The sequence below is a fragment of the Pseudomonas mosselii genome (genome assembly GCF_019823065.1).
In the GTDB taxonomy this organism is placed as follows: domain Bacteria; phylum Pseudomonadota; class Gammaproteobacteria; order Pseudomonadales; family Pseudomonadaceae; genus Aquipseudomonas; species Aquipseudomonas mosselii.
Map to the genome: position 1 here is coordinate 6,118,290 of NZ_CP081966.1, position 162,489 is coordinate 6,280,778.

General features: G+C 63.4%; 149 protein-coding genes, 2 tRNA genes, 4 rRNA genes and 1 pseudogene (1 of these 156 cut by a window edge). 67 read left to right on the plus strand and 89 right to left on the minus strand.

The annotated features are described in order from the left end of the window. Positions 1-481, minus strand: the 5' end (the start) of a protein-coding gene (gene lapD, locus K5H97_RS28340; protein WP_028693095.1) for a cyclic di-GMP receptor LapD. Its footprint begins 1,466 nt before the window's first position; 481 of the gene's 1,947 nt are visible here — the first part of the coding sequence; the start codon lies at positions 479-481; the stop codon falls past the left edge of the window. 10 nt (positions 482-491) lie between these two features. Beyond that, positions 492-1,193, minus strand: coding sequence for a cysteine protease LapG (gene lapG / locus K5H97_RS28345; RefSeq protein ID WP_232854099.1), 702 nt, complete (start codon positions 1,191-1,193; stop codon positions 492-494). 271 nt (positions 1,194-1,464) lie between these two features. Here lapG and K5H97_RS28350 point away from each other — a divergent pair, with 271 nt between their 5' ends. From K5H97_RS28350 to K5H97_RS28375, 6 genes are all read left to right on the plus strand, one after another. Continuing rightward, positions 1,465-2,157, plus strand: a complete 693-nt coding sequence (locus K5H97_RS28350; RefSeq protein ID WP_028693093.1) for a GntR family transcriptional regulator — start codon at positions 1,465-1,467, stop codon at positions 2,155-2,157. Positions 2,158-2,235: 78 nt separating this feature from the next. Further along, on the plus strand, positions 2,236-2,802 hold the full coding sequence (locus K5H97_RS28355; protein ID WP_139121101.1) for a hypothetical protein: 567 nt from the start codon (positions 2,236-2,238) through the stop codon (positions 2,800-2,802). A 600-nt stretch (positions 2,803-3,402) separates the two neighbouring features. Next, positions 3,403-4,179 carry a DUF3050 domain-containing protein gene (locus K5H97_RS28360; protein WP_028693091.1) on the plus strand — a complete coding sequence of 259 codons (777 nt, stop codon included), beginning with the start codon at positions 3,403-3,405 and terminating at the stop codon, positions 4,177-4,179. Then, positions 4,176-5,105, plus strand: a complete 930-nt coding sequence (locus K5H97_RS28365; protein WP_028693090.1) for a diiron oxygenase — start codon at positions 4,176-4,178, stop codon at positions 5,103-5,105. The genes K5H97_RS28360 and K5H97_RS28365 overlap by 4 nt, the downstream gene beginning before the upstream one ends. 10 nt (positions 5,106-5,115) lie before the next feature. Continuing rightward, a complete protein-coding gene (locus K5H97_RS28370) occupies positions 5,116-8,547 on the plus strand; it encodes an amino acid adenylation domain-containing protein (protein ID WP_028693089.1) in 3,432 nt (1,143 codons plus the stop codon). A 31-nt stretch (positions 8,548-8,578) separates the two neighbouring features. Continuing rightward, on the plus strand, positions 8,579-9,046 hold the full coding sequence (locus tag K5H97_RS28375; protein ID WP_028693088.1) for an SRPBCC family protein: 468 nt from the start codon (positions 8,579-8,581) through the stop codon (positions 9,044-9,046). 344 nt (positions 9,047-9,390) lie between these two features. Here the strand turns inward: K5H97_RS28375 and rrf (K5H97_RS28380) are convergent. The 8 genes from rrf (K5H97_RS28380) to K5H97_RS28415 all read right to left on the minus strand — a co-directional run bounded on the left by rrf (K5H97_RS28380) (position 9,391) and on the right by K5H97_RS28415 (position 17,816). Beyond that, a 5S ribosomal RNA gene (gene rrf / locus K5H97_RS28380) occupies positions 9,391-9,506 on the minus strand. A 109-nt stretch (positions 9,507-9,615) separates the two neighbouring features. Then, a 5S ribosomal RNA gene (rrf, locus tag K5H97_RS28385) occupies positions 9,616-9,731 on the minus strand. A gap of 129 nt (positions 9,732-9,860) precedes the next feature. Beyond that, positions 9,861-12,753: ribosomal RNA gene (locus K5H97_RS28390) — 23S ribosomal RNA — on the minus strand. 245 nt (positions 12,754-12,998) lie between these two features. Next, positions 12,999-13,074: transfer RNA gene (locus K5H97_RS28395), tRNA-Ala, on the minus strand. Positions 13,075-13,098: 24 nt separating this feature from the next. Beyond that, positions 13,099-13,175: transfer RNA gene (locus tag K5H97_RS28400), tRNA-Ile, on the minus strand. An 86-nt stretch (positions 13,176-13,261) separates the two neighbouring features. Continuing rightward, positions 13,262-14,798 (minus strand): 16S ribosomal RNA (locus K5H97_RS28405). Together the 16S, 23S and 5S rRNA genes with 2 tRNA genes alongside form the textbook arrangement of a ribosomal RNA operon. A 601-nt stretch (positions 14,799-15,399) precedes the next feature. After that, positions 15,400-16,620 (minus strand): CaiB/BaiF CoA transferase family protein, encoded by a 1,221-nt coding sequence (locus K5H97_RS28410; RefSeq protein WP_028689911.1) that lies wholly within the window; start codon positions 16,618-16,620, stop codon positions 15,400-15,402. Positions 16,621-16,634: 14 nt separating this feature from the next. Continuing rightward, the gene (locus K5H97_RS28415; protein WP_028689912.1) at positions 16,635-17,816 is read right to left on the minus strand and encodes an acyl-CoA dehydrogenase; all 1,182 of its coding nucleotides are present in this window, start codon (positions 17,814-17,816) and stop codon (positions 16,635-16,637) included. A gap of 163 nt (positions 17,817-17,979) precedes the next feature. Between K5H97_RS28415 and K5H97_RS28420 the strand changes: the two genes are divergently transcribed. From K5H97_RS28420 to K5H97_RS28440, 5 genes are all read left to right on the plus strand, one after another. Beyond that, positions 17,980-18,879, plus strand: a complete 900-nt coding sequence (locus tag K5H97_RS28420; RefSeq protein ID WP_028689913.1) for a LysR family transcriptional regulator — start codon at positions 17,980-17,982, stop codon at positions 18,877-18,879. A gap of 441 nt (positions 18,880-19,320) precedes the next feature. Beyond that, positions 19,321-20,442 carry a Re/Si-specific NAD(P)(+) transhydrogenase subunit alpha gene (locus tag K5H97_RS28425; protein WP_028689914.1) on the plus strand — a complete coding sequence of 374 codons (1,122 nt, stop codon included), beginning with the start codon at positions 19,321-19,323 and terminating at the stop codon, positions 20,440-20,442. A gap of 11 nt (positions 20,443-20,453) precedes the next feature. Beyond that, on the plus strand, positions 20,454-20,768 hold the full coding sequence (locus K5H97_RS28430) for an NAD(P) transhydrogenase subunit alpha (RefSeq protein ID WP_023631272.1): 315 nt from the start codon (positions 20,454-20,456) through the stop codon (positions 20,766-20,768). A gap of 2 nt (positions 20,769-20,770) precedes the next feature. Beyond that, positions 20,771-22,207 (plus strand): NAD(P)(+) transhydrogenase (Re/Si-specific) subunit beta, encoded by a 1,437-nt coding sequence (locus K5H97_RS28435; protein ID WP_028689915.1) that lies wholly within the window; start codon positions 20,771-20,773, stop codon positions 22,205-22,207. Between the two features lie 188 nt (positions 22,208-22,395). Further along, a complete protein-coding gene (locus K5H97_RS28440; protein WP_028689916.1) occupies positions 22,396-23,889 on the plus strand; it encodes an acetyl-CoA hydrolase/transferase family protein in 1,494 nt (497 codons plus the stop codon). Positions 23,890-23,958: 69 nt separating this feature from the next. Here K5H97_RS28440 and K5H97_RS28445 read toward each other — a convergent pair whose 3' ends face one another. Then, a complete protein-coding gene (locus K5H97_RS28445) occupies positions 23,959-25,626 on the minus strand; it encodes a putative bifunctional diguanylate cyclase/phosphodiesterase (RefSeq protein ID WP_028689917.1) in 1,668 nt (555 codons plus the stop codon). A 256-nt stretch (positions 25,627-25,882) separates the two neighbouring features. On the opposite strand from K5H97_RS28445, the gene rep reads away from it, so the two are divergent. Then, positions 25,883-27,892, plus strand: coding sequence for a DNA helicase Rep (gene rep, locus K5H97_RS28450; RefSeq protein ID WP_028689918.1), 2,010 nt, complete (start codon positions 25,883-25,885; stop codon positions 27,890-27,892). Positions 27,893-28,003: 111 nt separating this feature from the next. Then, entirely contained in the window at positions 28,004-28,576 is a 573-nt protein-coding gene (xpt, locus tag K5H97_RS28455; RefSeq protein ID WP_028689919.1) for a xanthine phosphoribosyltransferase, read from the plus strand. A gap of 40 nt (positions 28,577-28,616) precedes the next feature. Here the strand turns inward: xpt and K5H97_RS28460 are convergent, their stop codons facing one another. The 5 genes from K5H97_RS28460 to dadA form a co-directional block, all read right to left on the minus strand. After that, the gene (locus K5H97_RS28460; protein ID WP_028689920.1) at positions 28,617-30,479 is read right to left on the minus strand and encodes an acetyl-CoA hydrolase/transferase C-terminal domain-containing protein; all 1,863 of its coding nucleotides are present in this window, start codon (positions 30,477-30,479) and stop codon (positions 28,617-28,619) included. Between the two features lie 149 nt (positions 30,480-30,628). Further along, complete coding sequence (locus tag K5H97_RS28465; RefSeq protein ID WP_036985953.1) at positions 30,629-31,033, minus strand: c-type cytochrome; 405 nt, start codon at positions 31,031-31,033, stop codon at positions 30,629-30,631. Positions 31,034-31,187: 154 nt separating this feature from the next. Then, positions 31,188-31,736, minus strand: coding sequence for a cupin domain-containing protein (locus K5H97_RS28470; RefSeq protein WP_023629132.1), 549 nt, complete (start codon positions 31,734-31,736; stop codon positions 31,188-31,190). Positions 31,737-31,844: 108 nt separating this feature from the next. After that, positions 31,845-32,918: an alanine racemase gene (alr, locus tag K5H97_RS28475; protein WP_028689922.1), complete on the minus strand. Its 1,074-nt coding sequence runs from the start codon at positions 32,916-32,918 to the stop codon at positions 31,845-31,847. A gap of 195 nt (positions 32,919-33,113) precedes the next feature. Then, positions 33,114-34,415 carry a D-amino acid dehydrogenase gene (gene dadA / locus K5H97_RS28480; protein WP_028689923.1) on the minus strand — a complete coding sequence of 434 codons (1,302 nt, stop codon included), beginning with the start codon at positions 34,413-34,415 and terminating at the stop codon, positions 33,114-33,116. A gap of 156 nt (positions 34,416-34,571) precedes the next feature. On the opposite strand from dadA, the gene dadR reads away from it, so the two are divergent. Continuing rightward, positions 34,572-35,060 (plus strand): transcriptional regulator DadR, encoded by a 489-nt coding sequence (dadR, locus tag K5H97_RS28485; protein ID WP_003258963.1) that lies wholly within the window; start codon positions 34,572-34,574, stop codon positions 35,058-35,060. A 4-nt stretch (positions 35,061-35,064) separates the two neighbouring features. On the opposite strand, the gene K5H97_RS28490 is transcribed toward dadR, so the two are convergent. After that, positions 35,065-35,418, minus strand: a complete 354-nt coding sequence (locus K5H97_RS28490) for a YkgJ family cysteine cluster protein (RefSeq protein WP_028689924.1) — start codon at positions 35,416-35,418, stop codon at positions 35,065-35,067. A 124-nt stretch (positions 35,419-35,542) separates the two neighbouring features. Between K5H97_RS28490 and K5H97_RS28495 the strand changes: the two genes are divergently transcribed. Continuing rightward, positions 35,543-36,835: an NAD(P)/FAD-dependent oxidoreductase gene (locus K5H97_RS28495; RefSeq protein WP_028689925.1), complete on the plus strand. Its 1,293-nt coding sequence runs from the start codon at positions 35,543-35,545 to the stop codon at positions 36,833-36,835. A 96-nt stretch (positions 36,836-36,931) separates the two neighbouring features. Here the strand turns inward: K5H97_RS28495 and K5H97_RS28500 are convergent, their stop codons facing one another. Then, complete coding sequence (locus tag K5H97_RS28500) at positions 36,932-37,162, minus strand: DUF1127 domain-containing protein (RefSeq protein WP_028689926.1); 231 nt, start codon at positions 37,160-37,162, stop codon at positions 36,932-36,934. A gap of 177 nt (positions 37,163-37,339) precedes the next feature. Between K5H97_RS28500 and K5H97_RS28505 the strand changes: the two genes are divergently transcribed. Next, complete coding sequence (locus K5H97_RS28505) at positions 37,340-38,770, plus strand: aminotransferase-like domain-containing protein (RefSeq protein ID WP_028689927.1); 1,431 nt, start codon at positions 37,340-37,342, stop codon at positions 38,768-38,770. A gap of 60 nt (positions 38,771-38,830) precedes the next feature. Beyond that, entirely contained in the window at positions 38,831-40,381 is a 1,551-nt protein-coding gene (locus K5H97_RS28510; protein WP_028689928.1) for a phospholipase D family protein, read from the plus strand. A gap of 69 nt (positions 40,382-40,450) precedes the next feature. Here the strand turns inward: K5H97_RS28510 and K5H97_RS28515 are convergent, their stop codons facing one another. Together K5H97_RS28515 and K5H97_RS28520 are read right to left on the minus strand one after the other, a co-directional pair. Next, a complete protein-coding gene (locus K5H97_RS28515) occupies positions 40,451-41,590 on the minus strand; it encodes an MFS transporter (protein WP_028689929.1) in 1,140 nt (379 codons plus the stop codon). Positions 41,591-41,723: 133 nt separating this feature from the next. Continuing rightward, on the minus strand, positions 41,724-43,217 hold the full coding sequence (locus K5H97_RS28520) for an aldehyde dehydrogenase (RefSeq protein WP_028689930.1): 1,494 nt from the start codon (positions 43,215-43,217) through the stop codon (positions 41,724-41,726). Between the two features lie 196 nt (positions 43,218-43,413). Here K5H97_RS28520 and K5H97_RS28525 point away from each other — a divergent pair, with 196 nt between their 5' ends. After that, positions 43,414-43,773 (plus strand): cupin domain-containing protein, encoded by a 360-nt coding sequence (locus tag K5H97_RS28525; protein WP_028689931.1) that lies wholly within the window; start codon positions 43,414-43,416, stop codon positions 43,771-43,773. 85 nt (positions 43,774-43,858) lie between these two features. On the opposite strand, the gene rpmG is transcribed toward K5H97_RS28525, so the two are convergent. Together rpmG and rpmB are read right to left on the minus strand one after the other, a co-directional pair. Then, positions 43,859-44,014, minus strand: a complete 156-nt coding sequence (rpmG, locus tag K5H97_RS28530; RefSeq protein ID WP_003253507.1) for a 50S ribosomal protein L33 — start codon at positions 44,012-44,014, stop codon at positions 43,859-43,861. Positions 44,015-44,024: 10 nt separating this feature from the next. Then, the gene (gene rpmB, locus K5H97_RS28535) at positions 44,025-44,261 is read right to left on the minus strand and encodes a 50S ribosomal protein L28 (protein ID WP_003258972.1); all 237 of its coding nucleotides are present in this window, start codon (positions 44,259-44,261) and stop codon (positions 44,025-44,027) included. A gap of 371 nt (positions 44,262-44,632) precedes the next feature. Between rpmB and K5H97_RS28540 the strand changes: the two genes are divergently transcribed. After that, a complete protein-coding gene (locus K5H97_RS28540) occupies positions 44,633-46,222 on the plus strand; it encodes an ABC transporter substrate-binding protein (protein ID WP_028689933.1) in 1,590 nt (529 codons plus the stop codon). 72 nt (positions 46,223-46,294) lie between these two features. Here K5H97_RS28540 and radC read toward each other — a convergent pair whose 3' ends face one another. Further along, complete coding sequence (gene radC / locus K5H97_RS28545) at positions 46,295-46,975, minus strand: RadC family protein (RefSeq protein WP_028689934.1); 681 nt, start codon at positions 46,973-46,975, stop codon at positions 46,295-46,297. Positions 46,976-47,102: 127 nt separating this feature from the next. Between radC and coaBC the strand changes: the two genes are divergently transcribed. The 7 genes and pseudogenes from coaBC (at position 47,103) to K5H97_RS28580 (ending at position 53,161) form a co-directional block, all read left to right on the plus strand. After that, complete coding sequence (coaBC, locus tag K5H97_RS28550) at positions 47,103-48,314, plus strand: bifunctional phosphopantothenoylcysteine decarboxylase/phosphopantothenate--cysteine ligase CoaBC (protein ID WP_028689935.1); 1,212 nt, start codon at positions 47,103-47,105, stop codon at positions 48,312-48,314. A gap of 5 nt (positions 48,315-48,319) precedes the next feature. Further along, a complete protein-coding gene (dut, locus tag K5H97_RS28555) occupies positions 48,320-48,775 on the plus strand; it encodes a dUTP diphosphatase (RefSeq protein WP_028689936.1) in 456 nt (151 codons plus the stop codon). 134 nt (positions 48,776-48,909) lie between these two features. Beyond that, positions 48,910-50,283, plus strand: a pseudogene (locus K5H97_RS28560) (phosphomannomutase/phosphoglucomutase); the annotation flags it as partial. Between the two features lie 30 nt (positions 50,284-50,313). Continuing rightward, a complete protein-coding gene (argB, locus tag K5H97_RS28565; RefSeq protein ID WP_028689938.1) occupies positions 50,314-51,219 on the plus strand; it encodes an acetylglutamate kinase in 906 nt (301 codons plus the stop codon). Positions 51,220-51,425: 206 nt separating this feature from the next. After that, a complete protein-coding gene (locus K5H97_RS28570) occupies positions 51,426-52,106 on the plus strand; it encodes a CsgG/HfaB family protein (RefSeq protein ID WP_028689939.1) in 681 nt (226 codons plus the stop codon). A gap of 30 nt (positions 52,107-52,136) precedes the next feature. After that, positions 52,137-52,505: a DUF4810 domain-containing protein gene (locus K5H97_RS28575; protein WP_028689940.1), complete on the plus strand. Its 369-nt coding sequence runs from the start codon at positions 52,137-52,139 to the stop codon at positions 52,503-52,505. Beyond that, on the plus strand, positions 52,502-53,161 hold the full coding sequence (locus K5H97_RS28580) for a DUF799 domain-containing protein (RefSeq protein WP_028689941.1): 660 nt from the start codon (positions 52,502-52,504) through the stop codon (positions 53,159-53,161). The genes K5H97_RS28575 and K5H97_RS28580 overlap by 4 nt, the downstream gene beginning before the upstream one ends. A 149-nt stretch (positions 53,162-53,310) precedes the next feature. Here K5H97_RS28580 and pyrE read toward each other — a convergent pair whose 3' ends face one another. Beyond that, on the minus strand, positions 53,311-53,952 hold the full coding sequence (gene pyrE, locus K5H97_RS28585) for an orotate phosphoribosyltransferase (RefSeq protein WP_011536401.1): 642 nt from the start codon (positions 53,950-53,952) through the stop codon (positions 53,311-53,313). 80 nt (positions 53,953-54,032) lie between these two features. Here pyrE and K5H97_RS28590 point away from each other — a divergent pair, with 80 nt between their 5' ends. Then, positions 54,033-54,812 carry an exodeoxyribonuclease III gene (locus K5H97_RS28590; RefSeq protein WP_028689942.1) on the plus strand — a complete coding sequence of 260 codons (780 nt, stop codon included), beginning with the start codon at positions 54,033-54,035 and terminating at the stop codon, positions 54,810-54,812. A gap of 48 nt (positions 54,813-54,860) precedes the next feature. Here K5H97_RS28590 and K5H97_RS28595 read toward each other — a convergent pair whose 3' ends face one another. Both K5H97_RS28595 and rph read right to left on the minus strand, forming a co-directional pair. Then, positions 54,861-55,229 carry a DUF4870 domain-containing protein gene (locus K5H97_RS28595; protein WP_028689943.1) on the minus strand — a complete coding sequence of 123 codons (369 nt, stop codon included), beginning with the start codon at positions 55,227-55,229 and terminating at the stop codon, positions 54,861-54,863. 24 nt (positions 55,230-55,253) lie between these two features. Further along, entirely contained in the window at positions 55,254-55,976 is a 723-nt protein-coding gene (gene rph, locus K5H97_RS28600; protein ID WP_009681991.1) for a ribonuclease PH, read from the minus strand. A 224-nt stretch (positions 55,977-56,200) separates the two neighbouring features. Here rph and K5H97_RS28605 point away from each other — a divergent pair, with 224 nt between their 5' ends. After that, positions 56,201-57,064 (plus strand): YicC/YloC family endoribonuclease, encoded by an 864-nt coding sequence (locus K5H97_RS28605; protein WP_028689944.1) that lies wholly within the window; start codon positions 56,201-56,203, stop codon positions 57,062-57,064. Positions 57,065-57,077: 13 nt separating this feature from the next. Further along, complete coding sequence (gmk, locus tag K5H97_RS28610) at positions 57,078-57,698, plus strand: guanylate kinase (RefSeq protein ID WP_028689945.1); 621 nt, start codon at positions 57,078-57,080, stop codon at positions 57,696-57,698. 145 nt (positions 57,699-57,843) lie between these two features. On the opposite strand, the gene K5H97_RS28615 is transcribed toward gmk, so the two are convergent. The 3 genes from K5H97_RS28615 to K5H97_RS28625 form a co-directional block, all read right to left on the minus strand. After that, a complete protein-coding gene (locus K5H97_RS28615; protein WP_028689946.1) occupies positions 57,844-59,385 on the minus strand; it encodes an APC family permease in 1,542 nt (513 codons plus the stop codon). A gap of 112 nt (positions 59,386-59,497) precedes the next feature. Further along, entirely contained in the window at positions 59,498-60,271 is a 774-nt protein-coding gene (locus tag K5H97_RS28620) for a gamma-glutamyl-gamma-aminobutyrate hydrolase family protein (RefSeq protein WP_028689947.1), read from the minus strand. 4 nt (positions 60,272-60,275) lie between these two features. Beyond that, positions 60,276-61,658, minus strand: coding sequence for a glutamine synthetase family protein (locus tag K5H97_RS28625; RefSeq protein WP_028689948.1), 1,383 nt, complete (start codon positions 61,656-61,658; stop codon positions 60,276-60,278). Positions 61,659-61,866: 208 nt separating this feature from the next. Here K5H97_RS28625 and K5H97_RS28630 point away from each other — a divergent pair, with 208 nt between their 5' ends. The 5 genes from K5H97_RS28630 (at position 61,867) to K5H97_RS28650 (ending at position 66,600) form a co-directional block, all read left to right on the plus strand. Then, positions 61,867-62,742 (plus strand): LysR family transcriptional regulator, encoded by an 876-nt coding sequence (locus K5H97_RS28630; protein WP_028689949.1) that lies wholly within the window; start codon positions 61,867-61,869, stop codon positions 62,740-62,742. 237 nt (positions 62,743-62,979) lie between these two features. Next, entirely contained in the window at positions 62,980-63,243 is a 264-nt protein-coding gene (gene rpoZ, locus K5H97_RS28635; RefSeq protein ID WP_008091595.1) for a DNA-directed RNA polymerase subunit omega, read from the plus strand. Between the two features lie 59 nt (positions 63,244-63,302). Next, positions 63,303-65,411 (plus strand): bifunctional GTP diphosphokinase/guanosine-3',5'-bis pyrophosphate 3'-pyrophosphohydrolase, encoded by a 2,109-nt coding sequence (spoT, locus tag K5H97_RS28640; RefSeq protein WP_028689950.1) that lies wholly within the window; start codon positions 63,303-63,305, stop codon positions 65,409-65,411. Between the two features lie 23 nt (positions 65,412-65,434). Next, the gene (locus tag K5H97_RS28645; RefSeq protein ID WP_028689951.1) at positions 65,435-65,815 is read left to right on the plus strand and encodes a RidA family protein; all 381 of its coding nucleotides are present in this window, start codon (positions 65,435-65,437) and stop codon (positions 65,813-65,815) included. A gap of 59 nt (positions 65,816-65,874) precedes the next feature. Next, positions 65,875-66,600 (plus strand): hypothetical protein, encoded by a 726-nt coding sequence (locus K5H97_RS28650; RefSeq protein ID WP_028689952.1) that lies wholly within the window; start codon positions 65,875-65,877, stop codon positions 66,598-66,600. Positions 66,601-66,673: 73 nt separating this feature from the next. Here the strand turns inward: K5H97_RS28650 and K5H97_RS28655 are convergent, their stop codons facing one another. Continuing rightward, complete coding sequence (locus tag K5H97_RS28655) at positions 66,674-67,531, minus strand: SDR family oxidoreductase (RefSeq protein WP_028689953.1); 858 nt, start codon at positions 67,529-67,531, stop codon at positions 66,674-66,676. A gap of 192 nt (positions 67,532-67,723) precedes the next feature. On the opposite strand from K5H97_RS28655, the gene exbB reads away from it, so the two are divergent. From exbB to K5H97_RS28685, 6 genes are all read left to right on the plus strand, one after another. After that, positions 67,724-68,698: a tonB-system energizer ExbB gene (gene exbB / locus K5H97_RS28660; RefSeq protein ID WP_028689954.1), complete on the plus strand. Its 975-nt coding sequence runs from the start codon at positions 67,724-67,726 to the stop codon at positions 68,696-68,698. A 3-nt stretch (positions 68,699-68,701) separates the two neighbouring features. Beyond that, positions 68,702-69,130, plus strand: a complete 429-nt coding sequence (gene exbD, locus K5H97_RS28665) for a TonB system transport protein ExbD (protein WP_023632733.1) — start codon at positions 68,702-68,704, stop codon at positions 69,128-69,130. Then, a complete protein-coding gene (locus K5H97_RS28670; RefSeq protein ID WP_028689955.1) occupies positions 69,127-69,861 on the plus strand; it encodes an energy transducer TonB in 735 nt (244 codons plus the stop codon). The genes exbD and K5H97_RS28670 overlap by 4 nt, the downstream gene beginning before the upstream one ends. A 94-nt stretch (positions 69,862-69,955) precedes the next feature. Continuing rightward, a complete protein-coding gene (locus K5H97_RS28675; protein ID WP_028689956.1) occupies positions 69,956-70,882 on the plus strand; it encodes a hydrogen peroxide-inducible genes activator in 927 nt (308 codons plus the stop codon). 4 nt (positions 70,883-70,886) lie between these two features. Further along, positions 70,887-72,965 (plus strand): ATP-dependent DNA helicase RecG, encoded by a 2,079-nt coding sequence (gene recG, locus K5H97_RS28680; protein ID WP_028689957.1) that lies wholly within the window; start codon positions 70,887-70,889, stop codon positions 72,963-72,965. Positions 72,966-73,042: 77 nt separating this feature from the next. Continuing rightward, positions 73,043-74,446, plus strand: a complete 1,404-nt coding sequence (locus tag K5H97_RS28685) for an aminoacyl-tRNA deacylase and HDOD domain-containing protein (protein WP_028689958.1) — start codon at positions 73,043-73,045, stop codon at positions 74,444-74,446. Positions 74,447-74,550: 104 nt separating this feature from the next. Here the strand turns inward: K5H97_RS28685 and K5H97_RS28690 are convergent, their stop codons facing one another. From K5H97_RS28690 to K5H97_RS28705, 4 genes are all read right to left on the minus strand, one after another. Continuing rightward, positions 74,551-74,925, minus strand: a complete 375-nt coding sequence (locus K5H97_RS28690) for a hypothetical protein (RefSeq protein WP_028689959.1) — start codon at positions 74,923-74,925, stop codon at positions 74,551-74,553. A 134-nt stretch (positions 74,926-75,059) separates the two neighbouring features. Continuing rightward, positions 75,060-75,356 carry an HU family DNA-binding protein gene (locus tag K5H97_RS28695; RefSeq protein WP_028689960.1) on the minus strand — a complete coding sequence of 99 codons (297 nt, stop codon included), beginning with the start codon at positions 75,354-75,356 and terminating at the stop codon, positions 75,060-75,062. A 188-nt stretch (positions 75,357-75,544) separates the two neighbouring features. Then, on the minus strand, positions 75,545-76,693 hold the full coding sequence (locus tag K5H97_RS28700; protein ID WP_028689961.1) for an NAD(P)/FAD-dependent oxidoreductase: 1,149 nt from the start codon (positions 76,691-76,693) through the stop codon (positions 75,545-75,547). A gap of 33 nt (positions 76,694-76,726) precedes the next feature. Then, the gene (locus K5H97_RS28705; RefSeq protein WP_028689962.1) at positions 76,727-76,894 is read right to left on the minus strand and encodes a rubredoxin; all 168 of its coding nucleotides are present in this window, start codon (positions 76,892-76,894) and stop codon (positions 76,727-76,729) included. Positions 76,895-77,082: 188 nt separating this feature from the next. Between K5H97_RS28705 and K5H97_RS28710 the strand changes: the two genes are divergently transcribed. Both K5H97_RS28710 and ubiA read left to right on the plus strand, forming a co-directional pair. Then, positions 77,083-77,640 carry a chorismate--pyruvate lyase family protein gene (locus K5H97_RS28710; RefSeq protein WP_028689963.1) on the plus strand — a complete coding sequence of 186 codons (558 nt, stop codon included), beginning with the start codon at positions 77,083-77,085 and terminating at the stop codon, positions 77,638-77,640. Further along, entirely contained in the window at positions 77,640-78,530 is an 891-nt protein-coding gene (gene ubiA, locus K5H97_RS28715; RefSeq protein ID WP_028689964.1) for a 4-hydroxybenzoate octaprenyltransferase, read from the plus strand. The genes K5H97_RS28710 and ubiA overlap by 1 nt, the downstream gene beginning before the upstream one ends. A 117-nt stretch (positions 78,531-78,647) precedes the next feature. Here ubiA and K5H97_RS28720 read toward each other — a convergent pair whose 3' ends face one another. Beyond that, positions 78,648-79,019: a COG4315 family predicted lipoprotein gene (locus K5H97_RS28720; protein WP_028689965.1), complete on the minus strand. Its 372-nt coding sequence runs from the start codon at positions 79,017-79,019 to the stop codon at positions 78,648-78,650. A 174-nt stretch (positions 79,020-79,193) separates the two neighbouring features. On the opposite strand from K5H97_RS28720, the gene phoB reads away from it, so the two are divergent. The 3 genes from phoB to K5H97_RS28735 all read left to right on the plus strand — a co-directional run bounded on the left by phoB (position 79,194) and on the right by K5H97_RS28735 (position 82,696). Continuing rightward, positions 79,194-79,883 carry a phosphate regulon transcriptional regulator PhoB gene (phoB, locus tag K5H97_RS28725; RefSeq protein ID WP_003253341.1) on the plus strand — a complete coding sequence of 230 codons (690 nt, stop codon included), beginning with the start codon at positions 79,194-79,196 and terminating at the stop codon, positions 79,881-79,883. Positions 79,884-79,955: 72 nt separating this feature from the next. Continuing rightward, positions 79,956-81,227, plus strand: a complete 1,272-nt coding sequence (gene phoR / locus K5H97_RS28730; protein ID WP_232108952.1) for a phosphate regulon sensor histidine kinase PhoR — start codon at positions 79,956-79,958, stop codon at positions 81,225-81,227. 128 nt (positions 81,228-81,355) lie between these two features. Continuing rightward, the gene (locus K5H97_RS28735) at positions 81,356-82,696 is read left to right on the plus strand and encodes a hemolysin family protein (protein ID WP_028689967.1); all 1,341 of its coding nucleotides are present in this window, start codon (positions 81,356-81,358) and stop codon (positions 82,694-82,696) included. A 32-nt stretch (positions 82,697-82,728) separates the two neighbouring features. Here the strand turns inward: K5H97_RS28735 and K5H97_RS28740 are convergent, their stop codons facing one another. The 8 genes from K5H97_RS28740 to K5H97_RS28775 all read right to left on the minus strand — a co-directional run bounded on the left by K5H97_RS28740 (position 82,729) and on the right by K5H97_RS28775 (position 93,259). Next, the gene (locus K5H97_RS28740) at positions 82,729-83,628 is read right to left on the minus strand and encodes a peptidoglycan DD-metalloendopeptidase family protein (RefSeq protein WP_028689968.1); all 900 of its coding nucleotides are present in this window, start codon (positions 83,626-83,628) and stop codon (positions 82,729-82,731) included. Positions 83,629-83,834: 206 nt separating this feature from the next. Then, positions 83,835-84,746, minus strand: coding sequence for a response regulator (locus K5H97_RS28745; protein WP_028689969.1), 912 nt, complete (start codon positions 84,744-84,746; stop codon positions 83,835-83,837). Between the two features lie 163 nt (positions 84,747-84,909). Beyond that, positions 84,910-85,680 carry a phosphate signaling complex protein PhoU gene (gene phoU, locus K5H97_RS28750; protein WP_023630537.1) on the minus strand — a complete coding sequence of 257 codons (771 nt, stop codon included), beginning with the start codon at positions 85,678-85,680 and terminating at the stop codon, positions 84,910-84,912. 97 nt (positions 85,681-85,777) lie between these two features. After that, positions 85,778-86,611, minus strand: coding sequence for a phosphate ABC transporter ATP-binding protein PstB (pstB, locus tag K5H97_RS28755; RefSeq protein WP_028689970.1), 834 nt, complete (start codon positions 86,609-86,611; stop codon positions 85,778-85,780). Positions 86,612-86,683: 72 nt separating this feature from the next. Continuing rightward, on the minus strand, positions 86,684-88,354 hold the full coding sequence (gene pstA / locus K5H97_RS28760) for a phosphate ABC transporter permease PstA (protein ID WP_028689971.1): 1,671 nt from the start codon (positions 88,352-88,354) through the stop codon (positions 86,684-86,686). 17 nt (positions 88,355-88,371) lie between these two features. Then, on the minus strand, positions 88,372-90,660 hold the full coding sequence (locus tag K5H97_RS28765; RefSeq protein ID WP_028689972.1) for an ABC transporter permease subunit: 2,289 nt from the start codon (positions 90,658-90,660) through the stop codon (positions 88,372-88,374). 142 nt (positions 90,661-90,802) lie between these two features. Continuing rightward, positions 90,803-91,801 (minus strand): phosphate ABC transporter substrate-binding protein PstS, encoded by a 999-nt coding sequence (locus tag K5H97_RS28770; RefSeq protein ID WP_011536436.1) that lies wholly within the window; start codon positions 91,799-91,801, stop codon positions 90,803-90,805. 168 nt (positions 91,802-91,969) lie between these two features. Then, positions 91,970-93,259, minus strand: a complete 1,290-nt coding sequence (locus K5H97_RS28775) for an MFS transporter (RefSeq protein WP_028689973.1) — start codon at positions 93,257-93,259, stop codon at positions 91,970-91,972. Positions 93,260-93,621: 362 nt separating this feature from the next. Between K5H97_RS28775 and K5H97_RS28780 the strand changes: the two genes are divergently transcribed. Continuing rightward, positions 93,622-94,020 (plus strand): acyl-CoA thioesterase, encoded by a 399-nt coding sequence (locus K5H97_RS28780; RefSeq protein WP_003253317.1) that lies wholly within the window; start codon positions 93,622-93,624, stop codon positions 94,018-94,020. Positions 94,021-94,093: 73 nt separating this feature from the next. Continuing rightward, on the plus strand, positions 94,094-94,990 hold the full coding sequence (locus K5H97_RS28785) for a D-hexose-6-phosphate mutarotase (RefSeq protein ID WP_028689974.1): 897 nt from the start codon (positions 94,094-94,096) through the stop codon (positions 94,988-94,990). Positions 94,991-95,107: 117 nt separating this feature from the next. Here K5H97_RS28785 and K5H97_RS28790 read toward each other — a convergent pair whose 3' ends face one another. The 5 genes from K5H97_RS28790 to K5H97_RS28810 all read right to left on the minus strand — a co-directional run bounded on the left by K5H97_RS28790 (position 95,108) and on the right by K5H97_RS28810 (position 98,719). Continuing rightward, the gene (locus K5H97_RS28790; protein ID WP_028689975.1) at positions 95,108-95,641 is read right to left on the minus strand and encodes a DUF3299 domain-containing protein; all 534 of its coding nucleotides are present in this window, start codon (positions 95,639-95,641) and stop codon (positions 95,108-95,110) included. A gap of 50 nt (positions 95,642-95,691) precedes the next feature. Further along, complete coding sequence (locus K5H97_RS28795) at positions 95,692-95,937, minus strand: GlsB/YeaQ/YmgE family stress response membrane protein (protein WP_011536441.1); 246 nt, start codon at positions 95,935-95,937, stop codon at positions 95,692-95,694. Positions 95,938-96,033: 96 nt separating this feature from the next. Then, positions 96,034-97,116, minus strand: coding sequence for a 5-(carboxyamino)imidazole ribonucleotide synthase (locus K5H97_RS28800; protein WP_028689976.1), 1,083 nt, complete (start codon positions 97,114-97,116; stop codon positions 96,034-96,036). A gap of 10 nt (positions 97,117-97,126) precedes the next feature. Beyond that, positions 97,127-97,618 carry a 5-(carboxyamino)imidazole ribonucleotide mutase gene (gene purE / locus K5H97_RS28805; RefSeq protein ID WP_028689977.1) on the minus strand — a complete coding sequence of 164 codons (492 nt, stop codon included), beginning with the start codon at positions 97,616-97,618 and terminating at the stop codon, positions 97,127-97,129. Positions 97,619-97,789: 171 nt separating this feature from the next. Then, a complete protein-coding gene (locus K5H97_RS28810) occupies positions 97,790-98,719 on the minus strand; it encodes a LysR substrate-binding domain-containing protein (RefSeq protein WP_028689978.1) in 930 nt (309 codons plus the stop codon). Positions 98,720-98,900: 181 nt separating this feature from the next. Between K5H97_RS28810 and aspA the strand changes: the two genes are divergently transcribed. The 4 genes from aspA (at position 98,901) to K5H97_RS28830 (ending at position 103,761) form a co-directional block, all read left to right on the plus strand. After that, complete coding sequence (gene aspA, locus K5H97_RS28815) at positions 98,901-100,325, plus strand: aspartate ammonia-lyase (RefSeq protein WP_028689979.1); 1,425 nt, start codon at positions 98,901-98,903, stop codon at positions 100,323-100,325. Positions 100,326-100,493: 168 nt separating this feature from the next. Next, on the plus strand, positions 100,494-101,486 hold the full coding sequence (locus tag K5H97_RS28820; protein ID WP_028689980.1) for an AraC family transcriptional regulator: 993 nt from the start codon (positions 100,494-100,496) through the stop codon (positions 101,484-101,486). A 128-nt stretch (positions 101,487-101,614) separates the two neighbouring features. Further along, a complete protein-coding gene (locus K5H97_RS28825; protein ID WP_028689981.1) occupies positions 101,615-102,655 on the plus strand; it encodes a histone deacetylase family protein in 1,041 nt (346 codons plus the stop codon). 2 nt (positions 102,656-102,657) lie between these two features. Beyond that, positions 102,658-103,761: an extracellular solute-binding protein gene (locus K5H97_RS28830; protein WP_028689982.1), complete on the plus strand. Its 1,104-nt coding sequence runs from the start codon at positions 102,658-102,660 to the stop codon at positions 103,759-103,761. Between the two features lie 112 nt (positions 103,762-103,873). On the opposite strand, the gene pdxR is transcribed toward K5H97_RS28830, so the two are convergent. After that, positions 103,874-105,403 (minus strand): MocR-like pyridoxine biosynthesis transcription factor PdxR, encoded by a 1,530-nt coding sequence (gene pdxR / locus K5H97_RS28835; RefSeq protein WP_028689983.1) that lies wholly within the window; start codon positions 105,401-105,403, stop codon positions 103,874-103,876. Between the two features lie 90 nt (positions 105,404-105,493). Between pdxR and K5H97_RS28840 the strand changes: the two genes are divergently transcribed. Genes K5H97_RS28840 through K5H97_RS28850 form a run of 3 tightly spaced genes read left to right on the plus strand, consistent with a single transcriptional unit; the run spans position 105,494 to position 107,260 of the window. Further along, positions 105,494-106,123 carry an FMN-binding negative transcriptional regulator gene (locus tag K5H97_RS28840; RefSeq protein WP_028689984.1) on the plus strand — a complete coding sequence of 210 codons (630 nt, stop codon included), beginning with the start codon at positions 105,494-105,496 and terminating at the stop codon, positions 106,121-106,123. Between the two features lie 11 nt (positions 106,124-106,134). Further along, positions 106,135-106,581, plus strand: coding sequence for a GNAT family N-acetyltransferase (locus K5H97_RS28845; RefSeq protein ID WP_028689985.1), 447 nt, complete (start codon positions 106,135-106,137; stop codon positions 106,579-106,581). A gap of 7 nt (positions 106,582-106,588) precedes the next feature. Further along, positions 106,589-107,260, plus strand: a complete 672-nt coding sequence (locus tag K5H97_RS28850) for a GNAT family N-acetyltransferase (RefSeq protein ID WP_028689986.1) — start codon at positions 106,589-106,591, stop codon at positions 107,258-107,260. Positions 107,261-107,327: 67 nt separating this feature from the next. On the opposite strand, the gene K5H97_RS28855 is transcribed toward K5H97_RS28850, so the two are convergent. The 3 genes from K5H97_RS28855 to K5H97_RS28865 form a co-directional block, all read right to left on the minus strand. Then, complete coding sequence (locus tag K5H97_RS28855) at positions 107,328-107,606, minus strand: helix-turn-helix transcriptional regulator (RefSeq protein ID WP_028689987.1); 279 nt, start codon at positions 107,604-107,606, stop codon at positions 107,328-107,330. Next, the gene (locus K5H97_RS28860; protein WP_211258410.1) at positions 107,603-107,779 is read right to left on the minus strand and encodes a hypothetical protein; all 177 of its coding nucleotides are present in this window, start codon (positions 107,777-107,779) and stop codon (positions 107,603-107,605) included. The genes K5H97_RS28855 and K5H97_RS28860 overlap by 4 nt, the downstream gene beginning before the upstream one ends. A 65-nt stretch (positions 107,780-107,844) precedes the next feature. Further along, positions 107,845-108,744 (minus strand): homocysteine S-methyltransferase family protein, encoded by a 900-nt coding sequence (locus K5H97_RS28865; RefSeq protein WP_028689988.1) that lies wholly within the window; start codon positions 108,742-108,744, stop codon positions 107,845-107,847. Positions 108,745-108,850: 106 nt separating this feature from the next. On the opposite strand from K5H97_RS28865, the gene K5H97_RS28870 reads away from it, so the two are divergent. Next, entirely contained in the window at positions 108,851-109,672 is an 822-nt protein-coding gene (locus K5H97_RS28870; protein WP_028689989.1) for an ABC transporter substrate-binding protein, read from the plus strand. Further along, complete coding sequence (locus K5H97_RS28875) at positions 109,669-110,490, plus strand: amino acid ABC transporter permease (protein WP_028689990.1); 822 nt, start codon at positions 109,669-109,671, stop codon at positions 110,488-110,490. The genes K5H97_RS28870 and K5H97_RS28875 overlap by 4 nt, the downstream gene beginning before the upstream one ends. Before the next feature lie 67 nt (positions 110,491-110,557). On the opposite strand, the gene oadA is transcribed toward K5H97_RS28875, so the two are convergent. Next, a complete protein-coding gene (oadA, locus tag K5H97_RS28880; RefSeq protein ID WP_028689991.1) occupies positions 110,558-112,366 on the minus strand; it encodes a sodium-extruding oxaloacetate decarboxylase subunit alpha in 1,809 nt (602 codons plus the stop codon). 11 nt (positions 112,367-112,377) lie between these two features. Then, positions 112,378-113,793: an acetyl-CoA carboxylase biotin carboxylase subunit gene (locus tag K5H97_RS28885; RefSeq protein ID WP_028689992.1), complete on the minus strand. Its 1,416-nt coding sequence runs from the start codon at positions 113,791-113,793 to the stop codon at positions 112,378-112,380. Between the two features lie 203 nt (positions 113,794-113,996). Between K5H97_RS28885 and K5H97_RS28890 the strand changes: the two genes are divergently transcribed. Then, the gene (locus K5H97_RS28890; RefSeq protein WP_162175253.1) at positions 113,997-114,944 is read left to right on the plus strand and encodes a LysR family transcriptional regulator; all 948 of its coding nucleotides are present in this window, start codon (positions 113,997-113,999) and stop codon (positions 114,942-114,944) included. On the opposite strand, the gene K5H97_RS28895 is transcribed toward K5H97_RS28890, so the two are convergent. Both K5H97_RS28895 and hexR read right to left on the minus strand, forming a co-directional pair. Further along, positions 114,886-115,104, minus strand: coding sequence for a PA3496 family putative envelope integrity protein (locus K5H97_RS28895; protein ID WP_051555645.1), 219 nt, complete (start codon positions 115,102-115,104; stop codon positions 114,886-114,888). The two genes, K5H97_RS28890 and K5H97_RS28895, sit on opposite strands and share 59 nt — an antisense overlap. A 99-nt stretch (positions 115,105-115,203) precedes the next feature. After that, positions 115,204-116,070, minus strand: a complete 867-nt coding sequence (gene hexR, locus K5H97_RS28900) for a transcriptional regulator HexR (RefSeq protein ID WP_023630201.1) — start codon at positions 116,068-116,070, stop codon at positions 115,204-115,206. A gap of 103 nt (positions 116,071-116,173) precedes the next feature. On the opposite strand from hexR, the gene zwf reads away from it, so the two are divergent. Then, complete coding sequence (gene zwf, locus K5H97_RS28905) at positions 116,174-117,616, plus strand: glucose-6-phosphate dehydrogenase (protein WP_028689995.1); 1,443 nt, start codon at positions 116,174-116,176, stop codon at positions 117,614-117,616. On the opposite strand, the gene K5H97_RS28910 is transcribed toward zwf, so the two are convergent. After that, positions 117,613-120,489: a putative bifunctional diguanylate cyclase/phosphodiesterase gene (locus tag K5H97_RS28910; RefSeq protein ID WP_028689996.1), complete on the minus strand. Its 2,877-nt coding sequence runs from the start codon at positions 120,487-120,489 to the stop codon at positions 117,613-117,615. The two genes, zwf and K5H97_RS28910, sit on opposite strands and share 4 nt — an antisense overlap. Positions 120,490-120,728: 239 nt before the next feature. Between K5H97_RS28910 and uvrD the strand changes: the two genes are divergently transcribed. The 3 genes from uvrD to K5H97_RS28925 all read left to right on the plus strand — a co-directional run bounded on the left by uvrD (position 120,729) and on the right by K5H97_RS28925 (position 124,602). Beyond that, positions 120,729-122,912, plus strand: a complete 2,184-nt coding sequence (uvrD, locus tag K5H97_RS28915; RefSeq protein ID WP_028689997.1) for a DNA helicase II — start codon at positions 120,729-120,731, stop codon at positions 122,910-122,912. Between the two features lie 299 nt (positions 122,913-123,211). Next, the gene (locus tag K5H97_RS28920; RefSeq protein ID WP_028689998.1) at positions 123,212-124,081 is read left to right on the plus strand and encodes a Tim44 domain-containing protein; all 870 of its coding nucleotides are present in this window, start codon (positions 123,212-123,214) and stop codon (positions 124,079-124,081) included. Between the two features lie 113 nt (positions 124,082-124,194). Continuing rightward, complete coding sequence (locus tag K5H97_RS28925) at positions 124,195-124,602, plus strand: SMI1/KNR4 family protein (protein WP_028689999.1); 408 nt, start codon at positions 124,195-124,197, stop codon at positions 124,600-124,602. 143 nt (positions 124,603-124,745) lie between these two features. Here the strand turns inward: K5H97_RS28925 and K5H97_RS28930 are convergent, their stop codons facing one another. Further along, entirely contained in the window at positions 124,746-126,506 is a 1,761-nt protein-coding gene (locus K5H97_RS28930; RefSeq protein ID WP_028690000.1) for a cation:proton antiporter, read from the minus strand. Between the two features lie 326 nt (positions 126,507-126,832). Between K5H97_RS28930 and K5H97_RS28935 the strand changes: the two genes are divergently transcribed. Next, positions 126,833-127,318 carry an acyl-CoA thioesterase gene (locus K5H97_RS28935; protein WP_023629682.1) on the plus strand — a complete coding sequence of 162 codons (486 nt, stop codon included), beginning with the start codon at positions 126,833-126,835 and terminating at the stop codon, positions 127,316-127,318. Here the strand turns inward: K5H97_RS28935 and pdxY are convergent. Further along, positions 127,315-128,187: a pyridoxal kinase PdxY gene (gene pdxY, locus K5H97_RS28940; RefSeq protein WP_028690001.1), complete on the minus strand. Its 873-nt coding sequence runs from the start codon at positions 128,185-128,187 to the stop codon at positions 127,315-127,317. The two genes, K5H97_RS28935 and pdxY, sit on opposite strands and share 4 nt — an antisense overlap. A gap of 120 nt (positions 128,188-128,307) precedes the next feature. On the opposite strand from pdxY, the gene K5H97_RS28945 reads away from it, so the two are divergent. Next, positions 128,308-128,700 (plus strand): DUF3301 domain-containing protein, encoded by a 393-nt coding sequence (locus K5H97_RS28945; protein WP_023629680.1) that lies wholly within the window; start codon positions 128,308-128,310, stop codon positions 128,698-128,700. On the opposite strand, the gene K5H97_RS28950 is transcribed toward K5H97_RS28945, so the two are convergent. From K5H97_RS28950 to zigA, 3 genes are read right to left on the minus strand one after another with little or no spacing between them, the layout of a single operon-like run. Further along, positions 128,701-129,675, minus strand: a complete 975-nt coding sequence (locus K5H97_RS28950) for a CobW family GTP-binding protein (RefSeq protein ID WP_028690002.1) — start codon at positions 129,673-129,675, stop codon at positions 128,701-128,703. It lies immediately after the preceding gene. Positions 129,676-129,727: 52 nt separating this feature from the next. After that, a complete protein-coding gene (locus tag K5H97_RS28955) occupies positions 129,728-130,345 on the minus strand; it encodes a DUF1826 domain-containing protein (protein ID WP_028690003.1) in 618 nt (205 codons plus the stop codon). Next, positions 130,342-131,550: a zinc metallochaperone GTPase ZigA gene (gene zigA, locus K5H97_RS28960; RefSeq protein ID WP_028690004.1), complete on the minus strand. Its 1,209-nt coding sequence runs from the start codon at positions 131,548-131,550 to the stop codon at positions 130,342-130,344. Before zigA ends, K5H97_RS28955 begins: the two co-directional genes overlap by 4 nt. A gap of 110 nt (positions 131,551-131,660) precedes the next feature. On the opposite strand from zigA, the gene K5H97_RS28965 reads away from it, so the two are divergent. Together K5H97_RS28965 and folE2 are read left to right on the plus strand one after the other, a co-directional pair. Beyond that, positions 131,661-132,038 carry a hypothetical protein gene (locus K5H97_RS28965; RefSeq protein ID WP_028690005.1) on the plus strand — a complete coding sequence of 126 codons (378 nt, stop codon included), beginning with the start codon at positions 131,661-131,663 and terminating at the stop codon, positions 132,036-132,038. Positions 132,039-132,062: 24 nt separating this feature from the next. After that, entirely contained in the window at positions 132,063-132,944 is an 882-nt protein-coding gene (gene folE2 / locus K5H97_RS28970) for a GTP cyclohydrolase FolE2 (RefSeq protein ID WP_028690006.1), read from the plus strand. Between the two features lie 4 nt (positions 132,945-132,948). Here the strand turns inward: folE2 and K5H97_RS28975 are convergent, their stop codons facing one another. After that, a complete protein-coding gene (locus K5H97_RS28975) occupies positions 132,949-133,476 on the minus strand; it encodes a DUF3617 domain-containing protein (RefSeq protein WP_028690007.1) in 528 nt (175 codons plus the stop codon). A 130-nt stretch (positions 133,477-133,606) separates the two neighbouring features. On the opposite strand from K5H97_RS28975, the gene cls reads away from it, so the two are divergent. Next, positions 133,607-135,046 carry a cardiolipin synthase gene (gene cls / locus K5H97_RS28980; protein ID WP_028690008.1) on the plus strand — a complete coding sequence of 480 codons (1,440 nt, stop codon included), beginning with the start codon at positions 133,607-133,609 and terminating at the stop codon, positions 135,044-135,046. Between the two features lie 35 nt (positions 135,047-135,081). Here the strand turns inward: cls and cfaB are convergent, their stop codons facing one another. After that, complete coding sequence (cfaB, locus tag K5H97_RS28985) at positions 135,082-136,266, minus strand: C17 cyclopropane fatty acid synthase CfaB (protein WP_028690009.1); 1,185 nt, start codon at positions 136,264-136,266, stop codon at positions 135,082-135,084. A gap of 215 nt (positions 136,267-136,481) precedes the next feature. Here cfaB and lpdA point away from each other — a divergent pair, with 215 nt between their 5' ends. After that, complete coding sequence (gene lpdA / locus K5H97_RS28990) at positions 136,482-137,882, plus strand: dihydrolipoyl dehydrogenase (RefSeq protein WP_028690010.1); 1,401 nt, start codon at positions 136,482-136,484, stop codon at positions 137,880-137,882. 33 nt (positions 137,883-137,915) lie between these two features. Here lpdA and hcnC read toward each other — a convergent pair whose 3' ends face one another. From hcnC to rpmH, 25 genes are all read right to left on the minus strand, one after another. Next, positions 137,916-139,166: a cyanide-forming glycine dehydrogenase subunit HcnC gene (gene hcnC, locus K5H97_RS28995; protein ID WP_028690011.1), complete on the minus strand. Its 1,251-nt coding sequence runs from the start codon at positions 139,164-139,166 to the stop codon at positions 137,916-137,918. 2 nt (positions 139,167-139,168) lie between these two features. Continuing rightward, complete coding sequence (gene hcnB / locus K5H97_RS29000) at positions 139,169-140,563, minus strand: cyanide-forming glycine dehydrogenase subunit HcnB (RefSeq protein ID WP_028690012.1); 1,395 nt, start codon at positions 140,561-140,563, stop codon at positions 139,169-139,171. Further along, on the minus strand, positions 140,560-140,874 hold the full coding sequence (gene hcnA, locus K5H97_RS29005) for a cyanide-forming glycine dehydrogenase subunit HcnA (protein WP_028690013.1): 315 nt from the start codon (positions 140,872-140,874) through the stop codon (positions 140,560-140,562). The genes hcnB and hcnA overlap by 4 nt, the downstream gene beginning before the upstream one ends. Before the next feature lie 138 nt (positions 140,875-141,012). Then, on the minus strand, positions 141,013-141,483 hold the full coding sequence (locus K5H97_RS29010; protein ID WP_028690014.1) for a hypothetical protein: 471 nt from the start codon (positions 141,481-141,483) through the stop codon (positions 141,013-141,015). A 166-nt stretch (positions 141,484-141,649) separates the two neighbouring features. Next, positions 141,650-143,485 (minus strand): glutamine--fructose-6-phosphate transaminase (isomerizing), encoded by a 1,836-nt coding sequence (glmS, locus tag K5H97_RS29015; protein WP_028690015.1) that lies wholly within the window; start codon positions 143,483-143,485, stop codon positions 141,650-141,652. A 12-nt stretch (positions 143,486-143,497) separates the two neighbouring features. Further along, positions 143,498-144,265: a DeoR/GlpR family DNA-binding transcription regulator gene (locus tag K5H97_RS29020; RefSeq protein WP_028690016.1), complete on the minus strand. Its 768-nt coding sequence runs from the start codon at positions 144,263-144,265 to the stop codon at positions 143,498-143,500. Positions 144,266-144,463: 198 nt separating this feature from the next. Continuing rightward, on the minus strand, positions 144,464-145,831 hold the full coding sequence (gene glmU, locus K5H97_RS29025; RefSeq protein WP_028690017.1) for a bifunctional UDP-N-acetylglucosamine diphosphorylase/glucosamine-1-phosphate N-acetyltransferase GlmU: 1,368 nt from the start codon (positions 145,829-145,831) through the stop codon (positions 144,464-144,466). 121 nt (positions 145,832-145,952) lie between these two features. Further along, a complete protein-coding gene (locus K5H97_RS29030) occupies positions 145,953-146,372 on the minus strand; it encodes a F0F1 ATP synthase subunit epsilon (RefSeq protein ID WP_028690018.1) in 420 nt (139 codons plus the stop codon). Between the two features lie 44 nt (positions 146,373-146,416). Further along, positions 146,417-147,793 carry a F0F1 ATP synthase subunit beta gene (gene atpD, locus K5H97_RS29035; protein ID WP_028690019.1) on the minus strand — a complete coding sequence of 459 codons (1,377 nt, stop codon included), beginning with the start codon at positions 147,791-147,793 and terminating at the stop codon, positions 146,417-146,419. Between the two features lie 27 nt (positions 147,794-147,820). Continuing rightward, positions 147,821-148,681, minus strand: a complete 861-nt coding sequence (gene atpG, locus K5H97_RS29040; protein WP_028690020.1) for a F0F1 ATP synthase subunit gamma — start codon at positions 148,679-148,681, stop codon at positions 147,821-147,823. A 48-nt stretch (positions 148,682-148,729) separates the two neighbouring features. After that, entirely contained in the window at positions 148,730-150,274 is a 1,545-nt protein-coding gene (gene atpA / locus K5H97_RS29045) for a F0F1 ATP synthase subunit alpha (RefSeq protein WP_028690021.1), read from the minus strand. 21 nt (positions 150,275-150,295) lie between these two features. Beyond that, entirely contained in the window at positions 150,296-150,832 is a 537-nt protein-coding gene (locus K5H97_RS29050; protein WP_023628561.1) for a F0F1 ATP synthase subunit delta, read from the minus strand. A gap of 12 nt (positions 150,833-150,844) precedes the next feature. Further along, positions 150,845-151,315, minus strand: a complete 471-nt coding sequence (locus K5H97_RS29055) for a F0F1 ATP synthase subunit B (RefSeq protein WP_023383136.1) — start codon at positions 151,313-151,315, stop codon at positions 150,845-150,847. A gap of 57 nt (positions 151,316-151,372) precedes the next feature. After that, on the minus strand, positions 151,373-151,630 hold the full coding sequence (gene atpE / locus K5H97_RS29060; protein WP_003097235.1) for a F0F1 ATP synthase subunit C: 258 nt from the start codon (positions 151,628-151,630) through the stop codon (positions 151,373-151,375). A 144-nt stretch (positions 151,631-151,774) separates the two neighbouring features. Beyond that, positions 151,775-152,644 carry a F0F1 ATP synthase subunit A gene (gene atpB / locus K5H97_RS29065; RefSeq protein WP_028690022.1) on the minus strand — a complete coding sequence of 290 codons (870 nt, stop codon included), beginning with the start codon at positions 152,642-152,644 and terminating at the stop codon, positions 151,775-151,777. 16 nt (positions 152,645-152,660) lie between these two features. Then, on the minus strand, positions 152,661-153,068 hold the full coding sequence (locus K5H97_RS29070) for a F0F1 ATP synthase subunit I (RefSeq protein WP_008092225.1): 408 nt from the start codon (positions 153,066-153,068) through the stop codon (positions 152,661-152,663). Positions 153,069-153,217: 149 nt separating this feature from the next. Next, positions 153,218-154,090 (minus strand): ParB/RepB/Spo0J family partition protein, encoded by an 873-nt coding sequence (locus tag K5H97_RS29075; protein WP_028690023.1) that lies wholly within the window; start codon positions 154,088-154,090, stop codon positions 153,218-153,220. Between the two features lie 9 nt (positions 154,091-154,099). Further along, positions 154,100-154,891: a ParA family protein gene (locus K5H97_RS29080; RefSeq protein ID WP_028690024.1), complete on the minus strand. Its 792-nt coding sequence runs from the start codon at positions 154,889-154,891 to the stop codon at positions 154,100-154,102. Positions 154,892-154,909: 18 nt separating this feature from the next. Next, a complete protein-coding gene (gene rsmG / locus K5H97_RS29085) occupies positions 154,910-155,560 on the minus strand; it encodes a 16S rRNA (guanine(527)-N(7))-methyltransferase RsmG (protein WP_028690025.1) in 651 nt (216 codons plus the stop codon). After that, positions 155,557-157,449, minus strand: coding sequence for a tRNA uridine-5-carboxymethylaminomethyl(34) synthesis enzyme MnmG (gene mnmG, locus K5H97_RS29090; RefSeq protein WP_028690026.1), 1,893 nt, complete (start codon positions 157,447-157,449; stop codon positions 155,557-155,559). The genes rsmG and mnmG overlap by 4 nt, the downstream gene beginning before the upstream one ends. A gap of 528 nt (positions 157,450-157,977) precedes the next feature. Then, the gene (mnmE, locus tag K5H97_RS29095; RefSeq protein ID WP_028690027.1) at positions 157,978-159,348 is read right to left on the minus strand and encodes a tRNA uridine-5-carboxymethylaminomethyl(34) synthesis GTPase MnmE; all 1,371 of its coding nucleotides are present in this window, start codon (positions 159,346-159,348) and stop codon (positions 157,978-157,980) included. An 87-nt stretch (positions 159,349-159,435) separates the two neighbouring features. Then, positions 159,436-161,118 (minus strand): membrane protein insertase YidC, encoded by a 1,683-nt coding sequence (gene yidC / locus K5H97_RS29100; RefSeq protein ID WP_028690028.1) that lies wholly within the window; start codon positions 161,116-161,118, stop codon positions 159,436-159,438. A gap of 2 nt (positions 161,119-161,120) precedes the next feature. Then, on the minus strand, positions 161,121-161,366 hold the full coding sequence (gene yidD / locus K5H97_RS29105; RefSeq protein ID WP_011536514.1) for a membrane protein insertion efficiency factor YidD: 246 nt from the start codon (positions 161,364-161,366) through the stop codon (positions 161,121-161,123). Beyond that, positions 161,359-161,760: a ribonuclease P protein component gene (gene rnpA / locus K5H97_RS29110; protein WP_011536515.1), complete on the minus strand. Its 402-nt coding sequence runs from the start codon at positions 161,758-161,760 to the stop codon at positions 161,359-161,361. The genes yidD and rnpA overlap by 8 nt, the downstream gene beginning before the upstream one ends. A gap of 13 nt (positions 161,761-161,773) precedes the next feature. Then, a complete protein-coding gene (gene rpmH / locus K5H97_RS29115) occupies positions 161,774-161,908 on the minus strand; it encodes a 50S ribosomal protein L34 (RefSeq protein WP_003253163.1) in 135 nt (44 codons plus the stop codon). Positions 161,909-162,489: the final 581 nt, after the last annotated feature.

Here is a 162,489-nt window from a genome sequence, read left to right on the forward strand (position 1 = left end):
CCGCGCCGCACAACAACAGCCAGCCCAGGCTGCCCAGGGCGCTCTGCCAGAGCTTGGCCAGGGCAAACATCGGATGGCTGATCACCTCGACCCGCGCCGCCTGCTGCCAGCCACGGCTGACAATGGCGTCACCGCCGGCCGGGTCCAGGCCGATCAGCTGGATGAACCAACCCGGCACGCCACCCGCGTCGGGCTCGGCATGACGCTCGACCAGCACGGCATTGGAGTCCAGGTCGATGACCTTGATGCTCGAATAGTAGCCACTGTCGAAGATCGAGCTGACCATCAGCTCGACCATCGCCGGATCGTCGATGTTCGGCGTCAGCGACAGCGCCAGCGCGGTCGCCGCATCCTGGGCATGGGAACGCAGCTGGTTGACGTACTGGCTGCGCGAGCTCTCCAGGCTGACCATGAAGCTGCCACTGAAGGCGACCACCAGGAACAGGCAAATGGCTAGCAGCAATTGTTTGAACAGTGACATCTGTGCTCCTTCAGTAAACCGGTTCGGCCGGGAACCCTTCGGCCTGCATTTTCTTCAGCAAGTCCTGCCACCGTGACAGGCGCTTGGTGTCCCCGACCTTCTTGTTGCCGCCAGCGCCGGTCAGCCACAGGCCTTCACCATTGAAGGCATACACCGGCAGCAGGTCGGTACGCTGGCTGGCCGGCTTGATGGCGTCCATCAGGCTGTCAAGCACCAGAGGCTGGGCCTGTGGGCTTGAATAATAGGTCAGGACCATGTGCGCACGGTTCTGGCGCAGGGCCTTGACGTAGGTGATGCGCAGCTTTTCCGCCGGAATGCCCATGCGCCGCAGGCTGAAATACTTGGCGATGGCATAGTCCTCACAATCGCCCGCGCCCTTGATCAGCGACTGCACCGGCGTAGCCCAGTAGTCCACCTCGTGCCACAGGTCGATGTCCTCGACATAGCGCAACTGTTTGTTGAAGAACAGGTTGACCACCTGCAACTGCTCCAGCTCGCTGCCCTGCTTCTGTGCCGTCAGCAGGTTCTGCCAGGCATCGATGCGTCCCTGGCCCGGGCCCAACGGGCCGTACAGGGCCTGCGCACGGCGGCTGATCTGCGAGAAGTCCCAATCCGCCTGGGTAGCGCCCAGCCACAGGCAGCCGAGCAGCACGGCAAGGCCGAGCCGGCGTACGGTCGCATTGAGGGGCCAAGGTATCGCCACTGCGGACACCTGTTCAGATCAGTCGAAAGCAGCGATGGTGCGGGCTGACGCGGCAAAAGACAATGGCACCGGGTGCCTGTACTGCCAACTGTCGGCAAACCCGCTTCGTACAAGGGCTGGCGACCTTGGCCATCTTCCCAATGCCGGCAACTTGCTTCACGATAGCCGCGTTTCGTCAGTGCGCCATGGCGCACCGGCTTGATCAATCCGTTTGACAAGCGCCCCCTACCCTCACTAGGGTAATTGGATCCAATTTTCATGTTGCCGAGGCGAACCACGCGTGGCTGAGAAACCCAAACTCCTGAGCACCGTGCTGGGCAGCGAGCAGGTACCGCCGCACCTGGCCCGCAGTGTCATAGAAGAGCGCCTGCGCAGTGCCATCCTCGACGGCCGCCTGCCACCGGGCACCGCCGTGCGCCAGCAAGAGCTGGCGACCCTGTTCGGCGTCAGCCGCATGCCTGTGCGCGAGGCCCTGCGCCAGCTCGAGGCCCAGTCCCTGCTGCAGGTGGTGATGCACAAAGGTGCCGTGGTGGCGCCACTGATCGGCGAGGATGCCGTCGACACCTACGCCTTGCGCGTGCTGCTCGAGACCGAGGCGCTGCGCCAGTCGATCCCCTTGCTCGATGCCGAGGACATCGCCCAGGCCAGGGGGTATATCCGCCAGCTCGAAAGCGAGACCCGTCACGCCGAAATCGGCCGGCTCAACCGTTTGTTCCACATGGCCCTCTACAGCAAGGCGCAGAACCAGAAGCTACTGCGCATGATCGAGATCGAGCTCAACGAAGAGGAACGCTTCCTGCGCTTCCACCTATCTTCGATGGGGCTGGGCAAGCTCACCCAGGACGATCACATCGCCCTGGTCGACGCCGCCAGCGACAAACTGGTGGACAAAGCCATCGAGCTCCTGGAAGAGCACCTGAACCACGCCGCGCGCACCATCAGGAGCTACCTCGACAGGCAATCGGGCAACTGATCCTGCTCAACCGCGCAGCCGACCTCAACGACCGCGTCGCTGCGCAGACACGATCCGCCACAAGGAACGGCAGTGCACGTGCAGACGCGACAGGAAATCACGCCCGACCAGCCGTCCAGGATCCGCTTGATCTGCCTGGCCAGCACCCGGCAACAACTTGCCCAGTATCGTACTTGGGCAAGAACCCTCAGCGACCCCATCGAACTGGTCGCGGTCGATGTCCCGAGCATTGCCGACCTGGAACACTCCGCCGCACTGCCCGTGGCCGGGCGCCTGACCCTGGCCCTGCGCGAGCAGCTTGAGCCTTACCTTACACAACCCCACGCCATGTTCGCCCAAGGGTTGGGCGCGCACATCGCCCTAGCCCTGATGCAACAGGTGCAGGAGGCGAGTCCGGGGCAAACCCGTCACTTGTTTGTTTCAAGCTGTGACAGCCCGCAGTTCAGTACCAGCAACCTTCCATTGCACGTGCCGATGACCGTGCTCTACCCGCCTGGCTCCCTGGCGGCGATGCTCGGCTGGCACAGACTGGTAAGGCGAGAGCTGGAGCTGATTGAATTGCCGGGGCAATCGGTCGATGCCTCGCTGCTCAACCAGCGTCTGGTGCGCATCTTCAACAGCCACCTCGGGCTGCTCAGCTACTAACCCTCCCCTCCTGCCATCCACACGCTGATCAGGGTATTTCCACTGCCCGGTCCGTCGCAGGCCATGGCAGTGCCAGCATTTTGGGCACACTCTACTCCCCGCAGCGGCCGCTGATCATCAGACGTGGACCTGGCCGCCTGCCTCCTCATTCACCTGCAGAAGGAATCTGGCACCAGGGCAAGGACCGCACGCGATCAGCCGCCCTCCAATAGTCACTCTCCCATCTCCGTTCATCAGTGCTCCGAGTGAGGCATTCACTCTGTGTCTATTTTTCTGATCGTTATTTATCGGAAGGAGCACATATTGCCAAAATAAAACTTACTCAAAGTTTTATTCGGACACTTATATTTCAAGAAAAGTCCGAGCGCAAAATAATCAAAAAAACAATTGCGACAAACTTTGAAGTTGTTCTAACTTTTATAGCGCCAGCCAAGGGCGGCCAGGCATCACCGTGGACGCCTTGCCAGACAAGCCCTGCCGGCCCCTAATCGTTGTTCGATGTCGAAATTTCATTCGAGGCATCACTTCGCCTGGAATTTATATAACGAGCAATGTGCAGAGCAACTTAACCCCTGAATGCCATCCATAACGGACCTCATCATGAGCACATTGAAGCGCACACTTTCCGACAAAAAACATGAACTTTCCCTGCACCCACTCTTTTCCGAAATCGACTCGCTGCAGACACTGCGCCGGTTCATGGAAACCCATGTTTTCGCAGTCTGGGACTTCATGTCACTGACCAAGCGCCTGCAGCAGGAGCTGACCTGCGTCAGCCTGCCCTGGCTACCGCCGGCGGACCCGGCCGCTGCGCGTCTGATCAACGAGATCGTGCTGGGCGAAGAATCGGACGACCGCCTCGACCACGGCCACTACAGCCACTTCGAGCTGTACCTGGATGCCATGCGCGAAGTCGGTGCCAGCACCCAGGCCATTGATCGCTTCATCACCCTGCAGCAGCAGGGCATCACGGCCATCGATGCCCTGCTGCGCTGCGGTGCCAGTGAGGCCGCCCAGCGATTCGTCCGCGACACCCTCGAGGTTGCCCTCGACGCACCGGCCCACCGGGTCGCGGCCGCCTTCCTGCACGGCCGGGAAAGCGTGATTCCGGCGATGTTCCAGCAGATCCTCGACGAGTGGGGCATCGGCACCGAGCAGGCGCCGACCTTCCGTTACTACCTGCAGCGCCACATCGAAGTGGACTCCGAAGACCACGGGCCTGCCGCCGAACAGTTGCTGGCCCGCCTGGTCGACCACGACCCGCTGCGCCAGGAAGACGTCTACGTGGCCGCCATCGCCGCAGTGGACAGCCGCATGGCGCTGTGGGACCGCCTGCGGGCCTCGCTGCAGACGCCTGTCGCCGAGGTCACCCAATGAACGCCCTCGAGTACCGCTCCTTTGCCGAGGCCTGGGAGGCTCGGGCGACCATACGCACCCGGCCCCGGCGCCTGGTGGAGGATGACCAGCGACTGATCTACCCCCTGAGCCGCCAACCCCTGGTGCTCGGCGCGACGTTCCAGCGCGAATGTCCGCAGTTGCGTGATTTCGTGCTGGTGCAAAGCCTCTACAAGTTCATCAACGATGTGGTGATCTTCGAGACCGAAATCGTCGACCGCACCGCCCGGCGCATCGCCAAGGATCGCTTTGCCGTGCGGTTCCCGTTCGCCTGCCGCTACGACGCGATGACCGTGGTGGTGGACGAGGACTATCACGCCCTGGTGGCGATGGACTTCCTGCAGCAGACCATCGCCCTGACCGGCATCGAGCCGATCGCCCTGCCCCAGGAGATCGAACTCAGCCGCGCCATTCCGGCCGTGCTGGACCAGGTGCCCGAGGGCCTGCGCGATGCGCTGGAACTGATCTGCGTGGGCATCGCCGAGAACACCCTGACCGACGATGTCGCGGCCTTTGCCAAGGACGACTCGGTCAAGCCCTCGGTGAAGGGACTGATGGCCGATCACCTGCTGGACGAAGGCCGTCATTCCAGCTTCTGGGCGCGGCTGACGCGCATCTACTGGCACACCGCGCCAGAGACGGATCGTCAGGCGATCGCCAAGGTGCTGCCGCTGTTCCTGCGCCAATACCTGACCAGCGACATCCAGCAGGCTTTCGACTGCGCCCTGATCGCTGCTTTGCCGGTGAACGAAACGGTGCGCCAGGCCTTGCGCGATGAAGCGCAAGGCCTGGCCTACCCAATCAACCACCAGCATCCGCTGCTGGGCAACATCCTGCGTTTCTTCCGCAGCAGCTCGATGCTCGAGTCGCCCTGTGTGCAAGACGCCCTGCGCGACTACCTGCCCTGAGGACCTGGATATGAGACGCCTCGACATACTCCTGGTGGGCAACAGTCCCACCCTGAAGGCATTCGCCCGCCTCCTTGATGAGCACGGCCATGGCCCGGCCACCGTCGACAGCGGGCAAGCCTTGCGCCAGCGGCTGTCGGTCCGGCCAGACCTGGTGGTGGAAGACGGCAGCCTGATACTCGGCAGCAGCGACTGGCAGCCTCTGGGTGACACGCCGCTGCTCAGGCTGCGCCTGGGCGCCAGCTTCGCCGAGCCCCTGCCACAACTGGAAGCCCTGTGCTGGTGCGGCAGTGCCAGCGCCCAGCGGCTGATTCAGCGAGCAGCGATCCACACGCCAAGCTCCGGCAACGGCCAGCAGTTGTGTGAAGACGCCCTGCAGGCCTTGTGTGATCAACTGGCCCTGCAAGTCACCCGTTTTGCCCGCAATCCGGCGCATCTGCAGGAAGCGCCCGCAGTAAGCCCCGGCGACCAGGAGCGCGAGCATAGCCTGGACTGGCTGGAGGCACTGGCCTTCCGCCATCCATTCAACCGCACACTGCGCGCCGACCTGCTGGAGCAGGCCGAAACGAGCCTGGTCGAGACACTGGAGCACAGCCTGCGCCTGCATGCCGAACGCTTCGCCCTGAACCATGGCGGCCAGCGCTCCAGCTATCGCCAGTTGCATGCCCGCACCGTCGCCATCCAGCAGGCCCTGGTACCGCTGCTGCCTGAACCCGGCGAACAGCCACCGGTGGTCGCCGTGTGCATGGACAAGTCGCCTGACCTCTATGCCAGCCTGCTGGCGGTGCTGGGCTGTGCGGCCATCTACCTGCCGCTGGACCCGGCCACACCGGCCGAACGACGCCAGTCGATCCTCGAGGATGCCGGTGCCTGCGTCGTGCTGCATGACGGGCATGTGCCTGTGGATATCCCCCATGTGGATGTTCGCAGCCTCGCTACGACACCGGGCATGCCGTTGCCTGGCCTGGCGCTGCGCCAGGCCGGCGCAGGGCAGGCGTGCGTGGCGATCTACACCTCCGGCACCACCGGCCAGCCCAAGGGCGTGCTGCTCAGCCAGCGCAACCTGGCGCACTTCATGGCCTGGTATCGCGAGCATGTGGCCCTGGACGGGCACAGCCGGGTGCTGCAGTTCTCCACCATCGGCTTCGATGCCTCGCTGCTGGACATCCTGCCGACCTTCCTCTGCGGTGCCGAGCTGGTAGTGCCCAGCGAGGACCAACGCCGTGATCCGCGGCAACTGGTACAACTTATCCACAGCCAGGAGGTCAGCCATGCGTTCCTGCCACCGGCCCTGCTGAGCATCCTGCCCCGCGATCTCCACCTCGGCCTGCGTCATCTGATCACTGGCGGCGACGTCTGTGAGCCGGAGGTCATCACCCGCCTGGCCGGCCAGTGCCGGATGCACAACATCTACGGGCCGACGGAAACCACCGTGCTGGCCACCACCCGGGTGTTCGCCAGCGGCGACAGCAACCGCAACCTGGGCCTGCCCATCGCCAACACCCAGGTGCTGATACTTGACCAGGATCTGCGACCGGTAGCGGAGCAGACCCCTGGCGAGCTGTACATCGCCGGGCCCGGTGTCGGCCTGGGCTATCTGAACAAGCCTGCACTGACCGCCGAACGCTTCGTCGAGCTGAGCCTGCCCGCAGGCCGCACGCTGCGAGCCTATCGCACCGGAGACATCGGCAAGTGGACCGCCCAAGGCATCGAGCTGTGCGGACGGCGTGACAACCAGGTGAAGATCCGAGGCTTCCGGGTCGAGCCCGAGGAGATCGAACACTGCCTGCGCGACAGTCACCTGTTCGCCCAGGTAGCGGTGGTGATCGACGCGCAGCGCCGGATCCTGGCCTTCCTCGCCCATCCGCAGCGGGCCGATGCGCAAGCCGTGTTGCGTGAGCATGCCGAGCGGCACCTACCCGACTACATGCGCCCGATGTTCTACCAGGTGCTGGAGCACATGCCCTATACGGCCAACGGCAAGGTGGACCGCCGGGCACTGTCGGCACGACCACTGCCCCTACCGACGAACGCGCGCATCGCACCGACGACCGAGACCGAGAAGCACCTGCTGCAGCTGTGGAGCGGGTTGCTGGAACTACCACCAGCCAACATCTCCATGGACGACAGCTTCTTCAATCTGGGCGGGCACTCGATCCTGCTGTCACGCCTGTTGCTGGAGGTAAGGGAACACTTCGGCCAAGGCGTGGCAATCAACCGTTTCATCGAGCAGCCGACCTTGCAGCGCCTGGGTGCGCTACTCGACGGCAACGATGATGCGCTGCAGACCTCCCTGGCGCGCCTGGAGCAGGACGCCAACCGCGATCTCGGCTTGCAGGTACTGCCGATGGAACGTCTGGGCGATGTGCACAAGGTCATCGTCACGGGGGCAAACAGCTTCCTTGGCGTGCACCTCGTCGAAGCTTTGCTGGAATGGGGCGCCACCGAAGTTGCCTGTCTGGTACGCCGAGCCGGTGGGCGGTCCGCCGAGGAGCGCTTCACCAAGGCCCTGCAGGACAACCACATCAACCTGGACCTGAGCCGCGTGCGGGTACTCGAGGCAGACCTGCGCAAGCCGCTGCTGGGCTTGTCCCAGGCCGATTACGACGACCTGGACAACCACTATGGCGCCTTGCTGCACAACGCCGCGCAGGTCAACCATGTGCTCGACTACGAGGTGCTGGCCGCCGACAACATCGAGCCGTTGTTCGAGTGCCTGCGGCTGTGCGAAGGCCGACGCAAGAAGATCTTCAACTTCGTCTCGACCCTGTCCGCGTGCAGCGCCGTGGACAACGATGGTCGCGTGCTGGAGAGCGATCCGGTCAGTACCCCGCCGATCTATATCCGTAATGGCTACAACCTGAGCAAGTGGGTCGGCGAGCGCATCCTCAGCCGCGCCCGCGAGCAGGGCGTGTGGGTCAACCTGTTCCGCCCGGGCAACATCACCTTCGACAGCCGCACGGGCGCCTGCCAGCCCCAGCGCAATCGACTGATGCTGATGCTCAAGGGTTCGCTGCAACTGGGCCAGGTGCCGGGGCTGGAGATCGACTTCGACCTCATGCCAGTGGACTTCCTGTCCCGTTTCATCGCCTTCCACAGCAGCCGCCACCAGGCTGGCCAATGCGTGTTCAACCTGCACAACCCCGAACCGCTGCGCTGGCGTGACTATCTGGCGTCGTTCCATGCGCAGGGCCATGCCTTCGAGCTGGTGAGCGTCGAGCAATGGCAGCGCCAGTTGGCCCGGGTCGACCGCGACAACGCGCTGTACGACGTCCTGGGCTTCTATCTGGACGGTTTCGAGGAAGACATCGGTGACATCTCCGGCATCGCCCACGACAACGCCCGTGCCGGCGTTCAGCGCATGGGCGCCCGTTACCCGAGCAAGGACCCGGCGCTGCTCAGCCGCGGCTGCCGCTACCTGGCCGACATCGGTTTTATCTGATCCCTTCAATCCACAACAGGAGCAACATCCCATGCAAACACTCAAACCCGACACCCTGATCCGCAACCCGCAAGGCTGCCTGGTGGTTTCCAGCGTCGAGATCGCCGCCCCAGCCGCCAGCGTGTGGAACATCGTCGGCAACTTCGCCGGCTTCCCGGTGTTCATCCCTGCGCTGGCGCACATCGAGATGACCGGCAGTGGCGTGCGCTCGGTGCGCAAGAAGCTGTTCAAGGATGGCAACGTGGTGATCGAGCAGTTGAACAGCCGTGACGAGCAGGCCATGCACATGACCTGGAGCCTGATCTACACCAGCCTGAATATCGGCAACCTGTGGGCTGCCATGCAAGTGCAGGTGATCGATGCCAACCGCAGCCGTGCGACCTGGACCATCCAGGCCGAGCCCTGGGAAGGTGGTCCGCAGGACCTGCCGGGCTTCCAGGCGTTCCTGCAGGGCTTTGCCGACGAGGCGATGGGCAATGTGCGTAACCTACTGAGCTGAGATCACTGGCAGGGGCGTTTGCCCCGATAGCAAAAAGGCCGCTCCCAACCGGGAGCGGCCTTTTTTTGTCTTGGATGTCAGGGGTCGGGGGATGACTGTTCGGGCTGCGCTTTCGCGCAGGGTACAGGTTTTCAAGCATCAGCCCCGCGATCACCGGCGAAGCCGGTGCCATACACCGCATCGCGGGGCTAGCCCGCTCCCACGCTGCTGATGCTTGCAACTTTGTTCCCTGCGAGACAGCCCAGTCCAAGGCGCTGGGTTGTCTCATACAGCAATCACGTGCATTGGTACCCTGAAAAGACAAAGCCCCTGACCGCATCGCGATCAGGGGCTTCGGAATTGAATCTTGACGATGACCTACTCTCACATGGGGAAGCCCCACACTACCATCGGCGATGCATCGTTTCACTGCTGAGTTCGGGATGGGATCAGGTGGTTCCAATGCTCTATGGTCGTCAAGAAATTCTGTGTGCCGGTCCGTCCGAGGGACGTGCCAGCGAATCTCTGTACTCTCTACTTAAAGACAAAACCCCTACCTGCTCGCGCAGATAGGGGTTTTGCGAAATGAATCTTGACGATGACCTACTCTCACATGGGGAAGCCCCACACTACCATCGGCGATGCATCGTTTCACTACTGAGTTCGGGATGGGATCAGGTGGTTCCAATGCTCTATGGTCGTCAAGAAATTCTGTTGCCAGAATGTCTTAGGAACACTCTTGGCTAATTCGGATATGTGAATTTGTGGTCGTACGAACTTTCGGGTCTTTCGTCTTCACCACCACAATCTGCGTAGCAGATTGCTTGGGTGTTATATGGTCAAGCCTCACGGGCAATTAGTATTGGTTAGCTCAACGCCTCACAGCGCTTACACACCCAACCTATCAACGTCGTAGTCTTCGACGGCCCTTCAGGGAGCTCAAGGCTCCAGTGAGATCTCATCTTGAGGCAAGTTTCCCGCTTAGATGCTTTCAGCGGTTATCTCTTCCGAACATAGCTACCCGGCAATGCCACTGGCGTGACAACCGGAACACCAGAGGTTCGTCCACTCCGGTCCTCTCGTACTAGGAGCAGCCCCTCTCAAATCTCAAACGTCCACGGCAGATAGGGACCGAACTGTCTCACGACGTTCTAAACCCAGCTCGCGTACCACTTTAAATGGCGAACAGCCATACCCTTGGGACCGGCTTCAGCCCCAGGATGTGATGAGCCGACATCGAGGTGCCAAACACCGCCGTCGATATGAACTCTTGGGCGGTATCAGCCTGTTATCCCCGGAGTACCTTTTATCCGTTGAGCGATGGCCCTTCCATACAGAACCACCGGATCACTAAGACCTACTTTCGTACCTGCTCGACGTGTGTGTCTCGCAGTCAAGCGCGCTTTTGCCTTTATACTCTACGACCGATTTCCGACCGGTCTGAGCGCACCTTCGTACTCCTCCGTTACTCTTTGGGAGGAGACCGCCCCAGTCAAACTACCCACCATACACTGTCCTCGATCCGGATAACGGACCTGAGTTAGAACCTCAAGGTTGCCAGGGTGGTATTTCAAGGATGGCTCCATGAGAACTGGCGTCCCCACTTCAAAGCCTCCCACCTATCCTACACAAGCAAGCTCAAAGTCCAGTGCAAAGCTATAGTAAAGGTTCACGGGGTCTTTCCGTCTAGCCGCGGATACACTGCATCTTCACAGCGATTTCAATTTCACTGAGTCTCGGGTGGAGACAGCGCCGCCATCGTTACGCCATTCGTGCAGGTCGGAACTTACCCGACAAGGAATTTCGCTACCTTAGGACCGTTATAGTTACGGCCGCCGTTTACCGGGGCTTCGATCAAGAGCTTCGCTTGCGCTAACCCCATCAATTAACCTTCCGGCACCGGGCAGGCGTCACACCCTATACGTCCACTTTCGTGTTTGCAGAGTGCTGTGTTTTTAATAAACAGTCGCAGCGGCCTGGTATCTTCGACCGGCGTGGGCTTACGCAGCAAGTGCTTCACCCTCACCGGCGCACCTTCTCCCGAAGTTACGGTGCCATTTTGCCTAGTTCCTTCACCCGAGTTCTCTCAAGCGCCTTGGTATTCTCTACCTAACCACCTGTGTCGGTTTGGGGTACGGTTCCCAGTTATCTGAAGCTTAGGAGCTTTTCTTGGAAGCATGGCATCAACCACTTCGCGCTCTAAAGAGCACTCGTCATCAGCTCTCGGCCTTGAAATCCCGGATTTGCCTAAGATCTCAGCCTACCACCTTAAACTTGGACAACCAACGCCAAGCTGGCCTAGCCTTCTCCGTCCCTCCATCGCAATAACTGGAAGTACAGGAATATTAACCTGTTTTCCATCGACTACGCTTTTCAGCCTCGCCTTAGGGACCGACTAACCCTGCGTCGATTAACGTTGCGCAGGAAACCTTGGTCTTTCGGCGTGCGAGTTTTTCACTCGCATTGTCGTTACTCATGTCAGCATTCGCACTTCTGATACCTCCAGCAAGCTTCTCAACTCACCTTCACAGGCTTACAGAACGCTCCTCTACCGCGTCATCAAAGATGACACCCGTAGCTTCGGTGCATGGTTTGAGCCCCGTTACATCTTCCGCGCAGGCCGACTCGACTAGTGAGCTATTACGCTTTCTTTAAAGGGTGGCTGCTTCTAAGCCAACCTCCTAGCTGTCTAAGCCTTCCCACATCGTTTCCCACTTAACCATGACTTTGGGACCTTAGCTGACGGTCTGGGTTGTTTCCCTTTTCACGACGGACGTTAGCACCCGCCGTGTGTCTCCCATGCTCGGCACTTGTAGGTATTCGGAGTTTGCATCGGTTTGGTAAGTCGGGATGACCCCCTAGCCGAAACAGTGCTCTACCCCCTACAGTGATACATGAGGCGCTACCTAAATAGCTTTCGAGGAGAACCAGCTATCTCCGAGCTTGATTAGCCTTTCACTCCGATCCACAGGTCATCCGCTAACTTTTCAACGGTAGTCGGTTCGGTCCTCCAGTCAGTGTTACCTAACCTTCAACCTGCCCATGGATAGATCGCCCGGTTTCGGGTCTATACCCAGCGACTAAAGCGCCCTATTAAGACTCGCTTTCGCTACGCCTCCCCTATTCGGTTAAGCTCGCCACTGAATATAAGTCGCTGACCCATTATACAAAAGGTACGCAGTCACCTAACAAAGTAGGCTCCCACTGCTTGTACGCATACGGTTTCAGGTTCTATTTCACTCCCCTCTCCGGGGTTCTTTTCGCCTTTCCCTCACGGTACTGGTTCACTATCGGTCAGTCAGTAGTATTTAGCCTTGGAGGATGGTCCCCCCATGTTCAGACAAAGTTTCTCGTGCTCCGTCCTACTCGATTTCACTGGCAAGAGATTTTCGTGTACGGGGCTATCACCCACTATGGCCGCACTTTCCAGAGCGTTCCACTAATCTCAAACCAGCTTAAGGGCTGGTCCCCGTTCGCTCGCCACTACTAAGGGAATCTCGGTTGATTTCTTTTCCTCAGGGTACTTAGATGTTTCAGTTCCCCTGGTTCGCCTCTTGCACCTATGTATTCAGTACAAGATAACCAGCTTATGCTGGCTGGGTTCCCCCATTCAGAGATCTCTGGATCACAGTCTGTTTGCCGACTCCCCAAAGCTTATCGCAGGCTACCACGTCTTTCATCGCCTCTGACTGCCAAGGCATCCACCGTATGCGCTTCTTCACTTGACCATATAACCCCAAGCAATCTGGTTATACTGTGAAGACGACATTCGCCGAAAATTCGCATGTTGCTCATTGCTGAGCAGAACTCACAAATTTTACCTTAGCCTGAATAACCAGCAGTGAAACTGGTATTCAGTCTATCTATCACATATCCGAATTTTTAAAGAACGATCTGACAAAAGTCAGAAATCAACATTCATCACCGAATGTTCATTTCTAAGTTCTGAGCAGTGCTGCGAAACCTGAAAGAGTGGTGGAGCCAAGCGGGATCGAACCGCTGACCTCCTGCGTGCAAGGCAGGCGCTCTCCCAGCTGAGCTATGGCCCCATTTGACCAGCCGCACCAAGTAATTGGTAGGTCTGGGCAGATTTGAACTGCCGACCTCACCCTTATCAGGGGTGCGCTCTAACCAACTGAGCTACAGACCTATAACAGGGTCGCGTTACAGCATCGTCTTTACACAATGAATCAAGCAATTCGTGTGGGAGCTCATCAGCAGGCTGATGTCTTCGATTAAGGAGGTGATCCAGCCGCAGGTTCCCCTACGGCTACCTTGTTACGACTTCACCCCAGTCATGAATCACACCGTGGTAACCGTCCCCCCGAAGGTTAGACTAGCTACTTCTGGTGCAACCCACTCCCATGGTGTGACGGGCGGTGTGTACAAGGCCCGGGAACGTATTCACCGCAACATTCTGATTTGCGATTACTAGCGATTCCGACTTCACGCAGTCGAGTTGCAGACTGCGATCCGGACTACGATCGGTTTTGTGAGATTAGCTCCACCTCGCGGCTTGGCAACCCTCTGTACCGACCATTGTAGCACGTGTGTAGCCCAGGCCGTAAGGGCCATGATGACTTGACGTCATCCCCACCTTCCTCCGGTTTGTCACCGGCAGTCTCCTTAGAGTGCCCACCATAACGTGCTGGTAACTAAGGACAAGGGTTGCGCTCGTTACGGGACTTAACCCAACATCTCACGACACGAGCTGACGACAGCCATGCAGCACCTGTGTCAGAGTTCCCGAAGGCACCAATCCATCTCTGGAAAGTTCTCTGCATGTCAAGGCCTGGTAAGGTTCTTCGCGTTGCTTCGAATTAAACCACATGCTCCACCGCTTGTGCGGGCCCCCGTCAATTCATTTGAGTTTTAACCTTGCGGCCGTACTCCCCAGGCGGTCAACTTAATGCGTTAGCTGCGCCACTAAAATCTCAAGGATTCCAACGGCTAGTTGACATCGTTTACGGCGTGGACTACCAGGGTATCTAATCCTGTTTGCTCCCCACGCTTTCGCACCTCAGCGTCAGTATCAGTCCAGGAGGTCGCCTTCGCCACTGGTGTTCCTTCCTATATCTACGCATTTCACCGCTACACAGGAAATTCCACCCCCCTCTACCATACTCTAGCTCGCCAGTTTCGGATGCAGTTCCCAGGTTGAGCCCGGGGCTTTCACATCCGACTTAACGAACCGCCTACGCGCGCTTTACGCCCAGTAATTCCGATTAACGCTCGCACCCTCCGTATTACCGCGGCTGCTGGCACGGAGTTAGCCGGTGCTTATTCTGTCGGTAACGTCAAAACAGCAAGGTATTAACTTACTGCCCTTCCTCCCCACTGAAAGTGCTTTACAATCCGAAGACCTTCTTCACACACGCGGCATGGCTGGATCAGGCTTTCGCCCATTGTCCAATATTCCCCACTGCTGCCTCCCGTAGGAGTCTGGACCGTGTCTCAGTTCCAGTGTGACTGATCATCCTCTCAGACCAGTTACGGATCGTCGCCTAGGTGAGCCATTACCTCACCTACTAGCTAATCCGACCTAGGCTCATCTGATAGCGCAAGGCCCGAAGGTCCCCTGCTTTCTCCCGTAGGACGTATGCGGTATTAGCGTTCCTTTCGAAACGTTGTCCCCCACTACCAGGCAGATTCCTAGGCATTACTCACCCGTCCGCCGCTGAATCAAGGAGCAAGCTCCCGTCATCCGCTCGACTTGCATGTGTTAGGCCTGCCGCCAGCGTTCAATCTGAGCCATGATCAAACTCTTCAGTTCAATACTGCTTGGGCTTTTAAGAAACCCTAAACTTGGCTCAACAATCTCAAATGACTATGTGATTTCTCGCATGGCCACTTGTGATGCTGATAATCTTGGCAACTATCAGTCCGTACTCACAAGCACCCACACGAATTGCTTGATTCAATTTGTTAAAGAGCGTTTGGCTGAGAGCGTTTCGTCTCAACCGAGGCGCGCATTCTACGCTTTCCTCATTTGCTGTCAAGCGTTTATTTTGAGGTTTTTAACGAAGAACTCGTTTCACTTCAAACACTTGACTCGCTGCGATCTCTCGTAGCGGGAGGCGAATCATACAGCGTTACAACCTGCTGTCAACTGCCTTTCTCACCGCTGCCGATCGTTAGACCGAAGCACCTCCGCCACCCTCTTCAACAATCAACTCATTGATATCCAAGGAGTTTTTTGTTCCGATGTCGCTGGAAGTGGGGCGCATTATAAGGGGATCTGACAGGGCGTCAACCGTTAATTTCATAAAAATCAAAAAGATCGCCTCAGAAGCCCTGGTACCTATATAAGCAGCCCCAAAACAAAAGCAGGGAGGCCTATCGGCCTCCCTGCCCCTTCCTATATAGGTAGCGCGTCACAGCACCCCGGCAGCCCGGAGTCGCTGCACCGCCTCCCCATCCAACCCCAGCACATCGCCAAGCACCGCCTCGGTATGCTCCCCCAGCAACGGTGGCGCCTGCCGATACTCCACCGGCGTCTCCGACAACCGGATCGGGCTGGCCACCTGCGGCACGCTCCCCGCCAACGGATGAGGAACATCCACTGCCAACCCACGGGCCAGCACCTGCGGATCCTGGAACATCTGCGCCAGGTCGTTGATCGGTCCGCACGGCACGCCTGCCTTCTCCAGCTCGCTCACCCACTCGGCCGTGGTCTTGAACACCGTGGCCTGGCGAATCAGCGGAATCAGCTCGGCGCGATTGGCCACCCGCTGTTTATTGGTGGCGAAGCGTGGGTCATCCGCCCAGTGCGCCTGCCCGGCCACTTCCGCGAACTTGCGGAACTGCCCGTCATTGCCCACGGTAAGAATGAAGTTGCCATCGGCCGTCGGGAAATCCTGGTATGGCACGATATTCGGGTGCGCATTGCCCAGCCGACGAGGCGCAGTACCCGTGGTGAGGTAGTTCATTGCCTGGTTGGCCAGGCAGGCCACCTGTACATCCAGCAGCGCCATGTCGATGTGCTGGCCGATACCAGACTGGTCACGATGCGCCAGGGCCGCCAGGATCGCCACGGTGGAATACAGCCCGGTGAGGATGTCGGTCAGCGCCACCCCGACCTTCATCGGCCCGGCCCCCTCCTCCCCCTCCGGGCGACCGGTCAGGCTCATCAGCCCACCAAGCCCCTGGATCATGAAGTCGTAGCCGGCACGCTTGGCATATGGCCCGGTCTGGCCGAAGCCGGTGATCGAGCAGTATATGAGCGTCGGATTGACCGCCTTCAGGCTTTGATAGTCCAGCCCATAGGCCGCCAGCCCGCCAACCTTGAAGTTCTCGATGACGATATCCGACTTCGCCGCCAGCTCGCGCACCAGACGCTGGCCTTCCGGCTGGGTAAAGTCGATGGTCACCGAGCGCTTGTTGCGGTTGGCCGACAGGTAGTAGGCCGCCTCGCTGGTGTTCTCGCCCTGAACATCGCGCAGGAAAGGCGGCCCCCAGGAACGGGTGTCGTCACCCGCTCCCGGACGCTCGACCTTGATCACATCGGCGCCAAGGTCAGCCAGGATCTGGCCGGACCAAGGGCCGGCCAGCACCCGGGAAAGATCCAGCACCCGCAGATGGGAAAGCGCGCCCATGGCCTGGTCCTCTATTAATAGAACGCCTGGATGCCGGTCTGCGCGCGCCCGAGGATCAGCGCGTGCACGTCATGGGTCCCTTCATAGGTGTTGACCACCTCGAGGTTGACCAGGTGGCGGGCCACGCCGAACTCGTCGGAGATGCCATTGCCGCCCAGCATGTCGCGGGCCAAACGGGCGATGTCCAGGGCCTTGCCGCAGGAGTTGCGCTTCATGATCGAGGTGATCTCGACCGCCGCGGTACCTTCATCCTTCATCCGCCCCAGGCGCAGGCAGCCTTGCAGGGCCAGGGTGATCTCGGTCTGCATGTCGGCCAGTTTCTTCTGGATCAGCTGGTTGGCAGCCAGTGGGCGGCCGAACTGCTGGCGGTCCAGGGTGTACTGGCGCGCGGTGTGCCAGCAGGCCTCGGCGGCGCCCAGGGCGCCCCAGGAGATGCCATAGCGGGCAGAGTTCAGGCAGGTGAACGGGCCCTTGAGGCCACGCACGTCCGGGAAGATGTTCTCCTCCGGCACGAACACGTTGTCCATGACGATCTCGCCGGTGATCGAAGCGCGCAGGCCAACCTTGCCGTGGATGGCCGGGGCGCTGAGGCCGTCCCAACCTTTCTCCAGCACGAAGCCGCGGATATCGCCGGCATCGTCCTTGGCCCAGACCACGAATACATCGGCGATCGGGCTGTTGGTGATCCACATCTTGCTGCCGGTCAGGCGATAGCCACCGTCGACCTTGCGGGCGCGGGTGATCATCGAGCCCGGGTCGGAACCATGGTTGGGCTCGGTCAGGCCGAAGCAGCCGATCCACTCGCCACTGGCCAGTTTCGGCAGGTACTTCTGCTTCTGCGCCTCGGTGCCGAACTCGTTGATCGGCACCATCACCAGTGACGACTGCACGCTCATCATCGAGCGGTAGCCAGAGTCGATGCGTTCCACCTCGCGGGCGATCAGGCCGTAGCACACGTAGTTCAGGCCGCTGCCGCCGTACTGTTCAGGGATGGTCGCGCCGAGCAGACCGACTTCACCCATCTCGCGGAAGATCGCCGGGTCTGTCTGCTCGTGGCGGAACGCCTCCAGCACACGGGGTGCCAGCTTGTCCTGGGCGAACTGATAGGCGCTGTCGCGAACCATGCGCTCTTCTTCAGTGAGCTGCTGATCCAGCAGCAGCGGGTCGATCCAGTTGAAGCTTGCCTTGCCAGCCATGTGCGGATTCCTCGAAAGATGGGAACGAATTGTTGTGCTGGATTGATCCTAGGCCTGATCGGCCGGCGGTACAAACGAGGATTGCGCACGGTTTAGTGATATTTTCTCACTTCGTAATCACCGAAATGCCCTGTTCAAAGCCAGACAAGTGAGGTTGACGTACATGCGCCGCAAGATCCCCAGCACCACCGCATTGGTATGTTTCGAGGCAGCCGCGCGTCACGAGAGTTTTACCAAGGCCGCCCAGGAGCTGGCCCTGACCCAGGGCGCCGTCTGTCGGCAGATTGGTGGCCTTGAGGCCTTCCTTAACGTGGAACTGTTCCGTCGCTCGCGACGGGGCGTGAAGCTGACCGAAGCCGGGCTCTCCTACAGCCGCCAGGTGGCTGCGCAGCTTGATGCGGTGGAGCGCGACACGCTTTCGGTGATGCGCCAGCAAGGCGCCAACGTGATCGAACTGGCGGTGGTGCCGACCTTCGGCACACAATGGCTGCTACCGCGCCTGAAGGACTTCCAGCAGCGCCACCCCGAGGTCACGGTCAACCTGACCAACCGCACCCGCCCCTTCCTGTTCGCCGACACGCCCTTCGACGCCGCCATCTACTTCGGCGACGCCGACTGGTCCGGCACCCAGTCCCACCGCCTGATGGGCGAGAACCCCATGCCGGTGTGCAGCCCCGCGCTGCTGGAAGGGCAAGCCAGCCTCGACGCCCGGCGCATCGCCGAGTTGCCCCTGCTGCAGCAGACCACGCGCCCCTATGCCTGGCGGCAGTGGTTCGACGGCCTGGGCCTGAGCGTCGAACGCGACATGACCGGCCCGCGCTACGAACTGTTCTCCATGCTGGCCCAGGCCGCCATGCACGACATGGGCATCGCGCTGATCCCACCCTTCCTGATCCAGCGCGAGTTGCAAGAAGGCCGACTGCTGGTCGCTAACAGGCATGCCCTCTCCAGCGACAAGGCCTACCATCTGATGATCCCCGAGCGAAAGGTGGAATCCGCTTCGCTGCGGGCGTTTCGCGACTGGCTGGTGGTGCAGGCACAGCAGTACACCGCCGCCAACTGAAGGCAAAAATCAAATAACTGACTCCGTAGTCAATTATTTTTAACACCTACAGATATATGGATTTGTCGCAAATTCGTAATCTGTTCCGTAGAGCGGAAAAACCGTAGCAACCCTAGTGACTACGCGGGTTTGCGGCTTATTTTGCGACATTCACAACGCCGTGAACGAAAACGGCCGAAATTTTTTCTTTTTTTCCCCTAAGCTGCGAATAGCGCGTACTTGACGGGCTGGCTCGGAATCGTTGCGACATACGGTCACAGGGTGACTTGTAGTTTTAAGTTCGTTTCGCTTCAGAACCTGTTGAAGGCCCCTGGGTTCGTCTGCAAAATGCCTCTCCCGCCTCGAACCAGGCGGAGTCGTGCTCTACGGCCGCCCAGCCGCACCACCCGAAGTGCGCTGGTTTCCATAAAGACAATAAAGGTCACCGCAGGAGACATAGTCGTGCATATTGGTGTTCCTCTCGAGACGCAGACGGGTGAGACAAGGGTCGCCGCGACCCCGGAAACCATCAAGAAACTGGTAGGCCAGGGCCATCAGGTCACCGTGCAACGGGGGGCAGGGCTCAACGCCAGCATTCCGGACAGTGCCTATGAAGCCGTGGGCGCCACCCTGGGCGAAGCCACTGACGCCTTTGGCGCGCAGCTGGTGCTCAAGGTGGTCGCGCCCAATGACCAGGAACTGGCGCTGATCAACAGCGGCAGCCTGCTGGCGGGCATGCTCAACCCCTTCAACAACGAACTGATCGGCAAGATGGCCGAACGCGGCATCACCGCCTTCGCCCTGGAAGCCGCGCCGCGCACCTCGCGGGCCCAGAGCCTCGACGTGCTGTCGTCCCAGGCCAACATCGCCGGCTACAAGGCCGTGCTGCTGGCGGCCCACCACTACCCACGCTTCATGCCCATGTTGATGACCGCCGCCGGCACGGTGAAAGCCGCCCGCGTGCTGATCCTCGGCGCCGGCGTCGCCGGCCTGCAGGCGATCGCGACGGCCAAGCGCCTGGGCGCGGTGATCGAAGCGTCGGACGTGCGCCCGGCAGTGAAGGAGCAGATCGAGTCGCTGGGGGCCAAGTTCATCGACGTGCCCTACGAGACCGATGAAGAACGCGAATGCGCCGAAGGCGTCGGCGGCTATGCCCGACCGATGCCGGCCAGCTGGATGCAGCGCCAGGCCCAGGCCGTGCACGAACGCGCCAAGCAGGCCGATATCGTCATCACCACCGCGCTGATTCCCGGGCGCAAGGCGCCGACCCTGCTCAGCGCCGAGACCGTGGCGCAGATGAAACCCGGCTCGGTGGTCATCGACCTCGCCGCGGCCCAGGGTGGCAACTGTCCGCTGACCGTGGCCGATCAGGTCGTCATGCACAACGGCGTGACCCTCGTCGGCCCGACCAACCTGCCGGCCCAGGTCGGCGCCGATGCCTCGGCGCTGTACGCGCGCAACCTGCTGGACTTCATGAAGCTGCTGTTCGACAAGGACGGCAGCCTGGTCATCAACCTCGAAGACGACATCGTCGCCGCGTGCCTGATGTGCCGCGACGGCCAGGTCGTGCGCAAGAACGGCTGAGGAGCACGACAATGGAAGACATGCTGATTTCCCACGGCATCTACAACCTGATCATCTTCGTGCTGGCCATCTACGTGGGCTACCACGTGGTGTGGAACGTCACCCCGGCCCTGCACACGCCGCTGATGGCGGTCACCAACGCCATTTCCGCGATCGTCATCGTCGGCGCCATGCTGGCCGCCGCGCTGACCGTCACCCCGGCCGGCAAGGTCATGGGCACCCTGGCCGTCGCGCTGGCCGCGGTCAACGTGTTCGGTGGCTTCCTGGTCACCCGCCGCATGCTGGAAATGTTCAAGAAGAAAACCAAGAACGAGGGGCAGAAGTAAGCATGAGCATGAATCTGGTAACGCTTCTGTACCTGGTCGCCTCGGTCTGCTTCATCCAGGCGCTCAAGGGCCTCTCGCACCCGACCACCTCACGCCGGGGCAACCTGTTCGGCATGATCGGCATGGGCATCGCCATCCTCACCACGGTCGGCCTGATCTACAAGCTTGGCGCGGAGCTGGCGACCGCTGGCATCGGTTACGTCATCGTCGGTCTGCTGGTCGGCGGCAGCGCTGGCTCGATCATGGCCAAGCGCGTCGAGATGACCAAGATGCCCGAACTGGTCGCCTTCATGCACAGCATGATCGGCCTGGCCGCGGTGTTCATCGCCATCGCCGCCGTGCTCGAGCCGCAATCGATGGGCATCGTCGCCAGCATCAGCGACCCGATCCCCACCGGCAACCGCCTGGAGCTGTTCCTCGGCGCGGCCATCGGTGCGATTACCTTCTCGGGCTCGGTGATCGCCTTCGGCAAGCTGTCGGGCAAGTACAAGTTCCGCCTGTTCCAGGGCGCACCGGTACAGTTCGCCGGCCAGCACAAGCTGAACCTGATCCTGGGCCTGGCGACCATCGCCCTGGGACTGCTGTTCACCTTCACCGGCCACTACAGCGCGTTCACCCTGATGCTGGCCCTGGCCTTCGTCATGGGCGTGCTGATCATCATCCCGATCGGCGGCGCCGACATGCCGGTGGTGGTGTCGATGCTCAACAGCTATTCGGGCTGGGCGGCGGCGGGTATCGGCTTCTCGCTGAACAACTCGATGCTGATCATCGCCGGCTCCCTGGTGGGCTCCAGCGGTGCGATCCTCTCGTACATCATGTGCAAGGCGATGAACCGTTCGTTCTTCAACGTCATCCTCGGCGGCTTCGGCGGCGATACCGATATCGGCGCGGCGCAGGGTTCGAAGGAGCAGCGCCCGGTGAAGTCCGGCTCGGCCGACGACGCCACCTTCCTGCTGAGCAACGCCGACAGCGTGATCATCGTTCCCGGCTACGGCCTGGCGGTGGCGCGCGCCCAGCACGCGCTCAAGGAACTGACCGAGAAGCTGGTGCACAACGGCGTGACCGTGAAATACGCGATCCACCCGGTTGCAGGCCGTATGCCAGGCCACATGAACGTGCTGCTGGCCGAAGCCGAGGTGCCGTACGACCAGGTGTTCGAGATGGAAGACATCAACGCCGAGTTCGGCCAGGCCGACGTGGTACTGGTGCTGGGCGCCAACGACGTGGTCAACCCGGCGGCGAAGAACGATCCGAAGTCGCCGATTGCCGGCATGCCGATCCTCGAGGCCTTCAAGGCCAAGACCATCATCGTCAACAAGCGCTCAATGGCCAGCGGCTACGCGGGCCTGGACAACGAACTGTTCTACCTGGACAAGACCATGATGGTGTTCGGTGACGCCAAGAAAGTCATCGAGGACATGGTCAAGGCCGTGGACTGACCCGACCTTGCACCTATAAGAAGTGCATAAGGCCCCTGGGGAGATATTCCCAGGGGCCTTTTCATTGGCTTGATCCAGATCAACGGCTCTACTTCCGGCCTTCGCCTACGACCATGGTCGCGGGACGGTTCCGGGTGAAATCTCTAGACTGCGCTTCCAGTAGCTTCAGTAGCCTGAGATAACAATCCATGTACCGTGATCGTATCCGCTTGTCCTCCCTGCACAGCAAGGTTATGAGTGCGGCTGACGCCGCTGGCCTGATCCAGGACGGCATGACCGTCGGCATGAGCGGTTTCACCCGCGCCGGCGAAGCCAAGGCCGTGCCCCACGCACTGGCCGAGCGTGCAAAACAGTCGCCGCTGAAGATCAGCCTGATGACCGGCGCCAGCCTGGGCAACGACCTGGACAAGCAACTGACCGAGGCCGGCGTGCTGGCCCGGCGCATGCCGTTCCAGGTCGACAGCACCCTGCGCAAGGCCATCAACGACGGCAAGGTGATGTTCATCGACCAGCACCTGTCGGAAACCGTCGAGCAGCTGCGCAACAAACAGCTCACCCTGCCGGACATCGCGGTCATCGAAGCGGTGGCGATCACCGAGCAAGGCCATATCGTGCCGACCACCTCCGTCGGCAACTCGGCCAGCTTCGCGATCTTCGCCAAGCAGGTCATCGTCGAGATCAACCTGTCGCACCATGCCAACCTCGAAGGCCTGCACGACATCTACATCCCGACCTACCGCCCGACCCGCACGCCGATCCCGCTAGTGAAGGTCGACGACCGCATCGGCAGCACCGCGATCCCGATCGACCCGGCCAAGATCGTCGGCATCGTCATCAGTGATCAGCCGGACTCGCCGTCCACCGTGCTGCCGCCTGACCACGAGACCCAGGGCATTGCCGACCACCTGATCGCCTTCCTCAAGGGCGAGGTGGACGCCGGGCGCATGAGCAACAACCTCGGCCCACTGCAGGCCGGCATCGGCAGCATCGCCAACGCGGTGATGTGCGGCCTGATCGAGTCGCCGTTCGACAACCTGACCATGTACTCCGAAGTGCTGCAGGACTCGACCTTCGACCTGATTGACGCCGGCAAGCTGAGCTTTGCCTCGGGCAGCTCGATCACCCTGTCGAGCCGCCGCAACGCCGACGTGTTCGGTAACCTGGAGCGTTACAAGGACAAGCTGGTGCTGCGTCCGCAGGAAATCTCCAACCACCCGGAAGTGGTCCGTCGCCTGGGGATCATCGGCATCAACACGGCGCTGGAGTTCGACATCTACGGCAACGTCAACTCCACCCATGTCTGCGGCACCAAGATGATGAACGGCATCGGTGGCTCGGGCGACTTCGCCCGCAACGCGCACCTGGCGATCTTCGTCACCAAGTCGATCGCCAAGGGCGGCGCGATTTCCAGCGTGGTGCCGATGGTCAGCCACGTCGACCATACCGAGCATGACGTGGACATCCTGGTGACCGAGGTGGGCCTGGCCGACCTGCGCGGCCTGGCGCCGCGCGAGCGTGCCCGGGTGATCATCGACAACTGCGTGCACCCGGACTACCGCGCAGCGCTCAACGATTACTTCGAGCGCGCCTGCCAGCGTGGCGGGCATACCCCGCATATCCTGCGCGAAGCCTTGAGCTGGCATGAAAACCTGGAAGAGACCGGGCGCATGTTGGTCGGTTGATCATCTTTACGGCTTGAAATTGCCGGGGGCGCTTTGCGCCCCTTTTCGCGGCACAAGGCTGCATGAGATCTATAAGGTCTGCACCAGACCCGGGCTCGGCACCTGCAACAGGTACTCGATCAACGCCTCCACCGGCAACGGCCGGCTTACCAGGAAGCCCTGCACCTGGTCGCAACCGAATGCCCGCAGCAGCGCCAGCTGCTCCTCGCTCTCCACCCCTTCGGCCACCACCTCCAGGTTCAGGTTGTGCGCCAGGTTGATCATCGCGTGCACCAGCTTGGCATTCTCCTCGCGCTGCTCCATGCCACCGACGAAGCTACGATCGACCTTGAGCAGCGTGATCGGCAGGCTGTTCAGGTGCACGAACGACGAGAAGCCGGTCCCGAAGTCATCCAGCGAGAAACGCACCCCCAGGCGCCCCAGGGCGTCCATGGTCTGGCGCACCAGCTCGTTACGCCGCATCACGGCGGTCTCGGTCAGTTCGAACTCCAGCCAGCGGGCATCGACGCCGTGCTCGACGATCAGCCGGCTCAGAGTGGCCAGCAACTGGCTGTCCTGAAACTGGCGGAAGCTCAGGTTCACCGCCATGTGCAGCGGCGCCAGGCCGCGCTCGCGCAGGGCCTGCATGTCGCTCAATGCCCGGGAGATCACCCAGTAGCCCAGCGGCACGATCAACCCGCTCTGCTCGGCCAACGGCACGAACTCGCTGGGCGCCAGCAGGCCACGCTCGGGATGGTTCCAGCGCACCAGCGCCTCGAGCCCGACGATGCGGCCGTCGGCGAGGTTGAGCCGCGGCTGGTAGTGCAGCTCCAACTCGTCGCGGCGCAGGGCGCGGCGCAGCTCGCTTTCGAGGTCGGCCAGGCTGCGGGCGTTGCGGTTGATGCGCTCGTTGAACACATGGAAGGTGCAGCCCTGGCTGCTCTTGGCCTGGCGCATGGCGATATGCGCGTGCCACATCAGCGGGTCGGCGCCGGCCTGGGCGCGGGCATGGGCGATCCCCAGGCTGCAGCCGAGCAGCAGGCTCTCGCCGTCGATCCAGTAGGGCTCGGTCAGCGCCTCGGTAATGCGCTCGGCCATCCACTCGGCGCGGTTGGGGTCGCGCCGGGTGTCGATCAGCAGGGCAAACTCGTCGCTGCCCAGGCGCGCCAGTTGATCGCTCGCCTCCAGTTGGTGCTTCAGCCGGGCGACCACCTGCAGGATCAGGCGGTCCCCCCCCTGGTGGCCGAGGGCATCGTTGACGTGACGGAAGTTGTCCAGGTCGAGGTGGCCGAGGGCCAGGCCGCGACCTTCGTTCTCGGCCAGGCGTGCGGTCAGCAGGGCCTGGAAGCCCTGGCGGTTGGCGATGCCGGTCAGCGGATCCTGTTCGGCCAGCCGCTGCAGGGTGGCCACCAGTACACCGCGCTCACGCACATGGCGCAGGGAGCGACGCAGGGTATCAGTGGTCAGCTGCGCCAGCACCAGCCAGTCGCTGACACCCAGCGGCGCGCTGGCCGGCTCCTGCTCCAGCAGCAGGATGGTCGGCAGCTCGCAACGCCCCGGGGCCGGCTGCAGCTCGGGCGTGGCCAGCACCACGGCCTGGCGGTCGTTGGCGAACAGGCTGTCCACCGCCGCCCAGGTCGGCGCGGTCAGCAGCACGACACTGCCACCCATCGGCTGCAGGCATTCGCGCAGGTGCACGGCCCATTCCGACTCATCAGCCAACAGCAGCAAACGCAGGGGTTCGACAGGCGTGGACAAGCGGGCTCCTTAGACATGGGCGGTGGAACGGCGAGCGCGGGCAATCCTACCCGATTAATTGGAAATGATTTTCACTTTTAGTCGTTGCCCTTCCCTGGCCGCCATCCCGACGCAATCTGACGTGCATCCTGCGCGAAAGTAGCAGATGCGGCAAATCCGATTCGCGCCCTCCATCACAACGTCAGACGGTCGCGCATTAACAGCCCCATGCCTGCTAGAATGCGCGGCTATTTTCTGGTTACCCCCGGTTTCTAGCATGTCCCGACTCAATCCCCGGCAACAGGAAGCCCGAGACTACGTCGGCGGCCCTCTTTTGGTGCTCGCCGGTGCAGGCTCCGGCAAGACCAGCGTGATCACGCGCAAGATTGCCCACCTCATCCAGAACTGCGGCATCCGCGCCCAGTACATCGTGGCGATGACCTTCACCAACAAGGCCGCGCGCGAGATGAAGGAGCGGGTCGGCACCCTGCTGCGTCCGGGAGAAGGCCGGGGCCTGACGGTGTGCACCTTCCACAACCTGGGCCTGAACATCATCCGCAAGGAGCACGAGCGCCTGGGCTACAAGCCGGGCTTCTCGATCTTCGACGAATCCGACATCAAGGCGCTGCTGTCGGACATCATGCAGAAGGAATACTCCGGCGACGATGGCATCGACGAGATCAAGAACATGATCGGTGCCTGGAAGAACGACCTGATCCTGCCGCCAGAGGCCCTGGAAAAGGCGCGCAACCCGCGCGAGCAGACCGCGGCCATCGTCTACACCCACTACCAGCGCACGCTCAAGGCGTTCAACGCGGTGGATTTCGACGACCTGATCCTGCAACCGGTCAAGCTGTTCCAGGAGCACCCCGACGTGCTCGAACGCTGGCAGAACCGCGTGCGCTACCTGCTGGTGGACGAGTACCAGGACACCAACGCCAGCCAGTACTTGCTGGTGAAGATGCTGATCGGCATGCGCAACCAGTTCACCGTGGTCGGCGACGATGACCAGTCGATCTACGCCTGGCGTGGCGCCCGCCCCGAGAACCTGATGCTGCTCAAGGAGGACTACCCCTCCCTGAAGATCGTCATGCTCGAGCAGAACTACCGCTCCACCAGCCGCATCCTGCGCTGCGCCAACGTGCTGATCGCCAACAACCCCCACGCCTTCGAGAAAGAGCTGTGGAGCGAGATGGGCGTCGGTGACGAGATCCGCGTGATCCGCTGCAAGAACGAGGAAGCCGAGGCCGAACGCGTGGCCATGGAAATCCTCACCCTGCACCTGCGCACCAACCGCCCGTACAGCGACTTCGCCATCCTCTACCGGGGCAACTACCAGGCCAAGCTGATCGAACTGAAGCTGCAGCACCACCAGGTGCCGTACCGCCTGTCCGGCGGCAACAGCTTCTTCGGCCGCCAGGAGGTCAAGGACCTGATGGCCTACCTGCGCCTGCTGGTCAACCCGGACGACGACAACGCCTACCTGCGGGTGATCAACGTGCCGCGCCGCGAGATCGGCTCGACCACCCTGGAAAAGCTCGGCAACTACGCCACCGAACGCGGCATCTCGATGTACGCCGCCAGCGAGGAGCTGGGCCTGGGCGAACACCTGGACGCCCGCTACACCGAGCGCCTGCAGCGCTTCAAGCACTGGCTTGACGGGGTGCGCCACAAGGTCGCCCTGGAAGACCCGATCGCCGCGCTGCACGAGATGATCCGCGACATCGATTACGAGAACTGGATCCGCCAGCAGACCGCCAGCGACAAGGCCGCGGAGTTCCGCATCAGCAACGTCTGGTTCCTCGTCGAAGCGCTGAAGAACACCCTCGAGAAGGACGAAGAAGGTGACATGACCATCGAGGACGCCATCGGCAAGCTGGTGCTGCGCGACATGCTCGAGCGCCAGCAGGAAGAGGAAGAGAACGCCGAGGGCGTGCAGATGATGACCCTGCACGCCTCCAAGGGCCTGGAGTTCCCCTACGTGTTCATCATGGGCATGGAGGAGGAGATCCTCCCCCACCGCTCGAGCATCGAGGCCGACACCATCGAAGAGGAACGCCGCCTGGCCTACGTGGGCATCACCCGCGCGCGCCAGACCCTGGCCTTCACCTTCGCCGCCAAGCGCAAGCAGTACGGCGAGATCATTGACTGTACCCCGAGCCGGTTCCTCGACGAACTGCCGCCGGACGACCTGGCCTGGGAAGGCCTGGACGATGCACCCGTGGAAGTGAAAGCCGCGCGCGGCAACAACGCCCTGGCCGATATCCGGGCGATGCTCAAGCGCTGATCAACCATTACTCTTTAACTTTGCCGCTTCTGGCGGCCACGGTGGCCTGTATGGCCGATTTGAGCTTACAAATCGGCCATACAGGCCACTATCTACATCGAGGAATAAACAGTGGAAGCACTGCATCAGAAGATTCGCGAAGAAGGCATCGTGCTTTCCGATCAGGTTCTCAAAGTCGACGCGTTTCTCAACCACCAGATCGACCCTGCGCTGATGCAGCTGATCGGTGACGAGTTCGCCCGCCTGTTCGCCGATTCGGGCGTGACCAAGATCGTCACCATCGAAGCCTCCGGCATCGCCCCGGCGGTGATGACCGGCCTGAAGCTCGGCGTGCCGGTGATCTTCGCCCGCAAACACCAGTCGCTGACCCTGACCGAGAACCTGCTGACTGCCTCGGTGTACTCCTTCACCAAGCAGACCGAGAACACCGTGGCCATCTCGCCGCGCCATCTCAACAGCAGCGACCGCGTGCTGGTGATCGACGACTTCCTGGCCAACGGCAAGGCGTCCCAGGCACTGATCTCGATCATCAAGCAGGCCGGCGCCACCGTGGCCGGCCTGGGCATCGTCATCGAGAAGTCGTTCCAGGGCGGCCGTGCCGAACTGGACAGCCAAGGCTATCGCGTCGAATCGCTGGCTCGTGTGAAGTCGCTTGAAGGCGGCGTAGTCACGTTCATCGAGTGATGGACTCGTGGGAGCGGGCTTGCCCCGCTCCCACGCTGCATCATTGCCGCGTCGCCTGAAGCGCCGCCAGCAGCAACCGCTGATACAACTCCGCCTTCAAACCCTGCGGGTCATCCAGCCGCATCCGCGCCAACTGTGCTCCATACCCCTCGGGCCCCGGTGCATCCAACGCCGCCTTGCCCAACTCCAAAACCTCGCTCAGCTTGAACTTGCTCTTCAACCAGTTCAGCGCCCGCAACAGATCCCGCTCCTCTGCCGTGAAATCAGTCCCCAGCGGATACTCAGGGAACAGCCGTGCATGCCGCGCCCGAATAGTCTCAAGCCGCTCAGGCGTATTGTCCATGAACCGCGCCTCCAGCTCGAAGTCCTTGGCCAGCTTGCCCGCCGCCTTGGCCTGCTCCATCAGCTCGCGCTGAAAACGTGAGTCACTGATCGCCAGCAACCGCGCAATGACTTCGCTGTCGGTCTGCCCGCGCAGGTCGGCAATGCCGTACTCGGTGATCACGATGTCCCGCAGGTGCCGGGGGATGGTGCAATGGCCGTAGGTCCAGTAAAGGTTCGAGGTCACTTCGCCACCGGCCTCACGCCAGCTGCGCAGCAACAGGATCGAGCGACCGCCCTCCAGCGCGTGCCCCTGAGCGACGAAGTTGTATTGCCCGCCCACGCCGCTGAGTACCCGGCCATCCTCGAGCTGGTCGGCAACCCCCGCGCCGAGCAGGGTCATGCCGAACACCGTGTTGACGAAGCGCGCATCCCGACGCTGGCGACGCTTGCGCGCCTCCTGACCGTAGAGCTCGTTGATGAAGCTGATGGCGCTCATGGCGAAACGTGCGCGCTGTTGCAACGGCATCTCGCGCAGGCGCTGGTAGAACGCCCGAGGCCCAAGGAAGAACCCGCCATGGATCAGCACCCCCTGCTCGTCGGCAGGACGGCGCACCACCCCGGCGTCGGCCAGTGCCAGCAGGCCATTGACGAACATCTCGCTGCAGCCGTACAGCCCCTGGGCGAAGGTATCCAGCCCCCCTTCCCGCTCGATCAGCGCCTGCCATGGTCCGATATCCAGCTCATCGAGCAGCGCACGATAGCCCTCGTTGTCGCCCTGGCGCGCCAGCAGCGCCGCGGTGATCGCATCACCCATGGCGCCGATGCCGATCTGCAGGGTGCCGCCGTCGCGTACCAAGGCGCTGGCATGCAGGCCGATGCAATGGTCCTGGGTGTTCACCGGCATGTTCGGGGTGGAGAACAGCCGGCGTCGCTCGGGCTGGTCGATCAGCAGGTCGAACTGCGTCAGTTCCAGCTCCGCGTCCCCGGGCATGTAGGGCAGTTCGTCGTGGACTTGACCCAGCACCAGAATGGTCTCGCCAGCGGCGCGACGCCGGGTGATCATCGGCAGCAGGTCGAGGGTGATGTCGGGATTGCATGCCAGACTTAGGTGGTCGGGCCTTTCAGGCGTGGCCGCCACCAGTTGCGCGACCAGGTTCAGGCCTTTGGCGTTGATGTCGCGGGCCGCGTGGCTGTAGTTGCTGCTGACGTAATCCTGCTGCGCCGCGTCGCTGTGCAACAGGCTGCCGGGCTGCATGAAGAACTGCTCGACGCGTATGTTTGCCGGGAGTCGGTCGGCACGCAGGTCGGCCAGGTAGGTGAGTTCTTCATAGTCGGCGAACACACGCTCGACGAAGGGCTCGAGGAAACGACGCTGCAAACCATCGCCCAGCGCGGGACGACCAAGGGACAGGGCGGTGTAGATCGTCAGCCGGCGCTCGGGGAGATCGCGAACTCGCGCATACAACGCGTTGACGAAGGCATTGGGTTTGCCCAGGCCGAGCGGCAGGCCCATGTGGATATGGCTAGGCAGGCGGGCCAGGGCTTGTTCGACAGCCTGGTCGATGGAGCAGCGATACATCTGGGCCTCCTGAGTCATCCGTGGGTTCAGGGGTTGGACACAAGTCGCAGCGGGTTGGTTGCCTGTTCCGGCACCGCAATAGGGCCATCAGAGTCCGAAAAAACAAAAGCCCGCCATCAATGGCGGGCTTTACTCGAATCAGATCAGGTTCACAGCCCCGACATCTTCTTGATCGCACCTTTCAGGTCTTCATCCGAGCAATCGGCGCACGTCCCTTTCGGTGGCATGGCGTTGATGCCGGTGATGGCCTTGGCCAGGATGCCATCGAGGCCGCCCTGGTGGTCGGCGCGTTCTTTCCAGGCCGCCGTGTCGCCAATTTTCGGCGCGTTCAGCAGGCCAGTGCCATGGCAGGCGTTGCAGTGCTTGGCGATGATCTCGTCCGGGGTCTTGGCGCCGCCCCCGCCGGCAGTGGCGGCCACTTCCATGCCCTTGCATTCCTGGCCCTGGACGCACACCTGGCCAACCGGCTCGAGGCGCTTGGCGATGTCGTCGTTGGTTGCAGCGGTTGCGCTCATTGCCCAAAGGGCGAATACGGCTGCTGGTACGGCCAGCATCTTCTTGATTTGGTTCACGCGAACACCCTCATGGTGGCTAATCACGCCCGCGGCCACGGAATTGCGAGCGTTGAAAAGTATAGCGGGAACCCGGAAGGCGTGAAACGACCACACTGAGGGAAAGGGTATTGGCGAATCAATGCACTGCGCTGGATCAAAAGTTCGACGGGGTCGCCGCACTGATCAGCCGCGCCGGCTCCTCGAACGGGTTGCGAAAGCGGTGCGGACGGGTGCTTTCGAAGTAGTAGCTGTCGCCGGCCTCGAGAATGAATATTTCAGTGCCGACCACCAGTTCCAGGCGGCCTTCGAGCAGGATGCCGGTCTCTTCGCCGTCGTGGGTGAGCATTTCCGCGCCGGTGTCGGCACCCGGCGGGTAGACCTCGGTGAGGAAGGCGATGGCCCGGTTGGGATGCGACTTGCCGACCAGCTTCATGGTCACCGCGCCGTCGGAGATGTCGATCAGCTCGTGGGCCTTGTAGACGATCTGGGTCGGGCTCTCAGGCGCCAGCTCCACCGAGAAGAACTCGACCATGGACATGGGGATGCCGCTGAGCACCTTGCGCAGGGAGCTGATCGACGGGCTGACGCTGTTCTTCTCGATCATCGAGATGGTGCTGTTGGTCACCCCCGCGCGCTTGGCGAGTTCGCGCTGGGACAGGCCCTTGAGCTTGCGGATGGCTTGCAGTCGTTCACCGACGTCCAAAGCTGGAGCCTCCTGAATCGGTCGAGATGGGGGTAGTGTGAACGATATGATGGCAATGCCGTTCAGTATTTACAACACACAGCCCCGCAGCCTGTCCGCTTCAGCGTCTTATTCGCCGATATAGTCCAGTGGCACGCGTTTGAGATTGCAGAAGATCTGGTACGGAATGGTCCCGGCCTGCAGCGCCACGTCACTGGCCAGGACTTGCTTGCCCCACAGCTCCACCGGGCTGCCGACAGTGGCCTCGGGCACCTCGGTGAGGTCGACGCAGAGCATGTCCATCGACACCCGGCCGATCAGCTGGGTGCGCTTGCCGGCCACCACCACCGGGGTGCCGGTGGGCGCCTGGCGTGGGTAGCCGTCGGCATAGCCCATGGCGACCACGCCCACGCGGGTCGGGCGCGGGCTGACGAATTTGGCGCCGTAGCCCACCGGCTCGCCGGCCGGCAGCTCGCGCACGCTGATGATCCGCGATTGCAGGGTCATCACCGGTTGCAGGCGGGCCGCTTCGGCCTGCGCCACCTCGAACGGCGTGGCGCCATAGAGCATGATGCCCGGGCGCACCCAGTCGCTCTTGATGCGCGGCCAGCCCAGCACCGCCGGGGAGTTGCGCAGGCTGCACTCGGCGGCCAGGCCCTGGCGCGCGGCCTCGAACACGGCGACCTGTTGCTCGGTGGCGGCGGCATCGAGTTCGTCGGCGCGGGCGAAGTGGCTCATCAGCACGATACGCGACACCTTGCCGCTGGCCAGCAGGCGCTGGTAGGCGTCGTGATAATCCTTGGGGTGCACGCCGACGCGGTGCATGCCGGTGTCCATCTTCAGCCAGATGGTCAGCGGCTTGCGCACCGCAGTCTGCTCGATCGCTTCCAGCTGCCACAGCGAATGCACCACGCACCACAGGTCATGCTCGGCGATCAGCGCCAGCTCGCTGGCCTCGAAGAAACCTTCGAGCAGCAGCACCGGCGCCTTGATGCCCGCCGCGCGCAGCTCCAAGGCCTCCTCGATGCAGGCCACGGCAAAACCGTCGGCCTCGGGCTCGAGCGCCAGGGCGCAACGCACAGCGCCATGACCGTAGGCGTCGGCCTTGACCACTGCCAGGGCCTTGGCGCCGGTCAGCTCACGGGCCAGGCGGTAGTTGTGACGGAGGGCTTGGAGGTCGATCAGGGCACGGGCGGGACGCATGGCGGCAGCCTTCTGGCAATTCTGGTTATCGATAAAGCCCCGACACGGCAGATGGGGGTAGGTACCCACCGCGCCGGGGTGAGGGAACGGGTCAATCGGTTTTCGGCCTTATCGCGGGACAAGCCCGCTCCCACCAGCCTCTACGGTGTTCGTGGGAGCAGGCTTGCCCCGCGATAAGGCCAGCAGTATCAATGCTTACTGATGCGCAGGCGCCGGCTGCCCGTGCTTGGCGATCTCGCGGCTGTTGCCATAACGCGAGATGTCCAGGCCTTCGGCACTGATCTGCGGCTTCTTGCGCGCGATCAGGTCTGCCAGCAGGCGACCGGAACCGCAGGCCATGGTCCAGCCCAGGGTGCCGTGACCGGTGTTGAGGAACAGGTTACGGAACTTGGTCGCCCCGACGATCGGGGTACCGTCCGGGGTGGCCGGGCGCAGGCCGGTCCAGAAGCTCGCCTGGCTCAGGTCGCCGCCGCGAGGATAAAGGTCGTTGACGATCATCTCCAGCGTTTCGCGTCGACGCGGGTTCAGCGACAGGTCAAAACCGGCAATCTCGGCCATGCCGCCAACGCGGATGCGGTTGTCGAAACGGGTTATGGCGACCTTGTAGGTCTCGTCCAGGATGGTCGAAGTCGGCGCCATGTCGCCATTGGTGATCGGCACGGTCAGCGAGTAGCCCTTGAGCGGATAGACCGGGGCCTTGATGCCCAGTGGTTTGAGCAGTTGCGGCGAATAGCTGCCCAGGGCCAGCACGTAGCGGTCGGCGGTTTCCAGCTTGCCGTCGATCCATACGCCGTTGATGCGGTCACCGGCGAAGTCCAGGCGTTGGATATCCTGACCAAAACGGAACTCGACGCCCAGCTTGATGGCCATTTCGGCGAGCTTGGTGGTGAACAGCTGGCAATCGCCGGTCTGGTCGTTGGGCAGGCGCAGGGCACCGGCGAGGATGTCCTTCACCCCGGCCAGGGCCGGCTCGACACGGGCGATGCCGTCGCGGTCGAGCAGCTCGTAGGGAACGCCGGACTGTTCCAGTACGGCGATATCCTTGGCCGCGGCGTCCACCTGGGCCTGGGTGCGGAACAGCTGGGTGGTGCCCAGGCTGCGGTTTTCGTAGGCGATGCCGGTCTCAGCGCGCAGCTCGTCGAGGCAGTCGCGGCTGTACTCGGACAGGCGCACCATGCGCTCCTTGTTCACCGCGTAGCGGCTGGCGGTGCAGTTGCGCAGCATCTGCGCCATCCACAGGTACTGGTCGACGTCGCCGGTCAGCTTGATGGCCAGGGGCGCGTGGCGCTCCAGCAGCCACTTGATGGCCTTGAGCGGCACGCCCGGGGCGGCCCAGGGCGAGGCATAGCCGGGCGAGATCTGGCCTGCGTTGGCGAAACTGGTTTCCATGGCCACCGCCGGCTGGCGATCGACCACCGTGACCTCGAAACCTTGCCGGGCCAGATAGTAGGCACTGGCGGTACCGATCACACCGCTACCAAGTACCAGAACTCGCATTGTTGTATCCCTCGCACGCGGCTCGCCGCAGTCTTTTGTTGAAATGGCATGGATGCGCGCAGTATATGAATCTCCGACCAGTGCTATTCACTATATAAGCAGCTATATTTGGCGAGAATTCTCGGCAAAATCGCCTTTCACGGAGGGGCATCCCCTATGAGAACCCAGCACCAGAGCAAACGTGAACTGGACAAGATCGACCGCAACATCCTGCGGATCCTGCAGAATGACGGGCGTATTTCCTTCACAGAACTGGGCGAAAAGGTCGGACTGTCCACCACCCCCTGCACCGAACGCGTGCGGCGCCTGGAGCGCGAGGGGATCATCATGGGCTACAACGCCCGGCTCAATCCGCAGCACCTGAAGGGCAGCCTGCTGGTATTCGTCGAGATCAGCCTGGACTATAAGTCCGGCGACACCTTCGAGGAATTCCGCCGCGCCGTGCTCAAGCTGCCGCACGTGCTGGAGTGCCACCTGGTGTCGGGCGACTTCGACTACCTGGTGAAGGCGCGGATCTCGGAGATGGCCTCGTACCGCAAGCTGCTCGGCGACATCCTGCTCAAACTGCCCCATGTGCGCGAGTCGAAGAGTTACATCGTGATGGAAGAGGTGAAAGAGAGCCTGTGCCTGCCGATCCCGGACTGAGGTCTCAGACCAGCACCTGACGGGTCGTGGCGATGAACTGATGGACCAGTTGCTCGGCCGCAGGCTCGATGGGTTGCGCCGGTCCTCGGCCACGGGGGCAGGCCAGGCGCGGGGTGGTACCGAACAGGCGGCAGATCATCGGGCGCTCTGCATAGACCGTACAGCCGTTCGGGCCCAGGTGCACGCAGTCCAGCCGCTCCAGGGCGGCGTCCTGCTCGGCCTGGGTCTTGCGCGGCAGACGGGCCATTTCCTCGGCGGACGTGGTGACCGGGCCGCAGCAGTCATGGCAGCCGGACTCGCACTCGAACGAGGGAATGAGTTCGCGCAGGAAGTGGATCTTGTGGCGGTTGCAGGACATGACCAAGGACAGTGCGATGAATGAGGTTGAATTATAAGCCCAGTCGCGGTGCGCCGATGCGACTTGCCCCGCGATTGGGCAGTTGCCTATCCTCCCCCTTTCGTCTCAACCCAGGAATCGCCCCATGGTCCACAGCGCGCAGCACGCCGCCTCCTACTACGCCGCCAGCAGCGCGCCCCACCCTGACCATCCGTTCCTGCAAGGCGAACACAGCGCCGACGTGTGCATCGTCGGCGGTGGCTATTCAGGCCTGAACACCGCCATCGAACTGGCCGAGCGCGGCTTGTCGGTGATCCTCCTGGAGGCACGCAAGCTCGGCTGGGGCGCCAGCGGCCGCAACGGCGGCCAGCTTATCCGCGGCGTCGGCCACGGCCTGGAGCAGTTTCTCCCGGTGATCGGTGAAGAAGGGGTTCGCAGCATGAAGCTCATGGGCCTGGAGGCCGTGGAGATCGTCCGCGACCGCGTCGAGCACCATGGCATCGACTGCGATTTGACCTGGGGCTACTGCGACCTGGCCAACAAGCCCGCCGAACTGGAGGGCTTCGCCGAAGACGCCGAGGAGCTGCGCAACCTGGGCTATCGCCACGAACTGCGACTGGTACAGCCCGGCGACATGCACTCGGTGGTGGGTTCGGGCCGCTATGTCGGCGGCCTGGTCGACATGGGTTCGGGCCACCTGCACCCGCTCAACCTGGCACTCGGCGAAGCCGCAGTGGCCAGCCGCCTGGGTGTCGGCCTGTACGAGCAGTCTGAAGTCACACGCATCGACTATGGCCCCGAGGTGAAGGTACACACCGCCCAGGGCCGGGTGCGCGCCAAGACCCTGGTGCTGTGCTGCAACGCCTACCACAACGACCTCAACCGCGAGCTGGGCGGCAAGGTGCTACCCGCCGGCAGCTACATCATCGCCACCGAACCCTTGGGTGAAGAACGCGCCCGCCAGTTGCTGCCGCAGAACATGGCGGTGTGCGACCAGCGCGTGGCACTGGACTACTACCGCCTGTCCGCCGACCAGCGCCTGCTGTTCGGCGGCGCCTGCCACTACTCCGGACGCGACCCGCAGGACATCGCCGCCTACATGCGGCCGAAGATGCTCAAGGTGTTCCCACAGTTGGCCGATGTGCGCATCGACTACCAGTGGGGCGGCATGATCGGCATCGGCGCCAACCGCCTGCCACAGATCGGCCGTCTGGCCAGCCAGCCCAACGTCTACTACGCCCAGGCCTATTCCGGCCATGGGGTCAACGCCACCCACCTGGCCGGACGCTTGCTCGGCGAGGCCATTAGCGGCCAGCAGGGTGGTCGTTTCGATCTGTTCGCCAAGGTGCCGCACACCACGTTCCCCGGCGGCCAGCTGCTACGCTCGCCGCTGCTGGCGCTGGGGATGCTCTGGTACCGGCTCAAGGAGCTGGTCTGATACCGGCCTGAACCAGGCCCTCCGTGGGAACGGCCTTGTGTCGCGCTGGGGCCGCAAAGCGGCTCCAGCGATTTCAACAGTAATCAGCAATCCGGCTCAGTCCTTCCAGAAGGGCTTGCGCCCTTCCCGTCTCGCCTGCTCCCAGGTCAGCCCGATATCGCGCAACTGCCGATCATCCAACTGCAGCAGCGCCCTGCGGGTCCGCCAGCGATGCAGCATCAGGCCCCAACGACTCAGGCCGGCCGGCGCATTGAAGACCTTGGGCCGCTGCCCGGCCTCGAGTTCACCAGGCAACAGTTGCAAGCGCACATCGCTCAAGCCACCCATCACTGCGTTCTCCCATCAGTTGATACCGTGGGGAAAGCATGCACCCTCGTGCCCTCGACAATACAGACTCAACGGTGGCTTATTATTCCCATACAGAATTGGCGAGAAGTCAGTTGAATGAAGTATTTTCCAACAATCTGTATCGGTCATCGACCCGCAAACGCGTAGGAGTATGCCGTGACGCTCTACCTCAACCTCGCCGAACTGCTCGGCTCGCGTATCGAGCAAGGCCTCTACCGCCCTGGCCAACGCCTGCCCTCGGTGCGCGCCCTGAGCGTCGAGCACGGGGTCAGCCTGAGCACCGTACAGCAGGCCTACCGCCTGCTGGAGGACAACGGCCTGGTATCGCCTCGGCCCAAGTCCGGCTATTTCGTCGCCGAGGATCGCCAGCTCCCCGCCCTGCCCGACATCAGCCGCCCCGCCCAGCGGCCTGTGGATATCTCCCAGTGGGAACAGGTGTTGGAGCTGGTCCGCGCCACCCCGCGCCCGGACGTGATCCAGCTCGGTCGCGGCATGCCCGACGTCGACAGTCCCACGCTCAAGCCACTGCTGCGCAGCCTGGCGCAGATCAGCCGGCGCATGGACATGCCCGGCCTGTACTACGACAACATCCACGGCAACGCCCAGCTGCGCGAGCAGATCGCCCGCCTGATGCTCGACTCCGGCTGCCGCCTGGGCCCGGCCGACCTGGTGGTGACCACCGGCTGCCACGAAGCACTGTCGTGCAGCATTCGCGCGGTGTGCCAGCCCGGCGACATCGTCGCGGTCGATTCGCCCAGCTTCCACGGCGCCATGCAGACGTTGAAGGGCCTAGGCATGAAAGCCCTGGAGATCCCCACCGACCCAATCACCGGCATCAGCCTGGAGGCCCTGGAACTGGCCCTTGAACAGTGGCCGATCAAGCTCATCCAGATCACCCCCAGCTGCAACAACCCGATGGGCTACATCATGCCCGAAGCGCGCAAGAAGGCCCTGCTGACCCTCGCCCAGCGCTATGACGTGGCGATCCTCGAAGACGATGTGTATGGCGATCTGGCGTACACCTACCCACGCCCGCGCACGATCAAGTCGTTCGACGACGATGGCCGCGTGCTGCTCTGCAGTTCGTTCTCCAAGACCCTGGCCCCGGGCCTGCGGGTCGGCTGGGTAGCCCCCGGGCGCTACCTGGAGCGGGTGCTGCACATGAAGTACATCAGCACCGGCAGCACCGCCTGCCAGCCGCAGCTGGCGATTGCCGACTTCATCGCCGAAGGCCACTACCAGCCACACCTGCGACGCATGCGCAGCCAGTACCAGCGCGGCCGCGACCAGATGTGCGACTGGGTGACCCGCTACTTTCCCCCGGGCACCCGCGCCAGCCGCCCGCAAGGTGGCTTCATGCTGTGGGTTGAATTGCCGGAAAGTTTCGATACGCTGCGCCTGAACCGCGCTTTACTGGAGCAGGGTGTGCAGATTGCCGTAGGCAGCATCTTCTCGGCCTCGGGCAAGTACCGGAACTGCCTGCGCATGAACTTCGCCGCCCGACCCACGGCGCAGATTGAAGCCGCCGTGCGCAAGGTCGGTGAAACCGCCCTTCGTCTACTGGAGGCCGAGCACGGCGACGGGTAACGTTGCGCCGCCTGGCATTGTCCAACCCCATAAGCCCTTGCTGCACAGGACGATCCACCCTTGAGACTCCAGCGAGCTTTGCCTCTGCTGTTGGTGCTGCAGCTCGGCCTGACGGGCTGTGCCAGCGTCGGTACGCCCCGTGAAGTCAGCCAGGCCCTGCCGGCCGGCGATTCGGCGTTCGGCCGCTCGGTACAGCGCCAGGCCGCCCCCTACGAGGGGCGTTCGGGCTTTCGCCTGCTGCCCAACAGCAACGAAGCGTTCCGCGCCCGCGCCGAACTGATCCGCAACGCCCGGACAAGCATCGACCTGCAGTACTACATCGTCCACGACGGCCTCAGCACCCGCGCCCTGGTCCACGAACTGCTGCGCGCCGCCGACCGCGGCGTGCGCGTGCGCATACTGCTGGACGACACCACCAGCGACGGCCTGGACAACCTGATGGGTACCCTCGCCGCCCATCCGAACATTCACATCCGCGTGTTCAACCCATTGCACCTGGGCCGCAGCACTGGGGCTACCCGCGCCGTGGGGCGGCTGTTCAACCTGTCGCGCCAGCACCGGCGGATGCACAACAAGCTGTTCCTGGTGGACAACAGCATGGCCATCGTCGGCGGTCGTAACCTGGGCGACGAGTACTTCGACGCCGAGCCCAACCTCAACTTCACCGACATCGACCTGCTGGGCGTGGGCCCGGTGGCCGAGCAGCTCGGCCACAGCTTTGACCAGTACTGGAACAGCGCCCTGAGCCGCCCCATCGGCGATTTCCTCTGGCGCCAGCCTGATGCCGACGACCTGTTCGCCAGCCGCCAGCGCCTGGAAGTATCGCTGGCCGAGGCACGAATCAAGCGCAAGGCACTGTACGACCGCCTGATGGCCTATCAGTCGCAGCCGCGCCTGGACGTGTGGCGCAACGAACTGATCTGGGCCCACAGCCAGGCCTTGTGGGATGCACCGAGCAAGGTGCTTGCGGACAACGAACCAGATCCCCGATTGCTGATGAGCCGGCAGCTGGCCCCGGAGCTGAACGGCGTGCACAAGGAGCTGATCCTGGTCTCGGCCTATTTCGTGCCCGGCGAACCGGGGCTGCTGTACCTGACCAGCCGCGCCGACGCCGGCACCTCGGTCAAGCTGCTGACCAACTCCCTTGAAGCCACCGACGTACCGGCCGTGCACGGTGGCTACGCGCCCTACCGTCGCGCCCTGCTCGAACATGGCGTGCAACTGTACGAGCTGCGCCGCCAGCCCGGCGCCCCACGGCCGCGCCTGGGCTTGCATGGCAGCTCCGATTCCAGCCTGCACAGCAAGGCCATGGTGTTCGACCGCCGCAAGACCTTCATCGGTTCGTTCAACTTCGACCCACGCTCGGTGCTGTGGAACACCGAAGTCGGGGTGCTGGTGGACAGCCCGGAGCTGGCCGAATACACCCGCGATCTGGCCGTGCAGGGCATGGCGCCCGCGCTGAGCTACGAGGTGAAGCTGGTGGACGGGAAACTGGCCTGGGCGACCGAGGACAATGGCCAGGGGCATATGCTGGTGACCGAGCCCGGGGGGATATGGCGACGCTTCAATGCCTGGATCAGCAAGGCGGTCGGACTGGAGAAGATGTTGTAGAACGCATTGCGGGGCAAGCCCGCTCCCACGCCGGTCGTGGGAGCGGGCTTGCCCCGCAATTGCTATCGGTCAGGCCGACGCCGGCTCGAAGGCATCCCGCCGCCGGGTCAGCACCACCAACCCCGCCGCCCCCACCGCCATCAGCAACGGCAGCGCGTGTCCACTGATCCACTGGCTCCCCGCCCCGGCCAGCAACGGCCCGAGCAGGCAACCAATGCCCCACAGCTGCGCCACATGGGCGTTGGCCCGCACCAGTTCGTCATCCCGGTAGCGCTCGCCGATGAGCACCAGCGACAGGGTGAACAAGCCTCCCGCACTGGCACCGAACAACACCCACAGCGGCCAGATGACCGGTGTGTGCAACAGCAAGGGGATCGCCAAGCTGGAAACCAGCAAGGCCAGCGCGCAGCCACTGAACAGCGTGCGCCGCGACATGCGATCGGCCAGAGCGCCAATCGGCAATTGCAGCACCGCGTCGCCCACCACCACGGTGCTGACCATGAACAACGCCACCTCCGTGGTGAACCCTTGCTGCAGGCAGTACACCGGCAGCAGCGTCAGGATCATCGCCTCGAACGCCGCGAACAGCGCGATGGCCCAGGCGATCACCGGCAATCGTCGGCAGAAGCCGAACAGGTCACTGAAGGTCACGCTGCACGCCTCGGTGGTTGGCGCCCCTCCCCGACCCAGCAAAATCAAAGGCGCAACCAGCAGCAGGCCGGTCGCTGCCCAGAAACCGAAGTCGTCGTCCGAGCCGAGGAAACCCAGCACCAGCGGCCCGGCCAGCTGGCTCAGGGCATAGCTGCTGCCATACAGCGCCACCAGCCGTCCGCGCCATTGCTCGACCACCAGTTGGTTGATCCAGCTTTCGCCGAGGATGAACACCACGGTCAGCGACATGCCGATCATCAGGCGCAGCAGCAGCCACAAGGGGTAGCTGGGCAGCAGCGCGACCAGGGCAATGGACGCCGCGCCGCCCCACAAGCACAGGCGCATCGCTGCAGGCACACCGAGCCAGCCGGCCAGGCGGCTGGCCACCGCGGCCCCCACCAGCACGCCCAGCGCCGGCATCGCTGCCATCACACCGATGGCGAACCCGCCGTAGCCCCAGCCCTCCAGGCGCAAGGACACCAGCGGCATGCTCACGCCGAGGGCGAGCCCGACACTGAGCACCGACGCCAGGACGGCAAAGTAGGTTCCCCAACGCATCACAGCCTCCTTTGAGCGCAAATCGTATATGACAGAGACGACAAAGCCGGGACGGCGTGAACCGGCCCGGCTGTCTGCGGCTCATCGCGGGGCAAGCCCGCCCCCACGAGCCCCACGATGAGACGTTACTGGATTACAGCTTGATCCAGGTCGCCTTCAACTCGGTGTATTTCTCCAACGCGTGCAGCGACTTGTCACGGCCGTTGCCCGACTGCTTGAAGCCGCCGAACGGCGCGGTCATGTCGCCGCCGTCGTACTGATTGACCCAGACGCTGCCGGCGCGCACGGCGCGGGCGGTCTTGTGGGCCTTGGAGATGTCCGCGGTCCAGATGCCGGCGGCCAGGCCATACGGCGTGTCGTTGGCAATGGCGATGGCTTCCTCGGCGGTGTCGAAGGTGATCACCGACAGCACCGGGCCGAAGATCTCTTCCTTGGCGATCTTCATGGCGTTGGTCACGCCGTCGAAGATGGTCGGCTCGACATAGGTGCCACCGGTCTCTTCGAGGATGCGCTTGCCACCGGCCAGCAGCTTGGCGCCATCCTGATGACCGGCATCGATGTACGACAGCACGGTGTTCATCTGCTGGGTATCGACCAGCGCGCCGACGGTGGTCGCCGGGTCCAGCGGGTTGCCCGGCTTCCAGGCCTTGAGGGCCTCGACCACCATGGGCAGGAACTTGTCCTTGATCGAACGCTCGACCAGCAGGCGCGAACCCGCGGTGCAGACTTCGCCCTGGTTGAAGGCGATGGCGCTGGCGGCGGCCTCGGCAGCAGCCTGCAGGTCAGGGGCGTCGGCGAAGACGATGTTCGGGCTCTTGCCGCCGGCTTCCAGCCAGACGCGCTTCATGTTCGACTCGCCCGCGTAGACCATCAGCTGCTTGGCGATCTTGGTGGAGCCGGTGAACACCAGGGTGTCCACGTCCATGTGCAGGGCCAGGGCCTTGCCCACGGTGTGGCCGTAGCCTGGCAGCACGTTCAGCACGCCCGCCGGGATACCGGCCTCGATGGCCAGCTGGGCGATGCGAATGGCGGTCAGCGGCGACTTTTCCGATGGTTTCAGGACGATGGAGTTACCGGTGGCCAGGGCCGGGCCCAGCTTCCAGCAGGCCATCAGCAGCGGGAAGTTCCACGGCACGATGGCACCGACCACACCCACTGGCTCACGGGTCACCAAGCCCAATTGATCATGCGGGGTCGGGGCGACTTCGTCGTAGACTTTGTCGATGGCTTCGGCAGTCCAGTGGATGGCCTGGGCCGCGCCCGGAATGTCGATGGAGGAGGAGTCACTGATCGGCTTGCCCATGTCGAGGGTTTCGAGCAGGGCCAACTCCTCGACGTGCTTGCGCAGCAGGTCGGCGAAGCGGATCAGCTTGGCCTTGCGCTTGGCCGGGGCCAGGCGCGACCAGACACCGGATTCGAACACGGCGCGGGCGTTGTCGACAGCGCGGTTGGCGTCGGCCAGGTCGCAGCTGGCGACCTTGGCCAGGAAGCGTCCGTCCACCGGGCTCAGGCAGTCGAAGGTTTCACCGGAGGCGGCATCGGTGTATTCGCCGTTGATGAAGGCTCGGCCTTCGATCTTCAGTTGCTGGGCACGCTGTTCCCAGTCCGCACGAGTCAGGGTGGTCATAGGAAACTCCTCTCTTGTTAAGGTGCAACGCCGCACTGAGGACTCACGGGCGCTGTCAGAAATTCTGGCCGGGCGACGAACGCACACCGGCATCCGACACCCTAAACCAGGGCGGACAAACTATCAATATATTTGACACGAATGGCCTAAAAGCCTACTGATGTGCATTTTATTAAACAACAACAGGGTAACAACCATGAGCATCGCCAGTATCGTCGACTTCGCCCAAGTTCTCACCGAGGCCGAACGCTACCGCCCGGCGGCGGAGAAAATCCTTAAGGGCGAGCCTGACCAGGCTGTCTACAACCATTATTCCAGCCCTTGCGGCCAGTTCGCCGCCGGGGTCTGGGAAGGCGAGGTGGGCCAGTGGACAGTGAACTACACCGAACACGAGTACTGCGAAATCGTCCAGGGTGTTTCGGTGCTGCGCGACCAGGAAGGCAACGCCAAGACCCTGCGTACCGGTGATCGGTTCGTTATCCCGGCCGGCTTCAAGGGCACCTGGGAAGTGCTGGAGCCGTGCCGCAAGATCTATGTGCTGTTCGAGCAGAAGTAAGCCCGATCGCGGGGCAAGCCGCTTTCAAACAGGCATAAAAAAACCCGCCACCTTACGGTAGCGGGTTTTTCAGGTCGCAGATCAATTACTTGATCTTGGCTTCCTTGTACACCACGTGCTTGCGGACGACCGGATCGTATTTCTTGATCTCGATCTTGTCCGGGGTGGTGCGCTTGTTCTTGTCGGTGGTGTAGAAGTGGCCGGTGCCGGCACTCGAAACCAGACGGATCAATTCACGCATGACGTTCTCCTTAGAACTTTTCGCCGCGAGCGCGCAGCTCGGCCAGCACTACGTCGATACCACGCTTGTCAATGACGCGCATGCCTTTGGCGGATACGCGCAGACGCACGAAACGCTTCTCGGACTCAACCCAGAAACGGTGGTGCTGCAGGTTCGGCAGGAAACGACGACGGGTTTTGTTGTTTGCGTGGGAAATGTTGTTCCCGGTTACTGGACCCTTACCAGTAACTTGACAGACTCTCGACATGACTCAGCCCTCTAAAACCACATGCCCAACCCGGCATGGGTTGGCCGCTTAATCTCTCAGTCTTTGGCGCCAGGCGCCGTGATTCTGGAGGTCTTATCAACCGTATTCGCTGACGCGACAGGCCGAGCCCCTAGAAAAGAGCGCTGCTTTATACCAGAAAGACTCTGCCACAACAACAGAAGATGAGTATTCCGGTCAGGCCGAGCGCGCCCGGGCAGCATAACGACTGGGGCGGGAAGCTGTCGACCGCCCGTCGCCGAATTAATGCGAAAGGGTGTGGTCATTTGCCCATGTCCGCACTAGGGTAGGACATTTCCTGAATTTTCCAGACTGCACCGGCAGATGGGCCACCGACCAGCCAAGGAGTCACCATGCGTGCCGCCGCCCTTTCCCTCCTGTTCACCACCCTGTGCGCCGCCGGCCTGGCCCAGGCAGCGCCGTTGTCGGTGTGCACCGAAGCCAGCCCGGAGGGCTTCGACGTGGTGCAGTACAACTCGCTGACCACCACCAATGCTTCGGCCGATGTGCTGATGAACCGTCTGGTCGAGTTCGATGCCGGCCTCGGCAAGGTGGTGCCGAGCCTGGCCGAAAGCTGGACGGTGTCAGCCGATGGCCTGATCTACGACTTCAAGCTGCGCCAGGGCGTGCGGTTCCACACCACGCCGTTCTTCAAGCCGAGCCGCGACCTGGACGCCGACGACGTGCTGTTCAGCTTCCAGCGCATGCTCTATCCGGCCCACGCCTGGCACAAGACCGCCCCGGGCGGCTACCCGCATGCCCAGTCGCTGCAGCTGGGGAGCCTGATCAAGGCGATCGACGCACCCGACCCGCAAACCGTGCGCTTCACCCTGACCCACGCCGACGCCACCTTCCTGGCCACCCTGAGCATGGGCTTCGCCTCGATCTATTCGGCCGAGTACGCCGACAAGCTGCTCAAGGCCGGCACACCGGACAAGCTCAACAGCCAGCCGGTGGGTACCGGGCCGTTTGTCTTCCAACGCTTCCAGAAGGACGCCGTGGTGCGCTACCGCGCCAACCCCGACTACTTCGCCGGCAAGCCGTCCGTCGATCCGCTGATCTACGCCATCACTCCGGACGCCAACGTGCGCCTGCAGAAGCTCAAGCGCGGCGAGTGCCAGGTGGCCCTGTCGCCCAAACCACTGGACATTGCCGAAGCCGGCAAGGACGGCAACCTGAAGGTGGCGACCACCCCGGCGTTCATGACCGCCTTCGTCGCCATCAACAGCCAGCACCCGCCGCTGGACAAGCCCGAGGTGCGCCAGGCGATCAATCTGGCCTTCGACAAGCCCGCCTACCTGAAAGCGGTGTTCGAAGACACCGCCACCGCCGCCAACGGCCCCTACCCGCCAAATACCTGGAGCTACGCCAAGGACCTGCCCGGCTATGCCATGGACCAGAAGAAGGCCAAGGCGCTGCTGGCCAAGGCCGGCCTGGCCAAGGGCTTCGAGACCACGATCTGGACCCGCCCGGCAGGCAGCCTGCTCAACCCCAACCCCAGCCTCGGCGCACAGATGCTCCAGGCGGACCTGGCCAAGGTCGGCATCAAGGCCGAGATCCGCACCATCGAATGGGGCGAGTTGATCCGCCGCGCCAAGGCCGGCGAACACGACCTGCTGTTCATGGGCTGGGCCGGCGACAACGGCGACCCGGACAACTTCCTCAGCCCGCAGTTTGCCTGCGCGGCGGTCAAGTCCGGGACCAACTTCGCGCGCTTCTGCGACAGCCGCCTGGACCAGTTGATCAATGCCGGGCGCACCACCAACGACCAGAGCGTGCGCAGCCGCCTGTACCAGCAGGCGCAGACGCTGATCCAGCAGCAGGCGCTGTGGCTGCCGCTGGCGCATCCCACGGCGGCCGCACTGCTCCACAAAGGGGTCGAGGGTTATCAGGTAAGCCCGTTCGGGCGGCAGGACTTCAGCAAGGTCTCCGTCGACCGTTGAGGCCTAATCACAGGGCAAGTCGCACTGCCGCTCCCACGCACACATCGTGAGAGCGGGCTTGCCCCATGAGGATCAGCCCCCCAACCACCCATGTTCAAGCATCGAAAACGGTTCACCATCGCCGACGATGACATGATCCGTCACCCGCACATCGATCAGCGCCAGCGAGCGCTTGAGCATCAGCGTCAGATGCACGTCATCCTGGCTTGGCTCGCAATTGCCCGACGGATGGTTGTGGCAGAGGATCAACGCCGCCGCGTTGTGCAGCAAGGACCGGCGCACGACCTCGCGTGGATAGATGCTCGCGCGGTCGATAGTGCCGCGGAACAGTATCTCGAACGCCAGCGGTCGGTGCTTGGTGTCCAGGAACAGGCAGCCAAACACCTCGCTGGACTCGTGCCGCAGCATGGATTTCAGATAACGCCTCACCGACGCCGGGCTCTCCAGGGCCGACGCACGCTCGATGTGTTCGTCCAAATAGCGCCTGCCGATCTCAAGCAATGCCTGCAATTGTGCATACTTAACCGGTCCCAGGCCTGGCTCACGCAGCACCTTGGCTCGTTCCGCCTCGAGGAGCTGCCTGAGCCCGCCGAACTTCGCCAGCAGGCCACGGGCGAGGTCGAGCACATTGCGCCCGGCAACCCCCGAGCCCAGCAGCACGGCCAGCAATTCCGCGTCCGAAAGGATCGACGCCCCACGCTGCAACAGTTTTTCCCTCGGCCGTTCCTCAGCCGGCCACTCCCTGATGTTCATTTCCCCTCCTCGCCTGCCACTACGGCCCATTTGGGCGCTGTGTTAATCTAGTTCGCTTCGAAAATGCGACGATCTGCCGCAGGCAGCTATCGTCGCCGCCCGCTTTCACTGGAATAAGGCAAGGCCTATGCAGCGGTTGTATCGCAAGCGCATCGTTCTCGGCGTGGGTGGCGGCATCGCCGCCTACAAGAGCGCCGAGCTGATTCGCCGACTCCTGGAACACGGCGCGCAGGTGCGCGTGGTCATGACCCGTGGTGGCGCCGAGTTCATCACCCCGCTCACGCTGCAAGCACTGTCAGGCCACCCGGTGCACATGGACCTGCTCGACCCCGCCGCCGAAGCGGCCATGGGCCATATCGAGCTGGCCAAGTGGGCCGACCTGGTGCTGATCGCCCCGGCCACCGCCGACCTGATGGCGCGCATGGCCCAGGGCATGGCCGACGACCTGCTGACCACCCTGGTGCTGGCCACCGATGCAACCGTGGCCGTCGCACCGGCGATGAACCAGGCCATGTGGCGCGACCCGGCCACGCAGGCCAACCTCGAGCTGCTCAAAAGTCGCGGCATCCAGGTGTTCGGCCCGGCCTCCGGCAGCCAGGCCTGTGGCGACGTCGGCCTGGGCCGCATGCTTGAGGCCACGGACCTGGCCTGGTGCGCCGCCGAGAGCTTCAAGCGCCAGGCCCTGACCGGCAAGCACGTGCTGATCACCGCTGGACCGACGCAAGAGAACATCGACCCGGTGCGCTACATCACCAATCATAGTTCAGGGAAGATGGGCTTCGCCCTGGCCGAGGCCGCCGCCGAAGCCGGGGCCCGGGTGACCCTCGTCACCGGCCCCGTACACCTGCAGACGCCCGACCGGGTCACCCGCATCGACGTGGTGAGCGCGCGGGACATGCTCGCGGCCTGCGAGGCGGCCATGCCCTGCGACCTGTTCATCGCCTCGGCTGCGGTCGCGGACTACCGTCCGGAAGTCGTCGCCCCACAGAAGCTCAAGAAGGATCCCACCACGGGCGACGGCATGCTGCTGCAGATGGTGCGCAATCCCGATATCCTTGCGACCATTGCCGGCCGGCCTGATCGCCCGTTCAGCGTGGGCTTCGCCGCCGAGACCGAGCACCTGCTCGACTACGCCACGCGCAAGCTCAAGGACAAGAACCTCGACCTGATTGTCGCCAATGATGTGGCCAACCCCAGCATCGGCTTCAACAGCGAGGAGAACGCGCTGACCGTGATCGACCGCCAGCAGCACCAGACCCTCTTCGCGCAGACCAGCAAGGGCAAGATCGCCCGCCAGCTGGTTGCCTTCATCGCCGAACGGCTCAACCAGGTTCAATAAGTTACATGCACGCTCTTCAAGCCAAGATCCTCGACCCACGCCTGGGCACCGAATTTCCCCTGCCGCAGTACGCCACCCCCGGCTCCGCCGGCCTGGACCTGCGCGCCCTGCTCAAGGAGGACACCGTCCTCGAGCCGGGCCAGACCCTGCTGATCCCCACCGGCCTGTCGGTGTACATCGGCGACCCGGGCCTGGCGGCCATGATCCTGCCACGCTCGGGCCTGGGCCATAAGCACGGCATCGTGCTGGGCAACCTGGTCGGCCTGATCGACTCGGACTACCAGGGCGAGCTGATGGTCTCCTGCTGGAACCGCGGCAACACGCCGTTCACCCTCACCGTCGGCGAACGCATCGCCCAGCTGATCCTGGTGCCGGTGGTGCAGGCGCACTTCGACATCGTCGAGCAGTTCGACGAGACCCAGCGCGGTACCGGCGGCTTCGGCCACTCCGGCACCCGCTGAGCCGACAGCAGACCGCTCGGGCCATGGATGGCGAACTCTCTGGCGAAACCGCCGTCCAAGCGTTCAGTTTGCGCTTGCCCAGAAGCCTTTGACTTATGGAGTCCCCAGAGATGAACGACATGGCCCAGCTGGTCCCCGCACTGCCCGACAGCATCTTCCGCGCCTATGACATCCGGGGCGTGGTCGGCAAGACCTTGCATGCCGAGACCGCCTACTGGATCGGTCGCGCCATCGGCGCCCAGACCCTCGCCCAGGGCGAGCCACAGATTTCGGTCGGCCGTGATGGCCGCCTGTCCGGCCCGATGCTGGTCGAGCAACTGATCAAGGGCCTGGCTGACGCCGGTTGCCAGGTCAGCGATGTCGGCCTGGTGCCGACCCCAGCGCTGTACTTCGCCGCCAACGTGCTGGCCGGCAAGTCGGGGGTGATGCTCACCGGCAGTCACAACCCGTCGGACTACAACGGTTTCAAGATCGTCATCGCCGGCGACACCCTGGCCAACGAACAGATCCAGGCCTTGCTGACGCGCCTGAAGACCAACGACCTGACCCGCGGCGAAGGCCGTGTGGAAAAGGTCGAGATCCTCGACCGCTACTTCCAGCAGATCACCGCCGACGTGAAGCTGGCCAAGCGCCTGAAAGTGGTGGTCGACTGCGGCAACGGTGCCGCCGGCGTAGTCGCCCCGCAACTGATCGAGGCCCTGGGCTGCGATGTCATCCCGCTGTTCTGCGAGGTCGACGGCCACTTCCCCAACCACCACCCTGACCCGGGCAAGCCCGAGAACCTGGAAGACCTGATCGCCAAGGTCAAGGAAACCGGTGCCGACATCGGCCTGGCCTTCGACGGTGACGGCGACCGCGTCGGCGTGGTGACCAACACCGGCAGCATCGTCTACCCCGACCGCCTGCTGATGCTGTTCGCCCAGGACGTGCTGTCGCGCAACCCGGGCGCCGAGATCATCTTCGACGTCAAATGCACCCGCCGCCTGACCCCGCTGATCGAGCAGCACGGTGGCCGTGCGCTGATGTGGAAGACCGGCCACTCGCTGATCAAGAAGAAGATGAAACAGACCGGCTCGCTGCTGGCCGGCGAGATGAGCGGACACATCTTCATCAAGGAACGCTGGTACGGTTTCGACGACGGCATCTACAGCGCCGCGCGCCTGCTGGAGATTCTCAGCAAGGCCGGGCAGGACGCCGAAAGCCTGTTCGCCGCGTTCCCCAATGATATTTCCACGCCGGAAATCAACATTGATGTGACCGACGAGGGTAAATTCAGCATCATTGATGCACTGCAACGCGACGCCGACTGGGGCGAAGCCAACCTGACCACCATCGACGGTGTGCGGGTCGACTATCCCCACGGCTGGGGCCTGGTCCGCGCCTCCAACACCACGCCGGTGCTGGTGCTGCGCTTCGAGGCCGACAGCGCGGCAGAGCTCGACCGAATCAAGGCTGTATTCCGCACGCAGTTGCTGCGGGTCCAACCCGGCCTGCAACTGCCGTTCTGACGACTTTACGTTCCTTACCTGGAGCCCTGCATGACCCTCGATCGCGATGCCGCTTCCCATGTAGCCGAGGTTTTGTCCGAAGCACTGCCTTACATCCGCCGCTTCGTCGGCAAGACCCTGGTGATCAAGTACGGCGGCAACGCGATGGAAAGCGAGGAGCTCAAGACCGGCTTCGCCCGTGACATCGTGCTGATGAAGGCCGTGGGCATCAACCCGGTGGTGGTGCACGGTGGCGGGCCGCAGATCGGCGACCTGCTCAAGCGCCTGTCGATCGACAGCCACTTCATCGATGGCATGCGCGTCACCGACGCGGCGACCATGGATGTGGTGGAGATGGTCCTGGGCGGCCAGGTGAACAAGGACATCGTCAACCTGATCAACCGCCACGGTGGCAGCGCCATCGGCCTGACCGGCAAGGACGCGGAACTGATCCGCGCCAAGAAGCTGACCGTCACCCGCCAGACGCCGGAAATGACTACCCCGGAAATCATCGACATCGGCCATGTCGGCGAGGTCGTGAGCGTCAACACCGACCTGCTGAACATGCTGGTCAAGGGCGACTTCATTCCGGTGATCGCACCAATCGGCGTGGGCGCCAACGGCGAGTCCTATAACATCAACGCCGACCTGGTGGCGGGCAAGGTGGCCGAGGCATTGAAGGCCGAGAAGCTGATGCTGCTGACCAACATCGCCGGCCTGATGGACAAGCAGGGCGAGGTCCTCACCGGGCTGACCACCGAGCAGGTCAACGAGCTGATTGCCGACGGCACCATCTACGGCGGCATGCTGCCGAAGATCAAATGCGCGCTGGACGCGGTCCAGGGCGGCGTCAACAGCTCGCACATCATCGACGGCCGCGTGCCGAATGCGGTGCTGCTGGAGATCTTCACCGACAGCGGCGTGGGCACCCTGATCACCAACCGCAAGCCACGCTGATCCCGCTGTAATCCTATCGCGGGGCAGGCCCGCTCCCTGGAGGGAGCAGGCCTGCCCCGCGATGCTTTCACCCCCGCCCACGCAAATAGATGGCTTATAGCCATCAACCTTTGTGTTTGACCATAAAGATTCCCGGTAGACTGCCGAAACAACGTGACAGTATGCTCGTTCGTTGCGAATAGTTTCTATTTACCTGGAGATCACGCGTGAAATACGCATCACAAGGACTCGTGCTGGCAGCCGCCCTGGCTGTCGGGTCCATCGCCGGCTGTGCCACCGAAACCTCCACCGCTGTTGCCGTGCAACAGGTCGAAAGCGTCAACCGCCCCTACAGTGGCGTGCGCACGCCGATCGCCGTGGGCAAGTTCGACAACCGCTCCAGCTATATGCGCGGCATCTTCTCCGACGGCGTCGACCGCCTCGGCGGCCAGGCCAAGACCATCCTGATCACCCACCTGCAGCAGACCAACCGTTTCAACGTGCTGGACCGCGACAACATGGGCGAGATCCAGCAGGAGGCGGCCATCAAGGGCCAGGCCCAGCGCCTGAAGGGCGCCGACTTCGTGGTGACCGGCGACGTCACCGAGTTCGGCCGCAAGGAAGTCGGCGATCACCAGCTGTTCGGCATCCTCGGCCGCGGCAAGACCCAGATCGCCTACGCCAAGGTCGCCCTGAATATCGTCAACATCAGCACCTCCGAAGTGGTCTATTCGAGCCAGGGCGCCGGTGAATATGCCCTGTCCAACCGTGAAGTCATCGGCTTCGGCGGCACCGCCAGCTACGACTCGACCCTCAACGGCAAAGTGCTCGACCTGGCCATGCGCGAAGCCGTCAACAAGCTGGTGGGCGCAGTCGAAAGCGGCCAGTGGAAACCACAAGCGCAATAACAAGCACAACACGACAAGGAAGACCGTTCGATGAGCATCACCTACCCGGCCTGGCGCACTGTCGCCGGGCTGCTGCTGGGCAGCGTCCTGCTGGCCGGCTGCAATTCGCCCAAGACCCTGTACCAGTGGGAAAGCTACCAGCCCCAGGTGTACGGCTACCTCAAGGGTGACGCCAAGGAAGAGCAAGTCACAGCCCTGGAGCGCGACCTGGAGAAGATCAAGGCCAAGAACGGCGCCGTGCCGCCGGGCTACCACGCGCAGTTGGGCCTGCTGTACTCCAGCCTGGGCAAGGATGACCAGATGATCCAGCAGTTCCGTACCGAAAAAGCGCTGTTCCCCGAGTCGGCGGCCTACATGGACTTCCTGATGAGCAACGCCAGCAAGGGAGCCAAGCAATGATCAAGCGCCTGACCCAACTGATCGTCGGCGCCTGCGTGCTGGCCCTGTTCGCCGGCTGCGCCGAACGCAAGAGCATCGACTATTCGGCCTACAAGCAGAGCCGACCGAAGTCGATCCTGATCCTGCCGCCGCTGAACGAGTCGCCCGACGTCAAGGCCACCTACAGCATGCTGTCCCAGGTCACCTATCCGCTGGCCGAGGCCGGCTACTACGTGATGCCGGTGGCACTGGTGGATGAAACCTTCCGCCAGAACGGCCTAACCACGCCGGCCGATATCCACCAGCTGCCCACGGCCAAGCTGAACGAGATCTTCGGCGCCGACGCCGGTCTGTACGTGACCGTCAGCGACTACGGCACCCGCTACATGGTGCTGAGCAGCGCGACCATCGTCACCGCCAGCGCCAAACTGGTCGACCTGAAGACCGGTGCCACCTTGTGGACCGGCAGCGCCACGGCCTCCAGCGAGGAAGGCAAGCAGAACCAGGGCGGCCTGATCGGCATGCTGGTGGCGGCGGCCATCAACCAGATCATCAGCAGCGTGCAGGATGACGCCGGCTACCCGATCGCCGGGATGACCAGCGCACGCCTGCTTACACCCTATCCGAATGGCGGGATCCTCTACGGGCCACGCTCGCCGAAGTACGGCACAGACTGACACGAGGTACAGGCGGCCCAAGGGCCGCCTTTCTTTCGCCGCTCGGAAATCTCCTTGATGCCGTGCAGGCCAGTTACCCGAACCGCCGCTGAATAACAGGCATGAAAAAGGCGACCCTAAGGTCGCCATTTTCATGAGCCGCGAGCCGGTCAGATGCCGTACTGGGCGCGGTAGGCCTCGACCGCCGGCAGGTGCTGCTTGAGCTGCGGGTCGTCAGCCAGGAACTCCAGCACCTGGGTCAGCGAGACGATGCTCACGACCGGAATGCCGAAGTCGCGTTCGACTTCCTGGATCGCCGACAGCTCGCCATTGCCGCGCTCTTCACGGTTCAGCGCGATCAGCACGCCGGCGGCCTTGGCCTGTTGGGCGTTGATGATCTGCATGACCTCGCGGATCGCGGTGCCGGCGGTAATTACATCGTCGATGATCAGCACGTCACCGGCCAGCGGGGCACCGACCAGGCTGCCGCCCTCGCCGTGATCCTTGGCCTCTTTGCGGTTGAAGCACCACGGTACGTCGAGCTGATGTTGTTCGGCCAGGGCCACGGCAGTGGCTGCCGCCAGGGGAATGCCCTTGTAGGCCGGGCCAAACAGCACATCGAAGGGGATCTTGCTGTCGACGATGGCCGCCGCGTAGCAACGCCCCAGCTGGGCCAGCGCGGAACCTGTGTTGAACAGGCCGGCATTGAAGAAGTACGGGCTGGTACGCCCCGATTTCAGGGTGAACTCACCGAAGCGCAGAACGCCGCGATCGATGGCAAAACGGATGAAGTCGCGCTGATACGGCTGCATGAAAGGTCCCGGACACCACGGATTTAGCTAAATGTGTTGAGCTCGGGTATCATACACGCACGAGATTTTTGGGGCCATTTATGCGGATCATCAGTGTGAACGTAAATGGCATTCAGGCTGCGGCCGAGCGTGGATTGCTCAGCTGGTTGCAAGCCCAGAATGCCGACGTCATCTGCCTTCAGGATACCCGCGCCTCGGCCTTTGAACTCGACGACCCAGCTTTCCAGCTCGATGGCTATTTCCTTTACGCCTGCGACGCGGAGGTGCCCACCCAAGGTGGCGTGGCACTGTACTCGCGCATGCAGCCCAAGGCAGTCATCACCGGCCTGGGCTTCGAGACAGCCGATCGCTACGGGCGTTATCTGCAAGCAGATTTCGACAAAGTCAGTATTGCCAGCCTGCTGCTGCCTTCGGGCATGCACGGCGACGAAGACCTGAACCAGAAGTTCAAGTTGATGGACGACTTCGCCAAGTACCTGGACAAGCAGCGTCGCAAGCGTCGCGAATACATCTACTGCGGCTCGTTCTACGTGGCGCAGCAGAAGCTCGACATCAAGAACTGGCGCGACAGCCAGCAGTCGGTCGGTTTCCTGCCGCCGGAACGCGCCTGGATGGACGCCATCGTCGGCGACATGGGCTATGTCGACGCCCTGCGCGAAGTCAGCCGTGAAGGCGACCAGTACAGCTGGTGGCCGGACAACGAGCAGGCCGAGATGCTCAACCTGGGTTACCGGTTCGACTACCAGATCCTCACCCCAGGCCTGCGCCGCTTCGTGCGCAACGCCCGTCTGCCACGCCAGCCGCGCTTCTCCCAGCATGCGCCGCTGATCGTGGACTACGACTGGACGCTGACCATCTGAGGATGGCGCACACAAAAAAGCCGACCCATGGGGTCGGCTTTTTTGTGCCTATCTGATCGGCCGCCAGATCCAAGGATAGCGATACGGCTTCCCTTCGTTGGCCCTGACTGCCGCCAGGATGATCAGGATCAGCACCGCCACCATCAGCGCGGCGAACAGCACGATACCGATGAACACGAACATCAACAGCAAGCAGACGAACCCGGCGAGGGTCACGCTGATCTGAAAGTTCAGCGCCTCCTTGCCCTGGGCATCGATGAACGGATCCTGCTCGCGCTTGAGGTGCCACAGCACCAGCGGGCCAAGCAGATGCCCAAGGGGCATCACCAGACCCAGCAGCGCGGACAGGTGGCAGAACATCGCCCACTGCCGGACATCGGCGCTGGGCGGGGTGATCGGCAAGTCCACATCGCTCATGTTGCGCACCTTCCTGGCGTGTCGTCAGTCGGCCAGCGCGGCCTGCTGCAGTTCGAAGATCTCGGTCATGCCCTTCTGCGCCAGCGCCAGCATGGCGTTGAAGTCTTCTGGCTGGAACGGCGCGCCTTCGGCGGTGCCCTGCACTTCGATGAAGCCACCGGCACTGGTCATGACCACGTTCAGGTCGGTCTCGGCGGCGGAGTCCTCGAGGTAATCGAGGTCGAGCACGGCCTCGCCCTGGTACATGCCCACCGACACCGCGGCGATCATATGCTTGAGCGGGTTGCCGCCCTTGAGGCCGCCACGCTTCTTGATCACCGCCAGGGCGTCGCACAGCGCGACCATGGCGCCGGTGATCGAGGCGGTGCGGGTACCGCCGTCAGCCTGGATCACATCGCAGTCGACGTACAGGGTGATGTCGCCGAGCTTGCTCATGTCCAGCGCGGCGCGCAGGGAGCGGCCGATCAGGCGCTGGATTTCGAGGGTGCGGCCGCCTTGCTTGCCGCGGCTGGCCTCACGCTGGTTACGCTCGCCGGTCGAACGCGGCAGCATGCCGTATTCGGCGGTGAGCCAGCCTTGGCCCTGACCTTTGAGGAAGCGGGGAACACCATTCTCGACGCTGACCGTGCAGATGACCTTGGTGTCACCGAACTCGACCAGTACCGATCCCTCGGCGTGCTTGGTGTAGTTGCGGGTAATGCGGATCGAGCGGAGCTGATCGGCGGCGCGACCACTTGGACGTTTCATCTGGGATACCTGTACCGGGACTTTGAATCTGCCGAGCATTATAGAGCCCGCCGCCCGCCGAAGGCACGCCTGTCGTCGTACCCGCGCAGCCTGTCACCTTTTCCGACAAGCCCGAGGAGGGTCGGTAGCATGGGCGGATTGGGCGCCCGGGCCGCACTGCGCTACAATCCTGCGCCTTGCAGCCGACAGGCTCCCCGTTCACCTGAATACGCGAGGTACTCCCCATGGTGCATAGCATGACCGCTTTTGCTCGTGTCGAGCGCGCTGGCAGCCAAGGCACCCTGGTCTGGGAGCTGCGTTCGGTCAACCACCGCTATCTCGAACCCCACCTGCGCCTGCCCGAAGCGCTGCGCGACCTTGAAGGCGCGGTACGCGAGGGCCTGCGCCAGGGCCTGTCCCGCGGCAAGGTCGAGTGCACCCTGCGCCTGAGCGAGGACAACGCCGGCAAGCCGTTGCAGGTCGACCGCGAGCGCGCCGCGCAGCTGGTCGCCGCCGCCGAGACCGTCGCCGGCCTGATCAAGCAGCCGGCACCGCTCAACCCGCTGGAAGTGCTGGCCTGGCCAGGCGTGCTGGTGGCCGACGCCAGCGATCCACAGGCGCTCAATGCCGAAGCCGTTGCCCTGTTCGACGAGGCGCTGGCCGAACTCAAGGCGGGTCGTCAGCGTGAAGGCGCCGAGCTCGCCAGGCTGATCAACGAGCGCCTGGACAGCATGGCCGGCGAAGTCGCCACCTTGCGCACCCTCGTGCCGCAGATGCTGGCCGCGCAACGGCAGAAGGTCCTCGATCGTTTCGGCGACATGAAGGCCGAGCTAGACCCGCAGCGCCTGGAGCAGGAAATGGTCCTGCTGGCGCAGAAGAGCGATGTCGCCGAGGAGCTGGACCGCCTCAGCACCCACGTCACCGAGGTGCGCCGGGTGCTCAAGTCCGGCGGCGCCGCCGGCCGGCGCCTGGACTTCCTGATGCAGGAGCTCAACCGCGAAGCCAACACCCTTGGCTCCAAGGCCTTCGACCCACGCAGCACGCAAGCGGCGGTCAACCTGAAGGTGCTGATCGAACAGATGCGTGAACAAGTACAGAATATCGAGTAAGGCCACCCCTACCATGAATCACAGCAGCGGCACCCTCTACATCGTTTCGGCCCCGTCCGGCGCCGGCAAGACCAGCCTGGTCACGGCCCTGATCAAGGACGACGCCAACGTGCGCGTCTCGGTCTCCCACACCACCCGCGCCATGCGTCCGGGCGAGGAGCACGGGGTGAACTACCACTTCGTCGTTCATGAGGAGTTCAAGGCATTGATCGCCCAGGGCGACTTCCTCGAGCACGCCGAAGTGTTCGGCAACTTCTACGGCACGTCGCGCAGCGCGCTGCAGGAAACCCTCGACCAGGGCTACGACCTGATCCTGGAGATCGACTGGCAAGGCGCCCAGCAGGTACGCAAGCTGATGCCCGAGGCGCGTTCGATCTTCATCCTGCCGCCTAGCCAGGAGGCCTTGCGCCAACGGCTGGATGGTCGTGGCCAGGACAGTGAGGAGATCATTGCCGGACGCATGAAGGAAGCGGTCAGCGAGATGGTGCACTATGACGAGTATGAGTACGTCATCATCAATGACGACTTCGGCGTGGCGCTGGAGGAATTGAAGGCGGTGTTCGCATCGAATCGCCTGTTGCTGAAGAAACAGCAGGCGCGGCATGGTGAGTTGCTCAAGCAGCTGATCGGCTGAAGACCGCCGGGGCCTCTGCGAGGCCCTATCCGACCGGTACGGCGCCCCGGCAAGGCCGCTACAGGTACGGTGCAGAGTCTGAAACTGTGCTGTACCTGTGGGAGCGGCCTTGTGTCGCAAAAGGGGCGCAAAGCGCCCCCATGCGTCAGTCCTGCAACTGAATGGTCGCCTGCTGGCGCAGGGTCGCCCCCAGGAAATACGCCGGCGCCCGCAGCCGCGACAGCATCATCAGCACGATCCCCAGTGCCGAGATGATCGCTGCGATCACGAACACCAGCCCCAGCCCGCCCACATGCGAGCCGCTGCCGAAGTCCGGCGAAGCGCTGTCGATCGCCGTGCGCACGAAGATCACCGACAGGATCACCCCACCCACCAGCGGGCAGACGCCGCGCATGAAAAAGTGACGCACGCTGTCGAACAGGCTGCGGCGGAAGTACCACACGCAAGCGAAAGCAGTCAGCGAGTAATAGAAGCAGATCATCATGCCCAGGGCGGTGATGGTGTCTGCCAGCACGTTCTCGCTCAAGGTACGCATGGTCACGTAGAACAGCGCCGCGGCAATGCCGGCACAGATGGTCGCGTAGCGCGGCGTCTGCGAGCGCGGGCAGACCGTGGCGAAGCGCTGCGGCACGGCGCCGTAGTAACCCATGGCGAGCAGGGTGCGCGCCGGCGAGACGAAGGTCGACTGCAGCGAGGCGGCGGTGCTGGCCAGCACCGCGATCGACATCAGGATTGCCAGCGGTCCCATGACCGGGCCGGCCAGGTGGGCGAACACGTTCTCCTGGATGCGTGGGTTGCCCAGGCCCAATCCATCCTCGCTGATCCCGGCGAACTGCAGGGTGGCGATGGCGGTGAGCAGATACAGGCCAAGGATCAGCAACACCGTCCAGGTGGCGGCCTTGCCCGGCACCTCTTCGCTACCGATCGACTCCTCGCTGACGGTCAGACACACGTCCCAACCCCAGAAGATGAAGATCGACAACGACAGGCCGGCCGCGAATGCCGAGAACGACTCGACGCCGAACGGGTTGAACCAGGCAAGATCGAATGCCAGCGGTGGTGGCGCCGTGGTTTCGCCGAAGGCGGCGAACGCAAAGCCGATCAACACCAGCAACTGCAAGGCCACCAGGCCGTACTGCACAGTCATGGTGGTGGCCATGCCCCGACAGCAGATCCACACCGCCAGGGCGATGAACACGCAACAGGTGGTGACGTTGACCAGCAGGTTGTCCGCCAGCGCCGCCAGCTCCTGGTTGCCGGTGATCTGGGCCAGGAACAGGTAGAAGAAGTCCACCGCCACGCCCGCCAGGTTGGACAGCACGATGGTGGTGGCGACCACCAGCCCCCAGCCGCCGATCCAGCCGATCATCGGACCGAAGGCCCGGGCCGACCAGGTGAAGGAGGTGCCGCTGTCGGGCTCGGCCGAGTTCAGCTCGCGGTAGCCCAGGGCCACCAGCAGCATCGGCAGGAAGCCGACGATGAACACCGCCGGCAGGTGGGCGCCGACTTCGCGCACGGTCGGGCCGAGTGCGCCGGTCAGGGTGTAGACCGGCGCGATGGTGGAAATGCCCAGCACGACGCTGGCCAGCAGACCGAGACGGCCCTTGGCCAGGCCCTTGCTGCGCTGGGTGTTGCCCGAGTCGGACGCCATGTCGGGTGGGCGTCCGGCTTCTGTGTATTCATTCATGAGTCTGTGCCGTAACTATTGGAATTGTTCTCACAGGCCCGCCGTAGTGGGCCCGCTTTCACTCATTGAAAGCTCGTGGTGGGGCACGGTCATCCTGGACCTTCGGCTAACGTCAGCGTGTTTCCTGACGTACACCCTCCCGAGCAGCATGGGCAATGCAAGCCTCGCGGAACGCCTCGAACAGGCGCAGCGAAACCGGGTTTTCGGCGAAACGCCATTCAGGGTGCCACTGCACGCCGACTACAAAGCCCGGCGCATCAGGCATCGACACCGCTTCGACCAGGCCATCCGGGGCCCGTGCCTCGACGCGCAGACCCGGGGCCAGGCGGTCGATACCCTGGCTGTGCAGCGAGTTGACCTCGAACTGCGCCGCCAGGCCCAGGCGCTCGAACAACCCGCCTGCGGTGACCGCGACGGGATGACGAGGGCCGTATTGCACCTCCAGGGGTGCGTCCTCAGGTTCGCGGTGGTCCAGGTAGCCGGGCAGTTCCTGCACGCGCTGGTGCAGGGTGCCGCCAAGGGCCACGTTCAGTTCCTGGAAGCCACGGCAGATGCACAACACCGGCACACCGGCGGCAATGGCCGCCTGCAGCAGCGGCAAGGTAAGGCGATCACGTGCAAGATCGTGCCGGGTACCTTCCGCGCTGGGGGCGCCATTGTAATGATGCGGCTCGACATTTGAAGGCGAACCGGTAAAAAGAATGCCATCGAGCCGGGCCAGCAGCGCCCGGGTGTCGCTGCCGCCATCACGCGCCGGCAGGATCAGCGGCAGCCCGGCAAAGCCCGCGGCCTCGACATACTTGTCGCCCACCGTGTGCGACGAGTTCTTTCCCACCTGCTGGCGGCAGGCGCTGACACCGATCAAGGGGACCGCAAATGCGCTCATGGGCTTACACCGTGTGCAGGTACCAGTTGTACTCGAGGTCGGAGATCGACACTTCGAACTCGGCCAGCTCGCTCTCCTTGCAGGCCACGAAGATGTCGATGTAGTCCGGGCTGATGTATTGGTTGAGGACTTCGCTGTCATCCAGCGCGCGCAGGGCGTCGCGCAGGTTGTTCGGCAGGCTCTGTTCCAGCTGTTCGTACGAGTTGCCTTCGATCGGCGCGTTCGGCTCGACCTTGTTGGTCAGGCCATGGTGGATGCCGGCGAGGATCGCCGCGAGCATCAGGTACGGGTTGGCGTCGGCACCGGCCACGCGGTGCTCGATGCGCACGTTCTCACTGCTGTCGGTCGGCACGCGGACCGCGACGGTGCGGTTGTCCAGGCCCCAGCTCGGCGCATTGGGCACGTAGAACTGGGCGCCGAAGCGGCGGTAGGAGTTGATGTTCGGGCACAGGAACGCCATCGATGCCGGCATGGTCTCCAGCACGCCGCCGATGGCGTGGCGCAGGGTCTCGCTCTGCAGCGGGTCGTCATTGGTAAAGATGTTCTTGCCGGTCTTCTTGTCCAGCAGCGAGATGTGCACGTGCAGACCGTTGCCTGCCTGGCCCGGATAGGGCTTGGCCATGAAGGTGGAGTCCATCTCATGGTCGTAGGCGACGTTCTTGATCAGGCGCTTGAGCAGGATCGCATAGTCGCAGGCCTTCAGCGGGTCGGCGACATGGTGCAGGTTGACCTCGAACTGCGCCGGGGCGCTTTCCTTGACGATGGCGTCGGCGGGCAGGCCCTGCTCCTTGGCGGCTTCGAGCATGTCCTGCAGGCAGTCGGCATATTCGTCGAGGTCGTCGATCAGGTACACCTGGGTCGACTGCGGGCGCTTGCCCGAAATCGGCGAGCGCGGCGGCTGCGGACGGCCGTTGAGGTTGTCCTGGTCGATCAGGTAGAACTCCAGCTCGAACGCGGCGCAGATATCCAGGCCCAGGTCGTCGAACCGGCTCACCACCTGGCGCAGCACCTCGCGCGGATCGGCGAAGAACGGCGCGCCATCCAGCTCATGCATGGTCATCAGCAACTGCGCGGTCGGACGCTTCTGCCATGGCTCGTCGCAGAGCGTGCCCGGAATCGGGAAACAGATACGGTCGGCGTCGCCGATGTCCAGGCCAAGACCGGTGCTTTCGACGGTTGAACCGTTGATATCCAGGGCGAAGAGCGAGGCCGGCAGGTTGATGCCTTTCTCGTACACCTTGTGCAGGCTGGCGCGTTCGATGCGCTTGCCGCGCACCACCCCGTTCATGTCGGAGATCAGCAGGTCGACGTACTGGGTATCCGGATGGGCATCCAGGAACTCATTCATCTCGCGGGAAGAACTGGCGCACGGGGAGACCGACGTCATGGCTGTACATCCTTTGATTCGGAGCGGCGATGTGGGGAACTGCGGATGACGCCTCGAAAGGCGACGATGGTGCTGCTGTTGTTCTTTTCACTGGCCCATCGTGGGGGGCTGGTTGCCGACCGGCTGCATTGATTCCCGGGGGCCGTTTCACTATAAAATGGCCCCAACGCAACAGACATTGGCATTTCGGCAAGCAGAGCGTGCATCGATGCAATATCAGATCAACCATGCGGACCTCGCCCTGGTCCTGGCGCTGGAGCGCGGCCGGTCCCTGGCCAAGGCCGCCGAACTGCTCAAGGTCGACGTTTCCACGGTCTTCCGTTCGATCCGCCGGCTGGAATCGGCACTGGGCACTGCGCTGTTCGTCAAGAGCCGCAAGGGCTACCTGCCCACCGACACCGCCCAGGCCCTGGCCGAGCAGGCCGAGCGCGCCGAACAGGCGCTGGACGCGGCGCGCATCGCGCTGACCAGCGGCGAGCAGGTGGTCAGCGGCACCGTGCGCCTGACCTGCACCGAGGCGGTGTTGCACAGCCTGCTGCTGCCGGCGCTGGCCGAGTTCATGCCCAACTACCCGGCGCTGTCGCTGGAAATGGGCACCTCCAACACCTTTGCCAACCTCAGCCGCCGCGATGCCGACATCGCCCTGCGCCTGACCAACACGCCGCCGGAACACCTCGTGGGCCGCTGCCTGGGCTCGACCTCCTACGTGGTCTGCGGCCTGCCGGTGCTACGCGAGCGCCTGCAGGAATCTGCCGCCAGCGTGCCATGGATCGCCCCCGACGACTCCATGCAGGACCACGCCACGGTGGTCTGGCGCAACCAACATCACCCGGGGCTGATTCCGCGCTACCAGTGCAGCGGCATGTCGACCATCGCCCAACTGGTGACCACCGGCCTGGGCGTGGCGGCACTGCCCGACTACATGGTCCACGACTTGCCCGGCGTCGAGGCGCTGAGCGGCCCGCTGCCCGGCTGCGACACCCAGCTGTGGCTGCTGACCCGCCCCGATTGCCGTGCCCTGCGCTCGGTACAGACGCTGTTCGAGGAGCTGACCCCGCGCCTGCGCGACGCAATGTTGCGTTAACGCGTCAGGGGCGGTTGTTTTCGGGTAACAGGAACCGTTATCGTCCGTCCCAGCTTGGTGTGAACTGCTTCGCGGACAAGCCCGCTCCCACAGGGCCCGCGAAAACGACTCAAACAGCACCGGAGGAAGGGCACCCGACAAAACAGCCCTTCCCTATTGGCTGGTGATTTTTTAAACTATCGAGTCCGCCTGCCCATTCTGGGCGCACGCCTACCGCATTTGCTACTGAGGAAGACCATGGCCCGCGTAACTGTTGAAGACTGCCTGGAACACGTGGATAACCGCTTTGAGCTGGTCATGCTCTCGACCAAGCGCGCCCGCCAGCTGGCTACCGGCGGCAAAGAGCCACGCGTTGCGTGGGAAAACGACAAGCCGACCGTCGTCGCCCTGCGTGAAATCGCCGAAGGCATCGTCACGCCAGAGTTCATCGCCGCCGAAGAGATCGTCACCGAGGATCCGGTATTCGCCGCGTTCGAGGACGAGAACAACGAGGCCGTCTGATTGATGCCCAGTCGACACCGTGCGGCGCAAGGCCCTCTTCTTCAGCAAGAGGTGAAACCATGCCGGGTATAGAAGCCCTCGCCGAACGGCTGTCGACTTACCTGGGCCCCGAACAGGTCAACCTGGTTCGCCGGGCCTACTTCTACGCCGAGCAGGCCCACGATGGCCAGCGTCGCCGCAGCGGCGAGCCTTATGTGACCCATCCGCTGGCGGTCGCCAGCATTCTCGCCGACATGCACATGGACCATCAGAGCCTGATGGCGGCCATGCTGCACGACGTGATCGAAGACACCGGCATCGCCAAGGAAGCCTTGAGCCAGCAATTCGGCGAGACCGTCGCCGAGCTGGTCGACGGGGTCAGCAAGCTGACCCAGATGAACTTCGAGACCAAGGCCGAGGCCCAGGCCGAGAACTTCCAGAAGATGGCCATGGCCATGGCCCGCGACATCCGCGTGATCCTGGTCAAGCTGGCCGACCGCCTGCACAACATGCGCACCCTGGAGGTGCTGTCCGGCGAAAAACGCCGACGCATCGCCAAGGAAACCCTCGAGATCTACGCCCCCATCGCCAACCGCCTGGGGATGCACACTGTGCGCGTCGAGTTCGAGGACCTCGGTTTCAAGGCCATGCACCCGATGCGTTCGTCGCTGATCCACCGGGCGGTCAAGAGCGCGCGGGGCAACCGCAAGGAAATCGTCGCCAAGATCGAGACCTCGCTGGCCAACTGCCTGGCCGCCGATGGCATTCAAGGCGAAGTCAGCGGCCGGCAGAAACACCTCTATGGCATCTACAAGAAGATGCGCGGCAAGCGTCGCGCCTTCACCGAGATCATGGACGTGTACGCCTTCCGCATCATCGTCGACAAGGTCGACACCTGCTACCGCGTGCTCGGCGCCGTGCACAACCTGTACAAGCCACTGCCGGGCCGGTTCAAGGACTACATCGCGATCCCCAAGGCCAACGGCTACCAGTCGTTGCACACCACGCTGTTCGGCATGCACGGCGTGCCCATCGAGATCCAGATCCGCACCCGCGAAATGGAAGAGATGGCCAACAACGGCATTGCCGCGCACTGGCTGTACAAGTCCAACGAGGAAGAGCAGCCCAAGGGCAGCCACGCCCGCGCCCGCCAGTGGGTCAAGGGCATCCTCGAGCTGCAGCAGCGCGCCGGCAACTCGCTGGAGTTCATCGAGAGCGTGAAGATCGACCTGTTCCCGGACGAGGTCTACGTCTTCACCCCCAAAGGCCGGATCATGGAGCTGCCCAAGGGCTCCACCGCCGTCGACTTCGCCTACGCGGTGCACACCGACGTCGGCAACAGCTGCATCGCCTGCCGCATCAACCGCCGCCTGGCGCCGCTGTCCGAGCCGCTGCAGAGCGGCTCCACCGTCGAGATCGTCAGCGCCCCAGGCGCCCGGCCGAACCCGGCCTGGCTCAACTTCGTGGTCACCGGCAAGGCACGCACGCACATCCGCCACGCCCTCAAGCAACAGCGCCGCTCCGAGTCCATCAGCCTCGGCGAGCGCCTGCTGAACAAGGTGCTGACCGGCTTCGACAGCAGCCTGGAAAAGATCCCCCAGGAACGCATCCAGTCGATCCTCGCCGAGTACCGCCTGGAACTGCTCGAGGACCTGCTCGAGGACATCGGCCTGGGCAACCGCATGGCCTACGTGGTCGCCCGCCGCCTGCTGTCCGCCGAAGGCGAGCAACTGCCGGCGCCGGAAGGCCCGCTGGCGATCCGCGGCACCGAGGGCCTGGTGCTCAGCTACGCCAAGTGCTGTACCCCGATCCCGGGCGACCCTATCGTCGGCCACCTGTCGGCCGGCAAGGGCATGGTCGTGCACCTGGAAGACTGCCGCAACATCAGTGAAGTCCGCCACAACCCTGAGAAGTGCCTGCAGCTCTCCTGGGCCAAGGACATCACCGGCGAGTTCAACGTCGAACTGCGCGTCGAACTGGAACACCAGCGCGGCCTGATCGCGCTGCTGGCCAGCAGCGTCAACGCCGCCGACGGCAACATCGAGAAAATCAGCATGGACGAACGCGACGGCCGTATCAGCGTGGTCCAACTGGTGGTCAGCGTGCACGACCGCGTGCACCTGGCCCGCGTGATCAAGAAGCTGCGCACCTTGACCGGCGTGGTCCGCATCACCCGGATGCGTGCGTAGTCCGCCAACCGCAAGGAGTCATCATGAGCAAGACCGTCATCACCAGCGACAAGGCCCCTGCCGCCATCGGCACCTACTCGCAAGCGATCAAGGCTGGCAACACCGTGTACATGTCGGGCCAGATCCCGCTCGATCCGAAGACCATGGAACTGGTCGAAGGCTTCGAAGCCCAGACCGTCCAGGTGTTCGAGAACCTGAAGTCGGTGGCCGAAGCCGCTGGCGGTTCGTTCAAGGACATCGTCAAGCTGAACATCTTCCTCACCGACCTGAGCCACTTCGCCAAGGTCAACGAAATCATGGGCCGTTACTTCGAACAGCCTTACCCGGCCCGCGCCGCCATCGGCGTCGCCGCGCTGCCGAAGGGTGCCCAGGTCGAGATGGACGCCATCCTGGTCCTCGAGTGATGCTCCCGGTGACGGGCATCCAGCCCGTCACCACCCTCTCCTGCCCCAAGGTTTCCCCCATGCGCCACGCATTGCCTATCGCGCTGGCAGCCCTGCTCCTGGGCGGCTGCGCCAGCCATAAACCCGAAGACTTCAACGGCACCTGGATCAACCAGGCCGCCATCGACGCCGCCCGCAAAGGCACCAGCCTGCGCCAGGCTCTCGACGCCCAGGGCCCGGTGTTCGAGTGGAAGATCGACGTCAAGAACCAGCAGGCCAGCTTCAGCAATGGCTTCGAGGCTGCCGACGGGCGCCTGAGCGCCAACGAGAAAGACTGGCAGGTCAGCTTCGAAGGTGGCCTGGTCGAACAGCTCAAGCTCGACGGCGACGAGTTGCTGGCGATCGACCCGTCCGGTCACCAGCAAACCTTCGTGCGCAGCGAAGGCCCACAGAACACGCCGCTGGGTGGCAGCTTCGAGAAGGCGCTGTACCAGCAATACCTGGGCGGCGACTGGAAGATCGTCGAAGGCCAGGGCAAGGGCGCAGTGGTGCGCTTCAGCGACACCGGCAACGTTACCGGCCTGCCTGGCCCTGACCGCTTCGCCCTGTGCCTGGCGGGCGACTGCGCGACCATGGGCGATGGCAACGACAGCCTATGGCTGGAGCGCGACCAGCGTGGCGCGCCATGGATCTTCAAGCGCGACGGCGACACCCTGGAAATCTTCCAGGCGGTAAACCGCGCCCAACCGGATGAAATGCCGCAACTGGCCGCCGGTGCGCGGCAGTGGGTGCTGGAAAAGGATTAGCCAACATCGCGGGGCAAGCCCGCTCCCACGATATGCGTGGGAGCGGGCTTGCCCCGCGATAGGGCCGGTAGTCTCAACCACGCCCTTGCAGAATGGCGGCATACCCCTCTTTGTAACTCGGATACATCGGCACCCACCCCAACGCCCGCGCCCGCGCATTGCTGCAGCGCTTGCTGCCGGTGCGCCGCACCCGCTGCTCATCCGACCACTGGGTAACGCCCAGGTATTCACGCAGCCAGGCCACCACCTCGGCCAGCGGCGCCGGATCGTCATCCACGCCGATATAGCAGTCATCCAGCGCAACACCCCGGGCATCGGCCCGCAGCAGGTGCGCCATCAGGCCGGCGGCATCCTCGGCATGAATGCGATTGCCGTACAACGGTGGCTCCTCGGCCACGCGATAACCCTGGCGCACCTGACTCAGCAACCACTCGCGCCCCGGACCATAGATGCCGGTCAGGCGCACGATCGTCGCGGGAATGCCGCTGTCCAGCGCCAGCCGCTCAGCCTCGAGCATCACCTTGCCGGAATAGCCCTCGGGCTGCGTGGCTGCCGCTTCGGCAATCCATTCACCGTCCTGCTGCGCATACACGCTGCTGCTGGACACGAACACCAGGCGTCGTGGCCGCTGCCCTTTCGCCGCCAGCCATCCCAGCACATGGCGCAAACCTTCTACATAGGCCGCCTGGTAGCCGGCTTCATCGTGCTGGCTGGCCGCCACGCAATACACCAGGTAATCAGGTCCCTGCTCGGGCCAGGCGCTCGGTATCTGCGGCTCGGCCAGATCGGCGGCGATCGGCCGAACCCCTTCGGGCAACTGATCGACCGAACGGCGCAAGCCGCTGACCTGCCAGCCTTGAGCAAGCAGTTGGCGGGCCAGGCGGCTGCCCACATCACCGCAACCCACGATCAAAGCTGAAACGTCTGACATACCAAACCTCCGAATGCGAAAGGCACAGGCTATCGGGTTAGCGCGATAAACGGCTATACCAAGGTCAAAAAAAGCAACAGTATTACTTTTGTTAACAAGAATTACTTGCAATAATGGCGACCCTGTCTGTTCTCGGCCTGCTTCGAGGCCTTGAAGAACTCAACCCATCTCTCTTCATCAGGTCCGGCCAGCATGACACGTACTCAACCTTCCGCTTCGCCAACCCCGTCGCGCGCCTGGCGCGCCATTGCCGCGCTGATGTTCAGCCTGGTACTGGCCCCGGCAGCCATGGCCGAAGAGCCTGTCGCCGCCACCCCGCCACCCGCCGCTGCCGCCGCCCCGGCCACGCCTGCCGCAGAAGGCCAGGCCCCGGCTGCCGCACCAGCCGACGCGACTGCGCCGGTGGAAGGCCAGGCCCCGGCCAACGAGAACGTGCAGGCGATGGTCGAAGACACCTCGCTGGGCATGGCCCACGACCTGTCCCCATGGGGCATGTACAAGAACGCCGACGTGGTGGTGAAGGCCGTGATGATCGGCCTGGCCATCGCCTCGATCATCACCTGGACCATCTGGATCGCCAAGGGCTTCGAGCTGATGGGCGCCAAGCGCCGCCTGCGTGGCGAGATCGCCGCCCTGAAGCGCTCGGTGAGCCTGAAAGAGGCCAGCGAGGTGTCGAACAAGGAAGGCACCCTGGCCCACATCCTGGTGCATGACGCCCTCGAAGAAATGCGCCTGTCGGCCAATGCCCGCGAGAAGGAAGGCATCAAGGAACGCGTCAGCTTCCGCCTGGAGCGCCTGGTAGCCGCCAGTGGCCGGACCATGAGCAGCGGCACCGGCGTACTGGCTACCATCGGTTCCACCGCACCGTTCGTCGGTCTGTTCGGCACCGTTTGGGGCATCATGAACAGCTTCATCGGCATCGCCAAGACCCAGACCACCAACCTCGCCGTGGTCGCCCCAGGTATCGCCGAAGCCCTGCTGGCCACCGCCCTGGGCCTGGTCGCCGCGATTCCGGCCGTGGTCATCTACAACGTCTTCGCCCGCTCCATCGCCGGCTACAAGGCACAGGTGTCCGACGCCTCCGCCCAGGTCCTGCTGCTGGTCAGCCGCGACCTGGACCACCAGGGCAGCGAGCGCGCCGCCCCGCACATGGTGAAAGTGGGGTAAGCCATGGGCCTGCATCTCAACGAAGGTGGCGACGACCTCGCCGAGAACCACGAAATCAACGTCACGCCGTTCATCGACGTAATGCTGGTGCTGCTGATCATCTTCATGGTCGCGGCCCCCCTGGCCACGGTCGACATCAAGGTCGACCTGCCCGCCTCGACCGCGAAGCCCGCGCCGAGGCCCGAGAAGCCGGTGTTCGTCAGCGTCAAGGCCGACAAGAAGCTCTACCTCGGCGACGACGAGGTGGCCCAGCGCGACCAGCTTGGCGCCATGCTCGACGCCAAGACCAAGGGCGACAAGGAAACCACCATCTTCTTCCAGGCTGACAAGGGCGTCGATTACGGCGACCTGATGGAAGTGATGAACACCATGCGTGCCGCCGGCTACCTCAAGGTCGGCCTGGTCGGACTCGAGACGGCAGCCAAGAAATGACGAAAACGCGCTCAAACATGGCGCGCTACGGTGGCAGCCTGGCGATCGTGCTGGGCGTGCACGCGGTCGCCGTGCTGCTGACGCTCAACTGGTCGGTGCCCCAGGCCCTCGAGTTGCCGCCGGCAGCGATGATGGTCGAGCTGGCACCGCTGCCCGAGCCCGCGCCGCCGCCGCCACCCAAGGCCGCCCCGAAGCCGCCGACGCCGGTCGAGGAACCGCCGCTGCCGAAGCTGGCAGAGGCGCCGAAGCCGAAGATCGCCATCCCCAAGCCGCCCAAGCCCAAGGCCAAGCCACAGCCGCCCAAGCCCGAGAAGAAGCTTGAGCCGCCGAAGGACGAGCCGCCAGCCAAGGACGACGTCGCGGACACGCCGCCGAGCAACACGCCACCGCAGAAGTCGGCGGCGCCGCAGCCGAGCATCGCGTCCAACAGCAATGCCCTGCCGAGCTGGCAGAGCGATCTGCTGCGCCACCTGGCCAAGTACAAGAAGTACCCCGAGGACGCTCGCCGTCGCGGACTGCAGGGCATAAACCGCCTGCGCTTCGTCGTCGACGCCGAAGGCAAGGTGGTCTCGTACGCGCTGGCCGGCGGTTCCGGCAGTGCGGCGCTTGACCGGGCCACGCTGGAGATGATCCGCCGTGCCGGCACGGTGCCAAAGCCTCCGGCGGAGTTGCTGAACAATGGCACGATCGAAGTCGTTGCGCCGTTCGTCTATTCGCTGGACCGACGCTGACGTTTTTGTTTCTGTCACAAAACGGCAAGTCTGATAACGTGCGTCTATCGATTGCAGCCGCTATGCTGGGGCCGCAACTTCATGGACGCACGTTATGACCCTCACCGAACTTCGCTACATCGTCACCCTCGCGCAAGAGCAGCACTTCGGCCACGCGGCCGAGCGTTGCCACGTCAGCCAACCGACCCTGTCGGTGGGCGTGAAGAAGCTCGAGGACGAACTCGGCGTGCTGATCTTCGAGCGCAGCAAGAGCGCGGTGCGCCTCACGCCGGTCGGCGAGAGCATCGTCGCCCAGGCGCAGAAGGTGCTGGAGCAGGCCCAGGGCATCCGCGAGCTGGCCCAGGCCGGCAAGAACCAGCTGACCGCGCCGCTCAAGGTCGGCGCCATCTACACCGTCGGCCCCTATCTGTTCCCGCACCTGATCCCGCAGTTGCACCGCGTGGCGCCGCAGATGCCGTTGTACATCGAAGAGAACTTCACCCACGTGCTGCGTGAAAAGCTGCGCAACGGCGAACTGGACGCGGTGATCATCGCCCTGCCTTTCAACGAGGCCGACGTGCTGACCTTGCCGCTGTACGACGAGCCGTTCTGCGCCTTGATGCCGGCCGACCACCCGTGGACCGCCAAGGACACCATCGACACCGCCATGCTCAACGACAAGAGCCTGCTGCTGCTCGGCGAGGGCCACTGCTTCCGCGACCAGGTGCTCGAGGCCTGCCCGACGCTGAACAAGGGCGGCGAGGGCTCCAAGCACACCACGGTCGAGTCCAGCTCGCTGGAAACCATCCGCCACATGGTCGCATCGGGCCTGGGCGTGTCGATCCTGCCGCTGTCGGCGGTGCACAGCCATCATTACGCGCCGGGCGTCATCGAAGTCCGCCCGCTGACCGCGCCCGCACCGTTCCGCACCGTGGCCATCGCCTGGCGCGCCAGCTTCCCGCGGCCGAAGGCCATCGAGATCCTCGCCGACTCGATCCGCCTCTGCTCGGTGGCCAAGCCGCCGGTGGAACAACCGGCCTGAACCCATGACCGAGCTGTCGAACGTCCCGGTCACCACGCTCAAGGGCGTAGGCGATGCCATGGCGGAAAAACTCGCCAAGGTCGGCCTGGAGAACCTGCAGGACCTGCTGTTCCACCTGCCGCTGCGCTACCAGGACCGCACCCGCGTGGTGCCCATCGGCCAACTGCGTCCGGGCCAGGACGCGGTGATCGAGGGCGTGGTCAGCGGGGCCGACGTGACCATGGGCAAGCGCCGCAGCCTGGTGGTGCGCCTGGGCGACGGCAGCGGCACGCTGAGCCTGCGCTTCTACCATTTCAGCAATGCGCAGAAGGAGGGCCTCAAGCGCGGCACCCACCTGCGCTGCTATGGTGAAGCCCGCCCCGGCGCCTCGGGGCTGGAGATCTACCACCCGGAATACCGGGCGCTGAACGGCGACGAAGCACCGCCGCCGGTCGAACAGACGCTGACACCGATCTACCCGACCACCGAAGGCCTGACCCAACAGCGCCTGCGCCTGCTCTGCCAGCAGAGCCTTGGCCTGCTCGGCCCACGCAGCCTGCCCGACTGGCTGCCCGACGAGCTGGCCCGCGACTATCAGCTGGCGCCGCTGAGCGACGCGATCCGCTACCTGCACAACCCGCCGGCCGACGCCGATCTCGACGAACTCGCCGAAGGCCATCACTGGGCCCAGCACCGCCTGGCCTTCGAAGAACTGCTGACCCACCAGCTGTCGCAACAGCGCCTGCGCGAAAGCCAGCGAGCCCTGCGCGCGCCGGTACTGCCCAAAGCTACGCGCCTGCCGGCACAGTACCTGGCGAATCTCGGCTTCAGCCCGACCGGCGCCCAGCAGCGGGTCGGCAACGAAATTGCCTACGATCTCAGCCAGCACGAGCCAATGATGCGCCTGGTGCAAGGCGACGTGGGCGCCGGCAAGACCGTGGTCGCCGCGCTGGCCGCCCTGCAGGCTCTGGAAGCGGGTTACCAGGTCGCCCTGATGGCGCCCACCGAGATCCTCGCCGAACAGCACTACCTCACCTTCAAGCGCTGGCTCGAACCGCTGGGCATCGAGGTGGCATGGCTGGCCGGCAAGCTCAAGGGCAAGGCCCGCGCCAGCGCCCTGGAGCAGATCGCCAATGGTGCGCCCATGGTGGTCGGCACCCACGCACTGTTCCAGGAGGAGGTGCAGTTCAAGCACCTGGCCCTGGCGATCATCGACGAACAGCACCGGTTCGGCGTGCAGCAGCGCCTGGCCCTGCGTAAAAAGGGCGTCATGGGCCAGCTGTGCCCGCACCAGCTGATCATGACCGCCACGCCAATCCCGCGCACCCTGGCGATGAGCGCCTATGCCGACCTGGACACCTCGATCCTCGACGAGCTGCCGCCCGGGCGCACCCCGGTGAACACCGTGCTGGTCGCCGACAGCCGTCGCTTCGAGGTGGTCGAGCGGGTCCGCGCCGCCTGCGCCGAAGGCCGCCAGGCCTATTGGGTATGCACCCTGATCGAAGAGTCCGAGGAACTCACCTGCCAGGCCGCCGAAAGCACCTTCGAGGAACTGGGCAGCGCCCTGGGCGAGCTGCGCGTGGGCCTGATCCACGGACGCATGAAGCCCGCAGAAAAGGCCGCGGTGATGGCCGAGTTCAAGGCCGGCGACCTGCAACTGCTGGTGGCCACCACGGTGATCGAGGTCGGCGTCGACGTGCCCAATGCCAGCCTTATGATCATCGAGAACCCCGAGCGCCTGGGCCTGGCCCAGTTGCACCAGTTGCGCGGCCGGGTCGGTCGGGGCAGCGCGGTGAGCCACTGCGTGCTGCTCTACCACCCGCCGCTGTCGCAGATCGGCCGTGAGCGCCTGGGCATCATGCGGGAAACCAACGACGGATTCGTCATAGCAGAGAAGGACCTGGAGTTGCGCGGCCCGGGCGAGATGCTCGGGACCCGCCAGACCGGCCTGCTACAGTTCAAGGTCGCCGACCTGATGCGCGACGCCGACCTGCTGCCAGCCGTGCGCGACGCCGCCCAGGCCCTGCTGGCCCGCTGGCCCGACCACGTCAGCCCGTTGCTCGACCGCTGGCTGCGCCACGGTCAACAATATGGCCAGGTGTGACGTCCGTCCCATAATGGATCCAGCTTGGCGGCCAGGCTGGTTATACTTCGCGTTTAAAGAATGATTGGATACAGGCCATGACTGAAGTTGCCCTGGATACCGCAACCCTACACGCACCGTCTGTCATCCGGCTGTTGCTCGACAAGCTCGGCGTCAGCTTCCGCGAGGTGCCCGAGCACCCGGGGCTGCCGGCCGCCTCGCGGGTGCAGGCCGTGCTGCTCGATGACGAGATCGGTGCCTTGATGGTGCTGTTCCCGCAAAGCCAGTTGCTGGACCTCAAGCGCCTCGAGGAACTGACCGGGCGCAAGCTCAAGGCCGTGCCGCTGGAGCGCCTGAAGCAGATGCTCGACAAGCATCACCTCAAGGCGCTGCCGGCGATTCCCGCCCTGACCAGCTCGCCATGCCAGTACGAGAAGAGCCTGCTCGACAACGAGACGCTGCTGATCCAGTCCGGCGAAACCGGCCTGCTCCTGGAAATCGGCAGAACCGCCTTCAAGAAGATGCTGTTCAAGGCCAGCGCCAGCACGTTCGGCCAGCAGATCAGCGAGATTCGCCTCAGTTTCGACCAGTTGGACGGCCCTCCCAAGGAAGTCATCCGCGCCGTCCAGGCCTTCACCGCCCGTCGCATCCAGCAACGCCTGGAACAGACCATCGAGATTCCGCCGCTGGCCGACACCGCGCAAAAGATCATCAAGCTGCGCGTCGACCCCAATGCCAGCATCGACGACATCACCGGCGTGGTGGAAACCGATCCGGCCCTGGCCGCGCAGGTGGTCAGCTGGGCTGCCTCCCCGTACTACGCCTCACCCGGCAAGATTCGCTCGGTGGAAGACGCCATCGTCCGCGTGCTGGGCTTCGACCTGGTGATCAACCTGGCCCTGGGCCTGGCGTTGGGCAAGACCCTGAGCCTACCCAAGGACCACCCGCAGCAGGCCACGCCATACTGGCAGCAGTCGATCTACACCGCCGCGGTGATCGAGGGCCTGACGCGCGCCATGCCACGTGCCGAGCGCCCGGAAGCGGGCCTGACCTACCTGGCCGGCCTGCTGCACAACTTTGGCTACCTGCTGCTGGCCCACGTCTTCCCACCGCATTTCTCGCTGATCTGCCGTCACCTGGAGGTCAACCCGCACTTGTGCCACAGCTATGTGGAACAGCACCTGCTGGGGATCAGCCGTGAACAGATCGGGGCCTGGCTGATGAAGCTGTGGGACATGCCCGATGAGCTGTCCACAGCCCTGCGTTTCCAGCACGATCCAGCGTACGACGGCGATTATGCGGCATTCCCCAATCTGGTGTGCCTGGCGACGCGCCTGCTGCGCGCCCGGGGGATCGGTTCAGGGCCCAAGGACGAGATCCCGGATGCCCTGCTCGAGCGCCTGGGGCTGAGTCGGGAGAAGGCTGAAGAGGTGGTGAACAAGGTGCTGGAGGCCGAGGCCCTGCTGCGCGAGCTGGCGTCGCAGTTCCACACGCCGCACTGAGAGGTGGGGCGCCCTGCGCCCCTTTCGCCGGCAGGCCGGTTCCCACAGGGATGGTGCAAGCCTGCGCATCATGGGAACTGGCTGCCAATGCAGGTCCGGCGATTTCAGGCCGTCTTCTTCGGCTTCAGGTACTTCATCAAGCCCTGGAACCAGATCACCAGCGCCGGATTGCCCTTGATCTGGATGTTCTTCTCCTGGATCCCCTGCATGAACGCCAGCTGCTTGTTACCGGCTTGCAGCGTGGCAAAGCCATAAGCGGCGTCCTTGAACGCGATGGCGAAGGCCGGCTGCGGGTGCAGGCCGCCCTTGCTGCTGATGCGCAGGTCCTTGACGATGAAGTGCCGGGCAACCTTGCCGTCGAGCGTCTGCATCTGGAAGACCAGGTCCTTGTCCTGCAGCTGCTGCTGGAACGCCGGGTTGTTGCGGCTGGCCTTGGCCATCAGCAAGCCCATGGCCCAGAGAAGAAAGCGAAACTTCATCAACACGCCTCGAATGAAAAGTGACTGAGTAGCGCAGTTTATCCGTTTCTCGCCCTGTTTATGCAAGTTCGCCGCATTTGCTTACCAGAAACGCAACGGGCGCCTCCAGGCGCCCGTCGGGTGAAGCTGTCCGGTCACTTTTTCTTGGCAGGCTTGGCAGGTACGTTGACGCTGTCACGCAGGCCCTTGCCAGGTTTGAAGGCGACAGTGTTGCTGGCCTTGATCTTGACCGGCTCGCCGGTCTGCGGGTTCTTGCCGGTGCGGGCGCCACGGTGGCGTTTTTCGAAGGTGCCGAAACCGACCAGGGTGACGGTGTCCTTGTCGAGCGCGCCGGTGATGCTGTCGAGAATCGCGTTCAGGACCTGGTTGGCCTTTTCCTTGGTCAGATCGGCCTTTTCGGCGATGACGGCGGCGAGTTCTGGTTTACGCATAGTGAAGCCTCTTTGACGGGATTTCTTGTTGTTATGCCGTGCTGCCGGAGGGAGCAGCGTTCAAGGCACCGCAGGCTCTAGGCTGCGGCAGACGCCAGTGAGGATGGCACGCCCACCGGGGCCGCGCCAGTATCTGGGCGGCCATTGTCGCGGCAAGAACAGGATAATTCCGACAGAACGCCCGCCATTTACGCCATCAAGGGCGGCAACTGGCGATTCAGCGCCAGTTTCTCCATGACCGCGCCGCCGGTCAGGGCATAACCCAGCAGCTGGCCATCGGCGCCGTGGCAGAGCACTTTCAGGTCGGCGCCGCTGCCCTCGACCACCCAGCTGCCCTCGTGGCCGGGCGGCACCGGGGATACCACCAGCGGACAGGCCGGGGTCTTCACGGTAACCGGCATCGGGCCGTAGGCCACCGCGGTCGGGTTGCCGGCCAGGGTCTGGGCCAGGGCACGGGCGCAGGTCATCAGCGGCATGACGTACAGCAGGTTGATCCCGTCGACCTCGGCGCAGTCGCCCAAGGCGAAGATATTGGCGTGGGAGGTGCGCAGCTGGCGGTCCACCACCACCCCACGGTTGACCTGCAACCCCGCCGCTGCCGCCAGGTCGGTGCGCGGGCGCAGGCCGATGGCCGATACCACCAGGTCGCAGGGAATCACGCTGCCATCGGACAGGTGCGCATCGAGCGCCTCGCCTGCGCGTTGCAGCCGGGTCAGCACCGGACCGAGATGGAAGCGCACGCCCAGCCCTTCCAGCCCCGCCTGCACGGCTGCGGCGGCAGCCGGATGCAGCAGGGTCGGCATCACCTGCTCACAGGGGGCGACGACCTGGCACTGCAGGCCGCCGAGGCTGAGGTCGTTGGCGAATTCGCAACCGATCAGGCCGGCCCCGAGGATCAGCACCCGCTGCTTGCCCGCGGCGGCGGCGCGAAAGCGTGCGTAGTCTTCCAAGTCGTTGATCGGGAAGATCAGCTCGCCCGCATCGCCTTCGACCGGTACCTGCACGGTCTGCGCGCCCCAGGCCAGCACCAGATCGCGGTATTCCACCGCCTCCTCGCCGATCCACAGGCGCTTGTGGCCTGGGTCGATGCCGCTGATGCGGGTGTGGGTGCGAATCTCGGCCTTGAGCTGCTCGGCCATGGCACCCGGTTCGGCCATGCACAGGCCGTCGGCGTCCTTCTGCTTGGCGAAGCCGGTGGACAGCATGGGCTTGGAGTAGGAGCGACCGTCGTCGGCGGTGATCAGCAACAGCGGCGTGTCGCCGTCGAGCTTGCGAAACTCTCGCGCCAGGTTGTAGCCGGCAAGGCCGGTACCAATGATCACCACGGGGGACGTCATGTCGTGCGTTCCTTTTTCAAGCCAGGGTTGCGATCAGCCGATGGCGATCATTTCGAAATCACTCTTGCCGACGCCGCAGTCGGGGCACAGCCAGTCTTCCGGTACGTCCTCCCAGCGGGTGCCAGGGGCGATGCCGTCGTCCGGCCAGCCTTGGGCCTCGTCGTAGATCAGGCCACAGACAATACATTGCCACTTCTTCATTTACTGCTGTTCCTCGGTCAGGCTACAGGGTGCGTTGCAATTGATGGCATCGGCGCGGGGCAAGCCCGCAAGGAGACCACCGTGCAATCTCTGGTCGGCTTTTGTACTGGCCCTGCTGGCAGTATGCAAGCCACGATGGCAAACATGCTAAGCTCGCCGCCTCTCTGGCCTGTATCAAGCATACCGACGTGCCGTACGAAACCCCGCAAGCAGCCGCGGTCGCGTGGCTGGCGTATCCGCAGCTGGCGCCCCCCCTCGACCAGCCGACCCTGGGCTGGCTGTTCGACGAAGGCTCCCTGACCCGTCGCCTCACCCGTCTCTCACACGACCACTTCAGCGTCACCCCCCTGTTCGAGGGCTGGCAGCCCCTGCGCGACGACGAATGCGCCGCCTTGGGCCTTGCCCTCGGCGCGCAGGGCTGGGTCCGCGAGGTCTACCTGCGCGGCCATGGCCAGCCGTGGGTGTTTGCCCGCAGCGTGGCCAGCCGCACGGCGCTGGAACGCGGTGGGCTGGACCTGGAGACCCTGGGCAGCCGCTCGCTGGGCGAACTGCTGTTCTGCGACCAGGCGTTCGTCCGCCATCCGATCGAAGTGTGCAGTTATCCACAGAGCTGGCTGCCCGTGGAGGTCGCCAGCGCCGGGTTGTGGGGACGCCGCTCGCGCTTCGAGCGGGACGGCCTCGACCTGCTGGTGGCCGAGGTGTTCCTGCCCGCCCTGTGGCATGCGGCCAAGGAGGAGAACCGCTGATGTACCTGCAACTGCTCAAATCGCTCAACCGCGTGCACCCACGAGCCTGGGACTTCATCCAGCTGAGCCGCATGGACCGCCCGATCGGCATCTACCTGCTGCTGTGGCCGACGCTGTCGGCGGTGTGGATCGCCGGCAACGGCTCGCCGACCCTGGCCAACGTGCTGATCTTCGGCCTCGGCGTGGTACTGATGCGCGCCGCAGGCTGCTGCATCAACGATTTTGCCGACCGCAAGGTGGACGGCCACGTCAAGCGCACCGCCGACCGCCCGCTGGCCAGCGGCCGGGTGAAACCCCGCGAAGCGCTGGTGCTGTTCGCCCTGCTGGTGGGGCTGAGCTTCCTGCTGGTGCTGTGCACCAACGCCACCACGGTGTGGCTGTCGTTCGGCGCTGTCGCCCTGGCGTTCTGCTACCCGTTCATGAAGCGCTATACCTACTACCCGCAGGTGGTGCTGGGCGCGGCGTACTCTTGGGGCATCCCGATGGCCTTCACCGCTGCGGGCGGCGAGCTGCCGGCCAGTGCCTGGCTGCTGTACATCGCCAACCTGCTGTGGACAGTGGGCTACGACACCTACTACGCCATGGTCGACCGCGACGACGACCTGAAGATCGGCGTGAAATCCACCGCCATCCTGTTCGGCGAGGCCGACCGGGTGATCATCCTGACGTTGCAGTTGTTGTCGCTGGGCTGCCTGCTGCTGGCGGGCAACCGCTTCGAGCTGGGCGGCTGGTTCCACTTGGGGCTGCTGGCGGCGGCGGTGTGCTTTGCCTGGGAGTTCTGGTCGACGCGCAAGCTGGATCGGGAGTCGTGCTTTAAGGCGTTTCTGCACAACCATTGGGCGGGGATGCTGATCTTTGGCGGGGTGGTGCTGGATTACGCGTTACGCTGAAAGCCTTTGGGGCTGCTTTGCAGCCCTTCGCGACACAAGACCGCTCCTACAGGGGGCCCACTTACCTATAGGAGCGGCCCTGTGCCGCGAAAGGGTCGCAAAGCGACCCTGGCAATCTCACGGCTTGGCGATATGCCAGACGTCCTTCATGCCATCGCCGGTGGTCTCCCCGGCCTTCTTGTCCTTGACGAAGGTGTACAGCGGCTTGCCGTCATAGGCCCACTGCATCGAGCCATCATCTCGGGTGACGTGGGTCCACTTGTCCTTCGGCGCCTCATCGTCCTTCTTCACCATCAACGGCGGCCAGTTCTTGGCGCACTCGCCGTTGCACATGGACTTGCCGCCAACATCCTTGTCGAAGGTGTACAGCGTCATGCCGTCATGATCGACCCACATGCCGTCCTTTTCCATGGCGTGATGAGCCGACGCCACCCCCGGCACTGCCAGCGCAGCGCAAAGGGCCATCCAGCTCAGCGTATGTCGTGTCATTGGAATCACCATTGTTTCGGGGTTGGATTGAATGTCCACACCGCCTTCGCGGCCCCCTGAAGCCTAGTCCAGTCACGCAATGTCGCCAGAACGGCCAACACCCTGTCACACAGCTGCAATAATTCCGTTATCTAATGCGGGCCAAGACACCGTTCCTGGGAGAGGTAATTGAGCATGGTTGGCAGAAACATTCTGATCGTCGACGACGAAGCGCCTATCCGCGAGATGATCGCCGTTGCATTGGAAATGGCCGGCTATGACTGCCTCGAGGCCGAGAACTCGCAACAGGCCCACGCCATCATCGTCGACCGCAAGCCGGACCTGATCCTGCTCGACTGGATGCTGCCGGGCACCTCGGGCATCGAGCTGGCCCGCCGCCTCAAGCGCGACGAGCTGACCGGCGACATCCCGATCATCATGCTCACCGCCAAGGGTGAGGAGGACAACAAGATCCAGGGCCTGGAGGTCGGCGCCGATGACTACATCACCAAGCCGTTCTCGCCCCGCGAGCTGGTGGCGCGCCTGAAGGCCGTGCTGCGCCGCACCGGCCCGAGCGACAGCGAGGCGCCAATCGAAGTCGGTGGCCTGCTGCTCGACCCGATCAGCCACCGCGTGACCATCGACGGCAAGCCGGCCGAGATGGGTCCCACCGAATACCGCCTGCTGCAGTTCTTCATGACCCACCAGGAGCGCGCCTACACCCGTGGCCAGCTGCTCGACCAGGTCTGGGGCGGTAACGTCTACGTCGAGGAACGCACCGTCGACGTGCACATCCGTCGCCTGCGCAAGGCGCTGGGTGAAGCCTATGAAAATCTGGTACAAACCGTCCGCGGCACCGGCTATCGCTTCTCGACCAAGAGCTGATCGAAGCCCCGGCGCCCGCTGTACAAGGACTGTCAATTGAACCAGAACTGGCACGCGACCCTGATTCGCCACATGCTCCTGCTGATCACCGTCTGCCTGATCGGCGGGCTGGTCAGCGGCTACTATGGCTGGAGCCTGGCCATCGGCCTGGCCCTGTATTTGGGCTGGACGTTGAAGCAACTGCTGCGTCTGCACGACTGGCTGCGCAACCACCAGCCCGACGAGGCGCCACCCGACGGCTACGGCCTGTGGGGCGAGGTGTTCGACAGCATCTACCATCTGCAGCGCCGCGACCAGCGCGTGCGCGGCCGCCTGCAGGCGGTGATCGACCGGGTCCAGGAGTCCACCGCCGCCCTGCGCGACGCGGTGATCATGCTCGACAGCGAAGGCAACCTGGAGTGGTGGAACCGCGCCGCCGAGACCCTGCTGGGCTTCAAGACGCCGCAGGACGGCGGCCAGCCGGTGACCAACCTGGTGCGCCACCCGCGCTTCAAGGAGTACTTCGAGTCGGACAACTACGCCGAGCCACTGGAGATTCCGTCGCCAATCAACGACCGGCTGCGCGTACAACTGCACCTGACCCGCTACGGCAACAACGAACACCTGATGCTGGTGCGCGACGTGACCCGTATCCACCAGCTGGAACAGATGCGCAAGGACTTCGTCGCCAACGTTTCCCACGAGCTGCGCACGCCGCTGACGGTGATCACCGGTTACCTGGAGACGCTGCTGGACAACGTCGAGGACGTGAACCCGCGCTGGAACCGCGCCCTGCAGCAGATGAGCGCGCAAGGCTCGCGCATGCAGACCCTGCTCAACGACCTGCTGCTGCTGGCCAAGCTCGAGGCCACCGACTACCCCTCCGACAACCAGCCCGTGTTGGTCGACACCCTGCTCGGCGCCATCAAGAACGATGCCCAGGCCCTGTCCGGCCCGCGCAATCAGCGCATCAGCCTGGAGGCGACGCCTGGCATTCGTCTAAAGGGCAGTGAGTCGGAGCTGCGCAGCGCGTTCTCCAACCTGGTGTTCAACGCGGTCAAGTACACCCAGGACGAAGGCAATATCCGCATCCGCTGGTGGGCCGACGAACAGGGCGCGCACCTGAGCGTGCAGGACTCGGGGGTGGGGATCGAGGCCAAGCATCTGCCACGCCTGACCGAGCGCTTCTACCGGGTCGACTCCAGCCGAGCGTCGAACACCGGCGGCACCGGGTTGGGGCTGGCGATCGTCAAGCATGTGCTGATGCGCCATCGCGGGCGGCTGGAAATCAGCAGCGTGCCGGGGCACGGCAGCACCTTTACCTGCCACTTTGCGCCGGCGCAATTGGTCGCAAACAAGGCCTGACAGTACCGGGGCTGCTTTGCAGCCCTTTGCTTTTACGGCTCCAGCCGCTACATTGGATCCCCCGTGCCAGCCATCGCTGGCACTTTTTTTCTCTCCATTGCAAAGACGGACCCCGTAAAAACTCCATCATGGACCCTTCCCCTGGTATCAGCCTCACCTCGTTGTTCGCCGATTTCGGCATGATTCTCTTCGCCTTGTTCCTGGTGCTGCTCAACGGCTTCTTCGTTGCCGCCGAGTTCGCCATGGTCAAGCTGCGCTCCACCCGAGTCGAAGCCATCGCCGAGCTGCACGGCTGGCGTGGCAGCATCCTGCGCAAGGTGCACAACCAGCTCGACGCCTACCTGTCGGCCTGCCAGCTGGGCATCACCCTCGCCTCCCTGGGCCTGGGCTGGGTCGGCGAGCCGGCCTTCGCCCACCTGCTCGAGCCGCTGCTGGCTGCCGTGGGCGTGGACAGCCCGGAGCTGATCAAGGCGATCTCGTTCTTCGTCGCCTTCTTCGTGATCTCCTACCTGCACATCGTCGTCGGCGAGCTGGCGCCCAAGTCCTGGGCGATCCGCAAGCCCGAGCTGCTGTCGCTGTGGACGGCCGTGCCGCTGTACCTGTTCTACTGGGCGATGTACCCGGCCATCTACCTGCTCAACGCCAGCGCCAATACCATCCTGCGCATCGCAGGCCAAGGCGAGCCCGGGCCGCACCACGAGCACCACTACAGCCGCGAGGAGCTCAAGCTGATCCTGCACTCCAGCCGCGGCCAGGATCCGAGCGACCAGGGCATGCGCGTACTGGCCTCGGCCGTGGAGATGGGCGAGCTGGAAGTGGTCGACTGGGCCAACTCCCGCGAGGACATGGTCAGCATCGACGCCCATGCGCCGCTGAAGGAAATCCTCGCCCTGCTGCGCCGCCACAAGTTCAGCCGCTACCCGTTGTATGACGCCGAGCGCGAGGAATTCACCGGTCTGCTGCACATCAAGGACCTGCTGCTGGAGCTGGCCGAGCTGGACCACCTGCCCGAGACCATCGACCTTGAAGACCTCGCCCGCCCGCTGGAGCGCGTGTCGCGGCACATGCCGCTGTCCCAGTTGCTGGAGCAGTTCCGCAAGGGCGGCGCGCACTTCGTGCTGGTGGAGGAAGCCGATGGCAAGGTGATCGGCTACCTGACCATGGAAGACGTGCTGGAAGTACTGGTCGGCGATATCCAGGACGAACACCGCAAGACCGAGCGCGGCATCCTCGCCTACCAACCCGGCAAGCTGCTGGTGCGCGGTGATACGCCGCTGTTCAAGGTCGAGCGCCTGCTGGGTGTCGACCTGGACCATATCGAAGCGGAAACCCTTGCCGGCCTGGTCTACGAGACCCTCAAGCGCGTGCCCGAGGAAGAGGAAGTACTCGAGGTCGAAGGCCTGCGCATCATCATCAAGAAGATGAAAGGTCCGAAGATCGTGCTGGCCAAGGTGCTCAAGCTCGATTGATCCTTTGGGGCCGCTTTGCGGCCCCAAAAGCCTCAAGGGTTGCCGGCAGTGAAATCCGGCAACCCGTTAATCGGTCGGTCGAACTGGTACGGTATCGACTCCAGCGCCAATCCCACATTGCGCTGCACCACGAAATGCAGGTGCGGCCCGCTGCTGTTGCCGGTGTTGCCCGATTTGGCAAGCGCCTGTCCCTGGGCCACCCGCTGCCCCTCGCCCACCACCACCGAACCACGCATCAGGTGCAGGTACACGCCCATGGTGCCGTCAGGGTGCAGGATCCTGACGAAATTGCCCGCCGGGTTGTTGCCCCGCCCGCTCTGGTTGTTCTCGATCTTCACCACCACCCCACCCCGCGCCGCGATAATCGGTGTGCCCTCGGGCATGGCGATGTCCATGGCGTAGCGGCCCTTGGGCCCGAAATGGCTGAACCGGCCATTGGGGCCCTGGCTCAGGCGAAACGGTCCGCCCTTCCAGGGAAAGGGATAGCGATAGCCCTGCGGGCGCTGCCCTGGATCGCCCATGGCATAGCGAAACTGGGTGTCGTACCTGAGGCTGCCCCCCTGACGGGCCTGGACCACACTGAGCACCTGGGTCGAGCGCGGCGGCACCAGGCGCCGGACGATACGCGGGGCATTACCGCCCTGGGCATTGGCCAGGCGCTCCACACGCAGCTCCACCTCCATGGGTACGAACAGTTCATTGCGAGCGACAAAGCGCACGCCACCGGCAAAGGGCTCGGTTTTCAGGCGAACCTGGCCATCCAGGCGCTCGACCATGGGCTCACGAAACACGAAGGCCTTGGCCCCAGGGCTCGGGCGATCGGAATAGGAGACCACGCCGAAGGTGTCGGTGGTCTTGTAGACGGTCATGGCCAAGCTCGACGCCGAGGCCGTAAGCAAGGCACAGAACAGCAGGAGGCGGGCGGGCGGCATGATAGTGGCTTTTTGACAGTTGTGTTCTGTCGAAGCCTAGCAGCCGAATTTGAGAGGGATATGACAGTTGGTCGGGCGAAGTGCCGGATGGGTAACGTGGGAGCGGGCTTGCCCCGCGATGACGACGGTGGCCATACCATCGCTATCGCGGGGTAAGCCCGCTCCCACAAAATCCGCTCCGACCTGTCGCGGTGCTCAAGCGGCCATCAAGCCCCGGGCGTGAAGTGCTTCTGCGCCGTGCCGCGGGCAATCAGTCGCGACAGGTAGTCGAGCTTCTGCGCATCCTGGTCGACGAACTTGAAGGTCAGTTGCAGCCAGTCGCTCTCAGGCTTGGGCTCCAGCGCCGCAATAGCGTGCAGGTAGCCATTTAGCCGCGCCGTTTCGGCATTCTCGCCTTGCTCCAGGTCCAGCACCGCGCCTTCGAGCACCTGTGGCAGGTTGGTGCCGCGACGCACCACCAGCAGGGCTTCCTTGAGGCTCAGGGCCTTGATCATGCACGGCTGGGTTCCGCTGGACAGCCGCAGTTGGCCTTGGCCACGACCAGCCTGGGCCGCCGCAGCGGCGGTCTTCGGCGTGGGGGCGTTGATCAGAGGCTTGGCCGCCGCGGCCACAGGCGCGGCGGCGGGTGCGGTTACCTTGGCCGCGTCTGGACGACCGCCGGTCAGGGCGCTGAGCGAGTCGTTGGCGAACGCCGAGTTGACTCGCGCCGGCGCGCTGGACATCAGGCTGTCGAGCTTGCCGATCTTGGTCAGCGACTTCTTCACCTTGGTCAGCAGCTGCTCGTTGGTGAACGGCTTGCCGACGAAATCGGACACACCGGCCTGGATTGCCTGGATCACGTTTTCCTTGTCACCACGGCTGGTCACCATGATGAACTGCATGGTCTTCATCTCTTCCTGCTGGCGGCACCAGGTCAGCAGTTCAAGGCCGGACATCTCCGGCATCTCCCAGTCGCACAGGACCAGGTCGAAACGTTCCTTGCTCAGCATGGCCATGGCCTTGCGGCCATTGACCGCGTCCTCGATCACCATGCCGGGGAAGGCATTGCGCAGGCACTTCCTCACCAGGTCGCGGATGAACGGGGCATCGTCCACGACCAGCACATTCACTTTACTCATCGATATTCCTCTTGAATCCCGGCTAGCATACCGCCGACTGATGGCCATTTGCCAAACCACTGGTCACGCCGGGACTTCTCACACGGTTCGCGGGTGCCTGCTGGTGCTCGACCGCAAACGAAAACGCCCGGCGGTTGCCGGGCGTTCATGCTCGGGAGCAATCCTATTTATCGTCCGGTTCAGCCGGAACATTAGCGATTTCGCCCTCATCGAACGCTTCGCCCTGCACCTCGGCCTTCATGCGCTTGAGGCCCATGTGGCGCACGTCGGTGCCGCGCACCAGGTAGATCACCAGCTCCGAGATATTGCGCGCGTGATCGCCGATGCGCTCCAGCGAACGCAGGGCCCAGATCACGCTGAGCACGCGGGAGATCGAGCGTGGGTCTTCCATCATGTAGGTGACCAGCTCGCGCAGCGCGGTCTTGTATTCACGGTCGATGGTCTTGTCGTACTGCGCCACCGACAGCGCCAGGTCGGCATCGAAACGGGCGAAGGCGTCCAGCGCGTCGCGAACCATGTTGCGCACCTGGTCGCCGATGTGGCGCACTTCGACGTAGCCGCGCGGCGACTCGCCTTCCTCGCACAGCTGGATGGCGCGGCGGGCGATCTTGGTCGACTCGTCGCCGATGCGCTCCAGGTCGATCACCGACTTGGAGATGCTGATGATCAGGCGCAGGTCGGAGGCCGCCGGCTGGCGACGGGCGAGGATGCGCACGCACTCCTCGTCGATGTTGCGCTCCATCTGGTTGATCTGCTCATCGACCTCGCGCACTTGCTGGGCCAGGCCCGAGTCGGCCTCGATCAGCGCGGTGACGGCGTCGTTCACCTGTTTCTCGACCAGGCCGCCCATGGCCAGCAGGTGGCTGCGCACCTCCTCGAGTTCGGCGTTGAACTGCTGGGAGATGTGGTGGGTAAGGCTTTCTTTGTTGATCATCGTTTCGCTCCGCGAAGCAGCTGCAAGCTTCTAGTCGTTCGTATCGTTCCCTGGCAAGAAGAATCCATTGTGGGAGCCTGCCCCCACGGGTCGCCCCCTAGCCATAGCGACCGGTGATGTAGTCTTCGGTCTGCTTTTTCGCCGGGTTGGTGAACAGGGTGTCGGTGTCACCGAATTCGACCAGTTTGCCCATGTACATGAACGCGGTGTAGTCCGAAACGCGGGCTGCCTGCTGCATGTTGTGGGTCACGATGACGATGGTGTACTTGGATTTCAGTTCGTAGATCAGCTCCTCGACCTTCAGGGTCGAGATCGGGTCCAGCGCCGAGCACGGTTCGTCGAGCAGCAGCACTTCAGGCTCCACGGCGATGGTGCGGGCAATCACCAGACGCTGCTGCTGACCACCGGACAGGCCCAGGGCCGAGTCGTGCAGGCGATCCTTGACCTCATCCCACAGCGCCGCGCCCTTCAGCGCCCACTCGACGGCTTCGTCGAGCACACGCTTCTTGTTGATGCCCTGGATGCGCAAGCCATAGACCACGTTCTCGTAAATGGTCTTGGGGAACGGGTTGGGCTTCTGGAACACCATGCCCACGCGACGGCGCAGCTCGGCCACGTCCTCGCCCTTGCGGTAGATGTTGCTGCCATACAGGTTGATGGCGCCTTCCACGCGGCAGCCGTCGACCAGGTCGTTCATGCGGTTGAACGTCCGCAGCAGGGTGGACTTGCCGCAGCCGGACGGACCGATGAAGGCTGTCACGCGCTGCTTGGGGATGTTCATGCTGACGTCGAACAGCGCTTGCTTGTCGCCGTAGAACAGGGACAGCCCGGGAACTTCGATGGCCACGGTCTCTTCGGCCAGGCGCAGGCTCTGCTTGTCGCGGCCCAGGGCCGACATGTCGATGCCGTGGGCGTGGGATTCATGCTGCATGGTCAACTCCATACGCTATCAATTCGTTTCAAAGGGCCGCCCGCTGTTCGGGCGGCACGCTTGCAATCAGGATCAGTGGTCGAGGGCCTTGTACTTCTCGCGCAGGTGGTTACGGATCCACACCGCCGAGAGGTTGAGGGTGGCGATCACCAGCACCAGCAACAGCGCGGTGGCGTACACCAGCGGCCGCGCGGCCTCGACGTTGGGGCTCTGGAAGCCGACGTCGTAGATGTGGAAGCCCAGGTGCATGATCTTCTGGTCCAGGTGCAGGTACGGATAGTTGCCGTCCACCGGCAGCGACGGCGCCAGCTTCACCACACCCACCAGCATCAGCGGGGCCACCTCACCGGCGGCGCGGGCCACGGCGAGGATCATGCCGGTCATCATGGCCGGGCTGGCCATCGGCAGGACGATCTTCCACAGGGTCTCGGCCTTGGTCGCGCCCAGGGCCAGCGAGCCCTCGCGCACGGTGCGCGGAATTCGCGCCAGGCCTTCCTCGGTGGCCACGATCACCACCGGTACCGCCAGCAGCGCCAGGGTCAGCGAGGCCCACAGCAGGCCGGGGGTGCCGAGGGTCGGCGCCGGCAGCGACTCTGGGAAGAACAGCCGGTCGATCGAGCCGCCCAGCACGTAGACGAAGAAGCCCAGGCCGAACACGCCATAGACGATCGCCGGAACGCCGGCCAGGTTGTTCACCGCGATGCGGATCAACCGGGTCACCGGGCCCTGCTTGGCATACTCGCGCAGGTAGACCGCGGCCAGCACGCCGAACGGGGTGACGATCACGGCCATGATCAGGGTCATCATCACGGTGCCGAAGATGGCCGGGAAGATCCCCCCCTCGGTGTTGGCCTCACGCGGGTCGTCGCTGAGGAACTCCCACACCTTGGCGAAGTAGGCCCCCATCTTGGTCAGGCCGGACATGGCGTTCGGCTGGATGGCGTGGACCACCTTGCTCAGGTTGATCTCCACCTCGCGACCATTGCCGTCGCGGGCGACCAGGCTGTCGCGGGCAAAGGCCTGGTGCAGGCCGGTCAGGCGCTCCTCGATGGCCTTGTAACGGTTGTTCAGCTCGGCACGTTCAGCGTCCATGTCGGCCTGGGCGGCGGCGTCCAGCTTGCCGTCCAGTTCCAGCTTGCGGCCGTGCAGGCGCAGGCGCTCGAGGCCATGGTTGATGGCGCCGATATCCTTCTTCTCCAGCTTCACCAGCTGGTCGTTGAGCTCGCTGGCGCGCTGGAGGCGGGCCTGCAGCTCGTTCCAGGCCTCGGGGCCCTGGGCGACCACGCGCCCCTCTTCCTTGACGCTGACCAGGTAACCGTAGAAGTTGCCCCACTCACGGCGTTCCAGGGCGATCAGGTCGGCAGGCTTTTGCTGGTCCACCAGCCACTCGCCGACCACCCAGGTGAAGTCACTGCCGTTGAGGTCGCGGTTACCGACCTTGATCAGCTCTCGGGTCATGAACTCCGGGCCCTGCTCGGGCACCGGCAGGCCGGCGCCCTTGAGGCGTTCGCGCGGTACTTCTTCTTTCTGCACCACTTCACCGATGACCACGTGGTCGGCCTGGCCCGGCACCTTGTAGGTGGCCTGGACCAGGTCGGCCGGCCAGAAGTGGCCCAGGCCGCGCACGGCGATCACGGCCAGCAGGCCGACGGTCATGATGACCGCCATGGCGACCGCGCCACCACTGATCCAGACGCCGGGGGCGCCGCTCTTGAACCAGCCTTTGAGGGAATCCTTTTTCACGGATCTCTACCTTTCTATCAAAGCGACGAGTATTTCTTGCGCAGGCGCTGGCGAATCAGCTCGGCCAGGGTGTTCATCACGAAGGTGAACAGCAGCAGCACGAGGGCAGCGAGGAACAGCACACGATAGTGGCTGCCGCCGACTTCCGATTCGGGCATTTCCACGGCCACGTTGGCGGCCAGGGTGCGCATGCCCTCGAACAGGTTCATCTCCATCACCGGCGTGTTGCCGGTGGCCATCAGCACGATCATGGTCTCGCCCACCGCACGGCCCATGCCGATCATCAGCGCCGAGAAGATGCCCGGGCTGGCGGTGAGGATGACCACGCGGGTCAGGGTCTGCCACGGCGTGGCGCCCAGCGCCAGCGAACCCAGGGTCAGGCTGCGCGGCACGCTGAACACGGCGTCTTCGGCGATGGAATAGATGTTCGGGATGACCGCGAAGCCCATGGCGATACCGACCACCAAGGCGTTGCGCTGGTCGTAGGTGATGCCCAGGTCGTTGCTGATCCACAGGCGCATGTCGCCCTTGAAGAACCAGCTCTCGAGGAACGGGCTCATGTACAGGGCGAACCAACCGATCACCAGGATCACCGGGATCAGGATCGCCGCTTCCCAGCCATCAGGGATGCGCAGGCGGATCGACTCAGGCAGGCGGCTCCAGCTGAAGCCGGCGAGCAGGATGCCGATCGGCATGATCACGAACAGGCTGAACACGCCCGGCAGGTGGCCTTCCAGGTACGGCGCGAGGAACAGGCCGGCGAAGAAGCCGAGGATCACCGTCGGCATCGCTTCCATCAGCTCGATCACCGGCTTTACCTTGCGGCGCATGCCCGGGGCCATGAAGTAGGCAGTGTAGATGGCGGCGGCAATCGCCAGCGGCGCGGCCAGGATCATCGCGTAGAACGCGGCCTTGAGCGTGCCGAAGGTCAGCGGCGACAGACTCAGCTTGGGCTCGAAGTCGGTGTTCGAGGCGGTCGACTGCCAGACGTATTTAGGCTCGTCGTAGTTCTCGTACCAGACCTTGCCCCACAGCGCGCTGAAGGAGATCTCCGGGTGCGGGTTGCGCAGGCTCAGCGGGAGCAGCTTGCCGCCTTGCTCGATGATGATGCGGTTGGCGCGTGGCGACAGGGCCAGCACGCCCGCGCCTTCGGCGACCGGCTCGACCAGCAGGGTGCGGTGTGCGGTGCTGTGGAACACGCCCAATTTGCCTTCGCTGTCCAGGGCGATGAAGCCCTTGCGGCGCTCTTCGGCGTCGATCTGCACCACCGGGGCCTTGCCCAACTGGAAGCTGCGGATCAGCTTGAGGCGCGACTCGCCATCCGGGTCGCGGGCCATGAACCACTGGCTCAGGCCGCCCTTGGAGTCACCGAAGATCAGCGAGATGCCGCCGACCAACTGGGCGGTCGCGGTGATTTCGGCGTTGCCGTCTTCCAGCAGCTTGTAGCGGCCATTGAGGCTCTTGTCGCGCAGGCTGAACACGTCGGCGGTGGCACGGCCGTTGACCACGTACAACCACTGCTGGCGCGGGTCGATGAAAATATTCTTCACCACCTCGGTCATCTGCGGCAGTTCGATGCGGCTCTGCTCGATGGTGACCTCGTCGGTCATCATGTTCTCGGTGCGCGACAGTTCGATCACCTGCAGGTGCGCGCCGGTGGAGCCGGCCAGCAGCAACGTGTCGCCACTGACGTTGACGCTCACGTGTTCCAGTGCGCGGCCCTGGTCATCCAGGGTGAACAGGTCCTGACCATAGGGGTAGTCGATACCCGGGTCGATGGTCTTCTTGTTGTCCGGATAGGTGATCTTGTAGGTGTGGTGGAACACCAGCGCCTGGCCGTTGGACAGGCCCAGCACCACCAGCGGACTGCCGGGCTGGTCGGTGCTGATCGAGCTGACCTGGGCGCCCGCGGGCAGCGGCAGGTCGACGCGCTTCAATTCGTTACCCGTCTTGGTGTCGAAGAACAGCGCCTGGCCCTTGTCGGAAACACGCATGCCCACGAGGTTCTGCTCCTCGAGGGCGATCATCAGGGGTTTGCCGGCGTCCTGCTGCAGCCAGGTCGGCTCCAAGGCCTTTTTGCTGGTCAACTCGGCGCCCTGGAACAGCGGCAGCACCACGTAGGCCAGGTAGAAGAAGATCAGCGTGATCGCTGCCAGCACGGCAAGGCCGCCCACCAGGACGTACCAGCGGGTCAGACGGTCCTTGAGGGCGCGCAGGCGGCGCTTGCGTTGCAACTCGGGCGTATTGAAATCAATGCGCACGGGAGGAGAATTTTGGGTCATTGTGGAGTTGGCCAGATCATTCATGCGCACACCCTAGCGGTCCCGTATGACAAAAACATGACAGTGCAGTGACGCAAAAAAGCCCGCCGCTCAGGAGCCCTGGCTTCGGACTAGGGAATTCGTGGGAGAGGCCGGCATTGTTGGCACCGGCCTCGTCCTCAGTTACTTACTTCTTTGCAACGTTACCCGCGTGGGACAGGCCCAAGTCGGCCAGGGTCTTGTCGACCACCTTGGCTGGCAGCGGGATGTAACCGTCCTTCACGACAACTTGCTGGCCGGCCTGCGACAGCACCAGCTTGACGAACTCGGCTTCCAGCGGGGCCAGAGGCTTGTTCGGCGCCTTGTTGACGTAGACGTACAGGAAGCGCGACAGCGGGTAGGTACCGTTCAGGGCGTTGGCTTCGTTGTCTTCGACGAAGGCGCCCCCTTCTTTCTTGGCCAGGGCCACGGTCTTGACGCTGGCGGTCTTGTAGCCGATGCCCGAGTAGCCGATGCCGTTCAGCGAGGAGCTGATCGACTGCACGACCGAGGCCGAGCCAGGCTGCTCGTTGACGTTAGGCTTGAAGTCGCCTTTGCACAGGGCTTCTTCCTTGAAGTAGCCGTAGGTGCCCGATACCGAGTTGCGGCCGAACAGCTGGATCGGCTTGTTGGCCAGGTCGCCGGTCACGCCGACGTCACCCCAGGTCTTGATCTCGCTCTTGCCACCGCACAGGCGGGTGGAGGAGAAGATGGCGTCGACCTGGGCCATGGTCAGGCCCTTGATCGGGTTGTCCTTGTGCACGAACACGGCCAGGGCGTCGACGGCGACCGGGATGGCGGTCGGCTTGTAGCCGTACTTCTGCTCGAAGGCCTGCAGCTCGACGTCCTTCATCTTGCGGCTCATCGGGCCCAGGTTGGCGGTGCCTTCGGTCAGCGCGGGTGGCGCGGTGGAGGAGCCGGCGGCCTGGATCTGGATGTTTACGTTCGGATATTCCTTCTTGTAGGCCTCGGCCCACAGGGTCATCAGGTTCGCGAGGGTGTCGGAACCGACGCTGGAGAGGTTGCCCGATACACCGGTGGTCTTGGTGTAGGTCGGGATTGCAGGATCGACAGCGGCGACCGCATTGGCGGCAGCGACGCCAGCGGCGGCAAAGGTCAGGGCCGCCATCAAACGCTTCAGTTTCATGCCTTGCTCCTAGCAGGAATATCGTGGGTTGTGAGATGGAACGGGCCCAAGTATCTGCAGGCCGCATGAACACTCTATGACTTGAATATGACAATTGGATGAAAGGCCATCACCGGGAACCGGGATGGCCTTTACAGGATGTTGCAGAGGGGGAACTTAGAGCGGGTGTCAGCGTTTGCGAGCCAGCAAATAGGTGCCCACCAGCAGACCAACGGCACACAGGCACGCCACGTAGTAGGCTGGCGCCATCGGGCTGAACTTGAGCAGCGCGGTTACCACCATCGGCGTCAACCCGCCAAAGATCGCGTAGGCCAGGTTGTAGGAGAACGACAGGCCGCTGAAGCGCACCACCGGCGGAAACGCCTTGACCATCACGTACGGCACGGCACCGACGATGCCCACGCACAGACCGGTCAGGGCGTACAGCGGGAACAGCAGGTCTGGGCGGGTCGGCAGGCTGTGGTAGAAGGCCCAGGACGACGCCAGAAGCGCCAGGCTGCCGACGATGAACACGCGCCCAGCGCCGAAGCGGTCGGCCAGACTGCCAGCCCCGATGCAGCCCAGGCTGAGCAGCACGATGGCCAGGCTGTTGGCCTTGAGCGAATCCGTTGGGCTCAGGTGATAGAGGCTTTGCAGCAATGCCGGAGTCATGAGGATGATCACCACGATGCCGGCCGACAGCAGCCAGGTGAGCAACATCGACAGGATGATCGCGCCGCGGTGGTCGCGCAGCACCGCGCGCAGCGGCAGTTCCTCGGCCAGGGCCTTTCGCGCCTGCATCTCGGCAAACACAGGGGTCTCATGCAGCCAGCGGCGCAGGTAGACCGCGAAGAAGCCGAACACCCCGCCCAGGAGGAACGGAATACGCCAGGCGTAGTCCGCCACTTCCTCGGGGGTATAGAGCGTGTTGATCAGCGTCGCCACCAGCGAGCCGAGCAGGATGCCCGAGGTCAGGCCCGCGGTCAGGGTGCCGCAGGCATAGCCGGTGTTGCGCGCCGGCACGTGCTCGGAGACGAACACCCAGGCGCCCGGCACCTCGCCGCCGATGGCCGCGCCCTGGATCACCCGCATCAACAGCAGCAGGATCGGCGCCCACAGGCCGATCTGCGCATAGGTGGGCAGCAGGCCCATCACCAGGGTCGGCACGGCCATCAGGAAGATGCTCAGGGTGAACATCTTCTTGCGCCCGAGCAGGTCGCCGAAGTGGGCCATGACGATGCCGCCAAGGGGGCGCGCCAGGTAGCCGGCGGCGAAGATGCCGAAGGTCTGCATCAGGCGCAGCCATTCGGGCATGTCGGCCGGGAAGAACAACTTGCCGACCACCGTGGCGAAAAACACGAAGATGATGAAGTCGTAGAACTCCAGAGCTCCGCCCAGGGCGGACAGCGAGAGGGTCTTGTAGTCACTGCGGGACAACGGCCGGGACGGCTGCTCGATACTGCTCTGCACGGAGGTCATCGCTGTTCTTTCTCTTGTAGGTCTGCGGACCGCTTGGCATGCGGTTTCTGGATTGGATAGGCAGCGAAGATAGCAAATTGCCGAGCCGCGCTCATAGCGGTACAAAATCCATACAGATATTCATGAATGTGCGGTCGTCGCTGGCTGTGCAGGTATATATACTGCCCGCTCGTAGGAAAAGGTTGCTTCCATTTTGGGAAGTTGTGCGAAAACGTCGGTCATTGTTGTCAGACTGTTTCGCAGAGATTCCCTTTGGCCGCCTCGCGAAGCGAAATCAGCGTAGTATGCGTGATGCTGAATCGTTTTTACGGCGTCCTTCATTGCGCCACCAACGAAGCTTCACGGGTCAGAGGCCCCACGGCATGATTGAACTCGAACAAGAAGATCCTATCCCGCAGGGCGACCTGGCCTTGCAGATCACCGCGCTGCCGCGCGAGACCAATGGTTTCGGCGATATCTTCGGCGGCTGGCTGGTCGCCCAGATGGACCTGGCCGGCACCGCCATGGCCAGCCGCGTCGCCGGTGGCCGGGTGGCCACGGTGGCCATCGACCGCATGGCATTCCTGGTGCCGGTGGCAGTGGGCGCGCAGCTGTCCTTCTATACCCAGACCCTGGAGATCGGCCGCAGCTCGATCCAGATGATGGTCGAGGTGTGGAGCGACGACCCGCTGTCCAGCGAATGGCGCAAGGTCACCGAAGCCGTGTTCGTGTTCGTCGCCATCGATGGCAGCGGTCGCACCCGCTCGGTGCCTCGTCGCTGAGCCGAGCGAGCGGTAAACTCATTGCACGTCACCGGGTCCAACGGCCTGACAGACAATCAATGAGACGAGCGCAATGGCTAACTTCACGGTCGAGACCGAGCTTCACGGCGAACTCAATTGCTGGCGCATTACCAGCGAGCAGGCCGAACTATTGATCGCCCAGCAGGGCGCACAGGTCCTCAGCTACCAGCGAATCGGCGAACCGCCGCTGCTGTGGCTGAGCGACCAGGCCATTTTCCGCAAGGGCAAGTCGGTGCGCGCCGGCGCGCCGGTGTGCTGGCCGTGGTTCGGCATCTTCGAACGCAACCCGGATTCGGTCAAAGCCATGTTCAAGGGCGAGCAGCCACCGGCCCATGGCCTGGTGCGCGGGCGCGACTGGCAGTTGCTGGGGGCCGAGAAGCACGGCGAAAACCTGCACATCGAATTCGAACTACCCGAAGCCCAGGGCGATCTGCCGGGTTGGGCCCACGAAGTCCAGCTCAAGCTGCTGGTGGAACTGGGCGACCAGCTGAAGCTGACCCTGACCAGCTACAACCTCGGCCATTCCGACGTCACCCTGAGCCAGGCCCTGCACAGCTACTTCGCGGTAAGCGACGTGCGCCAGGTGCAGGTGGAAGGCGTGGACGGGTTGGCCTATATCGAAACCCTGGCCAACTGGGAGCAACGCCAGCAGCAGGGCAACCTGGGTTTCGCGGGCGAGATCGACCGCATCTACCTGAACGCCCCCGAGCGCCTGGCCATCGTCGACCCGCACTGGAACCGACGCATCACCCTGCAGGCCGGCGGCTCACGCACCGCGGTCATCTGGAACCCCTGGACCGAGCGGGCCCGCGACCTGCCGGACATGGCCGACGATGGCTGGCAGCGCATGCTGTGCATCGAGACGGCGAATGTGATGGATGACGTGGTGGTGCTCAAGCCGGGGGCGAGTCATGCGATGAGCGTGGCGATCGGTAGCGAAGTGCTCTGAGGTTTCCAGGACCGCTACGCGGTCCTTTCGCGACACAAGGCCGTTCCCACAGGATTCGCGTGATCCCTGTGGGCGCGGCCTTGCGTCGCGACGGGCTGCAAAGCAGTCCCGGATGCGTTACAGGTCGGCATCCTCCACCACCCTCACCTGCCCCGCCTCCAGCGCATACGCCGCATCCGCCAGGTCATTGCTGACCGTCTCCACCTTCAGCGTGCCGGTCACCCACAACGGCGTGTAGATGTCATCGATCTTCAACCCTTTCGGATAACGCACCAGCACCAGCTGGTTCGGTGGCGGTGGCGGAACATGGATGCAGGCGCCCGGGTACGGCACGAGGAAGAACAGCGTGCTGTTGCCCTTGGCATCGCTTTCCAACGGCACCGGATACCCGCCCAGGCGGATCTGCTTGCCGTTCATCGCTGCCACGGTCTTGGTCGAGTACATCACCGCCGGCAAGCCCTTGCTCTGCTTCAGGCCACCCTTGGCAGTGAAGGTCCCTTGGGCTTCCGGGGAGTCGTGGTCGATCTCGGGCATCTGCTCGAGGGCTTTCTGGTCCGACTTGGGCATCAGCTCAAGCCAGTCGGTCTCGGGCAATTCGGCATGGGCCAGGGCGCTGGCCAGCAGCAGGGGGACGAGGAATAACGCACGCATGGGAATGCTCGGCAACTCGGGGACTGAATTGCCGGCATTCTAACGTGTGTTCAGCTCTTCTTGATGAAGCCGTAGATCACCAGGAGGATGATCGCGCCGACCAGGGCCCCGAAGAAGCCCGCGGCCTGCCCGGCCTGGTAGATGCCAAGGGCTTGCCCGCCATAGGTGGCAGCCAGGGAGCCGGCGATGCCGAGGAGGATGGTCATGATCCAGCCCATGCTGTCGTCACCCGGTTTCAGGAAACGCGCCAGCAGGCCGACGATCAGGCCAATGAAGATGGTTCCAATGATGCCCATGGCAATCCCTCTGTGATGAACATGAAACATGCCAAAGCCTAGTCAGCGCTTTGGCATGTTGCCATCTCAGAGCGGCATTGCCGGGCAGAAGTTCGATCAGCCGGCGATCAAGGCCTCTACTTCGGCAATCTTGGCCTTGAGGGTGGCCATGTCGGCGCAGCGCAGGGTGGCATGGCCGACTTTGCGTCCGACCTTGAACGCCTTGCCGTAGTGGTGCAGGTGGCAATCGTCGATGGCCAAGACCTTGTCCACTGGCGGTACTTCGCCGATGAAGTTGAGCATGGCGCTCTCACCCACCTTGGCGGTCGAACCCAACGGCAGGCCGGCGACGGCACGCAGGTGGTTCTCGAACTGGCTGCATTCGCTGCCTTCTATGGTCCAGTGCCCGGAGTTGTGCACGCGCGGGGCGATCTCGTTGGCCTTCAGGCCGCCGTCGACCTCGAAGAACTCGAACGCCATGACACCGACATAGTCCAGCTTCTGCAGCACGCGGCCGACGTAGTCTTCGGCCAGGGCCTGCAGCGGATGCGCCTCGCTGGCCACCGACAATTTCAGGATGCCGCTGTCGTGGGTGTTGTGCACCAACGGGTAGAAGCGGGTTTCGCCATCGCGGGCACGCACGGCCACCAGCGACACTTCGCCGGTGAACGGTACGAAACCTTCCAGCAAGCAGGGCACGCTGCCCAGCTCGGCGAAGGTGCCCACCACGTCCTCAGGCTTGCGCAGGACCTTCTGGCCCTTGCCGTCATACCCCAGGGTACGGGTCTTGAGCACGGCCGGCAGACCGATGCTGGCGACGGCGGCATCCAGGTCCGCTTGCGAGAGGATGTCGGCGAAAGCCGGGGTCGGAATCCCCAGGTCGCGGAACATGCTCTTTTCGAACAGACGATCGCGGGCAATGCGCAGGGCCTCGGCACTCGGATAGACCGGCACGAACTGCGAGAGGAAGGCGACGGTTTCGGCCGGCACGCTCTCGAACTCGAAGGTCACCAGGTCGACTTCGTCGGCCAACTGGCGCAGGTGGTCCTGGTCGCCGTAGTCGGCGCGCAGGTGCTCGCCCAGCGGCGCGGCGCAAGCGTCCGGGGCCGGGTCGAGGAAGGCGAAGTTCATGCCCAGCGGGGTGCCCGCAAGGGCCAGCATGCGGCCCAGCTGGCCGCCACCGATTACACCGATCTTCATAGCGTCAACCTCAAGCCTGGCGCGGGTCTGGATTGTCCAGAACGGTGTCGGTCTGCTCGGTGCGGAACTGCTTGAGCGCCGCGTGGAACTGCGGGTACTTGGCGCCCAGGATGCTTGCCGACAGCAGCGCGGCATTGACCGCGCCGGCCTTGCCGATGGCCAGGGTGGCCACGGGAACCCCAGCTGGCATCTGCACGATCGACAGCAGCGAATCGACACCCGACAGCATCGACGACTGCACCGGCACGCCCAACACCGGCAGGTGGGTCTTGGCGGCGCACATGCCCGGCAGGTGGGCGGCGCCTCCGGCACCGGCGATGATCACCTCGATGCCGCGGCCTTCGGCCTCCTCGGCGTACTGGAACAGCAGGTCCGGGGTACGGTGGGCGGAAACCACCTTCACCTCGTAGGGAATGCCGAGTTTTTCCAGCATATCGGCGGTGTGGCTAAGGGTGGACCAATCGGACTTGGAGCCCATGATCACGCCAACCAGTGCACTCATCGTCGAGCCTCTTCGCTTGTGCGCCCGCAGGCGCGTCAAAAAACAACAAGCCACGCGGGACGACCGGCGTGGCTTGTTTGCTGATCATGACCGGATCTATCCGGTCGAGGGGCCGCGCAGTATAGCGTAACGCAAGGCGATCACGGCACCCCCGGCGACCAACTGTCGCCCTTATTTTTCGGGGGTTTGGCTGACTTTCGGGTCAACTGAGCCACCCTCCAGCTTGCGCCACAGCAACCGCACGTTGGCCTTGCGCACCAGCGCGCAGCGGTACAGGCGGATTTCCAGCGGCACATGCCACTGGCTGCCGCCACAGATCACCAGTTCGCCGCGCTCCAGCTCGCCGCGCATCGACAGCCTCGGCACCCAGGCGATGCCCATGCCTTCGAGGGCCATGCTCTTTAGACTGTCGGCCATCGCTGTTTCATAGACAGTGGTATAGCGCAGGTTGCGCTGGCGCAGCAGCAGGTTGACCGAACGGCCGAGGAAGGCACCGGCGCTGTAGGCCAGCAGCGGCACGCTGCCCTCGCCCTCCAGGTCGAACAGCGGCTTGCCGTCCGGGCTAACGGCGCACACCGGAAGCATTTCGGTGGTGCCCATGTGCAACGACGGGAAGATCTCGGCGTCCATCTGCAAGGCGGCGTCCGGATCATAGAAAGCCAGCATCAGGTCGCAACCGCCCTCGCGCAATGCATGAACGGCATCGCCAACGTTGGTGGCCACCAGGCGCGTGGCGATGTTCAAGCCATCGTTGCGCAGCTGCGCCACCCAGCGCGGGAAAAAGCCCGACGCCAGGGAGTGCGCAGCCGACACCTGAATCACCTCGCCCTGCCCGCCCTCAAGGTGATGTAAATGGCGGAGAACTTCGCTCAACTGGTCGACAACGGTACGCGCGGTGACGAGAAACAGCTGGCCGGCCTCGGTCAGTTCGATCGGTGTGCGGGAACGATTCACCAAGGTCAGCCCCAACGCCGCCTCCAGGCTGCGTATGCGCCGGCTGAAGGCCGGCTGGGTGACGAACCGGCGCTCGGCCGCCTGGGAGAAACTGCGGGTTGAGGCCAGGGCACTGAAGTCCTCCAGCCATTTGCTTTCGAGGTTCATCGACTACTCCGCAACGCGTGCACCAAAATGGAACACGCTCGATTGTCAATCGGCGTCACATCAAACCGTATGCCGTTTGTGCATAGGTTAGCGTGCAACAGCATTGGCCGCAAAATCCGGGCAGCCCTAGCATTGGCGCCATTCCGGCAGGTGCCGGGTCAAAATCGAGATGATATCCATCATGTCCTCCGCTGCATCGTTCCGCGTCGAAAAAGATCTGCTTGGTACCCTTGAAGTCCCTGCCGATGCCTACTACGGCATCCAGACTCTGCGCGCTGCCAACAACTTCCACCTCTCCGGCGTTCCGCTGTCGCACTACCCCAAACTGGTAGTCGGCCTGGCGATGGTCAAGCAGGCTGCTGCTGACGCCAACCGTGAGCTGGGGCACCTGAGCGATGCCAAGCACGCTGCCATCACTGCAGCCTGCGCCCGACTGATCAAGGGTGATTTCCACGATCAGTTCGTCGTGGACATGATTCAAGGCGGTGCCGGCACCTCCACCAACATGAACGCCAACGAAGTCATCGCCAACGTCGCGCTGGAGCACATGGGCCACCAGAAAGGTGAGTACCAGTACCTGCACCCGAACAACGACGTGAACATGGCGCAGTCGACCAACGACGCCTATCCGACCGCGATCCGTCTGGGCTTGCTGCTGGGCCACGACGCCCTGCTGGCCAGCCTCGACAGCCTGATCCAGGCCTTCGCCGCCAAGGGTAAAGAGTTCGACCACGTACTGAAGATGGGCCGTACCCAGCTGCAGGACGCCGTACCGATGACCCTGGGCCAGGAATTCCGCGCCTTCGCCACCACCATGACCGAAGACCTGCAGCGCCTGCGCTCGCTGGCGCCGGAACTGCTGACCGAAATCAACCTGGGCGGTACCGCCATCGGTACCGGCATCAACGCCGACCCGGGCTACCAGGCCCTGGCCGTGCAGCGCCTGGCGACCATCAGCGGCCAGCCGCTGGTCCCGGCTGCCGACCTGATCGAAGCCACCTCCGACATGGGCGCCTTCGTGCTGTTCTCCGGCATGCTCAAGCGTACCGCGGTCAAGCTGTCGAAGATCTGCAACGACCTGCGCCTGCTGTCCAGCGGCCCACGTACCGGCATCAACGAAATCAACCTGCCAGCACGTCAGCCAGGCAGCTCGATCATGCCAGGCAAGGTCAACCCGGTGATCCCGGAAGCCGTCAACCAGGTGGCCTTCGCCATCATGGGCAACGATCTGGCACTGACCGTCGCCGCCGAAGGTGGCCAGCTGCAGCTGAACGTGATGGAACCGCTGATCGCCTACAAGATCTTCGACTCGATCCGCCTGCTGCAACGCGCCATGGACATGCTGCGCGAGCACTGCATCGTCGGCATCACCGCCAACGAACAGCGCTGCCGTGAACTGGTCGAGCACTCGATCGGCCTGGTCACCGCCCTGAACCCGTACATCGGCTATGAAAACGCCACCCGTATCGCCCGCGTCGCCCTGGAAACCGGCCGCGGCGTGCTAGAACTGGTGCGCGAGGAGAAGCTGCTAGACGAAGCGATGCTCAACGACATCCTGCGTCCGGAAAACATGATCGCTCCCCGTCTGGTTCCGCTGAAGGCGTAACCCAGGCCGCTGCAAACAGTCTCACCAGGTCGAGGGACTAGACACCTCTCAACCTTTCAAGGGCCCGAGCGCACGCTCCGGGCCCTTTTTTTGTGCCAGGGATTCGATATCCCTCCAACGGCACACAACTTGCTCTCCAAAGCTTCTCAGCCCAATGGGACGCCGAGCATGCTGCACAGCCACCTCACCACCCTCAACGCGGTTTCGCTGATCCTCCAGGTGTTCCAGGAGGCCGGCGTCGACCCGCGGCAGCTGCTCGCCGGCAGCGGCATAGGCCCGGCGGACCTGGGCCACGCCGATGCGCGCATCACCACCCAACAGGAGCTGCAGGTGTGCGCCAACGCCGTGGCCCGGCGTGAGGACATCGGCCTGGAACTGGGCCGGCGGATGCATGTGTCGTGCTACGGGATGCTCGGTTACGCCCTGCTCTCCAGTGCCACTTTGGGTGACGCCCTGCGCCTGGCGCTGAGTTATCCGGCACTGCTGGGAACAGTCTTCCAGCTGCGCCTGGTGGATGACGGCCAGCGAGTCTGGCTCAGCGCCACCGACCATTACGACGCCCCCGGCCTTGCCGCCTTCAACGCCGAGTTCTGCCTGGTGTCGCTGAAGGTGATCTGCGATGACCTGCTCGGCCGCCCGCTGCCGCTGCTGGCGGCGCGCTTCGAACACTCGCGTCCCGGCTACCACACGCTCTATGACGGTGCGTTCCAGTGCCCGCTCGGCTTCCAGGCCAGCGACAACGCCTTTGCCTTCGAGCGCCGCTGGCTGGACATGCCACTGCCGCTGGCCGACCCGATCACCCACAAGGCCATGGGCGAACGCTGCAGGCGCCTGAACCTTGAGTTCACCGGACGCCAGGCCTGGCTCGGACGCATTCGCCAGCTGCTGGTCCAACAGCTGGATGCCGCCCCCGGGCTGGAGGGGCTGGCACGGCAGATGAACTGCTCATCGCGCACCTTGCGCCGGCACCTGCAAGCGCTGGGCAGCAGTTATCAACAGCTGCTCGACGAGTTGCGCTTCGAGCGGGCCAAGCAACTGCTGGCCGAAGACCAGATGCCGATCTATCGCATTGCCGAATCGCTGGGATTCAGCGAGACCGCGAGTTTCAGGCATGCCTTCCAGCGCTGGAGCGGCGTTGCGCCCAGCCATTTCCGCGGCTGACCACCCCGCGATAGCGGTCGGCACAGGTGATGGCCATATCTATCCCCTTTTGGCCATTCATGCCGTTCTCCCTGCATCAGGCCAGCCAGCACAATCGGCCCACGCCAGTCATAAACGGAGAACAACACGTGCTGACGATCTATTCCGATGACCACCGCCTGCACCATGGCCGCTGCGAGCTGATCGACGGCAAACTGATGCCCTGCTTCGAAATGCCTTCCCGCGCCGACCACGTCCTGGAGCAGGTGCAAAAGCGCAACCTCGGCCCCGTGCAAGGCCCCACCGATTTCGGTCGCGCCCCGCTGCAACGTATCCACAGCACCGACTACCTGAACTTCTTCGAAGGCGCCTGGGCTCGCTGGGCCGCACTCGGCCACGACGGCGACCTGCTGCCCTTCACCTGGCCGGCGCGCACCCTGCGCCAGGTCAAGCCCACCGGCCTGCACGGTGAACTCGGCTATTACAGCTTCGACGCTGGCGCACCCATCACCGCCGGCACCTGGCAGGCCGCCTACAGCGCGGCGCAAGTGGCCCTGACCGCCCAGGCCGCGATCCAGCAAGGCGCCCACGCGGCCTTCGCCCTGTGCCGCCCGCCGGGACACCACGCCGCCGCCGAGGTGATGGGTGGCTACTGCTACCTGAACAACGCCGCCATCGCCGCCCAGGCCTTCCTTGACCAGGGCCGGCGCAAGGTGGCCATCCTCGATGTCGACTACCACCACGGCAACGGCACCCAGGACATCTTCTACACCCGCAACGATGTGTTTTTCGCCTCGATCCACGGCGATCCGCAGGACGAGTTCCCGTTCTTCCTGGGCTATGCCGACGAAGTCGGCGAAGGCGCGGGCGAAGGCTGCAACATCAATTACCCACTGCCCGCCGGCAGTGATTGGGCCGCCTGGAGCGCTGCATTGGAAGATGCTTGCCAGCGCATCGCCGCCTACGACGCCGAGGTACTGGTGATCTCCCTCGGCGTGGACACCTTCAAGGATGACCCGATCTCCCAGTTCAAGCTCGACAGCCCGGACTATCTGGAAATGGGCAAGCGCATCGCCCAGTTGGGCAAGCCGACCTTGTTCGTGATGGAGGGTGGCTACGCTGTGGAGGAAATCGGCATCAACGCGGTCAATGTGCTGGAAGGCTTCCAGCACGCCCAGCCAGGAGCCTGAACATGGTCCGACTCAAGCGTCTGCTCGCCCCGCTCATCGCCACCGGCCTGCTCGCCGGCGCGCTCCAGGCCCATGCCGACCAGCGCACCCTGCGGGTCTACAACTGGTTCGACTACATCACCCCGCAGACCCTCACCGACTTCCAGAAGGACAGCGGGGTGAAGCTGGTCTACGACATCTTCGACACCAACGAGGCACTGGAGGCCAAGCTGCTGACCGGCAACTCCGGCTACGACGTGGTGGTGCCGTCCAACGTGTTCCTCGCCAAGCAGATCGAAGCGGGCGTGTTCCAGCCGCTCGATCGCGCCAAGCTGCCCAACTGGCAACACCTGGACCCGGCGCTGATGAAGCTGATCGAGGCCAACGATCCCGGCAACAAGTTCGCCGTGCCCTACATGTACGGCACCGTGCTGATCGGCTTCAACCCGGACAAGGTCAAGGCGGTGCTCGGCGACAACGCCCCGGTGGACAGCTGGGACCTGATCTTCAAACCGGAGAACATCGCCAAGCTCAAGCAGTGCGGCGTGGCGCTGCTCGATTCACCGTCGGAGATCCTGCCGCTGGCCCTGTCGTACCTGGGTCTGGACCCTAACAGCGGCAAGCCGGCCGACTATCAGAAAGCCCAGGACCTGCTGCTGAAGATCCGCCCGCATGTCACCTACTTCCACTCTTCCAAGTACATGGCCGACATCGCCAACGGCGACATCTGCGTGGCAGTGGGTTATTCGGGCAGCTTCTCCCAGGCCGCCAACCGCGCCCGCGAGGCAAAGAATGGCGTGACAGTGGACATGCGCCTGCCCAGGGAGGGGGCACCGATCTGGTTCGACATGCTGGCGATCCCGAAGAACGCGGCCAACCCGGAGGATGCCCATGCCTTCATCAACTACCTGCTGCGGCCTGAGGTGATCGCGCCGATCAGCGATTTCGTCGGCTACCCGAACCCGAACAAGGATGCGAACGACAAGGTCAGCCCAGCGATCCGCAACAACCCGAACCTGTACCCGACAACGGAGGCGATGGCCAAGCTGTATACCTTGAAGCCACTGCCACGGGATGCCGAGCGGGCACGCACCCGGGCCTGGACCAAGATCAAGTCGGGAACCTGATGGGGTTGGGGCCTGCTCTGCAGCCCCTCGCCGGCAAGCCGGCTCCTACAAAGGCATGCGCAGTTACTGTGGGAGTCGGCTTGCCGACGACGGGGCGCAGAGCGACCTCAATTCAGCGCCGCCAAGCCTTGCGCAGACGCATCAACGCATCCGCTATCTGCGCCTCCGGCACCGCGGCAAACCCCAGCACCAACCCTGCCCTGTTATCCACTGGCTCCTCGCTATCCTCCAGCCAGTAGCTGCTCAGCGGATTGACCTCCACCCCCACCGCTTCCGCCCGAGCCACCAGCTCCTGCTCCCGCGCGAAGTTATCCACATCTACCTTCACATGCAGCCCCGCCGCCACCACGGGCATGGCCCCCAGCCCTGGCACGTCCTGCGGCCAGCCTGCCTTGAGCACATTGCGCCGCGCCAGCGCAGCCCGGCGCATGCGGCGGATATGCCGCTGGAAATGCCCCTGGGCCATGAATTGCGCCATCACGCACTGGGTGCCGACCTCCGAATGGCGTACCGCCAGCGCCCGGCATCGACTGAACGCCTGCACCAGACGCCCGGGAAGCACCAGGTATCCCAGGCGCAAGGCCGGAAGCGCGATCTTGCCGAAGGTCCCCACGTACAGCACTCGCCCCTGGCGGTCCAGCGAGGCCAGTGGCGCCAGCGGCACACCGCTGTAACGGTACTCGCCGTCGTAGTCGTCCTCGAGGATCCAGCCATCCTGGCGCTCGGCCCAATCCAGCAGCGACAGGCGACGGGCCAGGCTCATGGTAACGCCCGTGGGGTACTGGTGGGCAGGCGTCACGTAGGCCAGCCGACACTCGGGCATCTCGGTCAGCCTTGCGCAGTCCATGCCCTCGGCATCCACCGGCACGCCCTTGAGCGTGGCCCCGGCCATCGCGAAGGCATGCCCGGCAGCCCGGTAGCCCGGGTTTTCCACAGCCACGCCATCGCCCGGTTGCAGCAGCAGCTGTGCACAAAGGCTGATGGCCTCCTGCGCGCCACTGGTGATCACTATTTGTTCAGCCGTGCAGCTAAGCCCCCGCGAGCGTCGCAGGTAGGTGGCAATCAATTCACGCAGCTGCCACTCACCGGCCGGGTCGCCATAGCCCAGCAACGCCGGGTCGGGATTTCGCCAGAAACCCGCTTGCAGCTTGGCCCACACCTCGAACGGGAACAGGTCGAACGCCGGCACGCCGACGCGAAAAGCCTTGGGCGCCCCGCCTCTGGGCAGCGGCAAATGATGATTCTTCAGACGTTGCAGGGGCTCGCTGATGACTGCCTGCCTGGATAAATCCTCAGTATCTGAAGCACTATATGTGGATAAGTCTGTTGATAACCCCAGGGATAACCCTGTTGATAATTGTGTGGATAGTTTCGGCAGCTGGCTCACATAGGTGCCATCGCCAACCCGGCTCTCGATGAAGCCCTCCGCATACAGCTGGTCGTAGGCTCGCACCACGCTGTTACGCGACAGCATCAGCATCGCCGCCAAATCGCGGGTGGCCGGCAACCGCGTGCCGCTGCCCAGGCGCCCATCCAGCACCCTGGCGCGCAAGGCATGGTAGAGCTGCTGGCTCAGCCCGCGGCGGCGGTCCAGGACAATACCCGCGGGGTCGAAAGGCAGAGGATGGCAACGTTCGCTCATGACATTGGACCTATGAAAACAGCCGTGAATGGCTCTTACCTAGAGCCAATAGCCTGCCTAGCATGGGGTCATTCAGCAAGGACATCCAGCATGTACAACAACACGTCCCACCAGGAACACGACCTCGACCGCCTGCACCGGCACATGCTGCAAACCCGCCTGGCCCTGCTGGTCAGCCAGGGTGACCAGGGCCTGCTGGCCACCCACCTGCCCGTACTGGTCGAGGCTGGCGAAGGCGAGTTCGGCACGGTCTACGCCCACCTGGCCCGGGCCAACCGCCAGTGGCAGGACCTGGAGCAAGGGGGCGAGGCGCTGCTGGTGTTTCCCGGTGCCGATGCCTACGTCAGCCCGAGCTACTACCCGAGCAAGGCGGACAACCCCAAGGTGGTGCCGACCTGGAACTACCTGGCCGTGCACGCCTATGGCCCGGTCGAAGTTATCCACAACGCCCAGTCGTTACTGGACATTGTCACCCGCCTCACCGAACGCCATGAACAACTCCGCGACGAGCCCTGGAAAGTGTCTGACGCCCCAAGCGACTACCTCGACGGCATGCTCCGCGCCATCGTTGGCATCCGCCTGTCCATCAGCCGCCTGCAAGGTGCGCGCAAACTGAGCCAGAACCGTTCGGCGCATGACATTGCCGGCGTGCGCAAAGGCCTCAGTGCCAGCAATGACCACCTGGACAACCAACTCGCCGCGCACATGCGCGATCTCTGAAGGACAAGCCCATGACCCCCGTTACCCTGCGCCCGGTCGGCACTCACGATCACGCCGCCTGGCGCTCCCTGTGGCAGGCCTACCTGCGCTTCTACCAGACCGAGCTGGCCGACGAGGTCTACCTCAGCACCTGGCAGCGCCTGCTCGACCCCAACGAGCCCACCCATTCGACCCTGGCCTGGGTCGACGACAAGGCGGTGGGCCTGGTCAACTTCATCTACCATCGCACCAACTGGAGCATCCAGAATTCCTGCTACCTGCAGGACCTCTACGTGGACGGCGAGCAACGCGGCCTGGGTATCGGCCGACAGCTGATCGAGCATGTTTACGCGACGGCCAAGGCCGCCGACTGCACGAGGGTGCACTGGCTGACCCACGAGACCAATGCCACCGCCATCAGCCTGTACGAACAGATCGCCGATCGGCCGGGCTTCATCCAATTCCGCAAAGCACTGTAGGCCGAACATGAACGACGCATTGAACTGGAAGCCCGCCGGCACCCCGAAGGCCGAGCCCCTCGAAGGCCGTTTCATCCGCCTGGAAAAACTCGACCCGGCCCGCCATGGCAATGACCTGTGGGAAGTACTGCAAGGCCCGGGCTCGGACCCGTTGCTGTGGGACTACCTGCCCTACGGCCCGTTTGCCGAGCGCGCCGGATTCGACCACTGGCTGCAAGGCAACGCCGCCAGCCGCGACCCGCTGTTCTACAGCGTGATCGACCGCGCCAGCGGCCAGGTCCAGGGCATCCTCAGCTACATGTCGATCGTCCCGGAACAGGGTCGCTTCGAAATCGGCCACATCGCCTTCGGCGCCGCCATGCAGCGCACGCCCAAGGGCACCGAGGCGGTCTACCTGCTGAGCAAGCTCGGCTTCGCGCTGGGCAACCGCCGGCTGGAATGGAAGTGCAACAACGCCAATGATCGCTCCAAGCGTGCAGCGGAGCGGTTCGGCTTTGTGTTTGAAGGGGTGTTCCGTAACCACATGGTGGTCAAGGACCGCAATCGGGATACCGCCTGGTACTCGATTACCGATGCCGAGTGGCCGGCCGTGGCGGTGGGGTTCGAGCGTTGGTTGAGTGAGGAAAACCAGCAGCCTCAGGGGCAGGTGCTGACGCTGGAGGCATGTCGCCTGGGTTGAAGCAGTGCGGGGCAAGTCGCATCGGCGCACCGCCGCTCCCACGCTTGCGACTTGCCCCGCGATGCAGTCAACCGATCTGCCGGTGACGACTGACCACACCCATTTTCAAGCCGAACGGCTTGAACACTGCATTCAACGACTTGAGCGTGGGGTTGCCTTCCCCCTGCTCGATCTGAATCAGCGTGCGAACCGAAATCTTGCACATCTTCGCAAACTGCGCCTGCTGCATCTTGGCCACCTCGACACGCAAGCGGCGCACTGCCGCGCCGAGTTCCAGGCTGCCGTCGGCGATACCTTCGCGCAAAGCATCGATCAACAACCCGTGCACATCGATGGAAACTGTCATGCCAGCCCCCAGGCAGTCAGCCGCCGTTGCAGTGGGCCGAGGGCAATGGCCGGATGGTTCATTACCGCATCAGAGAGCCCCATATCGGCCAGGACGTCCGGCAATGCCAGCAGGCTGCCGGCATCCTGGCGCAGGCGCTGGAAGGCCTGCTCCGGATCCATCAGGGGCGCCAAGGCATCAATTTCTGGGATACTCGTCCCATTGGCCCACCCTCAGCGGCTGGCCACGATCTACCTCATCAAACCAATTTCGCCTTGAGCTCGGCAATGTGCTCCGGGCCGATTCCGCAGCAACCGCCGACCAGACTGGCACCGCGCTGGCGCCAGTTCTGTGCCCAGCTCAGGTAGCCCGGTGGGTCCAGGTCTTCACGCAGCTCGTCCAGGCCATCATTGGCCGTTGCATCCTTGGGCTGGGGTGGGAAGGCGTTGGCGTAGGCACCGATGGCGATATCGGCACCCAGGCGCTCGAATGCTGCCTTGGCGGCATCGATGGCATCACCGATCACTTCGGGCTGGCTGCAGTTGAACAACAACACCTGCGCACCAAGCGCGGCAACGGCTTCGGCGGCTTGCGCGACCGGTTCGCCCGAGCGCAGCCGTGGCACGTCATCGACGTCTTCATCGCGCAGGGTGAACGACACCCAGAACGGCTTGCCATCGCGCGGCAGCTGCGCGTGGATGGCACGCACTTCCGCGATCGAACTCTGGGTTTCCGCCAGCCACAGGTCGACATGCTCGGCCAGGCCTTCAAGCAGCGGCGTCAGCACTGCGGCGACCTGTTGCGGCTGGAACAGGTCTGGGCGATAGGAACCGAACAGCGGCGGCAAGGAGCCGGCAACCCGCACCTTGCCCCCGGCAGCATCGGCAGCCGCCCGTGCCAATTGCCCTGCGGTTTGTGCCAGGGCGTAGCCCTCTTTGGCAAAGCGCGCTTCGCCGATATGAAACGGCACCACCGCATAGCTGTTGCTGGTGATCACTTCGGCACCCGCCGCGATGTAGGCAGCATGGACGGCCACTACGGCCTCCGGCGCCTCGCTCAGCGCCAGCGCCGACCACTCCGGCTGACGAAACGGCGCACCCCGGCGCTGCAATTCCCGCCCCATGCCGCCATCCAGAATAACCAACGACCGTTCGCCCATATGCCATTCACTTATATTGATATGAATAAAATTCACTAGTTAGTACATGTTTATAACTATTAAATATCAAACATCCTTTATTCAAGCACTTTTTCCAGGTATCTCCATGCGTTTACCAACCTTGCTGGGCGCCGGTCTCCTTGCCCTGAGCGCTGCCACTCAAGCCTTCGCAGGCGCCACGCTGGAACGTGTGGAAACCCGCAAGGAACTGGTCAATGTGCTGATGGAGAGCTACCCGCCGTTCTCTTTCCTCAACGAGCAAAATCAGCTCGACGGCTTCGATGTGGACGTGGCCAAGGCCGTCGCCGAAAAGCTGGGGGTGAAACTGCGCCTGGAAACACCCTCCTGGGACGTGATCGCTGCTGGCCGCTGGAGCGGCCGCTACGACATCTGCATCTGCTCGATGACGCCGAGCAAGGCGCGCGCCGAAGTGTTCGACTTCCCGGTGCAGTACTACGCCTCGCCGGCGGTTATCGTGGTCAACGCCAAGGACGAGCGCATCCACTCGGCCAAGGACCTGAACGGGCGCAAGGTCGGCCTGACCAGTGCCTCCAGCTACGAGAGCTACCTGAACAAGAACCTGGTGATCGAAGGCGCCGAAGACCGCAAGATCGACTACCCCTTCGACTTCGTCCAGGCCGCCCCATACGACACCGACAACGTTGCCTTCCAGGACCTCGGCCTGGGCGCCGGCGTGCGCCTGGATGCAATCCTGACCAACCTGGTGACCGCGCAACCCCGCCTGAACCAGGACAAGCGTTTCAAGCTGGCCGGGGCGCCGTTGTATGAAGAGCCCAACTCGGTGGCCATCGAGAAAGGCGACCCAGAATGGGATGCCAAGGTGCGCCAGGTGTTCGCCGAGCTGAAAGCCGAGGGTACGCTGGCGAAGCTTTCGCAGAAGTGGATCGGCGCCGACATCAGTAAATGAATGCACATCAACCTGCTCCCAAACCCGTCGCCACAACGACGGGCTCGCGCCTGCTCGGCTTTCGCAGCCGGCTGTACCTGACGTGGCTGGTATTGTTGCTGCTGTTCGTGGGCTTTTTCTTAAACTTTGATCTGAAATTTTCGATCATCGTAGAGAAATTCCCCAACCTTGCAGGCTTCCGGCTTGGCCCCAACGGCTTTTTGCAAGGCGCCGCGCTGACCCTGTTCCTGTGCATCTGCTCGATGTTCACCTCGGTGCTGCTGGGTTTTGCCGCCGCCTTGGCAAGGCTGTCCAGCAGTGCGGTGCTGTTTGGCCTGGCGAGTTTCTACACCTCGTTCTTTCGCGGCACACCGCTGTTGATCCAGATTCTGCTGATCTACCTGGGCCTGCCACAGCTGGGCCTGGTGCCGGGCGCCATCGCCGCCGGGATCATCGCCCTGTCACTGAACTACGGCGCCTACCTGAGCGAGATCTTCCGCGCCGGCATCATCGGCGTCGCCGTCGGCCAGCGCCAGGCTGCCCTGGCCCTGGGCATGCGCCCGGCAGCGATCTTCTGGCACATCACCCTGCCCCAGGCCATGCGCACCATCATCCCGCCGAGCGCCAACCAGTTCATCTCAATGCTCAAGGACTCGTCGCTGATTTCGGTGATGGGTGTCTGGGAAGTGATGTTCCTGGCCCAGTCCTACGGCCGCTCCAGCTATCGCTACCTGGAGATGCTGACCACCGCGGCGGTGATCTACTGGGTGCTGTCGATCCTGCTGGAGCTGGTGCAGGCCCGGCTGGAGCGGCATTTCGGCAAGGGTTACCAACGCTGAGCGGCAGGCGAAAAAAAGGGGAGCATTCGCTCCCCAGAGGTTAACCGCTTGTAGATGAAGGCTTATCTCAGCCTTCGATCTCGATCAGGATCTCGCCCGGGGTGACCCGGTCGCCCTTGGCCACATGGATGGCCACGACCTTGCCAGCGATCGCCGCCTGCACTTCGGTCTCCATCTTCATGGCTTCGGTGATCAGCACCGCTTGACCGGCCTTGACCACGTCACCTTCCTTGACCAGCACATCGACGATGTTGCCCGGCATGCTGGTGCTGACATGGCCCGGCTCGCTGGCCTGCTTGCGCTTGCTGCCGCCACCGCCGACGAACTCGTTGAGCGGCTCGAACACCACTTCTTCCGGCATCCCGTCGATGGACAGGTAGAAGTGGCGCTTGCCTTCGGCCTTGACGCCCACGCCGGTGATGTCGACGCGGTAGGTCTCGCCGTGCACGTCGATGACGAACTCGGTCGGCACGCCCTCACCGCCCACCGAGCCCACCGCGCCGGCTTCCGGAATCGGCAGCAGGGCTTCGGGCTTGAGGGAGCCGGCTTCGCGCTCCTCGAGGAACTTGCGGCCAATGTCGGGGAACATGGCAAAGGTCAGCACGTCTTCCTCAGAATGCGCCAGGCTGCCGATATCGGCACGCAGCTTGGCCATCTCCGGCTTGAGCAGGTCGGCCGGGCGCACGTCGATCACTTCCTCGCTGCCGATCGCCTGGCGACGCAGCTGCTCGTTGACCACGCCCGGCGCCTTGCCGTAACCGCCCTGCAGGTACAGCTTCACCTCGTTGGTGATGGTCTTGTAGCGCTCGCCGGCCAGCACGTTGAAGAACGCCTGGGTACCGACGATCTGCGAGGTCGGCGTCACCAGCGGCGGGAAGCCGAGGTCTTCGCGCACCCGCGGGATCTCCGCCAGCACTTCGTTCATGCGGTTGAGCGCGCCCTGCTCCTTGAGCTGGTTGGCCAGGTTGGAAATCATCCCGCCCGGCACCTGGTTGACCTGCACGCGGGTGTCCACGGCGGTGAATTCACTCTCGAACTGGTGGTACTTCTTGCGCACGGCGTAGAAGTACAGGCCGATCTCCTGCAACAGCTCCAGGTCCAGGCCGGTGTCGAACTCGCTGCCCTTGAGGGCGGCGACCATCGATTCGGTACCTGGGTGGCTGGTGCCCCAGGCGAAGCTGGAGATGGCGGTGTCGATATGGTCGGCGCCGTTTTCCACCGCCTTGAGCTGGCACATCGCGGCCAGGCCAGCGGTGTCGTGGGAGTGGATGAACACCGGCAGCGACTGTTCGGCCTTCAGTGCCTTGACCAGCTCGCCGGTGGCGAACGGGGTCAACAAGCCGGCCATGTCCTTGATCGCCACCGAGTCGCAGCCCATGGCTTCCATCTGCTTGGCCTGCTGCACGAAGGCGTCGATGGTGTGCACGGGGCTGGTGGTGTAGGCGATGGTGCCCTGGGCGTGCTTGCCGGCGGCCTTCACCGCCTCGATGGCCACGCGCAGGTTACGCACGTCGTTCATGGCGTCGAAGATGCGGAACACATCGATGCCGTTGACCGCCGCCTTGGCGACGAAGGCCTTGACCACGTCGTCGCTGTAATGGCGGTAGCCCAGCAGGTTCTGCCCACGCAGGAGCATCTGCAGGCGGGTGTTGGGCAATGCGGCGCGTAGCTTGCGCAGGCGCTCCCACGGGTCTTCCTTGAGGAAGCGCACGCAGGCGTCGAAGGTGGCGCCGCCCCAGACTTCCAACGACCAGTAGCCGACTTTGTCGAGCTTGTCGCAGATCGGCAGCATGTCTTCGGTGCGCATGCGGGTGGCCAGCAGGGACTGGTGGGCGTCGCGCAGGATTGTGTCGGTGACAAAGATTTTCTTGGACATTGTTCGGTTCCTCACAGGCCTGCGTGCGCGGCGATGGCGGCGGCGATGGCCAGGGCCAGCTCTTCGGGTTTGCGCTTGATCGAGTAGTTGGTCAGTTCAGGGTGGCTTTCGACGAAGCTGGTGTTGAACTGGCCGCTGCGGAATTCCGGATTGCGCAGGATTTCCTGGTAGTACGCGGCGGTGGTCTTCACCCCCTGCACGCGCATGTCGTCCAGGGCCCGCAGGCCGCGGTCCATGGCTTCTTCCCAGGTCAGCGCCCATACCACGAGCTTAAGGCACATGGAGTCGTAGAACGGCGGAATGGTATAGCCGGTGTAGATCGCCGTGTCGGTGCGCACGCCGGGGCCGCCGGGGGCGTAGTAGCGGGTGATCTTGCCGAAGCTGGGCAGGAAGTTGTTCTTCGGATCTTCGGCGTTGATGCGGAACTGCAACGCGAAGCCACGGTGCTGGATGTCTTCCTGCTTGATCGACAGCGGCAGGCCGGAGGCGATGCGAATCTGCTCGCGGACGATGTCGATGCCGGTGATTTCCTCGGTGATGGTGTGTTCCACCTGCACCCGGGTGTTCATCTCCATGAAGTACACCTCGCCATCGGCGAGCAGGAACTCCACGGTACCGGCGTTCTCGTAGTCCACCGCCTTGGCCGCGCGCACCGCCAGGTCGCCGATGTAGGCGCGCTGCTCGGGGGTCAGTTGCGGGCTCGGGGCAATCTCGATCAACTTCTGGTTGCGGCGCTGGATCGAGCAGTCGCGTTCAAACAGGTGCACCACGTTGCCGAAGCTGTCACCGAGGATCTGCGCCTCGATGTGCTTGGGGTTGACGATGCATTTTTCCAGGAACACTTCCGCCGAGCCGAAGGCCTTGGTGGCCTCGGAGATGACACGGGGGAAGTTCTGCTCCAGCTCTTCACGGCTGTTGCAGCGGCGGATGCCACGCCCGCCGCCACCGGAGGTGGCCTTGAGCATCACCGGGTAACCGATGCGGTCGCCTTCGCGCAGGGCGTCATGGATATCGGCGACGTTGCCTTCGGTGCCGGGGGTGACCGGGACACCGGCCGCGATCATGGTGCGGCGTGCCTCGGTCTTGTCGCCCATGCGGCGAATGACATCGGCGGCCGGGCCGATGAACTTGATCCCGCGTTCGGCGCAGATCTCCGCAAGCTCGGCGTTTTCCGACAGGAAACCGTAGCCTGGATGCAGGGCATCGCAGCCGGTCTCGACAGCAAGGTTCACCAGCTTGCGCGGGTTCAGGTAGCCGGCCAGGGGCTCGGCACCGATGCTGTAGGCCTCGTCGGCGCGCTTGACGTGCAGGGCGTGACGGTCGGCGTCGGCGTAGATCGCGACGGAGCGAATGCCCATCTCGGCGCAGGCACGCACGATCCGAACTGCGATCTCACCCCGGTTGGCGATCAGGATTTTTGTTATCACTGGAGTCTTCCCAAAGCCGTAGGAACAGACGAGCCGGTTTTACCGGTCGGCGCGTGACCAGACGTCGCTGGCCAGTCGCATATTCACCCTAGCGCCGAAGGTCAATAAACAAAAATCAATATTTGTTAGGGATAGTATTAGCAAAAGCTTATAGTGAGGTAACAAGGTTTTGCCGGAGCCCCGGAAAAATGCGTAAGTCCTTGATGCGTATGACTTTGCGTCAACTGCAGGTGTTCAACGAGGTGTGTGATCTGCGCTCCTACAGCCGGGCGGCCGAGGAGATGGCGCTGACGCAACCCGCCGTTAGTCTACAGATCCGCCAACTCGAGGAGCTGGTCGGCCAGCCGCTGTTCGAGTACGTCGGCAAGAAGCTCTACCTGACCGAGGCAGCCGAGGCGCTGCAACGCGCCAGCCGGGATATCTTCGGGCGTCTGGAGAACCTCGACATGCAGCTGTCGGACCTGCAGGGCTCATTGCAGGGGCAACTGAAACTGGCGATCGAATCCAGCGCCAAGTACTTCGTGCCACACCTGTTCGCCGCCTTCAAGCAGCGCCACCCGGAGGTCAACCTCACCCTCACGGTGGTCAACCGGGCCCAGGCGATCCGGCGCCTGTCGGACAACCGCGACGACCTGACCATCATGTCCATGGTGCCCCAGGACATGGGCCTGGAGTTCCTGCCCTTCCTCAACAACCCGATCATTGCCGTGGCGCCGCCGGACCATCCGCTTTGCAAGCTCGAACAGCTGCGCCTGCAGGATCTCGAGCCTCATGCCCTGCTGGTCCGCGAGCAAGGGTCGGGCACGCGCAAGGCCTGCGAGGAGTTCTTCAAGGACAAGCGCGTGCACTTCACCCAGACCGTCGAGGTGGCCTCCACGGACGCCCAGCGCGAATGCGTGGTGGCCGGCCTGGGCATCGCCCTGCTGACCCGCCACGCGGTCAATCTGGAGCTGGCCACCGGCGTGCTCAGGGAACTGCCGGTGGAAGAGCTGCCGCTGTACCGCAGTTGGTGCCTGGTGCAATCCAAAAACAAGCGCCAGTCGCCGGTCGCCCTGGCGTTCCAGGCGTTCATCCGCGGTGAACGTGCGCAGATCAGCGGGCTTGTGGAGCGTTTCTCGGGTAAGTTGCCGCCGAGACCTGCCACACCGTGATGTCTTGCAGGTCGGGGTAGTCGGCCAGCTCGCGCAGCAGCTGGCGCTGGTCGCAGTAGCTTTCGATCGCGCGGCGGAACTCCATGCGGCGCTGGTCCTTTTCCTGCTGCTTGCGAGCCTTGGCGTTGGGTTGGTACACACCTGCGTGATCATGTGCCATTGCCTGTCTCCCAAATAGGATGCGGGAGTTTCAGACTGGCCTCAGGGGTTTACCGTTTTGCGGTGAAATAGTGACGAAATGATGAAATCTGCGTATCGCTCAGTCGTCGGTGGCCTTGATCGACTTGGGCGACAAACGCAGGCTGCGCAAGCTGCGCTTCACGCTCTTGAGGTGGTTGACCAGGCTCGGCCCGCGGGCCATGGCCACGCCCATGGCCAGCACGTCGATCACCACAAGGTGAGCGATGCGCGAGGTCAGCGGGGTGTAGATCTCGGTGTCCTCATGCACGTCGATGGCCAGGTTGACCGTCGACAATTCGGCCAGCGGCGTCTGGCTCGGGCACAGGGTGATCAGGTTGGCGCCACTTTCACGCACCAGGTTTGCGGTGATCAGCAGGTCCTTGGAGCGCCCCGACTGCGAAATGCACACCGCCACGTCGCCCGGCTTCAGGGTGACCGCCGACATCGCCTGCATGTGCGGGTCGGAATAGGCCGCAGCGCTGAGCAGCAGGCGGAAGAACTTGTGCTGGGCATCGGCCGCCACCGCGCCAGAAGCGCCAAAGCCGTAGAACTCCACGCGCTGGGCCTGGGCCATGGCGGTCACCGCCTGCTGCAGCGCCTGCGGGTCGAGGTGCTCGCGCACCTCCATCAGCGTGTGCAGGGTGGTGTCGAAGATCTTCAGGCTGTAGTCGGCGACCGAGTCGTCTTCGTGAATCGCGAACTGGCCGAAACTGGCGCCAGCGGCCAGGCTCTGCGCCAGCTTGAGCTTGAGATCCTGGAAACCCGAACAGCCAATCGCCCGGCAGAAACGCACGATGGTCGGCTCGCTGATCCCCACGCTGTGCGCCAGGTCGGCCATCGAACTGTGCATGACGGCAGCCGGATCGAGCAGCACATGGTCGGCCACTTTGAGTTCCGATTTGCGCAGCAGGTGCCGCGATTGGTCGATATGTTGCAACAGATTCACGGGCTGGACTCGGTTATGATCGGCGTGCCGGGATGTAGCTTTCTTGTAGTTATACTACATGCTTGCCAACCCGCCCAGCTAAACGAACGTGGAGAGTGGTGGTTTGACGATTCCTTGCGACATCCTGGTTTTCGGCGGCACGGGCGACCTGGCCCTGCACAAACTGCTTCCCGCGCTTTACCACCTGTATCGCGAGGCCCGCCTGCACAACGCCGTGCGGATCATCGCCCTGGCCCGGCGCCACCTGTCGCGCAACGACTACCTCAAGCTCGCCGAACGTCATTGCCGGGCGCAGATCGCCCGCCAGGACTTCGACGAGGACGTCTGGCAGCGCTTCTGCGCCCGCCTGGACTACTTCCCCATGGACGCCGCGCAGAGCGCCGACTTCGGCCGTCTGGCCCGCTACCTGGGCGAACCCGGCGGTTTGACCCGCATCTACTACCTGGCCACCGCGCCCAAGCTGTTCGTGCCCATCGCCAACCATCTGCGCATCGCCGGCCTGGCCGACAGCGAGGCGCGCATCGTGCTGGAGAAGCCCATCGGCCATTCGCTGGAGTCGGCCACCGCGATCAACGAGGCCATCGGCGCGGTGTTCAGCGAACCGCAGGTATTTCGCATCGACCACTACCTGGGCAAGGAAACCGTGCAGAACCTCATGGCCCTGCGCTTCGCCAATGCCCTGCTGGAGCCGGTGTGGCGCAACGGCCAGGTCGACCATGTGCAGATCAGCGTCTGCGAGACCCTTGGCGTGGAGAACCGTGGCGCCTACTACGACCGCGCCGGCGCCACCCGCGACATGCTGCAGAACCACCTGCTGCAATTGCTCTGCCTGGTGGCGATGGAGCCGCCGGCGCAGTTCGAGGCCGAGGCGGTACGCGACGAAAAGGTGAAGATCCTTCGCGCGCTCAAGCCCATCACCGGCCAGGACGTGCAGGACAAGACCGTGCGCGGCCAGTACGGCGCCGGCAAGATCGGCGGCCAGGAGGTGCCGGCCTACTACTTCGAAAAGGACGTGGACAACGACAGCGACACCGAGACCTTCATCGCGGTACAGGCGCACATCGACAACTGGCGCTGGGCCGGCGTGCCGTTCTACCTGCGCACCGGCAAGCGCATGACACGGCGCTCGTCGCAGATCGTCATCCAGTTCAAGCCGGTGCCCCACGAGTTGTTCAGCGGCGGACAGGTCAACCAGTTGCTGATCCAGCTACAGCCGGAGGAGCACATCAGCCTGCGCATGATGACCAAGAGCCCGGGCAAGGGCATGCGCCTGGCGCCGGTCGAACTGGACCTGAACCTCGCCCAGGCCTTTGCCCAGACCCGCCGCTGGGACGCCTACGAGCGGCTGCTGCTGGATGTGCTGGAAGGCGACTCGACGCTGTTCATGCGCCGCGACGAGGTCGAGGCCGCCTGGGCCTGGATCGACCCGATCCTGCAGGGCTGGGAGGAACACTTCCAGGCGCCACGCCCCTACCCCGCCGGCAGCAATGGCCCGGAACAAGCCAACAGCCTGCTGACACGCCAAGGCCAGGCCTGGCATTTTTAGCGCAACAGGTCGGCCGTCGAGCGATCAAGCAACGCGCGAAACGAGGTCGCGTCCACCGGCCGGCTGATCAGGTAGCCCTGCACCTCATCACAACCATGCTCGCGCAGGAACTGCAGCTGCTCGCGGGTTTCCACCCCTTCGGCCACCACTTTCAGTTGCAGGCTCTTGGCCATGGCGATAATCGCCCGGGTAATGGCCGCGTCCTGTGAGCCTTCGAGCAGGCCGCGGATGAAGGCCTGGTCGATCTTCACGTAGTCGACCGGGAAGCGCTTGAGGTAGCTCAGCGACGAATAGCCGGTGCCGAAGTCGTCGATGGCCAGCTTCACTCCCAACGCGTGGAGCTGCTCGAAGGTGGTGATGATGTGCTCGACGCTGTCCAGCAGCTGGCTTTCAGTCAGTTCCAACTCCAGCAGGTGCGGCGCCAGGCCGGACTCCTGCAGGACCTGGCGCACCAGGCTGACCAGCTTGCCTTGGCGCAGCTGATACACCGACAGGTTGACCGAAACGCGCACCTCCAGGCCCTGGCGCAACCATTCGCACGCCTGCCAGCAAGCCTGGCGCAGCACTAACTCACCCATGGGCGCGATCAGCCCGGTCTCTTCGGCCAGCCCGATGAACTCGCTGGGCGGCACCATGCCCCACTCGGGGTGCTGCCAGCGTACCAGCGCCTCGGCCGCGTGCAACTGGCCGGTGCGCAGGCACAGCTTGGGTTGGTAGTAGACCAGTAACTGGCGCTCGTCGATGGCCTTGCGCAGCTGGTTCTCCAGTTGCAGGCGTTCCAGAGTGCTGGCGCGCAGGCTCTCGGTGTAGAACTGAAAGCTGTCGCCGCCCAGGTGCTTGGCGTGCTGCTTGGCCATGTCGGCCTGGCTGACCAGGGCATTGAGGTCCTGGGTGGCGTCGGACAACAGGCTGATGCCCACCGATGCACTGATCACCACCTCGTGCCCGCCGACGCGCTGAGGCACACGCAGCTTGTCGAGCAGCCGGGTGGTGACGCGCACCAGGCTCGACAGGTTGGTGTAGCCGTCGAACAGCACGGCGAACTCGTCGCCGGACAGGCGCGCCACGGTGTCGGCCTCCGGCACCGCGTTGGCCAGGCGCTGGGCCATCTTCTTGAGCAACTGGTCCGCCAGTTCGTGGCCCAGGCTTTCGTTGAGCAGCTTGAAGCGGTCCAGGTCCACATGCAGCAGCGCCAGGCTGCGGCCGTTCAGGCGCATGCGCTGCGCCGCCTCGTGCAAACGCAAGCGGAAAAGTGCGCGGTTGGCCAAACCGGTGAGGTCGTCGTAATGCGCCAGGTAGCGCAGGCGCTCCTCGGATTCGCGGCGTGCGGACAGGTCGGTGAAGAAGCCGACGATATTGACGATTCGTCCCCGAGGGTCATTCACGCTGTTCAGTTGCAACCACTGCGGGTAGAGCTCGCCGTTCTTACGCGCCTCGACCAGCTCGCCCTGCCAGTGGCCCTGCTGCTCCAACGCCTGGTCGATGGCCTGGCTGTGGCGGCGGGCATCGCGGCTGCAGGGCAGCTCCAGGGCGTTGCGGGCGATCAGCTCGGCCCGGCCGTAGCCGGTGACATCGCAGAAGGCCTGGTTCACCGCCAGCAACTGGAAGTCCGCGTCGAGAATGGCGATCCCTTCGCTGGCCGCCTCGAACACCGTCGCGGCCAGGCGCTGCTGCTCTTCCTGTTCCTTGCGCGCGGTGATGTCGCGGCGGGTGCCGAGCATGCGCAGTACCTTGCCCTGGCCATCGGACTCCACCGCCCGCCCGCAGTCCTCGATCCAGCACCAGTGCCCCTGGGCGTGGCGTACCCGGTACTCGACCCGGTAGTCCTCGGTGCGCCCCTTGAGGTGCTCGACCAGCGTGCGTCGCAGCACGGGCAGGTCGTCGGGATGCAGCCGCGGCTTGAGGTCGGCGCGCACCGAGCGTACCTGCTCCGGATCCAGGCCGAACAGCGCATGCAACTGGGTGTGATGGACCTCGTCGGTTTCCAGATTCCAGTCCCACAGCCCAAGTTCGCTGGCCTGCAAGGCCAGGGCCAGGCGCTGCTCGCTCTTGCTCAGGGCCTGGTTGGCCAGGTCCAGCTCATGACTGCGTTGGGCCACGCGCTGCTCGAGGCCTGCATGGGCCTTGCGCAGGTCGTCCTCGGCCCGTCGCCGTTGGGCGATCTCTGCATTGAGCTGACGGTTGAGGCCCTCACCATGACGCTGGGCGTTCTGCAGGTGCTCGATCAGCGCCTGGTTCTGGAAGCGGCGCAGCAGGCCGCGCTCGATCAGGCGATTGACCTGCCAGGCCACCACCATCAGCGCCACCAGCAGGATCAGCCCAAGCCAGCCCCAGCCGCGCTGGTGTCCGGCATCATAGACGAATAGAAACGCGATCGGCGGCAGCAGGCACGGCAGGGCGAAGCTGAGAAACGCCGGCAGGCTGACCGCGTAGGCGACACTGGCCGACAACGCCGCCGCGCCGAGCAGGCCGAAGACCCAGGCCTGCTGCACGAAGTTGTCCGCCGGCGCCAGGGCGATCACCGCGCAGGCCAAGGTCAGGCCACTGAACGCCGAGCCGAGCAGGAACATGCGCCGCCAGGTCGGCTTGGCCTGGCGCGCCGGCGTCGCCGCGTCGAAGGCCGCCACCTGGATCACCCGAAGCGCCACCAGCGCCACCAGCCAGGCCATCCAAACCCCGACCAGCAAATAGCGCGCAGGGCTCCACAGCAGCCAGGCGCAGAGCAGGCCGTTGAGCAACATGAACAAGGTGGGCAGCAACGAGCCCTGGTACAGCAGGCGAGTACGCTCGATCGACAGCTGGGTGGCGAATTGCCTGCGAACGCTCCTTGTCGTCTCCGGCGATGCTCCGATCGCCGCGCAATCCTGGGTCATATTGGCTGGGTTCTTTTGTCTTCTTGTTATGGCTGACCGCAAATGTGCAGGGAGCATACACAAGCACTGCGTCGGACCAAACTGCTCTGCGTCATGATTTCGAAAATGTCTGCTGCGTCCAGGTCTGACCGCTCAACCACGGGTACCGGACAAGTCCACCGATGAACGGTCGCGCGCCCATCCGGCGATTTGCGTCCGGGGCGTTTGCCCCTGCCTTCGCACGGCCATAGAATGCCCGGATGCATAATGACGACCTCTCCCTCCTGCTGAACTCCCTCAACGACGCTCAACGCCAGGCCGTGGCGGCCTCGGTGGGGCGCCAACTGGTGCTGGCCGGCGCCGGCTCGGGCAAGACCCGCGTGCTGGTGCACCGCATCGCCTGGCTGATCCAGGTCGAACAGGCCTCGCCGCACTCGATCCTGTCGGTGACGTTCACCAACAAGGCCGCGGCGGAAATGCGCCAACGGATCGAGCAACTGCTGGGCATCAACCCGGCTGGCATGTGGGTCGGCACCTTCCACGGCCTGGCCCACCGCCTGTTGCGGGCGCACTGGCAGGAAGCGGGGCTGGCGCAGAACTTCCAGATCCTCGACAGCGACGACCAGCAGCGCCTGATCAAGCGGGTGATCCGCGAGATGGGCCTGGACGAGCAGAAATGGCCGGCGCGCCAGGTCCAGTGGTTCATCAACGGCCAGAAAGACGAAGGCCTGCGCCCACGGCACATCCAGGCCAGCGGCGACCTGTTCCTGGCCACCATGCGTGACATCTATGTCGCGTACGAGCAGGCCTGCGATCGCGCCGGGGTCATCGACTTCTCCGAGCTGCTGCTGCGTGCCCTCGACCTGTGGCGCGACCACCCGGATCTGCTCAAGCACTACCAGCGCCGCTTCCGCCACCTGCTGGTGGACGAGTTCCAGGACACCAACGCCGTGCAGTACGCGTGGTTGCGCCTGCTGGCCTCCGGTGGCGACAGCCTGATGGCGGTGGGCGACGACGACCAGTCGATCTACGGCTGGCGCGGCGCCAAGATCGAGAACATCCACCAGTACACCGCCGACTTCCCGGACGCCGAGCTGATCCGCCTGGAGCAGAACTACCGCTCCACCGGCGGTATCCTCAAGGCTGCCAACGCCCTGATCGCCAACAACAGCGGGCGCCTGGGCAAGGAGCTGTGGACCGACATGGGCGAGGGCGAACCGCTCACGCTCTATGCCGCGTACAACGAGCACGACGAGGCGCGCTACGTGGTCGAGACCATCGAAAGCCTGGTCAAGCAGGGCAACGCGCGCAGCGAGATCGCCATCCTCTATCGCTCCAACGCCCAGTCGCGGGTGCTGGAAGAGGCCCTGCTGCGCGAACGCATCCCCTACCGCATCTATGGCGGCCAGCGCTTCTTCGAGCGCGCCGAGATCAAGAATGCCATGGCCTACCTGCGCCTGCTCGAAGGTCGCGGCAACGACGCGGCGCTGGAGCGGGTGATCAACGTGCCGCCACGGGGCATAGGCGAAAAGACCGTCGAGGCCATCCGCGACCACGCCCGCCACAGCCAGCTGTCGATGTGGGAAGCCATGTGCCAGCTGCTCGCCGCCAAGGCCCTCAAGGGCCGTGCCGCCAGCGCCCTGGGCGCGTTCATCGAGCTGCTGGAGAACCTCGCCGCCAAGGTGCTGGACATGCCGCTGCACCTGATGACCCAAACGGTCATCGAGCAGTCCGGGCTGATCGTCTATCACCAGGAAGAGAAGGGCGAGAAAGGCCAGGCCCGGGTGGAAAACCTTGAGGAACTGGTCAGCGCGGCGCGCAACTTCGAAACCAGCGACGAAGACGCCGACCTCTCGCCATTGTCGGCGTTCCTCGGCCACGCCTCGCTGGAGGCCGGCGACACCCAGGCCGACGAGCACGAGGACAGCATCCAGCTGATGACCCTGCACAGCGCCAAGGGCCTGGAGTTCCCGTACGTGTTCCTGGTGGGCATGGAGGAAGGCCTGTTCCCTCACAAGATGAGCCTGGAAGAGCCCGGCCGCCTAGAAGAGGAGCGCCGCCTGGCCTACGTGGGCATCACCCGGGCCATGCGCCAGCTGGTCATGACCTACGCCGAGACCCGCCGCCTGTATGGCAGCGAGACCTATAACAAGGTGTCGCGCTTCGTCCGGGAGATCCCGGCCGGGCTGGTGCAGGAGGTGCGCCTGTCGAACACGGTCAGCCGCCCGTTCGGCGGCGCGAAGACGCCGGCCAGCAGCCTGTTCGCCAACGCCAGCATCCCGCAGACCGCGTTCAGCCTCGGCCAGCGGGTGCAGCATGCGGTGTTCGGCGAAGGCGTGATCCTCAACTTCGAGGGCTCCGGCGCCCAGGCACGGGTGCAGGTGAACTTCTCCGAGGGCAGCAAGTGGCTGATGCTGGGCTACGCCAAGCTGGAAGCTATCTGACCGAATCGAACGACACGCCCCTGTAGGAGCGGCCTTGCGTCGCGAAAGGGACGCGCAGCGGCCCCAGATTCCGAGCCGCCATTGAAATTGCTGGGGCTGCTGCGCAGCCCTTTCGCGACGCAAGGCCGCTCCCACAGGGGGCGGTTTCCCAGCTCAAAGGGCTGGGCGATCACCTACAGGTGAACGCATAGATCCGGTCAGTCAGGCAAAAGCTCGAAACATCTTGTCGCTGGCTATGTCTGTCAGTTCATGTGCACCATGACGCGCGTGCAATCCACACAAACGGGAATCCCCATCTTATGCAACGTTTTCTTAGCATCGCTCTGGCGCTCTGCGTCGGCCTGACGCTGAGCCTCGACGCCAACGCCAAGCGCTTCGGTGGTGGCAAGAGCTCGGGCTCCGCGCCTATCCACCAGACCCGCCAGGCCACCCCGACCACGCCTGCCGCCACCCCGACCACGCCTGCCGCCACCCCGACCGCTCCTGGTCGCGCACCAGCCGCCGCCAGCGGTGCCTCGCGCTGGCTGGGCCCACTCGCCGGCCTCGCCGCCGGTGGCCTGCTGGCCTCCATGTTCATGGGCGACGGATTCGATGGCATGCAGATCCTCGATTTCCTGATCATGGGCCTGATCGCCTTCCTGGTCTTCCGCTTCATCGCCGCGCGCCGTCGCCAGCAGCAGCCGCAACACGCTGCCGCCGGCCACGCCCCGTACCAGCGCGAAGCCCAGCCGCAGGCCGCCCCGCAGTCGATCTTCGGCGGCTCCGCCGCGCCGGTCGCCTCGCCTGTGATCAACGCTCCGGCCTGGTTCAACGAAGCCAGCTTCCTGTCCGCCGCCCGTTCGCACTTCCAGTCGCTGCAGCAGCACTGGGACGCCAACGAGATGGACAAGATCGCCGAGTTCGTCACCCCGCAGATGCTCGAGTTCCTCAAGCGCGAGCGTGCCGAGCAGGGTGAAGGCTTCCAGTCCACCTACATCGACGACCTCGATGTGCAACTGGACGGCGTCGACGAGCGCGCCGACCAGACCGACGCCACCCTGACCTTCCGTGGCGTGTCGAAGACCTCGCGCTTCGACCAGGGCGAAGCCTTCAGCGAAAGCTGGCACATGGTTCGCGCCCATGGCGAAAATCAGCCTTGGCTGCTGGCCGGTATCCGCCAAAACGGTTAACCGTCGCACGTTGCAGAAAAAACCCCGGGCCTGTCCCGGGGTTTTTGCTTTTGCCAGAGCGGCCTACTAGGGTATAACGCGCAGCGTTGTCATAAGGTCAGAGGATGTGAACCGTGGAAGAAGTGATCGAACAACTCCGTGAAGCCAACGAGCCGGTACCGGTGCCGCTGGAACTGCCGGACGAGGATCAGCTGGTCGAGATCGAGGAAGAGCTGTTCATCAACATCCCGTTCGTGTTCAAGGAATACCTGCTGACCGTCAGCGACGTGGTGTATGGCAGCCTCGAGCCGGTGACCGTGACCGATCCGCAATCCCACACCTACCTGCCGGAAGTGGCGGCCAACGCCTGGGACGCCGGCGTGCCTCGCGACCTCATTCCCATCTGCCAGGACGGTGACGACTACTACTGCGTCGAAGAGGACGGCACCGTTGTGCTGTGGTCGGGTGAAGAAGAAATCGTCACCGAGGAAAGCTGGGAATCGGTCTGGCACTGGGCACGGGATGTCTGGCTGGAAAGCTGAATGAGAAATACCCGCATAAAGTGATGGCTTATCGCTACCCATCACTCGTAGAATCGCCAGGCTCTCTGCGCCTGGCGACACTGCTACCGCTCCATCCCCTCGGACGACGGTGAAATCTTGCGCAGAAAGCGTTAGCCGCCTGCTCAGTGCGAATGATCGCGGCTGTTCTCCAACGTCTCCAGCAACGCCACCTGCATCCGCGTATGCACCCGGATCAGCCAGCGCCACAGCAGCGCCACCACCACTGCCGCCACCACGACGATGACCAGCAGCAGTTCGCTGGTCGGCAGGATGCTTGCCGACAAGGCCGACAGCAGCAGGAAGATCACCAGCAGTGACAGCAGCGGAATCACCTCGGCGATCACCCGCCGTACCCGCTGGGTATGCCGCCCTGCCATCTCGGGTTTGACGCCCATCTCCGCCAGCAACATCGACAGCGCCTTGAGCTTGCGATACGCCGCGATCAGGAACGGCAGCGACAGTAGCAATGCCGCTCCCCAGATCAGCGCCTTCTGCTGGCCGGCATCCGCCACCCACTCGCTCAACCAGTTACCGATGCGCCCGGCGAAATAACCGCCACTGAAGAAGATCGCGATCACCAACGCCAGGTTTACCCCGACCTGCAGCAGAATGCGTCGGATCATCGCCGCCAGCATGGCCCCCTCGCCCTGCGGCTGGATGCTGCGCAACCATTCGCCGTACAGCGACAGCACCCGTGCCACGCGGCTCGGCACCACCTTGCCCAGCCTGATAGACAACGGATCGGCGGCACGGATCAGGTACGGCGTCAGCAAGGTGGTGATGGCCGACACCGCCACTGCGACCGGATAGAGAAAGTCGCTGGTGACCTGCAAGGTCACCCCCAGGGCGGCGATGATGAAGGAGAACTCGCCGATCTGCGAAAGCCCCATCCCCACGCGCAACGAGGTGCGCCCGTCGTTGCCGGCGATAAACGCGCCCATGCCGCAGGAGAGCATCTTGCCCAGTACCACCGCCAGGGTGATGACCACGATCGGCCAGGCGTACTCGACCAGGATCGACGGGTCGATCATCAGGCCGATGGCGACGAAGAAGATGGCGCTGAACAGGTCGCGAACTGGCTCGATCAGCCGTTCGATCTTCAGCAACTGGCGCGACTCGGCCATGATCGCGCCGATCAGGAAGGCACCGAGCACCATGCTGTATTCGAGCTTGACCACCAGCAGGCAGAAGCCAAAACACAGGCCCAGCACGGTGATCAGCAGCATCTCGTTGCTTTCGAATTTCGCCACGTAGGCCAGCAGCCGCGGCACCAGCAGGATGCCGATGACCAGTGCGACGATCATGAACAGCGACAGCTTGCCCACGGTGGAGAACACTTCGCCGGAGCTCACCGAGCCGCTGACGGCAATGCCCGACAGCAGCGCGATGATGCCGATGCCGAGGATGTCCTCGACGATCAGCACGCCGAAGATCAACTGGGCGAAACGCTCGTTTTTCATCTTCAGGTCGTTGAGCGCCTTGACGATGATGGTCGTCGAGGAGATCGCCAGGATTGCCCCGAGGAACAGCGAATCCATGGTGTTCCAGCCGAACCAGCGACCGATCTCGAACCCGATCCAGATCATCAGGACGATTTCCAGGAACGCCGCGATGAAAGCCGTGGCGCCAACCTTGAACAGCTTGCGCAGGCTGAACTCCAGGCCCAGGCAGAACATCAAGAAGATCACACCAAGTTCGGCCAGCGTCTTGATGGTGTCTTCGTCGTGGATCAGACCGAACGGCGGCGTGTGCGGGCCGATGATGAAGCCGGCGACGATGTAGCCCAGCACCACCGGCTGCTTGAGGCGATGGAAGAGGATGGTGACCACCCCGGCAACCAGCATGATCACCGCCAGGTCCTGGATGAAGCTGATGGCATGCATGGCGTGATACTCCTTGTTTTCGGTGCACGGGGCGAACCGCTCCTCTGCCGGACGATCCTTCGGCGCGGAGCAGGCACATACTGTTGTGATAGACGCAAAAGCCCACGTTGCATGGGCGTCGTCAGGTTAACATCGCGCCTTGCCACAAAATGCCGATGCAATATGCAGAAACAGATCGGCCGATTCGACACCGCCGATGGCAAAATTGGCGTGACGATGGAGCGTCAGCCGACGTCCCGTACCAGGATGGGAAACCTCAACGAGGGGAAACAGAAGTGTCTGCAGATACCCGCCCCGAATCCGTGCAAATTCACCGTGAGCTCTCTATGGAACCTGGAAACGCCCAGCTGACCATGACCGTCCTGATGACACCGGACATGGCCAACTTCTCTGGCAACGTACACGGCGGCACCCTGCTCAAGTACCTCGACGAAGTCGCCTATGCCTGCGCCAGCCGCTATGCCGGCACCTATGTGGTGACCCTGTCGGTGGACCAGGTGATCTTCCGCGAACCGGTTCATGTCGGCGAGCTGGTGACCTTCCTGGCCTCGGTCAACTACACCGGCAACACCTCGATGGAGGTGGGCATCAAGGTGGTCACCGAGAACATCCGCGAGCGCTCGGTGCGCCACTCCAACAGCTGCTTCTTCACCATGGTCGCGGTGGACGACGACCGTCGCCCGGTGAAGGTACCACCGCGCCAGCCGCAGAGCAGCGAGGAGAAGCGCCGCTTCCTGCAGGGTCAGCAACGCCGTCAGATCCGCCAGGAGCTGGAACAGCGCTACCAGAACCTCAAGACTGATTCGATCTAACAGAGCAAACGCTGCGCCTCGAAGCGCACCCGCGGGTGGGCGATGCGGTCCTGGGCTCGCACCAGTTGCAGTTCATAGCGGGTGCAGGCCTGGGTTTCCAGCAGCACTTCATGCACGGCGGCGGCGGTGAACTCGAAAGCCTGTAGCCAGTCGTCGCCCAGTAGCACGCGGGCGAGGAACAGCCCGGAGGTCAGGTCGCCCACCCCCACCGGCTGGCGTGGGAAGGCCAGCAAAGGCCGGCGCAGGTGCCAGCTGGCATCGCGGGTCACCAGCAGCATCTCGAAGGCATCGTCCGCCCGCTGTGGATAATTCAGGTGCTTGACCAGTACCACCTGCGGCCCGCGCTCCAGCAACCCGCGCGCCATGCCCACGCAATCTTCCAGCGACTGCGCGCGACGGCCACAGAAGCTGTCCAATTCGAGCTGGTTCGGGCACAGGATATCGGCCTTGGCGACCGCCTCCTCGAGCAGGAACTCGCTGACCTCCGCCGGCACGATGCAGCCCTTCTCGGCATGCCCCATGACCGGGTCGCACAGGTACAGGGCCTTGGGATTGACCGCCTTGATCCGCTCGACGCCGGCCAGGATCGCCCGCCCCTGCTCGGCACTGCCCAGGTAGCCCGATAACACCGCATCGCAATGGCCCAGCTCACCGATATTGGAAATGCCTTCCACCAACGCGGGAATTTGCGCTGGGGCAAGCACTTCCCCGGCCCACTGTCCATACTGAGTATGGTTGGAGAACTGTACGGTGTTGAGCGGCCAGACGTTGACCCCGACCCGCTGCATGGGAAACACCGCGGCGCTGTTGCCGGCGTGTCCAAAGACCACGTGGGACTGAATGGCGAGCAGGTGCGGTGTACGTTTCATGCGGGACGATTCCGAAACTGTGTGAATAAGTGTGCGGCCCGCAGTATGAACCCGATTGCCATCTGTACGACAGGCCAGAGACGCAGTTAAGCTGGATCGACCTGTCTGGAGCTTACGCAAATGCTGACCCTGGAAAACCTCTTCGTCCTGATGCTGGTGGCGACCGCAGGCGCCTGGCTGTGGCACAACCACGGGCTGCGCGAAAAGGCCCTGGCACGGGTCAAGCAGCATTGCGCCAAGCTCGACCTGGAACTGCTCGACGACGCCGTGGCGCTCAAGCGCATCGCCTTCGTGCGCGACGCCAATGGTAGGAAGCGCCTGGCGCGCATCTACAACTTCGAGTTCACCGTCACCGGTGAACAACGCCACCCCGGGACCGTCACCCAGTTCGGCGCTCACACCATGCAGATCGAACTCGCGCCCTACCCGTTCGAGATCAAGACCCCGCCGCGTACCGACAACGTTATCGAAATGCAGCAGTGGCGCCAGGAGCACAACCGCTGGCGCAATTGATCAACGGATCAGCGGGCAGCCGCCGAAGGCCGCTTGCAGGGCCTGCAAGGGCTGCGGCTGATCGAAAATCAGCTCGATGCGCGAGTCCTTGCGCCATTCGCTGGAACGCCATTCCAGCGTCCCGCCTTCAAGGCCATTGAACGACTGCCAGCCTTCGGTGCTGTGGATAACGCCCTTCGCCCGGCGCCACGGCCATTGTTCCAGAACACCGCGCAGCACGGCCGCGTCGAGGCATTGGTCGGGATGCCAGCGCCAGCCGATGCTCCAACCTCCCTCCCCCTGCTGAAAATGGCAGATCGGCTGTCGTGGATCGGTCCACAGGGTGGGCAACGGCACTGCATCGTTATCCACAGGCAGGCGGCCATGGTCGACTGTACCTGCCGCCACGAGGGTTGAAACAGGCAATGCAGCAAGCGGCAGTGTCCCGTGGTCCGTCCAGCGCGCCGGTATGGCGGGTAGTGATGCAGTTATCAACAAGCGTGCGGCTTCATCCACAACGCTCGCCTTGTTGAACACCAGCAACCCCACCTTCGTCAGCGCCTGGTGCTGAGCCTCAGGCAGGACGTCACCCCGGGACAGGGCCGCGGCATCCAGCACCATCAGCATTGGCTGCACCGACAGTACGCCAGTCCAAGGTGCGCGTCCCAGTTGCTCCAGCAACTCGACCGGGTGACCGAGGCCGGACGGTTCGATGAAAAGGCGGTCCGGGCGCGCCTTGCGCAGCAAGCGGCCAAGCCCCACTTGGAACGGTGCGCCATTGACGCAGCACAGGCAGCCTCCCGCCACTTCACCGATGGCGATGCCCGCATCGTCGCGGCTGAGCAAGGCGGCATCGAGGCCGATCTGGCCGAACTCGTTGACCAGCACGGCCCAGCGCTCGCCGGCTGGACGCTGGTCCAGCAGGTGGCGGATCAGGCTGGTCTTGCCGGCGCCGAGGGGGCCGGCGATCACATGGGTGGGAATGTTCTGCAGCATGGCTCGGTATCGGGATGGCTTGATGGCAGTCTATACCGCCGGGCCCCGCGATTCATGCCAACCAGTCCAGGCTCAGCAACAATCGGCGCTCCCCGGCAGGCGTCAGCGGTGACCGGTGAACCAATCCCGCGCCCTCGTTGCCCAGCCACTTCTCGCCCTTGAGCAGGGCCACCTCTCCCGCCGCCAGGCGCCGAACTTTATCCACAGCCGGTAACGACTGCTGCAAGCGCGCGCGATCGATCGCTCCCTCCGCCAGCCATTCGCTGCCCGCGCCGGCATAGGTACTGAGCAGGCGCACCGGCACATGGTCCACATGCATGCGCGGGCACATCGCCCCGTCCAGTACCCGCACGCGCACACCGAGACGACGGGCGCCCAGCAGGCAGGTATAGGCAGCCACCAGCCAAGCCACATCCGCGACGAAACCGTCATAGCCGTGCAGATCGGCGGCCTCCCTGAGCAAACCGGGCAAGGCTGGCGGGTGGCGTTCATCCACCTCGATCACCCGCTCATCGGCCAGGGATTGGCCAAGGCTGAGCACCAGGTTGGCGAAGTCCTCCACCTGGGCCGGCAGGCGGCGCTGCCAGACCGCCAGGTTGACACCATCCTGAAGGATGTCGGTCATCACCTGGGGCGATTCACCGAACACCTGGCGGATATCCACAGTCATGCCACCGCGTCCTCATGCCAGGCCCCGAAAGGATCGGGCAGACGCAGCCAGGCCATCGGCCCCAACTCCATCTCGTCGTCCGTGAGCAGGCAAGCCTCCAGCTCTGTGGATAACCGCTCGAAGTCGATGTTCTGCCCGATGAACACCAGTTCCTGGCGGCAATCGCCGCTTTCCACCGACCACTGCTTGAGGATCGCCGCGGTACTCTCTTCGTCCTGCGGCCATTGCTCTCGTGGCACGAAGCGCCACCAGCGCCCCGCCAGGCCGTGACGCATCATGCCACCGGCCTGGGACCAGCTCCCAGCCTCCTGGTACTTGCTGGCCAGCCAGAAGAAGCCCTTGGAACGCAGCAACCGGCCGTTGCTCCAGGGTGTGTGGATAAAGTCGTAGAAGCGCTGCGGGTGGAATGGCCGACGTGCCTGCCAGGTGCTGGCGGCGATGCCGTATTCCTCGGTTTCCGGCACATGCTCGCCACGCAGTTCGCGCAGCCAGCCCGGTGCCTGGGCCGCCTGGTCGAAATCGAACAGGCCGGTATCGAGGATGCGCGACAGCGCCACCTGGCCCATCACCATCGGCACGATCTGCGCCCGGGCATTGAGGCTGCGCAGGATGGCCACCAGTTCCTCGCGGTCAGACTGGCTGATCAGGTCGATCTTGCTCAGCAACAGCACGTCGGCGAACTCGACCTGCTCGATCAAGAGGTCGCTGATCGAGCGCTCGTCCTGTTCACCCAAGGTCTCGCCACGGCTGGCGAGACTCTCGGCGGCCTGGTAGTCGCGCAGGAAGTTCAGCCCGTCGACCACGGTGACCATGGTGTCCAGGCGCGCCATGTCGGAGAGGCTGCGCCCCTGCTCGTCGCGAAAGGTGAAGGTCTCGGCGACCGGCAGCGGCTCGGATATTCCGGTCGACTCGATCAGCAGGTAATCGAAGCGGCCCTCACTCGCCAACCTCGCCACCTCTTCCAGCAGGTCCTCGCGCAAGGTGCAACAGATGCAGCCGTTGCTCATCTCCACCAGTTTTTCTTCCGCCCGATTCAGGCTGACGTTGCGCTGGACCTCGCTGGCATCGATGTTGATTTCGCTCATGTCGTTGACGATCACGGCGACGCGCAGGTTGTCGCGGTTGCGCAGGACATGGTTGAGCAGCGTGCTCTTGCCGGCGCCGAGGAAGCCGGACAGCACGGTGACAGGGAGACGGTTGGGCATGACTAACCTCATCGGGCAGGCGCATTCGAATCGATGCATTGCACAATGTTATATTATAACAATACAATTTCGCCAAGCCGTGTCGACCGAACGGTTGTCTGGAGAGCGTCATGAAATCATCCGGCCTCGCTGCCTTGCTGCTGCTCGCAGCACCTATGCAGCTTCTCGCCATGCCTCACACCGACCTCGCCCTGTGCACCCGCAGCGCGACCCTGCTCGCCTGCCAGGATGGCCAAGGCAACTACTACAGCGTGCGTACCGAAGGCAGCACCTTTTACCTGCGAGGCTACGAAGTAGCAGGCAAGCGCCTGTGGGCTCAGACCAACAGCCGCTACGGCACGCTGACCTTCTTCACCGGGCTGGCCAGCGACGGTGAAGCCTGGGTGGGCTACAGCCGTCGCATCGGCTGGACCACCCTCAACCGTGTCTCCAGCTCCAGCGGTCAACGCTTCAACCTGCACTGCAGCCTTGTCGGCGGTTGCCGCTGACTGCCATCACTTCAGGATCCTTCCATGTCTAGCCTTGCCCTTCCCGACATCGCCACACAAAGCAGCCAGCAGACACTGCCGCTGGACTGGGTCGGCATGTGCGGTATCGCCCTGCCGCTGCTGGTCGACGGACGCAGTCTCGGCGCGCACGCCGATGCCGGCGTGAGCCTGGATGACGGCTCAGCCCGGGGCATCCACATGTCACGGTTGTACCTGGCGCTGGAAGCGCTGGAACAGCAAGCCTTGAGTCCACGCCTGATTCGCCGGACGCTCGAGCAGTTTCTCGCCAGCCACGAGGGCCTTTCGAACGCCGCCTACCTGCGCCTGGCGTTCGATCACCTGCTCAAGCGCCCGGCGTTGGTCAGCCCGCTAGCAGGCTGGAAACGCTACCCAGTGAGCATCGACGCACAGCTGAAAGATGGAATGTTCCACGTGGAACTATCGGTGCACATTCCCTACTCCTCGACCTGCCCATGCTCGGCGGCGCTGGCCAGACAGCTGATCCAGGCGCAATTCGACCGGGACTTCGCTGGCCAGTCACTGGAGTGGGAGCGTGTTCGCCAGTGGCTCGGCAGCAGTGACGGCATCGTTGCGACACCCCATAGCCAAAGGAGCATGGCCAAGCTGCAGGTCCGTCTGGACGGCGACGCGTTCAGGCTGACCGAGTTGATCGAGACTGCGGAGGCCGCCTTGGGCACGGCCGTACAGACGGCAGTCAAGCGCGCCGACGAGCAGGCCTTCGCCCTGGCCAACGGACAGAACCTGATGTTCTGCGAGGATGCCGCCCGCCGCTTGCATGCGGCCTTGCGAACGCTAACGGGCGTAAGCGGCTTCAGCGTGCGCGTGGAACATGCAGAGAGCCTGCATGCCCACGACGCGGTGGCGGTCAGTCGTTATCGCGGGTGACCGATCAGGTACGCGGTTTGACCGTTCCACAGTCATTTCCAAGCCAGACCGCCCGTGTATCCATGCTGCCCTGCTGCTGGACCCCGGAGGCATTGAAGGTGCCGTTGACCTTGGTCAGGAACTCCCGGTCGCTGAGGAAGGTGGCCTGGCCGTTACCCTGGGCCTTGGGGCAACTGAACTGGAACTTCCAGACATTGCCATTGCGCTCGGTGATCTTCTGCGTGCAGCCCGATTGCGGATCCTGCAGCGGAATGTCATTGGTCTTGACCTGCTCCGCGGTCAGGCACGAGCGCACCCCCTTGCCCCCCACCGTGATGCCCTGCTTGGCCAGGGCACCTTCCATCATCGCCCGTTGCTCCGGCGGCAGGTTCTTCAACTGACCGAGCATGAACTCCATGTCCGGCAACGGCTTGCCATCGACCTGCATGTTGCTGGTGGTCAGCTCCCACAGGCCGGGTTGCAACATCTGCGCGTGGACCAGCGGGCTGCCCAGCCCCAGCGCCAGGGCGAGCAGTGGCAGACGAATCTTCATGGATGAAAGCTCCTCGAAATACCGGCTCTTGCCGGACTGAGCCGTTAGACGTCAAAAACGCCTGCGGGTTGCAGGCCACCCCTCGAACGTGGTCTGTTAGGCAGCAGTGCTCTCGGCAAGCAGGATGCGTATGGATTTCCACAGCCCCTACTTCTTCGGTTACTTGCTCGGCCTGATTCATCTGCTCGGCTTCATCGCCGCGCTGCATGCGGTGTTCACCGTACGCACCGCCCAAGGTGCGATCGCCTGGGCCATGTCGCTGCTGTTCATCCCCTACCTCACCCTCATCCCCTACCTGGTGTTCGGCGCCCGTTCCTTCTACGCCTACATCCAGGCCCGACGCCAGGCCAACCAGGAAATGCACGTGGCCATGGCCAACCTGAACTGGCGACCCTGGGTCGAGGAAGCGCTGACCGCCCGCGAGTCCGACAGCTACGCCGCCCTGCGCGCCATGCCCAAGCTGGGGCGCATGCCGTGTCTGGCCAACAACGAGGTGAAGCTGCTGATCGATGGCGCAGCCACCTTCGAGGCGATCTTCTCGGCCATCCGCATGGCGCGGGACACCGTGCTGGTGCAGTTCTTCATCATCCATGACGACGCCCTCGGCCGGGAGTTGCAGCAACTGCTGCTGCGCAAGGCCGCCGAAGGCGTGCAGGTGTTCGTGCTGTACGACCGCGTCGGCAGTCATGCCCTGCCAGCCAGCTACAGCCAGGTGCTGCGCGACGGCGGCGTGCAGATCGAGGCGTTCGCCACCCGGCGTGGCTGGTTCAATCGTTTCCAGGTCAACTTCCGCAACCATCGCAAGATCGTCGTGGTCGATGGCGTGCAAGGCTTTCTCGGCGGGCACAACGTGGGCGACGAATACCTCGGCGCACACCCCAAGCTGTCACCGTGGCGCGACACCCATGTGCAGATCGGCGGCCCGGTACTGGCCTGCCTGCAAGAATCCTTCGCCGAGGACTGGTACTGGGCCACGCGCCAGCTGCCGCCGCTGATCCTGCCCGACGCCTACCCGGAGAACGGCGTACTGTGCCAGGCCTTGGCCAGCGGCCCGGCCGATCCACAGGAAACCTGTGCGCTGTTCTTCCTCGAGGCGATTCACTCGGCCACCCGGCGGGTATGGATCACCAGTCCCTATTTCATCCCCGACGAAGCCATCTTCGCCGCCCTGCGTCTGGCAGTGCTGCGGGGTGTCGACGTACGTATCCTGATTCCCTCGCGCCCCGACCACCGCATCGTCTACGCCGCCTCCAGCCTGTTCGCCTTCGAGGCGGTACGCGCCGGAGTGCGTATGTTCCGTTACCTGCCCGGCTTCCTGCACCAGAAGGTGGTGCTGGTGGACGATGAGGTCAGCGCCATCGGCAGCGCCAACCTCGACAACCGCTCGTTCCGGCTGAACTTCGAGATCACCCTGCTCACCGTGGACCGCACTTTCGCCGACCAAGTCGAACGGATGTTGGAGAATGACTTCGAACAAGCCCGGGAGATCACCGCGGAAGACAGCCGCGACACCCATCGCCTGCAACAGTTGGGGATGCGTATCGCGCGGTTGATTTCACCGATCCTGTGACCCGGCGAGCCTTGTCGGCACGCCGGGCTACCCGATCAACGATAGAGGTCCTCACGCGTCCAAGGCAGGTCGTGGTGGCCGTCGGCGTAGGGCTTCACCGCGAGAATCTGGTGCAGGTTGATCCAGCCCTTGGTGAAGGCATAGGCGCAACCGGCCAGGTACAGGCGCCAGATACGCAAGGTCTTCTCCGGCACCAGCGCGGCGGCGCGGTGCAACTGGTTCTCCAGGTTCTCACTCCAGTGGTTGAGGGTCTTGGCGTAGTGCAGGCGCAGGCTTTCGATATCGACCACCTCCAGGCCCGCCTCGCAGATACGCGCCGTGATCATCGAGATATGCGGCAGCTCGCCGTGGGGGAACACATAACGGTCGATGAAGTCCCCCGCGCCACGGCCGACTGGGCGACCATCGACGTGCTTGGCGGTAATGCCATGGTTCATCACCAGGCCACCTTCGCGCACCGCACCGAACAGCCGCTGGCAGTACAGCTCGAGGTTGGCATGCCCGACGTGTTCGAACATGCCAACGCTGACCGCCTTGTCAAAGCGGCCATCCTGCGGCAGGTCACGGTAGTCGAGAATCTGCAGGTCGACCTTGTCGGCCAGGCCCTCCTCCTTGACCCGCTGGCGGCCCAGCTTCAGTTGCTCCTTGCTCAGGGTGATGCCGAACACCTTGGCGCCGTACTCGCGGGCGGCGAATCGTGCCAGACCGCCCCAACCGCAACCGACATCCAGCAAGTAGTCGCCGGCCTGCAGGCGCAGCTTGCGGCACAGGTGGTCGAACTTGTCCTGCTGCGCCTGGGCCAGGGTGTTGTCCGGTTCCTTGAAGTAGGCGCAGGAATAGACCATGTCCGGGTCGAGCCACAGTCGGTAGAAATCGTTGGACAGGTCGTAGTGGTAGGAAATGGCTTCGGCGTCGGTGCGCTTGTCATGGGAAGTGCGCTCCGGCACAAACTCGTCTTCATCCTTGAGCAATGCTTCGCTGAGCTCGTCGCAGACCCGGATGACTTCACCGATATCACCTTCCAGTTCCAGCTTGCCTTCAACGAAGGCAGAGCCAAGCTCATCCAGGTTCGGATGGGTGAGCTGGGTGATCAGCTGGGGCTCCTTGACCAGGATGGTAACCTGCGGGCTCGGCCCCAGGTCGAACTGGTTGCCGTCCCACAGCTTGACGCGCAAAGGTAAGTGCAGGCTCTGCAATGCGGGTGGAAGTTGCGCAAGCATTCATGACCCTCCCTTTCATTGATACGGACGCCAAGCCTCAAGGTGTCGGACGTCACCGGATCAGGGTAGTTCATTCGTGCGAAGTTTCCGTTAATCGCGACCATAGTCTAGAACTATCTAGTCCGGGTCATCCACCAGATTGTATACAATCATCATCACTCAGACTAACCTTGTGCCCCTCTTCGCTTCCTCACACTCTCGGAGTAACGAAACCCATGAAATCCTATGACGTGGTGATCATCGGCGGCGGCCCCGGCGGCTACAACGCAGCGATCCGTGCCGGCCAGCTGGGCCTGAGCGTGGCCTGTGTCGAAGGTCGCTCGACCTTGGGCGGCACCTGCCTGAACGTTGGCTGCATGCCGTCCAAGGCACTGCTGCATGCGTCCGAGCTCTACGAGGCGGCCAGCGGCGAGGAGTTTGCCCATCTGGGGATCGAGGTCAAACCGACCCTCAACCTGGGCCAGATGATGAAGCAGAAAGACGAAAGCGTGACCGGCCTGACCAAGGGCATCGAGTACCTGTTCCGTAAGAACAAGGTCGACTGGGTCAAGGGCTGGGGCCGCCTGGACGGCGCCGGCAAGGTACTGGTCAAGGCCGAGGACGGCAGCGAAACCACCCTGCAGGCCAAGGACATCGTCATCGCCACCGGCTCCGAACCCACGCCACTGCCCGGTGTGACCATCGACAATCAGCGCATCATCGATTCCACCGGCGCCCTGTCGCTGCCTCAGGTGCCCAAGCACCTGGTCGTGATCGGCGCCGGCGTGATCGGCCTGGAGCTGGGTTCGGTGTGGCGCCGCCTGGGTGCCGAAGTAACGGTGATCGAATACCTCGACCGCATCTGCCCGGGCACCGATGAGGAAACCGCCAAGACCCTGCAGAAGGCCCTGGCCAAGCAAGGCATGACCTTCAAGCTCGGCAGCAAGGTGACCCAGGCCACATCCAGCGCCGACGGCGTCAGCCTGACCCTGGAGCCCGCCGCCGGTGGCAACGCCGAAACCCTGCAGGCCGACTATGTGCTGGTGGCCATCGGTCGCCGTCCGTATACCAAGGGCCTGAACCTGGAAAGCGTGGGGCTGGAAACCGACAAGCGCGGCATGCTCGCCAACGACCATCACCGCAGCGCGGTCCCAGGCATCTGGGTGATCGGCGACGTCACCTCCGGCCCGATGCTGGCGCACAAGGCCGAGGATGAAGCGGTGGCGTGCATCGAGCGCATCGCCGGCAAGCCGCATGAGGTGAACTACAACCTGATCCCAGGCGTCATCTACACCCGCCCGGAACTGGCCACTGTCGGCAAGACCGAAGAGCAGCTCAAGGCCGAAGGCCGTGCCTACAAGGTCGGCAAATTCCCCTTCACCGCCAACAGCCGGGCCAAGATCAACCATGAGACCGAAGGCTTCGCCAAGGTCATCGCCGACGCCGTCACCGACGAGGTCCTGGGCGTGCACCTGGTGGGCCCGAGCGTGAGCGAGATGATCGGCGAGTTCTGCGTGGCCATGGAATTCTCAGCCTCGGCCGAGGACATCGCCCTCACCTGCCACCCGCACCCGACCCGCTCCGAGGCCCTGCGCCAGGCGGCGATGAATGTGGATGGGAAAGCGATGCAGATCTGATTCCTGGGGGCCGCTTTGCGGCCCCCGCATCCATCAACCGTGCGCCAACTGTTTATCCATTCGCCCATGGAAGCGCGACGCCAAAAATGGCGTGATATCCAACGGCAACGCCTCATTGTGGACAACCTTGTCCAGCAGCACACCGGTAATGGCCGACGTGAGGATTCCGGTACGGAAATGTCCACAGGCATTGAAGTAGCCCTGAACATTATCCACAGGCCCGAGAATCGGCAGTTCGTCCGGTGACCCAGGGCGCAGGCCGGCCCAGGTGCGCTTGAGGTTCACCTGCGCCAGCTGCGGCACGCAACGGATCGCGCCCTGCACAAGGCCACTGATTTCCGGGAAAGTGTTGCTGACATCGAAGCCCTTCTCTTCGGTGGTGCTGCCGATCAGGATCTCGCCATTGTCCTTCTGCGCCATGTAGCAATCGCTGGTGGTGATGCAGCCATCGAGCAGTTTGGGCAGGCGCTCGGTCAGCACGATCTGGCCCTTCACCGGCTTGACCGGAATACTCTCCCCCGTCGCCCATTCGCTCAGCTCCGCGGCCCAGGCGCCAGCAGCATTGATCAACGTGCCGCAATGGAACTCGCCGGCCTCGGCAGTGCGCACGCCCTTGATCCGCGAGCCTTCATGCAGCACACCAGTGATGTTCACGTTCGGGTACAAGTCGACGCCGTTCTGCCGCGCCGCCTCCATGTAGGCATCACCCAGGCGGAACGGGCTGACCTGGTGGTCGCAGAGAAACTCCAGCGCGCCATTGGCCTTGAGCGTCACCGCCGGCTCCGAGGCCCGCAGCGCGTCACGGTCGAGCCAGCGAACCTGGTCGGCCAGGTGCGGGATCTGCTTGACGATGTGCTCGGCGTACAGCTGGTCTTCTTCATCCTGGATGATGTACTTGAGCCCGGTGCGTTCGAACTTGAAGTCCATGCCGTGGCGCTCGATCAGTTCCTGGTGCAGCTGTGGATAAAGCGCGTTGGACTTCAGGGCGAAGTCGAAGAAGCATTCCGGCAGGATATGCGGCGTGCTCGAGTCGACCACCACCGCGGCGCCGTTGGCCTCACGCTTGTTGCGCGAGGACATCATGCGAAAGAAGATCACCCCGCAGCCCAGCCCCACCGACTCACCGATGGCCCACAGGCCGCCGGCCGAGGCGCGGGTGGCGTTGCCCGGACGCTTGCAGTCGATCAGGGCGATCTTCATGTTGTGCCGCTTGGACAGCTGGTAGGCACAAGACGCGCCGATCACACCGCCACCGGCAATGATGATGTCGTAATGCTTGTTCATGTTCAGGCCTCCGTGCCGAGTTGTTCGAATGCGGAAAAAGGGATCGGGTCCACCGGGAAGCGCGGACGCAGCCAGCCCACGTCCGCGCGGCCGGTGGCGCTGCGCAGGCGGTCGCTGCAGTAGCCGACGCACATGCGCCCCTGGCAGTCGCCCATGCTTACCCGGGTACGCATCTTCAGGCTGGCCATGTCCTCCACACCCTGCTCCAGGGCCAGGTCAATCTGATCGCGGGTGACGTTTTCGCAACGGCAGATCACCGTATCGGCCTGGGGCAGCTGGATCTGCGCCGCGCCGCGCGCGGTGTAGCGTTCCACCCCGGAACGGAAGCGCTTGATCGCCGCCAGCTTGCCCAGGAAGCGTTCACGGCGCTCGATCGCCTGCTCGGCATCGAGCTTGCCCATCTGCTGCAACATCGACACCGCGGCGATACGCCCGGTGAGCATCGCTGCCTCGCCACCGCGAATACCGGCCATGTCGCCGGCCAGGTGAATGTTCGGCTGGCTGCTCTGCTGCCACACGTTGCACTCGGCGCGCAGGTAGCCGTCCTCACTGAAACCATGGGCCAGGCCCAGTTGCTGGCTGAGCTGGGTCCGCGGAATGAAGCCGTAGCCCACCGCCAGGGTGCGCACCTGCTCGCGCTGGATGCGGGTCATGTCCGGCTGCCAATCCTGGGTGTAGGGGGCGACCTGGACCTCCTGCAATTCGCCGTCACCCGTGGCGCCCACCACGCCCCAGCCGTAATGCATGGGGATGCCGTTGAGCTTCATGTAGGCCAGCATGCTCAGGCCGTCGAGGAACAGCTGCGGCTTGTTCATCAACGCCAGGCTTTCCTTGGCGATACGGTTGAACGAGCAGGCCTCGTACACGCCGGCCACCTTGGCGCCGGCGGCGTGCAGCTGGCAGGCGACCAGTGGCAGCAACGGCCCGGTACCGGCAATCAGCGTGCTGCCCAGTGGCTTGACCACGCCACTCTTGATCTGCAGCTGCAAGCCGCCGAGCAGGATCACACCGGGCAAGGTCCAGCCAGGGAACGGCACGTTGCGCTCGTGGCATCCGGCGGCCAACAGCAGGTGCGAGTAGTCGATCTCGTGCAGCTGTTCATCAGCGTCGAGGACCATCAGCCGTTGATCGTCCCCACCCACCACGCGATGGTTCAGGCGCAGGTCGATGCGCTCGGCGCAGGCGGCGAAATCTTCATGCAGCTTGGTCAGGGCCTTGGTGTAGCGCGGCCCCAGGTAGCCCAGGTCGACACCCGCGCGCAGCGGGCCCCGATAGACCACGCCACCGGGGCGCGACGCCTCGTCGAACAGCAGGCAGTCCACGCCATGTTCGGCCAGCTCGATGGCGGCGCCCATGCCGGCCGAACCGCCACCGACGATCACGGGACGAAGGCTCATGGGTGGGCCTCCTCTTGCACGCGATTGACCTCGGTCTCGATGCTCATGCCCGGCTTGACGATGGTCTGGCAGGCGCGACGCTTGGGACGACCATCGATCTGCACCAGGCAGCAATGGCAGACGCCCATGCCGCAGAAGGCACCGCTGAGCTGACCATGATCGTTGCGGGCCAGCTGGCGCAGGCCAACGGCGTTGAGCACACTGAGTACGGTTTCGCCGGCACTGGCGACCGCAGGCAGGCCATTGACCAGCAGGGTCATTTCAGCGCCTTCCAATGGCTGGATATCGTGCTTTCGTTGCAGCGTCTGCATTTCCTGTCGTCCTTGATGACTGATGGGTCGGGCGACGTTAGGGCAAACAACGAGGGAAAACATTGATCCATGCCAGAGGCAGGATTAGGAAACGTCCTACAACGACGAACGTGCAACAGTGTTCACAAACGGGAAGGCTCAGGTTGGACAGATGAGCTTGTCAGGATTGATATCGACACTGAATAAGAAAGCGTTGTCATAGCCCGTATAGAAATGTTCCTGGCGGAACTTGAACCTGCGCATGGCCTCGAGAAACTCTGGCTCCTTGCAGGCCAGGCGCTCCAACCCCGCGCGCACGCGCGCCTCCATCTTCGACTTGCGCTCCCACGGCAGGCTGCTGGAGGCCATGTCGACCTGATAGCGGTAGGCGATCGTGTCGCCGGAGATGATATCGATCCTTTCCAGCCGGGTCAGTGCGTCGACCTGCCTGGGTAGGGTGCTGTTCAGATGAAGCACGTTCTCGACCCACTGGGCTCGCTGCGCAACCCGCTGCTCCTCGGCTTTGAGCGCGTAAAAACGCCCAGCCAGCATGAGCACGAGGGTTGCGCCAATGGACAGGTAGAAGTTGCGCAGGCTGCGCGGCTTTTTCGGTGCCAGTTTCATCAACATCAGGTTTTCTCTTCCTGTAAACGAAAACGCCCCTGGCAGACCAGAGGCGATCGTGAAGCTAAACGAAGAAGGGAGCCAGTTACGACTCCCTTCGTCAGCGACAGTTTTTATTGCCGTGCGACAGTCTTAATTCTCAGAAACCACCCTTGCCTCGACAGCAGTGGCGTTATTCCACCGTCACCGACTTGGCCAGGTTACGCGGCTGGTCGACGTCGGTGCCCTTGAGCACGGCGACGTAGTACGACAGCAGTTGCAGCGGAATGGTGTAGAGGATCGGCGCCAGCGCATCGTTGATGTGCGGCACGTTGATCACATGGGTGCCCTCGCCGTTGCTCATGCCGGCCTGCTCGTCGGCGAACACCACCAGCTCGCCGCCACGGGCGCGGACTTCCTGCAGGTTCGACTTGAGCTTCTCCAGCAGTTCGTTGTTCGGCGCCACGGTCACCACCGGCATGTCGTTGTCCACCAGCGCCAGCGGGCCATGCTTGAGCTCGCCGGCCGGGTAGGCCTCGGCGTGGATGTAGGAGATCTCCTTGAGCTTGAGCGCACCTTCCATCGCCACCGGGTACTGGGCGCCGCGGCCAAGGAACAGGGTGTGGTGCTTGTCGGCGAACAGCTCGGCGATCTTCTCGACCACGCCATCCATCGCCAGCGCCTCGCTCAGGCGGGCCGGCAGGCGGCGCAGCTCGTCCACCAGCTCGGCTTCGACACCGGCTTCGAGGGTGCCGCGCACATGGCCGAGGGCCAGGGTCAGCAGCATCAGCGACACCAGCTGGGTAGTGAAGGCCTTGGTCGAGGCGACGCCGATCTCCGGCCCGGCCAGGGTCAGCAGGGTCAGGTCGGATTCGCGCACCAGCGAGCTGATGCCCTTGTTGCAGATCGCCAGGCTGCCGAGGAAGCCCAGCTCCTTGGCATTGCGCAGGGCCGCCAGGGTGTCGGCGGTCTCGCCGGACTGCGAGATGGAGACGAACAGGGTGTCCGGCTGCACCACCACCTTGCGGTAGCGGAACTCGCTGGCCACTTCCACTTGGCAAGGGATACCGGCCAGGCTTTCCAGCCAATAGCGGGCGACCATGCCGGCGTGGTAGCTGGTGCCACAGGCAACGATCTGCACGTTGCGCACCTTGGCGAACAGCTCGGCGGCCTGTGGGCCGAAGGCCTGGACCATCACGTGGTCCTTGCCCAGGCGCCCTTCCAGGGTGCGCTGCACCACGGTGGGCTGCTCGTGGATTTCCTTGAGCATGAAGTGGCGGTAGTTGCCCTTCTCGGCGGCTTCGGCGCCTTCGTGGTACTGCACCGTCTCACGCTGGACCGGATGACCGGCCTGATCCCAGATCTGCACCTGGTCACGGCGGATCTCGGCGATATCGCCTTCTTCCAGGTACATGAAGCGGTCGGTGACCTGGCGCAGGGCCAATTGGTCGGAGGCCAGGAAGTTTTCGCCGAGGCCAAGGCCGATCACCAGCGGGCTGCCGCTGCGGGCGGCGACCAGGCGGTCTGGCTGGCTGGCGCTGATCACCGCCAGGCCATAAGCCCCGTGCAGGCGCTTGACCGCGGCCTTGAGCGCGTCGGTCAGGTCGGGAATGTCCTTGAGCAGGTGGTGGATCAGGTGGACGATGACTTCGGTGTCGGTCTGCGAGACAAAGGCATAGCCCAGGCCCCTGAGCTCTTCACGCAGCTCTTCGTGGTTCTCGATGATGCCGTTGTGCACCACCGCCACGTCGTGCCCGGAGAAATGCGGGTGGGCATTGTTTTCGGTCGGCGCGCCATGGGTTGCCCAGCGAGTGTGGGCGATGCCCAGCTGGCCGGCCAGCGGGTCGGCGGTCACGGCGCCTTCGAGTTCGCTGACCTTGCCGATGCGACGGCGACGCTCCAGCGCGCCTTGCTGGTTCAGCACGGCCAGGCCGGCGCTGTCATAACCACGGTATTCCAGGCGCTTGAGGCCTTCGATGAGGATGGCTGTGATATTGCGCTCGGCAACGGCACCAACGATTCCACACATAAGATGTTGCTCCTAGCTGATAGCGGCGCAGATAAGGGTGATGCCGCGGGCTTGAATCCGGTCGCGTGCCTCGGCGGGCAGGCGATCATCAGTAATCAGGGTATTGACGCTGCCCCAGGGCAGCTCGAGGTTGGGGATCTTGCGACCGACCTTGTCCGACTCGACCATGACGATCACCTCGCGCGCCACCTCGGCCATGACCCGGCTCAAGCCCAACAGCTCGTTGAAGGTGGTGGTGCCACGCTCCAGGTCGATGCCGTCGGCACCGATGAACAGCTGATCGAAGTCGTATGAGCGTAGTACTTGCTCGGCCACCTGGCCCTGGAAGGACTCCGAATGTGGGTCCCAGGTACCACCGGTCATCAGCAATACAGGCTCATGCTCCTGCTCGCTGATGGCGCGGGCCACGTTGAGCGAGTTGGTCATCACCACCAGACCCGGCTGGCGCCCGAGCTGGGGGATCATCGCCGCCGTGGTGCTGCCGCTGTCGATGATGATGCGCGCATGCTCGCGGATGCGTCCGACCGCCGCCCGGGCGATGGCCTGCTTGTACAAGGACACCGGCTGGACTGTGTCGCCCAGCAGTTCCTGGGGCATGGTCACAGCGCCACCGTACCGGCGCAGCAGCAAGCCGTTGGCCTCCAGAGCGGCGAGGTCCTTACGGATGGTGACTTCGGAAGTTTCGAAACGCTTGGCCAGGGCGTCGACGCTCACCTCGCCCTGCTCGTTGAGCAAGGCCAGGATATTGTGGCGGCGCTGGGGAGTGTTTCGTTTCGACATGTCGGTCTAAGTTTCGATTCGAAAGATAAGAGATGCAATCAAAACCTAAGATGAGGGATTCGTCAAGTTGCCGCTGTGCTGTGGATAGTTTTTCCCTGCCCTGACGCGGTCCCTGTAGGAGCGGCCTCTATACGACACCCAATAAAAAGCCGGCTTATTCACATAAGCCGGCTTTCGATTGAAAGTGCTGTGGATAACTCAGCTCTTCTTGAGCTTCTCCGGCCGCTTCCAGCCTTCGATGTTGCGCTGGCGCGCACGGGCAACGCCCAACTGCCCGGCTTCGACTGTCTGGGTGATGGTCGAGCCCGCGGCGGTAGTGGCTCCCGCCTGGATTTCCACAGGTGCCACCAGCGAGTTGTTGGAACCGATGAACACATCCTCGCCCATCACGGTGCGGAACTTGTTCGCGCCGTCGTAGTTGCAGGTGATGGTGCCGGCACCGATGTTAGTGCGGGCACCGATCTCGGCATCGCCCAGGTAGGTCAGGTGACCGGCCTTGGCGCCCTCGCCCAGGTGCGCGTTCTTCAGTTCGACAAAGTTACCCACATGGGCGCGGGCTTCCAGCACGCTGCCCGGACGCAGACGGGCGAACGGACCAGCATCGCTGCCCTCGCCCAGCACCGCGCCTTCAAGGTGGCTGTTGGCCTTGACCACCACGCCCTTGCGCAGGGTGCTGTCCTTGATCACGCAGTTGGGGCCGATCTGCACGTCATCCTCGATCACCACCTTGCCTTCGAGAATGACGTTAATGTCGATCAGCACATCGCGGCCAACCGTCACCTCACCACGCACATCGAAGCGCGCCGGATCGCGCAGCGTGACGCCCTGGGCCATCAAACGGCGGCCTTCACGCAGTTGATAGTGCCGCTCAAGCTCCGCCAATTGACGGCGGTCGTTGGCGCCCTGCACTTCCATCGGATCTTGGGGCTGCTCGGTGGCGACCACCAGGCCATCGGCCACGGCCATGGCGATCACGTCGGTAAGGTAGTACTCGCCCTGAGCGTTGTTATTGGACAACCGTCCCATCCAGTCGGCCAGCCGTGCGGCAGGCATGGCGAGGATGCCGGTGTTGCCTTCCTTGATCGCCTTCTGCGCTTCGCTGGCATCCTTGTGCTCGACGATCGCGGTCACGTTGCCCGCTGCGTCACGCACGATGCGCCCGTAACCGGTCGGATCCTGCAAGGTCACGGTGAGCAGCCCCAGCTGCTGCTCGCTGACCTTGGCCAGAAGGCGCTGCAGGGTTTCCACCTCGATCAACGGCACATCCCCGTAGAGCACCAGCACGGTATCGGCGGTGATCGCCGGCAACGCCTGGGCCACGGCATGGCCGGTACCCAGTTGCTTGTCCTGCATGACGAAGTTCAGATCGTCGGCGGCCAGGCGCTCACGGACCAGCTCGGCGCCATGGCCGATAACCACGTGAATACCTTTGGGCTGCAACTGGCGTGCGCTGTGGATAACGTGGCCGAGCATGGAGTTGCCGGCGACCGGGTGTAGGACCTTTGGCAGTGCAGAGCGCATGCGGGTGCCTTGGCCTGCGGCGAGAATGACGATATCGAGGGACATTGACTGGCTACCAATCCTGGGTGGTCAGGGACGTGACCGAAGGGAATTTCAGAAAAAGAAAAAGGGTAGCCGAGGCTACCCTTTAACTCAATCGCAACAGCGGTAAGCGGCCAAGGCCGGTTTACTTGCCTTTGCGCAATTGCTGGACAGTACGCAGCTGAGCTGCAGCCTCGGCCAGACGTGCGGCAGCAGCGCCGTAGTCGAAGTCCGAGCCTTTAGTGTTCAGCGCGTTCTCGGCAGCCTTGAGGGCTTCCTGAGCCTGAGCTTCGTCCAGGTCGGCAGCGCGCTGCACGGTGTCGGCAAGAACCTTGACCATGTTCGGCTGCACTTCGAGGAAGCCACCGGAGATGTAGTACACCTCTTGAGTGCCACCCTGCTTGGTCAGCGTGATCGGACCAGGCTTGAGATTGGTGATCAGCGGCGCGTGGCCTGGAGCGATACCCAGATCGCCCAGGTTGCCGTGCGCTACTACCATCTCGACCAGGCCGGAGAAGATCTCTCCTTCCGCGCTGACGATATCGCAATGGACTGTCATAGCCATCTGCTTGCCTCAACCTGATTAGCGCCCCTTGCGGGGCGCCGGGGTTACAGTTTCTTGGCTTTCTCGATCGCTTCGTCGATGCTGCCGACCATGTAGAACGCTTGTTCTGGCAGGTGGTCGTAGTCACCTTTGAGGATGCCGCTGAAGCCAGCGATGGTGTCCTTGAGCGAAACGTACTTGCCTGGCGAGCCGGTGAAGACTTCGGCCACGAAGAACGGCTGCGACAGGAAGCGCTGGATCTTACGAGCGCGGGCAACCAGTTGCTTGTCGGCTTCGGACAGTTCGTCCATACCCAGGATCGCGATGATGTCCTTCAGCTCTTTGTAGCGCTGCAGAACATACTGAACGCCACGAGCGGTCTCGTAGTGCTCGGTGCCGATCACGTTCGGGTCCAGCTGGCGCGAAGTCGAGTCCAGTGGGTCGACCGCTGGGTAGATACCCAGGGAAGCGATGTCACGGGACAGAACGACGGTGGCGTCCAAGTGGGCGAAGGTGGTGGCTGGCGACGGGTCGGTCAGGTCGTCCGCAGGTACGTATACGGCCTGTACGGAGGTGATCGAACCTTCTTTGGTCGAAGTGATACGCTCTTGCAGAACGCCCATCTCTTCGGCCAGGGTCGGCTGGTAACCTACTGCCGAAGGCATACGGCCCAGCAGTGCGGATACTTCAGTACCGGCCAGGGTGTAACGATAGATGTTGTCGACGAACAGCAGAACGTCGTTACCTTCGTCACGGAACTTCTCAGCCATGGTCAGGCCGGTCAGCGCTACGCGCAGACGGTTTCCTGGTGGCTCGTTCATCTGACCGTAGACCAGCGCTACCTTGTCGAGAACGTTGGAGTCCTTCATCTCGTGGTAGAAGTCGTTACCCTCACGAGTACGCTCACCCACACCAGCGAACACAGAGTAACCGCTGTGTTCCATGGCGATGTTACGGATCAGTTCCATCATGTTCACGGTCTTGCCGACGCCGGCGCCACCGAACAGACCAACCTTACCACCCTTGGCGAACGGGCAGACCAGGTCGATAACCTTGATACCGGTTTCCAGCAGGTCGTTGCCGCCCGCCTGGTCAGAGAACGATGGCGCTGGCTGGTGGATACCGCGACGCTCTTCTTCGCCGATTGGACCGGCTTCGTCGATCGGGTTGCCCAGGACGTCCATGATACGGCCCAGGGTTGCCTTGCCGACAGGTACCGAGATGGCAGCCTTGGTGTCGACGACATCCAGACCGCGCTTCAGACCTTCGGTCGAGCCCATCGCAATGGTACGAACCACGCCGTCGCCCAGCTGCTGCTGAACTTCCAGGGTGGTTTCCGCGCCTTGTACTTTCAGCGCGTTGTAAACACTCGGCACGGCATCACGTGGGAATTCCACGTCGATGACGGCGCCGATGATTTGAACGATACGTCCGCTACTCATAGCTGGATCCTCTGAATTTTTGAACCGTTAAACCGCGGCAGCGCCGCCGACGATTTCCGAGATCTCCTGGGTGATCGCAGCCTGACGCGCCTTGTTGTAGATCAACTGAAGCTCTTTGATCAAATCACCGGCGTTGTCTGTGGCGTTCTTCATGGCGATCATCCGGGCCGCTTGTTCAGCAGCGTTGTTCTCGACCACCGCCTGGTAGACCTGCGACTCCACGTAACGCACCATCAAGCCGTCCAGCAGCTCTTTTGCGTCGGGTTCGTACAGGTAGTCCCAGTGGTGCTTGAGTTCCTGATCCGGGGTTGCCACCAACGGTACCAATTGCTCGACCGTCGGTTTTTGGGTCATGGTGTTGATGAACTTGTTCGAAACCACCGAGAGGCGATCGATGCGGCCGTCCAGGTAGGCGTCCAGCATCACCTTAACGGAGCCGATCAGATCATTGATCGATGGCTCTTCGCCCAGGTGGCTGATCGCGGCTACGACGTTGCCGCCAAAGATGCGGAAGAAAGTCGCACCCTTGCTGCCGATCACGCACAGGTCGATTTCAACGCCCTGTTCGCGGTTTTCGTTCATGTCCTTGACCAGGGCCTTGAACAGGTTGGTGTTCAAGCCACCGCACAGACCACGGTCACTGCTCACCACGATATAACCGGCGCGCTTTACAGGGCGCTCGATCATGAACGGGTGGCGATATTCCGGGTTGGCGTTGGCCAGATGACCGATCACCTGGCGGATACGCTCCGCGTAAGGACGGCTAGCAGCCATGCGCATTTGTGCCTTGCGCATTTTGCTGACCGCCACTTTCTCCATGGCGCTGGTAATTTTTTGCGTGCTTTTGATGCTCGCAATCTTACTGCGAATCTCTTTTGCGCCTGCCATGTATCACCTATCAGGTTAGCAAGCGGGGGCCGGAGCCCCCGCTGCGGCTTACCAGGTCTGGGTGGCCTTGAACTTCTCGATACCGGCTTTCATGCCAGCGTCGATTTCGTCGTTGAAGTCACCCTTCACGTTGATCTTCGCCATCAGTTCGGCGTGATCACGGTTGAAGTAGGCGATCAGAGCTTGCTCGAAGCTACCGACCTTGGCGACTTCTACGTCGGTCAGGAAACCACGCTCAGCGGCGTACAGCGACAGGGCCATGTCTGCGATCGACATTGGCGCGTACTGCTTCTGCTTCATCAGCTCGGTAACGCGCTGACCATGCTCCAGCTGCTTGCGGGTAGCCTCGTCCAGGTCCGAAGCGAACTGGGCGAAAGCCGCCAGTTCACGGTACTGGGCCAGGGCGGTACGGATACCACCGGACAGCTTCTTGATGATCTTGGTCTGGGCGGCACCACCAACTCGGGATACCGACACACCGGCGTTAACGGCAGGACGGATGCCTGCGTTGAACATGGCCGATTCCAGGAAGATCTGACCGTCGGTGATCGAGATCACGTTGGTCGGAACGAACGCGGAAACGTCGCCAGCCTGGGTTTCGATGATCGGCAGGGCGGTCAGCGAGCCAGTCTTGCCGGTTACGGCACCGTTGGTGAACTTCTCGACGTACTCTTCGGAAACGCGCGATGCACGCTCCAGCAGACGGGAGTGGAGATAGAACACGTCGCCTGGGTACGCTTCACGTCCTGGTGGACGGCGCAGCAGCAGGGAGATCTGACGGTAGGCAACGGCCTGCTTGGACAGGTCATCGTAGACGATCAGCGCGTCTTCACCGCGGTCACGGAAGAACTCGCCCATGGTGCAGCCGGCGTACGGGGCCAGGAACTGCAGTGCGGCGGATTCCGAGGCGCTGGCAACGACCACGATGGTGTTGGCCAGGGCGCCAGCTTCTTCCAGCTTGCGAACGATGTTGGCAACGGTGGAACGCTTCTGGCCGACTGCAACATAAACACAGAAAATACCGGAGTCTTTCTGGTTGATGATGGCGTCGATGGCCATGGCGGTCTTGCCGATCTGACGGTCACCGATGATCAGCTCGCGCTGGCCACGGCCGACAGGGATCATGGCGTCGACGGACTTGTAGCCAGTCTGTACAGGCTGGTCTACCGACTTACGCCAGATCACGCCTGGAGCTACTTTCTCGACCGCGTCGGTCTGGGTGTTGCCCAGAGGACCTTTGCCGTCGATCGGGTTACCCAGTGCGTCGACGACGCGACCCAGCAGTTCCTTACCAACCGGAACTTCCAGGATGCGGCCGGTGCACTTGGCGCTCATGCCTTCGGCGAGGGTGTCATAGGCACCCAGGACCACTGCACCTACGGAGTCTTGCTCCAGGTTCAGGGCCATGCCGAATACGCTGCCCGGGAACTCGATCATTTCGCCGTACATGACGTCGGCCAGACCGTGGATCCGCACGATGCCGTCGGAAACCGAAACGACGGTACCTTCGTTACGGGCTTGGGAGCCAACATCGAGGTTGTCGATGCGGCCCTTGATGATTTCACTAATTTCGGAAGGATTGAGTTGCTGCATTGCTCTGCTGCCCCTTCAAACTCAAGATTTCAAGGCTTCGGCCAGTTTCGCGATCTTGCCGCGAACCGAACCGTCGATTACCAGGTCGCCAGCGCGGATGACGACGCCGCCGATCAGGCTGGCATCCTCCGACGCGTGCAGGCGCACTTCCTGGCCTAACCGTGCACTGAGAACCTTGGCGAGTTTGTCTTGCTGTTCTTGGTTCAACGCAAAAGCACTGGTGACTTCCACGTCCACGGATTTCTCTTGCTCGGCCTTGTACAGGTCGAACAGAGTCGAAATCTCCGGCAGAAGCAGGAGACGTTCGTTTTCCGCGGCAACATGAATGAAATTCTGTGCCTTGGCGTCAAACTTGTCACCGCACACTTCAATGAATGCGGCGGCCTTTTCTGCGCTAGTCAGTTGCGGGGCCTTGAGCAGGCGCTGCATGGTGTCGTCTTGCGACACCGCAGCAGCCAGGCCGAGCATGGCTGACCAATTGGCCAGTTGCTGATGGGCCTGGGCATGCTCGAAGGCAGCCTTAGCGTAAGGTCGGGCCAACGTGGTCAGTTCTGCCATGATCGCCCTCGCTTAAATTTCAGCGGCCAGTTTGTTAACCAGCTCCGCATGCGCGTTTTGATCGATTGTGGCGCCAAGGATCTTTTCAGCACCGCCAACGGCCAGGGCACCCACTTGGGCACGCAGGGCGTCTTTGACGCTGTTCAGTTCCTGTTCGATCTCGGCTTGAGCCTGAGCCTTCACACGGTCAGCTTCGACGCGAGCCTGTTCACGGGCTTCCTCGACAAGCTGAGCAGCGCGTTTCTTGCTTTGCTCAATGATTTCGGCTGCCTGTGCCTTCGCTTCACGCAGTTGCTGACCCGCTTTCTCTTGGGCCAGCTCCAGGTCGCGAGCTGCGCGGTTGGCAGCGTCCAAGCCGTCGGCAATCTTCTTTTGGCGCTCTTGCAGGGCAGTGATGACCGGAGGCCATACGTACTTCATGCAGAAGAGTACAAAAATCAGAAAAGCAACGGATTGGCCAATCAGGGTTGCATTAATGTTCACGCCAACACCTCGCTCGGTCTTTGTCCATCACACCAATCAACTCGTAGGAACGAGTGATTAGCCGGCGATCTGACCAACGAAGGGGTTCGCGAAGGTGAAGAACAGAGCGATACCAACACCGATCATGGTTACGGCGTCGAGCAGACCGGCAACGATGAACATTTTGACCTGCAGCATCGGAACCATTTCTGGCTGGCGAGCAGCGCCTTCCAGGAACTTGCCGCCCAGCAGGCCGAAACCAATGGCGGTACCCAGAGCACCCAGGCCGATCAGCAGAGCAACAGCGATAGCGGTCAGACCAACTACAGTTTCCATCTTTCCTCCCGACTTTTACGTCGTATTGGTTAGGTTTTTAGTTTGAAGCGGTAAAACAAATCGTTTGGTACAGCATGCCCTTGCGGACTTTTTAAGCCCTCCCCCCAAACGGGCGGGGAAGGCTATCAGACACGCCAGGCGGTCTTAATGGTTATCTTCGTGAGCCATCGACAGGTAAACGATGGTCAGCATCATGAAGATGAAAGCTTGCAGGGTGATGATCAGGATGTGGAACACGGCCCACGCCCACTGCAGCACCACACCCAGGCCGCTGAGCCAGAGGATGCCGGCGCCGAACATCACCGCGATCAGGATGAACACCAGTTCGCCGGCGTACATGTTGCCGAACAGACGCAGGGCCAGCGAGATCGGCTTGGCGATCAGGGTGACGAATTCAAGCAGGAAGTTCACCGGGATCAGCAGGATCTGCACGAAGATATTCTTGCTGCCGAACGGGTGCAGGGTGAGCTCGCCGAGGAAGCCGCCCAGGCCCTTGACCTTGATGCTGTAGAAGATGATCAGGGCGAACACGCAGAAGGCCATGGCCAGGGTCGCGTTCGGGTCGGTGGTCGAAACCGCGCGGAACGGAATGTGCGGATCACCGGAGATCAGGATGGCCAGCTGAGGAATCCAGTCGACCGGTACCAGGTCGATGGCGTTCATCAGGAAGACCCAGACGAAAATGGTCAGCGCCAGCGGAGCAATCACCGGGCTACGGCCGTGGAAGGAATCCTTCACGCTGCCGTTGACGAAGTCCACCAGCACTTCCACGAAGTTCTGCAGACCGCTCGGCTGGCCGGAAGTCGCCTTCTTGGCCGCCATGCGGAAGATGAACAGGAAGATCAGACCCAGCGCAACGGACCAGCCGAGGGTGTCCACGTGGAACGCCCAGAAGCCCATTGCCTTGGCTTCTGCAGCCGAATGGGCGAAGCCCCAGCTGCCGTCTGGTAGTTGACCGTAGGTCAGGTTCTGCAAGTGGTGCTGGATATAGCCCGAAGCGGTTTCTGCTGCCATGGTTGCCTCAAACGCCTTAAGGTCTCGAAAGTCTTTTATTCATCAGCAGGGGCGCGAACCAGCTGACCAAAAGGGTCAGCACGAAGACGCCGAATACTGCCAACGGCGCCAATGGCTTCACTCCTGCGAAGGTCAGTGCAAACAGCACTGCCGTCAAAATCATCTTGCCTGCCTCGCCCGCGTAGAACGACTTGACGATGGCCTGCGCCGCCCGGGCTCCGCTGAAGCGAAAAGCCTTCCAGGCGAAATACACATTGGGCAGCCAGGCAATCAATCCTCCGCAGAGGCCTGAATATCCACTGACCGCCCCTTTCCACTGCCACAACACCAAGGTTGCCAGCAGCAGGACGACAAATTGAGCCAGCAGTACCGGAAAAACCGCCCAGCGATGGAAAGGCAGGCGGTTTGGCGTGCGTATTTCCATCACAACTGCTCCTCGAAAGTCGACCGCCTAGTCAGCAATGACTTGGCATAATTTGTGCCGACAAAATGCGCGCAGAGTATAGGGGTGGATTAACCCCTATTCAACTCTTCGGTAGTGATTTCCGACTGCGCGCTACAACAGGAATTGTTTCAGCGGATGTGAGCAAGCACGCCTTGCAACTCGTCAAGGGAGTTGTAGCGAATAACCAACTGGCCTTTGCCCTTGTTGCCGTGGCGAATTTGTACCGCCGAGCCCAGGCGCTCTGCCAGACGCTGTTCAAGACGGGCGATATCCGGATCAGGTTTGCTGGCCTCGACCGGCTCAGGTTTGCCATTGAGCCACTGACGCACCAGTGCCTCGGTCTGGCGCACGGTGAGCCCGCGTGCGACAACATGACGCGCCCCTTCTTCCTGACGATCCTCCTCGAGGCCGAGCAAGGCGCGGGCGTGGCCCATCTCCAGGTCGCCGTGGGCGAGCATGGTCTTGATGGCCTCGGGCAGCGAGATCAGGCGCAGCAGGTTGGCCACGGTCACCCGCGACTTGCCGACGGCATCGGCCACCTGCTGCTGGGTCAGCTCGAACTCCTGCTGCAGGCGCTGCAGGGCCAGGGCTTCCTCCAGCGGGTTGAGGTCCTCGCGCTGGATGTTCTCGATCAGCGCCATGGCGATGGCGGCTTCGTCGGGCACTTCGCGGACCATGGCCGGCACGGTGTCCAGGCCGGCCTGCTGGGTGGCGCGCCAGCGGCGCTCACCGGCGATGATCTCGTAGCGGTTGTCGCCGATCGGGCGCACCACGATCGGTTGCATGACGCCGTGGGTGCGGATCGAGTGCGCCAGTTCCTCCAGCGCCTCGGGATCCATGTCGCGGCGCGGCTGGTACTTGCCGCGCTGGATCAGCTCGACCGGCAGCTGTTGCAGTTCATTCTGGTCGATCTTCACTGCCTGCGCTTCGAGCGCGCTGACGGAAGGACCACTGAGCAGTGCATCCAACCCACGTCCGAGACCGCGTTTCTTGATGGCCATGCGGATTCCTTAAGTTGTTTGTGCAGTGCGTGATGGACGGCGCTGACGGCGGACCAGTTCCCCGGCCAGCGCCAGATAGGCGAGCGCGCCGCGGGATTGCTTGTCGTAGGCCAAGGCCGGCATGCCGAAGCTCGGCGCCTCGGCCAGGCGGATGTTGCGTGGAATCACCGTGTCGTACAGCTGATCGCCGAAGTGCTCCTTGAGCTGCGCCGAAACATCGTTGTTCAGGCTTAGGCGCGGATCGTACATGGTCCGCAGCAGGCCTTCGATCTTCAGCTCCGGGTTCAGCCGGGCGGCGATGCGCTTGATGTTATCCACAAGGTCGCTGAGACCTTCCAGCGCGTAGTACTCGCACTGCATGGGGATGATCACGCCATCGGAGGCGACCAGGGCGTTGAGCGTCAGCATCGACAGCGACGGCGGGCAGTCGATGAGGATGTAGTCGTAGTTCTCGCGGATCGGCGCCAGCGCGTTGCGCAGGCGGCTCTCCTTCATCTGCATCTCGAGCAGCACGACTTCCGCGGCGGTGAGGTCGCGGTTGGCCGGCAGCAACTGGAAGTTGCCGTGCTCGGAATAGTGCATGGCCTGGGCCAGGTCGCATTCCCCGATCAGCAGGTCGTACACCGAGTGCTCGAGCTCGTGTTTATCCACACCGCTGCCCATGGTGGCGTTGCCCTGTGGATCGAGGTCGATCAGCAGCACGCGACGCTTGGTCGCGGCCAGCGATGCGGCGAGATTGATGCAGGTGGTGGTCTTGCCCACACCACCCTTCTGGTTCGCGATTGCGAATACCTTAGCCATTGTTGCGTGTGTTCCCAGTCATGCCTTGCGGCGCAGTATCAGCAGATGGCGCTGGCCCTGGCAACCTGGAACGGTCAGGGCCTGCTCGCTTTCCACTGTGAAGTCTGCGGGCAATGCTACCAGTTCGTCGGCAGGATGCAGCCCCTTCATTGCAAGCCATTGCGTGCGGGCGTCACCCAGGTGGCGGGTCCAGTTGGTGAAATTCTCCATGCTGCTGAAGGCCCGGGAAATGATCCCGCAGAACGGCTGCTCGGGCTGGACCTCTTCCACCCGGCTGTGGATAACCGAGAGGTTGTCCAGTTTCAGTTCCATCTTCACCTGGGTCAGGAAGCGGGTCTTCTTGCCGTTGCTGTCCAGCACCGTTACCTGCTTGTGCGGATGCAGGATGGCCAGCGGAATGCCCGGCATGCCGCCGCCGCTGCCGACATCCAGCCAGCGCTGGGTGTCATTGTGGATAAACGGCATGACGCTCAGGCTGTCGAGCAGGTGGCGCGAGACCATCTCGTCCGGGTCGCGCACGGCGGTCAGGTTGTAGGCCTTGTTCCATTTGATCAACAGGGCCAGGTAGCCCAGCAGCGACTCGTGCTGCTGCGCGCTCAGCTCGACACCGAGCTGGCGCGCACCTGTGGACAACTCTTCGGCGTGTTGCGGGGTGACCAGGGAACTCAAGCGCTTTGCTCCAATTCGCGGCCTGCGCCGCGTTTTTTCAAGTGAATCAGCAACAGGGAAATCGCCGCCGGGGTGACGCCCGGAATGCGCGACGCCTGGCCCAGGGTCTGCGGGCGAGTCTGCCCGAGCTTGCCCTGGATTTCCTTGGACAGGCCGGAAATCGTGGTGTAGTCGATATCCACAGGCAAGCGCGTGTCTTCGCTGGCGCGCAGACGGGCGATCTCTTCCTGTTGGCGGTCGATGTAGCCGGCGTACTTGGTCTTGATCTCGACCTGTTCGGCGACCTGTGGATCGATCACTTCACCGCCGGTCGCCTCGATCAAGCCAGCGTAGTCGACTTCCGGACGGGCGAGCAGGTTGAGCAGGCTGTATTCGTGGGCCAGCGGCGTGCCGAACTTATCCACAATGGCCTGGCCCTGCGGCGTGCCCGGGCGGACCCAGGTGCTCTTCAGGCGTTGTTCCTCGCGCTCGATGCCTTCGCGCTTGGCGCAGAACGCGGCCCAGCGCTGGTCGTCGACCAGGCCCAGCTCGCGGCCCTTCTCGGTCAGCCGCAGGTCTGCGTTGTCTTCGCGCAGGATCAGCCGGTATTCGGCGCGCGAGGTGAACATGCGGTACGGCTCCTGGGTCCCCAGGGTGATCAGGTCGTCGACCAGCACACCGATGTAGGCTTCGTCGCGGCGCGGGCACCAGCTTTCACGGCCCTGGGCACGCAGCGCGGCGTTGGTCCCGGCCAGCAGGCCCTGGGCGCCGGCCTCTTCGTAACCGGTGGTGCCATTGATCTGGCCGGCGAAGAACAGGCCGCCGATGACCTTGGTCTCGAGGCTGTACTTCAGGTCGCGCGGGTCGAAGTAGTCGTACTCGATGGCATAGCCCGGGCGGACGATGTGGGCGTTTTCCATGCCGCGGATCGAGCGAACGATGTCCAGCTGCACGTCGAACGGCAGCGAGGTGGAAATACCGTTGGGATACAGCTCGTGGGTGGTCAGGCCTTCCGGCTCGATGAACACCTGGTGGCTTTCCTTGTCGGCGAAGCGATGGATCTTGTCCTCGATCGACGGGCAGTAGCGCGGGCCGATGCCTTCGATCACGCCGGAGTACATCGGCGAACGGTCGAGGTTCGAGGCGATGATCTCGTGGGTACGGGCATTGGTGTGGGTAATCCAGCAACTGACCTGGCGCGGATGCATGTCGGCATTGCCCATGAACGACATTACCGGGATCGGCGTGTCGCCCGGCTGCTCGGTCATCACCGAGAAGTCCACTGAACGGCCATCGATGCGCGGTGGTGTGCCGGTCTTCAGGCGACCGACGCGCAGCGGCAGTTCACGCATGCGCTGGGCCAGGGCGTTGGCGGGCGGATCACCGGCACGGCCACCGGAGTAGTTCTGCAGACCGATGTGGATAAGTCCGCCGAGGAAGGTGCCGCTGGTCAGGACCACGGAGTCGGCGAAAAAGCGCAGACCCATTTGCGTGACCACGCCCTTGACCTGGTCCTGCTCGACGATCAGGTCATCGCACGACTGCTGGAATGTCCACAGGTTCGGCTGGTTTTCCAGGATTTCGCGCACCACCGCCTTGTAGATGGCGCGGTCGGCCTGCGCACGGGTGGCGCGCACGGCCGGCCCCTTGCGGTTGTTCAGGATGCGGAACTGGATGCCGCTCTTGTCGGTGGCCAACGCCATGGCGCCGCCGAGCGCATCGATTTCCTTGACCAGGTGGCTCTTGCCGATGCCGCCGATGGCCGGGTTGCAACTCATGTGACCGAGGGTTTCCACGTTGTGGGTCAGCAGCAGGGTTTTCACACCCATGCGTGCGGACGCAAGCGCAGCCTCGGTACCGGCATGGCCGCCGCCGATGACGATCACTTCAAAACGGGAAGGGAAATCCACCACGCACCTCGTGCCTGTTTTTGCGAATAGAGAAGGTAAGCGGACAAGTATAGGGACTTACCGCCCTTCAAAGAAACCTTCTGAGCAAAAAATGAGCAGGCTGTGGATGAGTGGCAGGTAAAAGAAAACAAGTAGGAAAAATTTAAAAAAGCTTTGTTTTTATGTTTATGTTTAGGCACCTATCCACATGTGGATAAGTTACCTAAGCCCTTTCACTGTGTGGCTTTGCCGGAATCATAACCCTGTGGTGTAGTAGGCTTGGGGGTTCTGGATAACGGCGTGTAACCTGTGGATTAAAGTGTCGATTACCCACAGGCGGGTTTGTCCTCAGAAAAAAAGGCCAGTTATCAACGGAGCTGATGGCGAGTTTTCCACAGAGCTCCTGGGCCTGAAATCTCATCTGTGGATGACGGCTTGGGCGGCGGGCCTACAGATACCGCAGACCAAGCCGGCTCTCGCCCTACCCGGATCACAGGCAAAAAAAAGCCGCTCCAGACAGAAGCGGCCTTGTTATCGAAGGGCTGTGGACTATTTGCCGATGCAGAAGCTCGAGAAAATCCTGCCAAGCAGGTCGTCCGAACTGAACGCCCCGGTGATTTCACCCAACGCTTGCTGTGCCTGGCGCAGATCCTCTGCCAGCAGCTCTCCGGCGCCAGCCAGGGTCAGTTGTGCCCGACCATGCTCCAGGTGCTCGCTGGCCTGGCGCAGCGCTTCCAGGTGTCGGCGACGGGCGCTGAAGCTGCTCTCCGCGGTCTGTTCATACCCCATGCAGGCCTTGAGGTGGTCACGCAGCAGATCCAGCCCCATGTCGTCTTCGCGGGCACTCAGGGTAATGGTTACGTGGCCATCGTCACTCTGCTCCATGCCGACATGCTCACCGCTCAAGTCGGCCTTGTTACGGATGAGCGTGACTTTTGCCACATCTGGCCGTTGGTCCAGGAACTCCGGCCACAGCGCAAAGGGGTCACTGGCTTCCGGCGCGGTCGAGTCGACGACCAGCAGCACCCGGTCAGCCTCGCCGATGGCCTTGAGCGCCCTTTCCACCCCGATCTTTTCCACATGGTCATCGGTATCGCGCAGACCGGCGGTGTCGACCACATGCAGCGGCATGCCATCGATGTGGATATGTTCGCGCAGAATATCCCGGGTGGTGCCGGCGATATCGGTGACGATCGCCGCCTCGCGTCCGGCCAGCTGGTTGAGCAGGCTAGATTTGCCGGCGTTCGGCCGGCCGGCGATGACCACCGTCATGCCGTCGCGCAACAGGGCACCCTGCCCGGCTTCACGCTGCACTGTGGACAACTCGTTGCGCACATCATCGAGCATGCGCAGCACATGGCCGTCGGCGAGAAAGTCGATTTCTTCCTCAGGGAAGTCGATCGCCGCCTCGACGTAGATGCGCAAGGCAATCAGCGCCTCGGTCAGCCCATGCACGCGCTTGGAGAAAGCCCCCTGCAACGAGCGCAGGGCATTACGGGCAGCTTGCGTGGAGCTGGCTTCGATCAGGTCAGCGATGGCTTCGGCCTGGGCCAGGTCGAGCTTGTCGTTGAGAAACGCACGCTCGCTGAACTCGCCCGGGCGTGCCAACCGGCAGCCCAACTGCAGGCAGCGCTGCAGCAGCATGTCCATGACCACCGGTCCCCCGTGGCCCTGCAGCTCGAGCACATCTTCGCCGGTGAACGAGTTCGGCCCGGGGAAGAACAGCGCGATGCCTTCATCCAGGACCAAACCATCGGCATCGCGGAACGGGCCATAGTGGGCATGGCGCGGGGTCAGCGTGCGGCCGGTAATGGCCTGCCCGGCCTGGCTGGCCAACGGCCCGGACAAACGGACAATGCCGACCCCGCCGCGGCCTTGGGCGGTGGCGATGGCAGCGATGGTTTCACGCACAGTGTTCATGCTCGAAAGCCTCTACAACGAATTCGTCAGATAGCAAAAACGCCCCACTAGGGGGCGTTTTTATTCACAGGCAAACAGGCTTGCCCGTCAAGCGGCAGCTTTCTTGGTCGCTGCCTCGATGCTGCGGGTGATGTACCACTGCTGTGCAATCGACAGGCAGTTGTTCACAACCCAGTACAGCACCAGACCGGCCGGGAACCACAGGAAGAAGAAGGTGAAGATGATCGGCATCATTTTCATCACCTTGGCCTGCATCGGATCCGGCGGGGTCGGGTTCAGACGCTGCTGGATGAACATGGTAGCGCCCATGATGATCGGCAGGATGAAGAACGGATCCTTGATCGACAGGTCGGTGATCCACAGCATCCACGGGGCCTGGCGCATCTCTACGCTTTCCAGCAGTACCCAGTACAGGGCCAGGAACACCGGCATCTGTACCAGGATCGGCAGGCAGCCGCCCAGCGGGTTGATCTTCTCTTTCTTGTACAGCTCCATCATCGCCTGGGACATCTTCTGGCGATCGTCACCGAAGCGTTCCTTGAGCTGAGCCAGTTTCGGCGCCACGGCACGCATGCGCGCCATCGAGCGGTAGCTGGCGGCCGACAGCGGGAAGAACAGGCCTTTGATCAGCATGGTCAGGACGATGATCGACCAGCCCCAGTTGCCGAGCAGGCTGTGGATATGTTGCAGCAGCCAGAAGATCGGCTGGGCGATGAACCACAGGAAACCGTAGTCGACGGTCAGTTCCAGGCCTGGGGACAGTTCCTTGAGCTTGGACTGGATTTTCGGACCTGCATACAGCATGGCGCTGGTTTCGACCTTGCCGCCGGCAGGAACGTTAAGCGCAGGGCCGGTGTAGCCGATGATGTAGTTGCCCTGGCTGTCCTTGCGGGTCTGGACAGCGTTGTTGTCCGATTTGCTCGGAATCCAGGCGGTCACGAAGTAGTGCTGCAGCCAGGCGACCCAGCCGCCGGTCACATTTTCTTTCAAACTGCCTTTGTCGATGTCTTTCATCGACACTTTCTTGTACGGCTCGGAAGCTGTCCACAGGGCGGCGCCCAGGTAGGTGGCCGTACCGGTCGCGGTGCTCGACGACGGGTCGGAGCTGGCGTCGCGCTTGAGCTGGGCAAACATGTTGCCGCTCCAGGCCTGGCCGCTCTGGTTGTCGATCAGGTAGCTGACGGTCAGGTCGTACTCACCGCGCTTGAAGCTGAAGCGCTTGATGTAGTTGACCCCGTTCTCGCTGAACTTCAGGTCCACGACCATCTGGTCCTGACCGTCGGCAAGCTGGAAGCTCTTCTGCTGCGCGGCGTACAGCGGGCGACCAGTGGCGCGGGCGTCCGGGCCGTTGGTGCCGGTCAGGCCGCTCTGGGCCAGGTACACGCGCTCGCCGCCGTTGTCGAACAGCTGGAACGGAATGTCCGGATGGTCCTGGCGACGTGGGTACTTCGGCAGGTTCAGCTGGACGATGTCACCACCGACCGGGTCGATAGCCAGGTCCAGGACATCGGTCTTGATCCGGATCAGGTCCTTGCTGACCGCGACCGGCGCCAGTTCAGCAGGGCTGGATTCAGCATTGGCGCTCGGCACATCGGCGCTGGCACCGGAGTTGCCGGCCGGCACGGTGTCCGGCAGGGCCGGGGCAGCATTGCTGGCAGCAGCATTCTGAGTCGGCAGGGCAGCCTGGCCATAGTCCTGGTTCCATTTGAGGACCATGACATAGGACACGATTGCCAGGGCGACGATCAGGATCGTGCGTTTAATATCCATGATTACTCGGCTATCGAAGAAGTTCGGGAGGAAGGAGCAGGTGGAACGGGATCGAAACCGCCGTCGTTCCACGGATGACAACGCCCCAGGCGACGAACGGCCAGCCACCCACCACGCAAGAGGCCATGGTTTTCGATGGCTTCATAGGCGTAACAGGAACAGCTGGGATAGAAACGACAGTGACTGGCCATCAGTGGACTGATGGCGTAACGGTAGAACTGGATCGGAACGAGGGCCAGTTTACGCATTGTGACTGTCTACCCCTGCGGAATCGGCGACCGCTGGAGAGGGCCGACTGCGGACCAGTCGCTTCCAGAGCTTGCCAAAGTGTTGGTGCAATTCTGGGTTTTCCACTTCGCCCAACCCCTTGCGTGCAACGATCACGATATCCAACCCGGCCAACATCTGCTGGTTCAGGCGGAACGAATCGCGCATCAGGCGTTTCAGGCGATTGCGTTGAACGGCGAGCTTGACGCTCTTCTTGCCGATCACCAGGCCGAGGCGTGGATGATCGAGGCCGTTCTCGCGGGCAAGGATAAGCAGGTTTTTCCCTGGAACCTTGCCGGTTGGGGAGTCGAAGACCGCTTTGAAATGCCGGGGTGTAAGCAGTCGCTTGTCCCGACTGAAGTCCTGACTCACCACCTGTACCGAAAAATCAAATGGCCAGACGCTTACGGCCTTTGGCACGGCGACGCGACAGAACGGCACGGCCGTTCTTGGTAGCCATACGGGCACGGAAACCGTGGGTGCGGGCGCGCTTGATGGTGCTTGGTTGGAAAGTACGTTTCATGGCGTGTTACCTGGGTTGGTCGACAACGGGCCGGAAGGGCCCCCTTTTTAAGAGATCGGCGATTCTAGAGAAAGCAAGCCGATAGGTCAATTTCCAACCAGCCTTTCCTTATGGAAGGTCGAGCCAGGTCGATGGGCATCCTGTTGACCTTGCTAACCTGAAAGCGGGCAAATCAAAAAAACAGAAGAGGCATATAAAAAGCTTTTCTGAAGAACTTATAGATCTTAAGTGGATAACCTTCTGTGGATAACCTTCTCAAGGCCACGATTGACGTACTGTACAGAAAATCACAACCTTGTCGGTAAGGAGTGTTCTGTCTGTGTCCCGCATGAGGAAAACCTGTGCGGGAAAAGGTGCTTTATCCACAGGTGCTTTATCCACAGCCCAGAACCCAGGGTTGTGCATAGCCCTCATGTGTCGTTATCCACAGGGCTTATCAACAGTGGCCGAAGGGTATTCAAGTCGTTTTTTGGCGGATTTACCCTGATAGTGGGTGGCGTCACGTGTGGATAACTGATCGCCCGCCCGGTACAATGGCGGTTTGTTTTTGCCTCATCCGGCTTTCAACTCAGGGGATATCC

Coding starts and splice junctions, on each gene's coding strand:
- K5H97_RS28360 (WP_028693091.1), top strand. CDS start 3,403: ATGAGCACATTGAAGCGCACACTTTCCGACAAAAAACATGAACTTTCC.
- K5H97_RS28365 (WP_028693090.1), top strand. CDS start 4,176: ATGAACGCCCTCGAGTACCGCTCCTTTGCCGAGGCCTGGGAGGCTCGG.
- K5H97_RS28370 (WP_028693089.1), top strand. CDS start 5,116: ATGAGACGCCTCGACATACTCCTGGTGGGCAACAGTCCCACCCTGAAG.
- K5H97_RS28375 (WP_028693088.1), top strand. CDS start 8,579: ATGCAAACACTCAAACCCGACACCCTGATCCGCAACCCGCAAGGCTGC.
- K5H97_RS28410 (WP_028689911.1), bottom strand. CDS start 16,620: ATGGGCGCGCTTTCCCATCTGCGGGTGCTGGATCTTTCCCGGGTGCTG.
- K5H97_RS28415 (WP_028689912.1), bottom strand. CDS start 17,816: ATGGCTGGCAAGGCAAGCTTCAACTGGATCGACCCGCTGCTGCTGGAT.
- K5H97_RS28420 (WP_028689913.1), top strand. CDS start 17,980: ATGCGCCGCAAGATCCCCAGCACCACCGCATTGGTATGTTTCGAGGCA.
- K5H97_RS28430 (WP_023631272.1), top strand. CDS start 20,454: ATGGAAGACATGCTGATTTCCCACGGCATCTACAACCTGATCATCTTC.
- K5H97_RS28435 (WP_028689915.1), top strand. CDS start 20,771: ATGAGCATGAATCTGGTAACGCTTCTGTACCTGGTCGCCTCGGTCTGC.
- K5H97_RS28440 (WP_028689916.1), top strand. CDS start 22,396: ATGTACCGTGATCGTATCCGCTTGTCCTCCCTGCACAGCAAGGTTATG.
- rep (WP_028689918.1), top strand. CDS start 25,883: ATGTCCCGACTCAATCCCCGGCAACAGGAAGCCCGAGACTACGTCGGC.
- K5H97_RS28460 (WP_028689920.1), bottom strand. CDS start 30,479: ATGTATCGCTGCTCCATCGACCAGGCTGTCGAACAAGCCCTGGCCCGC.
- K5H97_RS28465 (WP_036985953.1), bottom strand. CDS start 31,033: ATGCTGGCCGTACCAGCAGCCGTATTCGCCCTTTGGGCAATGAGCGCA.
- alr (WP_028689922.1), bottom strand. CDS start 32,918: ATGCGTCCCGCCCGTGCCCTGATCGACCTCCAAGCCCTCCGTCACAAC.
- dadA (WP_028689923.1), bottom strand. CDS start 34,415: ATGCGAGTTCTGGTACTTGGTAGCGGTGTGATCGGTACCGCCAGTGCC.
- dadR (WP_003258963.1), top strand. CDS start 34,572: ATGAGAACCCAGCACCAGAGCAAACGTGAACTGGACAAGATCGACCGC.
- K5H97_RS28490 (WP_028689924.1), bottom strand. CDS start 35,418: ATGTCCTGCAACCGCCACAAGATCCACTTCCTGCGCGAACTCATTCCC.
- K5H97_RS28495 (WP_028689925.1), top strand. CDS start 35,543: ATGGTCCACAGCGCGCAGCACGCCGCCTCCTACTACGCCGCCAGCAGC.
- K5H97_RS28500 (WP_028689926.1), bottom strand. CDS start 37,162: ATGGGTGGCTTGAGCGATGTGCGCTTGCAACTGTTGCCTGGTGAACTC.
- K5H97_RS28515 (WP_028689929.1), bottom strand. CDS start 41,590: ATGCGTTGGGGAACCTACTTTGCCGTCCTGGCGTCGGTGCTCAGTGTC.
- K5H97_RS28520 (WP_028689930.1), bottom strand. CDS start 43,217: ATGACCACCCTGACTCGTGCGGACTGGGAACAGCGTGCCCAGCAACTG.
- K5H97_RS28525 (WP_028689931.1), top strand. CDS start 43,414: ATGAGCATCGCCAGTATCGTCGACTTCGCCCAAGTTCTCACCGAGGCC.
- rpmG (WP_003253507.1), bottom strand. CDS start 44,014: ATGCGTGAATTGATCCGTCTGGTTTCGAGTGCCGGCACCGGCCACTTC.
- rpmB (WP_003258972.1), bottom strand. CDS start 44,261: ATGTCGAGAGTCTGTCAAGTTACTGGTAAGGGTCCAGTAACCGGGAAC.
- K5H97_RS28540 (WP_028689933.1), top strand. CDS start 44,633: ATGCGTGCCGCCGCCCTTTCCCTCCTGTTCACCACCCTGTGCGCCGCC.
- radC (WP_028689934.1), bottom strand. CDS start 46,975: ATGAACATCAGGGAGTGGCCGGCTGAGGAACGGCCGAGGGAAAAACTG.
- coaBC (WP_028689935.1), top strand. CDS start 47,103: ATGCAGCGGTTGTATCGCAAGCGCATCGTTCTCGGCGTGGGTGGCGGC.
- dut (WP_028689936.1), top strand. CDS start 48,320: ATGCACGCTCTTCAAGCCAAGATCCTCGACCCACGCCTGGGCACCGAA.
- argB (WP_028689938.1), top strand. CDS start 50,314: ATGACCCTCGATCGCGATGCCGCTTCCCATGTAGCCGAGGTTTTGTCC.
- K5H97_RS28575 (WP_028689940.1), top strand. CDS start 52,137: ATGAGCATCACCTACCCGGCCTGGCGCACTGTCGCCGGGCTGCTGCTG.
- K5H97_RS28580 (WP_028689941.1), top strand. CDS start 52,502: ATGATCAAGCGCCTGACCCAACTGATCGTCGGCGCCTGCGTGCTGGCC.
- pyrE (WP_011536401.1), bottom strand. CDS start 53,952: ATGCAGCCGTATCAGCGCGACTTCATCCGTTTTGCCATCGATCGCGGC.
- K5H97_RS28590 (WP_028689942.1), top strand. CDS start 54,033: ATGCGGATCATCAGTGTGAACGTAAATGGCATTCAGGCTGCGGCCGAG.
- K5H97_RS28595 (WP_028689943.1), bottom strand. CDS start 55,229: ATGAGCGATGTGGACTTGCCGATCACCCCGCCCAGCGCCGATGTCCGG.
- rph (WP_009681991.1), bottom strand. CDS start 55,976: ATGAAACGTCCAAGTGGTCGCGCCGCCGATCAGCTCCGCTCGATCCGC.
- K5H97_RS28605 (WP_028689944.1), top strand. CDS start 56,201: ATGGTGCATAGCATGACCGCTTTTGCTCGTGTCGAGCGCGCTGGCAGC.
- gmk (WP_028689945.1), top strand. CDS start 57,078: ATGAATCACAGCAGCGGCACCCTCTACATCGTTTCGGCCCCGTCCGGC.
- K5H97_RS28615 (WP_028689946.1), bottom strand. CDS start 59,385: ATGAATGAATACACAGAAGCCGGACGCCCACCCGACATGGCGTCCGAC.
- K5H97_RS28620 (WP_028689947.1), bottom strand. CDS start 60,271: ATGAGCGCATTTGCGGTCCCCTTGATCGGTGTCAGCGCCTGCCGCCAG.
- K5H97_RS28625 (WP_028689948.1), bottom strand. CDS start 61,658: ATGACGTCGGTCTCCCCGTGCGCCAGTTCTTCCCGCGAGATGAATGAG.
- K5H97_RS28630 (WP_028689949.1), top strand. CDS start 61,867: ATGCAATATCAGATCAACCATGCGGACCTCGCCCTGGTCCTGGCGCTG.
- rpoZ (WP_008091595.1), top strand. CDS start 62,980: ATGGCCCGCGTAACTGTTGAAGACTGCCTGGAACACGTGGATAACCGC.
- spoT (WP_028689950.1), top strand. CDS start 63,303: ATGCCGGGTATAGAAGCCCTCGCCGAACGGCTGTCGACTTACCTGGGC.
- K5H97_RS28645 (WP_028689951.1), top strand. CDS start 65,435: ATGAGCAAGACCGTCATCACCAGCGACAAGGCCCCTGCCGCCATCGGC.
- K5H97_RS28650 (WP_028689952.1), top strand. CDS start 65,875: ATGCGCCACGCATTGCCTATCGCGCTGGCAGCCCTGCTCCTGGGCGGC.
- K5H97_RS28655 (WP_028689953.1), bottom strand. CDS start 67,531: ATGTCAGACGTTTCAGCTTTGATCGTGGGTTGCGGTGATGTGGGCAGC.
- exbB (WP_028689954.1), top strand. CDS start 67,724: ATGACACGTACTCAACCTTCCGCTTCGCCAACCCCGTCGCGCGCCTGG.
- exbD (WP_023632733.1), top strand. CDS start 68,702: ATGGGCCTGCATCTCAACGAAGGTGGCGACGACCTCGCCGAGAACCAC.
- K5H97_RS28670 (WP_028689955.1), top strand. CDS start 69,127: ATGACGAAAACGCGCTCAAACATGGCGCGCTACGGTGGCAGCCTGGCG.
- K5H97_RS28675 (WP_028689956.1), top strand. CDS start 69,956: ATGACCCTCACCGAACTTCGCTACATCGTCACCCTCGCGCAAGAGCAG.
- recG (WP_028689957.1), top strand. CDS start 70,887: ATGACCGAGCTGTCGAACGTCCCGGTCACCACGCTCAAGGGCGTAGGC.
- K5H97_RS28685 (WP_028689958.1), top strand. CDS start 73,043: ATGACTGAAGTTGCCCTGGATACCGCAACCCTACACGCACCGTCTGTC.
- K5H97_RS28690 (WP_028689959.1), bottom strand. CDS start 74,925: ATGAAGTTTCGCTTTCTTCTCTGGGCCATGGGCTTGCTGATGGCCAAG.
- K5H97_RS28695 (WP_028689960.1), bottom strand. CDS start 75,356: ATGCGTAAACCAGAACTCGCCGCCGTCATCGCCGAAAAGGCCGATCTG.
- K5H97_RS28700 (WP_028689961.1), bottom strand. CDS start 76,693: ATGACGTCCCCCGTGGTGATCATTGGTACCGGCCTTGCCGGCTACAAC.
- K5H97_RS28705 (WP_028689962.1), bottom strand. CDS start 76,894: ATGAAGAAGTGGCAATGTATTGTCTGTGGCCTGATCTACGACGAGGCC.
- ubiA (WP_028689964.1), top strand. CDS start 77,640: ATGTACCTGCAACTGCTCAAATCGCTCAACCGCGTGCACCCACGAGCC.
- K5H97_RS28720 (WP_028689965.1), bottom strand. CDS start 79,019: ATGACACGACATACGCTGAGCTGGATGGCCCTTTGCGCTGCGCTGGCA.
- phoB (WP_003253341.1), top strand. CDS start 79,194: ATGGTTGGCAGAAACATTCTGATCGTCGACGACGAAGCGCCTATCCGC.
- phoR (WP_232108952.1), top strand. CDS start 79,956: ATGCTCCTGCTGATCACCGTCTGCCTGATCGGCGGGCTGGTCAGCGGC.
- K5H97_RS28735 (WP_028689967.1), top strand. CDS start 81,356: ATGGACCCTTCCCCTGGTATCAGCCTCACCTCGTTGTTCGCCGATTTC.
- K5H97_RS28740 (WP_028689968.1), bottom strand. CDS start 83,628: ATGCCGCCCGCCCGCCTCCTGCTGTTCTGTGCCTTGCTTACGGCCTCG.
- K5H97_RS28745 (WP_028689969.1), bottom strand. CDS start 84,746: ATGAGTAAAGTGAATGTGCTGGTCGTGGACGATGCCCCGTTCATCCGC.
- phoU (WP_023630537.1), bottom strand. CDS start 85,680: ATGATCAACAAAGAAAGCCTTACCCACCACATCTCCCAGCAGTTCAAC.
- pstB (WP_028689970.1), bottom strand. CDS start 86,611: ATGCAGCATGAATCCCACGCCCACGGCATCGACATGTCGGCCCTGGGC.
- K5H97_RS28765 (WP_028689972.1), bottom strand. CDS start 90,660: ATGAATGATCTGGCCAACTCCACAATGACCCAAAATTCTCCTCCCGTG.
- K5H97_RS28770 (WP_011536436.1), bottom strand. CDS start 91,801: ATGAAACTGAAGCGTTTGATGGCGGCCCTGACCTTTGCCGCCGCTGGC.
- K5H97_RS28775 (WP_028689973.1), bottom strand. CDS start 93,259: ATGACCTCCGTGCAGAGCAGTATCGAGCAGCCGTCCCGGCCGTTGTCC.
- K5H97_RS28780 (WP_003253317.1), top strand. CDS start 93,622: ATGATTGAACTCGAACAAGAAGATCCTATCCCGCAGGGCGACCTGGCC.
- K5H97_RS28785 (WP_028689974.1), top strand. CDS start 94,094: ATGGCTAACTTCACGGTCGAGACCGAGCTTCACGGCGAACTCAATTGC.
- K5H97_RS28790 (WP_028689975.1), bottom strand. CDS start 95,641: ATGCGTGCGTTATTCCTCGTCCCCCTGCTGCTGGCCAGCGCCCTGGCC.
- K5H97_RS28795 (WP_011536441.1), bottom strand. CDS start 95,937: ATGGGCATCATTGGAACCATCTTCATTGGCCTGATCGTCGGCCTGCTG.
- K5H97_RS28800 (WP_028689976.1), bottom strand. CDS start 97,116: ATGAAGATCGGTGTAATCGGTGGCGGCCAGCTGGGCCGCATGCTGGCC.
- purE (WP_028689977.1), bottom strand. CDS start 97,618: ATGAGTGCACTGGTTGGCGTGATCATGGGCTCCAAGTCCGATTGGTCC.
- K5H97_RS28810 (WP_028689978.1), bottom strand. CDS start 98,719: ATGAACCTCGAAAGCAAATGGCTGGAGGACTTCAGTGCCCTGGCCTCA.
- aspA (WP_028689979.1), top strand. CDS start 98,901: ATGTCCTCCGCTGCATCGTTCCGCGTCGAAAAAGATCTGCTTGGTACC.
- K5H97_RS28820 (WP_028689980.1), top strand. CDS start 100,494: ATGCTGCACAGCCACCTCACCACCCTCAACGCGGTTTCGCTGATCCTC.
- K5H97_RS28830 (WP_028689982.1), top strand. CDS start 102,658: ATGGTCCGACTCAAGCGTCTGCTCGCCCCGCTCATCGCCACCGGCCTG.
- pdxR (WP_028689983.1), bottom strand. CDS start 105,403: ATGAGCGAACGTTGCCATCCTCTGCCTTTCGACCCCGCGGGTATTGTC.
- K5H97_RS28840 (WP_028689984.1), top strand. CDS start 105,494: ATGTACAACAACACGTCCCACCAGGAACACGACCTCGACCGCCTGCAC.
- K5H97_RS28845 (WP_028689985.1), top strand. CDS start 106,135: ATGACCCCCGTTACCCTGCGCCCGGTCGGCACTCACGATCACGCCGCC.
- K5H97_RS28850 (WP_028689986.1), top strand. CDS start 106,589: ATGAACGACGCATTGAACTGGAAGCCCGCCGGCACCCCGAAGGCCGAG.
- K5H97_RS28855 (WP_028689987.1), bottom strand. CDS start 107,606: ATGACAGTTTCCATCGATGTGCACGGGTTGTTGATCGATGCTTTGCGC.
- K5H97_RS28865 (WP_028689988.1), bottom strand. CDS start 108,744: ATGGGCGAACGGTCGTTGGTTATTCTGGATGGCGGCATGGGGCGGGAA.
- K5H97_RS28870 (WP_028689989.1), top strand. CDS start 108,851: ATGCGTTTACCAACCTTGCTGGGCGCCGGTCTCCTTGCCCTGAGCGCT.
- K5H97_RS28875 (WP_028689990.1), top strand. CDS start 109,669: ATGAATGCACATCAACCTGCTCCCAAACCCGTCGCCACAACGACGGGC.
- oadA (WP_028689991.1), bottom strand. CDS start 112,366: ATGTCCAAGAAAATCTTTGTCACCGACACAATCCTGCGCGACGCCCAC.
- K5H97_RS28890 (WP_162175253.1), top strand. CDS start 113,997: ATGCGTATGACTTTGCGTCAACTGCAGGTGTTCAACGAGGTGTGTGAT.
- K5H97_RS28895 (WP_051555645.1), bottom strand. CDS start 115,104: ATGGCACATGATCACGCAGGTGTGTACCAACCCAACGCCAAGGCTCGC.
- K5H97_RS28910 (WP_028689996.1), bottom strand. CDS start 120,489: ATGACCCAGGATTGCGCGGCGATCGGAGCATCGCCGGAGACGACAAGG.
- uvrD (WP_028689997.1), top strand. CDS start 120,729: ATGCATAATGACGACCTCTCCCTCCTGCTGAACTCCCTCAACGACGCT.
- K5H97_RS28920 (WP_028689998.1), top strand. CDS start 123,212: ATGCAACGTTTTCTTAGCATCGCTCTGGCGCTCTGCGTCGGCCTGACG.
- K5H97_RS28930 (WP_028690000.1), bottom strand. CDS start 126,506: ATGCATGCCATCAGCTTCATCCAGGACCTGGCGGTGATCATGCTGGTT.
- K5H97_RS28935 (WP_023629682.1), top strand. CDS start 126,833: ATGGAACCTGGAAACGCCCAGCTGACCATGACCGTCCTGATGACACCG.
- pdxY (WP_028690001.1), bottom strand. CDS start 128,187: ATGAAACGTACACCGCACCTGCTCGCCATTCAGTCCCACGTGGTCTTT.
- K5H97_RS28945 (WP_023629680.1), top strand. CDS start 128,308: ATGCTGACCCTGGAAAACCTCTTCGTCCTGATGCTGGTGGCGACCGCA.
- K5H97_RS28950 (WP_028690002.1), bottom strand. CDS start 129,675: ATGCTGCAGAACATTCCCACCCATGTGATCGCCGGCCCCCTCGGCGCC.
- K5H97_RS28955 (WP_028690003.1), bottom strand. CDS start 130,345: ATGACTGTGGATATCCGCCAGGTGTTCGGTGAATCGCCCCAGGTGATG.
- zigA (WP_028690004.1), bottom strand. CDS start 131,550: ATGCCCAACCGTCTCCCTGTCACCGTGCTGTCCGGCTTCCTCGGCGCC.
- K5H97_RS28965 (WP_028690005.1), top strand. CDS start 131,661: ATGAAATCATCCGGCCTCGCTGCCTTGCTGCTGCTCGCAGCACCTATG.
- folE2 (WP_028690006.1), top strand. CDS start 132,063: ATGTCTAGCCTTGCCCTTCCCGACATCGCCACACAAAGCAGCCAGCAG.
- K5H97_RS28975 (WP_028690007.1), bottom strand. CDS start 133,476: ATGAAGATTCGTCTGCCACTGCTCGCCCTGGCGCTGGGGCTGGGCAGC.
- cls (WP_028690008.1), top strand. CDS start 133,607: ATGGATTTCCACAGCCCCTACTTCTTCGGTTACTTGCTCGGCCTGATT.
- cfaB (WP_028690009.1), bottom strand. CDS start 136,266: ATGCTTGCGCAACTTCCACCCGCATTGCAGAGCCTGCACTTACCTTTG.
- lpdA (WP_028690010.1), top strand. CDS start 136,482: ATGAAATCCTATGACGTGGTGATCATCGGCGGCGGCCCCGGCGGCTAC.
- hcnC (WP_028690011.1), bottom strand. CDS start 139,166: ATGAACAAGCATTACGACATCATCATTGCCGGTGGCGGTGTGATCGGC.
- hcnB (WP_028690012.1), bottom strand. CDS start 140,563: ATGAGCCTTCGTCCCGTGATCGTCGGTGGCGGTTCGGCCGGCATGGGC.
- hcnA (WP_028690013.1), bottom strand. CDS start 140,874: ATGCAGACGCTGCAACGAAAGCACGATATCCAGCCATTGGAAGGCGCT.
- K5H97_RS29010 (WP_028690014.1), bottom strand. CDS start 141,483: ATGTTGATGAAACTGGCACCGAAAAAGCCGCGCAGCCTGCGCAACTTC.
- glmS (WP_028690015.1), bottom strand. CDS start 143,485: ATGTGTGGAATCGTTGGTGCCGTTGCCGAGCGCAATATCACAGCCATC.
- K5H97_RS29020 (WP_028690016.1), bottom strand. CDS start 144,265: ATGTCGAAACGAAACACTCCCCAGCGCCGCCACAATATCCTGGCCTTG.
- glmU (WP_028690017.1), bottom strand. CDS start 145,831: ATGTCCCTCGATATCGTCATTCTCGCCGCAGGCCAAGGCACCCGCATG.
- K5H97_RS29030 (WP_028690018.1), bottom strand. CDS start 146,372: ATGGCTATGACAGTCCATTGCGATATCGTCAGCGCGGAAGGAGAGATC.
- atpD (WP_028690019.1), bottom strand. CDS start 147,793: ATGAGTAGCGGACGTATCGTTCAAATCATCGGCGCCGTCATCGACGTG.
- atpG (WP_028690020.1), bottom strand. CDS start 148,681: ATGGCAGGCGCAAAAGAGATTCGCAGTAAGATTGCGAGCATCAAAAGC.
- atpA (WP_028690021.1), bottom strand. CDS start 150,274: ATGCAGCAACTCAATCCTTCCGAAATTAGTGAAATCATCAAGGGCCGC.
- K5H97_RS29050 (WP_023628561.1), bottom strand. CDS start 150,832: ATGGCAGAACTGACCACGTTGGCCCGACCTTACGCTAAGGCTGCCTTC.
- atpE (WP_003097235.1), bottom strand. CDS start 151,630: ATGGAAACTGTAGTTGGTCTGACCGCTATCGCTGTTGCTCTGCTGATC.
- atpB (WP_028690022.1), bottom strand. CDS start 152,644: ATGGCAGCAGAAACCGCTTCGGGCTATATCCAGCACCACTTGCAGAAC.
- K5H97_RS29070 (WP_008092225.1), bottom strand. CDS start 153,068: ATGGAAATACGCACGCCAAACCGCCTGCCTTTCCATCGCTGGGCGGTT.
- K5H97_RS29075 (WP_028690023.1), bottom strand. CDS start 154,090: ATGGCCATCAAGAAACGCGGTCTCGGACGTGGGTTGGATGCACTGCTC.
- K5H97_RS29080 (WP_028690024.1), bottom strand. CDS start 154,891: ATGGCTAAGGTATTCGCAATCGCGAACCAGAAGGGTGGTGTGGGCAAG.
- mnmE (WP_028690027.1), bottom strand. CDS start 159,348: ATGAACACTGTGCGTGAAACCATCGCTGCCATCGCCACCGCCCAAGGC.
- yidC (WP_028690028.1), bottom strand. CDS start 161,118: ATGGATATTAAACGCACGATCCTGATCGTCGCCCTGGCAATCGTGTCC.
- yidD (WP_011536514.1), bottom strand. CDS start 161,366: ATGCGTAAACTGGCCCTCGTTCCGATCCAGTTCTACCGTTACGCCATC.
- rpmH (WP_003253163.1), bottom strand. CDS start 161,908: ATGAAACGTACTTTCCAACCAAGCACCATCAAGCGCGCCCGCACCCAC.